Raw genomic sequence first — 230,686 nt, 5'->3', positions numbered from 1 at the left:
CATGCACGCACCGGCGCACCACCGCGCGGACATCGACCCCTGGGTGGAGCGCGCGGCCTGCCGTGACACCGACCCCGAGACCTTCTTCCCGCCCGCCGGCGGCACGGACGAGGACCGGGAGAGCGTCGCCAAACAATGGTGCGCCGCCTGCCCGGTGGCCCGGCAGTGCCTGGACGAGGCGCTCCGCAACGGCGAGAGCACCGGCATCTGGGGCGGACTCAACGTCCGCGAACGCCGCGAACTGCTCCGCGTCGCCGCCACCCTCGGCACGATCAGCTCCGAACTCGCCGCGTTCCTCGCGAACGGCGGCCGGCGCATCGAGACGCACCCACGACAGCGGCCGGCTTACGTGTGGTTCCTGCGGCGCCGCGGCTGGAGTCCCCGGCGAATCGCCGGCGCGCTGGGACTGACCTTCGGCCAGGTCCAACAGGCCTGGCACACGGCCGAGTCGGCGTCCTTGTACATCCGGGTCCCCGAGGAGCGTGCCTCGGGCCCGGCTGCCCGCGGGCCGCGTACACGCAGAACCGGGGCGCTCGCCGCCGGCCGTGGCGGGGCGTCATGACCGCCCTCGCCCTCGACGGACCCCGCCACCTGGCGGGCCCGGTCACCACCGACGACGGTGCCGAGATCGCCGTCTACGCGCACGGCGATCCCCACGCGCCCGTCACCGTCCTGCTGTGCCACGGCTGGACGACGTCCGCCCGGGACTGGCGGCCGCACATCGACGCGCTGACCAGGCCCCGCCAGGGTTTCCCGGCGGTACGCGCGATCAGCTACGACCAGCGCGGCCACGGCCGCTCGACCCGCGGCGGCGCCGCGCTCGACATGGCGCTCCTCGGCCGGGACCTCGGCCGCGTGATCGAGGAGGCCGTCCGGGACGACTCCGGCGTCGTGGTCCTCGGCCACTCCATGGGCGGCATGGCCATCCAGCAGCTCGCCGCCCGGCAACCCGCCCTGTTCGGGGCGCGGGTGACCGCGGTGGGCCTGGTCTCCACCTGCCTGAACGAGGTGGCCGAGGGCCTGACCGTCCCGGCCGACCGGCCCGGGGCGGCCGTACGCCGGCTCACCCGGGCCCGGCAGCGGCTCGCGGACGGGCTGATGCGTTCACCGCGCTCGGCCAGGACCGTGCACCGGCTGCTCACCGGGCCGCTGTCGCACCCCAGTTCCGCGCCCCTGTGGCGGGCGGTGCTGGGAGCCGGGCCGCACACCGAGACGGTCCGCGAGGGGGCCCGCGCCTTCCGGGACATCCCCGCGATGGCCATCGCCGAGTTCTACGCCGCCCTGACCACACACGACTGCGCGGGCCGGCTCGGCGCGCTGGCCCGGGTGCCCGTACGCGTCCTGGTCGGCGCCCTGGACTGTGTCACCCCGCCCGCCCAGGCGCGACGGCTGGCCGCGGACATACCCGGAGCGGTGCTGCAGACCGTGCCGGGGCAGGGCCACGACCTGCCGTACGAACGGCCCGTGCTCGTCGTGGAGACCGTGCACGCACTGCTGCGCGAGATGTCCCGGAGTCTGCCGGGAGACCTCGCCCTGTCCGCCGCGGGCACCCGGTGAACCGCCCTCCGCACACCGGCCCGGCAGGTGAACCGGCTCTGCGCGCAGATGTTCTGACGGCCCGTCGTATCGTCGTCAAGGTGGGCTCCTCCTCGCTCACCACCGCCTCCGGAGGTCTCGACTCCGACCGGGTCGACGCCCTGGTGGACGTCCTCGCGCGGTCGCGGACGACCGACACCGAGGTCGTCCTCGTGTCCTCGGGCGCGATCGCCGCGGGACTCGCCCCGCTCGGCCTCACCGAGCGGCCCCGGGACCTGGCCAGGCAGCAGGCGGCGGCCTGTGTCGGCCAGGGCCTGCTGGTCGCCCGCTACACCGCCTCCTTCGCCCGCCACGGACTGCGTGTCGGCCAGGTCCTGCTGACCGCCGACGACATCAGCCGCCGCGCGCACTACCGCAACGCGTACCGCGCGCTGGCCCAGGTACTGACCATGGGTGCCGTTCCGGTCGTCAACGAGAACGACACGGTGGCCACCGCGGAGATCAAGTTCGGCGACAACGACCGGCTGGCCGCGCTCGTCGCCCATCTCGTCCGCGCCGACCTGCTGGTCCTGCTCTCCGACGTCGACGGCCTGTACGACGGAGACCCCCGCAGGCCCGGGTCACGGCGCCTGCGGGAGATCCGCGGCAACCAGGACCTCGTGGGCGTGGAGATCGGCAGCGCGGGCGGCTCAGGCGTCGGCACCGGGGGCATGGTGACCAAGGTGGAGGCGGCCCGCATCGCCACCGACGCGGGGATCCCCGTCGTCCTCACCGCCGCCCGGCACGCCGCGGACGCGCTCACCGGACGCGAGACCGGCACGTTCTTCCACCGCACCGGGGAGCGGTCCGCCGACCATCTGCTCTGGCTGGAGCACGCGAGCAGCCCGCGCGGCACGGTGCGGCTCACCCCGCCCGCGGCCCGGGCCGTCCTCCAGCGCCGCGGGCCGCTGCTCGCCGACGGCGTGACGCACGCCGACGGGGACTTCGTGGCCGGTGATCCGGTCGAGCTGCTCGACGAGAACGGACGGGTGGTGGCGCGCGGGCTGGCCGGTCTGGACGCCCGCGAACTGCCCCGGCTCCAGGGCCGTTCCTCGCGTGAGGTCGTCCACCAGGACGATCTGGTGCCGCTGGTACGGCCTGCGCCGTCCGGCGACGGGACACCTCCGCCCGCGCCGGCCCGCGTGCGCGTCCGTATCCGGACGGCGGCGGAGTACGCCCGCGCGGGCGCCGCACCCGACCGCTCCGGCGACTGAGCGGTCCCGCAGGCGCATACGTGTGTTCGTCGGCACGGCGGCCGAGCAGGCACGCACGGGGAACACACCCGACCGCACGGGTCGCCGAGCCACCCCGCACACGTATGCCGGCCCTCGTCCGCACAGCAGCCGGGTACGCCCCCCCCTGCGATCACACCCCACCACACCGGCGTCTGAGCCACCCTGCACACGTATACCGACCCTCTCCGCATAATCGCCGGGTACGCCCCCGTGGCGACCACACCCCACCACACCGGCGTCTGAGCCACCCCGCACACGTATCCCGACCCTCGTCCGCACGGCAGCCGAATACGCCCCCGGCCAACACACCCCCACCACACCGGCGCCTGAGCCACCCCGCACACGTATGCCCGCCCCGGCGGTACCCCGTCGTGCGCGATGAGCCGCACCCACGCGCCCCGACCGTGCGTCCTGCGGCCGGTGCAGGAGTGCCCTCCCGAACGCTCCTGAGTGACGGGCGGCTCACGTCCATGTCATGTGCTCCACGGCCCCGTCGAGGGCCCGGGGCCGGTGCACGGCGGAGCGGGCGGCGGTCGCCCCTCCCGGGGGTGACCACCGCCCGCTCCGGCCGGACACACGGGCCGCGCCCGCCTCCCGGTGCGGAGGCGGGCGCGGCTTCCCGCGTCGGGGCGCGCTAGTCGATGCCGCGCACGATGTGGAACTCGGCCGGGTCGTCGTCGACCCCGGCGAGCACCAGCCTCGGCCGTGGCGCCGGCAGCACGTGGCGTTCCCGGCGCGGCTGCTCCTCGTAGAGCAGCCGGCCCGCGGGTTCCGTCGCGGTGATGATGCGTACGTACATGACCGGACCTCCCGATCTAGGGCAGCGGGGCGGCGGCTCCGCCCCGGATGTGCCCGTCGCCCACGAGGACGTACTTGGTGGTGGTCAGCGCGGTCAGTCCCATCGGGCCGCGCGCGTGCAACTTCTGGGTGGAGATGCCGAGTTCGGTACCGAGTCCGATCTCGCCGCCGTCGGCGAAGCGGGTGGAGGCGTTGACCGCGACGACCGCCGTGTCCAGGGCCGCGACGAAGCGGCGCGCGGCGCCGTGGGAGTCGGTGACGATCGCCTCGGTGTGCCCGCTGCCGTGGCGCCGGATGTGGCGGACGGCCTCGTCGAGGGAACCGACGACGGCGGCGGCGAGGTCCAGGGAGAGGTATTCGCGCCCCCAGTCCTCCTCGGTGGCGGCCACCACCGACGGGTGGTGGGACCGTACTCGTTCGTCGCCGTGCACGGTCACCCCGTGGCCCGCGAGCGCGGACAGGGCCCGGGGCAGGAAGGCCGGCGCGACCTTCTCGTGGACGAGCAGCGACTCGGCGGCGTTGCAGACGGAGGGCCGCTGCGTCTTGGCGTCGAGCAGGATCGCCAGGGCCTTGTCCAGATCGGCGTGTTCGTCCACGTACACATGGCAGTTGCCCACGCCCGTCTCGATGACCGGAACCGCGGAGTCGCGCACGGTGGCCTGGATGAGGTCGTGGCCGCCACGCGGGACGAGGACGTCCACCAGGCCTCGCAGGGACATGAGTTCGCGGACGCTGTCGTGGGTCGTGCCGGGCACGAGCTGGACGGCGTCGGCGGGCACGGCGGTGCCGGCGAGGGCCTCCCGCATGGCGTGCACCAGGGCCGCGTTGGTGTGCCGGGCCGTGGAAGAGCCGCGCAGGAGGGCCGCGTTGCCGCTCTTGAGGCAGAGCAGCGCGGCGTCGACGGTCACGTTCGGGCGCCCCTCGTAGATCACGCCGACGACTCCGAGGGGTACCCGTACGCGTCGTACCTCCAGGCCGTTGGGCATGACGGAGCCGCTCGCGGTCCCGCCGACCGGGTCGGGCCCGGCCGCCAGTGCGTCCGCCGTCCGCGCCAGGCCGGCGAGCTGCCGCTCGGTGACCGTGAGGCGGTCCAGCACGGTCACGGACCGCCCGGCCTCGCCGGCCTCCCGCACGTCCTGCCGGTTCGCGGCGAGGATCCACGGGGCCCGCGCGGTCAGGGCGCGGGCCACGGCGGTGAGCGCGGCGTTCCGTTCCGCTCCCGTGGTGGTGGCCAGCCGGGTGGCGGCGGCCCGGGCGGCCACGGCGGCCTCACGGACGGTGGCCGCACCCGGGCTGGTCGCGCCCGAGGACGTCGTCCCCGGAGGCATCGTGTCCTGCGTCGTCGCGCTCGGGGTCCTCGTGCCCGGCGTCGTCGTGCCCGGAGGCATCGTGCCCGGCGTCGTCGTGCCCGGAGGCGTCGTGTCCGGAGGCGTCGTGTCCTGCGTCGTCGCGCTCGGCGTCCTCGTGCCCGGCGTCGTGTCCGGTGTCGCGTCCGCGGTCGCCCGGCCCGGCCCCGTCGTACCGGTGCCTCCCCCGGTGCCGACGGCGGTCACCGTTCCGCTCCGTCCTGTGTCGCGGTGTCGGCGGTGGCCGCGGATTCGCCGGGCGCGGGGCCGCCGAGGGCCCAGGCCACGTCGGCGCAGCCGGTCAGTTCGGCCAGCATGGCCCATCCGAGGGCGTCGGCGGCGCTGTGGTCGGAGTCCTGGCTCGTCATGTACTTCCTCCTCGGGGCGGGCCGTCAGCCGTAGACCCGGAATCCGGCGCCGGACTTGCGGCCCGCACGGCCGGCGGCCACCAGGTGCCCCAGCAGGGGTGCGGGGAGGGTCCGGGGGTGCCGGTCGGCGTCGTGCAGGACCCGCTGGATGCTCAGCGAGATGTCCAGGCCGATGATGTCGAGCAGTTCGAAGGGGCCGAGCGGATAGCCGCAGCCCCGCTTCATCACCTCGTCTATCTCGTCGGCGGTGGCGTAGTGACTCTCCGTCAGCCGCACCGCGCCGTTCAGGTAGGGGAACAGCAGCGCGTTGACGATGAAGCCGGGCCGGTCCATGCACTGGACCGGGTGCTTGCCGAGCCGGCCGCACAACTCCCGTGCCGCGTCGACGTGTCGGGGCGCCGTCTCCAGCGACGGGATCACCTCGACGAGCCGCATGAGGGGCGCGGGGTTGAAGAAGTGCAGCCCGATCACGTCCTCGGGACGTCCGGAGGCCAGACCGCACTCGATCACGGGAAGGCTGGAGGTGGTGGTGGCGAGCAGGGCGCCCGGCCGGCAGAGGCGGCCCAGTTCGGCGAACAGCTGCTTCTTGACCTCCAGGTCCTCGGCGATGGCCTCGACGACCAGGTCGCAGTCGGCCAGTCGGGTCCGGTCGCCGACGGGGGTCAGCCGCTCCAGGGCGGCCTCCCTCTCGGCCTCGGTCAGCTTTCCGCGGCGCACGGCCCGTGCCGTCGAGGCGGCGACGGCCTCCCGGGCGGTCCTGGCGCGTGCGTCGGTGCGGCCGACGAGCACGGTGGTGATCCCGCTCTTGGCGAAGACCTCGGCGATGCCGGTGGCCATGGTGCCGGTGCCGACGACGCCGACGGTGCGCAGGGCGTGGTCCGCGGGCGGGCCGACGGGTGCGGGCGGTGCGGCGGCGTCGACGGGTTGCCGGTAGTCGTAGAAGCCGCGTCCGGACTTGCGGCCGAGCAGGCCCGCCAGTGCCATGTGCCGCAGTCTGCGGGCGGGCTGCAGCGACGGCTCGGCCGTGCGGGCGGACAGCACGTCGAGGATGTCGCAGGCGGTGTCCGTGCCGATGACGTCGAGGAGTTCGAGCGGTCCGAGGGGCAGTCCGCAGCCGTGGCGCATCGCCGCGTCGATGTCGTCGCGGCCGGCGAGCCGCTGGTCGTACATCGTGACGGCCTGGTTGAGGAAGCCGAACAGGAGCGCGGTGGAGATGAGGCCGGGCCGGTCGCCCACGGTGACCCGGCCCAGGCCGATGCCGTCGACGAGGTCGCGGACCCGCGTGAGGGCGCTGTCGTCGGTCATCACCGTGCGGCCGATCTCGGCGAGGCCGGCCGTCGGCAGCGCGAGATGGAGGCCGACGAGTCGTCCGGGACGTCCGGAGGCCGCCGCGAGGTCGGTGAGCGAGAGGGCCGCCGCGGTGCTGGCCAGCACGGTCCCGGGCGGGCAGGCCCGGTCGAGGGCGCGCAGTACCTCGGCCTTGGCGTCGCGGCGTTCGGGGACCGCCTCCAGCACCGTGGCGGCGGGGGCGAGTTCGTCCCAGCGGTCGACGAGGCGGATGCGTCCGCGCGCCTCGGGGGTCGCGTCGAGGAGCCGTGACAGCCGCTCCTTCGTGCGCGCACCGGGGTCGAGGACGAGGACGGGGTGGCCGGCCGCCGCGGCCCGGGCGGCGATCGCGCCGCCGATGGTGCCGAGGCCGACGACGCCGAGGGTGTCGTGCCGGGCGCTCATGCGGCGACCTCAGTCAGTACGGGCGCCGTGGTCCCGGGCGGCGGGGTGCGGAAGCGGTTGATGGCACGCTCGTGGAGTGCCCGGAATTCGGGAGCGGTGACACCGAGTCCCTCGGCGGGGGCGAGGCAGCGCACTCCGACCTTGCCGTGGTGCTCGTTGCGGTGGATGGACTGGACGGCCCGGGCCACCTCGTCGAGCGCGTACGTCCGGGACAGCGTGGGATGGATCCTGCCCTTGGTGACGAGCCGGTTGGCCTCCCAGGCCTCGCGGTAGTTGGCGCAGTGCGAGCCGATGATCCGCTTGAGGCTCATCCACAGGTAGCGGTTGTCGTACTCGTGGGTGTAGCCGGCGGTGGACGCGCAGGTGACGATGGTGCCGCCCTTGCGGGTGACGTAGACCGAGGCGCCGAAGGTCTCACGGCCGGGGTGCTCGAAGACGATGTCGACGTCCTCGCCGCCGGTCAGCTCGCGGATGCGCTTGCCGAAGCGCTTCCACTCCTTCGGGTCCTGGGTGTGCGGGTCCCGCCAGAAGCGGTAGCCCTCCTCCTTGCGGTCGATGATCAGTTCGGCGCCCATGTCCCGGGCGAGCGCGGCCTTTTCGGGGGAGGAGACCACGCAGATGGGGTGGGCGCCGCCGGCCAGGGCGAGCTGGGTGGCGTACGAGCCGAGTCCGCCGACGGCGCCCCAGATGAGGACGTTGTCGCCCTGCTTCATGCCGGCGCCGTTCGGGGTGACGAGCTGGCGGTAGGCGGTGGAGTTGACCAGGCCGGGCGAGGCCGCCTCCTCCCAGGTGAGGTGTTCGGCCTTCGGGAGCAGCTGGGTGGCCTTGACGAGGGCGAGTTCGGCGAGTCCGCCGTAGTTGGTCTCGAAGCCCCAGATGCGCTGCTCGGGATCGAGCATGGGGTCGCCGTGGCCCTCGGCGTCCTCCAGTTCGACGGAGACGCAGTGCGCGACGACGCGGTCGCCGGTGCTCCAACGCCGCACCCCAGGGCCGCACTTGAGGACCACTCCGGCGAGGTCGGACCCGATGACGTGGTACGGCTGGTCGTGCCGGGCCGCCAGGCCGCCGAGACGCGCGTAGCGCTCCAGGAAGGCGAAGGTGGGGACCGGCGAGAACAGGGCGCTCCAGACGGTGTTGTAGTTCACGGCGCTGGCCATGACGGCCACCAGCACCTCACCCGGTCCCGGGGCGGGGGTCGGCACGTCCTGGATGTGGAGGGAGTCGGCGGGGCGCCGGTCGCGCAGTTCCACCCCCTCGAACATGCCGGCCTCCTCCTTGTGGAGGACGGCCGCCCGGAAGGACTCGGGGACTCCCAGGGCCGCCAGATCGGCCGGCGCCGAGTCCGGGGACTCGATCACCTCCACCAGTTCGCGCATGGTCAGGCACCACCTTCCGCGGTTCACACTCGACAAGAACTCAACAACTAGTGAACTCAACAAGTAGGGAGTTTTGCATGAAGCGGAGACCCGGGCAAGCCCCGATCCCTTTGCCCGGCACGGCTCTTGACTTCACGACGGACATCGCATCGACGCCTCTTGTGTGCGCACGGCGCCGCGTGCAAAACTCATCATCAGTTGAGTTCAACGGGCAGTGAATTAAGTTCAAAACGAGACCATTTCCGATGCCGGAGGACATGCCGTGACGCATCCGCACGCCGCCGAAGCACTGCAAGCCACCGCCATCGCCGGCATCGCCGTCATCCTGATCGCGGGTACGGCCCTCGCGCATGCCGCACGACGCATACGCCAGCCCGCGGTGATCGGCGAGATCACCGCGGGCATCCTGCTGGGGCCCAGCCTGCTGGGACTGCTGCCCGGCGACCCGACGGACCGTCTGTTCCCGGACGAAGTACGGCCGTTACTGTCGATGGTCGCCCAGATCGGCCTGCTCCTCTTCATGTTCACCGTGGGCTGGGAGCTGGACTGGACGACGATGCGGCGCAGGAAGAGCTCCGTCGCCGGGGTGACCGCGGGCAGCATCCTCGCCCCGATGCTCCTCGGTCTCGGCGTCGCCGCGCTGATCTACCACAACCACGCGCACGTCAACGGCGAGAAGGTGCCCTTCAGTTCGTTCGCCCTCTATCTGGGCGTCAGCATGTCGATCACCGCGTTCCCGGTGCTCGCCCGCATCCTCAAGGACAACAACCTCAGCCGCACGAAGATCGGGGCGCTCGCACTGACCAGCGCGGCCTTCGGCGACGTCCTCGCCTGGTGCCTGCTGGCCGGGGTCGTCGCCATCGTCACCGCCTCCGGCCCCTCCGGATTCACCGACACCCTCTGGATGTCCGCGGGCTACGGCGCCGCGATGATCGCCGTCGTCCGCCCGCTGCTCGCCCGGGCCGTCGCCTGGACCTCCCGGCGCGGCACCGGCCTGTATCTGGCGACCCTGGTCACGGCGGGCATCCTGCTGTCCGCGTACACGACGTCGAAGATCGGCATCCACCCCATCTTCGGCGCCTTCGCCTTCGGTCTGGTCATGCCCCGCAGGCCCACGGCGCTGCTGGAGGAGAAGATGCTCCGCCCCATCCAGCACGCCGGTGAACTCATGCTGCCCGTCTACTTCATCGTCACCGGACTCTCCGTCGACGTCGCCGGCATGTCGCTCACCGCCTGGGGCGAGCTCGGTCTCATCCTCGCCGCCGCCATCGTCGGCAAACTGTTCGGCGCCGGACTCCCCGCCAAGTCCTTCGGGCTCACCTGGCGGGAGTCGACGGGCGTCGGCGTCCTGATGAACACCCGCGGCCTGACCGAACTGATCATCCTCGGCGTCGGGCTCAGCCTGGGCGTGCTCGACCAGACCCTGTTCACCGAGATGGTCCTGATGGCGCTGATCACCACGGCCATGACCGGTCCCCTCCTCCCCTTCGTCCTCCCCCGTTCCCGGATGGACCTCGTCGCCGGCCCGGCCAAGGCCTCCCCGCTGGTCCGGATCCCCGGTCCGGTCGACGAGCAGGCATCCGACCTGGCCGGATGACCGGGCGCGGCCCGGATCACCGGGCCGTCCCGCCGGCCGGGCTCCGCGCGCCCGGTTCCCGGGCGGGTCCGCCCTGCCCGCGCCCGGCCCTGCCCGCGGACCGGCGCCCGCCCGTCCCCGGAGCCGACGGCCGGCACGGCCGCGACGCGCGACACCACCCCCCTTCGTCGCTCGGCACCCGCAGGAGAGGCGACGCACAGACAAGGAGATGGCCCAGGTGCACCCCGTCATCAGCACTCTTTCCCGCGTCTTCGACATGCCGTCGGAGTTCATCGGCGACGAGATGCAGCTCCGCGCCGTGGCCAGCTGGGACGATCTCACCGCAGTGGAACTCCAGGTCCACCTGGAACACGAGCTGGGCACCACCCTCGACGACCACCTCATCGAACACATCGACTCGGTGGGCCAGTTGCGCGCCTTCTACGACGAACGGCTCGCCGAACTCTCGTACGTCAAGGCCCCGTCGGACGCCTCCGCCATCGCACCCGCCCTGCCCGGCCCCGTGCCGCCCGCCGTCGTGCAGGAGCTCACCGACATCTCCGACGTGGTCGTCGGCGAGACGGGCATCTCCGAGGTCGATCCGGTCCGCGGCAGACTCGCCTACCGGGGCTATCCCATCGAGGAACTGATCGGCCGGGTCACCTTCGAGGAGGTCGTGCACCTGCTGATCCGCGGCTGGCTGCCGGACGCCGAGGAACTGAGCGCCTTCAGGGCCCGGCTCGCCGCCGCCCGTGAGCTGCCGCCCATGGTCGCCACGAACCTGGTGCTCAACGCCAGCTCCAGCACCTCGTCGGTGCTGCGCACCGCGGTCCCCGCGCTGGGCGTCGCCGCGGAGGCGAACGCCGACCCGGCCGCCCACATCGACCTGCGCGAGCGCCTGGTCGCCCGCATTCCGACGATCTTCGCGACCCAGCAGGCGGCCCGCGCCGGACGGCGGCTGCCGAAACCGGCGCCGGAGCTGTCGCACGCCGAGAACATCCTCTACATGCTCGGGCTGCCGCACGACCCGGAGCGGGTACGGCTGGTCGACCTCTGCCTGATCCTCCAGGCCGAACACGGCTGCAACGCCTCGGCGTTCGCCGCCCGTGTCGCGGCCGGCACCGGCGCCGACACGTTCGCGACCATCACCGTCGCGCTCGCCACGTTCACCGGGCCGCTGCACGGCGGCGCCGCCCACCAGGTGATCGACCTGGCCCGCGAGGACGGCAGCCCGGACACCGCCGCCGCGTATCTGCGCGGGCGGGCCGACCAGGCGTCCGCCACCCGAACCCGGCCCGTGGCGCCCGCCGAGGAGGACCCCCGGGTCAGGCCGCTGCGCGACGCCGCCCGGCGCTTCAACGCGGGCCCCGGCAGCGACCGCCTCCTGCGGGTGCTGGACGCCGTACGGGCCGCGGCCCACCCGTCCAAGGGGCCCCGCCCCTATCTGACCGTCGACTGCTACGCGGCCGCGATCTACCACCTGCTGGGCATGCCTTCCGACCTGTTCGTGCCGATGTTCGCGGCGGCCCGGGTGCCCGGCTGGCTCGCCCACGTCGAGGAGCAGCGCGCCCGCCAGGGACGCATCCATCCACGGCTGCGCTACGTGGGCCCGCGCAACCTGCGCCACTCCCCCGAGCAGAACTGACCAGCATCCGATGAGGGAGGGCGCCCCCTTCCCCGTACCCCAGGAGCAGATGTGGAGTTCGGCTGGAACGAGGGCCAACAGGCCCGCTACGACGAGGTACTGGAGGCGACGCGGGCGGCCTTCCCCGCGCCGCCCGGCGCGGGCCACGGCCTCTACACCCGCAAGGACTGGCTCCGGCTCGGCGAGATCGGCATGCTCGGGTCCTGCCTGCCCGAGGAGTTCGGCGGGCAGGGGCTCGGCGCGCTCGACACCGCTCGCGTCGTCGAGGCCGTGGGACGCGGCTGCGCGGACACCGGCCTGGTGTTCGGTGCGGCGGCGCACACCTTCGCCTGCGCCGTACCGATCGAGCGGTTCGGCAGCGACGCCGTACGCCGCCGGCTGCTGCCCGAACTGGCCGCGGGCCGGCTGATCGCGGGCAACGCGATGACGGAGCCGGAGGCCGGATCCGACTCCTCGCGGCTCGCGATGACCGCGACCCCCACCGACGGCGGGTTCGTCCTCAACGGCACGAAGAGCTTCGTCTCCAACGGACCGGCCGCCGACGTGTTCGTCACGTACGCGACGGTCAACCCCAAGGCCGGCTTCCTCGGCGTCACGGGTCTGGTCGTCGACCGGGACACGCCTGGCGTCGTCGTCGGCAAGCCCTACGAGAAGATGGGCATGCACTCCTGCCCCGCCGGAGCGGTCACCTTCGAGGACTGCTTCGTGCCCGAGGAACAGGTGCTCGGCGGCGCCGGTGCCGGCGCGGCGATCTTCCAGCACTCCATGGGCTGGGAACGCGCCTGCCTCTTCGCCCTGTACATCGGCCTGCTCGACCGGCTCCTCGACCAGTGCGTCACGCACGCCCGCGAACGCCGTCAGTTCGGCCGCAGGATCGGCGACTTCCAGTCGGTGTCCAACCGGATCGCCGACATGAAGGTGCGCCTGGAGAGCGCCCGGCTGCTGCTGTACCGCGCCTGCTGGTCGATGGACCGGAAGGACCCGTCCGTGCTGCACATCGCCCTGTCGAAGCTGGCCGTGTCCGAAGGCGTCCTGGCCTCCGCCGCCGACGCGGTCCGGGTCTTCGGCGGCCGCGGCTATCTGCGCGAGGACGGCATCGAGGCCGCGCTGCGCGACGCCGTGCCCAGCACGATCTTCTCCGGAACCTCGGACATCCAGCGTCAGTTGATAGCGAAGGAGATAGGACTGTGAGGCTCCACCAGCTCGTCATCGACTCGGCCCGGCGCGCCCCGGACGCCCCGGCCGTGCGCTCCTCCCAGGGGGTGTTCAGCTACCGCGAGCTGGACGACCTCGCCGACCGGTACGCGGCGGCACTGCACCGTCGCGGGGTACGCCCCGGCGACCGCGTCGTGCTGTGGACCCACAAGACCCTCGACGCCATCGCCCTCATGCAGGGCGCGCTGCGCATCGGCGCGATCTACGCGCCGGTCAGCGCCAACAACCCGGCCGCCCGGGTCCGGCGGATCGCGGAGGGCTGCACCCCGGCCCTGGTGGTGGCCGACGCGGACGGGATCCGCCGCGCGGCGGACACCGGCTGGGACGAGGCCCTGCCGATCGCCTCCTTCGCCGAGGTGCGTGCGGAGGCACCGCCCGAGGAAGCTCCGCCGCCGTACGAGAACGAACCCGACGAGCCCGCGTACATCCTCTACACCTCGGGCTCCACCGGCGACCCCAAGGGCGTCTGCATCAGCCACCGCAACGCCCTCGCGTTCGTCGAATGGGCCGCCGGCGAGGTCGGCGTGACCGCGGATGACCGGCTCTCCAACCACGCGCCGTTCAACTTCGACCTGTCGGTCTTCGACCTGTACGCCACCTTCCTGGCCGGCGCGTCCGTGGTCCTGGTGCCCGAGGGCCTCGCCTACGACCCGGCCCAGCTCGGCGCGCTGCTGCGCCGCGAGCGGATCACCGTCTGGTACTCCGTGCCGTCCGCGCTCGTCCTGATGATGCAGCGCGGCGAACTGCTCACCGGCGAGCCGCCGCAGGATCTGCGGGTGTGCGTCTTCGCCGGGGAGCCGTTCCCGATCCAGCAGGTCCACGAGCTGCGCAAGGCGTGGCCGGACGTGCGGATGCTGAACTGGTACGGGCCGACCGAGACGAACGTCTGCACCAGTTACGAGGTCACCGACCGCGACCTGGGCAGCACCCGTCCGCTGCCCATCGGCACCGCCGTCAGCGGCGACCGTATCCGGATCCATCCGCCGCGCGAGCGTGAGGGCGAGATCGTGGTCAGCGGCCCCACGGTCATGCTCGGCTACTGGGGCCAGGAGCCGCAGAAGGGCCCGTACTTCACCGGCGACATCGGCCGGATGGGGCCCGACGGCATGCTGGAGTACGTGGGCCGCCGCGACCACATGGTCAAGGTGCGCGGGCATCGCATCGAGCTCGGCGACATCGAGGCCGTCGTCGCCGCCAACCCCAAGGTCGCCACCGCGGCGTGCGTCGTGGTGGGCGAGGGCCTGGACGCGAAGATCCACGCGGTGGTGGTGGCGGAGGGGCCGCAGGGACCCGGCCTGCTGGAGATCAAGCGCGACTGCGCCGACCGGCTGCCGCTGTACATGGTGGTCGACGCCGTGCACTGCCTGCCCGAACTCCCCCTGACCGGCAATGGCAAGACGGACCGTCAGGCACTGCTCAGGCAGATCACCTCGCTCGACGCCCGGTGATCCCCGATGCCCGACGCACGGCACCGTCCGACGACCGCCACCCGGTGAACCCCGATGAGCTCCGCGGCCCTGACCCGCCTCGGCCTCAGAGACGAGGACCTGCCCATGTCTGAACGACTCAGCACTTCCGATCCCCTGCCGGACCAGGTGGACCTGCACACCTTCCGTTCGGTGATGGGCTCACTGCCGACCGGGGTGAGCGTCGTCACCAGCCTCACCGCCGACGGCGAACCGCGCGGTCTGACCTGCAGCGCGGTCTGCAGCGTGTCGGCCTCGCCGCCGCTGCTCCTGGTCTGTGTGAAACAGCCCAGCGCGACCCTCCAGGCGATCCACGACAGCTCGGTGTTCGCGGTGAACTTCCTGTCCGCGGGCATGACCGAGACGGCCCGCACCTTCGCGTCACCGGTGCCCGAGCGGTTCGAGGGCGTCGGGTGGACGCCGGGCAAACGCACCGAGGCGCCGGTGCTCGACGACACCGTGGCGTTCGCCGAGTGCATTCTGACGAGCAGTCATCTGGCGGGCGACCACCAGGTGCTGATCGGCCGCCTGGTGCACGGCGACGTCTCGGCCACGCACACGCCGCTGACGTACTGGCGGGCCCAGTTCTCCGAACTCCAGGCCCACTCCGCCGCCTGAACCGGCTCCTTCCACCGCCGCCGGCCCTCCCCCCGCACAGCGGGGCGAGGGCCGGCGGCGTGCCGTGCGGCGGCCGTGTCCCGCCACGTCGTCCGGCCGTCGCCTCGGGGTCTCGTCGGCCCGGCCTATGTGGCCCCCCGGCGGCCGAAGGCCCGGCGGAGCACACCACCGCCCCCGGGCGGCGGGCACCCGGGGGCGGTCCGGCCGTCAGTGCGTCGTGCCGGTGCGCGGCAGGGTCCGCAGCACACCCGCGACGTACGCGTGGAACGCCGGGTCGTCGAGGATGAAGTGATTGCCGGGCAGCCACTCGATGGCGACGTCACCGGCCCCGTGGTGCTCCCAGTCGCGCAGTCCCGCGTCGTCGACCATCGGATCGTCGACGCCCGCGCACACCCACAGCGGGCACTCGAGCGGCGGTCCGGGCAGGGGTGTGTACGTCTCCGAGATGGTGAAGTCGGCGCGCAGCACCGGTGTGAACAGCTTGATCAGCTCGGGGTGCTCGAAGAGCTGCGGCGGGGTTCCGCCGAGTCGGCGTACGGATTCCAGGAAGGCCGGGGCCGACAGTGTGTGCAGATCGGGCAGGATGCGCCGGGCCGTGGGGCCGTTGCGGCCGACCACGACGACTCCGGCCGGGGGGCGGCCCAGGGCGCTCCAGTAGCGGCCCGCCTCGTAGGCGAACGCCGCGCCCATGCTGTGCCCGAGGAGCACGTACTGCCCGGTGGTGTGCGGTGCGGAGCTGCGGATGAGGTCCTCGAAGACCGCGCCGAAGTCGTCGCGCACCGGTTCGGCCATCCGGCCGCCGTGGCCGGGCAGTTCCAGCAGGGCCGTCCGCGCCGCCCGCGGCAGCGCCGCCTCCAGGCCGGCGAAGGCCCGTGCGGCGCCGCCGGCGTGCGGCAGGCACAGCAGTGTGGGGAGGTCCTGGGTGGCGTCCTCGGCCACGGCGCCGGTGTCCGGGCCGGGGGTGCTCAGCTGCGGCATGACGGGGTCTCCTTCGTGGGGTGGGAGCCGGTGGCCGGACGCGGCCGGTCACCGGACTCCGAAGGGCTCGCCGGCCGCGAGGGCCAGGCGCGCACTGCGGGCTCCGGAGCTCCGGGCGGCGCCGCGGACGCGGACCGGGCGGCCCCGCCCGAGGAACCGTGCGCAGAGCGGGCGCCGGCCGAGGAGGCAGGCAGGGATCGGGCGCCGGCCCCCGGAGGACCCGGCCGGAAAGGGGGGCGGGGCCGCTCGCCCGGTTCGAGGGCGAAGAGCCGGACGGTCCTGCCTCCGCCCGCCACGGCCACGGCGGCCCTGAACTCGGAGCCCACGTCGACGAGCCGGAGGTTCCACACACGTGCGGCGGAGCCGGGCGCGGCGTGCACCCGGACGGGTCCCTCGCGCCGTGCGCCCGGGTCGACCCGTACGGCGGTGAGATCGCCCGCCAGCCCGCTGCCGAGGGCCTTGAGGACGGCTTCCTTGCACGCCCAGTGGGTGAACAGACCACTGTTCAGGGGGCCTTCGCGGTCGGCGGGCCAGCGCTCGGCCTCCTCGTCGCAGAGCACCTGACGGCGCAGTCCGGCGGGGTCCCGGAGCGGTCTGATCCGTTCGACGTCGACGCCGACGGGGCCGTCGCGGCTGACCGCCACCAGGGACACGCCTTCGGTGTGCGCCAGGCTGACCCGCAGGCCCGGGTCGCCGGCCACATGGGGCTTGCCCAGCCGGCCCCGCACGAAGGCGACCTCGGACGGATACCGGCCCGCGTAGGCGGCGGTCACCGAGCGCAGCGCGGCGTGCGCCGAGGCGTGGAGCGCGCGTTGCGAGGGCACCATCGTGCGCCAGCGTCGCAACTCCTTGCGCGAGAGCAGGGCCAGACAGCGCCAGAGCGCCTTCTCGTCCCCGGGGCCGGGCTCCCGCACCGCCCAGACATGGACTTCTCCGGCGGGCGGTCCGAGCCTGCGCGCGGTCGTGGTCCGGGTCATCAGTTGGGTCATCGCATCTCCAACCAGTCGGTCATCACTGTCCGTTGGCCTCTTGACGATGAACTCAACACTAGTAGAGTTCACCAGGAAATGACATCATCAGGTGTTGAAATCAACGGGCGTTGAACTCCATTGGGTCCCCCGTTGAACCCCGGCGGGACCACCCGCCCCTCAACGCATCTCCAGGAGGTACGGCGTGGCCAGTGACCGCGACGAACTGATCGACCAGCTCACCGAGTTCATCCAGGAGCGGCTGCTCGCGGAGCCCGACGCCAAGGGCATCGCCCCGGACACCCCGCTGCTCGAGTGGGGCATCCTCACCTCGATCAACACCGCTCAGCTGCTCACCTTCATCCGGGACGAGCTGGGGACGAACATCCCGCCGACCGAGCTGACCGGCACGAACTTCCAGAACCTGGACAGCATCACGGACCTGCTGCTGTCCCTGCGCACGCCCGCTCACTGATCCAGGGCCTGCCCGACGGGCCCTCGCGGCCACGGCACAGCGCCACCCACCCGAATTCGCGACAGGAGATCACGTTGTCCGAGACATCGGCGAACTACGACTACGACATCGGCATCATCGGCGGCGGGCCGGCCGGCTCCACCGTCGCCTCCTACCTCGCCAAGGAGGGGCTGTCCGTGGTGGTCTTCGAATCGGAGACCTTTCCGCGCGACCACGTCGGCGAGTCGCTGGTCCCGGCCACGACTCCGGTGCTCATCGAGACCGGCGCCATGGAGAAGGTCGAGGCCGCGGGCTTCCCCAAGAAGTACGGTGCCGCCTGGACCTCCGCGGAGGACCGGGACATCGACCACATGGGCTTCCAGGGCCTGGACCACGACTTCCGCGCCGCCGAGGTCCTGTTCAGCGAGCGGGACCAGGCGGGCGTGGACCGGGACCACACCTTCCACGTGGACCGCAGCAAGTTCGACCAGATCCTGCTCCAGCACGCGGAGAGCCTGGGCGCGAAGGTCTACCACGGCGTACGCGTGAACCGGGTCGACTTCACCGACCGGGACCGCCCCGTCATCCAGGCGAAGGTCGGCAGCCAGCCGGTCGGCGTCCCCGTCCGCATGGTCATCGACGCGAGCGGCCGGCGCACCATGATGGGCAGCCAGCTCAAGGTCAAGGAGCCGGACCCGGTCTTCAACCAGTACGCGGTGCACACCTGGTTCGACGACTTCGACCGCAAGGCCCTCGCGGTCAACAAGGACCAGGCGGACTACATCTTCATCCACTTCCTCCCGCTGGAGGACACCTGGGTCTGGCAGATCCCGATCACCGACACCATCACGTCCATAGGTGTCGTGACCCAGAAGGCCCGGTTCAAGGAGGCCAAGAACGACCTGGAGACCTTCTTCTGGGACACCATCGGGAGCCGTCCCGCCCTCCAGGACGCGCTGAAGAACGCCAAGCGGGTCAAGGAGTTCAAGGCCGAGGGCGACTACAGCTACGCGCTCACCAAGATCGCCGACGACTCCCTCGTGATGATCGGCGACGCGGCCCGGTTCGTCGACCCGATCTTCTCCAGCGGTGTCAGCGTCGCGCTCAACAGCGCCCGCCTCGCCGCCGCCGACATCATCGCGGCGCACAAGGCCGGCGACTTCCGCAAGGAGCGCTTCGACGGCTACGTCAACACGCTCCGCGGCGCGGTCAACAACTGGTACGAGTTCATCTCGATCTACTACCGCCTCAACATCCTCTTCACGGCGTTCGTCCAGGACCCGCGCTACCGCCTCGACGTCCTCAAGATGCTCCAGGGCGACGTGTACGACGGCGAGCCCAAGGCCCTCGCCGCGATGCGGGAGATCGTCGAGGCCGTCGAGAACGACCCCACGCACCTCTGGCACAAGTACCTGGGGACGCTCAAGGCGCCGTCCGCGGCGGCCAAGTTCTAAGGGCCTCGGGGACGTCCCGGCGCACACCGGGCACCAGGGAGCCGCACCGGCACCTCCCCGCCGGCGCTCCACGGGTCCGCCGGGTCCGGTACCGGCGGACCCGGGCCCGACCGGCCCCGTCCCGGCCGGCAGGCACCACGGCAGCCGACCGCTGCCGGGCACGACCCGGGTGGCGTGGACGCCCCTCCCGCCACCCGGCCCCGGACCTCGTCCGCACCCACTGTCCGCCGCACTCCCGGAGGGGGATCAGCCATGCCCGCCCGCAACGGAATCACCACCGATCCGGCCATAGCCCTTGTCGGCATCGGGTGCCGTTACCCGGGCGGGGTGGACGGTCCCGAGGCCTTCTGGCACGTCCTGCGGGACGGCGTCGACGTCATCGGGGAGATCCCGCCCGAACGCTGGGGACCCGAGTACATCAGTGAGGACGGGTCCGCGCCGGGCACCGGCTACTGCCGCTACGCGGGAGTGCTGCCGGGGCTCGACCGGTTCGACGCCGACTTCTTCGGCATCTCGTTCCGCGAGGCACGCGAGATGGACCCGCAACAGCGGCTCCTGCTCGAAGTCTCCTGGGAGGCCCTGGAGCACGCGGGGCTCACCAAGCCGCAGCTCGCCGGCTCCCGCACCGGCGTCTTCTTCGGCATGCTCGGCATGGACTACACGCTGCTGCACTCCAAGACGCGCGGTGTGAAGGCCATCGACCCGTACTACGCGAGCGGCAAGGAGTTCAGCTTCGCGCCGGGCCGCGTCGCCTACACGCTGGGGCTGCACGGGCCGGCGCTCGCCGTGAACACCGCCTGCTCCTCGTCCCTGGTGGCCGTGCACCTGGCCTGCCGGGCGCTCGCGAGCGGCGAGGCGGACACGGCGCTCGCCGGCGGTGTGAACGTCCTCGCCGCCCCCGAACTGTCCATCTTCATGAGCAAGGTGCAGGCCCTGTCGCCCACCGGACGGTGCAAGCCGTTCGCCGCCGACGCGGACGGCATCGTCCGCGGCGAGGGCTGCGGCGTCGTCGTGCTCAAGCGGCTCGACGACGCCCTCGCCGACGGCGACCGGGTGCTCGCGGTCATCCGGGGCAGCGCCTTCAACCACGACGGCCGCAGCGCCGGCCTGACCGTGCCCAACGCCTCCGCGCAGGAGGCGCTGCTGCGGGAGGCGCTGCTGCGCGCGGACGCCACCCCGGACGAGGTCGCCTTCGTCGAGGCCCACGGCACGGGCACACCGCTCGGCGACCCGATCGAGGCCTTCGCCCTGTCCGAGGTGTTCGGGCCCGGCCGCGACCCCGCCCGCAAGCTCCACATCGGCTCGCACAAGGCCAACTTCGGGCACACCGACGCGGCCGCCGGAGTGGCCGCGCTGATCAAGACCGTACTGACCGCGCGGCACCGGGTGATACCACCGCAGCTGCACCTCGGCACGCCCAACCCCGCCATCCCGTGGAACGACGGCCCGCTGAGCGTCTGCGCCGAGGCCCGGCCGCTGGACGAGGACGCGGGCACGCTGTTCGGCGTGAGCGCCTTCGGCCTCAGCGGCACCAACGCCCACCTGCTGCTGTCCGCGCCCCCGGCCCCCGAACCCGAGCCCGCCGCTCCCCCGCAGGACGGCCCCCGGGTGCTGCTGCTCTCCGGCTCCACGGAGACCGCCCTCCAGACACGCGCACGGGACCTCGCCGAGACCCTCGACGGTCCGCGGCCGCTGGCCGACGTGCTGCACACCGCGGCCGTGCGCCGCACCCACCACGAGGCACGGGCCACCGTGGTCGGCGCGGACGCGCACGAGCTGCGCGCCTCGCTGCTCGACCTGGCCCAGGGCACCCCGGACGAGCGCACCGTCACCGGCACCGCCGAGCCCCGGCGACGCCACCACACCGTGTTCGTCTTCTCCGGGCAGGGCTCGCAGTGGCGCGGCATGGGCCTGGACCTGTGGGACCGCGATCCGGTCGCCGCGGCGGCTCTGGAACGCGGCGACGCCGTCCTGCGCGAGCTGGGGCTGCCCGGCCTGCGCCGGCTGCTCGGCGACAGCGACCTCTCCGCCACCGAGCTCGCTCAACCCGCCGTCGTGGCGGTTCAGTTGGCGCTGGCCGAGGTGTGGCGCTCACGCGGCGTGGAACCGACCAAGGTCGTCGGGCACAGCCTCGGCGAGATCTCGGCCGCCTGTTTCACCGGCGCTCTCGACCTGCCCACGGCGCTCGACCTGGCCGTGCGGCGCGGGCGCATCATGGCCGCCGCCGCGGGCACCGGGCGGATGCTCGCGGTGGCACTCTCCGAGGAGGAGGCGGCCGAGGCCGCCGCCGGGACCGGCCGCGCGGTCACGGTCGCCACGGTCAACGGACCGGGCGCCACCGTGCTCGCCGGTTCCGAGGACGATCTGACGGCGATCGCCTCGCTGCTGCGCGAACGGTCCGTCCCGGCCCGCTTCGTGCCCGGCGACTACGCGTTCCACAGCCCGGCCATGGCGCCGTTCGCGGAGGAACTGCGCGCCGAACTGGGCGACTTGACGGCCGACCGGCCCGAGGCGTTCGTGTCCACCGTGTGGCCCGACGAACCCCCGGCCACGCTGGACGCGGCCTACTGGGCCGCCAACGTGCTCCGCCCCGTCCGCTTCTGGCCCGCCGTGCGCACCCTCCTGAAGGACCGCGGCGCGGACTTCGTCGAGATCGGCCCGCACCCCACCCTCGTACGCCCGCTGACCGAGGCCCTCACGTCGCTGCGGCGCCAGGGCGTCGCGGTCGGTTCGCTGCGCAGGGACACCGACGGCACCGCGACGATGCTGTCCTCGCTCGCCGCCCTGCACTGCGCCGGCGCCGACGTCCGCTGGGCGGACCTCGTCCCGGGCCGGCTCACGGAGCTGCCCCGGCACCCCTGGCAGCACGAGTCGTTCTGGCTGCCCGACGTGACCCCCGGCACGCAGTACGCGCCGGCCGCGCGGCCCGACGCACAGGCCGCGCCCGCCCGGCTCGCCGTACAGCTGCTCGACCCCTCGGGCAGGCCGCTCGGGCCCGCCCGCCGACTCGACCTCGGCGGTGGGCCCGACGACGCCGCCACGGACCCGCCGGAGCCCCTCGGTTCCGGCGGCACCGCCCCGGTCGCCGCCCCCACCCCCCTCGGGGCCGACCGGGAAGCCGCCTCGTCCGTCACCGCCCCGTACCATCCCCCGGCGGGAGCGGTGGCGGACGGGACCGGAACCGGCCCGGCCACGACGGAGGCCGGGAACACCCGGGACGCCACGGCGCCCGGCCCCGCACCGGACGCGCCCGACGCGGCGAGCGCCGACCGCGAACGCAGGACCCTGATGCGGACGACGTCCGAGGTGCTCGCGGAGACCCTCGGCCAGGACCCGGGCCGGCGCATCCCGCCCCGGCGCGGCTTCGCCGACCTCGGTCTGGACTCGCTGAGCATCGTGGAGTTCGTGGACCGCCTGGGGATGCGGGTCGGCCTGGACATCCCGCTGTCGACCCCCTTCGAACGCCCCTGTCTGGACGAGCTGGTCGACCATCTGCTGCCGCAGGTGCTCGCGAAGAAGGCGCCGCGGCCGTCCTCCGCGGAGCTCACCGCGACCGGCCGGGCGCAGACCCCGCAGGCCGGCGCGCCCGCGCCCGCCGACGACCCGATCGCCGTGGTCGGCATGAGCTGCCGGTTCCCCGGCAGCCCCACGGTGCGGGACTACTGGCGGCTCCTGCTCGACGGCCGCGAGGTCATCCGCGACGTGCCCGCCGACCGCTGGGACGGCCAGGCCTTCCTGTCGGACGGGCCGTGGACGCCCGGCACGATGACCTCGCTGCGCGGCGGGTACCTCGACGACGTGCGCGGCTTCGACGCGGCGTTCTTCCGCGTCTCGCCGCGCGAGGCCCGCAGCCTCGACCCGCAGCACCGGCTCTTCCTCGAAGTGGCCTACGAGGCGCTGGAGGACGCCGGCGCGACCCGCGACCGGCTGCGCGGTTCGGCGACGGGTGTGTTCGTCGGCATGAACAGCTCGGACCACGCGCAGCACGTCGGCAGCCACCTCCAGGACGTCGACCTCTACTACGGCACCGGGAACTCCTTCGCCGGAGCGTCCGGACGGCTCTCCTACTTCCTGGGCCTGACCGGGCCGAGCATGGCCGTGGACACCGCCTGCTCGTCCTCGCTCACCGCCGTGCACCTGGCCATGCAGAGCCTGCGTCAGGGCGAGAGCGACCTCGCGGTGGCCGGTGGCGTCAACGTGATCCTCAGTCCGGTGATCCCGGTCGCGGTGTCGGCCGGCGGCGCCCTCTCCCCCAGCGGCCACTGCCGTACGTTCGACGAGGCGGCCGACGGCTATCTGCGCGGCGAGGGATCCGGCGCGGTCGTCCTGAAACGGCTGTCGACCGCCCTCGCCGACGGCGACCGGATCTACGCCGTGCTGCCCGGCAGCGCGGTGAACCAGGACGGGGCGAGCAGCGGACTGACCGTGCCGAACGGCACGGCGCAGCGCGCGCTGATCGAACAGGCCCTGAGCCAGGCGGGACTGACCGGACGCGACGTCGGCTACGCCGAGGCGCACGGCACCGGCACACCGCTCGGCGATCCCGTCGAACTGCGAGCGCTCGCCCAGGCGCTGCGCCCCGAAGGGGCCGACGGCGCCCCGCTCCTGGTCGGCTCCGCCAAGCCCAACATCGGGCATCTGGAGGCCTCGGCCGGCATGGCCGGACTCATCAAGGCGGTCCTGTCGGTGCATCACGACCGGATCGCGCCGCACATCGGGGTGAGCACCACGCCGACGCGGCAGGTCGCCTGGGAGCGGCTGGGCCTGGAGATCGCCGAGGGCATGGAGGCATGGCCCGAGGACGGCCGGCGCCGGGTCGCCGGGGTGAGCTCCTTCGGGTTCACCGGGACCAACGCGCACGTCCTGGTCGCCCAGGCACCGGCGGCCGCGGAGAGCGGCGGCGAGCCCCCGGCACGCTTCGCGCTGCCGCTGTCCGCCGCGCAGGAGGCCGCGCTGCCCGCGGCCGCGAAGCAGTACCTCGCGCTGCTGGAGCCGGGCGACGCGACCGCCCTCGCCGACCTGGCGTACACGGCGTCGGCGCGCCGCAGTCACCTCGACCACCGGGCCGTCGTCGTCGGCCGGGACGTGGTCGGTGTGCGGTCCGCGCTGCGTGCGCTGAGCAAGGGCGAGGAGCACGCCCAGGTCCTCACCGGCACGGCCGAGCTGGAGCGCTCCTGCGTGTTCGTGTTCTCCGGCTTCGGCTCCCAGTGGGCGGGCATGGGCCGCCGGCTCCTGGAGAGCGAGCCGGTGTTCCGGGACGCGGTGCTGGCCTGCGAGGAGGAGATGCGCAAGTGGATCGCCTGGTCGCCGCTGGCCTCGCTGCGCGGCGAGCCGGACAGCCGCCCCTTCGACGAAGGCATCCCGCAGGAACTCGTCTTCACCGTGCAGGTCGGCCTGGTCGCCCTGTGGCGCAGCTGGGGCGTGGTGCCCGCGGCGGTCGTCGGGCACAGCATGGGCGAGGTGGCCGCCGCCTGGGCCGCCGGGGCGCTGACCCTGGCGCAGGCCACGGAGATCCTGTGCCTGCGCTCGCGGCTCCTCGACACGCTCGTGGGCACCGGCGGTTCGATCGTCGTCGGGCTGCCCCGTGCGGAACTGGCGCCGTATCTGGTGCTGTACGAGGACAAGCTGGGCGTCGCCACGATCAACGGGCCGCGCACCACGGTCGTCGCGGGCGACGTCGACGCCCTGGAGGAGCTGGCCGAGGAACTCGCCGAGGCGAACGTGTTCGTCCGGCGGGTCAAGGTGCCGGTGGCGCCGCACTCGCCGCTGATGGAGCCGCTGCGTGAGCGGCTGGTCGCGGGGCTCGCGGATCTGGTGCCCGCCGAGGCGCGCATCCCGTTCCACTCCTCCGTCGAGGGCCGCGAGGTGGCGGGATCCGCGCTCACCGCCGAGTACTGGGGCCGCAATCTGCGCAACACCGTGCTCTTCCAGGACGCGGTGAGCGCGGTCGAGGACCCGCAGGACCGGGTGTTCGTGGAGGTGTCCCCGCATCCCGTGCTGGTCTCCGGCACCGAGGAGTCGTTGCGGGCCGCCGGTGTGGCACAGCCCGTGGTGCTGCCCTCCCTCGTCCGTGACGAGGACGAAGTGGGCACGCTGCTGGGCTCGTTGGGCACGCTGCACGCACAGGGCGTGCCGGTCGGCTGGGCGGCGTTCGCCGGCCCCGGCCGCGCGGTGGTGGACCTGCCCGGCTATCCGTGGCAGCGCAAGGAGCACTGGCTGCAGGACACGCCCGTGGACCGTGCCGGCGGCTCGGGCTCCCTCGTCGGCGCGCCGGTCCGGCCGACGACCGCGCCGTGGACGGCGCTGCTCCCGGTGACGGTCGACGGCACCCGCAGCCCGTGGCAGGTCAGCGGCGCCGGAGCCGGTACGACGGTCTCGGCGCCCGCGCTCCTGGAGGCCGCCCTCGCCGGGGCCGCGGCGACCGGCTCCCCCGCGCCGGTGCTCCACGACGTGCGGTTCGGCACGCCGCCGCGAGCGGACGAGGACGGTCGCGCCGGTCTCCAGGCCGTCGTCGACACCCGGCAGGGCACGGTCGTGCTGCGCCGGCTGTCCGGTGACGGCGAGGGCGACGGGCCCGCGCTGACGGCGTCGACCGACGGGTCGCACGCGCCCGCCCCGAGCGCTCCCGATCCGTCGGCGCTCGCCGACGACGAACCCCTCAGGGCCACGCTGGCCGAGCGTTTCCCCGCGCTCGGGGTGCGGGCGGCGGGCAGCGGCCGGGGCGGCGCGGACGTCACCGTGGAACTGGCGGACGGTGCCTCCCGGCACCGGCTGCCCGCCGAACTGCTGCGGCTGGCGCTGCACTTGATCGCGGACGGCGCCGCCGGCGACGCGCGAGGACACGGCGAACCGCTGCCCGCCGCCATCGCGGCGGTCCGGGTCCGCGCCGCCGTGGAGGGCACGGTACGGCTGCTGCGGGGTCAGGTCCGGGCCGGCTCGGGCGGGCGGCCCGAAGCCGATGTGGCCGTCCTCGACGCGGCCGGACGTACCGTCGTGGAGCTGGCCGGGCTGCGCCTGGCGGGCCCGCCGGAGCCGGCCGCGGCCGACGCGGACCGGGACCGGGTCGCCGACCTGCTGTACCGGATGGTGTGGCACCCCGCGGGCCAGCGGCCGGCCGGCCGTGACGGCGCGCAGGCCGCGCCCGCGACGCGCTGGCTGGTGTGCGGTGACACCGAGCATCTGGCGGGTGCCGTCGCCGACGGGCTGCGGGCGGCGGGCTGCGAGGTGCGCCGGGTGCGCTCCGCGGACGTACCCGGCGAAGGGGGTCTCGTCGTCGATCCCGCCGACCGGGAGGCATGGCGGACGTTTCTCGCGGTGCACGCGAACGAGGGGACCACGGGCATCTGCGACCTGTGGCCGCTGGAGGACCTCGACTCCCGGCCGGACGGGTGGCGTGTCACCACCGCGCTGACCGCCGCCCTGGCCGACGCCGAGGGGACACCGCCCCGCCTGTGGCTGGTCACCCGGCACGCCCTGCTGCCGGCCGGGCACGAGGGCTTCCCCGACGGGAACCAGGGCGCGCACGCCGGGCTCGGCCGGACCCTGGCGATGACCCGCCCCGAGGCCTGGGGCGGCCACGTCGACCTGAGCCGCGGCAGCGCGGAGGAGCTGCGGGCCCTGGTGACACGGCTGCTGTGCGCGCCGGGCGACGAGCACGTCCGCGTCGAGCACTCCTCCGTCCAGGTGGGCGCGCTGGTGCGGGCCGACGTGCCCGAGCGGCCCGGCAGGCGGCCGCTGTCCGCGGAGCGCTGGCATCTGGTGACCGGGGCGGGCGGCGCACTGGCGCCCCCGGTGGTGGACTGGCTGGTCGGTGCGGGCGCCCGGCGGATCGTGCTCGCTGACACGGAGCCCGAGCAGGCCGAGCGGCTGCCGGCCGACGAGCGGATCGCCGGGTGGCGCGCCGCGGGCGCCGAGGTCCGCACGGTCCGTACCCGCGGCGCACGCCAGGAACTGGCCTCGCTGGTGGAGGAGTTGCGTGCCGACACCGGAATCGCGGGTGTGGTGTGCGCGGCGGCTCCGGAGCTGGCCGCCCCGCTGGAGGAGACCACCGAGGCCGCGCTGCGGGCGGAGTGGAACCGCGCGGAGACGGCGGAGCTGCTGCACCGGCTCACCGCGAAGGACCCGGTGCGTCTGTTCGTCCTGCTGGGGTCCGTTCCCGGCACCTGGGGCGGCGCCGTGACGGGCGCCGCCGCGCCCTCGGACTGGTCGCTGCGGGCGCTGGCCGCGCGCCGCAGGGCCTCGGGACTGCCGGTGGCGCACGTGGAGCTGATGCCCCTCGAAGGCAGCCGGCTCCTCGACGAACGGACGACTTTACTGCTGAAGTCCAGCGGCGTCGCTCCGCTGCGGGAGCGGGACCTGGTCACCGCCCTGGACCTGCTGGTCCCGGACCACACCGTGCACGCCTGCGTGGCCGACGTGGACTGGGAGCTGTTCGGGAGCGCGCTCGCCGACGCCCCGCACCGGGAGCTGTTCCGCACCGTCCTGGGGGCGGCGCGGCAGACCGGCGGCACCGAGTTCGTGGCCGGGCTGCGGGGCCTGGATCCCGGGCAGCGCCGGGACCGGATGCTCGACTGGGTGTGCGCGCAGGTCGCCGCCGTGCTCGGGCTCGCGGAGGACGATCTCCGGGCCGACCAGGGCTTCTTCGAGCTCGGCATGGACTCGGTGATGTCGCTGACGCTGCGGCTGCGGCTGTCCCGGGAGCTGGAGACCGAGCTGTCCTCGACGGTCGCCTTCGAGCACCCGACGGCGCTGGCGCTCACCGCGCACCTGCTGGAGCAGCTCGGGCTCCCGGCCGCCGGCTCCGACGACGCGGCCGCGGCTTTGGTGGCGGTCGACGAGGACGGTGCCGAGCCCGCCGACGACCTGGACGACCTCGACGACGACGAACTGCTACGCCAGCTGGAGGCGGAGATCTCCGACTCACGGGCGCTTGGATTTGAGGAGAACTGATGACGAAGAGCCAAGCCGAGCAGCCGAGCCAGGAGGTCCTCCGCGGTCGGCTCAAGGACTCCCTCGGCACGATCCGCAGTCTGCGCGCGCGGGTTCAGGAGCTCCAGCAGCCACAGCCGCTGGCCGTGATCGGTCTGTCCTGCCGGCTGCCGGGCGGCGCGACGCCCGAGGCGTTCTGGGAGTCGCTGGCCGAGGGCCGTGACTCGACGTCCCGGTTCCCCGAGGAGCGGCACTCCGTCGCGGGCTTCTACAACCCGGACCCGGACCACCCGGGCACCGCGTACACGCTGTCGGGCAATTTCCTCGACGGTCCGGTGGACACCTTCGATCCGACCGTGTTCGGGATCTCGCCGCGGGAGGCGGCGGGCATGGACCCGCAGCAGCGGCTGGTGCTGGAACTGGCCTGGGAGGCCATGGAGAACGCCTGTCTGCCGCCGAGCGAGCTGGAGGGCAGCCGGGTCGGCGTGTTCCTCGGCGCGAGTACCAGCGACTACGTACGGATGCGGCAGCAGAAGGGCTCGATGGCGGACGTCGACGCCTACCAGCTGATCGGCGAGCCGAGCTTCCTGGCCGGACGGATCTCCTACACGTTCGGGTTCCAGGGCCCCAGCATGGTGATCGACACGGCGTGCTCGTCGTCGCTGGTGGCGCTGGAGCAGGCCGTCCTGTCACTGCGTTCGGGCGCCTGCGACATGGCGCTGGTCGGCGGCGTGAACCTGATGCTGTCGCCGTACGGATTCGTCCTGGTGAGCAAGTTGCGGGCGCTGTCGCCGGACGGACGGTGCAAGACGTTCGACGCCTCCGCCGACGGCTACGCGCGCGGTGAGGGCGGCGCGCTGTTCGTGCTGAAGCGGCTGAGCGAGGCGGAGGCCGCCGGGGACCGCGTCCTCGCGGTGGTGCGCGGCGTGGCGACGGAGCACGACGGGCGCAGCAGCGGTCTGACGGTCCCCAACCCGGCCGCGCAGCAGAACGTCATCACCTCGGCCCTGAAGGACGCCGGGGTCTCCCCCGCCGAGCTCACCTATGTCGAGGCGCACGGCACCGGCACCCAGCTGGGCGACCCGATCGAGCTCAAGGCGCTCAACGCGGTCACCAGCACCGGGCGGGCGACCGACCGTCCGCTGCTCGTCGGCTCGGTGAAGACGAACATCGGCCATCTGGAGCCGGCCGCGGGAGCGGCGGGCCTGCTGAAGGTCGTCCTCGCCCTCCAGCACGACACGCTGCCCCGGCATCTGCACCTGAACGACCCCAACCCGCAGGTCCCCTGGGACGCCATCAATCTGAAGGTGACCGCGGAGGAGACCGTCTGGCCGGACGGGCCGAGGATCGCCGGGGTGAGCAGCTTCGGAGCCAGCGGCACCAACGCGCACACCGTGCTCGCCGAGGCGCCCCGGCCCGCTCCCCGCGAGGGCACCCCGCGCGAGGTGGGGCTGCTCACGCTGAGCGCCAACAGCCCCGAGGCGCTCCGCGCGATGGCGGGCGTGTACGAGGAGCGGGTGCGGGAGGCGGACCCGCGGACCCTGTCGGACATCTGCTACTCGTCGCACATCGGACGGGCCCGGATGAAGCACGGCCTCAGCGTGACCGGCGATCGCGGTCAACTCGCCGCGGGACTGGCCGCGTTCGCCGCCGGCGAGCGGGCCGACCAGGTCACGGCGCACGGCCCGTCGGGCGCCAAGGCACGCCGGCTCGGCTGGATGTTCACCGGGCAGGGCTCGCAGTACGCCGGGATGGCCGCCTCCCTCGCCGCGGCGGAGCCGGTCTTCGCGGACGCCCTGGCCCAGGTGGTCGAGGCCCTCGACCGCCACCTGGACGAGCCGCTCGGCCCGGTCCTGTCCGACGGCGAGCGCATCAACCGGACGGGGTTCACCCAGCCCGCGCTGTTCGCCGTGGAGTACGCGCTGGCGAAGATGTGGGAGTCGTGGGGGGTGCGGCCGACCGCGCTGATCGGCCACAGCCTGGGCGAGATCACGGCGGCGTGCGTCGCCGGGGTGCACTCCCTCGACGACGCCGCGCGCCTGGTAACGGCCCGCGCCCGGCTCATGGAGGCACTGCCCGCGGGCGGTGTGATGGAGACCCTGGTCTGCGACGAGGAGACCGTGCGCGCGGCGATCGCCGAGGCGGGCCCGGTGCCTCGGGTCGCGGTGGCGGCGGTCAACGGCCCGACGGACGTGGTCCTCTCGGGCCCCGAGGACGAGGTCGCCCGGGTCGTCGAGGTGCTGGCGGGCCGGGGTGTGAAGCACCGCGGGCTCGTCGTCTCGCACGCGTTCCACTCCCCGCTGATGGCGCCGATGATCGACGAGTTCCGCAAGGTCACCGAGACGCTGACCTTCCATCAGCCCAAGTACCCGATCATCTCGAACGTGACGGGCCGCGAGTGGGGGCCCGAACAGCTGCGCCCCGCCTACTGGTCCGAGCACGTGCTGGCGCCCGTGCGCTTCTACGCGGGCGTCACCACCCTGTACGAGACGGGCTGCCGCACGTTCCTCGAACTCGGCCCGGCGCCGGTGCTCCTCGGTCTGGGGGCGCGCTGCCTGCCCGAGGACGGGGTCGGCTGGATCCCGTCGCTGCGCCGTGACCGGGAGGACGCGCACATCGTGGGCCAGGCGCTGGGCGCGCTGCACCACCGTGGTGTGCCGGTCGACTGGAACGCGGTGCACCGCGACGAGAAGCCGCGCCGCACCTCGCTGCCCAGCTACCCGTGGCAGCGCGAGCGGTACTGGTTCAACGACGACGCGCCGGGCGACGCACCGGAGTTCGCGCCCGACGACGCGCCGGGGGCGCTCTTCGAGGGCCATCTGCTGTCCGGCGCGCCCACCTTCTCGCCCCAGCTGGACGACCTGTCCGACGTGTTCGTGCAGACGGGCCCGGACGGCCGGCGGTCCGTGTCGGCGGGCGGCTTCTGCCACTGGGCGCTGGCGGGCGCGGCGAAGCTGCCCGGTGCGCAGCCCCGCCTCGTGGACCGTTTCGTGGTGGGCGAGCCGCTGCTCCTCGACGCGGAGCACCGCCCCGCCCGCATACGGGTCTACGTGCTGCCGCAGGACGACGAGGGCCGCTCGCTGTTCCTCTGCTTCTCCCGGCAGGGCGTCGACTCGGTGGAGAGCGGCAGCTGGCGCCTGCACGCCCGCGGTGTGCTGGTGCGCCGTCCCACGGACACCCGGCGCGCCGACGGCGACCTCGACGCCGTACGGGCCCGGTGCGTGCCGGTCGACCCGGCCGACATCACGGTGCCCGGCTGGGCCGAGCCGGTCCTCAACGAGGTGTACCAGGGACCCGGCGAGGTGCTCGCCGAGGTCAACCGTGCGGCCGAGGACCTGCCCCGCGGCGCCCTGCTCGACCTGACGCTGGGCCTGCTGCGCCAGTCCGAGAACGTCCCGCGGCCGGGCGGCACCCCGGTGCCCACGGCGGTGCCCGAGGGCACCCGGCGTTACGTCCACGGCTGGCTGGACCCGTCCGGGGAGGACGGTGAGCTGCGCGGCGGCCTGGAGATCCTGGGATCCGACGGCAGCGTGCTGATCATGATGCGGGACGTCCATCTGCGGTCGTCGACGCAGCCCGCGCCGGACGTGCCGCGCACGGCTCGTGAGGAGACGGTGTGGGAGCAGGTCTGGCGGCCCGCGGCTCCGGACGCGTTCGCCGAGGGGAGTCTGCGCGACGAGCGGGTGCTGCTGGTCGGTTCGGGCGGCGCGGACACCGGCCTGCTGGAAGCGGTGGCGAAGCAACTGACGCTGCGCGGCGCGGTGGTGGCGCAGGCCGAGCCGTCGGCCGAGGCGGTGCTCCAGGCGCTGGACGCGGGCCGTCCGTACGGGCATCTGGTCCTGCTGAGCGGACTGGAACTACCGCTGACCGGGTACGACGCCGAGTCCGTGGGGCAGGCGCGGGCCGCGGCGGAGCACGTCTTCCTGGCCGCCGCCCGGCAGCTCGCCCTCGACGAGGCGGCCACGCGGCTGTGGGTGGTGACGCGCGGCGCCCAGTGGACCGGCACCGGGCAGCACGAGATCTGTCTGCCGGCGGCTCCGCTGTGGGGTCTGGGCAAGGTGGCCGCGCTCGAACACCCGGAGCTGTGGGGCGGGCTGCTCGACCTGGATCCGGCCGGAGAGGCGGACGAGGCGGAGCGGATCGCGGACCTGGTGGCGACCCGCAGCGCCGAGGATCTGACGGCCTGGCGCGGCGGCACCGTGCTGGTGCCCCGGCTGGTGGCGGCCGGCTCGGGCGACGAGGACACACCCCGGCCGGCCCCGCAGCTGAGCGACCTCGGGAGCTATCTCGTCACCGGCGGACTCGGCAGCCTCGGCCTGCTGATGGGTGAGTGGCTGGCCCGCAACGGCGCGGGCACGGTCGTGCTGGCCGGACGGTCGGGCCTGCCGGACCGCGCGGCCTGGGACGACCCGCAGCACGACGACACCACCGCGTCCCGGATCGCCGGGGTGCGCCGTATCGAGGCCCAGGGCGCCGACGTACGGGTGGTGGCGCTGGACGCCGCCGACGAGACGGCGCTGCGCTCACTGACCGACCAACTCGGCCTGGCAGGACGCCCGTTGCGAGGTGTGGTGCACGCGGCGGGCCTGTCGGAGCCGCAGTTCCTGCGGGAGAGCGACCCGGACACCTACGACCGCTGCCTGCACGCGAAGGTGGACGGCACCTGGGCGCTGCACAACGCCACCGTCGACCAGGACCTGGACCTGTTCGTCTCCTTCTCCTCTATCGCCTCGGTGTGGGGCTCGCAGCACCTGGCGGGGTACTCCGCCGCCAACGCCTTCCTCGACTCCTTCGCCCACTTCCGGCAGCTGCGGGGACTGGCCGCCACGACGGTGAGCTGGGGGCCGTGGGCCGCCAGGTCCGGGCTCGCGGACGACTCGGTGATGGCGTTCCTGCGCTCCATCGGGTTGCACCAGCTCAACCCCGACCACGCGCTGGAGCTGCTCGGCGAGGCCGTGGTCGACGGCGTCGCGCACCGCACCGTGTGCGCCGCGGACTGGACGCTGTTCCGCGACCTGATGGAGGCGCGCCGGGAGCGGCCCATGCTCAGCGAGGTCCGCAGCGCGCCCGCCGCGGGCCGGGCGGACGACTCCGGACTCGGGCCGCTGACCGCGCGGTTGATCGGTCTGAGCCGTACCGAGCGGCTGGCCGGGCTCAACGAGTACATCCGCGTGCAGCTGTCGGAGATCCTGCGCCTGGAGCTCGACACCCTCACCGAGGACACCCGGCTCGCCGACATGGGCCTGGACAGCCTCATGGTGATGGAGCTGATCAGCCGGTGCCGCGACGACCTGGGTCTGGAGATCAACAGCCGCGACTTCTTCGCCTGCCCCGGCATCCACTGGGGCTCCTTCCTCCACGAGCTGATCGAGGAGAAGTACCCGGCCGGCAGCCGGCCGACGGACCCGGCATGACACCCCTGGGTCCGGGGCGCGCGGCACGTGCCGCGCGCCCCGGACCCTCCCGTACCACCACTCCGCCCCGACCCCTGGAGGAACGAGCATCATGCAACCGCTGCCCGCGTCCGACTCGCCCGACAAGGCCGTCCACGACGTCGCCGTCCTGGGCGCCGGAATCGCCGGCTCCATCCTCGCTGCCATCCTGAGCCGCAACGGGGTGAAGACGGTCCTGATCGACGCCGGCACCCACCCGCGCTTCGCGGTGGGCGAGTCCACGATCCCGTACACGTCCGTGATGCTGCGCATCCTCGCCGCCCGCTACGGAGTGCCGGAGATCGCGCATCTGAGCCACTTCTCGACGATGCGCTCCAAGGTGTCCTCGAACTCCGGCCAGAAACGCAACTTCGGCTTCGTCTACCACCGCGAGGGCGAGAAGCAGGTCGCCGACGAGATCAACCAGTTCGTCATCCCGGTGGCGCTGTCCACCGAGTCCCACATGTTCCGCCAGGACGTCGACTCGTACATGTTCAACGTGGCCGTGCGCTACGGCGCGGTGCCGCGGCTCGGCACCCGGGTGTCCGAGGTCGAGGTGGACGGCTCGGGCGTCACGCTCGCCGTGGACGGCGGGCCCTCGATCCGCGCCCGCTACGTCGTCGACGCGGGCGGCCACAACTCGCCGCTGGCACGGAAGTTCGGGCTGCGCGACGAGGTGCCGCAGCAGCGCACGCACTCGCGCACCCTCTTCACGCACATGATCGGGGTGCGCCCGTACGACGACTGCCCGGCCGGCCGGGCGCACGACAACCCGAGTCCGTGGCACCAGGGCACCCTGCACCATGTCTTCGACGGCGGCTGGGTGTGGGTCATCCCGTTCGACAACCACCGCGGCGCCACCAACCGGCTGTGCAGTGTCGGTCTGACCCTGGATCCGCGCAAGCACCCGAAGACGGATCTGCCGGCGGAGCAGGAGTTCGCGCGGTTCCTGGAGCGGTTCCCGGACATCGCCCCGCAGTTCAGGCATGCCAAGGCCGCGCGCCCCTGGGTGTCCACCGGGCGTCTGCAGTACTCCTCGCACCAGGTCGTCGGCGACCGCTTCTGTCTGACCTCGCACGCCGCGGGATTCGTGGACGCGCTGTACTCGCGCGGACTGACGAACACCACCGACGTGGTCAACTCGCTGGCCTGGCGGCTGATCGAGGCGGCGAAGGACGACGACTTCTCCGCCGAACGGTTCGGGCACATCGAGACGCTCCAGCAGGGTCTCGTGCGCGCCCACGACGAGGTGGTCGCCTCCTCGTTCACGTCGTTCCGGGACTACGGGATGTGGAACGCCACGTTTCGCATGTGGGCGCTCGGCACGGTGCTCGGCACGCTCAACGCGCAGGACGCGCTCGTACGCTTCCAGCGCTCCAAGGACCCGATGATCTGGCGGGAGTTGGAGGCGCAGCCGCACCCGGGGGCACTGTTCCCCGCGAGCGTCGGCTTCAACAAGATCACCGATGCCGCGTGGGCGGCCTGCCGGGACGTCGAGGCCGGGCTGATGACTCCGGACCGGGCCACCGGCGAGCTGTTCGACCTGTTGCAGGACGACGGCTACGCGCCGCCGCCGTTCGGTCTGCACGACCCGGCGAACCGGTTCTACAACCCCAATCCGGCCCGCATGATCCGCACCATGCACTGGGCCCGGCGCGGCTCCGCGGCCGCGGACACCGGCCCCGTGGTGGCCGGCGCACTCGGCGGATTCCTGCGCTCCCGGCTGCGCAGGCACTCATGAGGAAGGACCGGCGCATGCCCAAGGAAGAACGCACGGAGCGACCATCCCCGGCGGGCCCGGCCCGGCCGCCGGACCAGAGCTGGGCGGAGGGCGCGGAGGCGGTGGGAGCGGCCGAATCGGCGCTGCCCTACGAGCCGACGACCGGCACGGAGCCCGCGATGATCCGGGCGGGCGGGACCGCCCCCGCGGCCGGTACGCCGGCGCCGGCCGCCGCCCGCTCGAAGACCGGCACGGCGCCGGCTGCCGGCTCCCCGGACAGCGGGTCGACCACCGCCGCCCGTGAGGGCGGTGACGCAACGAGCGCCGTCCGTATGGGCGATGACGCGCCGGCCTTCGTCCGCAAGGGCGGTGAAGCGACGGCCTCCGTCCGCCCGGGCGATGACGCAACGACCCCCGGCCGCACGGACAGCGAAGCAACGACTTCCGACCGCACGGGCGGTGAAGCGACGGCCTCCGGCCCCTCGGTCGGGACGGCGGACGCGTCGGCCCGGGCCGTACGGCCCGTCGGCGCGGGCAGCGAAGCAACGACCCCCGGCCGCACGGGCGGTGAAGCGACGGCCTCCGGCCCGTCGGTCGGGACGGCGGACGCGTCGGCCCGGGCCGCACGGCCCGTCGGCGCGAGCGCATCGACCGGTGCCGCACAGCCCGTCGGCGCCGGCACGCCCGCGGGTGCCGACGCCCCGGCCCGTCCGGCGCCGCGGCCCGGCCCCGCGCGCTCCGGCGGCCGGACGCGGCACACCGTGGCCGTGCTCGGCGCGCACCTCGGCGGCGGCATGCTCGCCGCGATCCTGGCCCGCGCCGGGATCGACGTGGTGCTGGTGGACTCGCCGCACGACGCCACGACCCCGGCGGGCGAGACGACCGTCCCCTACACCGCGGAGGTCTTCGAACTGCTCGCGCGCCGCTACGGCGTGCCCGAGCTGTCCGCCCTCGGCCACTTCGGGCAGCTGCCCGCGGAGGTGCGCAGGACCTCCGGGGTCAAGTCGAGCATCGGCTTCGTGTACGCGCGCCCCGGCGCTCCCGTACGGCCGCACCAGGTGGTGCAGTTCAACGTCCCCAGCGAGCACGGCGAATCGCATCTGTACCGGCCCGACGTCGAGGCCTGGGTGCACCGGCTCGCGGCGGGACACGGCGCGAAGGTTCCGCAGGGCCGCCCGGTCTTCACCGAAGTACGGGGTGAGGCGGGCGACTTCACGATCGAGCTGGCCGACGGCAGCGAGGTCGGGGCGGCGTTCGTGGTCGACATGTCCGGCCCCGACGCGCCGATGCTGCGCCGCCTCGGACCCGATCCGGCCCTGCGTCCGCTGCGGCATTCCTCGCGGGTGCTCACCGCGCACCTGCGGGGGGTGCGTCCGCTGGAGCGGCGGGTGGACCCCGGCGAGGACGGCACGCCCTGGACGGGCGGCACCACGCAGGTGGTCTTCCCGGGCGGCTGGATCCAGCTCGTCCCGTTCGGCGACGACCGCACCGGTGGGACCGGGCTGACCAGCGTGGCGGTGAGTCTCGACGCCAAGTTGTGGCCGCAGCGGTCGGCGTCCGCCGAGGAGGACTTCCAGCAGCTGGTACGTCAGTTCCCCGATCTGGAGTGGCAGTTCGCGGAGGCCACCGCGGTGCGTGCGTGGACCGGATCCGAGCCGTGGCAGTACGGCGCCAACACGGCCGCCGGCGACGGTTTCGTGGTTCTCGACCGCTCCGCCGTCCGCTGCGACTTCACGCTGTCCCGGGACGTCACCCTGACCGCGGAACTGGTCCACGAGGCCGCCGCGCACCTCATCGCCGCGGCGGACAGCGGCGACTGGTCGGTGGAGCGATTCCGGCCCCTGGAGTCCTTCCAGGCCGCGCTGATCGAGCACGGCGACCGGCTGCTGCGTACGGCACTCACCGCGACCACCGACTTCAGGCTCTGGAACGCCTTCTGCCGGGTGTGGCTGCTGCACTCCATGTTCGCCGCCCTCTCCCTCAAGCGGGCCCGCAACGACGCCCTGGCGACGCCTGAACGGGCCGACCGGTGGCGGGAGTTGGAGCGGTACCGCGGCGCCGGGCTGTGGTTCCCGGTCTACCCCGGCTTTGTCGCCCTGTTCGACGACATGGACCGGCTGGCGCGACAGGTGGCCGACAACCGGCTGGCGCCGGGTGTCGCGGCCGAGCGGATTTTCGGCCAGTTGCGCAGGGCGTCCTTCGTGCCGCCGCTGTTCGCCTTCGGTGATCCCACCGACCGCTACTACAACTTCACCCCGCTGAAGCGGGTCAAGGTCCTGCTGTGGGCGAAGCGCCGGGCACCGTACATGGTCCACCGGGTCCTCACCCGGGGGGCCACCGTACTGCCCGACGTGGAGCGCTAGGCGGACGCTTCGGGGAGATCGAGGGAAAACGGGCAGAGGAACCGCCGTCCCGCAAAGGCTCGCCCGAACGGGCCCGGGACGGCGGTTCCTTGGCGCGCGACGGCCGCGGAACGCGACAAGGTGCCGCCGCTGATCGGATCCGGCCAGCCCGCGCGCGGTAGCGCGATTCGGGCTCGACACCGCCGCGTCCTGCCGGAATGCTCCCTACCGGGGAGTCTTCCCATGTGGGATGCTGATATCGTCGATTTCCTACACGCATGAATTAATACCCGAAGGGGGACTGGTGAGCGCCGGAAACGGGATCCCCTGTGCCACGCAGGCGAACGCACAGCCGGGCGACGCAGCCCGCGGCAGGCGGTCGTCCTCACGCGGCGGAGGCCGGCGTCCGGGGCAGAGCAGCACCAAGGAGCAGATCCTGTCGGCCGCGCTCGCCCTCTTCGCCGAGAAGGGCTATTCGGGGACCACGATGCGTGGCATCGCGCAGCAGGCACAGGTCGACCCGGCCCTCATCCACCACTTCTTCAGCAACAAGGAAGGCGTGTTCCAGGACGCCGTCCAGTCCCGCCTCGATGTGTCGGCCCTCTTCGACCCGCTGACGGGCGACGACGCCGAACCGGTCCTGGAGCGCCACGGCGAGCGGATCGTGCGTACGTTCCTGTCGTACTGGGAGGACGAGTCGACGCGGCCCGCGCTGGTCGCGATCTATCGCACCGGGCTGTCGGACGAGTCGACCTCGAAGGCGTTCCGTGACCGTATCGAGGAGGGCTTCGCCGCCTGTGTGCGGCGGATCGTCCCCGAGCGGAGCGACCGCACCCAGGCGCTGGCGTCACTGGTGTCCGCGCAGCTCGCCGGCCTGGTGATGCTGCGGTACGTCCTGCGGATGGAGCCGCTCGCCTCGCTCGACCTCGAGGAGCTCGTCGAGTGGTTCGCGCCCGCCGTGGACGTGCACTTCGACCGGCTCTCGGAGAACTAGCCGTCCCTGGGCGGCGGCCTCGGTGTGCGTGCGCGCGAGGACGAGGACGCCCCGTGCGGCGACGGCCGCCGCGGCACATCCCGCCAGCGCCGCGGGAAGACCGCCGGGGTAGCGGTCCCCCAGGACCAGGACCCCTACGACCACGGCGAAGCCGGGGTTGACCAGCGTGAGGGTGGCCAGCGGCGCTTCCAGGCCGCCCCGGTAGGCGAGTTGGGACAGTGTGAGACCCGCGACGGCCAGGCAGGCCACGCCGGCCGCGAGCGCGACGGCGGACAGCGGCAGCCGCGGTGCGCCGCCCCGGGTCAGTTCCAGGACCGCCGTCTGGGTGAGCGCCGAGGCCGAGCCGAACGCCACCCCGGCGGCCACCGCGTACCAGAGGCTGGTGGTGATGCCGCGCCGGGCGGTGGCGGCCACCACGACGGAGATCCCGAGCACGGCGGCGGTCAGGCCCAGGACGCCGGCCGTCTGCACCGGGGTCAGTGTCCGGCCGGCCTGTGCGGACCGGGTCAGGAAGAGCAGTCCGGCGACACCGGCGACGGCGCAGGCGATGCCGGAGCACTGGGCCGCGGTGGTACGGCGCCGCCGTACGAGCGCGGACAGCAGGGGCGCCGCGACCAGGGTGAGCACACCGAGCATCTGCACGGCCACCAGCGAACCGAAACGCAGTGCCGCCGTGTGCAGCGCCGCGCCCAGCAGGTTGAGCGCCAGTGACACCCACCAGGTCGCTCCGCGCAGGGCGGCACGGCGCCCGTGTCCGGTCGCCGCGGCGGCCACCGCCCGTTGCGCGACGGCCGCACCGGCGTACGCCAGCGCCGAGGCGGCGCCGAGCGCGAGAACCGAGAACACGGTTCGTCCTTTCACCGCGCGGGCGCGGGTGCTGGAGGGCGGACCGGCACAGGGCCGGGACGAGCGGGAGGACGGGGAACGGGAGAACGAGCGACGGAGGGAGAAGAGGGAGGAGTTGGCGGACAAGGGGCCGCGCACGACGGCGCCGCCCGCCCGGTCGCGACGGGCGTGCGCCCGTCGCGACCGCCGCCGGCGGCGTGCCGCTCCGCACCGGGCCAGGCCGGCCCGGGTCAGGCCGGCCGGGTCAGGCTCCCCCGGGCACGTCCTGGACGTCCTCGGGACGGATCTTCGGGAGGGCGAGGACGAGCAGGCAGGACAGACCGAAGCAGCCGATCTGCCAGAACACCACCTGCTCGAAGCTGTCGCCGAAGTTGGACTTGCGCGCCTCGGGCACGGCCTTGCCGAGCACCGCGGCCTGCACCTGCGCCTTGGTCTGCGCGGGCACCGGCGCGCTCGCCATCTGCTTCTCGATGCGCGCGCAGCTCGCCGGTGTGGCGGTGAGGTCCTTCTGGTTCATCTTGTCGTGGAAGCAGGTCCGGAATCCGGTGGTGACCTGCGTCTGCTGCGCCTCGGAGAGTCCGGCCGCCGCGAGATCGGCGCGCAGTTCGGGCAGCGCGGTCCGGCTGGCGCCGTCGGCGTTCGACCCGAGCAGTCCGTAGAAGAGGATGCCGGCGACGGCGATGCCGATGGCGATGCCGACCTGCTGCACGGTGGCGAGCATGCCGGACGCCGAACCGGCCTCGCGGGAGCGGATGCCGGCCAGGATGATCCCGGTGCAGGGGGCGAGGAAGAAGCCGCCGCCGAGGCCGGCGACCATCAGCGAGGGGATCAACTGGTAGCCGTGCAGGTCCGATCCGGCCCACTGCAGGGTGCCGATCACACCCGACATGCCGACGAGCAGCAGGCCGGTGCCGACCGCGAGGGTCTTCGTGCCGAGCCGCTTCACCACGGCCGCCGAACGGGCCGAACCGACCGCGATGAGCGCGGCGAAGCCGAGGCTGACCAGTCCCGCGGAGATCGGGGTGTAGCCGAAACCGATCTGCAGGCTCATGAAGAAGACCATGAAGAACGACGGGATGCCGGCGAAGAACACCACGCTGATCACGAGGCCGACCGTGAACGAGCGTTCCTTGAACAGCCCGCTCGGCACCAGCGGTGACCTGTCGGCCAGCTTCGACAGCTTGTTCTCGTACACGAAGAACTCGGCGAGCACGAGCGGACTCAGCACGAGGAGCACCAGGCTCCAGCCGGGCCAGTCGTGTTCACGGCCGATGACCAGCGGCAGGATCAGGCTGAAGAGTCCGGCGCTGAGGATGATCGCGCCGGTGACGTCGAGCCGCCGGGCACCGCCGCCCGAGGACTCCGGGATCTTGGCGAGGCCGAGGAGCAGGGCGATCAGACCGACCGGCAGGTTGACGTAGAAGATGGCCCGCCAGTCGGTGTCCATGATGTTCAGCTCGATCAGCCAGCCGCCGAGCACCGGACCGAGCACGGTGCCGAGTCCCACCGAAGCGCCGTACATCGCGAGCGCCTTGGGGCGCTCCTTGGCCGAGAACGTGACCTGGATGATCGACAGCACCTGAGGGAACATCAGGCCCGAGCACATGCCCTGGAGCACCCGGGACACGATCAGGAAGGTCGAGCTGGGGGCCGCGCCGCACAGCGCCGAGGCGAGGGTGAAGCCGAGCATGCCGATCAGGAAGATCTTGCGGCGGCCGTAGATGTCGCCGAGCCGGCCACCGGTCACCAGGACGCACGCGAAGGCGAGCGAGTAGACGGCGACGACCAGCTGGATCTCGGCGAACGTCGAGCCGAGGTCGCTCTGCAGCGAGGGCAGGGCCACCATCGTGATCGTGGTGTCCAGCATCTGCATGAAGATGGCGGACAGCGTGACGGCGAGGATCACCCAGCGTGCGGGGTTGGCCGGGGATCCCGGGACGGGCGAAGTGCCGGGCGGGGACGCCGCCTTCACGCCCGCGTCAATCGATTCCATGTTCCCTCCTTGGGTACGCCGTCCGCTGACAGCACCCCGAGTTATTCATTCTCCAATGAAGTCTACGAGTACTGAATTCCAATCCGCAAGGTCGATGGCTGTGTTCCGGACAGCGCTCACCGCCCCAACGGCCGGGCTTGCGCGACTCGTTGACGTGCGAGTACTACTGCGGGACAGTCAGGAGCGGTTGTGCGCACGCTCGTTCCGGATCAGCGACGGGCGGCCGAGTCCGGCCTCCTCCTGCTTCCGTGACGTCACCGGGTCAACACCCGCCGAACCGCCCGGCGCCTGTGGCCGGACCGGCGTGACAGCATGCGGTCATGTCTGTCCCGCACCCCGGCGGCGCCCCCTATGCGATCACCGTGCTGTACTCCGTGCCCGATGACGCCTGGTACCTGGAACTGGAGCTCGTCGGCGAGCGACGAGCCCTGGTGACCGCGATCGTTCCCGACGAGGACCCGGCACGGGAGCCGACGGTCTGCTTCGACCCCGGGCGGCACCTGGACGTGCCGTACGAGGTGATGCGCTGGTTCATGGACCAGGTCGAGGAGGAGATCCGCACGTCCCGCGGCTGGATGCGGCTGCGCCCCGAACTCGTCGAGGTCGTCCACCGACTGCGCCAGGAGCACATGGGTGTCGTCGACGACGACCGCTTCCCTCAGGTCCTGGCAGAGGTGCGCGCGACGGTCCCGGAGACGGATCTCCCCGCCGTGCTCGCCGCCGCGTTCGGGCGGGGGCCCGACGGAACCACCATGGACGGTCCACGGGCTCCCCGGCCGGCGGACGACGGCCGGGGAGCTGACACCTGAGCGGACGGAAGCCGTCCCGGGCCGGGCGCCGGACGCAAACGCCGAGGCCGGTGGCCGGCACCGCGCGCTACGGGGGACCGGTCCGACCGTCCGGCACCGCGCGCTGCGGGGGACCGGTCCGACCGTCCGGCACCGCAGTCCGGCACCGGAGGGGCACCGCAGTCCGGCACGGCATTACGGCGCCGCAGTCCGGTCCGACTGCCCGGCACCTCATTCCGGCACTGCCGTCAGGCCGCCCGCCAGACCGTCATGTCCGCGGTGACGAAGCTGGACCCGCTCTTCGGCAGGGCGGTCGACTTCACCTGGATCACCAGCAGCGCGATGTCACCGGAAGGGTGCTTGACGCAGATCTCGCTGCCGGCCGCCGCCGCGGCGAGCGGGAGCCGGCGGCCCTCGGGACGCTCGAGGGCGATACGGCACGAGTCGAGGCCGGCCCCCGGCTTGCCGTACACCATCGCGAGCACACTGGTGTCGCTCTCCAGCGCGCAGGTCGCGCCGCAGACGAAGCGGATGTCCCCCTTGCGGTCCTTCCGCTCGACCGGTTCCTCGATGTCCAGCGAGTTCTTCTCGTCCAGCCACTGGAAGGGGTACGGAACGGCCTGCGGCGGCGCGGACGCGGTCCGGGAGGGCTCCGAAGAGCCGGGTGTCCGTCCGCCCGCTCCCGAGGTGGCCGCCGGTGCCGGTGAGGACGCCGACGAGCGTGCGGACGCCGCCGGACCGGACGCCGAGGGTCCGGCCGCGTTCCGGTGCCCGAGCCGGTCGTTCGCGTCCTTCACCGCCCACGCCAGGCCGGCCAGGCCCGCCAGCAGCAGCGCGCCCGCCGTGACGACGGCGCCCGTGACCAGTGCGGTGCTCCGGCGGCGGGACCGTCGGGCGTCGGTTCCGGTCGGCTGAGGCCTGGCGAGCAACGGCAGCGTGTGCACCGGGGTGGGGTCGGGAAGCGGAGGGGGCACCGTCACCTCCGGCCCGGCGACCTCCCGCCAGACGGACGGCCCCGCACCCGCGTCGGCGTCCCCGCCCAGCCGCTGCCGGCACCAGGCGACGACCTCCGCCGGGGTGACCCGCTCCTCCGGATCGGCCGCCAGACACCGGGCGACGACCGGACGCAGCTGCTCGGGCAGAAGGGACAGGTCGGGTTCCGAATGCACGATCCGGTAGAGCACGTTGACGGCCGGCCCGTCCCCGTACAGCGGCTCGCCCAGTGCCGCGAACGCCGCCGTCTGACCGAGCGCGAAGACGTCGCTCGCCGCGGTGACCTCCCCCGCGGACGCCTGTTCGGGCGCCATGAACGACGGGGTGCCGATGGCGGCGCCCGTGGCGGTGTGCGACGTGGCGTCGGAGGCCAGTGAGATGCCGAAGTCGATCACACGCGGCCCGTCCGCGGCCAGCAGCACGTTGGACGGCTTCAGGTCCCGGTGCACGATCCCGGCACCGTGGATGGCCTGAAGCGCCTCGGCGACCCCGGCCATCAGCCACAGCACGGCGGGCACCGGCAGCGGTCCGCGCCGGGCGACGGCCTCCGCCAGGGAGGGCCCGGACACGTACAGCGTGACCAGCCAGGGAGGTACACCTTCCGCGTCGGCGTCGATCAGCTCGGCGGTGTACGCGCCCCGGACCCGCCGGGCCGCCTTGATCTCCCGGCGGAACCGCCGGCGGAAGTCCGGGTCGTCGGCCAGCTCCGGGCGCACCACCTTGATCGCCACCGGTCGCCCGCCCCGCGTGTGGGACAGGTAGACCCGGCCCATGCCACCCGCGCCGAGCCGGGCGGCGAGGCGGTACCCGGCCACCAGCGTCGGATCGTCCCCCTGAAGTGGCTGGAACACCTCGGTGGCGTTGTCCATCGGCCCTCGTCCCCCGCTCCCCTGGCCCCTCGCTGCGATGAGTCGACCAACAGCAGGAGCTTAAGTGCCCTGTGAATCTTGTTCGGAGCCGGGGCACGTGGCGGCAACAGGCCGTGGCTCCGTACGGGGTCCCTGATCCCGTACGGGCCTGTTCACCCCCCGCACCGGTGGGGGTCGTCGCATCCACGGCCGCGAAGCTGCCTCCGCGGGCCGCGGGTCGAGGCGGCGGCCGGGCGAGTCAATCGGTGAGCCGCCGGGCGGGTCAGTCGGTGAGCCGCCGGGCGGGTCAGTCGGTGAGCCGCCGGGCGGGTCAGTCGGTGAGCCGCCGGGCGGGTCAGTCGGTGAGCCGCCGGGCGCGTGCGCCAGTGCGCCAATGCGCCAATGCGCCAGTGCGCCAGTGCGCCAGTGCGTGCAACGACGGCTTCGGCCCCCGACGCCCTTCAGTCCCCGGCCGGGGCGGGGACCGCCCCCGTCGGATCCGCCGTGAGAAACGCGGCCACCGCCGGAGCGAGCACACGCACGAGTTCCGACGAGTCGCCCTCCGCACTCAACTCGTCCGGCAACAGGCCCATGTGACGTGACGTCATGACCCCGACGAGCAGACTGCTGATCAGCGCAAGCCTGATCTCGTCCGCTCCCCCGACCCCTTCCGGGACCAGGGACTGGCTCATCCGTTCCCGGGCCGCGGGCAGATCGAGCGCGGAGCGCAGCACACCGAGGATGCGCCGCCGCTGGACAGGGTCGCCCCAGTCGGTCACCGCGTGCCGCAGGAGCCACTCGGCCGTACCCGGATCGCGTCGCGCGATCGCCTCGCGGAAGATCTCGGCCGGCCTGACCGTCTCCGCGACGACGGCGTCGTACAGCGCCTCCTTGGAGGTGAAGTAGTGGCCGATCAGCGCGGGATCACAGCCCGCGTCCGCGGCCACCGCGCGGAGCGAGGTGTTGCGGTAGCCGAGTTCGGCGAAGAGATCCGCGGCGGAGCGCATGATGGCCCGACGGCTCCCGGCCGCGCCTCTGGTTTCGGCCAAGGCGGCACTTCCTCTCGATCACGAGTTCCCCCGAAGGACGTGCCTCCCGCCCGGTCTCCACACGGGTGCTTTCGCGGCGACGGGGCAGCGTGACGCCACCCTCCACATCAATTCATTCAGCCATGAAGTCTACACACAGTGACTTCTTGGGTCAAAGCTTTCACGACATCCGAGTCGCACGCCAACACCCGTACAGGCGTGGGTGTTTGGCACGTTACCAGCACTGGTGATCGACACCCGGGACACGCGCCGAGTCCGCGTCACCAGACCTCCCCCGCGCCCCGTCGCACTCAATTCAACGCCCATTGAAATTATGCGGCGCTCCCCATACGCTCGCAGCGGGCGCCCAACCCTCGTTCAGTGCGACGGCTCTGCGGGTGCGCATGCCCGCGCACGCGCACTCCGCCCCAGGGAGAGGCACTTGCAGGTGACGAAACAGACGGACCGGCTCGACCGGGTGATCATCCGGTTCTCGGGTGACTCGGGCGACGGCATGCAGCTCACGGGTGATCTGTTCACCTCTCAGACGGCGTCCTTCGGCAACGACCTGGCGACGCTGCCGAACTTCCCCGCGGAGATCCGCGCGCCCGCAGGCACCCTGCCGGGGGTGTCCAGCTTCCAGCTGCACTTCGCGGACCACGACATCCTCACGCCCGGTGACGCGCCGAACGTGCTGGTCGCGATGAACCCGGCCGCCCTGAAGGCGAACATCGGGGACGTACCGCGCGGCGCGGAGATCATCGTCAACACGGACGAGTTCACCAAGCGGGCGATGACGAAGGTCGGCTACGCGAACAGTCCGCTGGAGGACGGCTCCCTGGACGGCTATCGCGTCCATCCCGTCCCCCTCAACACCCTCACCGTGGAGGCGCTCGCCGGCTTCGGCCTGGCCCGCAAGGACGCCGACCGCTGCAAGAACATGTTCGCGCTGGGTCTGCTGTCGTGGATGTACCACCGGCCGACCGAGGGCACCGAGAAGTTCCTGCAGAGCAAGTTCGCCAAGAAGCCGGACATCGCCGCCGCGAACATCGCCGCCTTCCGCGCGGGCTGGAACTTCGGCGAGACCACCGAGGACTTCGCCGTCTCCTACGAAGTCGCCCCCGCGGCACAGGCCTTCCCCGCCGGCACCTACCGGAACATCTCGGGGAACCTGGCCCTGTCGTACGGTCTCATCGCCGCCTCGCAGCAGGCCGACCTGCCGCTGTACCTCGGCTCGTACCCGATCACACCGGCCTCCGACATCCTGCACGAGCTGAGCAAGCACAAGAACTTCGGCGTCCGCACCTTCCAGGCCGAGGACGAGATCGCCGCCGTCGGGGCGGCCCTGGGCGCGTCATTCGGGGGTTCGCTCGCCGTCACGACCACGTCCGGCCCCGGCGTCACCCTCAAGGCCGAGGCGGTCGGTCTGGCGGTGTCGCTCGAACTGCCGCTGCTGGTCGTCGACATCCAGCGCGGCGGCCCCTCGACGGGCCTGCCCACCAAGACCGAGCAGGCCGACCTGCTCCAGGCGATGTTCGGCCGCAACGGCGAGGCACCCGTCCCGGTCGTCGCTCCGCGCACCCCCGCCGACTGCTTCGACGCGGCCCTGGAAGCCGCCCGGATCGCGCTGACCTACCGCACCCCCGTCTTCCTGCTCTCCGACGGCTACCTCGCCAACGGCAGCGAACCCTGGCGCATCCCCGACACCGACGAACTGCCCGACCTGCGCGTCCAGTTCGCCCAGGGACCCAACCACACCCTGGACGACGGCACCGAGGTCTTCTGGCCCTACAAACGCGACCCGCAGACCCTCGCCCGCCCCTGGGCCATCCCCGGCACCCCCGGCCTGGAACACCGCATCGGCGGCATCGAGAAGGAGGACGGCACGGGCAACATCTCGTACGCCCCTGCCAACCACGACTTCATGGTGCGCACCCGCCAGGCCAAGATCGACGGCATCGACGTCCCCGACGTCGACGTCGACGACCCCTCCGGCCAGGCCCGCACCCTCGTCCTGGGCTGGGGCTCCACCTACGGCCCCATCACCGCCGCCGTCCGCCGGCTGCGCAACGCCGGAGAGCACATCGCGCAGGCCCACCTGCGCCACCTCAACCCCTTCCCACGGAACCTCGGTGACGTCCTTCGCTCCTACGACCGGGTGGTGATCCCCGAGATGAACCTCGGCCAGCTCGCCACGCTCGTCCGGGCCGCCTTCGCGATCGACGTCCGCAGCCACACCCAGGTCAACGGCATGCCGTTCAAGGCCGAACAGCTCGCGCAGGCTCTCTCGGAGGCCCACCATGCCCATTGAGGAACTGTCCCTGATACCGAGGAGCGAAGTCGCCCTCAAAGCACGGGACTTCAAGTCCGATCAGGAAGTGCGCTGGTGCCCCGGCTGCGGTGACTACGCGATCCTGGCCGCCGTCCAGGGCTTCATGCCCGAACTCGGCCTGGCCAAGGAGAACATCGTCTTCGTCTCCGGCATCGGCTGCTCCTCCCGCTTCCCGTACTACATGAACACGTACGGCATGCACTCCATCCACGGCCGCGCCCCCGCCATCGCCACCGGACTCGCCTCCTCCCGCCGCGACCTGTCCGTCTGGGTCGTCACCGGCGACGGCGACGCCCTCTCCATCGGCGGCAACCACCTCATCCACGCCCTGCGCCGCAACGTCAACCTCAAGATCCTGCTCTTCAACAACCGCATCTACGGCCTCACCAAAGGCCAGTACAGCCCCACCAGCGAAGTCGGCAAGATCACCAAATCCACCCCCATGGGCTCCCTCGACGCCCCCTTCAACCCTGTCTCCCTCGCCCTCGGAGCCGAAGCCTCCTTCGTCGCCCGCACCATCGACTCCGACCGCAAACACCTCACCGACGTCCTGCGCCAGGCCGCCGCCCACCCCGGCACCGCCCTCGTCGAGATCTACCAGAACTGCAACATCTTCAACGACGGCGCCTTCGACGCCCTCAAGGACCAGCAACAGGCCCAGGAAGCCGTCATCCGCCTCGAACACGGCCGCCCCATCCGCTTCGGCACCGACAACACCCGCGGCGTCATCCGCGACCCCCACACCGGCGACCTGAACATCGTCACCGTCACCCCCGACAACGAAGCGGACATCCTCGTCCACGACGCCCACTCCCCCTCCCCCACCACCGCCTTCGCCCTCTCCCGCCTCGCCGACCCGCACACCCTGCACCACACCCCCATCGGCGTCCTGCGCGCCGTCGACCGCCCCGTCTACGACACCCAGATGGCCGACCAACTCGACACCGCCATCGAACAGAACGGCAAGGGCGACCTCGCCACACTGCTCGCCGGCAACGACACCTGGACCGTGGAGAACACTCATGACGTACGTCATCGCACAGCCCTGCGTTGATCTGAAGGACAAGGCCTGCGTCGACGAGTGCCCCGTCGACTGCATCTACGAGGGCCCTCGCAAGATGTACATCAACCCGGACGAATGCGTGGACTGCGGTGCGTGCGAGCCCGTGTGTCCCGTCGAGGCCATCTTCTTCGAGGACGACACGCCTCAGGAGTGGGCGGACTTCCGCAGGGCCGACACCGAGTTCTTCGCCGAACTCGGCTCGCCGGGCGGCGCCTCCGCGCTCGGCCCGGTCGAGCACGACCATCCCGTGGTCGCCTGTGCGCCGCTGCCGACGGCGTGACGCGCCTGCCCCGCGCGCCCGCCGCGGGGGCTACACCTCCAGGTCGACCACGACCGGGGCGTGGTCCGACGCCCCCTTGCCCTTGCGCTCCTCACGGTCCACGTAGGAGTCGGTGACGGCCTTCGCGAACGGCTCGTTCCCATAGACGAGGTCGATGCGCATGCCGCGGTTCTTCGGGAAGCCGAGCTGACGGTAGTCCCAGTACGTGAAGGGGTGTGCGTACTTGAGGGGGCGCGGGACGACGTCCGACAGGCCCGTCTCGCGCAGGGAGGCCAGCGCGGCCCGCTCGGCCGGGGTGACATGGGTGAGGCCCTCGAAGGCGGCCACGTCGAAGACGTCGTCGTCCGTCGGCGCCACGTTGTAGTCGCCCAGCACCGCGAACGGGCGGCTGCCCGCCGCGTCGCCCGCGACGGCTGCCTTCAGGGCCTCGAACCACTGGAGTTTGTACGCGTAATGGGGGTGGTCCACCTCGCGGCCGTTCGGCACGTAGACCGACCAGACGCGGACCGGTCCGCAGGTCGCGGAGACGGCGCGGGGCTCCTCGACGCCCTCGTACCCGGGGTCGCCGGGCAGGCCCTTGACCACGTCCTCCAGGCCGACGCGGGAGAGCACCGCCACGCCGTTCCACCGGCCCGTGGCGTGCACGGCCGTCTCGTACCCCAGCTCCCGCAGCTGGTCCACGGGGAACTGCTCGGCGGCGACCTTGGCCTCCTGGAGGCACAGCACGTCCGTGCCGGTGCTCTCCAGCCAGGCCAGCAGCCTCGGGAGGCGGGCGGTGATCGAGTTCACGTTCCAGGTGGCGATGCGCATGCCTCACAACCTACCCGGCGGGTACGACAACGGGCCGACGGCCGTGCGGGAGCAGCCGGCCGTCGGCCCGTGCGGGGCCGCGAAGCGCGTGGTGGCGGTGGCGGGCGAGGCTCACACCTCGGCCGAGCCGCCCGGTGCGAGCCGCAGGTGCTCGGCGCCGCCCAGGGCGCCGATCTGCCGGTCGTAGATCGGCCGGGCGAGGTCCGTGAGCAGGGCGTCGTGGACGTCGTACGCGCGCTGCGGCTTGACCTCGCGGACGTACTCGATGACCTCGGAGATCTTGTTCCACGGGGCCATCACCGGAAGCATCAGCGTCTCGACCGGCTGGTCGGGCACGGTGAGGGCGTCTCCCGGGTGGAACACCCGGCCGCCGTCGACGAGGTAGCCGACATTGGTGATGCGCGGGATGTCCGGGTGGATGACGGCGTGCAGCTCCCCGTGCACCTGGACGTCGAAGCCGGCCGCGCTGAACGTGTCGCCGTGCCCCACGGTGTGCACGCGGCCCGGGAAGGCGGCGGAGATCTTCTCGGCGACCGACTTCAGGGTCCAGATCTCGGCCGCCGGATTGGATTCCAGCGCCGCCCGCAGCCGGCCCTCGTCGAAGTGGTCGGCGTGCTCATGGGTGACGAGGACGACGTCCGCGCCCACGGCGGCGTCCTCCTCGCTGAAACCGCCGGGATCGATGACGAGCGTGCGGCCGTCCTTCTCCAGACGGACGCACGCGTGCGACTTCTTCGTGAGCTTCATGCGTCCATCCTGCCCCTGCCCCGGCCCGGGAGCTCACTCCTGGGGCGTGGTCTCCTCCTGGATGACCTGCTGCGCCACCTTGAAGGCGCTGTTGGCGGCCGGCACACCGCAGTAGACGGCGGCCTGGAGCAGCACCTCCTTGATCTCCGCCGGGGTGAGTCCGTTGCGCAGGGCGGCGCGGGTGTGGAAGGCGAGTTCGTCGAGGTGGCCGCCCGCGACCAGCGCGGTGAGCGTGACGCAGCTGCGCGAGCGCCGGTCCAGGCCGGGCCGGTCCCAGATCTCGCCCCACGCGTAGCGCGTCACGAAGTCCTGGAAGTCGCCGGAGAACTCGTCGGCCGTGGCCAGGGCGCGATCGACGTGGGCGTCCCCGAGCACCTCGCGGCGGACCTTGATCCCGGCGTCGTACGGGTCGGGGCGGCCCAGCACCGGGGGCTGCACGACGGCCGGGGCGATCTCGGCGACGGGTGCGACGGGCTGCGGCGCGGCCAGGACGGGCTTGACCGGCGCGGCCAGGATCGCCATCTGCCCGGTGGTCGAGTCGAAGGCGGGCTGCCAGGCGGTGGAGAAGTGCCGGACGAGCAGGTCGGTGACCGCGGCGGGCTGCTCCACCGGCACGAGGTGGGAGGCGCCGGGCACGACCGCGAGCCGGGCGTCGGGGATCCCGGCGACCAGCGTGCGCGCCTCGGCGGGCCCGGTGACCTGGTCGTCGGAGCCGACGAGCACGAGGGTCGGCACAACGATGCGGCCCAGCTCGGGCCGCACGTCGAACGCGGCGAGCGCCTCGCAGGACGAGATGTAGCAGCCGGGGTCCGTGGTGCGCACCATCTGCACGGCCCACTCCGTGATCGCGGGCTGGGCCGCGGCGAAGCCGCTGGTGAACCAGCGCTCGGGCGAGGTGCGTGCCATCGGGTCGAGGCCGTTCGTGCGGACTATCACTCCGCGCTGCCGGAACTCGTCCGCCGTACCGAACCGCGGCGAAGACGCGATCAGCGCCAGCGAGGCGAGGCGCTCCGGGTGACGCAGCGCGAGCTCGGTCCCGATCGCGCCTCCGAGCGCGCAGCCCGCGTACCCGAAGCGCTGCACGCCGAGCCCGTCGAGCGTGGCGAGGAGCCGCCAGGCGAGTTCGCCGACCGAACCGGCCGCGTGGGCGGGCGCCCCGCCGTGTCCGGGCAGATCGAACCGGAAGATCCTCCAGTGCTTCGCGAGCTCGGGGACCTGCCGGTCCCACATGTGCCAGGTGGTGCCGAGCGAGGGGCCGAGGATGAGGACGGGGGCGTCTTCCGGGCCGTCGAAGCGGTATTGCAGGGCAGGGGTCTTCGTCTCACTCACCGCTCCACGCTAACTTCCGCGCCAGTCGTCACGGACATGGCCCCCGCTTGTCCACGCCGCCCACACGGGTCCGTCACATGTGCGCGTGACGCGGCCGGGGCTCGTCGCCGCATGTCGCGGGGGTGGCGCGGGCCGGACGACGAGGGCCGCGCGGGCGAGGCGGCGGATGGGGCGCGGGCCGGACGGTGGGGGCGCACGGACGGGCCGCCCGCGCCGGTCACGGGTCCTGGGACACCGCGGCGGTCACAGCTCGCCGGGTGCCCCGAGGCCGGTCAGGGCGCCCACCGGATCGAGGTCGGGGGTGCCTCGGGGCCACCAGTCGTCGTGGCCCGGTTCCGACTCGTAGGCGTACCAGAGGCCGTTCTGGCCCAGGCGCAGCTGGGCGTGCCCCCGCGGGTGGGTGAGGTGGTTGCGCCAGGGGCGGAAGGCGGGCAGGTCGGCGGCGAGCAGGAGCGGCCGGGCCCGGTCGAAGCGGCCCGCCGGAGGGTCCCAGGGCTCTTCGAGCACCCTGAGCGCCTCGAATCCGCCCTGGCGCCACGCGGCGACGGCCCGCGCCAGGTCGGTCGCGGTGCGCCCGGACGCGGATGCCAGAGACGCGTACAGGGCGCGGGTCGCGGCCGTGAGTCCGGAACCGGGCCGGGCCGCGGCGATACGGACCGCGTCCTGCCACAGCGTCAGCTCGGCGACGGGGTCACGGCCCGTGGTGAGCAGCGCGTGCGCGCGGGCGGCGGCGTCGGTCGCCAACTGGTCGAGCGCGAACGTGTCCGGGCCTCCGGGCACGCCCGGGTAGGTCGGCGGCTGCTCGGGGTGCGCGGGCGGCGGCAGCGGTGCGGGCAGCGGCGGCAGGGCGCGTGTCACGAGCGCGTCGCGAGCGCGCACGCCGGGGACGGGTGCCGGTTCCTGTTCCTGGGCGGCGCGGGCCGCGCGGGCCGCGCTGCGCCGGGACAGCGCGTCGAGCAGCTCCCGCTCGCCTCGACCGCGCAGCAGGAGCAGGACGAACGGGTCCTCGTCCAGCAGACGTGCCGCCTGGTAGCAGAGGGCTGCGGCGTGCTTGCAGGGATGGCCGGAGTCGGGGCAGCTGCACCGCGGTTCCAGCTCGCCGGGGCCGGGGAGCAGCGCGACCCCGCACTCCGCGAGCGACCTGGGCATCTGCTTGTCGAGCAGCGCCGCGATGTGTCCGGGCCGCTCGGCCGCGGCGTCCAGGAAACGGTCCCAGTCCTCGTCCGACAACGTCCGGACCCCGACCTGCACGCGATACGGCCGCGGGCGCGTGCCGTGCACATACGCGAGCACCTGTCCCGGGGTGACGGTGATGGCGTCCACGTGTCCGTGTCCCGCGTACGTCCGCCCGCGGGCCAGCCGTGCCGCGTCCAGGGCCCCTTCCTCCAGGGCGCTGACCCACGCGTTCCCCCACCATGTCTCGGCGAAGGCGTCGGCCTCCGGCACTCGCGCCGAGAAGGCCGGAAACGTACGGCGCAGCTCGCCGTCGCGCCCCGGGGACGCCATGGAACGGGGCAGCCGGTCCCCCGTGAGCGCGGCCCGGTCCGCGGTGCCCGCACGTACCCCGCGTGCGTCGGCCGATCCGCCGTGCCCGGGGCCGGTACGCGCCGTACGGCCGCCGCGCTTCGGCTCGCTCCGGTCGCCGGCTTCTCCGGACGGCGGGTCCGCGGCCGCCCGGTACCGAGCGCCGCTTCCGGCCGTGTCCGCGGCTCGCGGCGTCCCGTCCTCGTCGCCCGGCCGCCCGGGCGTGGGGGTCGAGGCCGCCGGGAGCGGACCTCCGGGCAGCGCGGAGCGGCCGAGGCGCCCTCCGCCGTCCACGTCACCCGCTTCATCGGGAACGGCGTCCGGAGCCGTCGGCGGCAGGTCCGAGGGGCGCGCGGAATGCCCGGCCGCGGGCTCGCTGCCCACGTCCCGGGGCCGTGCGTGCGGCCGCTCCGAGGGCGCGTACGTGTCCTCGGTGCCGTCGGCGTCGTCGGTGGGCATCCGGAACGCCCCGGCGAGCAGCTCCCGCAGTTCGCGGGCCCGCGGCTCCGGGTCCCGGCGGCGCCGCCCGGGCGGGGCCGCCCGGCGGCCGGTCCTCGACTCGGCGGACCGGACCCCGCCCTCAACCCCTTTGGAAACAGGGGCGATTGGCCTTCGCCTCTCAGTCCCTGCCCCGTCTGCCCCGTCCGCCCCGTCCGCCGCGGCATCCGCGCGGCCTCGTCGCGCCTCGTCCCGCGCCGCACGCAACGCTTCACGCGCCACGTCGCCCGGGCGGGCGCCGCGGCCCGCAGCACCCGAGGCGGGGGTGTCCGCCGGACGCGGTCCGTGCCCACCCCCCGCACGCACCCAACCCGGTCCGCCGGCCCCGCCGGGCTCGGAGAGCGGAGCGGCACTCGGAGCGGGCACGCCGTCCGAGGGGGTCTCGGAACCGGAGGAGGTCTCGGAACCCAAGGGGGTCTCGGAACCCGAGGGGGTCTCGGAACCCAGCGAAGCCGCGGCATCCAAGGAACTCCGGGGACCCGAGGCATTCTCCGGGCCCGAGGGGTTCTCGACATGCGCGCCCGCAGCCCGAGCGCGACTCGCGGCCGTCGCACGCCGGAGGGCTTCGCGGGCCGCCTGGGCCGGCCCGGACGCGGGACGCGGCGCGGAAGCGGGGGCCGGCCCGGACACGGAATCCGACGTGGACGCGTGGCCGGACGACGAAACGTGACCCCGCCCGGACGCGGACCCCGGCCCGGAACCGAAGTCCCGTGCGGAACCAGAATCCGGTGCGGCATCGGGGTCCGGTGCGGAAGCAAGGCCTGGCGCGGACGCGGGACGCTGCGCGGAACCGGAGTCCCGCGTGGGCACAGGGCCTCGCGCGGACTCGGAATCCGACGCAGCTGCAGGGCTCGGCCCGGAAGCGGAGTCCGGTGCGGAAGCGAGGCTCGACCCGGACGCGGGACCCGGCGCAGACGCGGGCCCCGGAGCGGGAGCAAGCTCTCGTGCGGCCCGCAGGGCGCGGCGGGCCTCGTCGGCGGGGCGGGCGCCGGTCACCGGACGGGGGTCCCGCGCCGCGTCGGTCGTCGGGCGCTCTTCGGCTGCGTCACCGGTCATGCGGACCTCCGCAGCGACACCAGGTCCGACAGCTCGCGGTCGGTCAGTTCGGTCAGGGACGCCTCGCCGGAGCCGAGGATCGCGTCGGCCAGCGCCCGCTTCGCTTCGAGCATCTCGGCGATGCGGTCCTCCACCGTGCCCTCGGTGATGAGGCGGTGGACCTGCACGGGCTGGGTCTGGCCGATGCGGTAGGCGCGGTCGGTGGCCTGTTCCTCGACGGCCGGGTTCCACCAGCGGTCGAAGTGCACCACGTGGCCGGCCCGGGTGAGGTTCAGGCCGGTGCCCGCGGCCTTGAGGGAGAGCACCAGGACCGGCGTCGCCCCGCTCTGGAAGCGGTCGACCATGCGCTCGCGGTCGGCGACCGGGGTGCCGCCGTGCAGCAGCTCCACCGGGACGGCGCGGGCCGTGAGATGGGCCGTGATCAGCCGGGCCATGCCCACGTACTGGGTGAAGACCAGGGCCGAGCCGTCCTCGGCGAGCAGCGTGTCCAGCAGCTCGTCGAGCAGGGCCAGCTTGCCGGAGCGGGCGGAGGGCCCGTGGGCGGCGGAGTGCGCCTCCTCCTTGAGGTACAGCGCCGGGTGGTTGCAGATCTGCTTGAGCGAGGTGAGCAGTTTCAGGACCAGACCCCGGCGGGCCATGCCCTCGGACGTCTCGATCGCCAGCATCGACTCCCGGACCACCGCTTCGTAGAGGGACGCCTGTTCGCGGGTCAGCGGTACGGGGTGGTCCGTCTCCGTCTTCGGCGGGAGCTCGGGCACGATGCCGGGATCCGACTTCTTGCGGCGGAGCAGGAAGGGGCGGATCAGCCGGGCGAGACGGGCCACCGCCTCCTCGTCCTCGCCGTTCTCCACGGCGCGGGCGTGCCGGGCGCGGAAGGACTTGAGGGGGCCGAGCAGGCCGGGGGTCGTCCAGTCGAGCAGGGCCCACAGTTCGGAGAGGTTGTTCTCCACGGGGGTGCCGGTGAGCGCCACGCGGGCGGGCGCCGGGACGGTGCGCAGGGCCTTCGCCGTCGCCGAGTACGGGTTCTTGACGTGCTGTGCCTCGTCCGCGACGACCATGCCCCACGTCTGCTGGGCGAGCAGGGGTGCGGCGGACCGCATGGTCCCGTACGTCGTCAGGACGAAGCCGCCTTCGAGGCCGTCCAGGGTGCGTTCGGGGCCGTGGAAGCGGCGGACGGGGACTCCGGGCGCGAAACGGGTGATCTCCCGCTGCCAGTTGCCCAGCAGCGATGCCGGGCAGACGACCAGGGTGGGCTCGCTGCGGGCGCGCCGCAGGTGCAGCGCGATGACGGTGACGGTCTTGCCGAGCCCCATGTCGTCGGCGAGGCAGCCGCCGAGCCCCAGGGAGGTCATGAGGTCGAGCCAGGCGAGGCCGCGCAGTTGGTAGTCCCGCAGGCGGGCCTGGAGGCCGGGTGGCGGCTCGACCGGTCCCACGCCCGCGGTCAGGCGGTCGCGCAGCGCGGCCAGCGCTCCGACCGGCACCGCGTCGACGGTCTCGCCGTCGACCTCGGCGCTGCCGGTGAGGGCGACGGACAGTGCGTCGACCGGGTCGAGGAGGCCCAGCTCGCGCTTGCGTGCCTTGCGGACGAGGGCCGGGTCGACGAGCACCCACTGGTCGCGCAGCCGTACGACGGGGCGGTGCGCCTCGGCCAGGATGTCCATCTCGGCCTCGGTGAGCGGATCTCCGCCGAGCGCCAGCTGCCAGCGGAACTGGAGGAGATCCTCGCTCTCGAAGAATCCCGTGCCGTCCGTCGCCGACCCGGGCGCCGGGCGCACCACGGCGGCGGCGCTGAGGTCCTGGGCGAGGTCGCGGGGCCAGTGCACGGCGACCCCGGCGGCGCCGAGCCGGGTCGCCGCGATGCCGAGCAGGTCGGACAGCTCCTCCTCGGAGAGGGCGAGCACGTCGGGCACGTCCTGTTCGGAGAGCCGGTCCAAGGGGGGCCAGACGCGGGCGGCGCGGCGCACGGCCAGGGCCGCGTCGACGCGCGCGCGGGGCCCGAACGTGGCGTCGGCGTCCCCCGCCCACAGGGCCGTGGCGTCCACGACGAGGGTGGGGTCGGCGAGGCTGTGCACCTGGACGACGGCCGCGCCGGCCCGGCGGGCCCCCTCGCCGTCGTCGAAGAGCTGGTACGCGGACAGGTCGAGGCGGAGCGAGATCCGCACGCCGGCGTCCATGCCCGCGGCGACCTCGGCGGCCCAGTCGTGCGCGCCGGGAAGCCGCTGGGGCTCTCGGGCGGCGAAGGGCCTGCCCGAGGTGTGGGGGGCCGCCGGGGTGCGGGGCAGGGTGTCGGCGACCGCGTCCAGGAAGGCCCGCACCAAGGCTTCCGGTTCCGGCAGGCGCAGCGGGCCCTTGCCGGGGAGGGGAACGGCGTGCCCCTCGTAGGGCAGGGCGGCGGCCACGGCCCGCAGGTGGGCGATGTCGTCCTGGTCGAGGGGGCCGGCCCGCCAGGCGTCGGACCCGTCGGGGGTCAGACCCGGCAGCAGCCGGCCGCGTGCGACGAGCCGCAGGGCGTGCAGCGCCGCGGCGCCCCAGCAGGCGGTGGCGGGGTGGGCGGCGGGGTCGCGGCGCGCCCCGGCCAGCAGGGGAAGTGCCTCGGCGACCGACAGGGTCACCGCGGGGACGGTGCCTCTGCGGACGCCGGTGCCGTGCGGCCGTACCACCGTGAGGCCGGTCCGGGGGTCCGGGGGCGTGCCGTCGGCGGGTGCGGTGCCGGGGGCCGGTGTGCCGTCCGGATCCCAGAAGGCGATCCGTCCCTCGCGCGGCAGCGGCGCGGGGAGGAAGACGGCGGCGAGCCGCACGGACGGCGCCTGCAAGGTCGCCGTGACCACCCCGTCCGCCATACGTCCTGCCACCTCCCGCCCATCGGTCGAATCAGTTGTCTTCGACTCTACGGGCGGGCTCTGACAATCGGCCCCGCCGGCCGCGTCGCGCCGGACGCGGCCGGGGCTCGGTCACGGTCACGGTCACGGTCACGGAATGGTGCGCGAGACCACGTACACCATGGGGTGCTCGGGCGTGCTCCAGTTCACGACGATGTCCTGGGTGGGGGCCGGGTCCTTCTGCTTGTGGACCAGGCCGGCCCAGGGGCCGGGTCCGGTGAACTCCCAGCCGACGACCTGCTGGTTGCGGGCACTGATCGTGATCTCGCCCTTCTTCAGGGCGTCACGGCTGGTGCCGACGTCCTTGAGGAAGGTGTCCAGGCCCGTCGGGGTGGTGCCGAACTGCACGTACAGGCGGCTGGTCTTCCAGTTGTTCGTCTCGTAGTAGGCGACGTCGGTGGAGTTCGTCGGGATCGGCACCTGGTAGAGGCGGCGCTGGACGCGCGACGGCCAGCCCGCGGTGAGGCCGGTCGCCGAGTACTTCGCCTCCTTGTCCTTGCCGCTGTTGCGGCTCTGGTTGGCGGAGATCACCAGGTAGCCGGCGGGCACGCCGATGAGCAGCACGATGATCAGCAGCGTCAGGGCACGGCGGCGGAACTTGTGGCGCGGGTCCTCGGGTGGCCGCTGCGGCTCGTCCGGCGGGGACGCCTGGCGCGGCAGCGAGGCCGTCACAGGGACCCCTGGGTGGTGCGGCGGGACTCGGAGTAGCGCTCGTACCGCTCGTAGCGCTCCACGCGGCGGCGCTTGGCGCGGCGGAAGCGGCGGGCCACGAGGCGGGCGAGGTCGGCCGCGCCGACCATGCCGGCCTCGGGGCCGAGCTGGGCGCGGGCGATGCGGGCCTCGGGGCGGTAGCCGCGGCCCGTGAGGTGCCTGCGGAAGGCGTCCCGCGCGGGGCCGATGAGCAGGTCGTCGGCCGCGCTGACGCCGCCGCCGATGACGAAGCAGGAGGGGTCCAGGGCGGCGGCCAGGTTGGCGATGCCGACGCCGAGCCACTGCCCGATGTCCTGGAGCAGCTCGATGCACATGGCGTCGCCCTCGCGGGCCAGCTCGGTGATCATCGGGCCGGTGATGTCGCCGACGCTGCCCTTGACGTGCTCGATGATGCCGTACGCCACCGGGGAGTCGGCGGCGGCGAGTTCGCGGGCCTCGCGGACCAGGGCGTTGCCCGAGCTGTACTGCTCCCAGCAGCCGCGGTTGCCGCACGGGCAGCGGTGGCCGCCGGGCACGACCTGCATGTGCCCGAACTCGCCCGCGACGCCGAACTTGCCGCGCTTGACCTGGCCGTCCTCCAGGATCGCGCCGCCGATGCCGGTGCCGAGCGTGATCATCACCAGGTGGTCCTCGCCGCGGCCGGCGCCGAAGCGCCACTCGGCCCAGGCTGCGGTGTTGGCGTCGTTGTCGACGAGCACCGGGACGGAGAGCCGGCCGGAGAGCCGGTCGCGCAGCGGTTCGTTGCGCCACGACAGGTGCGGGGCGAACAGGACGCGGTTGCGTTCCGCGTCGACCCAGCCCGCGGCGCCGATGCCGACGGCGTGCACGTCGTGCCGGTCGGAGAGGTCCAGGACCAGTTCGACGATGGTGTCCTCGACGACCTTGGGGCTCTTGGACTTGTCCGGCGTCTCGGCGCGGACCTTCTCCAGGATGTTGCCGTCGGCGTCCACGACGCCCGCCATCACCTTGGTGCCGCCGATGTCGATGCCGACGGTGGGGACGCGGGGCGCCGTCAGGTGCGATCGGCGCTCACGCGTCCCCACGGTCCGCAGGACGGTGGCCCGCGCGGAGCCGCGGTGTGCGAGGTCGCGGTAGGTGCTCATCGCGCCGATTCTGCCCTAAGCCCCGGCGGGGCTGCACCGCGGGAGCGCGGGGCGGCCGGTGCGCCGGGGCCCGTGCGCGGCCGGTCGCACCGTGCCGCGTACCCGGGAAGGGGGTGCCTCCTAGGCGCCGCGTTCCAGCTCGTGACGGAGATCGTCCAGCTCGCTTCCCCCGGCCATCTGGCGGGTGAGCTCGTCGAGGGTGATCCCGTCGCGGGTGTGGCTGCCGGACATCGTCCCGCGCTTCAGCAGGACGAAACGATCACCCACCAGGTACGCGTGATGCGGATTGTGGGTGATCAACACAACACCCAGTCCAGCGTCCCGGGCGGCGGCCACATATTTGAGGACCACACCGGACTGCTTGACGCCGAGGGCGGCGGTGGGCTCGTCGAGGACGAGGACCTTGGCACCGAAGTGGACGGCGCGGGCGATCGCCACGCACTGGCGTTCGCCGCCGGAGAGGGTGCCGATGGGCTGGTCGACGTCGCGCAGGTCGATGCCCATGCGCAGCAGCTCCGCGTGGGTCGTCCTGCGCATGTGCTCGACGTCCAGGCGGCGGAAGGGGGCGACGCCCTTGCGCGGCTCGGAGCCGAGGAAGAAGTTCCGCCACACCGGCATCAGCGGGACGACGGCCAGGTCCTGGTAGACCGTGGCGATCCCGCGGTCCAGTGCCTCGCGCGGGGAGCCGAGCCGGGTCTCCTCGCCCTCGATGCGGAGGGTGCCCGCGTCGTGCTGATGCCGGCCCGCGATGATCTTGATGAGGGTGGACTTGCCGGCGCCGTTGTCGCCGAGGACGCAGGTGATCTCACCGGCGTGGACCTCCAGCGAGACCCCTTCGAGGGCGCGGATGTTCCCGTAGTACTTGCTGACGTCGTCGAGCTCGACGAGTGCCGTGCCTTCCGGGGCGGCCCGACCGGCCGTCGTGTTCGCGTCGGTCGTCACTTCGTCGCCTCCGCCCGCTTGCGGACCCAGTGGTTGAGCAGGGTGGCCAGGAGCAGCATCACTCCGAGGAAGAACTTGAACCAGTCCGGGTTCCACTCGGCGAAGACGATGCCCTTGCTGACCATGCCGAAGATCAGCGCGCCGACCGCCGCGCCGACGGCGGAGCCGTAGCCGCCGGTGATCAGACAGCCGCCGATGACGGCCGCGATGATGTAGATCAGCTCGTTGCCGACGCCTTCACCGGACTGCACGACGTCGAACGAGAACAGCAGGTGCTGGCCGGAGATCCAGGCGCCGAAGGCGACACCCATGTAGAGGCCGATCTTGGTCTTGTCGACCGGGACGCCCACCGCGCGGGCGGCCTCCTCGCCGCCGCCGACGGCGTAGATCCAGTTGCCGACGCGGGTGCGCAGCAGGATCCAGGTGGCGACGGCGACCAGGGCCAGCCACCACAGAATGGTGATCTTGAAACCGACCCCGCCGATGGTGAGCGTGGAGGCGAAGACGTCCTTGGCGGACGAGAAGCCCTCCATGTCGGAGATCGACTTCGTGGAGACCGTGCCGCTGATCAGCTTGGTGAAGCCGAGGTTCATGCCGGTCAGCATGAGGAACGTGCCGAGCGTGATGATGAAGCTCGGCGGGTCGGTGCGGGTCAGCATGACGCCGTTGAAGACGCCGATCGCCAGGGTCACGATCAGCGAGACGAGGACGCCGACCCAGACGTTCGCGGTCATCTGGTAGCTGAACATCGAGGAGACCAGCGCGGAGCTGGTCACCATGACGCCCGCGGACAGGTCGAACTCGCCGCCGATCATCAGCAGCGCGACCGGGACGGCCATGATGCCGATGGTAGAGGCGGCGTACAGGACGGTGCTGAGGCTCGACGCCCGGACGAAGCTGTCGGCGAAGACGGCGAAGAAGACGAAGACCGCGATCGCGCCGACCACGGACCCGAGCTCGGGCCGGTTCAGCAGCCTGCGCAGGGTCGAGGTCTTCAGGAGGCGCTCGTCGGTCCTCTCGCCGGGCGACGGCGCGGGGGCGGGTGCCGTCGTGCTCATCGAGTGCCCCGCTTCGCGTAGTCCTCCAGCTCGGCGGCCTGGTCCTTGGTGATGATCTGGGGACCGGTGAGGACCGGCTTGCCCCCGCCGAGGACGTCGGCGTTGTACTTGTACAGCCAGAGCAGGTCGACGGCCTCGTACCCCTGGAGGTAGGGCTGCTGGTCGACGGCGAAGCCGAGCGTGCCGTTCTTCAGCTCGGCGGCCACCTTCTCGTTCAGGTCGAAGGTGTCGATCTCGGCCTTGCTGCCGGCGTCGTCCTTCGCCTTGACCGCGGTGTCGGCGAAGGGCGCGCCGAGGGTGACGACCGAGTCGATGGACTTGTCGGCCTGGAGCTTGGCGCCGATGGAGGCCTGGACGTCGGGCATGCTCGTGCCCTGGACGTACAGGTTCTGCACGTCGCCGTCGAAGGTCTTCTTGATGCCGGCGCAGCGCTGCTCGTGGCCGACGTTGCCCTGCTCGTGCAGCACGCACAGGGCCTTCTTGCGGCCCCGCTTGTTCAGCTCCTCGCCGACCGCCTCGCCGGCGATGGTCTCGTCCTGGCCGATGTGCGTGAGCGCGCCGAACGCCTTCGACTCCTCGGAGCCGGAGTTCACCGTGATCACGGGGATGCCGGCCTTCTCGGCGCGCGCGACGGCCGCCTTCATGGCGTCGGGCTTCGCGAGCGTGACGATGATGCCGTCGACCTTCTTGTCGACCGCGGCGTCCACGAGCTGCGCCTGCTGCTGCGCCTCGGCGTTGTGCGAGTACAGGAAGTTGATGTTGTCCTTGACGGCGGCCTGCTTAGCGCCGTTCTGGACGATGTCCCAGAACGTGTCGCCATCACCCGAGTGGGTGATCATCGCGAACGTCCACTTGGGCGTGTTCACCGCGGCCCTGCCCTGGGCCGCGGCGGCCTTGCGGGCGTCCTCGGCCCGCTTCCCGCCGGTGCTGCTGCATCCCGCGAGGGACACCCCCAGCGCCCCTGCGAGCGCGATGCTTACCCAGGTCCGAGTCCGTGCCACGAGGCCGTGCCCTTCTTGCTGTGCTCCTTGTGCGCCGGGCCTTGCGGACCGGGCCGGGGGCCCTCTGTCAGGCCCTCGCGAGCCGGCGTCGCACCGGCCCAAAAGCCCAAGTATCAATCACGGGGATCATCCATCCCACCAGCGGGTCCCGCGCGCGGTGGGCTCGGCCGGTGGCCGTGGGGCCTTTCCGGCGGGGTCGGCCGACCGGCGGGAGACCTCCTCGCGCGGCGGATCCGGGGCGCCGCGGACGGCTGCGGGAGCGGGCGAGGGGCGGGCGGCGAGGGGCCCGAGCGGGGAGCCGGTGTGGGGGTCCGAAGTGCGGGGCGCGGCGAAGGGCGCGGGCGACCGGCACGAGCGACGGGCGCGGCCGTACGCGGAGCCGGAAGCGGCTGCGGGCCGGAGCCGGTCTCAGGGACGTACGAGGAGCTGGAACTCGAAGGAGTAGCGCGAGGCGCGGTAGATGTGGGTGCCGAACTCGACGGCGCGGCCGGTGTCGTCGAACGTCGTCCGCTGCATGGTGAGCAGGGGTGCCCCGGCCGGCTCGCCGAGCCGCTCGCCCTCCTCGGCGGTGGCCGCGCGGGCGCCGACGGACTGGCGGGCGCTGTGCAGCGTGATGCCGGCCGTGCGCATCAGCCGGTACAGCCCCGTGGCCTCCATCCGGTCGCTGTCCAGCTCCAGGAGGTCGGGGGGCAGGAAGTTGCAGAGGTACGCCATCGGCTCGCCGTGGGCGAGCCGCAGTCGCTCGACCCGGTGCACCTCGCTGCCCTCGGTGACGCCGAGCGCGGCGGCGACCTCCGTCGAGGCCTCCTCGACGGTGTTGACGAGCACCCGGGTGGCGGGGCGCTGCCCGGCCGACTCCAGGTCGTCGTAGAGGCTGCTCAGCTCCAGGGGGCGCTTCACCTGGCTGTGCACGACCTGGGTGCCGACGCCGCGGCGGCGCACGAGCAGGCCCTTGTCGACGAGGGACTGGATGGCCTGGCGGACCGTGGGCCGGGACAGGCCGAGTCGTCCGGCCAGCTCGATCTCGTTGCCCAGCAGGCTGCCCGGGGTCAGCGCTCCGTGCTCGATGGCGGCCTCCAGCTGCTGGGACAGCTGGAAGTAGAGCGGGACCGGGCTGCTGCGGTCGACGCTGAGCTGGAGCGAGACGGTCGGATCCACATCTGGTTTCGGCACGGCCCGAGCGTAGCTCCGGGAAATGTTGACGGGAAGTTGTGAAGTTCGATTGTCCGGACAAAGCATTGACAGGGTGCCGGGTACGCCCTCACTTTGTTCCCATGCGCATCGGACTCATCGGAGCGGGTCGTATCGGTACATTTCACGCGGCCACTCTCAGTCGTCATCGCGAGGTCGGCGGCTCGCTGATCATCACCGACGCGGACACCGCGCGGGCCCGCCGGCTGGCGGACCGGCTGGGCGCGACGGCGGCGCCCAGCGTGAACGAGATCTTCACCTGGGGCGTGGACGCGGTGGTCGTCACGGCGGCGACGTCGGCCCACTCCGAACTGATCGGTCGGGCAGCGCGCTCCGGGCTCCCCGTCTTCTGCGAGAAGCCCATCGCCCTCGATCTGGCGGGCACGCTGGACGCGCTGGCCGAGGTCGACGCCGCCGGAACGGTTCTGCAGCTGGGCTTCCAGCGACGCTTCGACGTGGGCTACGCGACGGCCCGGGAAGCCGTCCGGTCGGGACGGCTGGGCCGGCTGCACACCGTCCGTGCGATGACGTCCGACCAGGCGCCGCCCCCGGCCGACTACCTGCCGCACTCCGGCGGGATCTACCGCGACTGCCTGATCCACGACTTCGACGCGCTCCGCTGGGTCACCGGCCACGAGGTCGTCGAGGTCTACGCGACCGGGTCCGACGCCGGACCGGCGATGTTCCGCGCGGCGGGCGACGTCGACACCGCCGCCGCCGTGCTCACCTTCGACGACGGCACGCTCGCCAGTGCGACGGCCGCCCGGATCAACGGCGCGGGCTACGACGTCCGCATGGAACTCGCCGGCGAACTCGACCAGATCGCCGTCGGGCTCGACGACCGCACGCCGATCGCCTCCACGGAACCGGCCGGGCCGCCGCCCGCCGACAAGCCGTGGACGGGCTTCCTGGAGCGCTTCGGCCCCGCCTACGAGGCCGAACTCGTCGCCTTCGTCGAGGTCGTCCGGGGCGAACGCGCCAACCCGTGCGACGGACGTGAGGCCCTGGAGGCGCTGCGCATCGCCGAGGCCTGCGAACTGTCCCGGCACGAGCGGCGCCCGGTGCGCCTCGCGGAGATCCCGGACGGGCGGACCTGACCGCGGCGCCCGCGGACGCTCCCTCACACCGGTGGGCCGGGCACCGCGACGGACGCGGTGCCCGGCGCGGTGCTGTCTCACACCAGCAGGCGCACCGACGGGCTCCGGGTGTCGGCCGCGAGTTCGCGGTCGCAGTGCTTGCACGTCAGTCGGTGCGGGCGCACCAGATTGGTCTGGACGCTCGCGGTGCCCGACTCCTTGGCGCTCGGGCAGTGGTAGCCGAGATGCAGCCGGACCCAGGGATGGCTGGTGGGCGCCGCGGACCTGTGGCCGTCGCGGGTGTCCGTGAAGGGCGCCCACCAGAAGTCGACCACGGCCCGCAGCCCCATCCGGTCCCGGCCGCTCGTGGTGTCGAAGGCGGCGAGCCGCGCCGCCGTGTAGTGGCGCGCGAAGCCGCTGCGGCTGCCCGAGCACAACGCCCGCTCGGTGCCGCGCTCGAAGACGGTCGTACGGCCGACCCGCTCGCAGACGAAACAGTCCAGCGAGCACTCCAGCGTGCCGCGCCAGTACAGCTGATGGGAGTCCTCGCCGCGCCCCTCCTCGCGGCTCAGCTCCGCGGTGATCTCGGCAGTACGCAGCACGGGCGACGCTCCTCTCGCGGCCGGGGTCCGTTCGCGCACCCCTCGTCGGACGGCACCGGGCCGCTCACCAGCGCACCGGCAGGCTGCGCACGCCCCGCATCAGCATGCCGGGCAGCCAGCCGCCGGGCGGTCCGTCGAGCGCCAGGTCCGGGCAGCGCTCCAGGAGCGAGCGCAGCGCCACACGTGCCTCCAGCCGGGCCAGCGGCGCGCCCAGACAGTAGTGGATGCCGTGTCCGAAGGCGACATGGCCGCGGGTGTCGCGCCGGATGTCGAAGCGGTCGGGCGCCGGGAAGCGCGTGCCGTCGCGGTCGGCGGCGGTGAGGCCGACCATCACCGGATCACCGGCCCCGATCGGCGTGCCGCCGATGTCGAGCGGCTCGACGGCGTACCGGAACGTCGCGTTCTCCACCGGTCCCTCGTAGCGCAGCATCTCCTCCACCGCACCGTCGAGAAGTGTCATGTCGGCGCGCAGCGCGGCGAGTTCGCCGGGGTGGGTGAGCAGTGCGCGCACCCCGCTCGACAGGAGATTGACCGTCGTCTCGTGACCGGCGATGAGCAGGACGAAGGCCATGCCGCGCAGTTCCTCCGGGGACAGCCGGTCGCCGTCCTCCGCGGTGGTGCGGATCAGGCCGCTGAGCAGGTCGTCGGCCGGCGCGGCGCAGCGCTTGTCCTCGATCAGCCCGGTGAGGTAGTCGGCGAGGCGGACGAACGCGTCGTACTCGCTCTCCGCGCTGGTGGGCGCGACCGCCTCGGTGGACATCTCGCGGAAGGCGGCCCGGTCCATCTCCGGCACGCCGAGCAGTTCGCAGATCACGGTCAGCGGCAGCGGGTGGGCGAACGACGCCACGAGGTCGGCCCGCCCGCGCGGCAGCATCGCGTCGAGCAGTTCGTCGGTGATCTCCTGGACGCGCGACCGGAGCGTCTGCACCCGGCGCGTCGTGAACTCGCGTGCGACGAGGGCGCGCAGCCGCGTGTGCTGCGGCGGGTCCGCGACGAGCAGGTACTTGCCGATCAGCTCCTCGTCGAGGAACGTGAGCCCGATCTTCTGTCCGTCCTTGGCCAGTCGCGGGTCGGCGAGTGCCGCGCGTGCCTCCTCGTATCCGACGACGAGCCAGGTCTCGTGATGCGCGTCGGCGCCCGGCAGCCGTACCCGGTGCACCGGTCCGAGCTCGCGCAGCTCGGCATACACGGGATGCGGGTCCTCGGTGAACCGCTTCCCGAACTCCCCGAGATCGATCATCTCCGCTCCTTCCCCCGTCCCCCGTCCCCTGTCCCTCATCTCAACGACAGCGGCCGCCGAACGGTGCCCGCCCGGCGCGGGGGCCCGGGCCGGTGCCGCGTCGTGCCGCCGCCCGGGGACCGCGGATCGGGGGCCGTGGACCGCGGGCCGCCGTGCCGCCGGGGACCACCGATCCGGGGCCGCCGTGCCGCGCAGCCGTCACTTCCCGTTGTCCTCGAGCAGCCCGGCGTCGTACGTCAGCAGGGCGATCTGCACACGGTTGTTGAGGCCGAGCTTGGCGAGGATGCGGGAGACATGGGTCTTGACCGTGGCGACGCTCATGAACAGCTCCCCGGCGATCTCCGCGTTGGAGCCGCCCTGTCCCACGGCGACGGCCACCTCGCGCTCACGGTCGTTCAGGACCGCGATCCGGGTACGGGCCGCGGTCCGGCGGGCGTCGAGCGTCGAGCCCGCCGCGTGCTCGATCAACTGGCGGGTCACCGTGGGCGACAGCACCGGGTCGCCGGCCGCCACGCGCCGCACCGCTTCCAGGATCTCGGCCGGCGGGGTGTCCTTGAGGACGAATCCGGCCGCGCCCGCGCCCAGCGCCCGCAGCACCTGGTCGTCGGCGTGGAAGGTGGTCAGCACGATCACCTGGGGCGATTCCTCGCGGCCGCGGAGCCTCTCCGTGGCGGTGAGTCCGTCGACCGTCGGCATCCGGATGTCCATCAGGACGACGTCGGGCCGGGTGCGGTCGACGAGGGCCTCCACCTCGCCGCCGTCGGCCGCCTCCCCGACGATCTCGATGTCGTCGGCACCGCCCAGCATGAGGGACAGGCCGGCTCGCACCAGGGGGTCGTCGTCCACGAGCAGCAGTCGGATCGCAGTCATGGCGTCCACCTAACCAGGTCGGGCGCCCCCGGCCGCGCCGCCGTCGGCCGGAACCGCCCCCGCGCGAGGGCGACCTGACTGACTTCCCGGGCATCTGACGGACTGCGCCGGCCGTCCTCCCGCCCGTCGCCGGGCCCGCGCAGACTCGCCAGTGCGTCGTCGGCCGACAGCGCGTCCAGAGCTCCCCGGTGGAGCTCACCGATGCCTTCCCGTGTTTCGAAGAGAGGTTTGCCCGATGGCTAGCAGCGTCCTTCCCATGCCGCCTGGTTCCGACCCGGACTGGCAGACGGAACTGCTCGATCTCGACGCCTACTTGGCCCGTATCGGATACGACGGGCCGCGCACCCCCACCCTGGAGACCCTGCGCCGGCTGCACCGCGCGCACGCCGACGCCATCAGCTGGGAGATCGTGGACTCGGCCGTGGGCCGGCGCATCGCACTCGACATCGAGAGCGTGCAGGAGAAGATCGTGGCCCGCGGCCAGGGCGGCTGCTGCCTGGAGAGCAACCTGCTGTTCGCGGCGGCCCTCGACCGGCTGGGCTTCCCGCTGGTGCGCCACCTCGCCCGGGTGCGCCGCGGCACCCGGACCGTCCGTACCCGCTCCCACGCCGTCCTGCTGGTGGAGGTCGAGGGCGCACTCTGGTTCGCCGACCCCGGCTTCGGCGACGAGAGCCCGCTGGAGCCGCTGCCGTTCACGCACGACGGCACCGTGACCGTCGGCGACTGGACCTGGCGCCTGCAGCGCGACGGCGAGGACTGGGTGCTGCAGAGCCTGCACGCCGACGGCTGGTTCGACGTGTACGCCTGGCAGCTGGAGCCGCACTACTTCCTCGACTTCGACATGGTCAACCACTTCTCGTACGCGGACCCGCGGTCGGTGTTCATGCCGCCGGGCGGGCTCAGCCACCTGATCGCGCAGCGCGGCGACGACAAGACCCGGCTCGTGCTGAAGAACCAGGTCCTCACCACGCAGTACCCCGACGGCCGTCTCGAGCACGCGGAGCTGACCGCGGACGAGGTCGTCGAGACCCTGCGGGACGCCTTCAAGCTGACCATCCAGCCCGAGGACGCCCAGTTCCTGCGGGAGCGCTTCGCGACCGCTCCGGCCGCCCAGCAGGCCGCGCCCGCCCAGAAGTCCGCCCAGTAGTCGCGGGCAGTCCCGACCGGCAATCGAGGCAATCGAGGAGAGACACGCAATGCCCCGGATCCCTGTACGGCGCAGTGGGCTGTATCTCGGCGTGGTCGCCGAGCATGCGGCGGCCAAGAACGCCGGCACACCGCTGACACTCGACCACGACCTGGACGTCCTGCCCGGTACGGGCCGGGAGTTCACCGTGGCCGCCCTGGCCGAGCACGTGGACGACATGGCCGCCCGGCTGTGGGCCGCCGGCGTCCGGCCCGGCGCCCACGTCGCCCTCCACAAGACGTCCAACTTCGACATCTACATCCTGGCGAGCGGGGCGTCCCGCATCGGTGCCGTGCCGGTGATGCTGTCCCCCGCGCTGCCCGGCGAGAGCGTCGCCGCGCTGCTCGGGCGGCTGAAGCGGCCGTATCTGGTGACGGACGCGGCGAAGCTCGACGGCTCGCTCGCGGACGTCCCGCTGGACGGGCTGACCGAACGGATCGTGCTGGCCGCCGGGCACCGCGCGGGGACGGTCTCGCTGACCGACCTCGCGGGTGCCCCCCGGCAGAAGCCGGTGTTCAACGACCCCGACCGGCCCGCGCTGATGACCCACACGTCCGGCACCACGGGGCTGCCGAAGCTCGTCGTGCACTCGGCCCGCACGCTGCGCGGCCGGTTCCGTCCGCAGAACCGCCTCGCCGGGCTGATCCGCAAGCGGGAGACGGTCGCCGTGCACGTCTCGTTCGTGCACTCGCGGATGTTCCTGGCCATGGCGGTGCTGCTGCCGCGCGCCTTCCCCGTCGTGCTCATGGAGCACGGGGACCCGGAGCGCACCGCCGAACTGTTCGCGCGGACCAGGCCGGGCTTCCTGGAGACCCACCCCAACTCCTTCCTGGAGTGGGAGGAGATCGCCGACGACCCGCGCCGGCCGTTCGCCAACGTCAAGTACTTCAGCAGCACGTTCGACGCGATCCACCCGGGCACGATGGACCGGCTGCTGAAGGCCTCCGAGCGGCGCTCGCCCCTGTTCTTCCAGATCTACGGACAGAGCGAGTGCGGCCCGCTCGTCGGCCGCGGCTACACCCGCAGGAACGCCCACAAGGCCAACGGCCGTTGCCTCGGCTACGCCATGCCGGGCATCACCAGGTTCCGGCTGACCGGCCGCGGGGGCAAGCGCCCCTCGAAGGCCAACCCCGGCTACATCGACGTGTACACCCCGGGCCGCGCGGTGACGTACTACGGGGAGAAGGAACGCTTCGAGAAGCAGGCGATCGGCGACTGGTGGCGCGGGATGGACATCGGCTACCGCAGCAAGTGGGGCTGTCTGCACCTGCTGGACCGCGAGGTCGACCACATTCCGGGCGTGCACAGCACTCTGGAGGTGGAGGACGCGGTCCTCGCCAGGCTCCCCGAACTGACCGAGCTGGTCCTGGTGCCCGGCCCCCGCCAGGAGCCGGTGCCGGTGGTCAGCACCCGCAAGGACCTGCCGCTGGACCCGGAGCGCTGGCGCGCGGCCGCCGCGGACTACCCGCAGCTCTCCGCCCCCGTGCAGCTGCCGCTGAGCGAGCTGCCGCGCACGGCCACGATGAAGGTGCAGCGGATCGAGCTCGCGCGCCGGCTGCAGGAGCAGACGTGAGCGCGCGGCCCGTGGTGCGGGCCGACGTCGACGTCCTCGTCGTCGGCGGCGGCCCCACCGGCCTGCTGGCCGCCTGCGAACTGCTCAGGCGGGGCGTGCGGGTACGGATCGTCGACCGGGCCGAGGAACCCATGACCGTGCCGAAGGCGCTGTCGCTGTGGCCGCGTGCCATGGACATCCTCGAAGACCTGGGTGTGGGCGAGGAGTTGAGGCGGTCGTCGAACCGCATCGACGCCTTCTCCTACTTCTCCGACGGCCGTCCGCTGGCCACCTTCGGCTTCGCCGAGGACCTGGCCTCGCGCACCCTCCCGCAGCCCGTGACGGAGAGCCTGCTCACCGCCCGGCTGCACGAGCTGGGCGGCAAGGTGGAGCGCGGTGTGCGCCTGCTGTGCCTGGACGGGGTGGACTTCTCCGGGCGGATCGACGCGACCGACGGTGTGACCGCGCTGCTGGAGCACCCGGACGGCACGCTGGAGCGCACCCATGTGCCGTGGGTGATCGGTGCGGACGGGGCGGGCAGCTCGGTCCGCGGCCAGCTCGGCATCGGCTTCCAGGGCAGTACGTACGAGATGGCGTTCGCGCTGATCGACACGCGGATCGAGGGCGAGCTGCCGACGAATCGGGTGCTGTACTACCAGGCACCGTCGGGCACGCTGGTGATCGTGCCGATGCCGGACGGCGTCTTCCGGTTCCTGTCGGTGATGCCGGCGGGCGGCGGCGAGGTCACCGTCCCGATGATGCAGCGGATCCTCGACGAGCGGGGCCCGCGCGGGGTGCGGATCACGGAGCCCGTGTGGCAGACCGTGTTCCGGGTGCACGCGCGGCACGCCACGGACTTCCAGCGCGGGCGGGTCTTCCTGATGGGCGACGCGGCGCACGTGCACAGTCCGGCCGGCGGTCAGGGCATGAACAACGGTCTCCAGGACGCGCACAACCTCGCCTGGAAACTGGCCGCGGTCGTGCACGGCACCTCCCCGGCCGACCTGCTGCTGAGCTACGGCCCGGAGCGCGCGGAGGCGACCCGTCGCATCGTGCGGGACACGGATCTGCAGACCCGGGCGTGGATGGCGGGGAGCCGGCCGAAAGTGGTGGCCCGCGACGCCGCGTTCAGGCTGCTCGACCGCACCGGGCTGGTGTCCCGGCTGTACGCGCCGGTGATGGCGGGGCGCAGGCTGGCCTACCGGCCCGAGCGGGACAGCCAGGTGCCGTCGGGCAGGCGCGGCTGCGGCCGGCGCGCTCTCAGGCCCGGTTCCGTCTTCCCGCGGCCGCTCGCCGTGGAGCACGGGATGTCCGGCCCCGGCGCGGACCCGAACGCCTGGACGCTGGCGGTCACCGGACCTGACGTACTCGCAGCGGCAGAGCAATTCGCGGACGGCTACCCGCGGTTGACGGTGGTGCGGCTGCGCAAGGAGCGGGCCGCACCGCTCACCGGCTGCCGGCGGGCGGGCTACCACCTGATCCGACCGGACGGACACGTCGCGGCGCACGGGCACGCAGGGGACCTGGACCGGCTGCGTACCGAACTCGCCGTCGCGTTCACGCCCGTCGCCCCGGACTGACCTCGCTTAGGAGTACGCACATGGGTACCACGGTCGCCATCGCCTACCACTCCGGGTTCGGGCACACCACGGTCCTCGCGGAGGCGGTGCGCGACGGCGTGGCCGACGCGGGTGCCGACGCCGTGCTGATCGCGGTGGACGGCATCACCGATGAGGAGTGGGCCGCCCTCGACGCCGCGGACGCGATCGTCTTCGGCGCGCCCACCTACATGGGCACCGCGTCCGCCGCCTTCCACGTCTTCGCCGAGTCGACGTCGAAGCGGTGGGCGGCACGGGCCTGGAAGGACAAGCTCGCCTCGGGGTTCACCGTGGCGGGCGCGATGAACGGCGACAAGCTGCACACCTTGCAGTACTTCTCGATCCTCGCCTCGCAGCACGGCATGCACTGGATCAACCTGGACCTGACGCCGGGCTGGTGCTCGTCGACGGGCTCCGAGCACGACCTCAACCGTCTCGGGATCACGCTCGGCGCCGGCGCCCAGGCCAACACCGACGAGGGCCCGGAGGCCGTCACCAAGGCCGACACGGAGACCGCCCGGCATCTGGGCCGGCGGGTCGCCACGGTGGCCAAGGGCTTCGCGGGGGTGGCACGTTGAGCTCCCCCGGGGCCACCGCGCTGGTCGTGATCGACAACGAACTGCTCAGCCACGGCGTCCGCTCCATGCTCAAGAGCATCCCCGCCATGGGGTCGGTGTGGGCCTGCGGCAAGGCGTCCGAGGCGATGGCGCTGCTGCCCGCGCAACGGCCGGACGTCGTGCTGTGCCTGGGCTCGGGCCCGGACACCGCCGGCCTGGTGCGTGGGGCGGTGCGGCAGGGCGCGCGGGCGCTGATCCTGCTGGAGGGGCCCGACCTCGACGTGCTCGACGAGGAGACGGTGCTCGCCGCGCACGGCTTCCTGATGCAGGCGGAGGTGACCGTCGACAAGCTCCGTGAGGCGGTGGACCAGGTCAACGCGGGTGATATTCCGCTGCCGCCCGCACTCGCCCGCAATCTCATGTCGCGTTCCCGGCGAAGGCCGGAGCACAGGCCCTCGCGACGCATTTCCATCACCCCCCGCGAGGAGGAGGTCCTGCATTTTCTGGCCGAGGGTCTGAGTAATAAGCAGATAGCACGCCGGCTCGGCATTTCCGAGCACGGCATAAAGCGTCATGTCACCAATCTACTGGCGAAGTTGAATGCCCCCAACAGGACGCTCGCGGTCGCGCTGGCGCTCCAGGAAGGCCTGATCAGAGCCACGCAACCGGCGTAGACCGTACGTCGGAGAAACAGGGCGTGCCGCCTCGACGGCACGCCCTTTCCCGTTTTCCGGGCGGATTGATGAATGCGGCCGGACCCTACCCGTTCGGGTACCCCGACCGAGCACCCCGGAAGTGCATTACCGAACCCCTCGGGATGCGCGAATCTATTGGTGCGGCAAGGAAATCCGGAACGCCTCCACAAAGGACGAGCCGGGAGGCCGAGGGCCCAGAAGGCCAAGGCCGTTCCGCAGGCAGGGGCGCGGCTCCACGCGAGCCGCGCCCAGCCCGGCACCGCTTCCCCTTCTCCGCCGCACACGCCTTCATCCGTACTCAGCCTCACAGGAGTCACGTCCGATGGAACTCACCAAGAAGACCTCGCACGGCGTCGGCATCAAGGCCGTCGGGGGCCGCATCCCGGACCGGGTGGTCACCAACGCCGAGCTGGAGCAGCTGCTCGACACGACCGACGAGTGGATCAGCAAGTTCATCGGCATCAAGGAACGACGCTGGTCCGCCCCGGACGAGTGGACGTCCGACCTCGGTGCCGCCGCCCTCCTCGACGCCTGCGAGCGTGCGGGGGTCAGCCCGGACTCGCTCGACCTGGTCATCTGCGGGACCTACACCCCGGACCACATGATCCCGGCCGCGGCCGTGGGCATCATGCGCAAGGCCGGCATCCAGGGAGTGCCCGGCTTCGACGTGAACAGCGGCGGCTGCCCGGGCGGCGTCTTCGCCCTCGACGTGGGTGCCAAGTTCGTGAAGTCCGGTGACTACCGCCGCGTCGCGGTCGTGCTCGCCGACGTCAACACCAAGCTCTTCGACCCGGAGGACCGCACGGTCGGCGTCATCTTCGGCGACGGTGCCGCCTGCTACCTGCTGGAGCCGACCGCTCCCGGCACGGGCGTCGGTTCGGCACTGCTGGCCAGCGACCCGAGCTCGTACCACACGGCGTACGTCAAGCGCGAGGACCGCACCTGGCCGGACGGCACCCCCAAGCTGTCGGCGTTCGGCAACAACTACTCCTACATGCACGGCCGTTCGGTGCGCGACTTCGCCCTGGAGCACATCCCCGGCTTCGTCGAGCAGCTGGTGAAGGCCGAGGGCATGACGGTCGAGGACATCGACCTGATCATCTTCCACCAGGCCAACTACCACATGATCCACGCCCTGATGGAGAAGATCGGCCTCCCCGCGGACCGTACGTTCACCACGGTCGAGCGGTACGGCAACACCTCGGGCGCGGGCGTTCCGCTGGCCCTGCGCGACGCGATCGACGCCGGGCGGGTCAAGCCGGGCGACAACGTGGTGCTCGTCTCCTTCGGCGCCGGCATGAGCCACGGCGGCACCGTGGTGCGCTGGGCCGCGGAAGACGACTTCCTGCTGGGTGCCTGAGATGACGGTCACCACTGCCACCGAACTCCCGGTCGGGAGCCGGGAGTTCAGCACCATCCAGGTCGCCTGGAGCGGCGGGGTGGCCCATGTCCTGCTGAACCGTCCCGAGCGGCGCAACGCCATCGACCTCACGCTCGCCCGCGACCTGCTGGACGCGGTGCACCTGGAGCCGGTGGCCCGCGCCCGGTGCGTGCTGCTCACCGGGGCGGGTCCGCACTTCTGCGTCGGCGGCGACCTGAAGAGCTTCCGCGCCCAGCCGGACATCCCCGGTCACCTCCTGGAGGTGACCACTCACCTGCACGCCGCGCTCGCCCGGCTGGTCGCGAACGACGCCCCTCTCGTGGTGGCGGCCGGCGGCCATGTGGCGGGCGCCGGACTCGGGGTCGCCAGCCTCGCGGACGTGCTGCTCACCGAGGAGGGCTCGACCTTCCGCTCCGCGTACGCGGCGCTCGGGCTCACCCCCGACGCCGCCACCAGCCACCAGCTCCCCCAGCTCGTGGGGCTGCGCCGGGCGCAGCGGATGACGATGCTCGGCCATGTGCTGGAGGCCGAGGAGGCCGTCGAGTGGGGGCTGTGCACCGAGGTCGTGCCGGCCGGGCGACTCGCCGAGCGGGCACGGCAGGTCGCCGAGCAGCTCGCCGCGGGGCCCACCCGCGCCTTCGGGGAGAGTGGGCGGCTGCTGCGCGCCGCCTCGCGCCGGGCGCTGGCCGAACACCTGGAGGACGAGTCGACGACCCTGCGGGCCACCGCGGGCACGCGCGACGCGGCCGAGGGCATCGCCGCGTTCGTCGAACGCAGGCCCGCCTCCTTCCGGGGGCACTGACCACCGCACGCACGGACGGGACACGCCGGACGAGGCGCGCGAGACGTACTTGACGAGACGAGGAGTCATGAACATCGAAGGGAACGTCGCCCTCATCACGGGCGGCACCTCGGGCCTGGGACTCGCCCTGGCCCGGCGGCTGCTCGCCGCGGGCGCCCAGGTCGTGCTGACCGGACGCTCCGCCGAGCGGGGCGCGAAGGCGGCGGCCGAGCTCGGTCACGACATCGGGTTCGTGCAGGGCGACGTCTCCCGCGAGGAGGACGTCGAGGCGGCGGTCGCCGAGGCGACGCGGCGGGGCCGGCTCGGCATCGCCGTCAACTGCGCGGGCTCGGCCCGCACCGGCCGGGTCCTCGGCCGCGGCGGCCCGCTGCCGGCCACCGAGTTCGAGGACGTCGTGCGCGTCAACCTGCTCGGCACCTTCAACGTCGTACGGCTGGCGGCCGCCGCGATGGCGGGCAACGAGCCGCAGGACGGCGACCGGGGCGTCATCGTGTGCACGGCGTCCATCGCGGCCTTCGACGGGATGGCCGGGCAGGCCGCCTACGCCGCGTCCAAGGCCGGTGTCACCGGGATGACGCTGCCGCTCGCCCGGGACCTGGCCAAGCACGCCGTCCGGGTGGTCACCGTGGCACCCGGCCTGTTCGAGACCCCGATGGTCGCGGGACTGCGGGACGACATGCGGGCCTCGCTGGTGGGACAGACGCCGCACCCCCGGCGCATGGGCCGGCCCGACGAGTTCGCCTCGCTGGTCACCCATGTGGTGGAGAACCCGATGCTCAACGGAGAGGTGATCCGGCTGGACGGCGCGGTGCGTCTCGGTGTCGCGTGAGACGCCCCGCCGCCGCCGTCACCCGCGGGGCCCGGCCGGACCGACCGCCGTCGGACCGGCCGGGCCCCGTCTTCCCGGCTCCGGTCAGGCCGCCGCGGGCGACGCGGTGCTGCTCAGCTCCGCGGTGAAGCCGGTACGCCAGGTCGGGTACCGCGGTGTCCAGTCGAGCTGGAGCTTGGCGCGGGAGTTGTCCGCGCCGCGCAGCTGGGTCATGAAGGCGACGCCCCAGCCGCCGACGGCCATCCGGGCGAGCGCGGCGGGCGCCCCCTTGGGCTTGCGGGCGCCGAGGATGTCGGCGAGTTCGGGCAGCCACACGTTCATCGGCGCCGGCTCGTCGTCGACGACGTTGAGCACACCGCTGTAGTCGGAGTTGAGCGCCGCGACCACCGCGGCGGCCGCGTCCCGGGTGTGGGTGAAGGAGAACGTGGCGGTGCCGCCGCCGACCAGCGGGACCTTGCCCGCCCGCACCTGCTGGACGAAGGAGCCGTCCTGGGCGTAGATCGTGCCCGGCCCGTAGAGGTGCCCGAGGCGCAGCACGGCACCCTCGGCGAGCAGCGTCTGCCGCTCCAGGTCACGCAGGGCGCCCAGCACCGGCACGAACTGCTTGGGCGGGTTCTTCCACAGCGGCGCCTCCTCGTCGGCGGGGCCGCTGCCGCCCGGCTCGTAGGCGTAGGCGAGCCCCTGGGCGACGACGCGTCGTACGCCGATGTCGCGGGCGACCTCGAGGAGGTTGCGGGTGCCCTCCGTGCGCAGCCGGTTGGTCAGCTCGAAGTCCTTGGCCAGACGGCGCGGATTGATCTCGGCCGGGATGGCCGTGAGCATGTTGACGATGGCCTCGGGGGCGGCGGCGCGCAGCGCCTTGGCGACCGCGGCGCGGTCCAGCGCGTCCGCCTCCACGACCTTCGCGCCGAGCCGGTCGGCGGCCGTCGCGCTGCGTCCGGGACGGGAGAGCACGACCACGTCGTGGCCCGCCGAACGCAGCAGCGGCACCAGCTGCCGACCGATGACGCCGGTCCCGCCGGCAACGAGAACTTGCATGACTACTCCAGGAATCAGGCCCCGGCTGCCCGGGAACGATGGGTGACTTCAGGACGGGCGACGGCACGTCGCTGCGACAGTTCGTCGATGTGATGCTGGTCACTGTCACCGGTGAACCGGTCTATCTCTTGGGCGAGTTCGGCCAGCAGCCGGGGCGGCGGGTCGAGAAAGGCGTGGTGTCCGCCGGGCAGCGTCACGCTCCGGAAGGCGCCCCGCGCGGAGCAGGCCGCCCAGCCCGCCATGCGCTCCGGCGGCACCTGGTCGTCGTCGCGCCAGCCGATGGCGTGCACGCCGACGGGCAGCGGCACCGGGAGCTGGACGCTGTAGCGCTGGGCGGCGGTGATGTCGGCCCGCAGCACGGGGAGCCCCGCGCGGATGGTGCCGAGGGACTCGACGCCGCCCATGGCGCGGGTGAGCCTGCCGATCTCGGTGACGAGCTGGGCGTCGCTCATGCGCAGCAGCGGGCCCCAGGGGCCGTGGTGCGGCGCCACCTGACCGGACACGAACAGCCTTTGTGGAAGCGGTAGTCGCCGTCTGACCAGGTGCACCGTGAGGGCGAAGGCCTGTAGCGCCCCGGTGCTGTGGCCGAGCAGCGCGAAGGGCCGGTCGAGCAGGGGCAGCAGTGCTTCGGCGGCCCGCGCGGCGAACGCCTCGTACGTGCCGTAGTGCTCCTCGCCCCGGCGCGCCTCCCGGCCCGGCGGCTGGACACGGCAGAGTTCGGCGCCGGCGATCCGGTCCGGCCAGTGCCGGTAGGCGGAGGCGCCGAGCCCGGGGAACGGGAAGCAGAAGACACGGGCGGCGGCCTCCGGCGCGGGCGTGCGGGACAGCCAGGGTTCGGTCGGCACGGGGACACCTCCAGACGCGGTGGGGGGCGGTGCCGGGTCAGCTCTCGGCCGTGCGGGCGGGCCCGGCCGGCGGCCGGGCCCCGGGGTGCGGCCCTCGGCCGCGAAGTCGCCTCAGCGGTGCCGTCGACAATTGGGGGCCCCGGGCATGGTTGGAGCCTTCCACAGCGGGAATTTGACTTCCGTAGTCAAGTCCATGCACCTCGGACAGTCAATCAAATCTGACACAGTGTGGCGATCCGCTACGGCGCAGCACGTCGGAGTGGGTATGGCGGGAAATGGAGAGGAACAGACTTCGGCCATTGCCCGGGTACCCGCATTGACACGCTGACAATTGGCGGTAAACAAGAAGTCGCACCGTGCCCGCAACCACCCCCCATGCTGTACAAGGGCATGTCAGTAAGCCCCTGGAGAAACATGAAACCGCCATTGAGCGCGTCCAGCGGCATCGGCCGGCGTCTGCGCGAGCAACGCCGACGGCGCGGCCTGAACCAACAGGACCTGGCCTCGGAGGACATCTCCGTCAGTTATGTGTCCCTGATCGAGACGGGCAAGCGGATGCCGTCTCCCGCGATCCTCGAAGCACTCGCCGACCGGGTGGGCTGCTCCGTGGAGTACCTGCGCACCGGGCGTGACCACGACCGGCTCAAGGAGCTCCGGCTCAAACTCGCCTTCGCCGACATCGCGTTGCGCAACGGCTCCCACGGGGAGGCCCTCCAGGCCTACAGCGAGGTCCTCGACTCGGCCCGCCTCCTGGACGGTCCCGCCCTGAGCAGGGCGAAACTCGGCCAGGCCCTGACCATGGAGAGACTGGGCCACACCGAATCCGCCCTCCAACTCCTGCACTCCCTCTACGAATCGCCCGACACCACGCCCGGCTCGGCGGAGTGGGCCCAGCTGGCGACCGCGCTCTGCCGCTGTTATCGCGCCGCCGGCGACCTGGACATGAGCATCGAGATCGGCGAGAAGGCCACGCGTGTGCTCGACGAGCTCGGCCTGGAGTCCACCGACGACCATGTGCAGCTGGGCACCGCCCTGATGGGCTGTTACCAGCTGCGCGGCAATCTGCCGCGGGCCCATATGCTCGCGGCCCGGCTGGTCGAGACCGCGGAGCACACGGGTTCGCGGGTGACACGTGGTTCGGCGTACTGGAACGCGGGCCTGGTGGCCCACTCCCACGGCCGGACCAGTGAGGCCCTCGCCCTGATCGAACGGGCCCTGGTGCTCATGGCGGAGACGGACAACGTCCGGCACCAGGCGATGCTCAAGAGCTCGTACGGCATCCTGCTGCTCGAGTCCCACACCCCCGAGCCCGAACGGGCGTTGCGACTGCTGGAGGAGGCACGGCGGGAACTGGCCGAAGTCGGCTCGGGGACGGAACGCGCGCTGGCCGAAATGGGTGTCGCCTGGGCCACGCTGCGCTGCGGCCGCGCGGCGGAGGCGGTGGAACTCTCCGAGCGGGCGCTCGGCCTGTTCGGGGCGCAGGACTCCCCGGAGGCCGTCGAGGCACGGTTCATCCTCGGCGAGGCCCTGTTCGCCACCGGGGACTCCGGCCGCGGCGAGAGAGCGTTCCAGGACGCGGTGCTCCTGCTCGACGGGATCCCGCCGAGCAGGAAGACCTCGAAGCTCTGGCGCCGCATCGGCGACCTGAGACAGCACCAGGGCCGGTCGGCGGAGGCCCTGGGCGCCTACCAACAGGCGCTCGCGGGAGTCGGACTGCATCCGCTGCCGGCGTCCGAACCGCTGTCCCTGGAGCAGCTGCCGATGCGTGAGGTGGTGCTCACCGAACCGCGCCTCTGAGCCGGGGGCGGCCCTCCCCGCTTCCCGGCCCGCGGGCCGGGGGCTCGTCCCGGTGCGCCCGGGACGAGCCCCGTGCGGCCCACGGAGCGAAGTGGTTCACCCCTTGAGGATGTCCGCGGCGGCCTGCTCCCCGGAACGGACGGCACCCTCCATGTGACCGTTCCAGAAGGTGGCGGTCTCGGCTCCCGCCCAGTGGATGACGCCGGTGGTCTTCCGGATGGCGGTGCCGAACCGGGTGAGGACACCGGGCGGCGTGAAGCCCGGCGCGCCGCCGCGGGAGTACTCCTCGGCGTCCCAGCGTCCCAGCACGAACTCGGTGGGCGTGGCCGCCTTGGAACCGAAGTACCGGGTCAGGTCGTCGAGGATCAGCTGCTTGACGGTGGCATCGCTCTTGTCCTCGACCGCACGCATCTGGTCACCGTCGAGGAAGGCGAGCAGGGCGCCGTACGAGCCGTCGGGCGGCGAGTTGTCGAAGGTGCTGCGCGTCGTCCCGGTCAGGGCCGCCACCTGGCCGTTGAGGCCGGCGTCCCGCCAGAAGGGCTTGTCGTAGACCGCGATGGCCTTGCCGATGGAGGAGAGCGGGAAACGCTGGGTGAGCTGGTCGCGGGTCGCGGGCAGCGCGGGGCTGTAGACGATGCGGCCGGCGAGCGTGGGCGGCAGCGCGACGACGACCGAACTCGCCGACACCGCGAGGTTGTCGGCGACGACGAGGGCGGAACCGCCGGACTGGACGATGCGGCGGACCGGCGTCTTCAGGACGACCTTGCTGCCGAGGGCGGCGGCCATCTTCGTGGCGATCTGGTACGGGCCGCCGACGAAGCGTGAGTCGCGGGCGCCGCCGAGGGTGCTGATGAGGCGGGTGAGGTTGCCCGGGTTGGTCTCGTTCCCGGAGACGGCTATGTAGGAGAGGATCCAGAGCAGCGAGATGTCGCGGGACTCGGCGGAGAGCGCGCCGTTGGACATCAGGTGCAGGATCGTCTTCGCGTCGGCGTTGGTGACGTTGCCCTCGATCCAGCTCGCGAAGGTCTGGCCGTCCAGCTCCTCGGCCTTCGGCGCGGCCCAGGGCGTGTCGACGGGGACGGTCGAGGCGAGCGTGTCGAGCTGGTAGATGGCCTGACCGAGCGCCTGGTAGGAGTCGTTGTCCATGGGCGGCAGCGCTCCGGTGTAGCGGATCGCCGTGCCGTCGGCGGTGTAGTAGATGCTCTCGCCGGTGTTGTAGCCGGTGAACGTCTTCACGCCGAGTTCGGCGGCGAGCGCCTGGAGCCGGGTCTGGGTGGGGCCGGTGAACTGACCGCCGCGCTCGATGGTTCCGCCGTTGGCGAGGCCGATGTCGTGGACGCGCCCGCCGACCCGGTCACGGGCCTCCAGGACGAGCACCTTCTTGCCGGCGGCGACCAGTTTGCGGGCCGCGGCCAGGCCGGCGAGTCCCGCTCCGACGACCACCGTGTCGACGATGGCGTCGGCGCCGTCGACGGCCTGTGCCCTGGCGGGGGTCGCCACGGCGGTGGTGGCGGCGCCGGCTCCCAGGGCGACACCGGCGCCGAGGAGGCTTCTGCGTTTCATGTGCGGTCTCATGATTCCCCTTCGAATGCGTGGCATGGCTTGCTTGCGTGCTCGGGACGTGGGCGTGCCCGTGCGGTGCTGCGCGGTACGTCGTGAGGAAAGGGCTACGCGTCCGTCCTATCAGGACCGGACCAAGTGTTTCGAAATCCCGTGCGGATGCGGGAAATTGTCCGGGGGCCGCCTTCGCACTGTGTCAAGTTCCGTGGACAGGAAAATGCGTTGTGGATACAACGGCAGTCACCGGATTTCTCGGGAGGGTAAAAGGATGTCCGCATTCCGCCACGAACCCGTTCTCGTACGGGGCGCCGAGGCCGAGACCATCAGCCATGCCACCGGCGCCGCCTTCCTGCTCACCGACTCGGCGAGCACGGCGGGCGCGCTCAGCTGCCACCGGGTGCTGCTCGCCGCGGGAGCCGACGGTTCCGCACCGCACTACCACGCCCGCTCCTCGGAGCTGTTCTACGTCGTCTCGGGCGCCGTGCAGCTGCTCAACGACGACAAGGTCGTCGAGGCGGGCCGCGGCGACCTCGTCGTCGTACCGCCGTTCATGCCGCACGCCTTCGCCGCCGTGCCCGGATCGGAGGCGGAGCTGCTGATCACCATCACGCCGGGTGTCGACCGCTTCGACTACTTCCGGCTGCTGGGCCGCATCGTCAACGGGGAGGCCCCGTACTCGGACCTGCTGGCCGTCGAGGACAGCTTCGACAGTCACTCGGTGCAGAGCGAGATCTGGGCGGCGGCACGATCCCCGCAGGCCGCCTGAGGGCGCGTCGACGGCTCGTACACATGTGTTCCACGAGGGCCCGCGGCATCCGGACCGGCAGGACGTCTGCACTGCCGGTCCGGGCGTTCGCGGGTCTTGCCGTGCGGGCGCGGGTCTAAGGGCTGTCCCGTAATCCCTGGCGGGCGCACGACGACAGCTACGGCACCTCGCCGCGTTGTCGGATCGCCCGAATACACACAGTATGAGGACGACCCTCCGCCTTGCGATGCACCGCATCTGACGCCGCGCGCTGATCCACCAGGGATTACGGGACAGCCCTTAGTCCCAGGGGCCGAAGCCGGTCACCCGGTCGACGGTGGTGCGGACGACGAATCCGGTGGCTCCGGCGAAGCGGTCGGCGGGCCAGGTCCTGCCGGCCTCCAGGTACGGTGCGGCGATCCGGCCCAGCAGGTCGACGGCGCCGCCCTCCAGGACCTCGGCGGTGCCGTGCGCCACGAAGTGGTACTCCATGCCCTCCGGGCTCCTGACGCCCGCCGCCATGGACAGGGCGACCCGCGGGTCGCGCCGCAGATTGCGGATCTTCTGCTGCGCGTAGAGGTGCCCGGAGACGATCCGGTCCTCCTCGTCGAGCCCCACCCAGACGCAGGCCACCTGCGGACTGCCGTCGGGGTTGAGCGTGACCATGTGCGCGAGACGACCGGAGGTGAGGGCCCGGCGCACCGGTTCGGTCATTCGGTAGGCCTTCGTGGTGGTCAAGGTGGTCCCTCTCTCACTAACTAACCAGCCGGTAAAAGGGAAACAGCTCCCGCCGCCCGACCCCTGGCGGCGGGAGCTGTGCGGGGACGCCGCTTCGAAAAAGCGTCCCCGGCCTGTGGGGGGAATATGCGGGAGACCGCCGGAGCGAATCCGCCGGACTCCCGTGTTCCGCTGCTCCCCTTTTTCGGATCTGTTCGTTCCGAGTTTCCCGGGTATTCGGATCGACAGCTCCTCGGAGAATCACGGAAGTTCCCTGGCCCCGGTCGCGACGCGGGGCCGGTGATTCCTGCCCGCACGGTGCGCGGTGCGGCACCGTGTCGGGTGGCGCGGGTTCCTCACGGGGACATGGCGGCCACGGCCGGCATGGCCGGGATTCCCCCGTGACGGCGCAGGACACCGGCCGCCCGCCGGGTGGCGAGCCGCTCCAGGGCCTGGAAGCCGTGGGCCGCGGAGGCCAGCGTCACATGGTGGTGCCAGCCCCTGAAGGAGCGCCCCTCGAAGTCCACGAGCCCGCACTCCTCGCGCAGCCGGCCCAGGTCGTAGCGGGAACGCCAGCGCAGCTTCGCCGTGGAGACCAGGTCCGGCAGCCTGCGCGAGCCGAGGTTGGTGACCCAGTAGGTGCGCGGCTGCGGGCGTCCGGCCGGCCATTCGACCAGGAGCTGGCGAGGCCGGCGGAAGCGGCGCTCGCCGTGCCGGGCGATGTGCCCGCCGGGTCCGGCCGGGATCTGCGCGGCGAGGAACTGCGACTGCCGGACCCGGCTCTCGACGCCTTCCCGCCAGGCGAGCGTGACGCGGGCGCTGCGCCGGCCGGCGGTGTGCATCATGTCGGCCGCGGTGCCCAGTACGACCGGCGATCCGTTCGCCGAGGGCGCCGCGAGCAGCGGCGCACCGCCGGAGACCTCGACGAGATAGCCGAGCCCTCGGGCCTCCAGGCCGTCGAGCAGGGGCAGCACGTCGGGCTCGTGCCGCCAGTCGGCGAGGATCGGGGCGGGCTTGAGGTCCCACTCCTGCACCATCTCGTCGAGGCTGTCCAGGACGTGCCGCCAGCGCGGCTGATGGCGCTCGACGTCCGGCACCCGGGCGGCGCCGCGCCGCCGGTCGTCGTCGTCCCAGTGCGGTGGCATCAACAGCCGCCAGTTCACCGGGATGCTGGCCTCCTCGGTGGCGAGGGAGACGGCCAGGCCCAGCTGGCAGTTGGCGGTGCGTCCCTCGGCCGGCACGTACTGGCGGGCGACGCCCGCCGAGTGGTTGCCGTTCTTCGGGAAGACGACCTCGTCCACGACCCAGGCGTCGGGCTCGGCGGCCAGGAACACCTGCTCGGCGAGCCGCTTGCGGACGTCGGTGCATTCCCAGGGACTTTGGCTCACGAACTGTTGCAGCGACTGCGAGGCGCGGCGGCCGAGGACGTGCTCGGAGATACGGGCCGGCGTCTTGCGGCCACTGGCATCGAGCAGTCCACGCACATAGACCTCACCCCAGCGACGCTGGTCGGAGCGGGCGAATGGCGAGAAGAGATACGCGCAGTATTCGGAGAGACCGTCTCCCCAGCCCCGCTCCCGCGTGGCGTTCAGGTCAGCGTTCAAAGACATGGAGACCCCCTGCGTGAAGCATCAATGACAGTTAACTCTCCCTGTGAAAATCTGTCAAGTAGCCAGTAAAGCAGGGAGTTGACCGGGCGTCACACGACAACGGGCGGAGCCTCCGACCTGCGGAGACTCCGCCCGTTGCGGAGGGAGAACGCGTGTTACAGGGACGCCGAGCCCTCCATGGGGTCCAGGTCGTCCACGATGTACGTCTTCACCAGCGGGCGACCGTCCTCACCTGCCACGACGATCCAGGTCTGGTAGGCGTCGAATCCGAGCCACTGGCTGCGTGCCGCCGGCGGATTCCAGATGTGGGCCTGCCAGTTGACTACCACCTTGACAAGGGTTTCACCGCCGACGGCGGGCTCCACCTCGACGCTCTTGAGCTCGTGCACCTCGTCGAAGAAGCGATGGGTCACCGCCTCGTACCAGCCCTTGAACTCGTCCAGGGTGGTGAGCGTCGCCTCGGGGAAGCGCATCTCCAGGCCGTCCTGGACGAGATAGGGCAGCACCTGCTCCAGCGGGACGTGCTGGTCCAGTGCGACGTACCAGTCGCGGACCGCGTCCTTGATGGACTGTTCGGTCAGCGAGGCGCCGAGCAGCGTGGATTCGGTCATGGGAAGCCTTCTTCCTCGTACGCGTGTGATCGGTCTCTTTCAGTCAAGGCAGGCCTCCGGCCGCTTCCAACGACTTGGCGGTTCGTCGCGCGAACTGTGCCAACTCCCTTGCACAGAACCCGACGACGGCCTGCCTGCCTTCTCTCCGCCTCACCGCCGTGCGCGGCCTGCGCACCTTCGGGAGGCACCGCACAGGGCGCGGACACCGCACAATCCGCTGACACCGCACGGTTCTTGGGTACCGCACGGTCCGGGCACCGCACGGTCCGGGCACCGCAGGTCCGCGGGCACCGCACGGCGAAGGGCGGGCCGGCCGTCGCTGCGGCCGGCCCGCCCCCGCCGGTGGTCAGGAGGCGTCCCGGTACCCCTCGCTGACCTCGACGATCACCCCGTCCGGGTCGGTCAGCCAGACGGTCTGCCACCCGGGGATGAAGTCGTCGAAGTGCAGCGGGCCCAGAGTCACCGGAACCTCGTCGCCCACCTTGGCCAGGAAGGCCTCCAGATCGTCGGTCTGGAAGGCCAGATGACGGGCCACGCCCGGCTGCGCGGGGCCGTCGCCGGCCGGCTTCACCAGCGGCTCGGTGTCGGTGTGGAACAGCTCCAGGTACACGTCGCCCTGCCGCAGGAACACGATCCGGTCGTCGTCCAGTTCCACGGTGCGCGCCCGGCTGAAGCCGAACCACTTCTCGTAGAAGGCCTCCGTCGCGCCCAGATCACGGCAGTTGAGCCCCACGTGGGACCACCGAAGGGTCATGCGTCCCCCTTGATCAGGTCGGCGGCGCGCTCGGCGATCGCCGCGATGGCCGTGTTGCAGTTGCCCGACGGCACCGCGGGCATCACGCTCGCGTCGACGACCCGCAGCCCGCTCACCCCGTGCACCTTCAGGTCCGGGTCGACGACGGAGAGGTCGTCGATGCCCATGCGGCACGAACCGGCCTGGTGGTGGTAGCTGTCCGCCCGCTCGCGCACGAACCGCTCGATGTCGGCGTCCGTGCGCACGTCCGGACCGGGCAGCAGCTCCCCCTTGAGGTGCTCCTTGAAGGCCGAGGTGGCGAAGATGTCGCGGGACAGCTTCACCGCCTGCACCAGACGCTCCACGTCCGAGCGGTCCGCCAGGTAGTTGGGGTCGACCAGCGGCTTGGCGAACGGGTCGGCGCTCGCCAGCCGGACCGTGCCCCGGGAGTTGGGGCGCACCACACCGGGCAGGATGCTGACCGCGTTCGGGTGCTGCTGCCCGACGATGATGTCGAACGGCACGTGCACGAAGGCGATCTGCAGGTCGGGGGCGATCATCCCGGGCCGCGAGGTCGCGAACAGCGCCGACTCGGAGAGGTTCTGGTGGCCCTGTTCCACGGGCTCCGTGGTCTCCGCGATCAGACCGGTGAGCACGTGGTTGTGGAAGTTCTCGCCCACACCGGGCAGCGCCTCGGTCACGTCGATGCCCAGCGGCCGCAGCTGGTCGGGGGATCCGATCCCGGACAGCAGCAGGATCTTGGGCGATTCGATCGCGCCGGCGCACAGCAGGACCTCGGCACCGGCCCGTACGGTGTGCTCGCCCGGCTCGCCGGGCCCCGCGTTGGGCACGGTGCGCCCCTCGCCGGCCGGGACCACGTCCTGCTGGACATAGGTGACGCCGGTGCACCGGCCGTCCTCCACCACCAGCCGGGCGACCTGCGCTCCCGTACGCAGCGTCAGGTTGGGCCGGTTCAGGGCGGGTTCGAGGTAGGACACCAGGGCACCGCGCCGCCGGCCGTCGCGGGCGTCGAGGTGGTGCCAGCCCGCGCCGATCATGCGGGAGCCGTTGAAGTCGTCCAGCTCGGTGTGCCCCAGCTCCACGCACGCGTCGATGAAGGTGCGGGAGAGCGGGTTGGGGTGGTGCGCGCCCGCGTTGGTGACGACCTGGGGTCCGCCGACGCCCGTCCCGGGGCCGTGCGGGTCCTCCTGGTCCTCCATCCTGCGGAAGTAGGGCAGCAGGTCCTCGTACGACCATCCCGCGGCGCCCTGGTAGGCCCAGGCGTCGAAGTCCGAGGGGTGCCCCCGGACGTGCATCATGATGTACAGGTTGCTGCTGCCGCCCGGGATCTTGCCCCGCGGCTCGTACGTCGAACGTCCGCCGAGGGCGGGCTGCGGAACACTCGTGTAGCCCCAGTCGACCTCGGAGCCCAGCAGCGTGAACCAGAGCGGCGCCTGGTCGACGTTGGCCGGGATGTGGTTGCCGCCGGCCTCCAGGAGCAGGACCCGTACCGCGGGGTCCTCGGTGAGGCGTGCGGCGAGCACGGAGCCCGCGGTGCCCGCGCCCACGATGATGTAGTCGTAGTCCTTGTGGTCCTCGTGTTCCGCCATGGCGGCTCCCGCCTCTAGTCGGTCCCGAGCACGGGCCGGAACGGGACGGTGTCGTGGTGGTTGGACATGTACGAGATGAGACCGTCCTCCACCCGGAAGTAGTTGACGACGTCGGCCTCGATCGGCTCGCCGGCGTGCGTGGCCGCCGAGATGTGCGAGACGACTGCGGCCTGCTCGCCCTCGACCACGATGTGCCGGGGGGTGTTCGTGAACGAGGCGTACATCGCCGGGAAGCCCTGCATCATGGCGCGCAGGGTCTCCCGCCCCTCGACGTGCCCGGCGAGCTGCTCGTCCATGGTCTGGCGCTCGGCGAACAGGTCCGTCCAGGCGTCCCAGTCACCCTTGTTGGCCAGCTCGTAATAGCTGTTCACCACTTGCCTGGTGTCCACGTGAGTCTCCCTCGGGCAGGGCTCAGACGGCGATGCGCTCGTCGATCGACTTGAGCTGGAAGACCGTCCACATGAAGCGGTCCACGCTGTGCTGGTCCGCGGTGTGCACCTGGACGTCGGCGATCTTCCCGTCGCGGATGCCGTACGTCGTGGACGTCGGGAACAGGTACTCCTCGGTGTCCGCCTTCGCGTGACCGAGGTGCTTCTCGACGACGGTGCCGTCGTCCAGCTCGCCGAAGTGGACGTTGTCGACGGTGACGCCGGCCTTGAACAGCTCGCCGAAGAAGGCCATGACCTGGCCGGCGCCCCGGTGGTCGCCGGAGAGCGGGTGGTGGCCGGGCATCTTCCAGGAGATCTCCGGGTGGAACAGCTCCTCCTGGATGCGGTCCAGCTGGCCGGAGTTGAAGTACTCGTACATCTTCAGAACCAGGTCGGTGTTCGACACAGCGCTCTCCTCGGATCGTGGTGGTTGTCTCGCAGCGGCGGCCGGGCCCGGCGGGGGGTTCGCGTTACCGGGCCCGGCGGCCGCTCGGCGGGACCCCTGCGCCGTGAAGGGGGGATCGGCGCACGCGGTCCGGCCGGCTCGGGCGAAGAACTGGTCGTTCCTGAATTTCGGGAGACCCTCGAAAGCGGCATCCTGCGAATCCAGCCGAAAGGCGTTCCCCTTCTCCTGCCTTTCCGCGGGATCGCCGCCGAGTAAGAGTGAAACGGCGCTCCCTCTTCTCCTGCGACAACATGGGACTACGTCGGCGACACTTCGGCAGGTCGGCGACGTACTCGCCCTCCGCGCACGAGACTTCCTGCATGTTGAGCGCACAGCGCGGCAGCGGGCGCCGCTGGGTGAGCCTCGCAGTGATCCTGGCCGGCGCATTCATGGCCATTCTCGATGTGGCTGTCGTCAACGTCGCCATGCCGTCGATCCGCAGTGATCTCCATACGAGCCTCGGCGCCGTCGAATTGGTGGTTTCCTCATACACCCTTCTCTATGCGAGTTTCCTGGTGACCGGTGGGCGGCTGGGGGATGTCATCGGCCGGAAACGCATGTTCATCACCGGTCTCGCGGTGTTCACGGCGGCGTCCGCGCTCTGCGGTCTGGCCCCCGACATCCGCGTCCTCGTCGCGGCGCGCGCCCTGCAGGGCGTGGGCGGCGCGCTGTTGTACCCACAGGTCCTCGCGATCATCCAGGTGACCTTCGAGGGTCCCGAACGCGCCCGCGCGCTGGGCGTGTTCGGCTGCGTGGTGGGCGTCGGCGCCATCGCCGGTCAGATCGTCGGCGGGCTGCTGCTCGCCTGGAACGTGTTCGGCCTCGACTGGCGGCCGGCCTTCCTGATCAATGTGCCGATCGGCGTGGCGACCATCGTGGCGAGCCGGATGCTCCTGCCGCCGGACGAGCCGCCCCGGTCGCGGCCGCACCTCGACGGGCGGGGCTCCGCGCTGTCGGTGCTGACCCTGGTGCTGCTCATCGTGCCGCTGCTGATGGGCCGCGACGCGGGCTGGCCGCTGTGGATGCTGCTGTCGCTCGCCGCCGCCCCCCTGACCGCCGTCCTGTTCCTGCGGCACGAGCGGGCGGTCGCCGAGCGGGGACTCGATCCGCTGATCAGGCTCTCGCTGTTCCGCAACCGCGGTTTCGCGGGCGGGGTGCCGATCGCCGCCATGTTCAGCTTCTCGTACGTCGGCTTCATGCTGGTCCTCGCGCTGTACCTGCAGATCGGTCTGGGCTTCTCACCGCTGCACGCCGCCCTGGTGTACACGCCGAACGCCGTCGGCTTCCTGATCACCTCGCTGCTGGCCGCGCGGATCACCCGCCTGCTGGGACGCCATGTGCTGACGCTGGGCTATCTCGTCGCGGCCGTCGGACTGTGCTCGGTGGCCGCCACCAGCGCCGCCCAGGGAGCCGGGCTCAGCGGCTGGGAGCTCGGGCTGCCGATGTTCATCGCGGGCCTGGGCCAGGGACTCGGCATGACCCCGCTCATCGGCACCATCATCGGCACCCTCGCGCCGCGCGACGCGGGAGCCGGAGCGGGCGTGGTGACCACGACCCTCCAGGTGGGCAACGCCCTGGGAGTCGCCCTGATGAGCCTGCTGTTCTTCGCGGTGCTCGGCGACGGCACCGGTCACGCCGCCTACGCGACGGCCTTCTCGCAGGTGCTGCCGGTGGCCGCGCTCGTGACGCTGATCGCCGCGTTCATGGTCACCCGGCTGCCCCGCGGCACCGGCGCCGGAAACGCCCTGCTGGAACGGCTGCCCGGCCACACGGTGGGCTTCGCCTACTCCATGTACCTGATGACCGGCGGCCGGATCGGTGACCGGCTCTTCCACGAGATCCTCGGACACGTCACCGAGCGCCGCGAACGCGAGATCCGCGAGGCTCCGAGTGCCGCCGGCGACTTCTTCGTGTACCACTTCGAGTCCGCGCACCACGACGCCGCCTGGCTGACCTACCTCACGCGCGAGGCGCTCGCCTACGGCAGTGCTCCCGTACCGCACGAGGAGGAGCGCCGCGCCGTCATCAAGTCGCAGGTGGACGAGATCCGCAGGCGGCAGTCCGGCGGAGAGCTGCGTCCGGAGCTCGATCCCGAGCTGCTGCGGCTGCTCACCTTCGCCCTCACCAACTATCCGCGCCTGCTGCCGCAGATCACCCGGATGGCGACGGGCCTCGGCCCGGACGACCCCGGGTTCACCGCGCGCTGGGAGCTGTTCCTCCAGCAGCTGGGAGATCTGCTGCACGCGGGCCCGCCCACCACGTCCCTACCGCGCGTGAGCGCATCCTCCGGAGGACAGGAATGACCACCATAGATCCCTTCGACCCGCTCGAACCCTTCGATCCGTTCGACTCGTTCGACGTGATCAGCCCCTTCGACGAGAACCTCGTCATCGATCTGCCGGTGTACGAGACGGTGCTCGGCGAGGCCGCGGCCCGCGGCACGAGCCCGGCGCTGATCGACGGCGTGACCGGCCGCGCGATCGGCTACCGGGAACTGGAGCGGGCCACCCGCCGGCTCGCGGCGGGACTCGCCGACGCCGGCGTCGAGCAGGGCGACGCCGTGGCGCTGTTCGCCACCAACACCCTGTGGTACCCGGCCGTGCCGCACGCCTGCGCACGCACCGGCGCCGTGGTGTGCGTGCTGGACAGCCAGGCCGACGAGGCGGAACTGGCCGCCCAGCTGACGGAGAGCGGCGCGCGATGGCTGTTCACCACGCCCGCGCTGCTGCCGATCGTGCGTGAGGCGCAGCGTCTGCGCGGTGCGGGACAGCAGCCGGTCGAGGAGATCTTCACGCTGGAGCCGGTGGACGGCCACCGCTCGGTCCAGGACCTGATCGCCTCGGAGTCCCCGGAGCCGATCGTGGACATCGAGCCCGTCACGGACATCACCGTGGTGCACCACGCGGTGGGTTCCCGGCGGCGTGCTCAGCTCACCCACTCCGACATCGCCGCGGACCTCGCCGTGCTGGCCTCCGACAATCGTCTGGAGAAGGACGAACGGGTCCTCGCCGGCGTGCCGTTCGCGCAGCAGGACGGCCTCGCCTTCCTGACGCAGCACGCGCTGCGCTGCGGTGCGGCCGTGGTCGTGGTGCCGGAGCTGATGCACGCGCCCGAGCTGCTCGCCGCGATCCGTGCCCAGCGGGTGCGTACGGCTTTCGTGACCCAGTCCGTGCTCTACAGCCTGGTCGCCTCGGCGCCCGAGGACGTCGACGAGATGGGGCCGCTGGAGCGGGTCATCTGCGTGGGACCCGAGCTGACGCCGGACACCGCGGAGACCTGTGCGGCCCTGCTGGGTGTGGAGCGCATCGAGTACCTGGGCCGGCAGGCGTTCGCGGGGATCGCTCCCCCGCTGCCGGGCGCCTGAGCCGCATGGGGGTGCCCCCGCCGGATCTCCGGCGGGGGCACCCCCGTGTGCGCGCTCACAGGTGCAGATCGCGGCTGAGTGCCGCCTCCTCGAAGTCGAGCTGGTGGACGACCTGGCGGGCCACCTCGTCGTCGAGGCGTCCCTGGTTGCGCATCATGATGAACGCCTCGCGCTCGGCCGTCAGCATCTCCCGGCGCAGCAGCCGGTAGGCGGCGGACGGCGACTGGCTGCCGAGCCGGCCGTCGTCGCGCAGCCGCTCCCAGGCGGCGACGCGGCGGTACTCGGCGACCTCCCGCAGCCGCAGCACCACATGCTGCGGGCAGTGCTTGTGTTCGTGCGCGACCAGTTCCTCCAGGCGGTGCTGCGCGAGCCGGGCCGCCTCCTCCTGTGCCTTGGCCTCGGCGAGGTGGTCGTCGTGCTCGCCGTTCGTGCCCGCGAGCCCCAGCAGGCGCACGAACGCCGGGAATCCGAGCCCCTGCACGAACAGGGTGCTCAGGGTGACGGAGAAGGTGAGGAAGAGGACGAGTTCGCGGTGCGGCATGTCGTCGGGCAGCGCGAACGCCGCGGCCAGTGACACGACGCCGCGGATGCCCGCCCAGGACAGCGTCGCGGGCAGCTGCCACGGTGGCGAGGGGTCCCGGGCGCGCAGCCGGGGCGACAGCCAGCGCGGCAGATAGGTCGCCGGGAACACCCACAGGAAGCGGCCGAGCATGACGGTGGCGGAGACGGCGGCGGCATACCAGATCAGGGACGCGGGCGGAATGCCGTCCAACGAATCGAGGACCGGGCGGAGTTGGAGTCCGATCAGGGCGAACACCAGGGATTCCAGCAGGAAGACGATCAGCTTCCAGGAGGCCTGTTCCTGGATGCGGGCCGCGTGCGAGGCGCGGTTGGAGTGGTGTCCGAGGTACAGCCCGGCGGCGAGGACCGCGAGCACACCGGAGGCGTGCAGATACTCGGCGAGCGCGTAGGTGACGAAGGGCACCAGCAGGGAGACCGCGGTGTGCGCGACGGCGTCGCCGAGCCAGCACTGGAGCCGGCGCACCGGCCAGGCGATGAACAGGCCGAGGAAGAGGCCGCCCGAGCAGGCGAGCACGAAGTCGCGGACGCCGTCGAGGAGGGAGAACCCGCCGCCCGCGACGATCGCCACGGTGATGCGGTACGCGGTCAGGCCGGTCGAGTCGTTGAACAGCGACTCCGCGGTCATGATCCGTACGAGTCTGCGGGGCAGCCCGAGTCTGCGGGCGACGGACACGGCGGCGACCACGTCGGTCGGTCCGAGGACGGCGCCCAGCACGAAGGCGACGGGCCAGGACATGCCGGGGACGACGGTGTGCGCGACCAGCGCCACCAGCGTCATGGTGAACAGGACGAGTCCCACGGACAGCAGGGCGATGGGGCGCGCGTTGACCCGGAAGCTGAGGAACGAGCTCTCGCAGGCCTCCGAGTACACCATCGGCGGGATGAACAGGAACAGCACGACGTGCGGGTCGAGATGGTAGTCGGGCACGCCGGGCACGAAGGAGGCGAGCAGACCCGCGAGGACCAGGCTGACCGGTGCGGAGATCTCCGCCCGCCGCACCACCACCGCGAGCAGGGTCACGGGGACCACGAGGAGCAGGACGTCGGTCACAGGGCATCGCCCGACGCGGAGTACGACGGGGCGCTGCCGCCCGGCGCCGGATGCAGATGCCGGCCGAGTCCGGCCAGCCGGTGCTGCTTCGGCCGGCAGCCGCAGTGGCAGCTCGGCGCCATGCCCACCAGGGCGGTCTCGACGACGGCCGCGGCCGTCACCGGCACGGTCAGCAGGCCGAGCGCGAGCAGGCCGGAGCGGCCGTCCGCCACGACCGGGACGAGCAGGGCGACGGCGGCGACGGTGAGGCGCACGGTGACGACCGAGCGCGGCAGTCGCCAGCGCGGCCAGGCGAACACGGTGTGGAAACCGACGGCTCCGGCGCACATCAGCCACAGGACGGACGTCTCCGGCGCGGCCCGTGGGTGTGCCACGGCCGACCACACGCCGACGGCGATCGCGGAGACCGAGCCGAGGAGGCAGTAGTGCCCGTAGGCGAGGAGCTCGCGCACCACGCGGCTCTGGTTGTCCTCGGTGCGCAGCTGGTGGGCGATGCGGCTGTTGCTGAGGTGGAAGTAGATCCACCACAGGGAGGCGACGAGCAGGAACGCGGTGCCCAGCGCCACGGCCTGGCGCGCGGAGAAGTCGTGCGGGATCTTCCCCCCGGCGTCCACGAAGGGCACGCCGAGCGCCAGGATGACGACCAGGCCGAAGCGTTCGGGCAGATGCAGCACGTCGACGCGTATGTGGGTGAGGCGTTTGCGCAGCAGGAAGGTGCTGGACAGTTCGACGGCCATCAGGACGGCCCAGGCCGCCCGCTGCTGCTCGTGGCCGAGCCCGGCGGTGAGCAGCAGCAGCGGCGCGGTGAAGAACGCCGACACGGAGAACGGGTTCAGCCGCAGCCCGCCGAAGACGTCGATCGCCCACCACAGCAGCAGGGCACGCAGCAGCAGGTAGGCGCCCGCGAAGAAGAGGCCGTGCCCGTGCAGGGCGGTGGGCGCGGCGATGGTCATCATCGAGGTGATCAGCGTGATGGCGAAGAGCCGCAGGCGGTTCTTCACGTCGTGCAGGTCGGTCAGGTTCGACAGGATCCCGGTGCCCACCCACGACCACCAGAACGGTGTGAACACGGCCCAGGCGTTGACCAGGCCGGTCCAGGAGACGTCGTCGGCGAGGGTGTGGGTGACCTTGTTGACGGCGAAGACGAGCACCAGGTCGTAGAAGTGCTCCGCCACGTTGATGCGTTTGGACTGGATGAGCGGTGCGACGCGGCTCGTCGCCATGTCAGCCTCCGGCGGTGGGCCTCACCCGGTCGAAGCTGTGGCGGAAGTGCGCGTCGACCGCCTCGACCGCGGAGCCCACCTGGGGCTCCTGGTCGTAGAAGTCGAACTGCGTGCCCTCCAGCCACAGCACGCGGGCCGCCGTGGGCAGCAGGGTTGCGAAGCGCCGTACGCCGTCGGGCAGGGCGGCCTGCTCGCTGTGCACCACGATGGTGGGGACGTCTATCCGGGGCGCCGAGGGGATCGGACTGAAGGTCAGCCAGTCCCACCAGCCCATCACCGCGAACCGGTTGGGCCACTCGGGCACGCCCCCTCGCGCGGGCGAGAGGTAGTAGTCGTAGGGCCCGTACATGGCGGCCTCGGGGTCGGTCTCGCTGACCGCCTTCACATAGCGGACGGTGCCGGTGCGGGCGTACTCCTCGCGGGCGAGCGCCGCCTCGTCGAGCTTGCGGCGCACGGCGTCCTGGCCGCCGTAGACCTGGTGCACCAGGGAGGCGTCGTGCAGCCACGGGGCGACGAGGGCGAGCGAGCGCACCCGGGGGTCGTTGGCGGCGGCGACCGCCGCGTAGCCGCCGCCCGCGCAGACGCCGAGCAGGCCGACCGACTCGGGGTCGACCATCGGGTTCTCCAGGAGGTGGCTGACCGCGCTGCTCATGTCGCCGACCTTGCGGCCGACCAGCTCGGTGTCCCGGGGGTGCCCCGTGGACTCCCCGTGGCCGGTGAAGTCGAAGGCCAGGGCGAGGTATCCGAGCCGTGCGAGGCGTTCGGCGTACAGGCCGGCCATCTGCTCCTTGACGGTGGTCCAGGAGCCGGCGACCACCACGGCGGGGCGCGGTTCGCCGTCTTCGGTCTGTGCCAACTGGTAGAGGGTGCCGACCAGTTGCTCACCCTCGCTCTCGAAGGTCACGCGTGCCCTGCGCACCATGGGCGTCTCCTCGATGCGGCGGTCCGCTTCCATGACTGTCATCCTCACGAGCAGTTAAACGGGGAGTCAAATCTGCGCCCGGCCAAGGGGCGTACTCTGTCGAGTCACGCTCCGTGGCCGGATCAGGCGGCCTTCAGTTCGGCCGGGTACAGGAAGTAGTTGGCGGCCGAGGCGGCCTGGGAGCCCTCGTGGACGGCGGCGCTGACCTGGTGCGAGTGGAGCGAGGAGACGTCACCGGCCGCGTACACCCCTTCGGCCGACGTCCTCTGCTCGGTGTCGACGGCGATGTGGCCGCTCGGTGCGAGCGCGAGACCGAGTGGGCCGGCCAGGGCGATCTCCGGGGTGGCGCCCTGGATGCTGAACAGGGAGTCCGCCTTCAGGTGGTGTCCGCCGCGGGTCACGACGGTGCGCAGCATGCCGTCCTCCCCCTCCACCGAGTGGATCCGGTCGTGCAGGACGGGGATGCCGGCCGCGTCCAGGCGCCGCCGGTACAGCGGGCCGATCTCGTCGCTGCGGCTGTTGGTGAGCAGCTGGATGTCGTCGGTGAGGCTGTGCATCTGGAGCGCCTCGGCGGCGGTCGTGTCGGTGTGGCCCGCCATGAGGACGCGTTTGCCGCGGTTCTCGTAGCCGTCGCAGGCGATGCACCAGAACAGGGAGCGGCCCACGTAGGACTCCCAGCCGTGGAAGTGCGGGAAGTGGTCGAGCACGCCGGTGGCGATGATCAGCGTGCGGCCGGTCCAGGAGCCGGTCTGCGCGTGCACCGTGAACCCGCGCCCGGCGTCGCCCTCGGCGCGCACGACGGCGTGGTGGACGATGCGGGCCTGCGGGTAGGCGGCCAGTTGCGCGCGGCCCAGCTCGCGCAGTTCGACGGTCGGGATGCCGCCCGGGAAGCCGAGGTAGTTCCGGTTGACCTGGTGATGGGTGGAGCGTCCGTGTCCGGTGTCGAAGACCAGCACACTGCGGTTGTAGCGGGCCAGGCACAGGGCGGCGGACAGCCCGGCGGGGCCGCCGCCGACGACCAGGGTGTCGGCGTCGGGAACCGATGGGGCCGTGGTGGCCATGGGGTGAACCTCTCCGTCCGTCCGGGACTTCGGATGCCGGGCGCCGCCCCCGCCGGGGCGGGCGGGGGCGGCGCCCGCAACTCATGGCGGCGGGTCTGCCGCCGCCCGCTTCGTCACTCGTCGTCGCAGCGTGCGTGCGGGTCGGTGAGGAAGGCGTCCGTGGCGGCCAGGGCCCGGGTCACCTCCGGCGGGACCTCGCCGACGATGACGAAGTCGACGTCCAGACCGGCCTTCGTGCGCTGGAACAGCAGCTCGTTGATGGGCTCGCGGGAGATCTCGGTGACCCGGCACATGTGGAACTCGACCCGCTCGGGCCGGGCCTCCAGCGCTTCGTTCAGCGTGCGCCGCAGTTTCTCCAGCGAGTCCCGGCCGAGGACGCCCTCACAGGAGACCCGCGCGGTCCGGCCGTCGAAGCTGCTGGAGATCCGCATGGGCATCTCGGTGGGCTCGATCTCGACGCGTACCTTCAACCGCTCGGTGGACTCGGGCAGTTGCACGGTGAGGTTCTTCGGGTCGAAGTCCTCGTAGCGCTCCCCGTCGATCCACACCCGGGCGAGCCGGACGGCCTCCCTGGGCAGCAGGTCGGGCGCGACGTGCAGCGTGCGGCCCGGGAAGGACGCGGGCAGCGGCCGGAAGTGCAGGGTGAGCACGTTGTCGCCGACCAGCAGGTTGCCGTAGGTCGCGGCGAGGTAGCACAGCTCCAGGGAGTGGTAGCCGGCCATGGCGTGGCTGCCCTTGAGCCGCTCGGTGCCGAGCAGGTACGGGATGCCGTTGGCGAGGACGTTGAAGTACACGCCGCCGTCCTCGTAGTCGAGGAAGAAGGCGTTGTAGAACGACGCGGCCTCGCGGGCGAGCCGCCGGTGGTCGGGATCGCCGGTCGTGCCCGCCAGGATGAGGTAGGCGAGGATCGACTGCTCCTGCTGCCACCAGGCCTTGCGGTCGTGCCAGACCAGCCGGTGGTCGCCGAAGCGGGGATCGGCACGCCGCTCGACGACGTCGTACCAGCCGCCGCGCTGCTGGTCGCTGCCGACCGCCGGCATGATCTCGGCGATCCGCTCGGCGAGTGCCACGTACTCCGGCTTGGCCACCAGGCTGTTGATGCGCATGAGGTTCCACGCGATCTTCAGGTTGTGGCCGACGACCGCGCGGTCCTGCTGCCAGCCCCAGGTGCGGTCGGGGCTCCAGTCCTCGTGGAAGCGTTCCTGCACGAAGGGACTGTTGGGCTCGTCCGGGAAGTGCCGGACGATGGTGTCGGCGGTCTCCTCCAGCATGTCGGCCAGGTCGGAACGGCCGGTCGCCAGGTAGGCGTTGATGAGGTAGGCGGGGGCGTGGTCGCCCACCGAGTTCCAGTTCTTGCGGGCCCGGTTGCGTCCCAGGGAGTCCGCGCGCGGGTCCATGGTGATCGGGTCCAGGTGCGAGAAGTAGCCGCCGCGGACGTAGTCCTTGAAGTAGCGGTGGAACAGCTCGACCGTCCGGTCGATGTCGGCCGCGATCCGCGGATCGCCGGTGATCCGGTACGTCTGGGTCGGGCCCGCCAGCGCGTAGATCTGCTCGTACATGGGGATCGCGTCGAAGTCGTCCCCGAACTCCGAGGCGAACACCTTGCGCTGCCCGGCCCGGGTGATGTCGATGCCGTGGTACCAGTAGACGATGCCCTCGCGGTCGTCGGCCACCTGCATGTGCTCGCGCAGATACTCCGTGCCCGACTCGGCCGCCTCCAGGAAACGGTCCTCACCGGTCAGCAGGAAGGCGGTGGCGAGGCCGTACACCAGGCGGGAGATCGTGTCGGTCTCCTGCCGCACGTCCTGTCCGGCACCCTCGGGAAGGTGGGTTCCGCTCAGCGTCAGGTGTGTGCGGAACTTGCGCCAGTCGTAGACCTCGTCGGGGAACTGGCCGCGCAGATAGAAGTCCGCGATCTCGCGGGCCTGATGGACCCACCATTTGGGGTCCTCGAAGACGTAGGAGCCGCGGTGTTCCTCGGGGAAGGTGATGTTGCGGGCCTCGATGCGCGCCCCGCCGTCCCATTCGTAGAAGATTCCGTAGACAAAGACGTAGCGGCCCTCGGCGAGCATGTCGAGGGTGGCCTCGCTGGTGTCGCGGTGCCCCTCGGCGAGATTGCGCACGATCTGGGAGCCCAGGAGGCCGTCCAGGTGGATCGTGAACTCGCGCCCGTCGGTGGTCCGCAGGCCGAAGCGCTGGTGAGCGGGCTCGTAGGCGCTGACATATCCGGCGATGCTGTCGCTGTACGTACGGCGTATCTCGGGTGCACTCATCGAAGGGTGCCTCCATCATCGGGGGGTGCCATGAGCAGCACGGCGCTGTCTCCATGGGGGGTGGAAAGGTGTGGCCGTGGACAGGGATCTCCCGTCCCCGGCTCAGCCCACGGGAATCCGGTCCCAGTCCAGTGCGGCGAAGGAGGACTCCCAGTCGGTGACCGCGGGTCCGGTCTCGTTGAAGAGTTCGAAGGTCACGCCGATCGCGGAAGGGCAGTACATGGCCTGGATGCAGGCTTCCGCGGCGTGCTGCCGCGAGACCTGGCCCGTGGCGCGGTCGCCCTGCACCAGGCGTACCCGGGAGCCGGCCCGCTGGTCGTCCACGAGCCAGCCGGGGCGCACCACGGTGTGCGAGAGGCCCGACTCGCGGACCTCGTCCTCCCCCGCGCGACGCCAGTCCAGCACTTTGCCGTAGGCGTTGAGCGGGTGGCCGTAGTGCGTGGTGTGGATCTGGCTGACGAGGACGACGTGCGGACGGCGGCCCGTCCGGACGGCCGACCGGAGCGCATGACGCACACCCAGGTACATCGTCGTCTCGGGCCGGTCCGGCCCGGTGTCGTCGGTGCCGGGAGAGACGCAGTAGACCAGCGCGGAACAGTTCGCGAGCGGTGCGTCGAGCGAGCCCGGTTCCCGTACGTCGGCCGCGGTGTAGGTCACCCCTGCGGGCAACGCCTCCCCGGGCACGCCACGGCCGACCACGTGGACGCGCTCACCCAGGTCCAGCAGCCTGCTCACGACCAGACGCCCGAGCCGGCCCGAGCCTCCGATCACCACCACCGGGCTGTCCATCGATTCCTCCTCGTATTGGGGCGGTTCATCCAGGGACGGTTCATCTGGGTACGGTTCGTCGCGGAACGTTTCGTCGGGGGCGGCGCCACGAGCGTGGTGCCGCGGGTCGTCGGGGGCGGCCGGCGCCGGGCGGTGTCAGGCGCGCCGGGTCGTCGTCAGGGCGTCCGGCTGTGCCGGTTCCCTCCGGCCACCACCGGCCGGCATGGCGGCCTCGGTCCGGCTCGTCGCCCCAGGCATGCAGGCCTCCCCGCTAGTCGCAGCCTCTCCGTTCGAGATGGAACCCCGCGGTGTCGAATGCTGTCAAATGCCTTGTAAATTAAGGTTGGACCTCGTCAACTCGGCTGCGGCGAATCTCATGTGGGGCCGCGGAAGCGCGAATGTCGTCCGGCGTGCGACCGGTCGACCACGGCGCCCGGCAGGTGCCGCGGGCGGGCCGGCGAAACCCGTCGGGCCCGCGGCAGAGACCCTGCGGCCCGCTCGAGCCGAGCGCCGGTGACCCGCGGCCCGCCCGAGCCGAACCGCTCCGCATCCTTGCGGCCCGCGCGACCTGAACTCCCCCGCACCCCTGCAGCCCGCGCGACCCGAACACGCACCGCGGCGCGATCCGGAGCCGGTGCCCTGCCGGAGGCGTCTCCCGGAGCCGTACGCGCGACGGGATCCGGCGCCGACGGACCGTCAGAATCCCGCTCCGGGGGTCCGGATGCGGTGGTCCGGACACCGCCCGGAGGGTCCTCGTGGTGGGCTCCCCACCATCGCGGCCCGGGACGGTTGCGCGGCCACCGCGACCACCCCCAACCGTGTGTCCGGACCACCTGGGCGTGGCACTGAGTGCCGCGCACTGTGGAGCCAGCTCAACAGAGCGACTCCGAACCGAGGTGGGATTCCGATGAGCGGCACCGAACTCTCTTCCACGTTGTTCGCCACCTTCCCGCGCAGCGATCAGCGCAGGAAGGGCGAGGAATACATCCAGGGCCTCCTTGCCACCGAAGGACGCAAGTCCATAAGGAACATGGCGGCTCCGGCCGGCGGCTCGGCCCGCGAACAGAGCCTCCACCACTTCGTTTCCAGTTCAACATGGCACTGGATGCCGGTCCGCAAGGCACTCGCCCAGTACGTCGCGCGGACCGTCGCCCCGGAGGCCTACGTGATCCGCCGCATGGTCATCCCGAAGGCGGGAGACAACTCGGTCGGCGTGTACCGGCGTTACGTCCCCGAACTCGGCCAGATCCGTGGCGTGCAGCAGGCCGTGGGCGTGTGGGCGGCGGCCCAGGAGTCCAGTGTCCCCGTCAACTGGCGGCTGGACATCCCGCAGGACTGGCTGGACAACGGCCTCCGTCGCCGTCAGGCCGCCATCCCGGACAGCGTGCGCGAGGAGTCGCCGGAGGAGGCCGCGGTCGAGGCCATGCTCGCCGTGCGGGACTGGGGGCTGCCGGCCCGGCCGGTGGTCATGGACGCCCGGGACATGGACGCCATGTCCGTCGTGCGCCGCTTCCGCTCCTCCGGTGTCCCGCACCTGCTGCGCGTCAGCGGTTCCCTGCGGCTGACGCCCGCGGACCCGGCGCAGATCGGCCGCCCCGCACCGGAGTCGCTGCCCGCGCAGCAGATCATGTCCGCCGCCAAGCTGCTGCGCCGTCCCGCGGTGTGGCGCGACCACAGCCCCGAACACGCCATGCGCACCAGCCTGGTGGCCGCCGTCCGCATCCGCGGCGCCTCCCGTGCCCCCGGCATGCGGGGCGGCGGGGACATGCTGCTCATCGGCATCGGTGACAGCGGCAAGGCGTGGCCGGCCGAGCTGTGGCTGACCGACCTGGTCGACATGAACCCCGTCGCCCTGCTGCGACTCACCAAGCTTCTCGGCCGGGTCGACCGGGACTTCACGGAGATCTCCGAGCGGGTGGGCATCCGCGACTACGCGGGCCGTTCCTTCAACGGCTGGCACCGGCACGCCACGCTGGCCTCGGCCGCCCACGCCGTCGCGGCGCTCGACGGGACGTACGGAACGTACGACGAGGAGCTGCGCAGCGGCGGGGGCGTGCGCCAGGCCTCCTGAGGGGGCCGCGGCCCGCCGGCGCCCCGGACCGCAGCCCACGCCCTACACCTCGTGCCTCGTGCCTCGTGCCTCACGGCTCACGGCTCACGGCTCACGGCTCACGGCTCACGGCTCACCAGATGGTTGCGGATCCTCAACAGCCGTAACGCCAACTGCACTTCGAGCGCCCGTCCCGGCTGCTGCCAGTCCGGGCCGACCAGTTCACTGATCCGTTCGAGCCGGCGGGCGACCGTGTTGGGATGGACGTGCAGCCGCCGCGCCGCGTACGTAGGGCTGGCGCCCGCCTCGAAGAAGGCCTCCAGCGTGTGGGTCAGCTCGGAGAGCCGCTGCTCGTCGTAGGCGAGAAGCGGTCCGAGGACCGACTGGATGTACTTCTCCGCGTCATGGGTGTCGGACAACAGCAGCCCGAGGAAGCCCAGTTCGCCGGCCGAGCCGGCCCTTCCCACCGCCCCCAGCGCCGTCATCGCCTCCAGGCAGCGCACCGCCTCCTGGTAGCTGTGCCGCACCCCGGCCGGGTCCGCGACGGGCCCCGAGGCGGCCACCGTCACCGGATGGCCGAGCAGTGGCGCCAGCTCGCCGGACAGCGCGCGGGCCGCGGCCCCGGGATCGGTGCCCGGCAGCAGGAACACCGCCGTACCGTGCCGGATGCTCTTCAGGCCGCTCTTGCGGTACGCGTACGAGGCCGCCCACACCGAGGCCCTGGCCGGCGTCTCCTCCTCCGGCCGGGCGACGACGACCACGTGCGGGCCGTCCAGTTCGACGCCGAGCCTGCGCGCCCGGGTCCGTATCTTCTTCGGTGACAGGTCGGGATGGGTGAGCAGTTCGTCGAGGAGGTCGTCCCGCACCTGCCCCTCGGCGATCGCCGCCCGGCTGTTCTCCAGCAGCATCAGCACCGCCATCGCCTGGGTCGCGAACCCGAGCAGCTGCACGGCGTGGTCGGTGAGCGGCCGGTTGGGGTGCACCAGGACGGTGCCGAGGTCGACGGTGCCGGTGCAGATCGGCGCGGCCCACATGCCGTCCTCGTCCAGCGGTACGGGATGGCAGGCGCCGTGCGCGTCCAGGGCACCGGCCGCCGCGTGCTCCCACTCGACCTCCGGCACCTCGCCCGCGGTGGCGAGGACCACGCCGTCGGAGCCGCAGATCCGCACGGCGCCGTCGAGGAGCTTGCTGGTCTCCTCCGCCACCTCGTTCAAGTCACCGCCGCCGAGCACCAGTTGGAGCATCTTGGCGTGCGCGTCGCCGGACTCCCGCAGTGCCGCCGCCCGGTCCAGGAGTCGGGCCCGTTCCAGGGTGGCGCCGGCGAGTTCGCCGTACGCGCTCATCAACGCCACCTCGTCGGCAGTGAAGTGCCGCACGGTCCGCGCGGCGATGTGCAGCACGCCGAAGGGCCGGGTCTGCCGGTTCAGCGGCACCGCCATCACGGTGCGCAGTCCCTCCGCCCCGATCACCTCGTCGACCGCGGCGCTGCGCTCGATCCGCTCGTCGCTGAGGTAGTCCGGGGTCCAGAAGGGCACCGGGTCCGTCATCGCCATGCTGCCCGGTCCCTCGCACACCGGCAGGGTCAGCCCGACGTCCAGGCCGGCGATCCGTCCGTCCGAGGCGTGGACCCGCACCCGTGCCGTGGCCGGCTCGCCGGCCCGCGCGTCCTCGTCCCGCGCCCCGGTGGGGGGCGCCTGGCCCGTGAGCGCCCCGTTCCGCGGGCCCGCGGGGGCCCGTGGCGCAGGCTCCGAAAGCTCCGCACCCTGATGCGCCGAAGGATCGCGCCGGCCCGCGTCGTCCTCTTCGGGGAAGCAGACGTACGCCATGTCGAGGCCCAGCAACAGCCGCGCGCGCCGGGCGATCGCCTGGACCAGCGTGCTCTCCGGCTGGTGCACGGCGCCCAGATCGCGAGCGGCCTCCAGCAGCGTGGACAGACCGCTCTCGCGTTGCCGGTGACGCTCCCAGCGCGAGGAGATGCTCAGTCCGAGCCGGGCGGCGCGCTCCAGTTCCGCGAGCTCCGCGGCATCCACGCCACGCACCCTGGCCTCGTCCACGAGGGAGGTGAGGCGGTCGCCGGAGGCTCCCGCCGCCAGCAGTTCCAGTACGGCGGAACTGGCGTCCCGCGTCGGCTCCTGGGACACACTGCCTCCCACTCCCCCGCGCGTGTGCTCTGGTGTGTCGCTATCGGGCGCCGTGCAGCCGCAGTTGGGTGCCCACCGTCCCGCGGAGCGCTTCCCACGAACGGACCAGCCGTTTCTCGCCATGCGCGGCGAGCCTCCCGGCGACCGCCTCGAAGCGTAGGCCGGTCCGTTCGAATTCGTCCAACACGCGGAGGGCCTCCCCGCGTCGGCCGTCGAGCGTGTCCCCGCACGGTGTTCCCCACCGGTCGGCGGCGACCAGGGAGCGCAGCGGAAGAGCCAGCGCGGTGTGCCATCCGACCAGCCGGGCCGCGTATCCGGCCTGGTCGGGAGTGTGCGGTCCGTCCACCGTCCAGAGCAGCCGCTGCGGCCGGGCGCCCGCCGCGGCGAGCCTGCGCCAGCGGTCGCTGCCCAGCCGCTCGTCGTAGTCGTGGTACATCAGCCGGGCGAGGGCCAGGGCGGTCCCGCCGCGCAGCGCGTCCGCGGCGGGGGTACCCAACTCGGCCAGTCGCGCGTCGCATTCGATGTCGATGCGGTACACCGGCGCCGAGGCAAGCGAGACGATGCCGTGCAGTGCCCGGCCGGCGTCCCGGGCGATCTCCAGTCCCGCGCAGTAGGCGTCCGCGACCTCCCGGTAGCGCCGCGGTGTGTAGATCTCGACCGCGTGCACTCCGATTCCCCGGCCCACGCAGTCCCTGATGGCCGTGAGCCCTTCGGCGGTGGCCGGGATCTTCACCAGCGCGTTCTGGCGGGCGACGGCGGCGACCAGCGCGGTGGCCGCGGCGACGGTGGCCGCGGCGTCGTGGGCGAGCCCCGGGTCGAGGTCCAGCGAGACGTGTCCGTCGCGGCGGCCCGTGGCCTCGTGGACGGCGCCGAGCTCGTCGCAGGCCAGGCGCGCGTCCTGGGTCTGCAACGCCCTGAGCGCGGCGCCGGCATCACTGCCGTCACGGGCCAGCCGGGCCAGCTGCGGACGGTAGGCGTGCTCCGCGGACAGGGCGGCGGCGAGCAGGGCGGGCTGCGCGGTCGCGCCACGCACGCCCTCCTCGGCCGCCAGCGCGGACAGCCGTCGCGCCTGGAGAAACCCCCGGTGAAATCCGTTCAGCCATGGGGAAACGCCCTCGGAAATGAGACGACGCAGAATTCCGCCCCGCATAACCCCTCCCGGCGCCGTGATTGAGGACGACGGGTCAGCATGCGCGGTCCTTCCGCACTGCGCGACGTCGCTGCGCGGACAATGTCAACTCGTGCTGCGCGGGCGCCCGTCGGGAAGGGCGGGCGACCTGATGGACATGCGCTTCATCTGACGTATTCGCCGATGCGTCGTTGGCCGGTACCCGCCGCCCTCGCACCCTTTGTCACCAAGGAGCACCCGTAGGAACAGCCTTGGAGACAACCGTGGACATTGATCTGCCCAGTGTCCGATCACGGACTGCGCTGCAGCAGCCGGATTGGGACAGGACAGAGTTGATCCGTTCGGTCAGAGGGGAGTTGTCGAACAGTCAGGCACTCGTCGGCCACGACGACGTCACCGCGTTGCGCGACCTGCTCGCGCGGGTGGCCGTCGGTGAAGCCCATGTGGTCCAGGCCGGGGACTGTGCGGAGGACCCCACCGAATGCACCGCGGGCTATGTCGCCCGCAAGGCCGGCTTGCTGGACGTGCTCGCCGGCACCCTAAAGATGATCACCCATACGCCCGTGGTCCGGGTCGGCCGGATGGCCGGCCAGTTCGCCAAGCCGCGTTCCCGGCCCACCGAAGTGATCGGAGGCACCGAACTCCCCGTCTATCGCGGACACATGGTCAACAGCCCGGAGCCCGACCCGGAACTGCGCCGGCCCGACCCGCGCCGGCTCCTCGACGGCTACGCGGCCGCCCAGGAGGCCGTACGCCACCTCGGCTGGCTCGACGACGGACGCCCGTCCGTGATCTGCCCGCCGGTGTTCACCAGCCACGAGGCCCTGCTGCTCGACTACGAACTCCCCATGGTCCGCAGGGACGAGGAGGGCCGGCTGCTGCTGACCTCCACCCACTGGCCATGGATCGGCGAGCGCACCCGGCAGCCGGACGGCGCCCATGTCGCCCTGCTGTCCCAGGTCGTCAACCCGGTGGCCTGCAAGGTCGGTCCGAACATGTCGGTGCGCGATCTGCTGACACTGTGCGAACGGCTCGACCCGCAGCGGCAGCCCGGCCGGCTGACCCTCATCGCACGGATGGGAGCCGACCTGGTCTCCGAACGGCTGCCCTCGCTGGTGTGGGCGGTGCGCGCCGCCGGCCATCCGGTCATCTGGCTCACCGACCCCATGCACGGCAACACGGTGACGGCCCCCGACGGGCTGAAGACCCGCTTCGTCGAGACCATCGTCCGGGAGGTCGAGGGCTTCCAGTGTGCGGTGCGCACCTCCGGCGGCATCGCCGGCGGACTGCACCTGGAGACCACTCCGGACCACGTCACGGAGTGCGTCACGGGCGTGGACGACATCGACCACGTCGGCGACAAGTACACGAGCTTCTGCGACCCGCGGCTCAACCCGGTCCAGGCCGCATCCGTGGTCTCGGCCTGGCGCGGATGACCGGACCAGGGAGGTCCCGCACATGGAGAACCAGCAAGGAAACGAGGAATGGGAGAACCGGGTCGCCCTCGTCACGGGCGCCGCGGGCGGCATAGGCGCCGCGGTGAGCCGCGCGCTCGCCGAGCGGGGCGCGACGGTCGCGGCCGTCGACCGTGACGCCGACGCGCTCGGCGAGACGGTGGAGAAGCTGCGGGCGGACGGGCTGCGGGCCGAGGCGTTCGCCACCGACGTCAGCAGCAGCGCACAGGTCGAGGCGACGGTCGACGCCGTCGAACGGCGGCTCGGACCGGTGCGGTACCTGGTGAACGCGGCCGGCGTGCTGCGCCTCGGCGAGGTGCGCGGCTTCAGCGACGAGGACTGGCAGACCACGTTCGCGGTCAACGTGAACGGCGTCTTCCACGTCAGCCGCGCGGTCGTGGACCGCATGGCGGAGCGAGGCAGCGGGGCGATCGTCACGGTCTCCTCGAACGCCGCGGCCACCCCGCGCACCGAGATGGCCGCGTACGCCGCGTCCAAGGCCGCCGCCACCATGTTCACCCGGAGCCTGGGGCTGGAGGTGGCCCGGCACGGGATCCGCTGCAACGTCGTCGCGCCCGGCTCCACCGACACCCCGATGCTCAGTTCGATGTGGCACGACGAGTCGGGTCCCCGGGGCACCGTCGAGGGCCGCGCGGACGCCTTCCGCGTCGGCATCCCGCTCGGCCGCATCGCACAGCCCTCGCACATCGCCGACGCCGTGGTCTTCCTGCTCTCGGACCGCGCCGCACACATCACCCTGCACATGCTCACCGTCGACGGCGGCGCGTCGCTGGGCGCCTGACCCACCGCAAGGCGCCCGACCCACGCAGATCCGAAGGGACTTCCACTGCCATGGCAGGCATTCCGACCATCGAGCCGTACGCGATGCCCGCGCCGGGCGACCTGCCGCCGAACACGGCGGCCTGGTCCGCGCACCCGGACCGCGCGGTCCTCCTCGTCCACGACATGCAGCGCTACTTCCTCAAACCCATACCCGACCAGGGGCCGGCCGACGAACTCGTGGGCAACGCCGCGGCGTTACGGGACCGCTGCGCCGAACTCGGCGTCCCGGTCGCGTACACGGCGCAGCCGGGCGGCATGGACGCCGGGCAGCGCGGACTGCTCGCCGACTTCTGGGGTCCGGGCATGCGGGTGGACCCCGCGGACCGCGAGGTCGTCGAGCCGCTGGCGCCCCGGGAGGGCGACTGGATGCTGACCAAGTGGCGCTACAGCGCCTTCTTCAACACGGATCTGCTGGAGCGGATGCGCGCGGCGGACCGCGACCAGCTGATCATCTGCGGTGTGTACGCGCACGTCGGTGTGCTGATCACCGCGACCGAGGCGTTCTCGCACGACATCCAGCCGTTCGTCGTCGCCGACGCCGTCGCCGACTTCTCCGCCAAGGACCACCGCACCGCACTCCACTACGCGGCCCAGCGCTGTGCCGTCGTCATCCCCGCAAAGGAGGTCTTCGCATGACCGGCGCTCCGCGCGACCTGCTCGACCAGGTGCTGTCCGGGCAGTCACCCGCGTACGCCCTGGTCCACCGGCCCGCCGCCACCGGCCGCGCCGCACTGGAGGTGCTCGTCGGCGAGGTGAGCGAGCCGGAGACCCTCGACGGCATCCCGCTTCCCGCCGCGTCCGCGCCCGGCCACGAGGTGCTGGCGCTCGTCCCCTACCGGCAGATCGGCGAGCGCGGGTTCGACGTCGCCGACGACGGGGCCCCGCTCGTCGCCATGGCGGTCACGGGACAGCAGAACCTGCCGGTGGCCGACGTGCTGGCCCGCATCCCCGACGTGCCGATCCGGCTGGCCGGCGGGCACTTCGACATCGACGACGCGACGTACGCGGACACGGTCCGCCGGATCATCAAGGAGGAGATCGGCGAGGGCGAGGGCGCCAACTTCGTCATCAAGCGGTCCTTCACGGCCGACATCACCGGCTACTCGCCGGCGAGCGCGCTCACGCTGTTCCGCAGGCTGATGGAGCAGGAGTCCGGCGCGTACTGGACCTTCCTCGTGCACACCGGGACCCGCACGCTGGTGGGCGCGAGCCCCGAGCGGCACATCAGCGTGCACGGCGGTACGGCGGTGATGAACCCCATCAGCGGCACGTACCGCTATCCCGCCGCGGGTCCGACCCTGCCCGACGTCATGGACTTCCTCGCCGACCGCAAGGAGGCCGACGAGCTGTACATGGTCGTCGACGAGGAACTCAAGATGATGGCCCGGATCTGCGCGACGGGCGGCCGGGTGGTCGGACCGTACCTGCGGGAGATGGCCCGGCTCGCGCACACCGAGTACTTCATCGAGGGAGAGACGGACCGCGATCCGCGCGAGATCCTGCGCGAGACGCTGTTCGCGCCGACGGTCACGGGTTCCCCGCTGGAGAGCGCGGCCCGCGTCATCCGGCGGCACGAGCCGCACGGCCGCGGCTACTACAGCGGTGTGCTGGCCCTCATCGGGCGTGACGCGCAGGGCGGGCGGACGCTGGACTCCTCGATCCTGATCCGTACGGCGGACATCTCCTCCGAGGGCCGGCTCGCCATCGGCGTGGGCGCCACCCTGGTGCGCCACTCCGATCCGGACTCCGAGGTCGCGGAGACGCGCGCCAAGGCGGCCGGGCTGCTGGCGGCGCTGGGCACGGAAGAGCCGGCACGCTTCGCCGAGCACCCGAGCGTGCGGGGTGCGCTGGCCGCGCGGAACACCACGATCGCCGGGTTCTGGCTGGCAGAGGGTGCGCGGCAGACGCCCGTGGCGGACGGCCGCAAGGTCCTCGTCGTGGACGCCGAGGACACCTTCACGGCCATGATCGCCCACCAACTGCGATCCATGGGGCTGCTGGTGACGGTCCGCCGGTTCGACGAGCCGTACTCCTTCGACGACTACGACCTGGTGGTCATGGGCCCCGGTCCGGGTGACCCGCGGGATCTGGCCCACCCCAAGATCGCGCATCTGCGCGGGGCCGTCCGTACGCTCCTCGACTCCCGCAAGCCGTTCCTCGCGGTCTGCCTCAGCCATCAGGTCCTCAGCCTGGAGCTGGGGCTCGACCTCAACCGGCGTGCCGTGCCGAACCAGGGGGTCCAGCGGGAGATCGACCTCTTCGGGCGCCTCGAACGGGTCGGCTTCTACAACACGTTCGCCGCGCGCAGTGCCGCGGACCGGCTCGACGTTCCCGGCGTCGGGGAGGTCGAGGTCTGCCGCGACCCCGGCAATCGCGAGGTCCATGCGTTGCGGGGGCCCGGGTTCGCGTCCATGCAGTTCCACCCGGAGTCGGTGCTCACCCAGAACGGACCGGCCGTGATCGCCTCCCTCATCGAGTCCGTCCACGCCCCCCTCCGCACCGAGGACGCCCACGCCTCCCTCCCCACCGAGGACGCCCGCGCCTCCCTCCAGTCCGAGGACGTTCACGCCCCCGTCCGCACCGAGGACGCCCACGCCCCGCTCCAGACCATCTGACCCCGTCCCCACAGGCCCCGGCCCCTTCCCCCAGGGGGTCGGGGCCTTCCCCTGTCCGGGGCCCGCAGGAGACGTCTCTCGCCCCCGCCGCCCCTACCCGTCCCTTACCCCCGGGGGCTCCGCCCCCGGCCCCCCGCATCGGCCTGAACGGCCCCGTCCTCAAACGCCGGACAGGCTGGGACTCTGCAACTCCGGCCAGCAACAGGACCCAGCCCCACTCCCGCCTTCCGGGGGGCTTCTCCGCCCCCGCATCGGCCTGAACGGCCTCGTCCTCAAGCGCCGGACGGGCTGGGATCCTCCGGCACGGCGACAAGGGGGAGCGCCGGGCGGCGAAGAAACAGCCCCTCCGTCGTTTGAGAAGCGGGGCCCGTCAGGCAACCTCCCGCGATTGAGGAGCGAGACCGGGAGCGAAACCTCCCGCGTATGAGACGGCGGCTGACAATCAGCCGCGCCGGCCTCCCGAATGGGAGACGGGAGCTGGGAATCAGCCCCTCGGTCCGCGTCCCGCAATGGACACGGAGGCTGAGAACCAGCCCCTCGGTCCGCCTCCCGCAATGGACACGGAGGCTGAGAATCAGCCCCTCGGTCCGCCTCCCACAATGGACACGGAGGCTGAGAATCAGCCCCTCCGGCGATTGAGGAGCGGGGTCCGGGGCGGAGCCCCGGGGACGGGACGGGTAGGGGCGGAGGGGGCGAAGAACTGGAGAGGCCCTCCCCCGGGTGCGTCCGGAGGAGGGCCTCTGTCGTGGGGCGGGACGGGCGACGCCCTGCGCCCTGAAGCGGGACGGCGGAGCCATGGGCCCTGGGGCGGGGCGGCGGCGCCCTGCCCTGAAGCAGGGCGGCGAAGCCCTGTGCCTTGGGCGGGGCGGCGGCGTCATGGGCCCTGGGGCGGGGCGGCGAAGCCCTGTGCCTTGGGCGGGGCGGCGGCGTCATGAGCCCTGGGGCGGGGCGGCGGCGCCCCGGGGTGGGCGGCTACGCGGCGTTGCGTTCGGCGGTCGGGGCCGGCGGCAGGCTCAGGGCGCGGTCGACCAACGCTCCCGCACCCCCGGTGTATCCACCGGGATCGCACAGGGCAGCCAGCTCGCCGGCACCGAGGAGGCGGGCCACGGCGGGCTCGTCGGCCAGGACGTCGGGCAGCGGCCGCCCCGTCTCCCGGGCCACCGTCACCGCGTCGCTCAGCAACTGCTTCGCCCGCACCTTGCCCAACCGGGGCGCAAGGACGGCGGCGATCCGCTCGGAGACCAGCTGGGCCCCGCTGTGCGCGAGGTTCTCACGCATGCGGCGCGGACTCACCTCCAGCCCCTCGGCGAGCTCCACGGCCGTGTGCGCCGCGCCGCCCACCAGCCGCAGGCACTCCCGCAGCAGCTGCCACTCGGCGTGCCAGGCCCCCGCCGACCGCTCGTCCTCGGAGAGCAGACACTGCGTCAGTCCAGACGCCATGACGGGCACTTGGAGGGCGGCGGCGCGCATCAGCGTGGCCAGCACGGGGTTGCGCTTGTGGGGCATCGCGGAGGAACTGCCGCGTCCGGCCGCCGTGGGTTCGGTGACCTCGCCGACCTCGGTGCGGGTCAGCGACTGCACGTCCACGGCGATCTTCCCCAGCGCGCCCGCCGTGAAGGCCAGCACCGCGGCGACGTCGGCGACGGGCGTGCGCAGCGCGTGCCAGGGCAGTACGGCCGGAGCGAGTCCCGTCTCGGCGGCGAACGCCTCGACGAGACGGTCGAGATAGTCGCCCGCCTCCCCCACCTCGCCGTCGAGCGCCGCGTACTCCAGATAGCCGGCGAGGGTTCCGGCGGCACCGCCCAGCGACACCGGCAGGCCCCCGTCGAGGACCCGCTCGACCCGCAGCGCGGCGTCGAGGACCAGCTCGCGCCATCCCGCGGCCTTCAGGCCGAAGGTCGTCGGCACCGCCTGGAGGGCCAGCGTGCGGCCCGCCATCAGGGTGTCGCGGTGTTCCAGGGCCAGTGCGCCCAGCGCATCGGCGACGCGCTGGAGGTCGGTGTGCAGCAGCCGCAGCGCCCGCGCGGTGACGAGCATCGCCCCGGTGTCCAGGACGTCCTGGCTGGTGGAGCCCCGGTGCACGTACTCCGCCGCGCCCTCGTCCCGGTCCGCGACGGCCCGGGTGAGGGCCTGGACCAGGCCGACCACGGGGTTGGCGGTCTCGCGGGAGGCGAGTGCGAGGGCCCGCAGGTCGAAGCGGTCCGCGCGCGCGGTGCGGGTGATGACGTCGGCCGCGGGTTTCGGCACCGTCCCGAGCCGTGCCTGGGCACGGGCCAAGGCGGCCTCCGCGTCGAGCATGGCCTGGAGCCATGCCCGGTCGCAGACGGCCGCCTCGACGGGGGTACCGGCACGCACGGGGGACAGCAGACCTGAGTCGGTCGGCACGTCCGCGTCCAGATGTGCGTCCAGTGGGTGGGTCACACGATCACTCCGGTCAGGTCGGTGTCGGTCTCGTCGGTCACCGGCCGTACGCCCGCGGGGACCTGGGACGCCGGCGGCAGTCCGAGGACGGCACGGGCGATCGCGTCGGAGTCGCCGAGGGTCACCGAGTCGACGCCGGGCCGGATGCCGGCCGCGGTCACCCAGTGCACGGACTCGGTGGGGACGCCGTAGGCGAAGCGGCGCGGGTGCGCGCGTCCGCGGGCGTCGAGGAGCCGGTTGGGCCGCTCGGTGACGGCGAGTCCGCCGGTCTCGTACGTGGTGCCGCAGCTGCCGTCGATCCGGAACGGGCCCGCCTGCTCGGTGTTGATCAGGTGGCTGAGCAGCGGGTCGTCGGTGCGCCGGATGTCGGGCTCGGGCAGCCGGGCCTCGATGAGCGCGGTGGCGCGCACCGGAGTGCCGGGCACGGCGCTGGAGTCGGCGACGAAGACCTGGTTGCGGGTGTCGAGCCGGACCTGGGTGCCGGGTCCGGTGATCTCCAGGACGCCGGCCTCGATGAGCGCGACCATCTGCTCGATGCGGGCGGCGGGCGGGCCGATGGACAGGAAGGCGTTGAGCGGTGTGTACCAGCCTTCCAGGTCGTCGCGGTGCGAGTTGCCCTCCAGGCCGCCGTGGTCGACGGCGAGCCGGATCTCGTTGCGCAGGTCGCGCAGGACGTCGAGGGCGGCCTTGAGCGGTCCGCTGACGTTGCCGGAGCGGGCCGCGGTCACGTCGGCGCGCAGGTAGTCGAGGAGCCACTCCTGGAAGTCGTCGCGGTCGGTGAACTTCCGGTTGCCGTAGGGCCGGGAGAGCTTCTCCCAGTCCCAGCGCTCGGTGCGGTCGATGCCGTACGAGTCGAGCAGCGCGTCGGGGCTCTCGCCCTCCGGCAGGGCGAGGTAGGCGCTCACCAGTGCTTCGCGGTCCTCCTCACGGCCCTTGGCGGACAGCAGCGTTCCGTAGAAGACGCTCTCCACCTCGCGGGAGATGTACGGCCACAGGTCGGCGGTGAAGTTGATGCGCTCGCCGTCCTCGGAGCGCTTGCGGAGGTCCTCGATGTACTGGCCGGTGAGCAGCTTCGGGTAGTAACGCCCGTACGCGCCCTTCTCGTTCTCGCCGCGCGCGTGGTACGGGACACCGCGCCGGGAGAAGGCGTACAGCTTGGGCTCGCGGCCGGAGGGGTGGTAGACGAGCTTGCCGTCCTCCTCGGCGAAGCTGCCGCCGCGGCCGAGGGTGAACAGGGCCATGTGATCGAAGAAGTTGAGGCCGAGGCCGCGGATCAGGACGTTCTGGCCGGGTGCGACGGAACTGAGGTCGGCGTCGGCCGGGTTGCAGGGCGTGATGTAGGTCAGGTAGTGGATCCGGGCCAGGCTCGCGGTGCGGGCCTCGCGCGGGGTGAGGCGCGCCGGGAGGTGACCCTGCGCCAGGATGATCGCGTCGAGCTGGTTCAGACGGGTGCCGTCCTCCAGGCGCAGGCCCTGCGGGCCGCCGGGCACTCCGTGCGTGTCGGCCATGGCCACCGCGCGGGAGGCGTGCACCGTGATGGTGACGTGCCGGGGGGCGCGGGCGACGACGCGCTTGAAGGCGTCGTGCAGATAGCGGCCGTAGAAGGCGCGGCTGGGGTACGAGTCGGGGCCGAGGCGCTCGGCCTCGTCGAGGGTGTCGTTGTCGTAGCCGCCGAACTGGCCGAGCAGGGAGAGGCCCTGGGCCCATTCGTACAGGCTCGGCCCCGGCTCGATGGGGCCCTCGATCTGCGCGCTGTCGTCCGTGTAGACGGTGATCTGCGAGGCCACCGTGTTGGTGAGCAGATGCCGGGACTGTTCCGCGCGCCAGACCGCGCCGGCACCCGCCGGGGACGGGTCGACGACGTGCACGACGACTTCCGTGTGCGTGGACCGCTTGCGCTCGCCGGCGCACAGGCGCTCCAGTACGGACAGTCCGCGCGGTCCGGCACCGACTATGGCGACCTGGAGACGGCTGCTGCTCATTCCTGAACTCCGTTCTGATTCGGGTGGGTGGGAAGGTAGGCCGGTGCGGGGGTGGTGGCGCCGAAGTCGCGGGCGCCGTGCATCCAGGCGACCTGGTCGTGCAGTTGTCCGGGGGTGAGCTTGGAGAGGAGGGCGTTCCTTGCCAGCGCGGCGCCCCCTGCGGGGTGCCACAGCCGGGTGCTCTCGCGTGCGGCGAGCTGGATGGCGGCGGTGCGTTCGCGGCGGTCCGCGGCGTACTTCTCGAAGCGCTGGGACACGTCGTCCCCGCTGCCGTCCTCCAGCAGGTCGCCGAGGTGGACGGCGTCCTCCAGTGCCTGGCAGGCGCCTTGTGCCGCGTAGTGCAGCATGGGGTGGGCGGCGTCGCCGAGCAGGGCGACGCGTCCGTCGGTCCAGGTGTCGACCGGGTCGCGGTCGACGAGCATCCAGGACCGCCAGCCGTCGCCGAGCTCGACGAGACGCTGCGCGTCCTGGCCGAGGGTGGCGAACTGCCTCCGTACGTGGGCCTTTTCGACGGGCACGCCGGCGAAGGCCCGGGTGCCTCCGTCGTCCTTGCTGCCCGCGAGGTTGAGGTACTTGCCGCCGGCGATCGGGTAGTGCACGAAGTGGCAGCCGGGACCGGTCCACCACACCACGGAGGTGTCGCGGCGCAGTTCCGGCGGCACCTGGTCCATGGGGATGACCGCGCGGTAGACGGTGATCCCCGAGACGCGGGGTTCGCCGTCGCCGACGAGCTGTGCGCGGACGTTGGAGTTGATGCCGTCGGCGCCGATCAGGGCGTCGCCGTGGACCCGTTCGCCGTTCTCCAGTACGGCACGTGCGCCGGTGGGGGTCTGCTCGTATCCGGTGACGGCGCTGCCACCGCGCAGTTCGATGGTGTCCCAGGCCCGGCAGGCGTCGAGGAGCACGGCGTGCAGCTCGGCGCGGTGCACGACGACGTACGGGTTGCGGAACCTGCGGCGGTACTCCTCGGTGAGCGGCACGCTGGTGACGTGTTCGCCCGTCACCCCGTCCATGAACCGCAGTTCGTCCATGCGGACGGCGAGGGATCGTGCCTCGGCGCCGACGCCGAGCCGGTCGAGCGCGTGGATTCCGTTGGGGGCGAGCTGGATGCCGGCGCCGATCTCGGCGAACTCGGGGGCCCTTTCCAGGACGACGGCCCGGTGGCCGCGACGGGCCAGGCCGAGCGCGGTGGCGAGCCCGCCTATGCCACCGCCGGTGATGACTGCCTCGATCATGGTGTCAGCCGCCCTGGTTCGTGAGGACGCGCGCCAGTTCCAGGCGCTTGATCTTCGTGGTGGCCGTCTGCGGCAGGTCGGCGAGCCGCCACTGGACGGGGTCCGCCATGGGCGGCAGGCCCTCGGCCGCGGACCGCCATGCGTCGAGGTCCAGCGGTACGTCGTCCTTGGTGCACACCACGGGGACGGCCGTGCCGTCCGCGCCGGGGATGATGATGACCTCGGCGAGGTCGTCGAGCCGGGCGAACAGGCGATCCTCCACGGCCAGCGTGGAGCCGAAGCCCTCGATGACGTCGACCTCCCGGTCCAGCAGGTGCAGACAGCCCCACTTGGTGCGGTAGCCCACGTCGCCCATGCGCCACCAGCCGCCGTCCGACAGCTGCTTGTCGTAGCGCTCCTGCTCGCCGAGGTAGGTGACGATGCGGCCGTCGCTCTTGACCTCGATGAATCCGGGGTTGTCCTTGGACGGCGGCCGGCCGTTGCGGCTGACGACGCGGACGTCGGTCATGCCGGGGAACGGCATGCCCACGCAGCGTCCGTCGGCCTCTTCGGGCCGGCGCCTGCTAAAGGAGCGCACCACGGCGGGGCCGATCTCGCTCTGTCCGTAGAGCTGGCCGAAAACGGGGGCCCGGCGGTCGGTGGCGGCCAGCAGCCGCCGCACGGTCCGGGGGTGGATGGCGTCGAAGGTGCTGCTGTACAGCTTGACGTTGGACAGCGGGCGGCGCGGATCGTCGGCCAACTCCTCCCATTTCATGAAGGAGTTGGGGTGCGCCTCCAGGATTCCCGGCCGCAGCTGCGCGAACAGGTCCCCCACGTGCGCCGGATCGGAGTCGGCGAGCACCACGACGGGGAATCCGCGGTGCAGCGAGATCGCGAGTGCCGTGAAGAGCCGCGAGTGCACGAACGACACGTGCATGGCGATCGTCTCGCGGCCGCGGACGAGCGGGCCGACGACGGAGGCCTGCGGCCGGTAACGCGCCTGCAGGGTCCGCCCGGTGTGGACGGCGAGCTTCGGCGTGCCGGTGGTCCCGGAGGTGTGCGTGATGAGCGTCGGGCGCTCGGGCGGCATGGTCACCGGCGCGACCCGCTCGACGCCCTCGAAGTCGGCGAGCGGGGTGGCCGCCGGGTGCGTGCCGGAGGTCAGCAGTACGGCGGAGGCCAGTCCGACGACCGAGTCGGGCAGTTCCTCCTCCAGCTTCGCCTGGTCGGTGACGAGGTACGGGCGGTCGGTGCGCCGCACCAGCTCGGTCACCGTCTCGCCGTCGAGCTTCGGCGACAGCAGCACCGGTACGGCACCGACCCGGGCCGTGGCACAGGCGAGCAGGGTGATGTCGAATCCGTCGGATTTGTAGACGACCACCCGGTCGCCGGGCCTGACCCGTGCCGCCCACAGCCGGGACGCGAAGTCGTCGACCAGGTCGGCGACTTCGGCGACCGTGGCGCGGCGCCCGAGTCCGGGCGCGATGTCGAGATCGTGGTCGAGTATCAGTACGTTCGCGGGGTGCCGGGCGGCCGCTCGCTCGAAGAGCGTCCCGAGCCGGATTCCCCGGTTTCCTATCCGTTGCAGCAACACGTGCTCGCCCTCTCCTACCCAGGCTCAACAGGCTCGGAATTCAGCTCTTGAATTCGCCTTCGATGACGTCCTTGATGCGCTTGACGGTCGCCGCCAGGTCCTTTTCCAGCTTGGCGCCCCAGTCGGCGAAGAACTTCTGCTTCTGCTCCGCGTCCATCTCCGCGGTGATCCCGCGGATTCCCTCCGTGGCGGCGCCCATCCGGAAGTGGTGGACCAGCCGGCTGCCGGTGCCGTCGGGCTCGATGTCGAAGGTCCAGACGCTCTCCTGGGCGCGTCCCGCCGAGTCCTGGATCGCCCAGGAGAACGTGGCGCCTGGCTCCGCGGCGATCACCTCGGACCGGGTGCTCCAGGAGCCGCGTACGACGGGCGCCCAGGCCACCACGTCCTTCTCGCGGTGGTTCTCACCGCGGAAGACGGCGCCCACGGTGGCCGGCTCGCCCTCCACCCACTCGCCTCCGACGCACTCCTCGCTCCAGTCGCCGCTGCGGCCGAGGTCGCTGACGACGGAGTAGACCTGGAGGGGCGTGGCGTCGACGTGCACGTCGGCCGCGGCGCGGAACAGGGGGGTCTCCCCCGGGACTTTCTCACTCACGGTGTTGTCACCCACGGTCTTGTCTCTCCCGGTGTTTTCGGCTGATGCCCGGAATGCTGCGCCGCTCGGGGAGCGCGGGCAAAAGTGCCCGTGCGGGTCCGTCAAGTCCGCGGCGCTTCCGGGTTCCTCATCTTCGGAGTGCGGCGGGAGGGATTTGCGGACGACTTGACGAAGAACGCGCGCGTTTCGCCCGGGTGCGCCCACCCGGTGGAAGAATCCATGGCCATGCGTGCCGCTTATGCCGAACAGCTCGGCCCACCCGACGTCATTCGCTACGGAGAGCTCGCCGCACCTGTGCCGGGCCCGGGCGAGGTACTCGTCGACGTGCGGGCCACCACCGTCAATCCCGTCGACACCTTCGTGCGTTCAGGGGTGTTCCGTACGCCGCTGGAGTTTCCCTTCGTCGTCGGGCGCGACCTGGTGGGCACGGTCGCGACGCCGGGCGGCGGCTTCTCGGTCGGTGACTCCGTGTGGTGCAACAGCCTCGGGCACGGCGGGCGTCAGGGTGCGGCGGCCGAGCAGGCCGTGGTGTCCCTGGACCGGCTGTACCCGCTGCCGCCCGGCGTGGATCCGGAGGTCGCCGTGGCCGTGGTCCACCCGGCGGCGACCGCGTATCTCGCCCTGTTCACGCACGGCGGCCTGGAGTCCGGCGAGACCGTGGTGGTCGGCGGCGCGGCGGGAAACGTGGGGGCCGCGCTGGTGGTCCTCGCGGTCCGTGCGGGTGCCCGTGTCATCGCGACGGCTTCGCCCCGGGACCACGGCTACTGCCGGAGCCTGGGCGCCGCGGAGGTCGTGGACTACCGCGACCCGGATCTCACGGGGCGGCTGTCACGGCTGGCCCCCGACGGGGTCGGCCTGCACGTCGACACCTCCGGTCACAACGACCTCGCCTCGGCCGTCGCGCTGCTCGCGCACCGCGGCCGTGTCGTCCTGCTCGCGGGGGCGAAGGACGAGCCAGTGCTGCCGGTGGGGCCGCTCTACATGAAGGACGGGTCCGTGCGGGGGTTCGCGATCTCCCATGCCACACCGGCCGAGCTGGCGTCGGCGGCGGACGCCATCAACGACCTGCTGTCCGCGGGTCTGTTGCGTCCGCGGAGCACGGAGGTGCTGCCGCTGAGTTCGGCGGCGGAGGTGCACCGGCGCATGGAGCGGGGTGAGCTCCACGGACGCAGGGTGATCCTGCGTCCGGGCGCCTGACACCCCGGGAGCTCCGCTCTCGGCCCCCCCCGTATCGGCCTGGACGGTCTCGTCCTCACACGCCGGACGGGCTGAAGCCTCGCCCCTGACCCCACGCCCGAGCAAGACCCTCACAGTCACCACCCGCAGGCTCCGCCCCAGGCCACCTCGCATCAGCCTGAACGGCCTCGTCCTCACACGCCGGACACGCTGAAAACGTCAGGCGGGCCAGGGCAGCCAGGCGCGGACGTGGAAACCGCCGTCGTCCTCGGCTCCGTGTTCCAGTCGGCCGCCCGCGAGGGTGGCGCGTTCGGTGAGGCCGATCAGTCCCTGGCCGGAGCCGGGCACGAGCGGGACGTCGCCCGGCGGGGCGGGGTTGCGGACGGACAGCGTCAGGCCGTCGCCGGCCGCGCCCGACACCGTCACCGTCACCTCCGCGCCGGGCGCATGCTTGCGGGCGTTGGTGAGTCCCTCCTGGGTGATCCGGTACGCGGTGCGTCCGAGGGACGCGGGCACGGTGGCCGGGTCGACGACGCGGTTGTCGAGGGCGACCTTCATCCCGGCCGAACGGGACTCGGTGACCAGCGCGTCGAGCGCGGCCAGCGTCGGCTGCGGTCGCCCGGCCTCGTCGGAGTCCCCCGCGCGCAGCACGCCGATGATCTCGCGCAGGTCCTGAAGCGCCTCGTGAGCGCTCTCCCGGATCACGCCCGCCGCCCGCGCGACCTCCTCGTGGGGCGCGTCGGGCCGGATCTCCAGGGCGCCCGCGTGCACGCTGAGCAGGGTGAGCCGGTGCGCGAGCACGTCGTGCATCTCGCGCGCGATCGCCTCGCGGGCGAGCCGCTGGGCCTGCTCGGCCCGCAGTTCCGCCTCCGTCTCGGCGCGCCGCGCCCGGTCCCGCAGGCTCAGCATGAGCTGGCGCTTGGAGCGGACGAACATGCCCCAGCCGACCACCGTGGCGGTGAGCAGGGCCGTGACGGCGATCGCGGCGAGGTACGGCAGATCGGGGTCGGGCCGCAGCCAGAAGTACAGCGGGAGCAGTGCGAGCTGGAGGCCGGCGAGCGTGCCGACGTACTTGAAGGGCCGGTGCACGGCGAGCGTGAAGAGGGCGACCAGGCCCGCGCCGCCCGCGGTGGTGGAGACCAGCCCGACGGCGATCAGGGCGATGGCGAGCCCCAGCGGCCACCGGCGCCGCAGCCAGACCGCCCCGCAGGCCAGCGCGCCGAGCACCTGGTCGACGACGGCGAGGGCGTGGGGGGTGTTCGGGTCCTTGGTCAGCGTGTTCGCGGCAGCGAGACCGATGGCCAGGGCGAGCAGCAAGCAGCCGAAGTCGACGATCCAGTCGCGTACGGTGCGCCGCGGCCGTCCGGAACGGGCCGGGCGGCCGGCGTCGAGGTCCAGCTCCGCGATCATGGCCGACGGGAGCAGCCAGCGCCGGGCGGACCGGATGCGCAGCGAGGCCACCGGCTCCGGGGCCAGTCCCTCCGGGGAGGTCGCGACGTGCGGCAGGGTCGTCGGGTCCGTCGTCGCGGCCTGGGCGCGGGGCACGGCCGTCCGCCCCGGTACGTCGTGCGCCGGCCGCGCCGGATGGTCACCATTCACAGTCGACAAATCTACGCAGGCTCGCCCGGTGCCACCGCATCGCGACGGTGATCGTCGACCAAAGTCGCGGCCCTTCAGACTTTCGGTGCGCCGCTGCGGCGGGTCCTCGGACTCGGGACGGGCAGGACTCGCCCCACGGCCGATGGTCGTGGGGGAGGCCGTGGGGCGAGGGTCGTCCCATGAAGCGGATTCTCGAAGTGCTCGGTTTCGTGGCCCTGGTCCAGGGCGTCCTGGGCCTGCTACCGGCGATCACCGGCCGGCTGCACGTGTCGGGGGTATGGGGGGGTGGTGCGCCGGGTCGGTTTCCTCGACGGCTACGAGGTGTACGCGAGCGTTGCCCTCATCGTGCTCTCGGTCGCGCTGTTCGCGGCGGCGGAGAGCCGGAAGTCCGGCTGATCGGGCGCGGCCGACACGGCCCGGCAGCAGGGACCACGCCCGACCGCGTCGTGGGCGCCTGGTGGCGCCCCGTTTTCTTGTGACGTTGTGCCTCAGCCTTGCTCACCATGTGCTACGAACACAGGGTGAAGAGATCCAGTCGTGTCCCTGAATGTGCGGCACGACGGGGTTTGCCTTGGGCGGGACGGAACTGAGGCGGGGCTGTGGAATTGATCGTCGGTGTGCACGGCATCGGTCAGCAACAGCTGGGACGACAGCAACTGCTGGACGTGTGGCAGCCCGCCCTGGGGGACGGGATGGAGCGAGCCCGTGGACTGCGGGTTCCCCGTGTGCCGATGGACATCGCCTACTACGGAGACGTCTTTCTGCCCGAGCCGGAGCGGACCGCCACCAAGGCCGGGCCGATCTCCGGATCATGGTGGGACGGCCTGGAAGGGGAACTCCTCGTCGAGCTGGAGAGCGTCGCGCGGGAGCTTCTGCCCTCGGGGGCGGTCGAGGAGGCGGAGCGGAACCCTTCGAAGGTCCGCACACGCATACCCGGATTCCTGCGAGCCATCGACCGGCACTTCCCTGCAGGCGGTCTCCTGGCCTTCGGAGACCTGGTTCAGGTGCGCCGGTACCTCAGCGACGCCGCGGTCAAGGCACGCGTCGATGAGGCTGTCGACGCCTCCGTCAGTCCGCGCTGCCGTGTCATGATCGGTCATTCTCTGGGCTCAGTGGTCGCCTTCGAATACCTGCGACGGCATCCCGACCGTCGGTTACCACTGCTCGTGACGCTGGGTTCGCCCCTGGGACTGCAACTGGTGCGCACGCTCATGCCCAATGCGCCGTACGGTGCGGCCTTCGGGATCCCGCCGTCCGTACAGGCATGGGTCAACGTGCGCGATCCTCATGACCCCGTGGCCTGCGCCGGACCGTTGTCGCAGTGGTGGCCCGGTGTGGAGGACGTACCTCCGGTGCACAACGGCCGCGATGCCCATTCCGCCTCCGCGTACCTCGGCAAGAGAGCCACCGGGCAGGCTGTCCTGACCGCGCTGCCCGCCCTGCCGGGTGGCGACGAGTGAGTGGGCAGGAAGCCGATGCGGACGTCCTCGGCAGGCAGTTCCTGGCCATCGCCACAGGTCAGTACGATTCCCCGGTCTGGGGCAACCTCCCTGTCGAGGACGAGGTCGCGGCGCTGCGCGCGTGGCTGTGCGCCGCAGAGCTCGACGACCGGCGCTTCACCGACACCCGTGCACTCGCGAGCAATCCCGGCCGGGACCGGATCCGCACCGTTCTGGAAGACGTTCCGTGGCGGGCGTCGGAAGCCGCGGTCGTGTTCATCACCGGCCACGGAGAGTACGCCGACGGCGCCCACTGGATCGTTCTGAAGAGCACTGTGCCCGGCCAGTGGCACCGCACTGCGATACGTACGGCAGATGTGATCGGCTGGCTCAAGGACTCCGGCACCGAACACCTCCTGCTGATCATCGACCTCTGCTATGCGGGCAGGGTCACCGCGCAGATAGCCGTGTTCGACGACGACATCCCGCCGACCTGGCTCGTACTGCCCAGTGCCGCCAAAGGCCAGGAAGCCGTACCAGGGGCGCTGACCGGAGCGGTGTCCAAGGTGCTGGCCGATCTCACCTCGCCGCGCGGAGAACGCTTCGGACGGCACAACCGTCTGCTGAGCGTGGAGACCTTCCTCGAAGCGCTCCAGGAAGAACTCGGTGCGGGCCAGCGACTCATCCCCTTGCCGGGGAGCCTTCTTCGCGGCCCGCACCCCTGCCTGCCCAATCCTCACTACCGTCCCGAGGAGCAGGCCGCGCTCGCCGGCGCGCTGCGTGATCTGGCCCTGCCGCAGGCGGATGTGGACGCGCACTGGGGCCCACGGTCCCGCGGGGTCGCCCAGGACGGCGATCCCGGCTGGTTCTTCACGGGACGAGCCCAGGTGATGCGGGATCTGATCGCCGCCGTCCTCCGGGAGCACGAAACCGTGATGCTCACCGGAGGCGCGGGGACGGGGAAGTCTGCCGTCCTGGCGCGTCTGGTCACGCTCTCCGACCCCACGTTCCTGGCCGGTCACCGGGAACACATCGACAGGATCCCAGGCGATCTCAGGCCGCCTCCCGGCATGGTCGACGTTGCCGTCCTGGCCACCGGAAAGACCGCCTCGGAGATCGCCGAACAGATCAGCAGCGCCCTGGGCATCGGCACACGTCTGAGATTCGGCGCCGACCCGCACTTGAAGGAGTGGACCCGGAGGTGGCAGGAGTGGCTGATCCGGCGCCGGACGCCGGTCACGCTCGTCATCGACGCCATCGAGGAGGCCGACGATCCTGGCGCGCTCATTCGCCACCTGCTCACCAAGCTCCACGTCGGTCGTGGCACCCAGCTCCGCCTTCTCCTCGGAGTCCGTTCCCCGGGCCGCTCGGAGCGCAGGCTCTCAGCATCGTCGCACCGGGACGTCTCCCTGGCCGACCGCATCGAGAAGGAGTTGAACGCGCGACGGATCCGCGTGGACGAAGAGCCATGGTTCGACCAGGAGGATCTGGCCGCGTACGCGAGCCAGATCCTCACCGAGACACCCGGCTCTCCCTATGCGCGCAGCGCCGACCAGGCCGCTGCGACGGCCAAGGCACTCGCGGCGCACGCCAAGCGCTCTTTCCTCGTCACGCGGATCGCCGCCGCCTCCCTCGCACGTGACACCCGTCAGATCGCTCCCGACGACACGGAGTGGCTGAGTGCCGTCGACAACGGAGTCCGAGGCGTGTTCAGCGCCGACCTCCACCAACTCCTCCGCGATCCCGACGAACGCCTGCGGGGCATCCATCTGTTGCGCGCCCTCGCCTTCGCCCGCGGCAACGGTCTGCCGTGGAACCGTCTGTGGCCCGCCGTCGCCGACTGTCTCGCGGGCGACCCGGAGATCACCTTCGGCGACAGTGACATCGCCGGTCTGCTGGCGTCGCCGCTCGGCGGGTACCTCACCGTGGACGTGGCCGACGACACGACCGTCTACCGCCTCTTCCACGACAGTCTGCGTACCACGCTGCGGAGTTACTGGCGGGAGCTGTGGAGCGCTGAACAGCCGGCGGAGGACACCGCGGACGAAACCCGTGCCGCCGAGGCCGGCATCGCCGAGGTGCTGGCGCATTCGGCCCACCGCACCCTGGATGTCCCTGGCTCCGCCCCCGTCGCGCCCTACATCCGCAGACATCTCGCCGAACACGCGGCCGCGGGCGACGTCCTCGACGATCGCCTTCTCGCCCCCCGGCTGCTGCCGTACCTGGACATCGCCCGTCTGCGCCCCTTGCTCAACACGGCCCCGACCGCGGCCGGCCTCACCACGGCAACGGCCCTGCGGCGCCTCGCCCATGTGTGGGACTTCGCCCGGGTCCAGGAGAATGCCATCGCCCTGACGGTCTTCTCGGCGGCCCTCGGTACCCCGCTGGCCGCCGGATCCACCGACAGCCCATGGCATGTGCTCGCCGCGCACTGGCCCCTGCGCAGCACGGAAGTCCTGGGGCGCCACAGAGGACCGGTACGCGCGTCGGCAGGGCTGGTTCTGCCCGACGGGCGAGCTCTGGCGCTCACCGCCGGCGTCGACGAGACGGTGCGGGTGTGGGACCTGGGCACCGGCCAGCCGGCCAAACCACCGCTCGTCGTCAACGGCGTCGCCGTCGTGGCGCTGTCGACGGTGCTGCTGTCCGACGGGCGCCCTCTCGCCCTGGTCACCGACGAGGCAGGGACCGTGCAGGCGTGGGATCTGTCCGACGGACAGCCTGCCCTCCGGTCCGTCGCCGGTCATGAGCAGGCGCCGTTGGCCGGACTGGTGCTGCCCGACGGGCGCGTCCTGGCCCTCACACGGGGGGCGGGCGGCACGGCATGTGTGTGGGACCTGGAGAAGGGAACACCCGCTCTCCCCCTGTTGAAGGGACACCGGGGAGTGGTGAGGTCCGTCGCGGGGGCCGTGCTCCCAGATGAGCGTGCCGTGGCCCTCACGGGTGGGGACGGCGGGGTTGTACGGGTCTGGGATCTGGCCGACGGCGTGCAGGTGACTCCGCCGCTGAACGTTCCCTCCTGGACCGTGCGCGTACTCGCGGGTCCCGTCGTGGCCGGTGGGCGCAGGCTCGCTCTCGCGGTCGGCGGAGGGGGCAAGGTGTGGGTGTGGGACATCTCCACGGGGGAGCAGGCATTTCCTCCGCTGGCGGGGCACCAGGGCAGGGTGTTGGCGATGTCCTGCGTGGCGCTGCCCGGCGGTCGCGCTCTCGCCCTCACCGGCGGTGCCGACGGGACCGTGCAAGCCTGGGACCTCGCGGACGGGCGCCCTGCGCTGCCGCCGCTGACGGAGTATCACGAGGAGGTACGGGCGCTGTCCGGTGTGGTGTTGCCCGACGGCCGCGCGCTCGCCGTCACCGGCGACCAGTCCGGCACGGTGCGGATGTGGGACCTCGCGGACGGGCGCCCCACACAGCCGCCGCTGACGGAGCAGGACGAGGGCGTACGGGCGCTGTCCGGCGTGGTGTTGCCCGACGGCCGCGCGCTCGCCGTCACCGGCGACCAGTCCGGACGGGTGCGGTTCTGGGACCTCGCAACGGGACGGCTCGCACGGCCGCCTCTCGACGGCCCTCCCGGAGCCGTGCAAGCCGTGACGGGCTTCGTGTCAGCGGACGGTCGTGCCCGCGCCCTCTCCTGCGACAGTGAGGGAACACTGTGGGACTGGGACCTCGGACACGGGCAGGGCACGGCCCGGGCCCGGACCGACCACGACCGGAGTCAGGTGGAGAACGTCGCCGTGCTGGTGCTGCCCGACGATCGCACCCTTGCTGTCACTGCGGGCGGTGACGGCAAGGTGCGGGCCTGGGATCTGACCACGGGACAGAGAACCTGCGTGGGCGTGACGAGCCGTATCCGCCGAAATACGGCGCTGGTCACGGGACTGGTGTCCCCGGACGGTCGTGCCCACATCCTGTGCGGCGGGCGCGGGATGTTGCAGCTGTGGGATCTGAGTGACGGACGCTGCGCCCAGCTCGACACCGGAGACGAGCGAACCATGTCAGCCCTTGCTGCGGTGGCGTTGCCCGACGGCAGGGCCCTGGCGGTGACCGGTGGCTCCGACGGCACTGTGCGCGTGTGGGACCTGCGGACCGGTGGACAGGTCGGATCCGTCATCAACGCTCCCGGACCCGTCACCGCCCTGAGCGCCACCGCGCTGGGCGACGGCCGGCTGGTCGTGATGATCGGTGGTGAAGGCACTGCCTGTGTCATCGCCACGCACCCCTGACACCGCGGCGCCGTGGGGGCCTTGTGACCGGGCAGGCCCCTGCCAGGGGGCCGGGGCGTCCCCGGGACGGGACCGGCGGGGCCGGAGTGGAAATCCGGCCCCGCCGTACACGCAGCACGCTGTCAGCAGCCGAAGTCGACCAGCTTGAACGTCACGTAGTGGTCCGAGGTGTAGTAGTCCTCCTGGGTCTCCTGGCCGGTGACGATGCGGCGGGCGCCGCGGGTGGGGGAACCGGGCGTGATGACCGTGTACTCGTGGTAGTAGCCGGAGGACTGGGAGGGGAGCACACCCTCGCGGTTCTGGAACACGGTCCCGTCCTGGGGGTACGGGAAGGGGCCGCCCGCGTCGATCAGGTCCAGGGTGTCGTGCGCCTGTGAGGGCAGTGCGCCGTAACAGATGCTGCCGACGGCCGCGGTCGCGGCGTCGGCGGGGGCCACCGCGGTGCCGCCGACGAGCAGGGCGGACATGAGGGAGACGAGCGTGCCGATGCGGGTGATTCGTGGGGGGAATCTCATGTCTTCAGGATGACGCGCGTAGAGCATGGCATGTCAATGTCAAGGAAGCGGTTTTCTCCCGCCGAGTCCGATGATTTTTCCGGGAGTTAACCTGCCGAGCGGCGTCCCCACGCCGTCCCCACGAGCACCAGGACGCCGCCCGCCAGGCCCGCCGCGCCGAGCCGCTCCCCGCCGAGAGCGATACCGGCCGCGGCGGCCCACAGGGGTTCCGTCCCGAGCAGCAGGCTCACCCGGGACGGCGAGGTCCGGCGCACCGCCCACATCTGCACGAAGAAGGCGAACAGGGTGCAGAAGGCCGAGAGGAACAGCAGCCCGGCCCACTCCCGTGCGCCGAAGCCCGCGGCGGTGCTCCAGGGGGTGGCGTCGGCCCCGGTCGACAGCAGCGCGAACACCGCGACGGCCGCGCCCAGTTGGACGGTCGTCAGCGGCAGCGCGTCGGCCCCCTGCACACCCTTGATGCGGGACATGGCGAGCACGTGCACGGTCCGGGCGAGAGCGGCGAGCAGCATCAGCAGGTCGCCGAGGGACGGCCGGGTGAAGCCGCCGCCCTGGGTGAGCAGCACCACGCCGAGCACGGAGACACCGGCCGCGGCGAGGAAGGCGCGCGGGGGACGCACCCGGGTGACGGCCGCCTCGGCGAGCGGCGTGAAGATCATGGTCAGGCTGATGATGAGGCCCGCGTTGGTGGCCGAGGTGTGGACGACGCCGTACGTCTCCAGGAGGAAGATCCCGCTCAGGATCAGCCCGAGCACCGCCGCCCCGCGCCACTGCGCCGCGGTCAGGGCCCTCAACGCGCGCCCTCCCGCGATCACCAGCACCGGCAGCACGAGCGCGAACCGCAGCACGAGGACGGCGATCACCGTCCGCGCGGTGGTGATGTCCTTCGCGGCGAGATAGCTGGCGCCCCACACCACGGCCACCAGCAGGACGGGCAGGTCGGTGAGCCAGGCGCGGCGGGGCGCGAGCGCGCCGGGTACGGCGATCGACGACATGGGAGCGGTCTCCAGCGGTCACGGGCGGGCGTGGAGACGTCGACGGCTCCCACGGGGACGATCACCGTACCGGCGGGGGTGCGTGGGGGCTACATCGTTTCGCCACGCCGATGCCCGGGTGATACCGGAGGCGACACTCCCCACCGGCTCCCGTGCGGGGGACGGCCGTCCCGCTCGTACGTGCGGACGGCGACGCCGGAGCCCGTGACTCATCGATGGACGGCGAACGCGCCGACGCGCCGACGGGCCGCCGTGCCGGACGCCTCCGTCAGCCCCGGCCGACCTGCCGCCGGGCCGCCGTCCCGGTCGCGTCCGTCAGCCCGCGTGGGTCGAGAACAGGCCGCCCGTCGGCCCCTGCTTGTCCCCGCCCTGGGCCTTCTTCAGCGCGTTGGCGAGGCCCTCGATGGTCATCGACTGGAGGATCACCCGGCCGCTGCCCTCCAAAGTGGCCAGGGACAGGCCCTCGCCGCCGAACACCGCGTTCATCAGCCCCTGCCGGTTCAGGCCCCCGACGCGCTGGACGCCGTACCGGATGCCCTCCTCGAAGGCGACGACACAGCCCGTGTCGACCTCGATGCGACCGCCGAAGTCGGCCGGGTCGAGGTCGATGAAGTTGCCCGCGCCCGCGATGATCACCGTGCCCTGCCCGGTGAACTTCTCCAGCACGAATCCCTCGCCGCCGCTGCGCCCGGTCCGGCCGCCCTGGAACGCGATACCGAACTCCACGCTCGACTCCGCGGCCACGAAGGCGTCCTTCTCCGCGAACCACGCGCGCGTGCCGTCGAGCTCCAGGGCGCGCATCTCACCGGGCAGCACGCCCGCGAAGCCGACGGTGCCCTCGCCGCCCGTGGACGTGAAGTACTGGAAGGCCAGCGACTCGCCCGCCAGTGCGCGCTGGCCGACCTGCATGGCCGTGCCCATGGCCTGGCGGAGCATGCCGCCCATGCCCGAGCCGCCGTTGCCGGCCGGCGGGGCGCCCCCGCCACCGGAGGGCCCGGACAGGCGGGTCTCCATGGTCACGTTCGCCGTCTTGAACAGGAACTTGCCGGCCTCGCAGTACACGGTCTGGCCGGGGCGCAGGTTGACGACCGCCATCTGCATGGCGTTGCCGACGATCTTTTGCTGAAGAGTCACGAGGGGAGAACGCAGGAAACGGAAGGAAGAGTTCCGCATCGAACACGGTGTCCGTTCGCCGCCAGCGCCCGCGGGCCGCGCCCGCTGGGATGGACGCATGACCTCACAGGAAACGCAGGAAACGACAGATCTCGCGATGAACGGCAAGGTGGCCCTGGTGACCGGCGGCAGCCGTGGCATCGGTGCGGCGACGGCGGTACGGCTCGCCCGGGAGGGCGCGGACGTGGCCCTCACCTACGTCCGGGGCAAGGAGGAGGCGGCCGACGTCGTCCGGGCCGTCGAGGCGCTGGGGCGGCGCGGGATCGCCCTGCGGGCGGACTCGGCGGACCCCGCGGAGGCGGCCGGAGCGGTGGGCCGCGCCGCGGAGGCTCTCGGCGGGCTCGACGTCCTGGTGAACAACGTGGGCGTGGGGGTCCTCGGCCCGCTCGACTCGCTGTCCCCCGCGGACGTGGACCGGGTGCTCGCCGTCAACGTCCGCGGTGTCTTCCTGGCCTCCCAGGCCGCGGCGGCGCGGATGGGCCGGGGTGGCCGGATCGTGACCGTCGGCACCTGCATGACCCAGCGGGTGCCGGGACCCGGCGGGACGCTCTACGCGACCGGCAAGTCGGCACTGATCGGGCTCACCAAGGCGCTGGCCCGGGAGCTGGGTGACCGCGGCATCACCGCGAACATCGTGCATCCCGGACCGATCGACACGGACATGAACCCCGCCGACGGCCCGTACGCCGCGGGCCAGGCGGCGATGACCGCCCTGGGCCGCTTCGGCACGGCCGACGAGGTGGCCTCGGCCATCGCCTATCTGGCCGGGCCGGAGGCGGCCTACGTCACGGGGGCGGAGTTCTCGGTGGACGGGGGCCACGCGGCGTAGCGGCCACCGTCTCCCCTCACACGCGTGCCGGACAGGGCGATCGAGTCCTGTCCGGCACGCGCCGTGCGGGGGTCCGGGCCGGCGCCCGGCGACGAAGCGGCGCCCGGCCCGCGACAGGGCGCCCATCCCGCCGGGAGCAGGGAGTGCCGGAAGAGCGCGCCCACCCCGCCACGAGCACAGGGACCGGAAGAGCACGCCCCCGCCACGAGCACGGGAACCGGAAGAGCACGGGAACCGGAAGAGACGGAGGAGGGACCGAAGTCAGCCGCCCAGCTCCTGGTGACGGGCGGCCAGCCGCGCCGTCCCGTCCTGCGTCAGCGACCCGAACAGCCGCAGCCGCGAGATCCCGCCGTCGGGGAAGATGTCCACGCGCGCGTGGGTGCCGACGGCGGGGGCGTCCAGGACGAAGCGGTGGTTCGTGTCGGGCTGCAGGCGGGTCCGCGGCAGCACCTGAACCCACTCCCCCTCGGCCCCGTCCCGTACGGACACCGACGCCCAGCCGGCGCTGTTGCCCTTCAGGTAGGCCGTGTCGATCTCGATCGCCCGGATCTCGGACTGTCCGGCGAGCCGGTAGCTGATCCAGTCGTTCCCGTCGTCCCGGCGGCGCCGCGTCTCCCAGCCGTCGTCCATCTTGCGGGAGCGCCCCGGCTGGATGGTGTTGGTCGCGGGCGAGTAGAAGAGGTTCGAGGCGTCCTCGACCTGGCCGCCGTTCTCCAGCGCCACCACGTCGAAGGTGCCGAGGGCCGACAGCCAGCGCGGATCGGGCACGACCTCGCCGTACACCCGCAGCCGGGCGATGCCGCCGTCGGGGTGCTGGTTGACCCGCAGGTGCGTGAAGCACTGCTCGGCCGAGACCGCGAAGCCGTTCGCCGCGTGGCCGCCGACGGCGGTGCGGGTGACGAGGGTCGTCCACTTCACGTCGTCGGCGAGGAGCTCCTCGGGCGACGGGGAACCGGGCACGCACGCGCCCTCGACCGACACCGCCTGCGGGTAGTTGCCGCGGAAGTGGGCGGTGTCCACGACGATGCCGCGGACGACGCCGGGCGCGCCGAGGCGGACGAGCGCCCAGTCGTGGTCCTCCGCCGTCGGCCACGGGTGCTCGGCCGAGACGCCGCGGCGGCGCCGCGTCTCCCAGCCGTCCATGATCTTGCCCTTGTGGCCGAAGTGCTCGGGGTCGAACTCGGCGGCCCCGGGCACCAGAAGGTTCTCGCGCTGGGCGAAGAACTCGTCGTTGGCGGCGATGACACCCGCGCCGAGCTGCCGGTCGGCGAGGTTGGCGTACTGGGTGAAGGGGAAGTCGGCGGTGCGGTAGTCCGCGTACGGGTCGCCGCCTCCGTAGGGGTTCGCGTCGCCGGTGAAGTGAGGAATCGCCGTCACGATGATCAGGTCTGCCTTTCGGGATCGGCCGCTGCGGGTGCGGGGCTGGTGCGGGTCACGGGTGGCGGGAGAGCAGCCGGCCGGCCGGTTCGGTGAACTCGCCCCGGTCCACGATCCGCCGGCCGCGCAGCCAGGTGGACTTGACGACGCCGCTCAGGGTCTTGCCCGCGTAGGCGGTGACGCGGTTGCGGTGCTGGAGCGCGGCGGGGTCCACGGTGAAGGTCTCGTCGGGGGCGAGGACCGCGAAGTCGGCGTCGAGGCCGGGAGCGATGGCGCCCTTGCGGTCGTCGAGGCCGACCAGCCGGGCGGTGCTCGTGGACATCCAGCGGACCACGTCCTCGAGGGTGTGACCGCGCCTGCGGGCCTCGGTCCACACCGCGGACAGGCTGAGCTGGAGGCCGGAGATGCCGCCCCAGGCGGTCGCGAAGTCGTCGGTCTTCAGGTCGGCCGTGGAGGGCGAGTGGTCGGTGACGACGCAGTCGACGGTGCCGTCGGCGAGGGCCTGCCACAGCAGGTCCTGGTTGGCCGCCTCGCGGATGGGCGGGCAGCACTTGAACTCGCTGGCGCCGTCCGGGACCTCCTCGGCGGTCAGCGTGAGGTAGTGCGGGCAGGTCTCGACCGTGAGCCGTACGCCGTCCGCCTTCGCGGCGGCGATCAGCGGCAGCGCGTCGCTGGACGAGAGGTGGAGCACGTGCACGCGCGCGTCGAGCCGCCGGGCCTGGCCGATGAGGTGCTCGATCGCGGTGTCCTCGGCGTCGCGGGGGCGCGAGGCGAGGAAGTCGGTGTATTTGCGGCCGCTCTTCTGCGGGGCCGCGGCGAGGTGGTGCGGGTCCTCGGCGTGCACGATCAACAGGCCGCCGAAGCCGGCGATCTCGGCGAGCGACTGCGCGAGTTGTTCCTGGTCGAGCTCGGGGAACTCGTCGACGCCGGAGGGCGACAGGAACGCCTTGAAGCCGAAGACGCCCGCGTCGTGCAGGGGCCGCAGGTCCTTCACGTTGCCGGGCAGCGCCCCGCCCCAGAAGCCGACGTCGATGTGCGCCTTGGGGCGGGCGACGTCCTTCTTGGTGCGCAGGTTGTCCACCGTGGTGGTGGGCGGCAGGGAGTTGAGCGGCATGTCGACGAGGGTGGTGATGCCTCCGGCGGCCGCGGCGCGGGTCGCGGTCCAGAAGCCCTCCCACTCGGTGCGGCCGGGGTCGTTCACATGGACATGGGTGTCGACGAGGCCGGGCAGCAGGACGTCGTCGCCGAAGTCCTCCAGCCGGGCGCCGTCCGGTACTTCCGCGTCGTGCGCGAGCACGGCCGTGATCGTGCCTCCGGCGACCGCGACCGTGGCGGCGCGCGTCCCTTCGGGAGTGATGACACGCGTCGAGCGCAGCATCAGGTCGACCCCTGCGACACCAGACACCCGGACCCCTCTCTCTGCCGCTGCCGACCACTGCCGCCGCCGTGGTGGCGCGGGTTTACTTCCGCGTAACGGAATTCAACGATCTGTTGAAGGAGTCTTCCCCGCGGCCCATGCGCCGTCAAGAGCGCACACCTCCACTGTGCTCCCGGGGCACCCACTCTGGATGTTTCCACAAAGCGGAAGTAGAATTCCAAAGAGCAGAACGTAGCTATGCACAACGCGGGAGTCAAGCAACCGCCGGGTAGGCTGCATCACTACCCTCCCGGCGCGCGCCGCCGCCCTGTGAGAGGCCCTCCGCCGGGCCGACCCTGACGTTCCTGAGCCGTGAAAGGACCGCCGCCGTGCCGCCGTCCAGCGCCAGCACCACCGACGCCGCCAAATCGCCCGCTCCCAGTGGTGGCGTCCAGTCCCTCGAGCGCGCCTTCGACCTGCTGGAGCGCATGGCGGACGCCGGGGGCGAGGTCGGCCTGAGCGAGCTCTCCGCGAGCAGCGGACTGCCGCTGCCCACCATCCACCGCCTCATGCGCACGCTGGTGGCCTGCGGCTACGTGCGTCAGCAGCCGAACCGCCGGTACGCGCTCGGACCGCGCCTGATCCGCCTCGGCGAGTCCGCGTCCCGGCTCCTCGGCACCTGGGCCCGCCCCTATCTGGCGCGACTGGTCGAGGAGACCGGCGAGACCGCCAACATGGCCCTGCTCGACGGGGACGAGATCGTCTACGTCGCCCAGGTGCCGTCCAAGCACTCGATGCGGATGTTCACCGAGGTGGGGCGTCGCGTACTGCCGCACTCCACGGGCGTGGGCAAGGCACTGCTCGCGCACACCCCGGCCGACGAGGTGCGCGCCCTGCTCGCCCGGACCGGCATGCCCGCCGCGACGGAGAAGACGATCACGACCGCGGACGGCTTCCTCGCCGCCCTGGAAGAGGTCAGGAGTCTCGGCTACGCGGTCGACGACAACGAGCAGGAGATCGGCGTCCGCTGCCTCGCGGTCTCCGTGCCCGACTCCCCGACCGCCGCCGCCATCTCCATCTCCGGACCCGCCGGCCGTGTCACCGAGTCGGCCACCGAGAAGATCGTGCCCGTGCTCCAGCAGGTGGCGCAGGAGCTGTCGGAGGCCCTGGCCAGCTCGGGCCCGGCCGCCTGAGCCCCGCATCGCGCCGCGGGGCATCCGCCCCGCGGCTCAGCGGCGCGGCGGTTCCCCGAACAGCTCCACCGCGCTGCGCACGTCGGCCAGGCGCGTCGACAGGGCGCTGACCGAGCCGATCGCACCCGCGACCAGAAGCAGGGAGCGGCGCAGCCGAGGGGTCTCGGGGATGCCGCCCGCGGCCATCGCGGCGAGGGCCGCGAGCTCGTCCTCGGCGATGCCGCGGTCGGGGAACTCGGCCGGATGCGCGGCCAGTTCACGGCGCAGCCGGGAGACGGCGATGCGCAGTTCCGCCACCCTCGGGTCCTCGTCGCTGCCGGTCACTGCCCTCTGCCCCAAGCTCCGCAACACAGCACTCCCCCCTCGCACGCCGTTGTGCGTCGATCGTCCTCACCAGGCCCCAGCTCCCCGTGGCGGTGGTCGGGCGCCGGGGGGACGCGGGTCAGTAAACGCCACCGCGTGCGCCGGGCGCCACCGCGCGGACCGAAATTCAGCCCTCGGACATCGGGCCGTCCGGCCGGGTTCCGGCGCGCGCTCCCGCCCCGCTCGGGTATGCAGGGAGCATGACGGACAACAAGGACCAGGTCGTCGGACTGCTGCTGGCGGCCGGCGGCGGGCGTCGCCTCGGGGGGCGCCCCAAGGCGCTCCTGCAACACCGCGGGCGGCCACTCGTCGAACACGCGGTCGAGGTCCTGCGGGCCGGCGGCTGCGCGCGCGTCCATGTGGTGCTGGGCGCCCAGGCCGATGCCGTGCGGGCGCGGGCCGCGCTGCCCGGATGCGTCCTCGTGGACAACCCGGAGTGGGAGGAGGGCATGGGCTCCTCGCTGCGCGCGGGCCTCGGTTCACTGGCGGACACGGGGGCGGGCGGCGCGCTGGTGCTCCTGGTCGACCAGCCGGGGATCGGCCCGGAGGCGGTGGTCCGGGTCCTCGGCGCGTACGCCTCCCCCCTCTCGCTCGCGGCCGCGTCCTACGACGGCGAACGCGGCCACCCCGTCCTCTTCGGGGCCGGGCACTGGGACGCCATCGCGCGCAGCGCCACCGGCGACCGGGGCGCCCGCGCCTATCTCAAGGCCCACGAAGAGGCGATCACGCTCGTCGAGTGCGGCGACGTGGCGCAGGCGTACGACATCGACACCGCGGCCGACCTGGTCCACCTTGAGTGAACGGCGTGGCACCGAGCGCCACCTTGTGTCGACCCGGAGAATCTCGACATCAACAAACCATTGAACTTCCACCATGAGGAAACTAGTATCCACTGTTCAGAAGCGCCTGACCGCTCCGCGGGCGCCCTTTGCCCCATTCGCGCCGGTCGGCACCCAGTGCCACGGCACGGTGGCGATGCACGTGGTTCGCTGAAACAGCTCCCCCGAAGGAAGTGACAGCTCATGTCCGCACCAGCGCCGTCCCCGCTGGCCATCGTCGACGCCGAGCCCCTGCCCCGGCAGGAGGAGGTCCTCACCGACGCGGCCCTCGCCTTCGTGGCCGAGCTGCACCGGCAGTTCACGCCCCGGCGTGATGAGCTCCTCGCCCGCCGAGCGGAGCGCCGCGCCGAGATCGCCCGCACCTCCACCCTCGACTTCCTCCCGGAGACCGCCGCGATCCGCGCGGACGACTCCTGGAAGGTGGCCCCCGCCCCGGCGGCCCTGAACGACCGCCGCGTCGAGATCACCGGCCCGACCGACCGCAAGATGACCATCAACGCGCTCAACTCCGGTGCGCGCGTCTGGCTCGCGGACTTCGAGGACGCCTCGGCGCCGACCTGGGAGAACGTGGTCGTCGGCCAGCTCAATCTGACCGCCGCCTACACCCGCACCATCGACTTCACCGACCCGGCGTCGGGCAAGTCGTACGCCCTCAAGGCGGACGAGGAACTCGCCACCGTCGTCATGCGGCCGCGCGGCTGGCACCTGAGCGAACGCCACCTCGTGGACGCCGACGGCACGCCCGTCCCGGGCGCCCTCGTCGACTTCGGCCTGTACTTCTTCCACAACGCCCAGCGCCTGCTGGACCTCGGCAAGGGCCCGTACTTCTACCTCCCGAAGACGGAGTCGCACCTGGAGGCCCGCCTCTGGAACGACGTCTTCGTCTTCGCGCAGGACTACCTCGGCATCCCGCAGGGGACCGTGCGCGCGACCGTCCTGATCGAGACGATCACCGCCGCGTACGAGATGGAGGAGATCCTCTACGAACTCCGCGACCACGCCTCGGGACTGAACGCGGGCCGCTGGGACTACCTCTTCTCCATCGTCAAGAACTTCCGTGACGGCGGCGCCAAGTTCGTCCTGCCGGACCGCAACGCGGTGACGATGACCGCCCCGTTCATGCGCGCGTACACCGAACTCCTCGTCCGTACCTGCCACAAGCGCGGCGCGCACGCGATCGGCGGCATGGCCGCCTTCATCCCCTCGCGCCGCGACGAGGAGGTCAACAAGGTCGCCTTCGAGAAGGTCAAGGCCGACAAGGACCGCGAGGCGGGCGACGGCTTCGACGGCTCCTGGGTCGCGCACCCCGACCTGGTCCCGATCGCGATGGCGTCGTTCGACGCCGTCCTCGGGGAGCGGCCCCACCAGAAGGACCGGCTGCGCGAGGACGTGTCCGTCGCCGCCGGTGACCTGATCGCCATCGACTCCCTCGACGCCAGGCCGACGTACGAAGGCCTGGTCAACGCGGTGCAGGTCGGCATCCGCTACATCGAGGCCTGGTTGCGGGGCCTCGGCGCGGTCGCCATCTTCAACCTCATGGAGGACGCGGCCACCGCCGAGATCTCCCGCTCCCAGATCTGGCAGTGGATCAACGCGGGCGTCGTCTTCGAGCACGACGGGAAGACCGTGGCGGCGACCCCGGAGCTGGCGCGCCGGGTCGCCGCCGAGGAGCTCGCCCGCATCCGCGCCGAGATCGGCGAGGAGGCGTTCGCGGCGGGCAACTGGCAGCAGGCCCACGACCTGCTGCTCCAGGTGTCGCTCGACGAGGACTACGCGGACTTCCTGACGCTGCCGGCGTACGAGCAGCTCAAGGGCTGACGCTCACGCGGACCTGTCCGAGTGGCCCAGGGACCTTCCCGGGGCCACTCGGTCGCGTACGGCCTGCTTGACCGCGGTCGGCTCCGGGAAACCCTGTTCGCGGCGGTCCCAGACCACCTCGCCGTTCACCCGGACCACGAAGACCCCGCCCGTGCCGGGCTTGAGGGCCAGCTCCGTCAGCTCGGTCTCGAACGTCGTGAGGAGTTCCTGCGCCAGCCAGGCCGCCCTCGGCAGCCAGCGGCACTGGGTGCAGTACTCGATCTCCACGCGCTGGACGTCGCTCATCCCAGGTGCACCGACCAATCCTGTTCCGCCGCCGGTTTGCCGTGCAGGTCGGGGACCCGCTTGAGCCAGTTCGGACGGCCCTGCTGTGTCCTCGCCGCGCGCTGCGCCTCCTCGGCGGCGAGTTCCTCCCGGGTCGGGAAGTCGGTGGGCAGCCAGGCCTCGGAAGCCGCCACGCGCGCGTGGAGGTAGTCCACGTACGCCGTCCTGACCTCGTCGGGCGTCGCGAACCCCTCCTCGACGGTCAGCCAGGCGTCCGGTACGGCCGCCGTGACGGCGCGGAGCAGTTCGCGCGTCACCCGCGGCGCCAGTTCGGCGTCGGCAGCCCGGGTGTCCGGCGTGTAGTGGCCGAGGGCGTGATGCCGGAAGTCGTAGGCCTTGGCGGGGTCGGAGGCGTCCCAGCGGTGGTGGAAGACGAGGGCCGCCCCGTGGTCGATCAGCCACAGCCGCGGGGGCGCGGTGCCGAACGTGGGCCACACCATCAGGTTGGAGCTGTGGACCGTACGGTCCACGTTCGCGGTCAGCGCGTCGAGCCAGACGATCCTGCCCGCCTCCAGGGCGTCGACCGGGAATCTCTTCGCGACCTCCGGCGTGAAGTCCTTCGCGCCCGGCAGGAAGTCCATGCCGAGGTTGAGGCCCGCGCTGGCGCCGTGCAGGTCCCGCACCTCCTGGTGCGGTTCGGAGTCGGCGATCGCGGGGTCGAAGTGGACGAGGACCAGCTCGGGGAAGCGCAGCCCGAGCGCACGGGCCAGCTCGCCGACGATCACCTCGGCGACCAGCGCCTTGCGGCCCTGCGCGGAGCCGGTGAACTTCACGACGTACGTCCCCAGGTCGTCGGCCTCGACGACTCCGGGCACGGAGCCGCCCGCCCTCAGCGGGGTCACGTATCGAACAGCAGTCACGTCGCGCAGCACACCCGCCAGGGTAAGTCAGCGCTCACCCGGCCAGCGGGTTGGGCAGCGGCACGTACCGGGCGTCCGCGCCGTCCGCGCCGGTCCACCGCAGGAGCAGGTTCGTCTTGCCGGGGACGGTGGGCGCGGCGAGCAGGCCGGCGATCTCGGGCAGGCCGTGCTCCGTGTCGTAGCGGATCAGCTCCTGCCGGACGGCGGGCCACGGGTCCAGGCCGGGGTGACGCTCGGCGAGCAGCGCGGCCAGCTCGGCGAGGTGGTTGACGAGCAGGCAGTACACGAGCCGTTCCCAGCCCGCCTCGCGCGTCACGGCGGGGAGCAGCTTCACGCCCTCCGCGTCCCGGAACAGCGCCTGCACGGGCGTCCCCGCCGTGTCCACGGCCACCAGCACGTTCTGCAGGTGGGCCTCGACGACGACGCCGTGGCGCGCGAACGCGTGCAGCACGGGCGGTACGACATGGCGCAGATACGCGGCCCACCAGGCGGACGGGTCGGCGAGCCCGTCCAGGGGGCTGCCGTCGAAGCCCTCCACCAGGGCGGCGGCGAGCAGCGGGGTCGCGCCGGGCACGAGGTGGCCGCGCAGTCCGTCCCGGACGAGGACGGCGAGTTCCTCGAAGGCGAAGTCGGCGGTGCGGTAGCCGCGGTCGCTCAGCCAGGCGGCGGGGCCGGGGCCCGCGAACGCCGCGGCGGTGGCCGCGTCGCCGGCGCGCATCTTCAGCAGGTCGTGCCGCCACAGCCGGCGGATGTCGTTGGTGATGCGCACGTCGAGGCTGAACTTCACGAACAGGTCGTCCTCGGGCGCGTACAGCGTGCGGATCGCCGCCGTCGGCCGGAGCGGGCGCGGGGTGCGTCCGACGCGCAGCAGCCGGCCGTCCCGGAACGCGGCCCGGATCTCCGGGCCGGCGCCGACCAGGCCGAGCTGCCAGGGGTGGGCGGGCAGCAGCCGGTAGCCGGGCGGGGCCTGGCCGAAGGCGTCGAGCGCCGTCGTGTCGCCGTCCTCGACGACGGCGTCCTCGCGTACGGCGAGGAGTTCGAGCGGGAAGCGGGCGTACGCCTCGGGCGCGTACGGCAGCCAGTCGGTGGCCGGGCCGCCGCCGCGCGCCTTCGGTGCCGGATGGTGGGGATGCCCGGTGATCAGGGACTGCTCGGAGCGCAGGTACGGATCGCCGGGCGGTGTCGCGCGCTGCCGCGCGGTGAGCAGCGCGGCGACGGTGTCGCGGCTGTCGGTCATCTCCGCGGGCAGTTCGGAGTTGGACAGGCCGGTGGCGCGGCGCAGCTCCTCGGCGGTCAGTTTGACCAGTTCGGCGTGGGTGAGCCGGTGCCAGGCACCGGCGGCGTGCACCTCCGGCCGCGCGGGCCGCCGCGCGCCGCGCACCCGCAGCAGCCCGCCGCCCGCCTTCAGGCGGTACACCCCGGGCTCCTCCGCGGGTTCCGCCGTCTCCCGCAGGAGACAATTCAGCAGGGGCGCCGCGGCGTACGCGTCGGCGGCCTCCGCGACATCGCCGCCGCCAGGGTCCTCCCCGGCGAGTGACGGGAACAGGGGCGGCAGGGAGTCCACTCGGTCCATTCGCTTCATTCATTCCATACGGTGCACTGGTGATCAGTATGTCTGCTGCCGTGGACGACCGCGACGCAGTCCCCGTACCCAAGGAGCCCGCCCGTGCACCGTCCCCCCACGCCCGAGGCCGCGCCCGCCGGCGGGCCGAGCGCCGTGCGCCCCGAGCTCTCGGCGCCGTACGCGCGGGCGCTCCCCGGCGCCAGGGCGGCCGTGCTGACCCGTCTGTGGCGTGCGCTGGCGTACGAGCCGCTGCCGTGGATCGCGGGCCACGAGACGGGGCGTGACGGTCTCACGGTCCGGCTGGCCGACGGTCGGCGGCTGCACGGCCCGCACCCGGACCCGTACGCCGTCACCGACTACGTCGGCGAAGTGCGGCTCGACGGGCGGCCGTACGACCGGCCGGACCGGCTCGTCGAGGCGCTCGGTGTGCCGCACGGCCCCGCCTTCGCGGCCGAACTCGCCGACAGTGTGGCGTCCTTGGCGCTGTCCCGGGCAGGGCAGACGGCGTTCGGCACGGCCGACGGGCCGGTGCCGGGTGACGCCGTCGGCCCGGCCCCCGCGGACGGCGCCGCGTGCGGACCCGCCGAGCACCCGGCGGCGGGCTGGAGGTGGGAGCAGCGGGTCGTCGACGGGCATCCGTACCACCCCAACTGCCGGTCCCGGCCCGGCTTCTCCGTGGCCGAGCAGTTCGCGTACGCGCCGGAGCACCGGCCGGTCGTGGAACTGGGTCTGATGGCCACCGACGACTGTCTGGTGACCGGCGAGTGGCCGAAGTGGCTGCGGGACGGCGAGCGTGTCCTGATCCCCGTCCACCCGTGGCAGGCGGCGCACGTGCTGGACGGACCGGTCCAGGAGGGTTTCGCCGCGCACCCGTTGATGTCCCTGCGCACACTCGCCCTGCCGGACGGCCCGCACGTCAAGACCGCGCTGAGCGCCCGGCTGACGTCCTCGGTGCGCGACATCTCGGTGTACTCGGTGGAGACCGCCGCGACGGTCTCGGCGTTCATGGAGTCGGTGGCCGGCCGTCTGGACGCTCCGCTGCACATCACCCGGACACTCGGCGCGGCCACCTCGCACAGCCCCGATCTGGCGGCGGTGCTGCGGGAGTCGCCGGACCGGTACGCGGCCCCGGGCGAGCAGATCGTCCCGGTGGCCGCCCTCCCGCTGACGGGCCTGCCCGAACGGCCCGCCTGGCTGGCCGATTTCACCCGCCTCGTGCTCACGACCGGGCTGCGGCTGCTCGATCTGGGCGTGGCCCTGGAGGCGCACGGCCAGAACCTGCTCGTCGTCCTCGACGGCACGGGCGCCCCGGTCCGGCTCGTCTACCGCGACCTCGCCGACATCCGGATCAGCCCGGCCCGCCTGGCCCGGCACGGCATCCCGGCCCCCGCGCTCTCCGGCCGCGTCGTCACGGACGACGAGACCGCCCTGCGGCGCAAGCTGTTCGGCTCCCTCGTGGGTGGCGCACTGGGTGCCACGGCGGGCTCGACGGCCGCGCTGCGTGGAGCGCTGGAGGCGGTCGCGGGTGATCTGCCGCGCACCGCGGACCGCGCCGCCCTGCTGGGCGAGCCGCTGCCCACCAAGGCGCTGACCCTGATGCGACTCTCCCCGCACACCTTTGGCGACCTGTGGACACAACTGCCCAATCCGCTCACCGGATCCGGCCCCGGGACCCCCTCGTTTTGAAGCGCGACACCTTTGATCACTAGGATCCGCCGATGATCACAAGACAACGGCTGGCGGCGGGCCTGTGCGCCCTGCTCGCCACCCTGACGGCGGGGGTCGCCTTCCCGGCCGGAGCGGTCGCCGACGAAACGGCCCAGGCCGCCCCCAAGGTCGAACTGGTGCTGGACGTCAGCGGTTCGATGCGGGCCCGGGACATCGACGGCGGCTCGCGGATGGCAGCGGCGAAGCAGGCGTTCAACGAGGTGCTCGACGCGACGCCGGAGGAGGTGCAGCTCGGCATCCGGACGCTCGGCGCCAACTACCGCGGCGACGACCGGAAGACGGGCTGCAAGGACACGGCGCAGCTGTACCCGGTGGGCACGCTGGACCGCACCGAGGCGAAGACGGCTGTCGCGACCCTCACGCCCACCGGCTGGACGCCGATCGGCCCCGCCCTGCTGAAGGCGGCCGACGACCTCGAGGGCGGTGACGGCACCCGCCGTATCGTGCTGATCAGCGACGGCGAGGACACCTGCCAGCCGCTCGACCCGTGCGAGGTGGCGCGCGAGATCTCGTCCAAGGGCATAGGCCTGACCATCGACACCCTGGGACTGGTGCCCGACGCGAAGACGCGCGACCAGCTCAGCTGCATCGCCGACGCCACCGGCGGCACCTACACCTCCGTCCAGCACAAGGAGGAACTGGCCGACCGGGTCGGGCAGTTGGTGGACCGGGCCGCCGATCCGGTGGTGACGCCCGTCGCCGTGGAGGGTGCCGCCGAGTGCGCGCAGGCCCCGGCTCTGAAGTCGGGCCTCTACACCGACCGCGAGGAGTTCACCAAGCACCGCTGGTACCGCGTCGAGGTCGAGCCGGGCCAGGAGCTGCGGGCCTCGGTCAGCGTCGCCGCGGACCGCGCGGTCGCCCCCGACTACGGGGTGCTGCTGCGGGCCGTCACCGTGCACGGGCGGGAGATCGTCCGCGGCGAGGCCGCGGGCAACGGCCGTACCGACGTCATCTCGACCGGGCTGCGCTACCCGAAGGCCGAGAGCGACGACGAGGACGCCACCGCCGAGGTCGTGTGCCTCCAGGTGTCGAACTCCTTCTCGGCCGCCGCGGGTGTGAAGACCACGCCCGGACTGCCGCTGGAACTGACCGTCGACGTCGTCGACGGGCCCGACCAGGCGGGCGACGTCGCCTCGTTCGGTCTCGGGCGCGGCTGGTGGCTGCTCGGCGCCCTGGTGCTCACCGGCTTCCTCGCGGGTGTGCTGTGGGGCTGGATCTCGCGCTGGCGTGTCGCGGTCTGGAGGACCAACTGATGCGTATCCGACGTGTGCTGACCACGGCACTGTTCCTGCTCGGGGCCGCCGCTCCCGCCGCGCTCGCGGTGGCGGCGGCACCCGCCGTCGCCGACTCCTCGCCCTCGCCGAGCCCGTCGGGCGACGACGGCGCGCCCACCGAGGCCGGTACGTCCTTCCGTACGGCGACGGAGATCGAGCAGGGGCAGCGGGCCACCGCCGGCGCCTCCACGGGCGACTACCTGTACTGGTCCTTCCCGGCGGACGCCGGACAGCGGCCCACCGTGAAGGCGACGGTGAAGCTGCCCGGGTCCGCCGCGCGCAGCGCCGCCGAGACGTGGCAGATCGACGTGTACGACGGGCTGCGGCGCCGGCAGGCCTGCCAGTACGGGGCGCAGACGCGGACGGCGGCGGCCGGCGCGGCCTCCGTGGAGCTGTCCTGCACGCTGCGTACGGTGCGTGCCTGGTCGGAGACCTGGGCCAACGACCCGCTGCCGGGCACGTACTACATCCGGCTCACCGCCACGGGTCTGCCGGCGTCCGGTCTCGGCCTGCCGGTGAACGCCGAGGTCGAGGTGGGCTCCAAGGACATCGGCGGCGCGGCGGCGGTCGACGGTTCGCTCGCCGAGCCGCTGGTGCCGGGCATCGCGACGACGGGCGGCAAGTCCGACGAGGACTCCGACGCGTCGACGGCCGTGCTGTCCTCGATCGAGCCCGACGACGGCTGGGCCTCGGGCTGGTGGTCGGACCGCTGGGTGTGGACCGCGATCGGCGGTGTTCTCGCGGCGCTCGCCGGCATCGGCGGCTACGCGCTGACCCGGGGTGCGGGGCGGCCGTCGCGGATGCCGCCGGGCGCCTGACGCACCATCGGAACCATGTGAGGGGCCCGCCGTACCGGACCGGTACGGCGGGCCCCGTTCGGTCCTGGCGCCGCCCCGGTCTCCCGGCCGTGCCCGTCGACCGGGCACGGCCGCTGCCGAGACCCCCCACGCCCGGGCCCGCCCGGGTACGGACCGGCGTCGCGGGCCGGCCTCCGGCACCGGTGGTGCGACAGCGGCCCCGGCCGGGCCCGCTCGGCGCGGGCGCCCCGTCAGTCCTCGCGGAGCGCCTTGGCCGGAGCGCCGTCTCCCGTCACCTCGACGCGCCCCCGCCGGACGGCTTCCCGCAGGCCCAGCGCGCCGCGGCTCACGGCCTCGCAGGTCTCGCTGTCGAGCGTGAGGCGGGCGTCCGGCTCGCCGTGGGCGGGGCCCTCCCCGTAGACCGGTCCCTCCGCGGTGCCCAGCCACATGTGGAACACGCCTTCGTCCAGCCGCACTTCGACCAGGCCGTCCCCTTCCAGGGCGCGCAGCAGCGGCAGTGCGAACCAGTGCGCCCGTACCGCGTCGGTGGGCCGCCGCTCGTCCAGCACGGGTGCGCCCCACTCCCCGAGCGCCTGGAGGACGGGGAGCAGGTCACGGCCCCGGCGGGTGAGTTCGTAGACGTACGCCGCGCCCGGCGGGGGCAGGCGCCGGCGTGTGGTCAGCCCGTCGCGCTCCATGTCCTTGAGCCGGGAGGCGAGGACGTCCGTGCTCACGCCCGGCAGATCGGCGTGCAGGTCGGTGTAGCGGCGCGGTCCGCCGAGCAGTTCACGGACGATCAGGAGGGTCCACCGGTCACCGACGGCGTCGAGCGCACGGGCGGCGGAACAGTACTGGTCGTAGCTTCGGCGAGGTGACATGCGGCGCAGTCTAGCCATCTTGTTGGACTTTCCAAGCTCACACTTGGTAAAACCAAGCAACACCACGAACCGGAGGGCGCACGCATGGAGTTCCGGCAGTCGAGCAAGCTCAGCGAGGTCTGTTACGAGATCCGCGGCCCGGTGATCGAGCACGCCGACGCACTGGAGGCGGCGGGCCACAGCGTGCTGCGCCTGAACACCGGCAACCCCGCGCTCTTCGGCTTCGAGGCGCCGGAGGAGATCCTCCAGGACATGATCCGGATGCTGCCCCGGGCGCACGGCTACACCGACTCGCGCGGCGTCCTCTCCGCACGCCGCGCCGTCGCCCAGCGCTACCAGGACCGCGGTCTCGACGTCGGCGTGGACGACGTCTTCCTCGGCAACGGCGTCTCCGAACTGGTCTCCATGGCCGTGCAGGCGCTGGTCGAGGACGGCGACGAAGTCCTCATCCCCGCCCCCGACTTCCCGCTCTGGACGGCGGTCACCACGCTCGCGGGCGGCAAGGCGGTGCACTACCTCTGCGACGAGCAGTCCGACTGGTACCCCGACCTGGCGGACATGGAGGCGAAGATCACCGACCGGACCCGGGCCGTCGTGATCATCAACCCCAACAACCCCACCGGCGCGGTGTACCCGAAGGAGATCGTCGAGGGCATCCTCGACCTGGCCCGCCGCCACGGGCTGATGGTGTTCGCCGACGAGATCTACGACCAGATCCTGTACGACGACGCCGTGCACCACTCGGCCGCCGCGCTCGCCCCCGACCTGGTGGTCCTCACCTTCTGCGGACTGTCCAAGACCTACCGGGTCGCCGGCTTCCGCTCCGGCTGGCTCGTCGTCACCGGCCCCAAGCAGCACGCCCGCAACTATCTGGAGGGCCTCACCATGCTGGCCTCCATGCGGCTGTGCGCGAACGCTCCCGCCCAGTACGCCATCCAGGCCGCGCTCGGCGGACGGCAGTCCATCCACGAGCTCACGGCGCCGGGCGGACGGCTGCGCGAACAGCGCGACCGGGCCTGGGAGAAGCTCAACGAGATCCCGGGCGTCTCGTGTGTCAAGCCGAAGGGCGCTCTCTACGCCTTCCCGCGGATCGACCCCGAGGTGCACAGGATCCACGACGACGAGAAGTTCGTCCTCGATCTGCTGCTGCGCGAGAAGATCCAGGTCGTGCAGGGCACCGGATTCAACTGGCCGCGCCCCGACCACTTCCGCATCCTGACCCTGCCGCACGCCGACGACCTGGACGCGGCGATCAGCCGGATCGGACGCTTCCTGAGCGGGTACCGCCAGTAGGGCCGACCGGCGCAGCCGGTGCTGCGCCCGCGTCCGGCCGGTGACACCGTACGGAGGGACGGCGGGACAGAAAGGGTTCGGCGATGGGTGACCTCCTTCTCGTACGGCACGGTGAGACCGAGTGGTCCTTGTCCGGGCGGCACACCGGGTCGACCGACATCCCGCTGACCGACCGGGGCCGGGAGCAGGCGCGCAAGCTGGCCCCGCTGGTCGCCCGGCACCACATCGCCGCGGCCTTCGTCAGCCCGATGCAGCGGGCCCGCGAGACGGCCTCGCTGGCCGGGGTCGACGGCGCCGTGGTGGACGCCGACCTCTCCGAGTGGGACTACGGCGGCTACGAGGGGATCACCACCGTCGAGATCCACCGCAGCAGGCCCGACTGGTTCCTGTTCACGGACGGCGTCGCGGCCGGCCCGCCCGAGCACCCCGGGGAGAGCCCGGACGAGGTCGGGGCGCGCGCCGAGCGCGTGCTCGCCAGGATCGACGCGGCGCTCGCGGAGTCGGAGGGCAGTGTGGTCGTGTTCTCGCACGGGCACTTCCTGCGGGTGCTGACGGCGCGGCGGCTCGGGCTGCCCGCCGGGGCGGGGGCGCTGTTCCAGCTCGGCACCGGCACGATGAGCCGGCTGAGCACGGAGCACCGCCGCCATGTGGTGGCCGGCTGGAATGTCAGACCCGACGCGTACTGTTCCCATGGGCCGCTCTCCCCCGCCGGACAGGGGCCCGCGGAGCACTGACCGGCGGCGGGGCGCCGCCGGCGCCGGAGGGAGCGCGCCGTGACCCGACCCCCCACCGCCGCCCAGCGGCGCGTGATCGACGCCGCCGATCCGGTGACCGGACGGCTGAAGGGCACCCCGGCGCAGCTCGCCGCGCTGGTGCAGCGCGGGCTCGCCTTCCGGCATCCCCGGCCGCCGCACGACCACTTCCTGACCCCCGCCGGCCATCGCATACGCGAGGCCCCGGAGCCGGCCGCGACACCGCCCGCGCAGCCGTCCACCCCGGCGGACACCGGTGTGTTCGCCGCGCGGACCGGCGGCGAAGGGCCGCCCGACGCCGGGCCCGCGCGCGGGCGTGAGGTGCAGAGCGCCTGGCAGGGACTCCTGGAGCTGCGCCGCATGACCAACCCCGGCGGCGACACGGACCGGCCGTGCGGGTGGGAGCGCACGCATCTGGTGCAGGCCGCCGCGCTCGCCCTGGAGGCGGCAGGGCACCGCCCCGCGGGCCCGGAGGGCGGTGGCTACCGGGTGCGGGCGACGCCGCAGCCGGAGGCCGTCGCCGTGCGCGAGCCGGACCCCGAGGCGCTGCGTGCCTGCGCGGCGACCCTGGAGAAGGCGGGCTGGCAGGTCGGCGAGCACGGCGAACCCCGCACGGGCGCCCGGTACGTGCTGGCCTCGCCGCGCCGCGTGTGAACGTCCGCCCCGGCGCGGCGCACCGGCTCACGGCCGCCCGGAATCCCCAAGTGCCCTACGGGGCACCGGAAGTGCCGTACGAAGCAGGGAATCACGCCAACCGGATGCGCGCGGCCGAGGTGTTCCGCGCCTTCGTCCGGGGCCAGGGGGTTTCGTTCGGATCAGGTCGGATCGGGCCGCGGCGTCCGGTGCGGTGCGTCGCACGGCGGAGGATCACCCGCGTACTGGGCGTACTCGGGTGGTCCGACAACGCGGCGAGGTGCCGTGCCGGGCGTCGCGGACCCGGGCTGATCCAAACCAAACCCCTAGGCGGCGGACTCGCGCGGGCGGGGCTGCGCGGCCTCCAACTCCGGGCTGTGCTCGGCGTCGTAGGCCGCGCGCGACTCGGCGATGGTCACCCGGTGCCGCTCCGCCCAGTCGGTCAGGGACAGCAGGGTCGCATGCAACTCCCGTGCCACCGGCGTGAGTTCGTACTCGACCTTGGGCGGGACCGTCGGATGGACCGTGCGGGTGACGAGTCCGTCGCGCTCCAGATTGCGCAGGGTGAGGGTCAGCATGCGGCGGCTGATCCCCTCCACGCTGCGCTCCAGTTCGGTGAAGCGGATCGGGCCGTGGGCCGCCGCCACGATGATCAGCACGCTCCATTTCCCGGCCACCCTGTCAAGAACTTCGCGGACCGGGCACGCCTGCGCGAGCACTGCCTGCGAGGTAACACCGGTGTTCCCCTGGGACATCGAAGTGCCTCCTTATGCCGGTCTCCATGGTCTTCCACGATGTACCCCGTTACAAGTCGTGCACCTTTGGAGAAGGCCGAGGTCATCGCCATGTCGCCGCTGAGTGGGTCACCGACACCACGAACGTACTCCCGCTGGGCCGCGCTCGTCGTGCTGTGCGCGGGCACGCTGATGACGATCCTGGACGGGAACATCGTCACGGTCGCGATGCCCGCGATCCAGAACGATCTGGGTTTCTCCGGCCCGGGGCTGGCCTGGGTCGTGAACGCGTATCTGATCCCCTTCGGCGGACTGCTGCTCCTCGCGGGGCGGCTCGGGGACCTGGTGGGCCGCAGGCGGATGTTCGCCGCCGGGCTCGTGGTGTTCACCGTCGCGTCCGCGCTGTGCGGGATCGCGACGGACCGGGGCGTACTCGTCGCGGCCCGCGCGCTCCAGGGCGTCGGCGGGGCGATGACCTCGGCCGTCGTGCTCGGCATGCTGGTCGCGCTGTTCCCGGAACCCCGCGAACGGGCCCGTGCCATCGCCGTGTTCAGCGCGGTGGGCGCGGCGGGCGGCGCGCTCGGCACGTTCCTCGGAGGGGCCCTCACCCAGGGCCTCGGCTGGCACTGGATCTTCCTGATCAATCTGCCGATCGGAGTGGCGGCGTGGGTCGCCGCGCTGCGGATCCTCGCCCCGGACGACGGGCTGGGGCTGGGCAAGGGGGCCGACTACCCCGGGGCGGCCCTGGTCACGGGAGCGTTGATGCTGACCGTGTACACGATCGTGAGCGCCGGGGACCACGGGCCCGGCACCACCCTGGCCCTCGCCGCGCTCTCACCGGTCCTCCTCGCCGCCTTCGCCGTGCGGCAGGCGCGTGCCGCCCGCCCGCTGCTGCGGCTGCGGCTCTTCCGCTCCCGGGTCCTGGTGAGCGCCAACGCCGTGCAGATCCTGATGATCGCCGGCATGTACGGCTTCCAGTACATCGGGGCGCTCTATCTCCAACGGGTCCTCGGATACGACGAGTTGCTCACCGGCACGGCCTTCCTGCCCGCGCCGGTGCTGATCGGGGTGCTGATGCTGAGCCTGTCGGCGCGCACCGTCGCCCGCTTCGGCGCCCATCGCGTCCTGTGCGCCGGGCTCGTCCTCATCACGGCGGGCATGGCGCTGCTGAGCAGGATCCCGGCGGACGGCGCGTACGTCACCGACGTGCTGCCCGCGATGCTCCTGCTCGCCGCCGGCTTCGCGGCCGCGATGCCCGCGGTGACGGGACTCGCGATGGCGGGCGCCCGCGAGGAGGACGCGGGCCTCGCCTCCGGACTCTTCAACACCACGCAGGTGGTGGGCGGTTCGCTGGGTCTCGCGGCCCTGACGACGCTGGCGGCGGCCCGCACCGGGCGTCTGACCGCGCGGGGCGAACAGGTCGTGGCGGCGACGGCGGACGGCTATCGGCTCGCCTTCACGGTGGCCACGGGGATCGCGGCGCTGGCCCTGGTGCTGGCGGCGGTGCTCCTGGGTCGGGGGAATGCCTCCTCCCCCGAGCCGGAGGAGGCGCCGGTGCCCGCCGGGGCCCCTTCGGTGTAGCCCTCGGGCGGGCCGGCCTCGGCGAACCGGGCGCGGAGGGCGTCCGGTTCGCCGGGGCCGGCCACTGCTGCCGGTCGACCCGGCGGCCGACTTCCGCACGCCGATGGGCGCCCGCCGGAGTCCCGCTTCACCGGGCGTCTCCCGGCAGCACGGCCTTGTCGGGCTCCCGCGTCGGTACGGGGACCTGGTTGAACCCGTAGTACACCGCGAGCAGACCGTGCGCGGCCAGGGTCAGCGGGGCGGAGACGTAGGCGAGGCCGACCGTGGCCGGGTAGGCGAGCGATCCGAGGGCGAAGCGGACCCGGGTGCGGCGGGCGGCGGCCACGTCGACCCGGCCGTCGAGGAGATGGCCGGTGCGGGTCAGGTGCCACCACAGGGCCTGGAAGGCGAGGGCCATCGCGACCATGACCATGCTGTAGACCGCGGCCGCGACATGGGAGGCCTCGTCCTCGCGGAGGTACTCCGCGAGCATCGCGGTCGGCCAGGGCACGGCGGCCACCACCATCAGCACGAGCAGATTCAGGAACATCAGCGTGCGGTCGACCCTGACGACGTAGCCGAAGAGCTGGTGGTGGTTGATCCACATGATGCCGATGACCAGGAAACTGACCACATAGGCGGCGTACGAGGGCCATTGCGCGCCCAGCGCGTGCCACAGACCGCCGTGCTCCCCCACCTCGGGGACCTTGATCTCCAGGATCAGCAGTGTGATGGCGATGGCGAAGACACCGTCGCTGAAGGCCTCCACACGGCCCGACTCGTTCATGAAACGCACTCCCCCTCGTGACCCCGACCCCGGTGCGCCGTCCCGACCGCGCGCTCCGACGGTAACGGAGCGACCGGCCTCCGTCTCGCACCAACTCGCTTTGCCCGTACGGGTGTACGGCCCTCGGAATCTCTGGTAGGAAACTTTCCTAACAGTACGCGGAACCACACACCCCACTCCGGAGGTACCGTGCACACCCCCCACATACGGACGTCGCGCCGCACCCTGCTCGCCCTGATCGGAGCATCGCTGGTGGCAGGTCCCCTCGTCGCCACCCAGTCCGCGACCGCCGCGCCGGTCGGTCTGGACGACCCCGCGAAGAAGGAGATCGCGATGAAGCTGGTCTCCAGCGCGGAGAACTCCTCGCTGGACTGGAAAGCGCAGTACAAGTACATCGAGGACATCGGCGACGGACGCGGTTACACCGCCGGGATCATCGGCTTCTGCTCGGGCACCGGCGACATGCTCGACCTGGTGGAGCTCTACACCCGGCGCAAGCCCGGCAACGTACTGGCCAAGTACCTGCCCGCGCTGCGCGAGGTGAACGGCAGCGACTCGCACGACGGCCTCGACCCCGGTTTCCCGGGCGACTGGCGCAGGGCGGCGCAGGACACGGCCTTCCAGCAGGCGCAGAACGACGAGCGCGACCGGGTGTACTTCGACCCGGCCGTCCGGCAGGGCAAGGCCGACGGCATCGGCGCGCTCGGCCAGTTCACCTACTACGACGCCATCGTGATGCACGGCGACGGCGGCGACAGCACCAGTTTCAGCAGCATCAGGCGGCGCGCGCTGGCCAAGGCGAAGCCGCCGTCCCAGGGCGGCGACGAGGTGACCTACCTCAACGCCTTCCTCGACGCGCGCGTATGGGCCATGAAGCAGGAGGAGGCCCACTCCGACACCAGCCGGGTCGACACCGCACAGCGGGTCTTCGTGCGCAAGCGGAACCTGAACCTCGATCCGCCGCTGGACTGGCAGGTCTACGGCGACAGTTACCACATCGGCTGACGGGTCCGGGAAGGCCGAGGGCGCGGCACGGTTCTCGTGCCGCGCCCTCGGCGGGCCCGCCGGGCGGGTGCGCCCCGGTCAGTGCGCCGGGACCGCCTTGAGGTCCTCGCCCGCCTCCATCGGGTGCGTCACCTCGCCCGCGTCGTGGCATTCACCCTTGCCGAGGTGGTTGAAGACCAGGTTGAGGACCACGGCCGTGACACAGCCCGTCGAGATCCCCGAGTCCAGCACGATCCGCGCGGTCTCGGGGAACGCGTGGTAGAACTCCGGCGCGGTGATCGGGATGATGCCGACGGCCAGCGAGACGGCCACGATCAGCACGTTGTTGTCCTTCTCCAGGCCGGCCCGGACGAGGGTCTGGATGCCGCTCGCGGCGACCGAGCCGAACAGCACGACGCCCGCTCCGCCGAGCACCGGACGGGGCACGACGGCGATGAGCGACGCGGCCATCGGGCACAGGCCCATCAGCACCAGGAAACCGCCACCGGTGGCGACGACGTACCGGCTGCGGATCCTCGTCATCGCGACCAGACCGATGTTCTGCGCGAAGGCGCTGCACATGAAGCCGTTGAAGAGGGGGCTCAGCGCCGAGCCGAGGGTGTCGGCGCGCAGGCCGGCCGCGATGGTCTTCTCGTCGGCGGGCCGCTCGACGATCTCGCCCAGCGCCAGCATGTCCGCGGTCGACTCGGTCATGGACACCACCATCACCACGCACAGCGAGAGGATCGCGGCGAGCTGGAACTGCGGGGCGCCGAAGTGGAAGGGCGTCGGGAAGCCGACCACGTCCGCGTCGGCCACGGGGCCGAAGTCCGTGACGCCGAAGGGGATCGCGACGAGCGTGCCGATCACCAGACCGAGCAGCACCGCGATCTGCTTCACGAAGCCGCGGGTGAAGCGGCGCAGCAGCAGGACGACGACGAGCGTGGCGCCGGCGAGGCCGAGATAGGTGGTCGACCCGTAGTCGTGGGCCGCAGGGTCTGGGCCCTGCGCCCAGCCGAACGCGACCGGCAGGAGCGAGACACCGATCAGGGTGATCACGCTGCCGGTGACGACGGGCGGGAAGAAGCGGACGGCCTTGCTGAAGAAGGGGGCGGCTATGAAACCGAGGACGCCCGCGACGATGACCGCGCCGAAGATGATCGGCAGCGCGTCGCTCTTGTCGTCGGCGGACGCGACGACGGCGGTCATGGGAGCGACACCGGCGAAGGTGACACCGTTGACGAACGGCAGCCTGGCGCCGATCTTCCAGAAGCCGAGGGTCTGCAGGAAGGTGGCGAGGCCCGCGGTGAACAGGCAGGCGCCGGTGAGGAAGGTCAGTTCGGTGGCGGACAGACCGACGGCGGCGCCGACGATCAGCGGTGGGGCGACGACTCCCGCGTACATCGCGGCCACGTGCTGGAGGCCGCTGGTCGCCATCTTGAGGGCGGGCAGTTTCTCGTCGACTGGATGCTTGGGCTGGCCAGTCGGTCGTGCATCGGTGCGGGGCGCGGGCTGAGCGGCCACAGCGGCTCCTCCGGTCGGGTACACGTCGGCATTGACGCGGGTTTCAGGGAGGTGATGCGCGGTCGTGCGGGACCGGGACGGATGCGTTCGGGGCGAACGGCACCCGTTTGTTGGGGACGGGGACCGTTCCGGGGCGTGCACGTCCATGCCCGCCCCGGACACGGCCGCCATGGACCCCGCTCGGGTCCACGGCTACCGGCAGAGGGCCGTCCCCCCCTGCCGGAGATCTCCGGTTGACGGCCCGCGCGCCACACGGCGCACGGGCCGGCGCGTCAGTCCCGCCCGGCGATGCCCGCCAGGCGCTGCGCCTCTTCCCGCGTGGAGCGGGCGATGGCGTCCTCGTCGACGTGCAGCAGACGGCCGTCCTCGACGACCGGCCTGCCGTTCACGAGCGAGAGCGTGACCGGTGCGGCGGCGCCGAAGACCAGCGCGGTCACCGGATCGGCGATCGAGGCGTGGGCCAGGGTGTCCAGCTTCCACAGGACCAGGTCGGCGAGCTTGCCCGGTTCCAGGGAGCCGATCTGGGAGGCGCGGCCGAGGACCTGGGCGCCGCCGTAGGTGCCGAGGCGCAGCGCCTGACGGGCGTTCAGGGCGGCCTCGCGGTGGGCGCCGAGCCGGTTGATGAGCAGGGCGTTGCGCAGTTCGGTGTGCAGTTCGCCGGACTCGTTGGAGGCGGTGCCGTCGACACCGAGGCCGACCGGGACGCCGGCCGCGAGCATGTCGGGGACGCGGGCGATACCGGCCGCCAGGCGGGCGTTGGAGGACGGGCAGTGGGCGACGCCGGTCTTCGTACGGGCGAACGCGGCGATGTCGGAGTCGTTCATGTGGACGCAGTGCGCCATCCACACGTCCTCGCCGAGCCAGCCGGTGGACTCGAAGTAGTCGGTCGGGCCCATGCCGAACAGTTCCTTGCAGAACTGCTCCTCCTCGACGGTCTCCGATCCGTGCGTGTGCAGCCGTACGCCCTTGCGCCGGGCGAGTTCGGCGCCCTGCCTGAGGAGTTCGGTGGAGACGGAGAACGGCGAGCAGGGCGCGACCGCGATCTGCGTCATCGCGTCGAAGGAGGCGTCGTGGTGCTCGTCGATGGTCGCCTCGGTCGCGGCCAGCGCGCCGTCGAGGGTCTCGACGGCGAAGTCCGGGGGAAGGCCGCCGTCCGACTTGCCGCGGTCCATCGAGCCGCGGGCGAGGGTGAAGCGGACGCCCGTCTCGCGGGCGGCCCGGATGATGGCGCCGGACAGGTCGCCGGAGCCCCTCGGATACACGTAGTGGTGGTCCATGGCGGTGGTCACACCGCCGCGGGCCATCATGGCGAGGGAGCCCTGCGCGGCGGAGTACGCCATCTTCTCGTCGATGCGCGCCCAGGTCGGGTACAGCGCGACGAGCCAGTTGAAGAGGTTGTGGTCCGTGGCGAGGCCGCGGGTGATCCACTGGTAGAAGTGGTGGTGGGTGTTGACCAGGCCGGGCGTGGCCAGGTGCCCGGTGCCGTCGATGCGGCGTACCACGTTCTCCAGGTCGTCGGGGGCCCTGCCCGCGCCGACCGACTCGATCCTGTTGCCGGCGACGACGATGTGGCCCGAGGCGTACTCGGTGTCGCCTCCGTCCACGGTCGCGATGGCGCAGTTCTCGATGACGATGCGCTCGACTGCCACGGCGGTTCCTCGTTCTTCCCATTGGTGGACGGATCCGGGGGTCGAGCGGGGTGACGACCGGATCCGTGGTGCTGTTGTTGCGCAGATGCCCCCGCTCTCCCCTGGGACTTGACGCCGGCGCACGCGTCGGGGAATCGGGCACGTAGTCCCGCGGAGCAGTCCTACAGGTTGGTGAGGTCCACCGGGATGCGCGGCTCGCAGCCGTCACGCAGGATGGTCGCCTCGATGAGGCCGTACGGACGATCGGCGGCGAAGTAGACCTCGTTGTCGTTCTCCAGACCGAACGGCTCCAGGTCGACGAGGAAGTGGTGCTTGTTCGGGAGGGAGAAGCGCACCTCGTCGATCTCACTGCGGTTGTTGATGATGCGCGCGCCCATCTGGTACAGGGTCTGCTGCAGCGAGAGGGAGTACGTCTCGGCGAAGGCCTGGAGCATGTGCTTCTTCACCTGGTCGTAGGACTTCTCCCAGTTGGGCATCTTCTGCTCGTCGCCGCTCCAGTTGAAGCGCCAGCGGCCGGACACCTGGGTGGCCAGGATGCGGTCGTAGGCCTCCTTGAGCGTCGTGTACTTGTCCTTGACGTAGCCCCAGAACTCGGAGTTCGTGGAGTTCATCACGACGAGGTCCTTCAGACCGGAGATGACCTCCCAGTTCTCACCGTCGAAGGTGATCTGGGTGACGCGGGTCTCCTGGCCCTTGCGGACGAAGGAGTGCTTGACCGCGTCCGCGCCGATGAACTTGGAGTTCGCGTCCGAGGCCTCGATGCGCTCCCAGGCGTACTCCTCGATACGGATGCGCGCCTGCTTGATCGGCTCCTGGCTGGTGACGAAGTGCCGGGCGAGGTGGATGCCGAACTGCTCGGCGGACTCGATGCCGTACTCCTTGGCGAAGGCGTACACCGTGTTCTTGGTGGTGTCCGTCGGCAGGACGTTCGCGTTGGAGCCCGAGTAGTGGACCTCCTCCATGTCGCCGCTGAGCGCGACCGACACGTTCAGGTCCTTGATGTGGTGCGTGGCGCCGTCGCGGGTGATCCTGACGACTCGGTTCTCGGCCTTGCCGTACTGGTTCTGTCCCAGAATCGTGGGCATGTCTGCTAGCTCCCTCGGTAAACGGAGTAGCCGAACGGGTTGAGCAGCAGCGGTACGTGGTAGTGCTCGCCCGGCCGGACGGCGAAGGTGATCGCCACCTCCGGGAAGAACACTCCGGGCGCGCCGCTGTCCCGATTCGCGGGGGCGTCCTGCTGCGCATCGGCTTGCTTCTTTTCGAAGTACTGCTCGACGGCGAAGTCGAGCCGTACGTGGGTCGTCCCCTCCGGCAGTGCCGGAAGGTCCTTGCACCGGCCGTCCGCGTCGGTCGCGGAGCCGCCGAGCGCCTCCCAGTCCGCCTCACCGCCGGCGCGTGCCGCGAGGTGGACGGCGACGCCCTCGGCGGGGCGTCCCGCGCTGGTGTCCAGGATGTGCGTGGACACGGAGGCGGTGGTGTCGGTGCTCATGCCTCATCTCCCTCTACGAGACCGGCCAGACGGATGCGATTGATCTTGCCCAGTTCGGAGCGGACGATCTCCCGCTCCTGCTCGGGCGAGTTGCCGATCCGTTCCTTGACCGCGTCGCGCATCTGCTCCCCGGTCCGGCCGGTGGCGCAGATCAGGAAGACGTGGCCGAACTTCTCCTGGTAGGCCAGGTTCAGTTCGAGCATCTCCTCCTTGAGTTCCGCGGAGGCGCCGGCCATGCCGCGCTGCTCCCGGGAGGAGGTGGGGTCCCCCGGCTTCGGGCGTCCGATCGGCGGGTGTCCCGCCATCGCCTCCGCCAGGTCCGCGGCGGTCAGCTCATCCATGGCGGTGTCGCTCGCCAGGTGCAGATCGTCGGTGGTGGCGTACGGGCGCCGGGCGAGCAGGATGCGGGCCCACGCGGTGGAGGCGCACACCTCGTGGAGTGCGGCGAGGGCCGCCTGCTCCTCCAGGGCGTTGAACCGGGCGAGACCGCCAGGTGTCGTACTCGAAGTCACGGGAAGCCTCCGTGGCCTTGTGCTGGACGGGCTGCGGATAGCTAACGCCCTCGGAAACACCACGTCAACACTTTGTTGAAAACTTCGGGTAACAAAAACCGCCGCCCGGCAGTCCGGACGGCGGTGCCTCGCGCGCGAGCCGACCCTCGCCGCGTCGTGCCTGGTCAGGCCCCTTTTTCGCGGTTCAGATAGTTGTAGACGGTGAACCGGCTCACGCCGAGCGCGCTCGCCACGGTCTCCACGCCGTGCCGTACGGAGAATGCTCCGCGCGCTTCCAGTATGCGCACGACCTCCTGCTTCGCCTTGCGGTCGAGATCGGCCAGCGGCCGGCCCTGCTTGCGCTCCAGGGCGGCCAGGATGTGGTCCAGCGAGTCGGCGAGCTGGGGCAGGCGCACGGCGACGACGTCCGCGCCCTCCCAGGACAGCACGACGTCGTCGGCCCCGGCCTCGCCGGGCGGCAGCATCTCGCCCCCCATGGCGTCGACCAGCGGCTTGACCGCCGTGACGAAGGGGTCGTCCCCGATACCGGTCACTTATCACCCTCCCCGACCACGTTCACCTGGAGCGAGACCCGGGTGGCGCCCGCCCCCAGGGCCTGGCGCAGCAGCGCGTCGACCGCGGTGAGCACCGCGTCCGCGCCGCCCTCCGCGGTGTTGCCGAACGGGCCGACGTCCACGGCGTCCAGCTCGGCCGCCTCGATGACCTCGCGGGCGACCAGCGCGTGCGGGGGCGCCTCGTCGAGGTCGAAGGGCTCGGTCGTGAACTCCACTCTCAATCGCACGGGCTCAACCTACTGCGCACCGCGGTTTTCCCGGCAGCCCCCTCCGCGCCGGACCCCCCGTACGGGCCGGTTTCCTGCGGCACCCCCTTGACAAGCCACGACGCCCGACGGCAATCTTCCATTAAGCAGAAACGAACTTCCGTAATACGGAATCTCGACAACGGAAGGGAGCGCCGACCCCCATGGGATTCGCAGAGCAGCGCTTCAACGTCAACCTGTCGATCCTCTTCACGGAACTCCCGCTCCTGGAGCGCCCCGCGGCCGCCGCCGCGGCGGGCTTCACCGCGGTCGAGCTGTGGTGGCCCTGGGTCGACTCCCCCACCCCCGAGCAGTCCGAGCTCGACGCCCTGAAGAAGGCGATCGAGGACGCGGGCGTCCGGCTGACGGGCCTGAACTTCTACGCCGGGCAGCTGCCCGGCCCCGACCGGGGCGCACTGTCGGTCCCCGGGGCCGAGTCGGAGAAGTTCCGCGCCAACATCGACGTGGCCGCGGAGTTCGCCCGGTCGCTCGGCTGCAAGGCGCTCAACGCGCTGTACGGCAACCGCGTCGAGGGCGTGGACCCCGCCGAGCAGGACGCGCTCGCGCTGGAGAACCTGGTCCTCGCGGCGCGCGCCGCCGACCGGATCGGCGCGATCCTCCTGGTCGAGACGCTCAACCAGCCGGAGTCCCCGGACTACCCGCTGGTCAGCGCGCCGGCCGGCATCGGCGTGGTCGACAAGGTCAACGAGGCGACGGGCCTCGGCAACGCCAAGTTCCTCATGGACCTGTACCACCTGTCCATGAACGGCGAGGACCTGCCGCAGGTGATCGCCGAGTACACCGGCCGGACCGGGCACGTGCAGATCGCCGACAACCCCGGCCGCGGCGCCCCGGGCACCGGCACCCTCCCGCTGGAGGACCTCCTCGACCAGCTGCGGAAGGCCGGTTACGAGGGCTGGGTCGGCCTGGAGTACAAGCCCGGCGACCGCCCGAGCGCGGAGGCCTTCGACTGGCTGCCCGCGCAGGACCGCGCCGCCCGCTGAGCCCCCGGGCCCGCCCCCGCCGTGCGCCACGCACGGACCGGGCAACCCGCCGCGCGGCACCCGGGGCGGACGCAGCCGACGCCCCGCGGCACCCCCAGACGCAGCAGAGACGCCAGAGAGGCACCCCCATGAGCAACAACCCCGCAGACTCCGCCCGCCCGACGGTGGCCTGGATCGGCCTCGGCATCATGGGTTCGCCCATGTCGGAGAACCTGATCAAGGCCGGCTACGAGGTCACCGGCTACACGCTGGAGCAGGACAAGCTGGAGCGCCTGGCCGCCGCCGGCGGCACCGCGGCCGGCTCGATCGCCGAGGCCGTGCGCGAGGCCGACGTCGTGATCACGATGGTGCCCGCCTCCCCGCACGTCGAGGCCATCGCCTACGGCCCGGACGGCATCCTGGAGAACGCCAAGGCCGGCGCCCTGCTGATCGACATGTCGTCGATCACCCCGCAGACCTCCGTGGACCTCGCCGCGGCGGCGAAGGGCAAGGGCATCCGCGTGCTGGACGCCCCCGTGTCCGGCGGCGAGGCCGGCGCGATCGAGGCCGTGCTCTCGATCATGGTCGGGGGCGAGCAGGCCGACTTCGACGAGGCCGAGCCGATCTTCGAGGCACTGGGCAGGACCATCGTGCTGTGCGGTCCGCACGGCTCGGGCCAGACCGTGAAGGCCGCCAACCAGCTGATCGTCGCCGTGAACATCCAGGCGTGCGCCGAGGCCGTGGTCTTCCTGGAGAAGTCCGGCGTGGACCTGAGGGCCGCGCTCGACGTCCTCAACGGCGGTCTCGCCGGCTCCACCGTGCTGACGCGCAAGAAGGACAACTTCCTGAACCGCGACTTCAAGCCCGGCTTCCGCATCGACCTGCACCACAAGGACATGGGCATCGTCACCGACGCCGCCCGCAACGTCGGCGCCGCGCTGCCGGTCGGCGGCATGGTCGCGCAGCTCGTCGCCAGCCTGCGCGCGCAGGGTGACGGCGGCCTGGACCACTCCGCGCTGCTGCGCTCGGTCGAGCGCCTCTCCGGCGCCCAGGTCTGAGTCCTCCCGAACGTCCGGACCGCGGCGGCGTCGACACCTGTCCTGTCGCGCCCAGGCGCCGCCGCGGCCCGGATCCCTCTTCAACAAACTGTTGACGCCCAGTTCGCCCCGAACCTAGGCTCCACCAAGCGGAAGGTCCATGAAGCGGAATCAGTTTTCCGCCGACCCCGCTGCCCCCTCGTACGGAAGGTCACGATGTCGAAGCGCGTGCTTACGACCGAGTCCGGCGCCCCGGTCGCCGACAACCAGAACTCCGCCACCGCCGGCGTCGGTGGCCCGCTCCTGCTCCAGGACCAGCACCTCCTGGAGAAGCTCGCCCGGTTCAACCGCGAGCGCATCCCGGAGCGTGTGGTGCACGCCCGCGGTTCCGGCGCCTACGGCTACTTCGAGGTCACGGACGACGTCACGGGCTTCACCCACGCCGACTTCCTGGACACCGTCGGCAAGCGCACCGAGGTCTTCCTGCGCTTCTCCACCGTGGCCGACAGCCTCGGCGGCGCGGACGCGGTCCGCGACCCGCGCGGCTTCGCGCTGAAGTTCTACACCGAAGAGGGCAACTACGACCTCGTCGGCAACAACACCCCGGTGTTCTTCATCAAGGACCCCATCAAGTTCCCCGACTTCATCCACTCCCAGAAGCGCGACCCGTTCACGGGCAAGCAGGAGCCGGACAACGTCTGGGACTTCTGGGCACACGCCCCCGAGGCGACGCACCAGATCACCTGGCTGATGGGCGACCGCGGCGTCCCGGCCTCGTACCGCCACATGAACGGCTACGGCTCGCACACCTACCAGTGGACGAACGCCGAGGGCGAGGCCTTCTTCGTCAAGTACCACTTCAAGACCAACCAGGGCGTCCGCTCCCTGTCCGCCGAGCAGGCCCAGGAGATCGCGGGCAAGGACCCGAACTCGCACCAGACCGACCTGCTCCAGGCCATCGAGCGCGGCGTGAACCCGTCCTGGACGCTGCACGTCCAGATCATGCCGGCGGCCGAGGCGGCCGACTACCGCTTCAACCCGTTCGACCTCACCAAGGTGTGGCCGCACCGCGACTACCCGCTCCAGCGCGTGGGCCGCCTGGTCCTCGACCGCAACCCGGACAACGTCTTCGCCGAGGTCGAGCAGGCCGCCTTCTCCCCGAACAACTTCGTCCCGGGCATCGGCCCCTCCCCCGACAAGATGCTCCAGGGCCGTCTGTTCGCCTACGCGGACGCGCACCGCTACCGACTGGGCGTCAACCACACCCAGCTCGCGGTCAACGCCCCGAAGGCCGCGGCCGCCGCCAACTACGGCCGTGACGGCCTGATGGCCACCAACGGCCAGGGCCGCCACGCCAAGAACTACGAGCCCAACTCGTACGACGGTCCGGCCGAGACCGGCCGCCCGCTGTCCGCACCGCTCGCGGTGTCGGGCCACACGGGCACCCACGAGGCCCCGCTGCACACGAAGGACGACCACTTCTTCCAGGCGGGTGAGCTGTACCGCCTGATGTCGGCCGAGGAGCGGTCCCGGCTGATCGCGAACATCGCCGGCGGCCTCTCCCAGGTCTCCCGCGACGACGTGATCGAGAAGAACCTCGCCCACTTCCACGCCGCCGACCCGGAGTACGGCCGGCGTGTGGAGGAGGCCGTCCGCGCCCTGCGCGAGGACTGAGCCTCGACACGAGCCGCCCGTGACGGCACTGGACCCGGATGAGGGGTGGTCCAGCGCCGTCCGGGCAGGACCGGGACCGCGGCGGCGTGCGAGCCAGTGCGGTGGTGACGGTTCACCGGCCCCCTTCTCGACCTGAGGGAAGGGGAACCGGGTTCCATCGCACCCGCCGCGGTCCTCTCCGTACCCCTGGTGCGGCTCTCTCCTTATGTCCGCGCACTCCCGGAGCGGCTCTCTCCGCACTCCCGGTGCGGTCCTCCCGCCGCACTCCCGTGCGGCCCCTCCCCGCACTCACGTGCGGACCCTGATACTCCGTCCGGCGGCGCGAATGTCCTGTCGCGCCCAGCCTCGCGCCGTCGGACGGCAACCACCACACGGCTCACCGGCCCGAGGCGCCGGGTACGGACGGTCCCGTACCCGGCGCCTCGCCTGTTCTCCGGGTGCGGAGACGGCCGCCGCGCAGCAGCCTGAGGACATGGACTTTCCCAGCATCGTTGTGCACGCTCCGGCACTGGACGGGTCGCGGCGGGTCACCGCCGGGGACGAGACGCTCGGTATCGCCTACCACCTCGACGACGTCGTCGAGATCCTGCGGCACGCCGACGTCGACCTCGACGAGGTCGAGGTCGAGGCGACCGACATCATCGACTGGCAGGGCGGCGGGCCGGACGACTGGCCCGGGCTCTCGGAGCACCCCGGGCACCCCGCGCAGCCGTCCCACTGAGGGCGCGGAAGGACCCCCGGCGTACGCAACCGGGCGTACCCGCCCTACGGAACCCTCAAATCAACCTCTGAACACCGTCCCGGGGGCTTCAACTCCCCCCGGATGAGGCACATTCTCGGCACACGGGGCCCGCCGGCACGGGGGCGGCGGGCTCCGGAACGGGGGTACGGAAGTACGGGGGTACGGGGGCACGGGGGATCGGAAGTACGGGGGTACGGGGTACGGGGGAACCACCGAGAACAGCGGCGCGGCGGTCGAGGGGCGAGCCCCGGACCGCCGCGCCGCTGCGTGACGTTCAGCCGCGGGACCGGCCGGCGCCGGCCGCCCTCGGGTTCTTCAGGAACGGCAGGACGTGGCCCAGGAAGAGGTCCGGGCGCTCGTTGTACGGCTCGTGGGCGGTGGGCAGCACCACGCTCGACGTCCGCACGGGAAGCGCGCCGAGCGCCCTGCGGCCGTCCAGCACGGCCGGGACCACCGGGTCGCGCCGGCCCCACAGGAGCAGGATCGGCACGTCCAGGGCGGCCGGGTCCGCCATCCCGAAGCCGGGGTCGACGAGACCGCGCCAGAGCGCGCAGTGCACGGCGAGCCGCACCTCGTCGTCGGGCAGGCGCCGGACGCGCGCGAAGGTCGCCCGGGCGCTCGGCGTACCGAGCCGGCCCAGGTACGCGCGGGCCAGCGGGACGACCAGCCGACGGGCCCGCTCCGGCCGCCCCATCACCTCGCGGCAGAACCAGCGGGTGAGGGCGGTGTGCCGGGTGAAGCCCGCCGGATCGACGAGGACGAGCGCGGTGACCGTACGGCTGTGGCGGCCCTCGGCGAGGCGGCAGGCCACGTAGCCGCCGACGCTGTTGCCGAGTACGGCGATCTCGCGCACCCCGTGCTCGTCGGCGAGCGCGTCGAGGACCCGCTCCGCGGCCTCCACCAGTCCTTCGGGGGTGACCAGGTGCGGTTGGGGTGCGGTGGAGTCGCCGTAGCCCGGCCAGTCGACGACGAACGTGCGAAGACGGTCGGCGAGGGCGGGCAGGACGGCGTCGTAGTCGCGGCCGTCCCCGGGGTTGGCGTGCAGGAGCAGCAGGGCGGGGGCGCCGGGGGTGCCGTGGCAGCGCACGGCGAGGTCGCCGAGGGGCGTGGGGACGGTCATCCGCATGGGGCGAGGATGCCGGGTCGGGGCACGGTGTGAACAGAGCGCCGCCGCCGGGCGGCCGTGTCCGCGGGCCCGGGCCCGGGGAAGCGGCTCTGTCCGCCGGGCGGCCGCCGGGACGGGAAGCGGCACAGCCCGCCGCGCGCGCCGTGGCCGCCGGCACGGGAAACGGCCCGGGCGGCCGGGCGACGGCCGGCACGGAAAACGGCTCCGGGCGATCGCCTGCACGGAAAACGGCTCTGTCTTCCCGGCGACCGCCGGCACGGGAAGCGGCACAGCCCGCCGCGCGCGCCGTGGCCGCCGGCACGGGAAGCGGCCCGGGCGGCCGCGGGCACGGGAAGCGGCACAGCCCGCCCGGCGGCTGCGGGCACGGTGCGGGCCCGCCGCGGACGCTGAGCGGTCGACCGCGCGCGAAAGGGGCGGCCCACCTTCCGGTGAGCCGCCCCGTCCGGGAGTCGGCGGTATCGCCCCCGTGGCGCTGCCGGTGTCGACGCCGTGTCAGACCTTCAGGGTCTTGATCGAGGTGGGCGCGTGGCCCGGCTCGGTGGCGAGCTCCTCGAACTCGACGACGTTGCCGATGTCGTTCGTCGTGGACATCGCGATGTTGGTGACCCGCTCCAGGATCGCCTCGACGACCACGGGGACCTGGTGTTCCGCGGCGAGCTTCTTGGCCTGCTCGAAGGCGGCGCCCAGCTCGGCCGGGTCGGTCACGCGGATCGCCTTGCAGCCCAGGCCCTCGGCGACCTTGACGTGGTCGACACCGTAGACGCCCAGTTCGGGCGAGTTGATGTTCTCGAACTCCAGCTTGACCTGGAAGTCGATGTCGAACGCCCGCTGGGCCTGGCGGATCAGGCCGAGGTAGGCGTTGTTCACCAGCACGTGGACGTACGGGATCCGGTGCTGTGCGCCGACGGCGAGTTCCTCGATCATGAACTGGAAGTCGTAGTCGCCGGAGAGCGCCACGACCTGCGCGTCGGGGTCGGCCTTGGCGACGCCGAGCGCGGCCGGGATCGTCCAGCCGAGCGGACCCGCCTGGCCGCAGTTGATCCAGTGCCGCGGCCGGTAGACGTGCAGCATCTGCGCGCCGGCGATCTGCGAGAGGCCGATGGTGGAGACGTAACGCGTCTCCGGTCCGAAGGCCTTGTTCATCTCCTCGTAGACGCGCTGCGGCTTGATCGGGATGTCGTCGAAGTGCGTACGGCGCTGGAGCGTGGCCTTCTTCTCCTGCGCGGAGGCGGCCCACGCGGAACGGTCGGGCAGCCTGCCCGCCGCCTTCAACTCCCGTGCCACCTCGACGAACAGCTCCAGCGCGGCCCTGGCGTCGGAGGCGATGCCGTAGTCCGGGGCGAAGATCTTGCCGATCTGGGTGGGCTCGATGTCGACGTGCACGAAGGTGCGACCGGCCGTGTAGACGTCCAGTTTGCCGGTGTGGCGGTTGGCCCAGCGGTTGCCGATGCCGAGGACGAAGTCGGACTCCAGGAAGGTCGCGTTGCCGTAGCGGTGCGAGGTCTGCAGACCCACCATGCCGGCGTTGAGCTCATGGTCGTCGGGGAGGATGCCCCAGCCCATCAAGGTCGGGACGACCGGAGTGCCCGTCAGTTCGGCGAACTCCACGAGGAGTTCGCAGGCGTCGGCATTGATGACACCGCCGCCCGCGACGATCAGCGGCCGCTCGGACGCGTTCAGCAGCCCGATCGCCTTCTCGATCTGGGCGCGGCTGGCGGCCGGCTTGTACGCCTGGAGCGGCTCGTATGTCTCCGGGTCGAACTCGATCTCGGTGAGCTGGACGTCGATGGGCAGGTCGATCAGGACGGGGCCGGGGCGACCGGACCGCATCAGGTGGAAGGCCTGCTGGAAGACGCCGGGGACCTGTGCCGCCTCCAGGACGGTGACCGCCATCTTCGTCACCGGTTTGGCGATGGAGGCGATGTCGACGGCCTGGAAGTCCTCCTTGTGGATCACGGCGGTCGGGGCCTGGCCGGTGATGCACAGGATCGGGATGGAGTCGCCGATGGCGGAGTAGAGACCGGTGATCATGTCGGTTCCGGCGGGGCCGGAGGTGCCGATGCAGACGCCGATGTTGCCCGGGTGGGTCCGGGTGTAGCCCTCCGCCATGTGCGAGGCGCCCTCGACGTGCCGGGCGAGGGTGTGGTTGATCCCGCCGGATGCCTTGAGAGCCGCGTAGAAGGGGTTGATCGCCGCACCCGGCACGCCGAAAGCGTTGCTGACGCCCTCGCGCTTGAGGATCTCGACTGCCGCGCGGGCAGCGGTCATACGAGCCATGGAGTACTCCTGCTTCGGCTGTCGGATTCGCGCTCCCGTCGCGCCCCGCGGAGAGCTGTTGATTCCTTTGCGGTTCCGCGGCGGACCCTCGGGCCCCTCAGCCCATGGATTCCACATTGCGGAAAATAACTTCTACTATCTGGAAGCAATGTAGGCGGCGTGATGAGGGGCGTCAAGAGCGGGCCGGGCGGGGACCCCGACGGTGGACGTCGAACCGTTTCGCCGCCTTCGAACCTCCGGCAGGAGGACGATGGGAACGCTGTCCCGACGTGACGACCTGGAGTGGGCCATGGCCGAGAGCGTGCCGGTGAGGTGTCCGGCCTGCCGACGCGAGCACCTCTACGCGGCACCGCCCTATCCCTGCGTGTGCGGCGCGCCCGTCACGCCCGAACTGGACCGCCTCGCGAACCCGTCGCCCGTCACGCACCGCATCTGGGACGAGGAGTGGGCCACGGTCCGGTGCCGCGCCTGCGGCCACGTCGCCCAGTGGCCGCACCCCGAGCTGGGCTGCCCCTGCGGCACGACACTGCGCATCCCGGTGGTCCCGCCGGCCCGGACCGGCACGGCGGACACGGCACCGGAGGGCGGGACACGAGAGGACGCGGCACCGCGGGACGGCATCGACTCCGGCGACGGCAAGGGCGGGAGGGGTCGCGGCCGGGCGGACGCGGAGACGGCGCGCACCCCGGGCGTACCCGCCGCGGGAGTCCCGGACGCCGACGCGGCAGGGGTCCCGGACATGGGCGCGGCAGGGAGCCCGGGGTCGAGCACGGCCGGGGGCCCGGGGTCGAGCGCGGTCGAAGGCCCGGGCTCCGACCCGGCAGGGGGCCCGGGTTCCGGCGCGGTGAAGCGTCAGGGTTCCGGGGGCGAGCAGAGGCGCGGCCCGGCACGGGTCTCGAAGGGCGCGGCTCGCCGGCCGGGCAACCCCACGGGGGCGCTAAGGCCGGCGTTCCAGCCGGTCACCATCCGTACCGCACGGGACGCGGTCACGGCCGCGGCGCTCTACCTGCGCTGGCTCGGCTACCGCGACATCCGGCGGGCGGACCAGCGTCCGCCGTCCGGGATCGGGCTGGCCGCCCGCGGCATCCTGGCCCAGGTGGACCCCACCGTGCGCCCGGCCTCGGTGCGCGACGTCGAGTGCCTGTGGCTGACGGCCATGACCGAGTCGGCGGGCTGCGTCTACTTCTCCCTGGCGGGCTACGCCGACGAGGCCCGCGCCCGCGCGGACAGCCTCGGGATCCCCCTCTTCGTCCTCGACCTCACGGGAACCCCTCAACCCGTGAACACCGTCGCGGACGAACTCGCCGTCTCCGGCGCGTGACACACACACCTGCCGCACCGGCCGACTCACCGTGCACTCGACAATTCGCACAACAAGTCGGACGGGATTATCGGCGAAAACTCCGGCACGAGAAACAGGCGCCGCCGCTATACTCGCTCCCCTGGATATACGGCTTCGGGGGATGATGACACATGGCCGGTGATCCATATTCGCCTCGCCACGGCGAGCATGATCAGAATTCTAATGATCCGCACAACCGCCGCCCGCACCGCTTCAGGCGCTGGGCGAATGAGCCACCACCCGAGCCCGCCGAAGCCATTGCGGCCGTACTGCATCTGCTCGGCGGCATCGCGATCAAAAGGGCCCAGATGCCGCGGCCGCTGCACCTCGACCTGCTCACCTTCGACGAAGTCGTCCGCTATTTCGTCGAGGACCGTCCGCCCGCACCCGAGGTGCACCACGGCGCCCTCCTGACCGGGAAAGGGCTTTCACGCGGAATCCCGTGCTTCCAACTGTTCGTCGACCGCCACGACCACCCCTGCCTGACCCCTTCAGGAGCCCCCTACGGGCGCTTCATGGTGGCGCAGCGGATGGACGACGAACTCCGATCCCTGCTCGCCGGCCGCGAACTCGTCATCTTCACCTAGACCCCCGAGGAGGGAACGATGTTGAAATGGGCGAGCGCGGCCGCCGGACTGATCCTGGCGGCAGGCATGCTCCTGGCAACCTTCCGTATACGACGGAGGCAGCGCTCGAATCGGACGTTGAATGAAGACGGCCTGAACCAGTGGTTCCGTCGACACAGGTAGAAAGAACCGCAAGAAAACGAACATCATCGGGGGAAAGAGAAATATGGATCCGCTTTCCATCGCCGCCGCCGTGGCCCTTTTCGGCTACATAGCGGTGGTCATCGTCGCCATCACCATCGAAATCGTCACAGAATGGTTCCAGGCCCGTGGAAGGATCAAGGCCGAGAACTCTCACGCCATCGCATTCACACTCGCCGAGCGCATCGCGAACCAGGACTACGTGAAGGTGGGAGGCGTATTCAACAAGACCTCCGCCGCCGCGAGCACCAGGGTCGTCCAGGGCTTCTTCGACCCGGCTTCCGGCCGACTGCTCGATGCCCGTGCGCTGGCCAGCACACGGCAGCCGAGCCGGCAGATCGTGCAGAACCACGCGGCGGGCCGCGGTCTCGTCGTGTACGAGTGAGGGGGCGGCATGGAACCGATCAGCCTCATCCTGCTCCTCCTGGCGGGCGGCCTCGCCACCGGCGCCGTACTGGCCCTGCTGACGTGGGACATGGTGGATGCGTGGATCTCCGCACAGGCCATGCGGGGCGGGTACGCCGAGATCCTCTCCACCCGCCTGGCCGGCGGGGACTACCACGTGGTCAGCGGAGTCTTCGCACCGAACGGCGTCCGCACGGCCACCAGGACGTGGGACACCCACGCCCTGGACCCCGAACTCGCCCGCAGACTCGGCACATCGGGGGGTGTCATCCGTGTCAGGACATGAGCCTCGGCCGACGAACCGCGACGGTCACCCCGATCCCTGGACCGCGCCGCAGCTCTTCCTCGCCGGGTTCCCCGAAGAAGTACCCGAGTTGGAGATGGTGAAGTTCCGGGTGCGTCTGTTCGCCATGCTCGGCGACCTCGTCCGCCGCTACCGCCCCGCGCCCTTCACCTTCAGCGCGGGATACGGCCACGACCTCGCCCACGCGAGCCAGGCGGGCGCTCCGCCATCGGTCACCGGCACACCGCCCCCTGCGTCATCGGGTGCGGCCCCCTCCCCGGAGCTACGGACGCCTGGGCTCAGCGCGGTCCAACCGCTCTACACCTTCGACCAGTTGGTACTCCCGCAGGCCACGATCGACCGGCTCCTCGACTGCGTGTCGCTCGTGGAGGTGGCTCCGCTCGTCTTCGACACCTGGAACCTGCGGTCGATCGAGCCCAATCCGTCCACGGCGGTGAACTTCCGCGGACCGCCGGGCACGGGCAAGACCATGGCCGCCCACGCCATCGCGCACCGGCTCGGAAGACGCATGCTGTCCTGCCGGCTGTCGGATCTCGAAAGCAAGTACCACGGCGACGGGCCCAAGAACCTCGCCGCGCTGTTCGCCTCGGCCAGGGAACAGAACGCGGTCCTGTTCATCGACGAGGCCGAGTCACTGCTCTCGCGCCGGTTCGCACAGCCACAGCAGGCGGCGGAGAGCGCCATCAACTCCATGCGCACGGAACTGCTGATGGCGCTCGACACCTTCACCGGTCTGGTCGTCTTCGCCAGCAACCTGCCCCACAGCTACGACGCCGCCATCGAGTCCCGGCTCATGCATGTCGACTTCGCCCTGCCGGACCGGTCCGCCCGCATGCGGATCTGGCAGACCCATCTGCCCCCGGAACTGCCGGTGCGGGACGACGTGTCGGTCGACGAACTCGCCGACGTCGCCGACGTATCGGGCCGCGACATCAAGCTGGCGGTCATCCTCGCCGCGATCGGCACGGCCCGCCGAAAGCTCGGCGCGGTCGGACAGGACACCTTGCTGTCCGCTCTTGAGGAGCAGCGTGCCCCCGCGGCTCCGGACTCGCACGGCGCCTATGCCCCGCCGCATCCGGCGGCCACGACGGCGGAACTGTCCGACACGGACAAGGAGTCGGTCGCCGAGCGGCTCCGCCACGCCCTGGGCGGGGAGGCGACGTCCGCGACGGAGGAGGGAGCCGACGGCCGGAAGGACACCGTCGATGCCGCCGGGGAGGCCGGCTGACCCGCACCCCGTCACCGCTCCCGCGCGGCCTCCTCCCGCAGTTCGATCTTGCGGACCTTTCCGGAGACCGTCATCGGGAAGGCGTCCAGGATGCGCAGGCGGCTGGGGATCTTGTAGTGCGCGAGCTGTCCCTCGCAGAAGCCGCGCAGTTCCTCCAGGGTCAGCGGGTCGTCCGGGTCGCGCGGGATGACGCAGGCGAGCACCTCCTCGCCGTAGCGTTCGTGGGGCACTCCGACCACCTGGACGTCGGCGATCTTCGGGTGGGCGTACAGGAATTCCTCGATCTCGCGGGGGTAGACGTTCTCGCCACCGCGGATGATCATGTCCTTGATGCGGCCGACGATCTCCACATAGCCGTCCTCGCGCATCACCGCGAGGTCGCCGGTGTGCATCCAGCGGCCGGGGTCGACGGCTTCGGCGGTCTTCTCCGGCTCGTCCCAGTAGCCGAGCATCACGCTGTAGCCACGGGTGCACAGTTCGCCCGGTTCGCCGCGCGGCAGCGTGATGCCGCCGACCGGGTCGACCACCTTCACCTCGATGTGCGGCAGGACCCGTCCGACGGTGCCGGTGCGGTGTTCGAGGTCGTCGTCCATCCGGGTCTGCAGGGCCACCGGGGAGGTCTCGGTCATGCCGTAGCCGATGGACACCTCCCGCATGTGCATCTCGGCGACGACCCGCTTCATCACCTCGACCGGGCAGGGCGAGCCCGCCATGATGCCGGTGCGCAGGGAGGACAGGTCGTACGTCGCGAAGCCGGGCAGGTTCAGTTCCGCGATGAACATGGTGGGGACGCCGTACAGGGACGTGCACCGCTCCCGCTGCACGGCCTCCAGCGTGGCCGCCGGGTCGAACGACGGGGCCGGGATGACGATGCACGCGCCGTGCGAGGTGGCCCCCAGGTTCCCCATGACCATGCCGAAGCAGTGGTAGAAGGGCACGGGCAGGCAGACCCGGTCCTGCTCGGTGTAGCCGACGGTGCGGCCCACCCAGTAACCGTTGTTGAGGATGTTGTGGTGCGAGAGCGTCGCGCCCTTGGGGAAGCCGGTGGTGCCCGAGGTGTACTGGATGTTGACCGGGTCGTCGCAGCTCAACTCGGCCGCGGCGGCGGCCAGTCGCTCCGCGGGCACGGCGGCCGCACCCGCCGTCAGCGCGTCCCAGGACGGATCGCCGATGTACACCGTCTCCCGCAGCTCCGGGCACTTCTCGCGGACCTGGTTGACCAGCGCGCGGTAGTCGCTGCTCTTGTGCTCCTGCGAGGCGACGAGCACCGAGATCCCCGCCTGCTTCAGCACGTACTCCAACTCGTGTGCGCGATAGGCGGGGTTGATGTTCACCATGATCGCGCCGATCCGGGCGGTCGCGTACTGGACGAGCACCCACTCGGGGCAGTTGATCGCCCAGATGCCGACGCGGTCGCCCTTGAGCACGCCCTTGGCGAGCAGTCCGCGCGCCACCTCGTCGACCGCGGCGCCGAACTCGGCGTACGTCCAGCGGCGTCCGGAGGGCACGTCCACGAGGGCTTCGCGCTCCGGGTGCGCGGCGATCGCCCGGTCCAGGTTGGCGCCGATCGTGTCGCCCAGCAGGGGTGTGGTGCTCGTGCCGTGGGCGTAGGACAGTTCTGTCACCGGAAGTCCTCCTCGCGGTACTCGGCGGCGGATCCCGCGGCCGTGGCCTCACGCAGTTCGATCCGGCGGATCTTGCCGGAGACGGTCTTGGGGAGCTCGCCGAACTCCAGGCGGCGGATGCGCTTGTAGGGGGCGAGGACGGTACGGGAGTGCTCGAAGAGCACCTTGGCCGTGTCGGGACCGGGCTCGTACCCCGCCGCGAGGACGATGTACGCCTTCGGGACGGCCAGCCGCAGCTCGTCGGGGGCGGGGACCACGGCGGCCTCCGCGACCGCCTCGTGCTCCAGCAGGGCGCTCTCCAGCTCGAACGGCGAGATCTTGTAGTCGCTGGCTTTGAACACGTCATCGGCGCGGCCCACGTACGTGATGTAACCGTCCTCGTCCCGGGAGCCGATGTCCCCGGTGCGGTAGTAGCCGCCGGCCATCGCCTCCGCCGTGCGGTCGCCGTCCCCGTGGTAGCCGGTCATCAGGCCGACCGGGCGGTCCGACAGGTCGAGCGAGATCTCGCCCTCCGCCGCTCCCGGCGCGCCGGTCACCGGGTCGAGCAGTTCGACGCGGAAGCCGGGGCAGGGCCGCCCCATGGAGCCCGTCTTGAGCTTCTGCCCGGGGCTGTTGGAGACCTGGACGGCCGTCTCGGTCTGTCCGAAGCCGTCCCGGATGGTGACACCCCAGGAGCGCCGGACCTGCTCGATGACCTCGGGGTTCAACGGTTCCCCCGCGGCGACGGCCTCGCGGGGCGGCGTCCGCAGCTGGGTCAGGTCGGCCTGGATGAGCATCCGCCACACCGTGGGCGGGGCGCAGAAGGTGGTGACGCCCGCCCGGTCCATCTCCGTCATCAGCCGGCCCGCGTCGAAGCGCGTGTAGTTGTGGATGAACACGGTCGCCTCCGCGTTCCACGGCGCGAAGAGGTTCGACCACGCGTGCTTGGCCCAGCCGGGCGAGGAGATGTTGAGGTGCACGTCGCCGGGCTTGAGCCCGATCCAGTACATGGTCGCGAGGTGTCCGACCGGGTAGGAGACGTGGGTGTGCTCGACCAGCTTGGGGCGGGCGGTGGTACCCGAGGTGAAGTAGAGCATCAGCGGGTCGTCCGCGAGGGTGGGACCGTCGGGTTCGAAGGCCGCGTCCGCCGTGTACGCCTCCTCGTACGGGAGCCAGCCGGGGCGGGCGCCGCCGACCGCGATCCGGGTGTAGCGGCCCGGCACGTCGTCGAACTTCTCCGCGTCGTCGGAGCGGACGACGACGTGCCGCACCCGGCCCCGCTCGACCCGGTCACGCAGGTCGGCGGCGCCGAGCAGCGGGGTGGCCGGGATGACCACGGCCCGCAGCTTCATCGCGGCGAGCGCCGTCTCCCACAGTTCGACCTGGTTGCCGAGCATGACGAGGACACGGTCCTCGGCGCCCACGCCCTGCGCGCGCAGCCAGTTGGCGACCCGGTCCGAGCGCTCGGACATCGCGGCGAAGGAGACCTCGGTGCGGTCGCCGTCCTCCTCCACGATGTGCAGGGCGGTCCGGTCGTTGCCGCGTGCGACGACGTCGAACCAGTCGAGCGCCCAGTTGAAGTGCTCCGGGCGGGGCCAGCGGAAACCCTCGTAGGCCGTGAGGTAGTCCTCGCGGTGCTCCAGCAGGAAGTCCCGCGCGGCGCGGAACTCGTCCGTCGCGCCCGTCGTCGCCGTCATGTGTCCTCCTCGTTGCCGGACCGCCGCCTAACATCGTGTATTCCGTGATGCAGGTCTCACCACCCCCGGACGGGGGGTGCGCCGCGAAGAGGGGGCGAACAGGTGGCAGCAGACGCAGCCGAGGCAGTGGAGATGCGTGGTGCGCTGGTGCGGCTGCGCCGCGCGACGGGGCTGCCGGTCGCCTTCGGCGGCCTGGTCGATCCCGGGCGCCGGCACGTGCGCATCAGCGAACTCAGCGGCACCGCGACGGCCGCGCTCAGCGCGCTCGCCGTCTCCTCGGGGAACGGACTGGGCGGCAAGGCGGTGGCCCTGGCCCGGCCCTGCGCGGTGACCGACTACTCGACCTCGCGGCAGATCAGCCACGAGTACGACGTGGCCGTCGCCACCGAGGGGCTGTGCTCCGTCCTCGCGGTGCCCGTCGTCGTACGCCGGCGGGTGCGCGGTGTGCTGTACGGCGCCCTGCGGACGGCTCAGCCCCTGGGCGACCGCACGCTCGGCGCGGCGGTCGCGGCGGCCCGGGACGTGGAGCAGGCGCTGGTCGTACGGGACGAGGCGCGGGACCTGCTCGCCGTCGCGCGCAGGCAGGAGCCGTCGGTGACGGACGGTGCATGGGAAGAGGTCCGAGAGGCCCACGGGGCGCTGCGCGCGATGGCTCCGCGGATCGCCGACCCGGCGCTGCGGGACGAACTCCTCGCCGTCTGCGGGCGGCTGGCCGACGCGGCGGCGCCGTCCGTGCCGGTGCGGGAGGCGGGGCGCACGGCGCGGGAGGTGGGTCTCGCGCCCCGCGAGCTGGACGTCCTCGCCTGTGTCGCGACGGGGGCCACCAACGCGGTCGCCGCGCAGCGCCTCGGGCTGCGTCCGGAGACGGTGAAGGGGTATCTGCGCGCGGCGATGCGGAAGCTGGGCGCGCACACCCGTCTGGAGGCGGTGGTCGCGGCGCGCCGGGCGGGGTTGCTTCCCTAGCCGCGCGGTGGCCTGCGGGGTCCGCCCGTGGTGCGGAGTGATCTGCGGGGTCCGTCCGTACGGGGCGGGGTGACCTGCCGGGTCCGCCCGTACGGGGCGGGGTGACCTGCCGGGTCCGCCCGTACGGGGCGGGGTGACCTGCCGGGTCCGCCCGCCATGCGGAGTGGCCTGCCGGGTCCGCCCGTACGGGGCAGGCCGGGGCTTCTTCCCCGCGCGGCGGACGGGTCACCTCCCGCGGGCGGTGCTCCCGCCGGCGAGGGGCGGCTGTCGCGCGTGAGTCGCGGGGCTCCGCACGAACCAGAAGAGGGATGCGGGGCTCCGCACGAACCGGCGGGGGTGTGGTGCTCCTGCGCGCGAGCCGCGTGCGACCCACGGAGCTGCGCCCGTGCGCAGGTTGCGGTGGTGCGCCCGTGCGCGATCCCGGCGCGCCCGGCGGGGTTTCCTCGGCCCGCGCACGGGCAGGCGTCCGCCCGTGCGCGACAGATGGGACCACCCCGCAGCGCGGGACCGCTCCCGTGGCGCGAACAGGGCCTGTCCGGGCCCGGGAGAGCCTCCGGCGGCACCGGACGGAAGGGGGCCGCGACGCGGAGAAGGCCCCGGCCGGCGGGCGGGAGCGCTCCCCTTCTGCGGCTGTCCATTCAGTCCGCTCGGCACTGAAATCAGTTATGCGGCAGGCTTGTTATTTCCCTCACCATGTCGACAGTCCGAAATTCAAAGAGTCGTTGCCTAATATTGGCCCGGACACGACACACGAGGGGAGCGGTGACCGTGCGAGGGGACCTCAACGAACCTGCCAGACCCCGCCCCGACCTGGTCATCGGCCGGGAGGAACTCTTCACCGAGGCGCGTGCGCAACTCTCCGGCGGTGGCAGTGTGCTGGTGCACGGCCCCGCGGGAATAGGAAAGTCGACCGTCCTGCGGTCATTGGCCGCGGAATGCGCCGAAACGGCACGGACCGTGTTGAGGTGCTCCGCCACCGAGTCCGAATCCCATCTCCCGTTCCTCGCGCTCGCCGACCTCTTCGGCCTGGTCGTCGACGAGGTCTCGGACGGGCTCCCCGCGCCGCAGCGCACGGCCCTGGAGTCCGCCCTCACCGGCCGCGGCGAGTCCACCCTCCAGCGCGACGGTCTGGCGCTGCGGCTCGCCGTGCTGTCCGTGCTCCGCGCCCTGGCCGCCCGGGGCCCCGTGCTGATCGTCGCCGACGACCTCCAGTGGCTCGACCCGGCCAGTGCCGAACTGCTCGGATTCGCCGCCCGCCGCCTGGGCGGTGTGCCCGTACGGATGCTGTGCGCCGTACGCACCGAGACCGAGTCGCAGGAACTGCAGACGGACCGCTATCTACGCGCGTCTCCTCCGGACACCCTCGCCCTGCGGATCAACCCGCTCACCCGCGCCCATGTGGCCCGGCTCCTCGACCGGCGCGGTCACACCGGCCTGACCCGCTCGACCGTGCGGGACATCCACCGCACCAGTGGCGGCAACCCTCTCTTCGCACTCGAACTGGGTCGCGCCCTCGCCGAGTCCCGTACCCCGCCGAGTCCGGGCGAGCCCCTGCCCGTGCCGACGTCCCTGCGGGCGCTCGTCCTCAGTCGGCTGGACATGCTGTCCGCGGAGGCCCGTCGCACCCTGCTCGTGGCGAGCGCGGGGGCCCGGCCGACCCTGGCGCTGCTGCACGCGGCGGGCCGTGCGAACGCCGAGGCCGACACCGCGTCGGCGGCGGCGCTCGGACTGCTCGCCACGGAACGCGAGACACCGGGCATCCGGTTCGCGCACCCCTTGGTGTCCGCCGCGCTGTACGCGGAGGCGAGCGCCCAGGAGCGGCGGGCCGCGCACACCGCCCTGTCCACGGCCGCCTCCGACCCCATCGAACGCGCCCGGCACCTCGCCCTGGCGACCACCGGGACGGACCCGGGCGTCGCCGCCCGGCTCGGTGACGCCGCGGCCGCCGCCCGGGACCGGGGCGCGCCCTCCGTCGCCGCGGGCCTCGGACTGCTGGCCGCCCGGCACACCCCGCCCGATGCCGTGCCCGGCCCCGACCAGCGCCGCCTCCAGGCCGCGGAGGACGCGCTGACCGCCGGAGAGACGGATCTCGCGCGGGACATCGCGCGTGAGGTGCTGTCCCACGCCACCGGGCCCGCGGACCGGGTACGGGCCTGGATCGTCGTCATCGACGCGGCGGGGCAGGCCATGGCGGAGGTCGACGCGGTCTTCCCGCAGGCGCTCGCGGACGCGGGCGAGGACCCCGGGCTGCTCGCCCTGGTCCGCTACCAACTGGCCTGGCGGGCCCTGCTCGTGGAGGGCGAGATGGCCAAGGGCCGCGAGGAGGCGGCGAGTGCGGCGCGGCTCGCGGCGCGCGCCGGTGACCGGCGCACCGAGCTCCTGGCGCTGGGCTTCCAGGCGCAGATGGAGACCCTGATGGGCCACCCCGGCGCCCCGGGGACCATCCAGCGGGCGATGCGCGAGCCGCAGGACCCGCGGGTGGCCTGCGACCACAACGGCGCGGGTGCCGCCCGCTTCCGCTGGCTGATCATGGGCGACCGGCTGGCCGAGGCCCGTACGACGATCACCGCGCTGCTGCGCGAGGCGCAGCGCCGCGGGATGGTCGAGAGCGAGGTGCACTTCCTGCGCGGGCTCGCGGAGACCGAGCTGCGCGCCGGGCACTGCGGCCGGGCGCTGGACCTGGCCCGGGAAAGCCTGCGGCTCGCCCGTGACACCGGGATCGGGGAGGCGGCCACCGCCATGTTCACCTCGCTCGCCGAGGCGGCCGGCGGCGACGTGGACCGGGCGCTCGCGCTCGCCCGGGAGGCCGTGGACCGCGCCGAGGAGGACGGCGACCTGGTCTACCTCTCGCGCGCCCTGGGTGCTCTCGGGCACGCCCGGCTGGTCGCCGGTGACGCGGCCGGGGCCGTGCAGTCCCTGCGCCGGGTACGGGAGTTGGAGCGCAACCTCGGCGTCGTCGATCCCGCGCGCGGGCGCTGGCACGGCGACCTCGCCGAGGCACTCGTGCGCGTCGGTGAGGTCGTGGAGGCGCAGGACGTCATCGACGTGACCCGCGAGCGGGCACTGCGGCTGGAACGCGAGAGCGTGCTGGCGGTCCTGGACCGAGCCGAGGCCCTCGTCCGCGCCGCTCGTGGCGAACAGGGTCCCGCCGAACGGCAGTTGGCCTCCGCGCAGGACCGACTCGCCAAACTGGGCTACGGCCTGGAGGAGGCCCGCGCGGCGTACGCGCTCGCCGCCCTGCGCACCTTCCCGCAAGCCCTCGGCTTCGCGCGGGCGGCTGGGACCGCTGTCCCCGGGCCCACCTCGTACGACGAGGCGGCCCGGCTCTTCCGTCGCTGCCGGGCCCTCCCCTGGCTCCGCCAGGTCGAGGCGGCGTCCGCCGCGGGTGCTCCCGCGCCGCCGCTCGCGCCCGCGGCTCTGGACACCCTCGCGGCGACCGAGCGGCAGGTCGCCGCGCTCGTCATGGAGGGCGCCACCAACCGCGAGATCGCCGGGCGGCTCTTCATCAGCGTCAAGACGGTCGAGGCGACCCTCACCCGGGTGTACCGCAAGCTCGGCATCCGTTCCCGGGTCGACATCGTGCGCCTGGCGGCGGAGCGCAGACCGGGCTGACGCGCCGCCCCGCCGAACGAGGCCGGCCGGACGCCCGGTACACCGGGCACACCCGGCCGGAGGACACCGGCCGACCGGAACTGCGGCCGCCCCGAGAACCCGGCCGAGCGGAACACCGGGCGAGCGAGGCCCGGCCCGGCGGCCGGCCCCCGCTCCGCGCGCGCCCGGCACGGCGGAGTACCGGCGAGCGGTGCACCAGCTGACCGTAGGCCCCTGCCGCGCAGAGCGCCTGACGACTCGGCGCCCGGCCTGACGATCGGCCACGTCGAACCCGGAACCCACGGCCCCACCAGCTCCCGACGGCCGGGCCGCGTCGAACCCCCGACCCACAACCCCACCCAGCTCCCGACAGCCGGGCCTCGTTCGAGCTCCGGGTGCTCGGAGAACCGACCGAGCCGGCACCCGGCTGGGCGGACGACCGGTGGGGCGGCGCACCGGCCGGACGGAAGGCCCGGACGGGCGGAGCGCCCGGCCGGTTCGGGAGCCCTCGGCAGCGGAGGGCCGGCCAGGGCGGGAGCCCGCCGCAGCGGAGGGCCGGCGAGGTCGGGAGCGGGCCGCGGCACGCGGTGGCCGGGCCCGCGCGCACTACCCGTTCGGCCGAACCCTGCCCCGCGCACGACCCGTTCGGCCGAACGGGCCCGAGGAGCAGGTCCGTTCGGCCGAACGGGCGTACCGGAAGCGCCCTTTGCATCCGAACGGAGCAGCGCGGGCGCCCCGTTCGGCGCAACGGCGCGGGACGGCGGAGCGTTCGGCCGAACGGCCGAACGGCGGCCGAGCCCCGTCGCAGGACCGAACGGGCGGCACAGCACGCCAAACCCCACCCCGCCCGTCCAAGGGTTTTCCCTCCCCCAATCCCCCTAGGGGGTTCCCTCATTGGGCAGCGGCGGCATCCGCTTCTAGCGTGATCCACGTGCCGCTCGCTCGGGCACACGGCTCCCCAGCCAGGGGCGTCGTGCACCACCCCCCACCCGCGCGTCCCCCCACCGGCAAACCTCCGAGGAGACCCATGTTCGGGCTCAACCGCGCCAAGAAGACAGCCGCCGTCTGCGCGGCGACCGCTGCCGCCGCCACGACCGCCCTGCTCGGTGCCCCCTCCGCCGTGGCCCTCCCGCAGCCGATCGTCGGCGGCACGGCGACCACGACGACCGCGTACCCGTTCATGATGCAGATCACGGACGCCTCCCAGAAGCAGTTCTGCGGGGGCACCCTGGTCGCCGCCGACAAGGTCGTCACCGCCGCCCACTGCATGGTCGGCGAGACCACGGGCAGCATCCGCGTCGTCGGCGGCAGAACCTATCTGAACGGCACGAACGGCACCGTCAGCAAGGTCAGCAAGATCTGGATCAACCCCGACTACACGGACGCCTCCAACGGCGACGACGTGGCCGTACTGACCCTGTCCACGTCGATGCCGTACGCCACCGCGAAGTACGTCTCCTCCTCGGACACCGGCGTGTACGCGACCGGCGCCACCGCCCGCGTCATCGGCTGGGGCACCACCTCCGAGAGCGGCGCCTCCTCCAACCAGCTGCGCACGGCGACCGTGCCGACCGTGTCCGACTCCAGCTGCGCGAGCTCGTACGGCTCGGACTTCGTGGCCTCGGACATGGTCTGCGCCGGGTACACCTCGGGCGGTGTCGACACCTGCCAGGGCGACAGCGGCGGCCCGCTGCTCATCGGCGGCGTCCTGGCGGGCATCACCTCGTGGGGCGAGGGATGCGCGGAGGCCGGCTACCCGGGCGTCTACACCCGTCTGACCACGTTCTCCGGCCTGGTGACCGCACAGGTCAACTCCTAGCCGGCGCCCACCCCGGCCGTCGGGCCGGCCACGAATTCCTGAGGCATTCCTCAGGTGAGAGCCAGGGGGCGCTGCGAGCCTCCACGAGCGGTCCGCAGCGCCTCCTGTCCAACCCCTCCGCCTGCCGGCGGTCAGCTTCCCCGCGGTACCCCGACTGACCGCCGGCACCTCGTGGATCCACACCCGCACCGGCTCGGCCGGGATCCGGTACGCGTCGACGAAGGCGCCGTCCCCCGGACCGCATGCCTCGCCGAGCACCGCCTGTTTGAATGGGGCCCGTTGGGGGTGATGGACATGGTGTCCACGGACCGTTTCCTGGCCTTCGCCGCGATGTCGCTGCTGGTGATCGTGATTCCCGGACCCAGCGTGCTGTTCGTCATCGGGCGGGCACTCGCGCACGGCCGGCGCACCGCGGTGGCGACGGCGCTCGGCAACGTCGTCGGCTCGTATCTGCTGGTCGTGGCCGTCGCCTTCGGCATCGGGTCGCTGGTGGAGCGTTCGGTGACGGTGTACCTCGCCGTGAAGCTGGCCGGCGCCGCCTATCTCGTGTTCCTGGGCGTGCAGGCGTTCCGGCACCGCAAGGAGATGAAGGCCTCCACGATCCGGACGGACGCCGCGGCTCCGCCCCGTGGCGACCTCCGCACGCTCCTGGACGGCGCGCTGGTGGGGGTCACCAACCCCAAGGGCATCGTCTTCTTCGCCGCGGTGCTCCCCCAGTTCGTCGACCACGCGGCGGGGCACGTGCCGTTGCAGATGCTGCTGCTCGGCCTGGTCCCCATCTCGATCGGCCTGGTCACGGACACGCTGTGGGGCCTGACCGCGTCGGCGGCCCGCGCCTGGTTCGCCCGCTCCGACCGCCGCCTCTCCCTGATCGGCGGCGCGGGCGGCTTCACGATGATCGGGCTCGGCGTGACGGTGGCGGTGACGGGCCGCGCGGACTGACTCCCGGGCTCGCCCAGGGAGTCAGGCCCGTACGACGGTCCCGAACCGGATGTCGTACGTCTTCCCCGGCTCCCCCTCGTGCAGGACGCCGAGCATCCGCTGCCCCTCCTCGGTCACCTCGGCGCGCTGCGCCCTGGTCAGGGTGCCGAACGGCTCGATGACGAGGGCGTCCTCCGTCAGCTTCCACACCCCTGCCAGGAAGCCGTCGACGAGCAGGGTGCAGTACGCCTGGTTGCCCTGCCAGGAGCGCCCCTTGAGGTCGGCGGGCACCACCCGGGTGCGGTCGGCGTGGGACAGCAGCAGATTGTCGAACTCGGGCAGGAACCGCGGCGGGGCGGGGGTGTCCGCGTCCGGGCGGGGCGCGTCGGGGAGGTCGAAGAGTTCGACGCCGTGTTCGTCGCGGAAGACGAGCAGCCGGGGCCGGAGCCGTTCGAAGACCTCGCGCAGGCGGGTCAGGCCGGCCCAGGTCTGCATGTCCTTGACCGAGGCGGGGCCGAAGGCGCGGAGATAGCGCAGGACGGCCTCGTCGGGAGCCGGGGCCGGTTCGGCGGGGCGGCCCAGCCAGTGTTCGGCGGTCGTGAGCGCGACCTGTCCGCTCTGCCCCCACAGGCCGCGCGGGGTGACCTGGACGAGCGGCAGCCGGCAGCGGGCGGCGACCGACAGCGCGAAGGGATCGGCGTCCGGCCAGTCGGCCAGCAGCGCCTCACGCAGCTGCTTCATGGTGCGCGGCTCCGCCTCCACCAGTTCACGGGCGACCGCGGCGAGCCGGTCCAGGTCGACGCCGGTCAGCCCCTTGCGGAAGGTGACGAGCTCGCGGTCGCGGGCGGCCTGCACGAGGGGGCGCAGGGTGAGGGCGTCGGCGGCGGTGTGGATGGTGGAGCGCAGAGTGACGATGCGGACGACCTCCCGGTCGGCCATGAGCCGGGACAGCGCGTGCGGCGCGAATCCTTCGAGGCGGGCGGCGAGCGCGTAGTACGGCGGCTTCACGTTCTGCGCCTGGAGACCGAGCAGGTGCTCGACGGCGGCCTTCGCGGACAGCGGGGACCGGCGGAGCAGGAGCTGGCGGTCGAGGGTCGCGCGGTTGAGCGCGCGGGTGCCGAGCACGGGGGCCGTCGTGGTCGTCTTCGTCATGCTCCGCACGCTAACCCCACTTGCGGACAACCCTTGTCCTCAATTCTCACCGGATCCCCGAGGGAGCGGGCACCCCAGGACGTTTGCCCCGTATATCCTGCTCCGTGATCACACAGACGCGCGTTCGACGGAGGAGGCAGCCGCGATGTCCGACCGGCGTGCCCGCCCGACCTCGAAGAACGGCCGCGACGCGGGCGATGCCGTGGACGCCCGGGGCGGGAAGGACACCCGGATGTCCGCCTGGCGGCGCGCCCTGAACCCGCCCGCCGCACCGCCCCCGTCGTCCTCCGCACCCCGCTCCGAAGCGCCGGTGCCGGATCCCGCCGACATGGGCAGCGTCGTGCAGGCGGCGCTGTACCGCGACGGCGTCCGCGTCTCGACGCCCGCGTCGCTGGCCGACACCTTCCGTGAGCTGCGCGAGCAGCCGGCCGGGATGGCGTGGATCGGCCTGGCCCGTCCCACCGAGTCGGAACTCCTGTCACTGGCGGCGGAGTTCGACCTGCATCCGCTGGCCGTCGAGGACGCGATGGAGGCCCATCAGCGTCCGAAGCTGGAGCGCTACGGCGAGACCCTCTTCGTCGTGCTGCGCGCGGCGCGGTATCTGGACGCGCCCGAGGAGGTCGACTTCGGCGAGCTGCACGTGTTCGTGGGGCCCGACTTCGTGATCACGGTCCGGCACGAGGCGGCGCCGGACCTCTCCGCGGTGCGCCGCCGTATGGAGGACACCCCGGAGCTGCTGAAACTCGGCCCGGAGGCCGTGCTGTACGCGATCCTCGACTCCGTCGTCGACGGGTACGTGCCGGTGGTCGCCGGCGTCCAGAACGACATCGACGAGATCGAGACCGAGGTGTTCCGCGGCGACCCGGAGGTCTCCCGCCGCATCTACGAACTCTCCCGCGAGATGGTGGAGTTCCAGCGCGCCACCCGCCCGCTGGTCGGCATGCTGCACGGCCTGATGGCGGGCTTCGCCAAGTACGGCACCGACGAGGAGCTCCAGCGCTACCTCCGTGACGTCGCCGACCACGTCACCCACACCAGCGAGCGGGTCGACGGCTTCCGCCAGGCCCTCACCGACATCCTCACCGTCAACGCCACCCTGGTGACCCAGCAGCAGAACGCCGAGATGCGCGCGCTGGCGGAGGCGGGCTTCGAGCAGAACGAGGAGATCAAGAAGATCTCGGCCTGGGCGGCCATCCTCTTCGCACCGACCCTCGTGGGCACGATCTACGGCATGAACTTCCAGAGCATGCCGGAACTGCACTGGGGTTTCGGGTACCCGTTCGCGATCGGCCTGATGGGCGTGGTGTGCGTGAGCCTGTACGTCATCTTCAAGCGGCGCGACTGGCTCTGAGGGCTGTCCCGTGCTCCCCGGCGGGCGCACGACGACAGCTACGGCACCTCGCCGCGTTGGAGGGCCGCCCGAATACGCCCCGTATGAGGACGGCCGCCCCCTGCCTTCGGCGGGGGGACCCCCACCGCCTTGCGATGCACCGCATCCGACGCCGCGCGCCGATCCACCAGGGAGCACGGGACACCCTCAGGGCTGTCCGGGACCGGCCTCGGCGGGAGAGCCGGGGCGTCCGTCCGGTGCCCGCGGCCGGGTGCGTATGCTCGCCGCCGTGTCCGCACGACCAGGAGGAGCACGGTGTTCGAGTACGAGAAGGACGGCGCGGCGATCTACCGCGAGTCCTTTGCCACCATCCGCGCCGAGGCGGACCTCGCGGGACTGCCCGCCGACGTCTCCCGGGTCGCGGTGCGGATGATCCACGCCTGCGGGATGGTCGACCTCGTCGGTGACATCGCGTACTCGGCCGGTGTGGTGGCCCGCGCCCGTGAGGCCCTGCGCTCGGGAGCGCCCGTTCTCTGCGACGTGTCCATGGTCGCCAGCGGGGTGACCCGCAAGCGGCTGCCCGCCGGCAACGACGTGATCTGCACCCTCTCCGACCCTGCCGTGCCGGACCTGGCCGCGAAACTGGGCACCACGCGCAGCGCCGCGGCACTGGAGCTGTGGCGGGACCGGCTGGAGGGTGCCGTCGTCGCGGTCGGCAACGCGCCCACCGCGCTGTTCCGGCTGCTGGAGATGATCGAGGAGGGTGCGCCCCGTCCGGCCGCCGTCATCGGCGTGCCCGTGGGCTTCGTCGGCGCCGCCGAGTCGAAGGACGCGCTCGCCGCGCACCCCTCCGCCCTGGAGTACCTGGTCGTCCGGGGCCGTCGCGGCGGCAGCGCCATCGCGGCCGCCGCCCTCAACGCGATCGCGAGCGAGGAGGAGTAGCGGGCCGCGGGCCCGCGGCGGGGCGGCCGACACGGCGGGCCGCGGAGCTCCACCCGCGCACCGCACGGCTGCGGTCGGCGTCCGTGCGTGAGAAGCCGGGGCCGGTCAGCGGCCGTGTGTGAGGAGCCAGTGGGCGGCCTCGTCCGGGCCCGCGGCGCAGCGGACGCCCTCCGGCAGCGGCGGGCGCCGTACGACGACCACCGGTAGGCCCGCCTCGCGTGCCGCGCGCAGCTTCGCGGCCGTGGCCGCGCCACCGCTGTCCTTGGTGACCAGGACGTCGATCCGGTGCCGGCGCAGCAGCTCGCGCTCCCCTTCGAGCGTGAACGGGCCGCGGTCCAGGACGACTTCCATGTGCCGGGGGTGCGGGGCCTCGGGCGCGTCCACCGAGCGGACGAGGAACCGGATCGCGTCGAGGTGGGCGAAGGCGGCCAGCCCCGTCCGGCCCGTGGTGAGGAACACCCGCCGCCCCAGCGCGGGCAGCAGCCCCGCCGCCTCGGCGAGCGATCCCGCCTCGTGCCAGTCGTCGCCCTCTTCGGGGACCCAGCCGGGCCGGCGCACGGCGAGCAGCGGGACGCCGGCGCCGGCCGCGGCCTCGGCCGCGTGGGCGCTGATGGTCCGGGCGAAGGGGTGGGTGGCGTCGACGAGCGCGTCGACCCGGTGCGCGCGCAGCCACACGGCCAGTGCCCCCGCCCCGCCGAAACCGCCCACGCGCACCTCGCCCGGTGGCAGCCGGGGCGCGGACACCCGCCCGGCCAGGGAGGTGGTCACCCGCAGCTCCGGAGCCCGGCCCTTCAGGGTCTCGGCCAGGCGGCGGGCCTCGTTCGTCCCCCCGAGAATCAGTACGTGCACGGTGCTTCAGTTCCCTTCTGCGTCTGCCCGATTCTCCGCGTCCTGCCCGGCCACGGTCCGCAGAAGGGCCCCGAGGCGCTCCACGGCCGACGGGTTGCGCGGGCTTTCGACGAGGTCGGCGTAGTCGAGCACGAAGATCCTGCGGTGCTTGACGGCGGCCACCCCGCGCAGCGGTGCGTAGGACAGGAGGAACTTCCTCTTCTGTTCGGCACTGACGTCCCCGTAGTCGCAGATCAGGATGGTGTCCGGGTTCCGCTCGACGACGCTCTCCCAGCCGACGGTGGTCCACGAGTCCAGCACGTCGTGCATGAGGTTGACGCCGCCGGCCTCGCTGATGATCTGGTCGGGGGCGGCGTAGCGGCCGGAGGTGAAGGGCTGGTCCTGGCCGCTGTCGTAGAGGAAGACCGTGGGCCGGTCGGCCGGCGCCTGCGCGCGGACCTCGGCGATCCGCTTCCTGAAGCCGGCGATCAGCTTCGCCGCCCGCCGTTCGACGCCGAACAGCCGGCCGAGGTTGGTGAGGTCGGTGTACAGGGCGTCCAGGGGCGACATGATGCCGCGCGAGGTCTTCGTCCGGCCGTTGCGGCACGACTCGGTGAGGACGTACGAGGGGACGCCGAGCTTCTTCAGCGCGTCGGGGGTGAAGCCGCCGTCCTCACGGAAGCCGTAGTTCCAGCCGGCGAGGACGAGGTCGGCGCGGGCGTCGAGGACGTTCTCCTTGGTCAGCTCGTCCTTCGACAGCCAGGACACCTTGTCGTAGCCGTCCTTCCACGGCACGGCGGTCAGGTCGCCCTTGTCGTCGGGCATCGCGAACCCGGCCATGCGGTCCTCCAGGCCGAGGGCGAACATCAGCTCGGTGATGCCGACGTCGTTGGTGACGACGCGCTCGGGGACCGTGTCGTAGGTGACCTTCCGGCCGCAGTTGGTGAGGGTGACCGCCGCGGGGCCCGCGTCCCCCTTCCGGGACGGCTCGACCGTCGCGCCACAGCCGGTGGCGGTGACGGCGAGGCAGACGGCGGCGACGAGCAGCTTGCGCATGGATGTCCTCAGTCGGTGGTCGGGAGCAGGTCGAACAGGAGCTGGACGGCGCCGGTCACGGGATGCCGCACGGGGTGCCCGCGGACCCCGAACACGTCGGCGAGCAGGTCCGGCCGGAGCACGTCCTGCGGCGGCCCGGAGGCGACGGCCCGGCCGTCCGCGATCACGTAGAGCAGGTCGCAGTGCGCGGCGGCCAGGTTGAGGTCGTGCAGCGCGGCCAGCACGGACAGGCCGCTCGCGCGGACGAGGGACAGCACGTCCAACTGGTGGGCGATGTCGAGGTGGTTGGTGGGTTCGTCGAGGACGAGCACCCTGGGCTGCTGGGCGAGTGCACGGGCGATGAGGACGCGCTGCTTCTCTCCGCCGGACAGGGTGAGGAAGCCGCGGCCGGCGAGGTGGGCGACGCCGGTGCGTTCCATGGCGCCGGCGCAGATCTCGCGGTCGTGCGCCGCGGTGCGGTCGCGGTGCGGGAGGCGTCCCATCGCCACCACCTCGGCGACGGTGAAGTCGAACTCGGCCGACGACTCCTGGGGCAGGGCGGCGAGTCGGCGGGCCGCGGCGCGGGGCGGCAGGGCGTGCACGTCGTCCCCGTCGAGCCGGACCAGGCCGGCGGCGGGGCGCAGGGCCCGGTAGACACAGCGCAACAGCGTCGACTTGCCGCTGCCGTTGGGGCCGACGAGTCCGACGAACGCGCCGCTGTCCACGGCGAGCCGGATGTCGTCCACGATCCGCGTCCCGGCGGCCTCGACGGTCACGCCGTCCACGTCCAGCCGCATGGTCAGTGACCTCCGAACGCGTGGCCGGCGCGCCGCATCAGCAGCAGGAAGGCGGGCACCCCGACCACCGCGGTGATCACCCCGACGGGCAACTCGGCGGGTGCGAGCAGGAGTCGGGACAGCACGTCCGCCCAGACGAGCAGGACGGCGCCGGCGAGCGGGGCCACGGCGAGCACCCGTCGGTGATCGGCGCCGACCGCCATCCGTGCCAGGTGCGGCACCATCAGCCCGACGAAGCCGACGGCACCGCTGACCGCGACCACGGTGCCGGTGACGGCCGCCGTGACGAGGAACAGCTCCCTCCGCAGCCGCGCGGGCTGCACGCCGAGCGCCGCGGAGGTCTCGTCGCCCATGGCGAGCGCGTTGAGTGCCTCTGCGCGCAGCCGCAGCCACGCCCACCCGGCCGCGACGGTGACGGCGGCGAGCGGTATCCGGGCCCAGGTCGCGCCGCCGAGACTGCCCAGCAGCCACATCATGGCGGACCGTGCCGCCTCGCCCCGGGCCGCGCCGAACACCATGACGGTGGTGACGGCCTCGAAGCCGTACGCCAGTGCCGTCCCGGTGAGGATCAGCCGCAGCGGGGTGAGGCCGTGCGGGGAGCGTGCCACGGCGTACACGAGCGCCATGGCGGCGAGCGCCGAGCCGAAGGCGGACGCGGACAGCGCCCAGACGCCCAGTCCGGCGAAGGCGCCGAGCAGGATGACGGCGTTGGCGCCCACCGCCGCACCCGAGGAGATGCCCAGCACGAACGGGTCGGCGAGCGCGTTGCGGACCATGGCCTGCACCGCCACGCCCACGGTGGCGAGTCCCGCCCCGACGACGGCGCCGAGCAGGACACGCGGCAGACGGATCTCCCAGACGATGGTGTAGGGGGCGGCGTCCTCCGCGCGCACGGTTCCGCCGGTGGCGCCGGCCCAGAGGAACCGGAAGACCTCTCCCCAGCCGATGCCGGCGGCTCCGAGTCCCACCCCGCCCACGAGCGACACGAGCAGCAGGAGTCCCAGGGCACCGACCGTCGGCGGGACAGGTGTTCGGCCGGGGTGTCGGCGCACGGTCGGCGGTCCTTCGCCTCGGGCCGCCGGGCATCGAGCAGGAGTCGGCCCGGACGGCACACGCCGCCGCGCGGTCCCCTCTCGCAGTCCACGGCGAGCAGTCAACGGGTCGCGCCACCCTCGGGCGATCGGGCTCGCGCGACGGACCGTCCGGTCCGCGCGCACACCGTTGCGGGTCAGCGCCGGATTCTCACCGGACTTCCCCCGCGGGAGGCCAGGGGAGCCTAACAGAGGCCCCCGGCCGGCCCGGGGGCCGTTCCGGTCCGGGCCGCCCCGGCCGCGCGGGATCGGGCCACGGTGTCAGAGCCGTACGACGACCAGCGCGATGTCGTCGCGGGCGCCGCCGATGACGCCGAGGCGGCCGAGCAGTGCGTCGGCGAGGCGCTCGGGACCGAGCCTGCTGCAGGCGGCGAGGGAGTCGGTCAGACGACCGAGACCCACGTCGATGTCCTCGCCGCGGCGCTCGATGAGCCCGTCGGTGTACAGGACCAGGGTGTCGCCCGGGGTGTACAGGAGGCCGACCTGGGGGCGGGCCACGTGCGCGGGGCGGGCCCCCAGGGGCGGGTCGGTGGCGCCGTCCAGCAGTTGGAAGGTGCCGTCGCTGTGCAGCAGGACGGGCGGTGGGTGACCGGCGCTGCTGTACAGGATCCGGCGCCTGCGGGTGTCGATGAGCACCGACACCGCGGTGGTGATCAGCGCGCCCTCGACGGAGCGCGAGTACAGGCCCAGCACCTCCAGGGCCTTCGCGGGGCCGTCCACGGTACGGGTGGCGGCGCTCAGGGCGCTGCGGAGCATGCCCATGACGGTCGCCGCCTCCAGGCCGTGACCGACGACGTCGCCGACCGAGACGGAGAAGCGGCCGCCGGGCAGGTCCACGACGTCGTACCAGTCGCCGCACACGTTCAGGGAGCCCACGGCGGGGAGGTAGCGCACGGCGATGTCGGTGTGTCGGTCGAGGTCCGGGGAGTGCAGCATGGCCTCCTGGAGGGTGACGGCCACCTGGCGTTCGCGGGCGTGGGCCTGACGCAGTTCCTCGTTGAGGTGCTGGAGCTCCCGGGCGCGCGCGTACAGTTCCGCCTCGATCTCCTCGCCGGGCGTGCCCACGCTCTCCTCGCCGGGCCTGTTCGCGTCCCGGCCCTGCTGCCGGTCGTGTGAGCGGCGTTGCTTGACGAAGGCGGTGACGTCCTCCACCCGGTGGATGATCCAGGCCACCTTGCCGTCCGGGCTCAGGACGGGGGTGTTGATCGGGGACCACCAGCGTTCCTCGAACTCACCGGGCCGGAGCACGATCGGGATGTCGTACTTCTGCAGCGCCATGGTGTCCGGCTTGCCGGATTCCAGGACCCGGCGCAGGGAGGCGCCCAGATTGCGCACGCCGTCCGCGTCCGGGTCGGACGGGTTGTCGGGGAAGGCGTCGAAGATGTACTGGCCGAGCAGGTTCTCCCGGGTGCGGTCGGTCGCCTCCAGGTAGGCCCCGTTCACGTCGACGATCACCAAGTCGGGTCCCAGTACGAGATAGGGACTCGGCGTGGCCGCGAAAAGTGCCGCGTAGTCGATCTCAGGTGACGTCACGTGATTCCCACCGGTCCTAGTGACCCGCCTTCTCCTAATCTAGGAGCCCTCAGCCGGTCGCGCCCGGTCACGGGTGGGGGCCGAGCCACGGGGCTGGTGCTTGCGCACGGGGCGGGCCCGGACCGGCGGGCTTCCCCGCCGTGTCCCCCGCGCGTCGGGCTGCGCGCTGCGGGGCCCGCACCTGACCGCGTCCCCGGACCCGCGCCTCACCGCATCCCCGAACCCGTGCCTCACCGCCTTCCGCCGCCGTCGCCTCACGGCGCTCCGGGGTCCGCGACCCGATGCCCGGCGCAGATGGGCGGCCGGTGTCGAAACCTGTCCACAGCGTTGACGTGTCCTTGCCGAAAATCTATGGTCTGGTCGACCCTTCGCACGATGTACGGCATTTCGAACAACAGGACCGTCGACCGTCCTGCCCCGGCAGCCGGCCCCATCGAGACGAGGAACGCCCGCCATGACACCGCCCCTGTCCCGACGCTCACTGCTGCGCTCCGCGCTGGTCGCCACCGCGGCCCCAGGAATCGCGTACGCCGGCTCCGGTCCGGCGGCCTCCGCCGCGCTCCCCACGCCGCCCTCCTGGGCGGTCCGGCCCTTCCCGCTGAGCGAAGTCGCCCTCGGCGAGGGGGTGTTCGCCGCCAAACGTGCCCTCATGCTCGATCACGCCCGCGGCTACGACGTCGACCGTCTGCTCCAGGTGTTCCGCGCGAACGCCGGCCTCGCCACCCGCGGGGCGGTCGCGCCCGGTGGCTGGGAGGGCCTCGACGGCGAGGCGAACGGCAACCTCCGCGGCCACTACACCGGGCACTTCCTGACCATGCTCGCCCAGGCGTACGCGGGGACCGGCGACCGCGCCCACGCCGAGAAGATCGGCTCCATGGTCACCGCGCTCACCGAGGTGCGCGAGGCCCTGCGGCACGAGCCGCGCGTCCTCGGCGTCGCGGGCAGGTTCGGCACCGCCACCGAACATGTCCGGGGCTCCCACCAGTACGTCGACCTGCCCGCCGGAGTGCTCGGCGGCGCCCACGCGATCACCCTGTCGGCCTGGGTGCGGCCGGCCCACGACGCCGCCTGGGCCCGCGTCCTCGACTTCGGTGACGACACCACCCGCTACCTCTACCTCGCCGCCCGCAACGCGGACGGGGTCCCCCGGTTCGCCGTCACCACCACGGGCCCCGGCGGAGAACAGGGCCTCGACGGCACCGCCGCGCTGCCCCTGGACGAGTGGAGCCATCTCGCGGTCACGATCGCGGACGGCACCGGCACCCTCTACGTCGACGGCACCGCCGTCGCCCGCAACCCGGCGATGACCCTCACGCCGGCCGCCCTCGGCGCCCTGCGGAACAACTGGCTGGGCCGCTCGAACTTCTCCGCCGACCCGGTGTTCGCCGGCGCCTTCGACGAGGTCTACATATGGTCGCGGGCGCTGACCGCCGCCGAGATCGCGGCGCTGCAGGGCAGCCGGGCCGCGGACACCTCCGCCGGCCGCGGTGACCTGGCCGCGTACGCCTTCGACGAGAGAGCCGGTTCCACCGTCGCGGACGGCTCCGGCCGCGGGCTGGACGCCACCCTGCGCCGCACCTGGGGCGGGCCGAGCCATCCCGGGTTCCTCGCGGCGTACCCCGAGACGCAGTTCATCCTGCTGGAGTCGATGACGAGCGGCGACTACACCAAGGTGTGGGCGCCGTACTACACCGCCCACAAGATTCTGCGCGGACTGCTCGACGCCCATCTGCACACCGGCGACGAACGGGCCCTCGACCTCGCCTCCGGGATGTGCGACTGGATGTACTCCCGGCTGTCGCGGCTGCCCCGCACCACCCTCCAGCGGATGTGGGGCATCTTCTCCAGCGGCGAGTTCGGCGGCGTCGTCGAGGCGGTCTGCGACCTGCACTCCCTCACCGGCAAGGCCGAACACCTCGCGCTGGCCCGGCTGTTCGACCTCGACCGACTCATCGACGCGTGCGCGGCCGGCGACGACGTCCTCGACGGACTGCACGCCAACCAGCACATCCCGATCTTCACCGGACTGCTGCGGCTGTACGACGCGACGGGCGAGCGGCGCTACCTCGACGCCGCGACGAACTTCTGGGACATGGTCGTCCCGGGCCGGACGTACGCGATCGGCGGCACGAGCACCGGCGAGTTCTGGAAGGCCCACGGGGTGATCGCGGGCACGCTCGGTGCCACGACCGCCGAGACCTGCTGTGCGTACAACATGCTCAAGCTCAGCCGGATGCTCTTCTTCCACACGCGGGACGCGAAGTACATGGACCACTACGAACGGGCCCTGTACAACCAGGTGCTCGGTTCGAAGCAGGACAAGGGGGACGCGGAACGGCCGCTCGTCACCTACTTCATCGGTCTGGAGCCGGGCCACGTACGGGACTACACCCCCAAGCAGGGCACCACGTGCTGCGAGGGCACCGGCATGGAGAGCGCCACCAAGTACCAGGACTCGGTGTACTTCACGGAGGCGGACGGCAGCGCGCTCTACGTGAATCTGTACAGTCCGACGACGCTGACCTGGGCCGAGAAGGGCGTCACCGTCACCCAGACCACGGGATACCCGAGGGAGCAGGGCTCCACGCTCGTCGTCGGGGGCGGCCGCGCGGCGTTCGAGATGCGGCTGCGGGTGCCGGTGTGGGCGGGGGACGGGTTCCGGGTGACCGTCAACGGCCGTGCGGTCGACGGGACTCCCGTGCCCGGCAGCTACTTCGGCGTGTCCCGGACCTGGCGGCCGGGCGACACCGTCCGTGTCGTCGTCCCGTTCCGGGTGCGGGTGGAGAAGGCCCTGGACGACCCGTCCCTCCAGGCCCTCTTCCACGGGCCCGTCAACCTGGTCGCCCGGAGCACCGCCACCGGCCTGCTGCGGTTCGGGCTCTACCGCGACGCGGCCCTCTCCGGCGACCTGCTGCCCACGCTCACCCCCGTCACCGGGAGACCTCTGCACTACACGCTGGACGGCACGGAGTTCGCCCCGTTCTCCGAGGGGACCGAGGACCCGACGCACGTCTACTTCAGGCGCGCCGAACCCTCGGTGGTGTTCGGCGGCACCGACTCCGGCGTCGCCAACCCGGCCCGGGAGGACGGCACCACCCTGCTCGACGAGATCTGGGCGGCGGCGCCCTTCGACGGAAAGGGCGCGCTGGTGCGGCGGGTTCGGGAGACGGTGGACGCGTGGGTGTCGGCGGGGCTGCTCCTCGCGGGCGACGGCCGGAAGGTGGTGGACACGGCGCGCAACGCCTCCTACGCGCGGGGAGCCTGACCAGTGCTCCGCGTACGCCCGCCACGCCCGCCGGGACTGCGCGTGGGCCCCCACACGCCGCCGGGCCTCCGTGCACGTCCTCCCGCGCGGCCGGGGCGAGCCCCGCGGGCTACCAGGCCCGCAGGGGTTCGCCCGCCACCAGCCGGGAGGTGAAACCGTCCGGGCCCACCGCGGGTTCGCCGAGGAGTGTGACGCGGTGCATCACGCGGTCCGCGCCCAGCTGCGCGAAGTCGGTGGGTGCGAGGTGGCAGGTGGTGCGGTTGTCCCAGAAGGCCATGCTGCCGGGCTCCCAGCGGAAGCGGACCGTGTACTCGGCGCTGGTCAGATGCTCGAAGAGCAGGTCGAGCAGGCGGCGGCTCTCCAGTTCGGAGAAGCCGACGACGCGGGTGGTGGAGCCGGGGCTCACGAACAGCGCCCGCTCCCCCGTCTCGGGGTGGACGCGGACGACGGGATGGACGGCGACCTGCGGGTCGTCGCAGTACAGCTTGAGGATCTCGCGGTCGCGCGCGTCGGAGTGGCGCAGATGCACGCCGGTGAAGAAGGCGTGCTCGGCCTGGAGCGAGTCGACGAGGTCCCGCAGCGGCCGGGACAGACCTTCGTACGCGGCCACCGTGTTGGTCCACTGGGTGTCACCGCCGAACCCGGGTGTCCGCTCGGCGCGCAGGATGGAGGCGGCGGGCGGATTCACGGCCTGGGTGAGGTCGCTGTGCCAGCCGGCCAGCGGGGAGACCCACTTGCGGCGGTAGTGCTCCTCGAAGTCGCTGCCGTAACGCTCGGTGTCCGCCTTCGGGTCCACGGTGAGGATCTCCGGGAAGCCGTCGGGGGCGACGCCGTGCTTCTTCCCGGGCCGTCGGGTCGGTTCGCCGAAGAGCCGTCCGAAGGCGATGTGCCGGGCGTGCCCGATGTCGGGGCCGCGGAAGAAGACGACGCGGTGGGTGAGCACGGCCTGCCGGATCTCGGCGACCGTCGCGTCGTCCAGGTCGTCGCGCAGGTCGATCCCCGAGATCTCGGCGCCGATGTGGCCGGCGACCCGGCGCACGTCGATGCGGGTGGCGGGCGCGCCCGCTGTCGTGGACACGGTCATGATGCTGCCTTCCGTACGAGGGATGGAGGACCGCTCAGCCGACGTGGACCGCCCACTGCATCCACAACGGGAGCAGGAACAGGGCCGCGACCGAGCTCTTGATCACGAGGGCGGCGGACAGGTCGACGCCGATGTCGTAGCGCTGGGCGAAGAGGAACAGGTTCTGCGGGGCGGGCATCGCCGCGATCAGCACCAGGTAGCGCAGCCAGTCGCCGCCGACCCCGAAGACGGCGCCGCAGACCACCCACGCCATCAGGGGGAAGACGAGGCACTTGAAGCCGATCAGCGCGATCTCCTCCCGGGTGGTGCCCCGGATGCCGAGACCGCTGCCGCCCAGGTGCAGTCCGAGGGCGAACAGGGCCACCGGGGAGGCGCTGTCGCCGACGAACGAGAAGGCGTCCAGCGCCGCCTTCGGGACGTGCACCGGGAGCAGGTTGAGCAGGATCCCGGCGTTGCAGGCGAGGACGACGGGGGTGACGAGGGAGGCCCCGACGGCCCGCAGCGGTGTCCGCCCTCCCGGCGCCGCGGCCCGGCCGCCCGCCGGTCCGCCGAGTTCCATGACGGAGACGACGACGAGGGTCAGGACGCACACCTGGAACAGCAGGACCGGGAAGACGGGTGCCGCGTCGCCGAAGAGCGTGATGAACACCGGTACGGCGAAGTAGGCGGTGTTCACCTGCACCCCGGCCATGATCCGCAGCGCCACGCCCCGCGGGTCGCGGACACCGCGCAGGCCCGCGAGGGCACCGACGGCGAGGACCGCGAGGGCGGCCGTGGTCGCGTAGGCGAGGATGGCCCGCCAGTCGAACAGGGCGCCCAGATCGCTGCCGTAGATGTTGCCGAACAGATAGCAGGGGACCGCGAAGAGGAACGCGTAGTCGGCGAAGGCCCGCGAACTGTCCGCGGACACGGCCTTGCGGCGGGCGAGCAGCACTCCGCAGCCGAAGGCCAGCACCACCGGCACGAGTTTCTCCAGCGCCGTCAGCGACCCCATGCGCGGGCGGCCTCCCCCGCGGTGGTGAGGGCGCGGTAGCCGGTGACCATCCGCCGGACCAGGTCGTTCCGCCGCGGTTCGTAGGTGTGGTCGTCGATCCGCGACACGGGCAGCACCTCGCAGGCCGTGCCGCAGACGAACGCGCCGTCCGCCTCCCGTACGAAGTCGGGGCTCAGGTCCTCCACCGTGCAGGGGATGTTGGCGCGGCGCGCCAGCTCCAGGATCTGGGCGCGGGTGATGCCGTCGATCGTGCACCGGGTGGTCGGTGTGTGCAGGACGCCCGCGCGGGTGAAGAAGAGGTGCGCGCCGGTGGCCTCGGCGATCATCCCGGCGTCGTCCAGCAGCAGCGCGTCGTCGTAGCCGGCACGCAGCGCCTGGTTCTTGCTGACCGTGCCGATCATGTAGTTCCCGGCGGCCTTGCTCTTGACCGGCGCGAACTGCGGAGAGGGCCTGCGGTACTCGGCGGTCCGCAGGGCGATGCCCTGGTCCAGGGCGTCGGCCGCCGCGTAGTAGCCGGCCGGGATCTCCCATGCGGCGACCGACGTGTGCACGGAGGTGTGCAGTGCCGCGGTCTGGATGACCTCCGAGCCGCGCCAGGCGTTCATCCGGACGTATCCGTCGCGGATGCCCGCGCGGGCGACGACGTCGAGGGTCGCCGCGTGCAGGACGTCGTCGTCGTGCTCCAGGTCGAAGTCGAGCAGCGGTGCCGAGGCGCGCAGCCGCGCGACGTGCTCGCGCAGCAGGAACGGGGCGCCGCCGTACACGCGCACGCCCTCGAACACGCTGCTGGCGTAGTGGAGTCCGTGGCTGAGCACGTGCAGGCGGGCCTGCGCCCAGGGGACGTGCGTACCGTCGAGCCAGATCTCGCCGGTGCGCCGGTCGAAGGGAATCAACGGGTCTCCTCAGAGCGCCAGGTCGAAGAGCGGGTGCTGGAGGTCGCCGACGAGGGCGACGAAGCGGCGTTCGTGCGGGGTGACGCTGCGCACCGAGACCCCGTGCAGGGCGAGCGGGTTGATCGGGTACATCACCAGGACATTGCTGTCGTAGGTGATGGTGCCGACCTCCTCGACGTACTTCGGGTCGATGTCGAAGCGATTGTCGCCGTACTCGGACGGGCTCGTGGTGAACCGGTGGGCGCCGTCGCGGTACTTGTAGAGCTCCAGGTGGCCGCCGGTGGCGTCGTCGTCGGGCCGCTTCATGTAGAAGAGGCCGCCGAAGAGCTTGTACGGCTTGTCGACGTGCGGACCGCGGTAGGAGGAGGGACGCCCGGTGACCGCCGAGTTGATGACGGCGGTGCAGTCCATGAGGATGTCGTGGGTGTCGAACGTGTCGTGGTTGCGGCGGCCGACGCGCAATGAGCGCAGCGGGCCGCACCGGTTCTCGGTGTCGGGCAGTGCGGCGATCAGGTCCTCGCGGAACAGGTCGAGGAACTCCCGGTAGAACGCGGGCGAGGCGTGGTACGTCACGAAGTCCTTCCACACCTGCGGCATGTCGTCGTCGCGCAGGATGTGCTCCGACATGTAGTTGTAGCGCTCGTTCGAGGTGAGCGGCTTGCCGATGCGGGTGCCGATGTACTCGGCGGTCGGCATGGTCGTGGCGAGGGCCTCGTAGAGGGCGGGGCTCAGCGGGTCGCGCAGGACGACGTGCGGGAACGGGTCGCGGCAGATGTCGGCCTTCGTCGCCCTGCCGAGGAGTGACTCGACGGCGAGCGTGGTCGTCGGGGTGTGCGGCATCAGGGTGCTCCTTCGGGTCAGGGGTGGAGGTTTCTGGTGGCGAACCAGGTTTCGAGGACGAGCAGCGACCACAGGACCCCGGCCGTGTGCGCGTCGGGCCGCTCGGTCTGCATCCGGAACAGTTCGCGCACGGTGTCGCGGCGGACGTAGGCCGCGCAGCGGGTGCGGGGGCCGAGCAGGGTGTCGCCCACGAGGTCGTACAGCGCCTCGCCGGGCTTGATCATCGCCGTGACAGGCAGGGTGAAGGGCTGTTTGGGCCGGTCGAGGACGCTGCGGGGGATCCAGCGGCGGGCGGCCTCGGCGACCGGTGCCTTGACGGTCTCGCCGACGACCTTGTGCGCGGCCGGCACGGCGTGCGCGAGCCGTGTCACGGACGGCTGGAGGAACGGGATCCGCGCCTCGACGGCGTGGGCCATGCTGAGATGGTCGACGCGCCGCAGGATGTAGGAGGGGAAGCGCCGCTCCTGGTCGTGGCGGAGCAGGGTCTCCAGTTTCCCGTGCGGGCCGGTGCGCACCCGGCGGTCGAGGGCGTCGCCGTTGCGGTCCGCGAAGTGGCCGCCTGCGGCGCGGATCCGGTGCAGATAATCGGGGGTGAAGAGGCGGGCCAGGGTGGCGGTGCCGGCAGCGGCCATCGTGTCCTGGTAGGCGCGCTGCCAGTTGGCGCCGTCGTCGCGGGACGCCTTCACGAAGCGGGCGTAGCCGCAGAACAGTTCGTCGGCTCCGTCGCCGGTGAGGGCGACCTTGAACCCGGCGTCGTGCACCGCTTCGAACAGGGCGAAGGTGCTCAGGCCGTGGGGGGCGTTGTTGGGCTGATCGAGGTGGCGGACGAACCGGTCGACCAGGTCGGGGAAGTCCGCCGGGTCGAGCTCGACCTCGTGGTGGCGGGTGCCGCAGTGCGTGGCGACCTCGCGGGCGAAGTGCCGTTCGTCGCCGGGCCAGTCTCCGCGGTAGGCGATGGTGAAGGAGTGCGTCTCGGGTACGGCGTCGGCGGCCAGCGCGGTGAGATAGCTGGAGTCGAGTCCGCCGCTGGTGATGACGCAGACGGGCACGTCGGCCCGGATCATCCGGCCGAGTTCGTGGCGCAGGGTCGCGTCGAGGAGTTCGGCGGCACAGCCGTCGGAGTCGGCGGGTGTCGGCGGCTCCGGGTGCCACTGTGTGACCTGCGGCCGGGTGCCGTCGAAGCGCAGGACGCCGCCCGGCGGCAGGGTGCGGACGCCTGTGTACACGGTGTCCGGGCCCCACACGGCCCGGCCGCCGAAGTAGCGGTCGACGGTCAGCGGGTCGACCGTGCCGGGGAAGTCGGGGAAACGGGACAGGGCGCCGAGTTCGGAGGCGAAGCTGAGCCGGCGGCCGTCGGCGGACAGGTGGTAGTAGAGGGACTTCATGCCGGCGTGGTCGGTGAAGAGCTTGAGGCAGGGTGCGGCCCGGCGGTCCACTATGGCGACGGCGAACATGCCCTCCAGCCGCCGTACGAAGGCGTCGCCGTGCCGCTCGTACAGCGGCAGGAGTACGTCGCCGTCGCAGTCTCCGCGGAACTCGTGTCCCAGGGCGGCGAGTTCGGTGCGCAGTTCCCGGTGGTTGTAGATCTCGCCGTTGAAGACGCAGGTGACGTCGCCGAGTTCGTAGGGCTGCCGGCCGTCGGCGACGCCCTGGACGGCGAGACGGTTGTTGCCGAGCGCCCAGCCGTCGCCGGAGTGCAGGGTGGTCGCGTCGGGGCCGCCGTGGCGCTGGGCGCGGGCGACCGCGTGCAGGATCTCGGGGGCGACGGGCTCGCCGCCGAAGCAGCCGTGGATGCGGCACATGTGTGGTTCCCCCGGGTCACCCGGCGACGGGTGCGTGACGGCGCCCGGCCGGTGTCTGGCGGGCCGTCGGCAGATGACGGTCCAGGAACTCGGTGACGATCTCGATCTGCCGCAGGATGTCCTCCAGCTGGCAGGGCGTGGGGGTGACGCCGTGGCCCTCCAGCGCGCTGTTGCCGGTCTTGAGGTGGACGGGCGCGGCGGCGCGCACGAACTCGGGCGCCTCGTAGGTGCGGACGAAGCCGCCGGACAGGCGGGGATTGTCGACGTGGCAGTCCAGCGGGATCGACACGGCCGCGCGGATCGCGGCGATCATCGGCAGCGGAAGGTCGCGCACCGGGTTGAAGCTGTTGGCGCCGAGCATCTCCAGCATCTGCGCGGAGCTGGGGTTGCCGTGTCCGCAGTGCGCGGAGACCTTCAGATGGATCCCGGCCGGCAGTTCGCCCGCGGTGCGCAGCCGGTGCAGCACCCACAGCAGGCCCTCGTCGTAGACGACGAAGCCGCGGATCCCGGCCTCGATGCCCCGTTTCACGTCCTCGACGGCACGCACGACCTGCTCCTGGCCGCGCAGCCGGTAGCCGATGCGGGCGCCCTCGGGCGTCTGGACGCCCGCTCCGATGTCGTACGGGGCCCGGGGGCCGACCGACATCAGGATCTGGGCGCCGTACTCCTCCCCCAGCTGTGCGTAGGCGCGCAGTTCGCCGGCGGTGTGCCGGTACATGCCGCGGGTCTCGGTGACGCGGTTGACGGTCAGGCCCCGTCGGCGGCTCTCCGCGAGGAGAGTCTCGGCCGCCTGCGCGGAGTTGACGGTGGGGACCTCGATCCGGAAGTGGCACCCGTCCTCGAAGGTGCGGGCGGACTCCTCGGCGGGCGTGGTGTCGCGGTCGGGCAGGCCGAGCCGGTCGAGCTGGGCGCGGGTCTGGGCGAACAGGACGTTCGTGGCGTTCATCGCGTCACCTCGATGCCGAGCTGGGCCGCCGCCCTGGCGACGATCTCCTCGGCGACCCCGATGGAGGTCGCGTGGTCGGGGTGCACGACCTGCACCTCGCCGAAGTTGCCGAGGTTGCCCCGGCAGGGTGCGAGGACCTCGGCGTCCGGGAGGTTCACGGTCAGCGCGTGCAGGGTGTCGCCGTACTCGGCGGCCCAGTCGAGGGCCGGCGGGTCGGCGGGCCTGGGTACGGGGTCGGCGGCGCCGAACCAGCGGACCGTCGCGAAGCGGTCGAAAGCGATGTCGCCGGTCTCCACCTCCTCGTCGAGGTGGACGCGCACCAGGAGCTCGAACGGGTCGCCGCCGCCCGCCAGCTGGAACAGATTCGGCAGACAGGAGCCCATCAGGCGGGGGTTGAGTTCGATGAGCCGGGGCCGCCCGTCGTCCGCCAGCATGATCTCCACGTGGAAGATGCCGAGGCGCAGCCCCACGGCCGAGACCACGGACTCCGCGAAGGCCATGACCCGCTCGTAGGTGTCGGCGTCGATGGCGGCGGGGATCGTGGTGCCGACCTCCAGCGCCTCGTGCCGGTGCCAGGTCTTGCGCTCGCTGACGGCCAGGCGCAGGAAACGTCCGTGGGACAGGCCGAGTTCGGCGGACAGGAACCGCCCGGTCAGGTACTGCTCGACGAGCACGCCGTCCTGGTAGGGCGCTCGGCCCGGCCGTACGGTCCGCCACAGTTCCCGCATGCGGTCCGCGTCGGGGACGATGTGCGCTCCTTCGCTGGCCGAGCCCCTCGCCGGTTTGAGGACGACGGGATAGCCGGTCCCGGCGGCGAACGCGGCGGCCGCGGCGTGGTCCGTGACGACGGCGTGCCGGGTGTCGTCGACGCCGGCCGCGGCGAGGACCTCGCGGCAGCGGTGCTTGAGTTTGGCCGTGGCGGCGCCGTCCGCGCTGGTGAACGGGACGCCGAGCTCCTCGGCGATGCGGGCGACCGGCACGACGAGCGCGTCGACGGTGGCCACGAAGGCGTCGATCGGCCGCTGCCGGTGGATGGCTTGGAGGCAGTCCCGCAGCGACGCCTCGTCGGTCGCGTCGTCGAGGACGTGCACCGTGTCGACGTCCCGCCGGTAGGTCGAGGTGGTGAAGTCGATGTGCTGGGCGCGTTCCATGCGCAGCGACCGGACGAGCGTCACCTCGTGGCCGAGTCGCGCGGCCGCCCGGAAGGCGGGGGCGTTGCCGGTCTTCCACGTCACGAACACCACGTGTCGGGCTCCGCGCGCGGTGCGCGCACCGGTGGGGTGCGCGACGGCCGGGTGCCCACTGGCTGGGTCTGTCATCGGACCTTCCTTGTGAATCGCTGGCCTATGCGTACGTAGCCCGGGGTGTCCGTTCCGGGCGTGGGGACGAAGGAGATGGAGCCGGCGAGGATGTTCCGCTCGGACATGGAGGTGAAGCCGCCGGCGCCGGAGGACACGAGGTCGCCCTCGTCGAGGAGGTGCCAGTCGCCGTCGGGCCGGCGCTCGGAGTAGGCGTAGCAGAGGCGTCCGGGGCCGGGCAGGACGTCGAGCCGGTAGCCGTCGGAGGCGTAGACGCCGACACAGTCGTCGAGGGGCGTCCCGAAGGTGCGTCCGGTGCGGACGAGTCCCTCGCCGGTGAAGGCCCGCAGGAGGTCCTCGTAGAGCCCGAAGGCGGGGTAGGCGTTGGTGAGGAGCAGGAGGAAGGACTGGTCCTCGGGGAAGATCTGGATGAAGTTGTGGTGGCCGCTGCCGTTGGAGTTGAAGCCGAAGGCGCTCGGCCCGAACATCAGCCAGCCGAGGCCCCAGGCGTGCATGAAGTGGTGGCCGGGCACGTCGATCTGCGGGGTGCGCATCTGGGTGGCGAGTTCGGCGGACAGCAGGCGCTCGCCGCTCTCGGTGACGCCGTCGCGCAGCGCGAGCAGGGCGACGCGTGCGAGTTCGGGGAGGGTGAGGCAGACCGAGAAGGATCCGGCGGCGTCGTCGGCGATGGTCTGCGGCCCCGGTGCGTGTCGTACGTACCGCCGGTCCGTCTCGTTCCACAGATATCCGGTGGCCACGGTGCCGTAGTGGGATTCGGCCGTCCCGCTCTCCGGGACCGGTGTGATGCCGAGGGGGATGAGCAGGAGGTCGTTGAGGGCGCGTCGCCAGGGGACGCCGAGGAGGTTCTCGACGAGACCGGCGACGATGGAGGTGCCGCAGGCGGAGTACGCGAAGACGCTGCCGGGTTCGAAGAGCTGCCCGTAGGCGCGGAAGCCGGCCAGGTAGGTGTCGAGGTCCGGCAGCCGGGTGTCGTGCCAGACCTCGTAGGAGTCGTCGATCCCGCTGGTGTGGGACAGAAGGTGACGGAGCGTCAGTGGCAGGGTGCGGCCGTCGCGGCGGGCGCAGGCGCGGGGCAGCCGTCCGTCGAGCGGTTCGTCGAGGCCGACGAGTCCCCGGTCGACGAGCCGGAGTGCGACGAAGGCGAGGAGTGCCTTGGTGACGCAGGTGACGCGCTGCCGGGAGGCGGCCGTGCGGGCGGGTCCGGTCTCGGTGTCGTCGGTGCCGTGGTAGGTGAACTGCAGTGCCCCGTCCGCGTAGACGGCCGCCGCGGCGGCGGGGATGCCGTGGCCCCGGGCGGATTCGTGCAGGGTGTGGGCGACGGCGCGCAGGCGCTCGGCGGTGCCGGTGGCGCTGTGCGCCTCGGGGGTGCGTACCCGGGCCCGGCGCAGCAGTTCGGCCTGGGCCCCGAGGGTGCGGTTCTCGTGGATGTCGGCGACACGGATCACGGCCGTGCTCTCGTCGCTCAGGCGGGCGGCGAGGAGCGTGGCGAGCAGGGAGTGCCCGCCGACGGTGAAGAAGTCGAGGTCCGGGGAGAGCGCGGAGAGGCCGAGCAGGTCGCCCCACACCCGGGCGACGGCGGCCTCCTCGGGGTCGCGGGCCGTGCCGCCGTCGCCTGTGTGTGCCGTGTCGCGCGCGGGACCCCAGTCGACGGTGCGGGCGGCGAGGGCCTTGCGGTCGACCTTGCCGTTGGGCAGCCGGGGCAGCCGGTCCTCGACCACGATCTTCGCGGGCTGCATGTAGTGCGGCAACTTCCGGCGCAGCAGGGCGGACATGTCGTCGACGGTGACGGGATCGCCCTCCAGGCCCGCGTAGCAGACGAGGAGGGTGTCGTCGCCGCGCCGGACCGCGAGGGCGGCCACGTCGCGCAGGCCGACGGCCTGGCGCAGTACGGCTTCGATCTCGCCGAGTTCGATGCGGAAGCCGCGCACCTTGACCTGGGTGTCCGCGCGGCCCATGAAGCGCAGTTCGCCGGTCTCGGTCCAGCGGACCAGGTCGCCGGTGCGATAGACGGTGCGTACGGGCGCTCCGGCCAGGTGGGCGGGAGTGGGCACGAAGGCCGCCGCGGTGCGTTCCGGGTCGTCTAGGTACCCGGAGGACAACCCGGCTCCGCCCAGGTGGAGTTCGCCGATGGCGCCGCGGGGAACGAGGCCGCCCTCCGGGTCGAGCACGTACGCGACGGTATTGGGCAGCGGCACACCGATGGTGGGCTGTTCGCGGACCGGGCCGGTGAAGGACTTCCACGTCGAGTACGTGGTGTCCTCGGAGGGCCCGTACAGGTTGAGCAGCCGTCGTACGGAGGTGTTCTCGAAGGCCGCGCCGACGAGTTCCCTGGACAGCGGTTCGCCCGCGACGTTGAGGACAGTGGTGCACGGCGGGACGGCGGCCCGCTGGAGGAGCACGTTGAGGGCGCTGGGCACGGTGTTGACGAGGGTGGGCCGCAGGGTGTCGTCCTCGGTCAGCGCGAGCACGTTGTCGGCGACCACGACACAGCCGCCCATGGTGAGCGGGCACCACAGTTCGAACACCGACAGGTCGAAGTTGAGCGAGGTCGCGAAGAGCACGCGGTCGACGTCCTGCCGTGTGTACGTGTCCCACGCCCAGGCCAGCAGGGCCATCACGTTGCGGTGGCTGATGACCACACCCTTGGGCCGGCCGGTCGATCCGGACGTGTGGATCAGATGGGTCGCGGCCGCGGCGCCCACGGCGACGTCCGGGGGGTCGGAGCACTCGCCACGGGACTTCTCCCACAGCTCGTCCCACGGCAGGGCGGTGGCGACGACCGAGCCGATCCGCTCCCCCGCCGCGGGGTCGTCGTGGACCACGGCGGCCATCCCGGCGGTGCCGGCGATGGCGGCGAGCCGGTCCGCGGGATACGCGGGATCGAGCGGCACGTACGCGCAGCCCGCCTTGTGCAGGGCCAGCAGCAGACACACGGTGTGGTGGGAGCGGGCGGTCGAGACGCCGACGCGCGCGCCGGGGGTGAGGCCGTGGGCGAGCAGGGCGCGGGCGATGCGGTTGGCCGTGGCGTCGAGTTCGCGGTACGTGAGGACGGTGCCGCGCCATTCCACGGCGGGCGCGTCGGGGGTGCGGGCCGCCTGTGCCTCGACGTGGGCGTGCAGCGGGCTGTCGTCCGGGTAGGGACGGGCGGTGGCGTTGACCTCGTCCAGCAGGAAGCGGGTCTCCCGCTCGGACAGGCTCAGTGCGTGGACCGGCGTACGGGGGCGGCGGACGCCGTCCAGCAGCAGTGCCTCGTGGTTGGCGGCGATGCGCGCCACGACCTCGGGCGTGAAGAGCGCGGTGTCGTAGTGCAGGGTGCGGCGGCCGTCCGCTCCGAGTTCGAGCAGCAGGTCGAACTCGGCCTCGAAACGAACGTGTTGCCGGCCGCCACCCGTGCCGTCCGCCGTGCCGTCGAGGATGCCGGCGCGCAGCCCGCCGCCGAGGCTGTCGACGCGGTGCGGAGCCGGTCGCCCCGCGGTGGTCGTGGCGGGCGTGGGCGGACCCTCGTCGCCGGGTTCGGCGGTGCCGTGCGCCGTCCGGGCCGTCGGGGGCGCCGCGTGGCACTGCTTCGCGAGCGACGCCGCCAGGTCCGCGAGGCCGGTGTCCGCCCCGGCCCTCGACCGCAGCGTCACGACACGGCCGGGTGCCCCCGCCAGGCCGAGCGCGAGGTCCCCCTGCCCGCTGTAGCGGTGCAGCAGGGCCGCGAACGCGGCCAGGGGCAGTGCGGCGGCGCCGGTGCCCGCGTCCGAGGGCGTACGGGCGTCCGAGGACCAGGAGTGCGCGGCTCGGAGGGCGCCGGTGTCCCGGTCGCCGCGGGCGACGGGCAGCCGGAGGGCGGGCGGTGCGGCGTCGGCGGACTCCGGCCGCCGAGCCGGGCGCCCGGTTGCGGCGGTCATCTCATCCACGGGCTGAACTCCTCGTCTGCTTACGTGACTTGTGGGGTGGGGACGACTTCCGGGTGCGGCCGGCACACACACCGCAAGCCACCGGGGCCGCGCACCGCACCGCCCCTGCGCTCGCGCTCACCGCCCCCGGGGCAGGGCGCGGCGCGCACCCGGCACGGGATCACGTACCGGCGCGGAGCGGTCGGCGGCCGGCTCGAACGGTCGCCCGGGAGAAAGGACTTGAGCGAAGGGGGGCCCGGCATGGTGTGCCGCACGGCCCGGGACTCCGGGCGCCGGTCGGGGCTCACGACGGCGGGACGTTCACGCCATGGCAGGGGCGGAGCGCTCCTTGCTGCGCCGTCGGGCCAGCGCCACCACTGCCGGCATGACGGAGCCGAGCGCGGCGAAGCCGGCCGCCATCACCACCCAGCCCACCGTGCCGTGTTCGACGGCGAGCCAGGTCAGCAGGGCGGGCGCGGCCATCTTGCCGATGTCGGCGCCCATCGCGTAGGTGCCCTGGTACTGGCCCTGGGCGTCGTCCGGGGCGAGCCCGAAGGAGATGCCCCAGCTGCCCGCCGACTGCCTGACCTCGCCGAGGACGTGGACGAGCGCGCCGAGGACCAGCAGGACCGAGGCGAGGAGTGCGGGTGCGCCCTCGGTCAGCGCGAAGACCAGGCAGGCGGCTCCCAGGCACCAGGAACCGGCGCGCGAGGCATGTGCGGCGCCCGCCGGGTCGTCGGTGCCGCGGGCGGCCCTGACCTGGAGCAGCACCACGGAGACCGTGTTGGTGAGCAGGATGACGGCGATCATCCAGCGCGGCGCGTGGGTGTGGTGCAGGACCCAGAGCGGGAGGACGACGTCCAGGAGGAGGTTGTGCATGGAGAGCAGCCCGTCGAGGACGACGAACGCCAGGTAGGGGCGGTCGCGCAGGACGACGAGTGCGGGCCCCGGCCGCGCGGGCTGCGGCGGCACGGCCGGCAGGAGCAGGGTGAGCAGGCCGGTGGCGAGGTAGGTGAGGGCGTTGAGGACGACCGCTCCGCGGTACGCGGTCGGGGTGCCGACGGCGAGCAGGGCACCCGCGATTCCCGCGCCGACGGAGACGCTGACGTTGGCGGCGGCGCGTAATTGCGCGCGGAGGGTGACCCGTTCCGCGGCCGGCACCAGTCCGGCGATCATGGCCATGCGGGCACTCCGGCTGGCGCTGTAGGCCACCGCCTGCACGGACATCACGGTGAGGTAGGCGCCGAAACCGTCGACGAACAGGAGTGCGGCGGTCAGCGGCCCGAGGGCCAGGAAGGACCAGATCTGCACGGCACGCGGTCCGACCCGGTCGGCGAGATGTCCGGTGGGTGTGCTCAGCGCCAGGGCCACCGCGGCGGCGGCCCCGGCACCGAGCCCGAACCGGCCCGGGGACAGACCGAGTACGGCTGTCGCATAGACGGCGTTGAGCGCCATCCACAGACCCTGGCCCATGGTGTGCACCAAGGTGATTCCGGTGAGGGTGCGGGCGGGGCCGCGCGGCGGGAGGATCCGGCCCGTCACGGTCGCACCGTCCCGTGCCGTCCACGCCACGTCAGGATCTCCGACATCACCGCGCACCTCTCGTTCAGCGCCATTGCCAACGATGGGTTCCGGAACGGGTTCCCTGTGGGGCACGCCAATTCCGTACGCATTGAATTCTACACACGTTGACTTCGACGGCAAACCCTCGTGCCCCAACGAACCCTGACGACTCGTCAGCACCTGTGCGGCATCAGAACAGCTTGCTCCCCTTCAGCCTCGCCTTGACGGCCTCACGGCCGTTGTCCATGACCAGCCGGCGGACGACGGGGTCGGCGTCGGTGGCCGCCCAGCGCAGCATCTTCAGCAGGGTCTTGGGCCGCGGGTTCAGGAAGCGCACCTCGCGCTCGGCGTACCCGAAGTGCTTGGGTACGAAGTCGGCGGCCAGCAACCGCTCGTACAGGAGGTCGGCGGCGTCCTCGGCGGTCACGGAGCCGGCCTCCACGGCCTCGCACTGCTTCACCATCGTCTCGTACAACTCGGCGAAGCCGTCGTGGTCGGGCCAGTACAGACCGGGGTACGGGACGTCCTCCAGGTCCACGAAGTGGCGGTCCCGGCCGTCCTTGCGGAACTTGGTGAGCGCGCTCTGCATCCGGTACACGCCCGCGTTGGCTCCCCACGCCCAGATCCTGAAGACCGCGCTCCACAGGTCGTAGTCGCACCAGGAGATGAAGGCCGAGTTGACGAGCGAGTCGTTGTAGTCGAACAGCGACTGCTGGAGCCGGTCGACCGGGGCGAACCGCTCGCCGGAGAGGTCGTCGTCCCGGACGGCCCGCAGCAGCCGCCAGGCCAGCACGTTCAGGGCCTCGGTCGTGTTGGACAGGCCGCGCGAGAAGAGCGGGTCGAGGAAACCGGCGGCGTGCGAGAGCAGGAACCAGCGGTCGCCCGCGGTCTGCTTCGAGGAGTACTGCAGGCGTCCCGTGGAGGTCCATTCCCGCACCGCCTTCATGCCCTCGAACTGCCGGACGATGTCCGGGAACGGCGCGGCGAGCCGGGCGAAGTCCTCCTCGGGGCTCACCCCGTCGGGCTTGGGGAAGCGCCGCGGGTCGACGGTCATGCCGACGCTGCACAGCGGGTTCTTGGACCACTTGTTGTTGTTGAAGCCGATCACCCAGGCCCAGCCGCGGTCGAACATGTGGTGCACGGTGCCCTCGTACCAGGGCACCGGGGGCCGCTGGCCGTCCGGGAGGTGGTCGAAGAGCCGGTCGGTGGGGGTCAGGTCGACGACGTGGTTCCAGATCGAGCGGGAGTGGTGCTTGAACCGGCAGGGGTCCTCGCGCAGCCCGAACTTGTCGGCGACCGGGGAGCGGAAGCCGCTCGCGTCCACCAGGTAGCGCGCCCGGTACTCGCCGTCGCGCCCGGCCAGTGTGACGCCCGAGCCGTCGAAGTCGATGTCGGTGACGAAGAAGTTCTGGCGCGCCTTGCACCCGTACTTGACCGCCACCTGGAAGAGGTAGGAGTCGGTGTCCTGGCGGAACAAGTGGGCTGCCTCGTGCAGCAGTTGGGGCGGGGTGTTGAACTCGTTGACCTCGCGCGGGTTCTGCGGCGCGCCCTCGTGGTGCAGCAGGAACCCGAAGTGCCGTTTGACGCCGAAGCGCGGTCCGATCGTGCGGGTGGTGTCGGTGAACGAGGCGAGCGCGGCGATCTCCGGCACGTCGTAGCGCTCCGCGAGGGTGCGCAGCGACACCAGGGTGAACGGGATCGTCGACTCGCCGATGGCGAACCGGGGGTGCGAACCGGCGTCCAGCAGAAGGACCTTGGTCCCGTGCCGGGCCAGGATCGCGCCGAGGAGGGAGCCGGCGACGCCCGATCCGAGGATCGCCACGTCGTACGTCTCCCTCTCCAGCTCAGATGTGCCCGTTGCGTTCACGTACGGTCTCCTTGTCGTCGGGTGGGACAGGACAGCGGCCGGTCCGCGTCGACGGCGCGGCTCCGGCCCGGTCCGCCCAAGCGGCCCGGGAGGTGCCTTCCGGTCGTGACCCGGAAGGCACCCGCCGGGTCACCCGGGACGGCGCACGCCGCGCAGCCGCTCCCGGATCAGCCCTCCCATGGCGCCCTTGAGCAGCGCGCCGATCTCGTCGGGCGCGTCGGTACGCACCCAGCGGGCGGCACGCGCGATACGCGCCGGGGTGTTGTGGAAGAACCGGTCGGCCGGGTCCCCCAGTCCGAGTGACGGCGGGAGGTAGTCGGCCCGCCCGATGGCGTCGAGGATCCCGTCCGCCGCCTCCTTCGGCGTGCGTGTGCCCGCCTCGACCTCCTCGCACAGGGTGCGGGTCAAGGGGCCGAGGGAGTTGTAGTGCGCGCTGCCGGGAAGCGGGGATCCGGGGTGCCGGGTCTGCTCCAGGTCACGGAAGACGGCGTCGTCGCCGCTCCTGCCGTACGCGGCGCAGGCGTTCTCCACGGCCAGCGCGCCGAGCACGGTGCTCACCGTCCAGGTCCGGACGACGGCGTTGAAGAGCCCGAAGTCGCGGAAGGAGACGAACGACGCGTACGCGAGGTCGTCGTGGGCGTCGAACAGGGCCTGCTGGAGGTCCTCGACGTACTGGAACCGTCCGGTGGACCAGTCGCCGTCGCGCGCCGCGTCGATCAGACGGCGGGCGAGGGCGTTGACGACCTCCAGACCGTGGGCGAGACCGCGCGAGTAGAGGGGGTCGACGAAGCCGGCCGTGTGGGACGCCAGGCAGTAGCGGTCGCCGACGACGCGCTTCGAGGAGTACTGCAGCCGGCCCGTCGCGGTCCACGGCCGGGCGGGCGCGGCGTGCCGGAACTGCTCGGCCAGGTCGGGGAACCGGGCCAGCAGCCGGTCGAACTCCTCCTGTGGCGCGAGGCCGCGGGCCGGGTGCCTGCGGGCTTCGAGGGTGAGCCCGACGCTGCACACGCTGTTCGTGGACCGGGGCTGGTTGTCGAAGGGGATCACCCACAGCCAGCCCCCGTCGAAGACGTGATGCAGGGTGCCCTGGTGCCAGGGGCTCGGCTGGTCGTGCAGCCGCCCGGCGGTGGTGGCGTCGTACGGGGTCACGCCCGTCATGTGGGTGAACAGCGTGCGGGAGTGATGGCGCGCCCGGGTCGGCTCCTCCCGCACCTCCAGTTCCCGCGCCACGGGTCCGTGCCGGCCTCCCGCGTCGACCACGTACTCCGCGGTGAACTCCTCGCCGGCCGCGGTGCGCAGGCTCACCCCCGTGTCCGGGTCGATCCGGATCCCCTCGACGCGTGCGCCGGAGCCGGTGCGCACGTCCGCGCCACGACGCCGCGCGACGCCCAGCAGATGGGCGTCGACGTCCTCGCGGAAGAGGTGCGGCACGGGCGGTACGACGGAGGGGTTCACCACCTGGTAGATCTCGCCGGGATGCTGGCGCAGGTGCGGTCGGTGGTGGACGAACCCCATGTTGCGCAGCACCCCGCAGCGGGACGAGACCTCGCGCCGCACACCTTCGAGGCTGGTGAGGTGTTCGACCTCGGGCACGTCGTAGCGCCGGGCGACCACGCGGGCGAGTGCCGCCGTGTACGGGACCATCGACTCCCCCACCGCGAAGCGCGGGACCTCCTCGCCCTCGACGAGGAGCGTCCGCACCCCGTTGCGCGCCAGGACCGCGGCGAGCAGGGACCCCGCGAAGCCGCCGCCGATCACGGCGACCTCGTACCTCGTGCGCGCACTGTCCTTGCCGGTCACGTTCACGTGCCTCACCGCCGCTCGGCGTGCAGGAATTCTCGGTGGGAAGAATTCTACAGACAATGACTTATTCGTAAAGGGCGCACCGGACGGAGCCGCCCACCAGGGGCCGACGACACGCGAACGAGGTGTGGCGGACAACACACACCGGGGCGGCGGTTCGCGCCCGAGCGGGACCGGCCGGGCGCGCGGCGGCAGCGGAAGACGCGGTGCCGCACGGCGAGCGCACCCCCGCCCGCACCCTCGCCGCACCCCTGCGACGGAACCCTCACAGCGCCCCACAAAGGCAGCCCGGAGCCCGCATCGGCGCAGCACAGAGGGCTATACATCGAGTGTATACACCGCATGTATAGTCGCGACATGCCTTTGCTGCCCAGGAAGATGAAAAGACCGGGGACCAGGTTCCGTACGGCCGCGGCGATCTCCGCCGCCGTCGCGCTGGCCCTTCCGCTGACGGGGTGCACGACCGTGCACACCACCGCGCCGAGCACCGCCCGCGCGGGAGCCGCGACCGACGTGCAGGCACGCTTCGGAACCGTCGACTGCCGCGAGGCCAAGTGCATCGCGCTGACCTTCGACGCCGGACCGAGCGAGCACTCGGCCCGGCTGCTCGACATCCTCAAGGAGAAGCAGGTCCCGGCGACCTTCTTCCTGCTCGGCAAGCGGCACATCGAGAAGTACCCCGAGCTGGTGAAACGGATGGCCGACGAGGGTCACGAGGTGGCCAGCCACACCTGGGACCACAAGATCCTGACGCGCATCCCGCCGGAGCAGATACGCGAGGAGCTGGAGCGGCCCAACGACGCGATAGAGCGGCTCACCGGCCGCAAGCCGACGCTGATGCGTCCGCCGCAGGGACGCACGAACGACACGGTGCACCGGATCAGCCGCGAACTCGGGCTCGCCGAGGTCCTGTGGAGCGTCACCGCCAAGGACTACCGGACGAACGATTCGGCGCTGATAGAGAAGCGCGTCCTCCAGCAGTCGTCCCGGGACGGGATCATCCTGCTGCACGACCTCTACCCGGGCACCGTGCCCGCGGTGCCCGGGATCATCGACGCGCTCAAGAAGCGCGGGTACGTCTTCGTGACGGTGCCGCAGCTACTGGCCCCGGGGAAGGCCGAGCCCGGCACCGTGTACCGGCCCTGAGGAACGTGAACGGGCCTGTACGGGCCGATGAGCTCGTACCCGCCGACGGGCTCGCCCGCGCAGCCGAGCGTGTACGAACCGACGGGCTCGTACGCGCCGACGAGCTCGTATGCGCAAGTGAGCGCCTACGAGCGTCGCCGGACACGCGCGGGCTCCGGCGGACACGCGCGGGCTCCGGCGGACGCCCGCGTACCCGCCCGCCCCGCCGGCGGTCAGCCGAGGCGCACCGGCAGCACCCGGTGGCCGTGGCCGATGAACGACTCGGCGAGGCGAGCCGGTCCCGCCGACTCGTCGAACCGCAGATCCGGGAAACGCGCGAAGAGCGCCGGGAGCGCGATGGACGCCTCCAGCCGGGCCAGCGGGGCGCCGACGCAGTAGTGCACGCCGTGGCCGAAGGCGAGGTGCTCCTTGTCGGCGCGCGTGACGTCGAAGCGGCCCGCGGTCTCGCCGTGCAGCAGCGGGTCGCGCCCGGCCGCCGCGTACGTCGCCAGGATCGCGTCGCCGCGCGGGATCAGTGCGCCGTCGGGAAGCTTGATGTCCTCGACGGCGTACCGGAGCGGGAGGTTGGCGATCGACGGGGCCCAGCGCAGGGTCTCCTCGATGACCTCGCTCCAGGGGATCTCGGCGGCGAGGACGCGAGCGAGCTGGTCGGGGTGGGAGAGCAGTGCGTGCACCGCGTTGCCGATCAGGTTCACGGTCGTTTCGTGACCCGCGCCGATGACCAGGAGCAGCGTGTCGATCAGTTCGGTCTCGCTGAGCTGCGAGCCCTCCTCGTCACGGGCGGCGATCAGGGCGGTCGTCATGTCGTCGCCGGGCCGCTCGCGCTTCGACGCCACCAGTCCGGCGAGCAGTTCATGGACTTCCCGGTAGGTGGCCATGGCCTGTTCGGGGGTGATCGTGGTGTCCATGTTGGCCTCGATGAGGCGTGCGGTGTCGGCCCGCCGGTCTTCGGGCAGACCGAAGAGCTCGCAGATCACCTCCATCGGCAGCGGGTGCGCGTACGCGGAGCGGAGGTCGACCCGCCCCTCTGGCACCTCGGCCATACGGTCGAGGAGCCGGGCGGCGATCTCCTCGATGCGCGGCCTCAGCGCGTCCGTGCGCCGCTTGGTGAACGCGGGCGAGACGAGCCTGCGCAGCCTGCGGTGATCGGCGCCGTACGCCGTGAACATGTTGGTCACGCCGACCCAGAGACTGACCCACGTCTCGCGGTACCGGCCGTCGATCCGTTCCGGCCAGTGCTGCTCGGGATCCTTCGACACCCGGTCGTCGGCCAGGAGTTGCTTGAGGACCGCGTGCCGGGTGGGGGCCCAGGCCCGTATCCCGCCCGGGAGTTCGACGAGGGCGACGGGGCCGCGCTCGCGCAGCCTGTCCGCCTCCGCGTGGAGATCGGCGCCTGCGGGATCGATGACATAGGGCTGTTCCGGCACGGGGGCTCCTGTCTCGGGGTGGGGGTCACCAGTCGAGGTGCGGTGTCTCGGGCGAGCGTGGGTGGGGGCGTGGAGGATCCAGGGAGCGGGCAGGTCACGTGGGGCGGGCAGGCCGGGTGACGTACGGACCTGGTGCGGTCCGTACGTCAACTGATCAAGAATAAGCGGGAGTTGCCGGACAGGGGGGCGGGTTCACGCCGTCGGGCAGGACAGCCGCTCCGCGGACGTGGCGGGGCGGAGCCGGCCGTGGGCGTCCCATTCCCGGCCGCCACAGGGCGGCCTGAGCTGCCGGTGCGGCCTGATGTGGTCCACGATCCGGCCGACCCTCTCCGTCGCCTCGTCGAGGCCGAGGACGCCGGTGCGGGGCGTGTACTCGCTCATGTGCGTCCCCGTCGGACGACGTCGACGAGCCGCGGCGCGACGTCCGGCGCACCCGGCCCAGGGCGAGCACCGGCCGCGACGATGCCGCGCCCGACCCCGTGAGGGCGACCCGGGCCCGCCGCCGGTGCTCGCCGAAGAGTCTCCGCCGCCGTGACATCCGTGGTGTCCGGGTCCTGCCGTTCCGTGACGACGAACTCAGCGTCCCGGCCGACCGGTTGAGAGCTCGGGCCGCCGGACGCTCAGAACACGACGGTCCACCCCTCGCGCCCCGCCTGCCGAGCCGTGTACGCGACGCCGTGCACCTTGAGGCCCTGGGCGTCCAGAAGGGTGATCTGGCCGCCGCCGTTGCCCAGTTGGACCCCGTCCGACACGGGGACCAGGAGCGTCGCGCCGGCGGCGAGCGGACCGGCGGGCAGCGGGCAGGTGTGACCCAGGCGGTCCGCGATGCGCCAGCCGGCGAGGTCCACCGGTGCGGGTGAGGCGTTGAGCAGCGTGACGTTCTCCGCCTCGGGTGCCGGACCCCGGGGATTGACGAGGGCCGCCACGATGCGCACCGGCCGGTCGTCGGCCTCCGGACGGGAGTCGTCGGGCGGGACGACGGCGTGCCCCGTGACGTCGTCCGTGTGCCAGGACTGGCTCTGGAAGGCGAGGAAGACGCCGACCCAGCGCGACTGGGCCGGGAAGTGGATCAGCAGTCCGCCGTCCTGCCAGACACCGTCGTCGTCCTGGAAGCGGGCGCTGTTGCCCTGGTTCATATGGATGTCGTGGACGCCGTTCCCGGGCAGGAATCCGAAGATCTTGTCCTTGACGGCCGGTTCGGGACCGAAGCGTTCGCCGAAGAGGTACACCCGGGCGGCCGGGTCGTCCACCGCGCGCCTGACGTAATGGTCGAGCAGGTCCGCCAGGTCGTTGTCGGGGCCCTGCGCGTCGGGCGGCAGCGGGCGCATCCGCGCCGGGTCGAAGAGGTTGCCGCGGACGAAGTCGAGATTCGGGCCGCCGGGGCCGGACGGCAGCGCGTTCCAGCCGGAGGGCAGGCCTTCCAGCCGTGCGGTGACCGGGTGGTGCAGGTCGTCGTCGACGAGGTAGAGCAGCTCGGACGGCCGCTCCTGCGACTTCACGTTGACGGCGGCACGGTAGTGGACGCCTTGATCGTCCGTCAGATGGATCTGGTAGTGCGGGGTGTCGACGGAACCCTCCCGGCGGGTGTCGACCGCCCGTGTGATCAGTACGCCGTACGCCTTCAGCGGCATGGTGACCAACTCCCCCTGGGGACGGCGGCACTGCGCGTCCCCTTGAGGAAATGGTAGGGGCGGTGGCATCACATTTCGGGTGGTTGCGCAATGATTCATCTCCCGTTCGGGGCCTACGATCGCGCCGTGGTTCTCTTCGTGTTCGAACGCTCGGCCCCGCACTCCGTCGAGGAGAGCTGGCGCCGTCTGACCGACTGGCCGCGGCACGCGGCCGTCGTGCCGCTGACCCGCGTCACCGTGCGCACGCCGCCACCGACCCGGGTGGGCACGGTGTTCGTGGCACGGTCGGGCATGGGGCCCTTGGCGTTCGACGATCCGATGGAGGTCGTCACCTGGCAGCCGCCCGCGGAGGGGCGGCCGGGACGGTGCCGGCTCGTGAAGCTCGGCACGTTCGTGACGGGGTGGGCGGAGATCGAGGTGCATCCGGCCTCCCGGGAGCGGCCGGGGGCGCCCGGCCCGGCGGGGGCACCGGACCACCCCGCCACCGGCTCCCGGGTGGTGTGGCGGGAGGACCTGAGCGTGCGGTGGCTGCCCGGGGCGGCCGACCGCCCGCTGCACCGGACGGCGCGCTGGATGTTCGGGCGGGCGGTCGACGGGCTGCTGCGGACCGATTGAGGCGCCCGCGCCCCTGGGGACGGACCGACCGGACGGACCCACCGGACGGCAGGACCGACCGGACCGACCGGACGGCAGGACCGGGCGGACCGACCCGACCGACCAGACGGCAGGACCGGGCGGACCGACCCGACCGACCAGACGGCAGGACCGGGCGGACCGACCCGACCGACCGGACGGCAGGACCGGGCGGACGGCAGGACCGGACGCCAGGACCGGACGGCCTGAGCCGTTCAGGCCGTGGGCGGACAGGACCAGGGGCCCACGCCCGTGGCTCAGCTGCGTGGCAGGACCGGCGGGTTGGCGAACCGCACCAGTTCCAGGGCCTGTTCGGGGAACCAGTCGCCCGCCTCGGGGTCGACCGTCCCGCGCTCCGGGTCCTCGGGCCCCGGCGTACCGCGCAGGCACAGCCCGTCCGACTCGCCCGGCGTCTTGATCCACAGCCGGGCGTCCTGCAGCGGGTCACCGGTGCGCAGGGTGGGCCGGGCGCCCAGGCCGCGGTCCGGCGGGTTGCACCAGTCCTGCGGGTCCGGATAGGCGCCGGCCGGAGGTGTCCAGGGGCCCTGCCCGTTGCGGCTGGAGTCGGTGACGAAGTGCGTCATCCGGGACGGGGGCGTGTGCACGTTCGCGTCGAGCCAGGCCTGCGCGTCCGCCCGCGGCCACCACTGATTCGGGCAGGCGGCGACGTCGCCGCCCGCGCCCACGTAGGCGATGCACGAGGAGATCAGCTTGCCGTACCAGGAGTTGGCGTCGTCGGTGTTGTAGTTCGAGGCGTTCGTGTAGAAGCCGGACGCGTGCCCGACCCCGCCCTTGATCAGGCGCGGCACGATGGAGTCGACGGTGTGCCAGCCGGGATGTCCGGTGTCGAGGTAGACCCGGGTTCCGCGCAGCGGCTCCAGGTGGTCCACCGCGTAGTTGACCTCCAGGTACCGCGCGGCGGTCTTCGTGCCCTGCACGTCGTCCTGGCCGCAGTCCGACGGCAGCAGCGCGAGGGCGTCGGGCTCCAGGGTGACCATCGCGTCGCGGCTGCCGATCCCCCGTGCCACGGCGTCGATCCATTCCTTGTACTCGGCGGTGTCGGCGGCCCCGCCCGCGGAGTAGTTGGAGCAGTCGCGGCCGGGGATGTTGTAGAGCGCGAGCACGGGGACGGCGTCGTCCTCGTCGGCGTCCCGGACGACCTGGCGGACCATGCGCTCCACCTGGGCGGGCGTCTGGTCGCCGAACCAGACGGCCTGGGGCGTGTCGACCATGGCCAGGATGCCCGCCGCGTCCAGGAACTTGCCCTGGCGGGCGAGTTCGTAGGCCTGCCGGTACGCCTGCGGGTTGGCGTCGGGGACGTACAAAGAGGGGCCGCGGCCGGCCGGCCCGGCGGTGTCGGCGGCCTGCGCGGACGGGGCGGCGAACAGGGCCGTCAGTCCGAGCGAGAGGGCGGCGAGCCAGGTGGAGGCACGTCTCATAGGGGTTCACTCCTGATGCGCAACGGTCACGAGGGACTTGCGGGAGCGCTCCCATGAGCGTCATCGAAGGCCATGCTCGCGTCAATACGCCTGCACGAGAAAGGCCCGTCGCACCGGGCGACGGGCCCGCGCGGGACAAGGCTCCGGCCATAGGCAGGGTGCCTCTCCCCCAGCGGTGACCTGCCACGACGGCGGGTCAGGCCACCGACCCGATCCGCGTCGCGGACACCGACGCCGCATCGTGGTGGATCGGCGTGTGCGCGCCGGTCAGCGAAATGCCGCTGCCGCCACGCCGGTTGGCGACGATCTCCGAGGCGATGGACAGGGCCGTCTCCTCCGGTGTGCGGGCGCCGAGATCCAGGCCGATCGGCGACCTGAGCCGCGCCAGCTCCAGTTCGGTGACGCCGACCTCGCGCAGGCGGTCGTTGCGCTCCAGGTGGGTGCGGCGCGACCCCATCGCGCCGACGTAGGCGACCGGGCGCCGCAGGGCGAGCCGGAGCAGCGGTACGTCGAACTTGGCGTCGTGGGTCAGCACGCAGAGCACCGTCCTGGAGTCGGTCTCGGTGCCCTCCAGGTAGGTGTGGGGCCACTCGACGACGATCTCGTCCGCCTCGGGGAAGCGGGTGGCCGTCGCGAAGACCGGGCGCGCGTCGCACACCGTCACCCGGTAGCCCAGGAACTTGCCGATGCGGACGAGGGCCGAGGCGAAGTCGATCGCCCCGAAGACGATCATGCGGGGCGGCGGCACCGAGGACTCGACGAGCACGGTGAGCGGTGCTCCGCAGCGGGAGCCCTGCTCCCCGATCTCCAGGGTGCCGGTGCGCCCCGCGTCCAGCAGGGCGGCGGCCTCCCCCACCACGGTGCGGTCGAGTTCGGGGTGGGCGCCGAAGCCGCCCTCGTAGGAGCCGTCGGGGCGTACGAGCAGGGCGCGGCCCATCAGTTCCGCGGGCCCGGAGACGACGCGTGCCACCGCGGCCGCCCGCCCGCCCGCGGCGGCGGCCAGCGCGTCCGCCAGCACCGGCCGGGCGGCGTCGCCGGCGCGCACCGGGGTGACCAGGATGTCGATGATGCCGCCGCAGGTCAGGCCGACCGCGAAGGCGTCGTCGTCGCTGTAGCCGAAGCGTTCGAGGACGGTCTCGCCGTCCTCCAGGGCCTGTCGGCACAGTTCGTAGACCGCGCCCTCCACGCAACCGCCGGAGACCGAGCCGATCGCCGTGCCGTCGGAGTCGACCGCGAGTGCGGCGCCCGGCTGGCGGGGTGCGCTGCCGCCGACGGCCACGACGGTGGCGACGGCGAATTCGCGTCCCTGCTCGACCCACCGGTGCAGCTCTTCGGCGATGTCCAGCATCTCTCGGTCTCCTTCACAGCGGTTGCGTGGTGGGTGGCCGGGCGTCAGTGGACGCCCATCCAGCTTTCGATCGGGTTGAGGGCGAAGTAGACGAAGAAGATCAACGTCAGACCCCACATGAACGCCCCGATCTCACGGGCCTTGCCCTGGGCGATCTTGATGGCGACGTACGAGATCACGCCGGCCGCGACTCCCGCGGTGATCGAGTACGTGAAGGGCATGATCACGACGGTCAGGAAGACCGGGATCGCGGTGGCACGGTCGGCCCAGTCCACGTGGCGGGCGTTCATCATCATCATGGCGCCGATCACGACCAGGGCCGCCGCGGCGACCTCGCCGGGGACGATCGCCGTGAGCGGGGTGAAGAACAGGCAGGCCGCGAAGAACAGGCCGGTGACGACGGAGGAGAGGCCCGTGCGGGCGCCCTCGCCGACACCGGTCGCCGATTCGACGAAGACCGTCTGGCCGGAGGCGCCGGCGACACCGCCGACCGCGCCGCCCGCGCCGTCGATGAACAGGGCCTTGGACAGGCCCGGCATCCGGCCCTGGGCGTCGGCGAGCTTGGCCTCGGTGCCGACGCCGATGATGGTGGCCATCGCGTCGAAGAACCCGGCGAGCACGAGGGTGAAGACGATCATGCCGACCGTCATCGCGCCCACTTCGCCCCAGCCGCCGAACTCGACCTTGCCGAAGAGCGAGAAGTCCGGCATCGAGACGGCGCTGCCGTGCAGTTCGGGGGCGCCGCTGGCCCACTGCTTGGGGTCGATGACGCCGGCGGCGTTGAGGACGACGGCGACCACGGTGCCGCCGACGATGCCGATCAGGATCGCGCCGGGGATGCCGCGCGCCTGGAGCATGAAGATCGCGAGCAGGGTCGCCGCGAAGAGCAGGACCGGCCAGCCGGCGAGTTCACCGGTCGGGCCGAGGGTCACCGGGGTCGACTTGCCCTGGTGCACGAAGCCGGCCTTCACCAGGCCGATGAGGGCGACAAAGAGACCGATGCCCATGGTGATCGCGTGCTTCAGCGCCAACGGGATCGCGTTCATGATCATCTCGCGCAGGCCGGTGACGACCAGGAGCATGATCACGGCGCCGTACATCACACACATGCCCATGGCCTGCGGCCAGGTCATCTGCGGGGCGACCTGCGAGGAGAGCACACCGGAGACGGAGAGGCCGGCGGCGAGGGCGAGCGGCACCTTGCCGGCGAACCCCATCAGAAGCGTGGTGAAGGCCGCCGCGAACGCGGTCGCGGTGATCAGGGCCTTCTGGCCGAGCGTGTCCCCCGCCGCGTCCTTGCCGGACAGGATGAGGGGGTTGAGCAACAGGATGTACGCCATCGCCATGAAGGTGGTGACGCCGCCGCGCACCTCGCGCGCGATCGAGCTCTCCCGCTGGGATATGTGGAAGTACCGGTCGAGCCAGGACCGTCCGGCCGGGACGCGGCTACCCGCGCCCGCGTCCTCCGCGACGGTCTTCGGCTCCAGAGACTGCTGGGTCATGTGGGCCTACTCCCAAGGTTCAAAGGGGCACCCGAGACAGCCGCCCTGACGGCTGATCAACCGCTCGTGCGGCTGTGGGATTTGGGAAGGTGCTTCGGCCGCACGACCCGGGGGACGGCCCGAGACGAACGATCAGGATCTGCTGCTGGTACTGACGATGATCACTTTCCGATGGTTCAAGTTCCGCGAGCGGTGCGGCGCTTGAGTACTCCGGGCGGCGCGACGAAGTGTGACGTTCCCTGCGCCGCCCGGAGAGTCCTGCCCGGTGCCTACGCGGTGCCCGTGAGGTGCTCGGGGCGTACCGGTGTCCGGTCGAGCTGCAGACCCGTCGCGTTCCGGATCGCCGCGAGGACGGCCGGGGTGGACGACAGGGTCGGTGCCTCGCCGATGCCACGGAGCCCGTACGGGGCGTGGTCGTCGGCGAGTTCGAGCACGTCGACGGGGATGGTCGGCGTGTCGAGGATCGTGGGGATCAGGTAGTCCGTGAAGGAGGGGTTGCGCACCTTCGCGGTCTTCGGGTCGACGATGATCTCCTCCATGACCGCCACGCCGAGGCCCTGGGTGGTGCCACCCTGGATCTGACCGACGACGGACAGCGGGTTGAGGGCCTTGCCGACGTCCTGGGCGCAGGCCAGTTCGACTACCTTGACCAGGCCGAGCTCGGTGTCCACCTCGACGACGGCGCGGTGCGCGGCGAACGAGTACTGGACGTGCCCGAATCCCTGGCCGGTGCGCAGGTCGAACGCCTCCGTCGGACGGTGCCGCCACTCGGCCTCGACCTCGACGGCCTCGCCTTCGAGCACGTCGGCCAGATCGGCGAGGACCTCGCCGCCGTCGGTGACGACCTTGCCGCCCTCCAGGAGGAGTTCTGCCGTCGCCCACGCGGGGTGGTAGGTGCCGAACTTGCGCCGGCCGAGCTCCAGGACCTTCTCGCGCACCAGCTCGCAGGAGTTCTTGACGGCGCCGCCGGTGACGTACGTCTGGCGCGACGCGGACGTCGAACCGGCGCTGCCCACCTGTGTGTCGGCGGGGTGGATGGTCACCTGGGTGACGCCCAGCTCGGTGCGGGCGATCTGCGCGTGGACCGTGACGCCGCCCTGGCCGACCTCGGCCATCGCGGTGTGGACCGTGGCGACGGGCTCGCCGCCCACGACCTCCATGCGGACCTTCGCGGTCGAGTAGTCGTCGAAGCCCTCGGAGAAGCCGACGTTCTTGATGCCGACCGCGTAGCCGATGCCGCGGACGACGCCCTCGCCGTGCGTGGTGTTGGACAGGCCGCCGGGCAGCTGCCGTACGTCGGCGCCCTCGGAGCTCTCCCACTGGCGCTCGGGCGGCAGCGGCATCGCCTTGACGCGGCGCAGCAGTTCGGCGACGGGGGCCGGCGAGTCGACCGGCTGCCCGGTCGGCATGATCGTGCCCTGTTCCATGGCGTTGAGCTGCCGGAACTCGACCCGGTCCATGCCCACCGCGTCGGCGAGCTTGTCCATCTGGGCCTCGTAGGCGAAGCACGCCTGCACCGCGCCGAAGCCGCGCATGGCGCCGCAGGGCGGGTTGTTGGTGTAGAGCGCGATGGCCTCGATGTCGACGTCGTCGATCACGTACGGGCCGACGCTCAGCGAGGAGGCGTTGCCGACGACCGCCGGGGAGGCCGACGCGTAGGCGCCGCCGTCCAGGACGATCCTGCACTTCATGTGCGTGAGCTTGCCGTCCTTGGTGGCGCCGTGCTCGTAGTAGAGCTTCGCCGGGTGCCGGTGGACGTGTCCGAAGAAGGACTCGAACCGGTTGTAGACGATCTTGACGGGCTTGCCGGTGCGCAGCGCCAGCAGGCAGGCGTGGATCTGCATCGACAGGTCCTCGCGGCCGCCGAAGGCGCCGCCGACGCCGGAGAGCGTCATCCGGACCTTGTCCTCGGGCAGGCCGAGGACCGGGGCGATCTGGCGCAGGTCGGAGTGGAGCCACTGGGTGGCGATGTAGAGGTCGACACCGCCGTCCTCGCCCGGCACCGCGAGGCCGGACTCCGGGCCGAGGAAGGCCTGGTCCTGCATGCCGAAGGTGTACTCGCCCTTGACGACGAAGTCGGCCTTCTCGGCGGCCTCGTCGGCGTTGCCGCGGATGATCGGCTGACGGTGCACGATGTTCGGGTGCGGGACGTGGCCGATGTGGTGGTCGTCGCGGTTCTCGTGGATGAGGATCGCGTCGGGCGCGGTCGCGGACGCCTCGTCCGTGACGACGGGCAGTTCGCGGTACTCGACCTTGATCTTCGCGGCGGCGCGGCGCGCGGTCTCCGGGTGGTCGGCGGCGACGATCGCGACGGGCTCGCCGTGGTGGCGGACCTTGCCGTGCGCGAGGACCGGGGTGTCCTGGATCTCCAGGCCGTAGTTCTTCACGGCGGTCGGCAGGTCGTCGTACGTCATGACGGCGTAGACGCCCGGCTGTGCGAGGGCCTCGGAGGTGTCGATCGACACGATCTCGGCGTGGGCGACCGTGGAGCGCAGGATCTGCCCCCACAGCATGTCCTCGTGCCACATGTCGGACGAGTAGGCGAACTCGCCGGTGACCTTGAGGGTGCCGTCCGGGCGGAGGGTGGACTCCCCGATGCCGCCCTTGGTCTGCGACCCCTGGGTCACCTTGGACGGGATGCCGGTGGTACGTGTGTCGGCCATGGCGTCAGACCCCCTCGGGCTCGGACTGGCGCGCGGCGGCGAGCCGGACGGCGTCCATGATCTTCTCGTAGCCCGTGCAGCGGCACAGGTTGCCCGACAGCGCCTCACGGATGTCCGCGTCGCTCGGGTTCGGGTTGCGCTCCAGCATCTCGTCGGCGGCGACCAGCAGGCCCGGGGTGCAGAAACCGCACTGGACGGCACCGGCGTCGATGAACGCCTCCTGGACGGGCGAGAGTTCGACGCCCTCGCCGGTCTGCGAGTCGTGGCCCTTGGCCGCCCACTGCTTCGCCGCGTCGAGCGACGTCCCGCCCTTCTCGGCGGATCCGCAGGCGCCGGTCGCACAACCACCGTGCTCCGCACGCTGCTTGGCGAAGTCGGCGAGCCCCTCGACCGTGACGACCTCGCGGCCCTCGACCTGGCCGGCGGCGACCAGACACGAACACACCGGCACACCGTCGAGGCGGACCGTGCAGGAACCGCACTCTCCCTGCTCACAGGCGTTCTTGGAGCCGGGCAGGCCCAGGCGCTCGCGCAGGACGTAGAGGAGCGACTCGCCCTCCCAGACGTCGTCGGCCTCCTGTGGACGGCCGTTGACCGTGAAATTGACGCGCATTACGCGACTCCCTCCGTGGCGGCGGCGGTGCCGCGGTACGACTCCCAGGTCCAGGTCAGGGTGCGGCGGGCCATGATGCCGACCGCGTGGCGGCGGTAGCTCGCCGTGCCCCGGACGTCGTCGATCGGGTTGCAGGCGGCGGAGCACAGGTCCGCGAACTGCTTGGCGACCGACGGGGTGATGATCTTTCCGTTGTCCCAGAAGCCGCCCTCTTCGAGCGCCGCGTTCAGGAAGTCCTCGGCGGTCTTCGCGCGGACCGGGGTCGGTGCCGCGGAGCCGATGCCGGTGCGGACCGTGCGGGTCCGCGGGTGCAGGGCGAGGCCGAAGGCGCACACCGCGATGACCATGGCGTTGCGGGTGCCGACCTTCGAGTACTGCTGGGGGCCGTCGGCCTTCTTGACGTGGACGGCGCGGATCAGTTCGTCGGCGGCGAGCGCGTTGCGCTTCACACCGGTGTAGAACTCGTCGATCGGGATGAGGCGGGAGCCGCGTACCGACTCGACCTCGACCTCGGCGCCTGCCGCGAGGAGCGCGGGGTGGGCGTCGCCGGCCGGGGAGGCGGTGCCGAGGTTGCCGCCGACGCCGCCGCGGTTGCGGATCTGCGGGGAGGCCACCGTGTGGGAGGCCAGCGCCAGGCCGGGAAGCTCGCCGCGCAGGTGCTCCATGATCTGGGTGTACGGAACGGAGGCGCCCAGGCGCACGCTCTCCTCGCCGACCTCCCACTCGCTCAGCTCGCCGATGCGGTTGAGATCCAGGAGGTACTCGGGCCGGCGGTGGTCGAAGTTGATCTCGACCATCACATCGGTGCCACCCGCAATCGGCACAGCGGTGGGGTGCTCAGCCTTGGCGGCGAGCGCCTCCTCCCAGCTGGCGGGGCGAAGGAAGTCCATGAGTGGCTCTCTTCTTCGTATCGTGGGTCGTTCTGTTCAAGCCAGATCGTGTGCGGCGGGCCCGGCTCGTTCATGAGTTGTTAACGCGGAGTGGGGCCAGTACACAGCGCCGTCCCGCACCGGGGTCAGTCACCGAAACCATGAAGGAGTTGGCTGGCCAGGGAGCTCATCTTGTAGATTCGTATGAACGGAGGTCATCAGTAACCTCTTCGCTTTCCTCTGGAAACATCCGGCACGACCTGGGAATCAAGGAGCACCGCTCACGAAAGCCCAGGACACGGCCACACGGCGGCCACGGCCACCGTCCTGAGGACCCGTGCCCCCGCTCCCGAGGGGGGCGACCCACGAGGGTCCTCGCCACAGAACCATCGTAGATTTCGAGACACAGAACGGCGGCGACGAGAATGCGGCTGCGCGCACTGCTGGACACCGACGCGCTGGGCCTGCGGCTGCTCGGCGGCGAGGACGAGCTGGACCGCGCGGTACGCGGCGTGATGACCACGGACCTCAAGGACCCCAGCCGGTACCTCTCGGGCGGCGAGCTGGTCCTCACCGGCCTCGCCTGGCGGCACGGTGCCGCCGACTCCGAGTCCTTCGTACGCATCCTCGCCGGCGCCGGAGTCGCCGCCCTCGCCGCCGGTGAGGCGGAGCTGGGCGACGTGCCGGACGACCTGGTCCTGGCCTGCGCCCGGCACCGGCTGCCGCTGTTCGCGGTGAACGAGTCGGTGGCCTTCGCGACGATCACCGAGCACGTCGTGCGCCAGGTCTCGGGCGAGCGGGCCGGGGACCTGGCGGCCGTGGTGGACCGGCACCGGCGGATGATGACGTCCGGCCCGGCCGGCGGCGGCCCCGACGTGGTCCTCGACCTGCTCGGCAGCGACCTGGACCTGCGGGCCTGGGTCCTGTCGCCCACCGGGCGGCCCATCGCCGGATCGAAGGTCTCGGGGGCGGCCCTGCCGGCCGACGTGTGCGCCGAGCTGGCCGCCGCGCACCTGGCCGCGGCCCGCACCGGCCGCCGCGGCCCGCACCGGGTGACGGTCGGCACGACCACGTACTCGCTCTTCCCGATCCGCGCGTCCGGGCGGTCCTCCGGCGCCTCGCGGGACGTGCGCGAGACCGTGCTCTCCGACTGGCTGCTCGCCGTCGAGGCGGACGCCGGGGACTGGCCCGAGGAGCGGCTCGACCTGCTCCAGGGGGTCACCCAGCTGATCGCGGTGGAGCGGGACCGGCGCGACGCGGCACGCACCGTACGGCGGCGGCTCGCGCAGGAGGTGCTGGAGCTGGTGCAGACGGGGGCGGCGCCGGCCGAGATCGCGGCGCGGCTGCGGGTCGCGGCACCGGTCCTGCTGCCCGGCCTCGGCGCCGCCCCGCACTGGCAGGTGGTCGTGGCGCGCGTCGAGTGGGAGGGCGGCGAGATCGAGGGCGGTCCGGTCGCCCAGTCGCTGCTGGAGGAGATCCTCGTCGACCCGCTGTCCGCCGGCCCCGAGCACTCCGACCGGATAGCGGTCGCCCATACGGGCGATGAGGCCATCGCGCTCGTCCCGCTCCCGGCGGTGTCCGCCGAGCACGACGGATCCGAGGAGGGACTGCTCGCCGACTCCCTCCTGGCTGCGGTGCGGGATCCGCTGTCCGCCGGCCTCGACGACGACGGGCGGGTCACCCTCGGCGTCAGCGCCGCCGTGCACTCGGCGGAGGGTCTGCGCGGGGCGCTGGAGGAGGCCCGGCACGCCCGCAGGGTCGCCGCCGCGCGTCCCGGCCGGGTCTGCGCGGCCGGGCACCAGGAGCTGGCCTCGCACGTGCTTCTGCTGCCCTTCGTGCCGGACGACGTGCGCCGCGCCTTCACCGCCCGGCTCCTGGACCCGCTGCGGGACTACGACCGCCGGCACCGCGCCGAGCTGATCCCCACCCTGGAGGCGTTCCTGGACTGCGACGGTTCCTGGACCCGTTGCGCCACCCGTCTGCACCTGCACGTCAACACACTGCGCTACCGCGTCGGCCGGATCGAACAGTTGACGAGTCGTGATCTGTCCCGCCTGGAGGACAAGTTGGACTTCTTCCTGGCACTGCGCATGAGCTGACGCGCGACGGCCGCCGGCGGCGGCCGAACACCTATGACTTTGTGAAATCCTTCACCCACCCTCTTGGCCGGGCCCCGCGATCCGTGCTGAGATGCCACCACTCAACAGCTCAATGGTGTGCTCGGGGAGGGCAACGTGGCGCATACCGCCATGTCTGGTCACGGAACGACTGCAGGGGACGATCCACTCCAGACCGCGGTATGGCGGCTGCGCTCGCGAGCCTGCTGGGCCGACGCGGCCGCGCTGCTCCAGCCGCACACCGCGGAGGCGGCGCTCCAGCGGGCGTCGCTGCTCGTCGAACGGTGCCTGTACACCGAACAGGGCTGGGCCGAGGCGGAGGACGCGCTGCGGACCGCGGAGGCGATCGCGCAGAGCGACGACGAGCGCGGTGCGGCGGCCTGTGAGCGGGGGCAGCTCGCGTACGCGGCGACTCTGCTCGGCGTGCGCGACCGGGCGGACGAGGCGCGGGCCGCGCTCGGCCGGGCCGCCGCGCTGCTCGCGCCCGGGGCCCGGGGCCGGGCCCTGCTGGACTTCCGGCGCGGACTGCTCGCCGAGAACCTGGCGCGCTCCCCGCAGGCCGCCCGCGCCGCCTACCGGCGCGCGCACGCGGGCGCGGTGGCGCACGACGATCCGCTGCTGCTCTCCTTCACCTGGCGGCATCTGGCCGGACTCGCCCTGCGGGACGGCGAGTTGGCCGAGGCGCGGCACGGGTTCGCGGAATCACTGCGGATCCGCGAGGAGTTGGGCTACCTCGTGGGCACGGCTCCCGCCCTGGCGTCACTGGCGGACGCCGAGGCCGAACCGGAGGCGTCGCGCCTGCGCGCGGAGGCGGGCCGCCTGTTCCGTCTGCTCGGCGGCGTCCCGACCTGGCTGGCCCGCCAACTGGCCCCACCGGCGGCCACGGCCTGACCACCGGCGTCCTCGTCAGCGGGTTCGCCCGCTCCGGGCGGCCGGGACGACAGACGGCCCGCCCCGCCCGCCGCCGGGCCTCGCCCGGTCCGGGCGGGGCCCGGCGCACAAGGTCGCCGGGTGCGGGCGTCCGCGGGGCGGCCCGCTCCGGACGCGGACCGGCGAACAGGCAGTCGCGTGCACCCGCCCAGGGATCGGCCCGCTCCCGGTGACCGACCGACGAACATCCCGCCGGGGCGCCCGCCACCGGGCTCGCCCGCTCCGGACACGGACCGGCGAACAAGCCGCCGTACGCGACCGCACGCCGGCGAGCTCGCCCGGTCCGGGCGGGGCCCGGCGCACGAGGTCGCCGAGTACGCGCGTCCGCGGGGCGGCCCGCTCCGGACACGGACCGGCGAACAGGCCGCCGTGCGCGTCCGCCCCTGCGTCAGCCGCTCTGGGCGCGCGCCAGCAGGGTGCGGGCGAACTCCTGGACCGTGGTGCGGAGTTCGGGGTCGCGGGCCACGTAGACGACCACGCCCACGATCACCAGGAGGGTGAGGAGGCCGCGCAGTCCGCCGCTCCGGCCGCCGCCGTACGGCACCGGGCGGTGCGGCACGGGGCGGTGCGGATGGGGCGCCCCGGAGTGGCGCGCGTGGGCGTGGGCCATGTCGTGCATCTCGCGGTGGCTGCGTACGTGGTTCTGGTGGATCTGCTGCGCGGCCTGCTGGGCTTGCTGCTGGGCCATCCAGGACGGGTCGGGCATCGGAATCTCCCCCGGTGTCGGTCCGGCTCTCGCCGTGTACCGGGGGCCACGCCCGCGCCGCGCGCCGGGTTCCCGGCGTCACGGTGTGTTGCGCGGCGGATACCGCTCCGTGACATGCGGGAGGGGAAGGGCGCCTGCCGGTGGGGTCAGGACGCCCCGGCGAAGTGCTCGCGCACCAGCGACTGCACGACCGGCAGGTCCTCGGCGATCAACGCGTCGAGGAGGGCGGTGTGTTCGGCCGCGTCGGCGATCAGGTCGGCGCGGCCCCGGGAGACGGGACCGCCGACGAGCGGCCACTGGGCGCGCCGGTGCAGGTCGTCGGCGATCTGCACCAGTTGGCTGTTCCCGGACAGCGCCAGCACCGCACGGTGGAAGGCCCGGTCGGACTCGGCGTAGGTGGCGCGGCAGCCGGACGACGCGGCGCGCGCGGTGGCCTCGGCGAGGGGGCGCAGCTCCGCCCAGCGCCCGGCGGGCACGGTGCGCGCGAGGCGCAGCATCACCGGCACCTCGATCAGGGCGCGGACCTCGGCGAGCTCGCCGAGTTCCCGGGTGCCGCGTTCGACGACCCGGAAGCCCCGGTTGGGGACGACCTCGACGGCGCCCTCCAGGGCGAGCTGCTGCATCGCCTCCCGCACGGGGGTCGCCGACACCCCGAACCGCTCGCCGAGCACGGGTGCCGAGTACACCTCCCCCGGGGCGAGCTCGCCCGCGACGAGCGCGGTGCGCAGGGCGTCCAGGATCTGCCCGCGCACGGAGGAGCGCTGCACGACGGGTCGGACGCCCTCGACCCGCGGGCGCGGGAGGGGCGGCTCGCTGTGCGTGTGCTCGCCGCGGGCGCGGGCCGGGCCCCCGGCCTCGGGTCCGGTCACGTCCCGGGCGGCACCTGCGCCCGCACCGGGCACGGCACCGTCGGGGAACCCGCCCCGCGTCCGCTCCCTGCCCGTGCCCCGGTCCATGTCCGCAGCCGTCGGCTGTGCGGGCACCCGGACGGCCCCCGTACGGATGTCCGGGGTCCTCGCGCCTGCGGAGCCGTGCGCGCTGCGCGGACCGGACTGCTCCACGGATCCTCCTCCGGGCTTGGTGGTACTTGGGGGTCATTGCGGCGGTTGTTACCCGTCCGTCAAGCACCATAGGCGCACATGGCCTCAGTTCAAACACCCGAATTGACGGGTAAGGTAAGGTTTACCTGCTAACGATCGTGAAGCGGATGGTCCCGCATGCCCACTACCGCCCTGTCCGACGGAGCGGCCACGGACGCCCCGGCCGCCCCCGGGCGACCGTCGGCCGTCGGGGACGCGTACGCCCGGCTGACCGAGGTCTTCTCCGGGCTGAGCGTCCGCGAGCTGAGCGCCGGCGAGGCGGCGCCGTCGGGCGAGGGATGGGTCTGCGCAGCGGGGTTGGCGGCGGGCGGGACCGACCTCGACGCCTTCCTCGCATGGGACGAGGAGCAGGTGATGCGGGACTACGGACAGCGGGGGCGCCCCGACGTCGTGGCCGGCTTCGGGCTGCACCGGTACGCCTGGCCGGCCTGTCTGCTGATCACCGTGCCGTGGTTCCTGCGGCGCCGCGTCCCCCGCTTCGCTGTGGAGGACGTCACATACGAGCGCACGCTCGGCAGCATGGCCGTCCGCGTCTCGACGTTCGCCTGCCTGCCCGGCGACCCCGCGGCCGGACTTCCGGGCGCGCGGGTCGTCCCCGACGAGGAGGCGCTGCGCGCGGAGGTGCGGGCGGCGGTGGCCGAGCACCTGGAGCCGGTCCTCGGCGGCTTCGGCCCCCGCATGCGGCGGCGCGGCCGGGCGCTGTGGGGCATGGCCACCGACGAGGTCGTCGAGGGGCTCTGGTACATCGCCCACCTGCTCGGCGAGGAGCGGCGGGCGATGCGCGAGCTGGAGCTGCTGCTGCCGGGGTCGACCCAGCCGTACGCCGGCTCCGCCGCGTTCCGCGAGCTGACCGGCCCGAACGGCGAGTCCCTGCCCACCCGCGACCGGGTGACCTGCTGCTTCTTCTACACGCTGCGCCCGGAGGACACCTGCACCACCTGCCCGCGCACCTGCGACGCGGACCGGGTGGCCAAGTCGGCGGCGGCCGCGGCCGGTTGAGCCGTCCCGGACGGGAGCGGCGCGCGAGTGCCCTAAGATCAACTCCGACGACCTCCCGCACGGTGAAGCCCCGCGGATCGCAGTCGATTCACAACTTCCTCACCTGCCGCAGGAACTTTCCGTCGAACCATCCGTACGGGTAATCTTATTCGCACTCAACTCCCGTCCCTCGCACGGCAGTTCGAGCAGAACGCCGCCCTGCGCATCCCCTTGCACTCCCTTGGCGGCCTCTTGCCCCGAAACCCCCTGAGGGCTGACGGGATTGGGCCACCATGGCGGGCGTTACGCCCTATCCCAATGCAAGGGACCCCAGATGAGATTGACCGACATATCGCTGAACTGGCTGCTTCCGGGCGGCGTCTTGCTCCTGGGACTGCTGGCGGCGGTGGCGGTGCTCGCGCGCGGCAAACGGTCCGGGGAGAGCGCGAGCAGCGACGACTCGTGGGAGCGCAGCGAGGAGCGTCGCAGGCGCAAGGAGGCCATCTACGGCACGGCCTCCTACGTGCTGTTGTTCTGCTGCGCCGCGGTCGCGGCGGCGCTGTCCTTCCACGGCCTGGTCGGCTTCGGCCAGCAGAACCTCGGCCTCTCCAACGGCTGGGAGTACCTCGTCCCGTTCGGCCTGGACGGCGCGGCGATGTTCTGCTCCGTGCTCGCGGTGCGGGAGGCCAGCCACGGTGACGCGGCGCTCGGCTCCCGGATACTCGTGTGGACGTTCGCGGGTGCCGCGGCCTGGTTCAACTGGGTGCACGCTCCCCGGGGCATCGACCACGCGGGCGCCCCGCAGTTCTTCGCGGGCATGTCCCTGTCGGCCGCGGTGCTGTTCGACCGCGCGCTGAAGCAGACCCGGCGGGCCGCGCTGCGCGAGCAGGGCCTGGTCCCGCGTCCGCTGCCGCAGATCCGTATCGTCCGCTGGCTGCGCGCGCCCCGGGAGACGTACGGCGCCTGGTCGCTGATGCTCCTGGAGAACGTCCGCAGCCTGGACGAGGCCGTCGAGGAGGTCCGCGAGGACCGGCGTCAGAAGGAGCAGAACCGGCTGCGCCGCCGGGAGCAGGAGCGGGTCGAGCGCGCTCACCTCAAGGCGCTCAGCCGGGGCCACCGAGGGCTGGCCGGCCGCGGCGGCGGCCGGGAGCTGGAGACCGCGACGGTGGAGCGGGCGCCGGGCCAGGCCTCCGCGGAGCCTGCCATATCCACCGCGGAGCAGCTGCCCGTGCGCTCACGGCCGTCCCTCACTCCCGTCCGCAAGAGCACTGAGCCGATCACCGTCGACCTCACCGCGGAGGACGACACGATGGCCCTGCCGCGGCTCGACTCGCTGGAGCGCAAGCTGAAGGATCTCGAGCAGCAGTTCGGCTGAGGTCCCCGGTCCGCACGATCCGGCCGGCCCGGCCGGATCCCGGCCGGGCCCGGACACACCACGGCGGCGCGGTGTCTACGACACCGCGCCGCCGTCCAGTTCGAACCACACCGCCTTGCCCACGCCGTGCGCCCGTACCCCCCAGGCGTCGGCCAGGGACTGGACGAGGACCAGGCCTCTGCCGTGCGTACCGTCGCCGGCGTCCGGTAACCGCAGCCTGGGCCTGCGTCCGACGAAGTCCCGGACCTCGACGCGGAGTCCGCGGGGACCGACGGTGGCCGTCAGGACCGCGTCGCGGTCGGTGTGGATGAGGGCGTTGGTGACGAGCTCGCTGGTCAGCAGCTCGGCTATCTCGGAGCATCCCGGCCCGCCCCAGTGCCGTAACAGCTCCCGCAGAGCCCTGCGCACCTCGGGCACCGCCCGCAGGTCCGCCCTGCTCAGCCGGCGCCTGAGCTGCGCGCCGTCCTCCCCGTCGCCCGCCCCGTCGGCCGCTTCCTCCACTGCCTTGGCGGAGGAGGCCCCCATGGCCATGGGACCACCTCCTCGTGCCTGCCTCTTCATGACCCCCGCCTGCGTGCCGATGTCGGTTCCCCTCCAGCTCGAACACGTTCACGGGGATCCATGCCCAGGCGGGAACGCGGCAGTCATGTCGAATCCTCAACCACCCGCCGGGGCGGCGCGGGTGCGCGGTGTTCACGCGGGGAAGGGACACTCGGGACAGAGCCGTCCGAGCGCCGAGGAGCCGCCGTGCACGACGACCGTTCGCTGGTGGAGGCGCGCCTGGAGCGCGCGCTGCGGCAGTTCCTGCGCCCGGCGCAGTACACCCACCGGGTCCCGCTCGCCCTGTCCGTGTGGCACGTGCCCGGCGAGCCGGTCCCCGTCGACCAGGCGCTCCAGGCCGCCTACGAGCCCTTCACCACCGGCACGCTCTGGGGAAAGCCCTGGTCGACGAGCTGGTTCCGCGTCGAGGGCCGGGTGCCCGAGGAATGGGCGGGCCGGCACGTCGAGGTGGTCGTCGACCCCGGGTTCACGGGTGACGGCCCCGGCTTCCAGGCGGAGGGGCTCCTGTACGACGCCGCCGGCATCCCCCTGAAGGGGATCCACCCCCGCAACCGGCACCTGACGGTCGGTGCGCCCGCGAGGGGAGGCGAGGCCGTGCACCTCCTGCTGGAGGCGGCGGCCAACCCGGCGGTCCTGCACGGCTTCGAGCCTACGCACCTCGGGGACGTGCTGACCGCAGGCGATGGGCCCGTCTACCGATTCGCGGCTGCCGATCTCGCCGTACTCGACCCCGACGTGTGGCGGCTCGTCCTCGACATCGAGGTGCTCTCGGAGCTGATGCACGAACTGGACGCGGGCCGGCCGCGGCGGCACGAGATCCTGCGGGCGCTGGAGGACATGCTGGACGTCCTGGACCTGCACGACGTGCCCGGCACGGCGCCCGCGGCCCGCGCCGCGCTCACGGAGGTGCTGTCCCGGCCCGCGTCGGCGAGCGCGCACCGGATCTCGGCGACCGGGCACGCCCACATCGACTCGGCGTGGCTGTGGCCGCTGCGCGAGACGGTCCGCAAGGCGTCCCGCACCTTCGCCAACGTCACCGCGCTGGCCGGTGACTATCCCGAGCTGGTGTTCGCGTGCTCGCAGGCCCAGCAGTACGCCTGGGTGAAGGAGCACCAGCCGCACATCTGGGAGCGCATCAAGAAGGCCGTGGAGGAGGGGAACTGGGCGCCGGTCGGCTCCATGTGGGTGGAGTCGGACGCCAACATGCCCGGCGGCGAGGCGCTGGCCCGGCAGATCGTGCACGGCAAGCGGTTCTTCCGGGAGGAGCTCGGCGTCGAGACCGAGGAGATCTGGCTGCCGGACTCCTTCGGCTACACGGCCGCCTTCCCGCAGCTGGCCAAGCTCGCGGGCGTCCGCTGGTTCCTCACCCAGAAGCTGAGCTGGAACCAGTCCAACCGGATGCCGCACCACACGTTCTGGTGGGAGGGCATCGACGGGACCCGTGTCTTCACCCACTTCCCGCCCGTCGACACCTACAACTCGCAGTTCCACGGCCGTGAACTCGCCCACGCCGAACGCAACTTCGCCGAGAAGGGCCGGGCCACCCGGTCGCTCGTGCCGTTCGGTTGGGGCGACGGCGGCGGTGGTCCGACCCGCGAGATGCTGGAGAAGGCGCGGCGGCTGCGCTCCCTGGAGGGCTCGCCGCGCGTCGAGATCGAGCGGCCCTCGGCGTTCTTCGCGGCGGCCGAGGAGGAGTACGGGGCCCACGCGCCCGTGTGGTCGGGCGAGCTGTACCTGGAACTCCACCGGGCCACCTACACCACGCAGGCGAAGACGAAACAGGGCAACCGGCGCTCCGAACACGCGCTGCGCGAGGCCGAGTTGTGGTGCGCGACAGCCGCCGTGCGCGAACCGTCGTACGCCTATCCGTACGACGTGCTCGACCGGCTGTGGAAGACCGTGCTGCTGCACCAGTTCCACGACATCCTGCCCGGCTCGTCGATCGCCTGGGTGCACCGCGAGGCGCGGGAGACGTACGCGCGGGTGCTGACCGAGGTGGACGAGCTGACCGCCGGGGCGGTGCGGGCACTGGGCTCCGGCGCGCCCGCCGCGCTGAACGCCTCGCCGTACGAGCGGACGGAAGTCGTCGGGGACGCGCTGGTGACCGTGCCCGGACTGGGGAGCGCC

General features: G+C 72.4%; 174 protein-coding genes and 1 pseudogene (1 of these 175 cut by a window edge). 75 read left to right on the top strand and 100 right to left on the bottom strand.

Going from position 1 to position 230,686, the window contains the following annotated elements:
- Position 1: 1 nt before the first annotated feature.
- The 3 genes and pseudogenes from ACSYGO_RS35805 to proB all read left to right on the top strand — a co-directional run.
- Positions 2 to 256, top strand: a pseudogene (locus ACSYGO_RS35805) (WhiB family transcriptional regulator); the annotation flags it as partial.
- Positions 257 to 558: 302 nt separating this feature from the next.
- The gene (locus ACSYGO_RS35800) at positions 559 to 1,557 is read left to right on the top strand and encodes an alpha/beta fold hydrolase (protein ID WP_460389083.1); all 999 of its coding nucleotides are present in this window, start codon (positions 559 to 561) and stop codon (positions 1,555 to 1,557) included.
- Positions 1,558 to 1,595: 38 nt separating this feature from the next.
- Positions 1,596 to 2,789, top strand: a complete 1,194-nt coding sequence (gene proB / locus ACSYGO_RS35795) for a glutamate 5-kinase (protein WP_426682013.1) — start codon at positions 1,596 to 1,598, stop codon at positions 2,787 to 2,789.
- A gap of 655 nt (positions 2,790 to 3,444) precedes the next feature.
- On the opposite strand, the gene ACSYGO_RS35790 is transcribed toward proB, so the two are convergent.
- The 5 genes from ACSYGO_RS35790 to ccrA all read right to left on the bottom strand — a co-directional run bounded on the left by ACSYGO_RS35790 (position 3,445) and on the right by ccrA (position 8,429).
- Positions 3,445 to 3,609, bottom strand: a complete 165-nt coding sequence (locus ACSYGO_RS35790; RefSeq protein ID WP_158690555.1) for a hypothetical protein — start codon at positions 3,607 to 3,609, stop codon at positions 3,445 to 3,447.
- A gap of 16 nt (positions 3,610 to 3,625) precedes the next feature.
- On the bottom strand, positions 3,626 to 4,936 hold the full coding sequence (locus tag ACSYGO_RS35785) for a glutamate-5-semialdehyde dehydrogenase (protein WP_460389800.1): 1,311 nt from the start codon (positions 4,934 to 4,936) through the stop codon (positions 3,626 to 3,628).
- Positions 4,937 to 5,157: 221 nt separating this feature from the next.
- Positions 5,158 to 5,322, bottom strand: coding sequence for a hypothetical protein (locus tag ACSYGO_RS35780; protein WP_460389081.1), 165 nt, complete (start codon positions 5,320 to 5,322; stop codon positions 5,158 to 5,160).
- A gap of 24 nt (positions 5,323 to 5,346) precedes the next feature.
- Positions 5,347 to 7,053: a 3-hydroxyacyl-CoA dehydrogenase family protein gene (locus ACSYGO_RS35775; protein WP_460389079.1), complete on the bottom strand. Its 1,707-nt coding sequence runs from the start codon at positions 7,051 to 7,053 to the stop codon at positions 5,347 to 5,349.
- Positions 7,050 to 8,429: a crotonyl-CoA carboxylase/reductase gene (ccrA, locus tag ACSYGO_RS35770; RefSeq protein WP_432174981.1), complete on the bottom strand. Its 1,380-nt coding sequence runs from the start codon at positions 8,427 to 8,429 to the stop codon at positions 7,050 to 7,052. Before ccrA ends, ACSYGO_RS35775 begins: the two co-directional genes overlap by 4 nt.
- Positions 8,430 to 8,691: 262 nt before the next feature.
- Between ccrA and ACSYGO_RS35765 the strand changes: the two genes are divergently transcribed.
- From ACSYGO_RS35765 to ACSYGO_RS35745, 5 genes are all read left to right on the top strand, one after another.
- Positions 8,692 to 10,026 (top strand): cation:proton antiporter, encoded by a 1,335-nt coding sequence (locus ACSYGO_RS35765; protein ID WP_426681994.1) that lies wholly within the window; start codon positions 8,692 to 8,694, stop codon positions 10,024 to 10,026.
- 208 nt (positions 10,027 to 10,234) lie between these two features.
- The gene (locus tag ACSYGO_RS35760; protein ID WP_460389077.1) at positions 10,235 to 11,650 is read left to right on the top strand and encodes a citrate/2-methylcitrate synthase; all 1,416 of its coding nucleotides are present in this window, start codon (positions 10,235 to 10,237) and stop codon (positions 11,648 to 11,650) included.
- Positions 11,651 to 11,701: 51 nt separating this feature from the next.
- Positions 11,702 to 12,841: an acyl-CoA dehydrogenase family protein gene (locus tag ACSYGO_RS35755; protein WP_460389075.1), complete on the top strand. Its 1,140-nt coding sequence runs from the start codon at positions 11,702 to 11,704 to the stop codon at positions 12,839 to 12,841.
- Positions 12,838 to 14,313: an amino acid adenylation domain-containing protein gene (locus ACSYGO_RS35750; protein WP_460389073.1), complete on the top strand. Its 1,476-nt coding sequence runs from the start codon at positions 12,838 to 12,840 to the stop codon at positions 14,311 to 14,313. Before ACSYGO_RS35755 ends, ACSYGO_RS35750 begins: the two co-directional genes overlap by 4 nt.
- Before the next feature lie 105 nt (positions 14,314 to 14,418).
- Positions 14,419 to 14,949: a flavin reductase family protein gene (locus tag ACSYGO_RS35745; RefSeq protein WP_345649461.1), complete on the top strand. Its 531-nt coding sequence runs from the start codon at positions 14,419 to 14,421 to the stop codon at positions 14,947 to 14,949.
- A 207-nt stretch (positions 14,950 to 15,156) separates the two neighbouring features.
- Here ACSYGO_RS35745 and ACSYGO_RS35740 read toward each other — a convergent pair whose 3' ends face one another.
- Together ACSYGO_RS35740 and ACSYGO_RS35735 are read right to left on the bottom strand one after the other, a co-directional pair.
- A complete protein-coding gene (locus ACSYGO_RS35740) occupies positions 15,157 to 15,927 on the bottom strand; it encodes a thioesterase II family protein (protein ID WP_432188390.1) in 771 nt (256 codons plus the stop codon).
- On the bottom strand, positions 15,915 to 16,916 hold the full coding sequence (locus ACSYGO_RS35735) for a 4'-phosphopantetheinyl transferase family protein (RefSeq protein WP_460389071.1): 1,002 nt from the start codon (positions 16,914 to 16,916) through the stop codon (positions 15,915 to 15,917). Before ACSYGO_RS35735 ends, ACSYGO_RS35740 begins: the two co-directional genes overlap by 13 nt.
- 184 nt (positions 16,917 to 17,100) lie before the next feature.
- Between ACSYGO_RS35735 and ACSYGO_RS35730 the strand changes: the two genes are divergently transcribed.
- The 7 genes from ACSYGO_RS35730 (at position 17,101) to ACSYGO_RS35700 (ending at position 38,219) form a co-directional block, all read left to right on the top strand.
- Complete coding sequence (locus ACSYGO_RS35730; RefSeq protein WP_426682000.1) at positions 17,101 to 17,370, top strand: acyl carrier protein; 270 nt, start codon at positions 17,101 to 17,103, stop codon at positions 17,368 to 17,370.
- 74 nt (positions 17,371 to 17,444) lie between these two features.
- Positions 17,445 to 18,803 carry an NAD(P)/FAD-dependent oxidoreductase gene (locus ACSYGO_RS35725; RefSeq protein ID WP_426682001.1) on the top strand — a complete coding sequence of 453 codons (1,359 nt, stop codon included), beginning with the start codon at positions 17,445 to 17,447 and terminating at the stop codon, positions 18,801 to 18,803.
- 252 nt (positions 18,804 to 19,055) lie between these two features.
- A complete protein-coding gene (locus ACSYGO_RS35720) occupies positions 19,056 to 27,752 on the top strand; it encodes a type I polyketide synthase (RefSeq protein ID WP_460389068.1) in 8,697 nt (2,898 codons plus the stop codon).
- A complete protein-coding gene (locus tag ACSYGO_RS35715; RefSeq protein WP_460389066.1) occupies positions 27,752 to 33,145 on the top strand; it encodes an SDR family NAD(P)-dependent oxidoreductase in 5,394 nt (1,797 codons plus the stop codon). The genes ACSYGO_RS35720 and ACSYGO_RS35715 overlap by 1 nt, the downstream gene beginning before the upstream one ends.
- A 91-nt stretch (positions 33,146 to 33,236) precedes the next feature.
- Positions 33,237 to 34,904 carry an NAD(P)/FAD-dependent oxidoreductase gene (locus ACSYGO_RS35710; protein ID WP_426682004.1) on the top strand — a complete coding sequence of 556 codons (1,668 nt, stop codon included), beginning with the start codon at positions 33,237 to 33,239 and terminating at the stop codon, positions 34,902 to 34,904.
- Between the two features lie 14 nt (positions 34,905 to 34,918).
- Entirely contained in the window at positions 34,919 to 37,246 is a 2,328-nt protein-coding gene (locus tag ACSYGO_RS35705; protein WP_460389064.1) for a hypothetical protein, read from the top strand.
- Between the two features lie 229 nt (positions 37,247 to 37,475).
- Positions 37,476 to 38,219: a TetR/AcrR family transcriptional regulator gene (locus ACSYGO_RS35700; RefSeq protein ID WP_460389062.1), complete on the top strand. Its 744-nt coding sequence runs from the start codon at positions 37,476 to 37,478 to the stop codon at positions 38,217 to 38,219.
- Positions 38,220 to 39,309: 1,090 nt separating this feature from the next.
- On the opposite strand, the gene ACSYGO_RS35695 is transcribed toward ACSYGO_RS35700, so the two are convergent.
- The gene (locus ACSYGO_RS35695) at positions 39,310 to 41,058 is read right to left on the bottom strand and encodes an MFS transporter (protein ID WP_426682007.1); all 1,749 of its coding nucleotides are present in this window, start codon (positions 41,056 to 41,058) and stop codon (positions 39,310 to 39,312) included.
- 320 nt (positions 41,059 to 41,378) lie between these two features.
- Here ACSYGO_RS35695 and ACSYGO_RS35690 point away from each other — a divergent pair, with 320 nt between their 5' ends.
- Positions 41,379 to 41,867, top strand: coding sequence for a hypothetical protein (locus tag ACSYGO_RS35690; RefSeq protein ID WP_432177199.1), 489 nt, complete (start codon positions 41,379 to 41,381; stop codon positions 41,865 to 41,867).
- A gap of 227 nt (positions 41,868 to 42,094) precedes the next feature.
- Here ACSYGO_RS35690 and ACSYGO_RS35685 read toward each other — a convergent pair whose 3' ends face one another.
- Positions 42,095 to 43,708, bottom strand: a complete 1,614-nt coding sequence (locus ACSYGO_RS35685; protein WP_460389060.1) for a serine/threonine-protein kinase — start codon at positions 43,706 to 43,708, stop codon at positions 42,095 to 42,097.
- Between the two features lie 440 nt (positions 43,709 to 44,148).
- Positions 44,149 to 44,736: a TetR family transcriptional regulator gene (locus ACSYGO_RS35680; protein ID WP_426682010.1), complete on the bottom strand. Its 588-nt coding sequence runs from the start codon at positions 44,734 to 44,736 to the stop codon at positions 44,149 to 44,151.
- 313 nt (positions 44,737 to 45,049) lie between these two features.
- Here ACSYGO_RS35680 and ACSYGO_RS35675 point away from each other — a divergent pair, with 313 nt between their 5' ends.
- From ACSYGO_RS35675 to fdxA, 3 genes are read left to right on the top strand one after another with little or no spacing between them, the layout of a single operon-like run.
- Positions 45,050 to 47,026: a 2-oxoacid:acceptor oxidoreductase subunit alpha gene (locus ACSYGO_RS35675; protein WP_460389058.1), complete on the top strand. Its 1,977-nt coding sequence runs from the start codon at positions 45,050 to 45,052 to the stop codon at positions 47,024 to 47,026.
- Positions 47,016 to 48,101: a 2-oxoacid:ferredoxin oxidoreductase subunit beta gene (locus tag ACSYGO_RS35670; RefSeq protein ID WP_460389056.1), complete on the top strand. Its 1,086-nt coding sequence runs from the start codon at positions 47,016 to 47,018 to the stop codon at positions 48,099 to 48,101. Before ACSYGO_RS35675 ends, ACSYGO_RS35670 begins: the two co-directional genes overlap by 11 nt.
- Positions 48,070 to 48,390, top strand: a complete 321-nt coding sequence (gene fdxA / locus ACSYGO_RS35665) for a ferredoxin (protein WP_426682247.1) — start codon at positions 48,070 to 48,072, stop codon at positions 48,388 to 48,390. The genes ACSYGO_RS35670 and fdxA overlap by 32 nt, the downstream gene beginning before the upstream one ends.
- 30 nt (positions 48,391 to 48,420) lie before the next feature.
- On the opposite strand, the gene ACSYGO_RS35660 is transcribed toward fdxA, so the two are convergent.
- The 11 genes from ACSYGO_RS35660 to ACSYGO_RS35610 all read right to left on the bottom strand — a co-directional run bounded on the left by ACSYGO_RS35660 (position 48,421) and on the right by ACSYGO_RS35610 (position 63,206).
- Positions 48,421 to 49,200 (bottom strand): exodeoxyribonuclease III, encoded by a 780-nt coding sequence (locus ACSYGO_RS35660; protein WP_426682246.1) that lies wholly within the window; start codon positions 49,198 to 49,200, stop codon positions 48,421 to 48,423.
- Positions 49,201 to 49,311: 111 nt separating this feature from the next.
- The gene (locus ACSYGO_RS35655; protein WP_426682245.1) at positions 49,312 to 49,947 is read right to left on the bottom strand and encodes an MBL fold metallo-hydrolase; all 636 of its coding nucleotides are present in this window, start codon (positions 49,945 to 49,947) and stop codon (positions 49,312 to 49,314) included.
- A gap of 33 nt (positions 49,948 to 49,980) precedes the next feature.
- Complete coding sequence (gene pcaDC, locus ACSYGO_RS35650) at positions 49,981 to 51,276, bottom strand: bifunctional 3-oxoadipate enol-lactonase/4-carboxymuconolactone decarboxylase PcaDC (RefSeq protein WP_460389054.1); 1,296 nt, start codon at positions 51,274 to 51,276, stop codon at positions 49,981 to 49,983.
- A gap of 243 nt (positions 51,277 to 51,519) precedes the next feature.
- On the bottom strand, positions 51,520 to 53,259 hold the full coding sequence (locus ACSYGO_RS35645) for an SWIM zinc finger family protein (protein WP_460389052.1): 1,740 nt from the start codon (positions 53,257 to 53,259) through the stop codon (positions 51,520 to 51,522).
- 1,091 nt (positions 53,260 to 54,350) lie between these two features.
- The gene (locus ACSYGO_RS35640) at positions 54,351 to 57,194 is read right to left on the bottom strand and encodes a DEAD/DEAH box helicase (RefSeq protein ID WP_460389050.1); all 2,844 of its coding nucleotides are present in this window, start codon (positions 57,192 to 57,194) and stop codon (positions 54,351 to 54,353) included.
- 129 nt (positions 57,195 to 57,323) lie between these two features.
- A complete protein-coding gene (locus ACSYGO_RS35635; protein ID WP_426682241.1) occupies positions 57,324 to 57,905 on the bottom strand; it encodes a sugar kinase in 582 nt (193 codons plus the stop codon).
- A complete protein-coding gene (locus ACSYGO_RS35630) occupies positions 57,902 to 59,047 on the bottom strand; it encodes an ROK family glucokinase (RefSeq protein ID WP_426682240.1) in 1,146 nt (381 codons plus the stop codon). Before ACSYGO_RS35630 ends, ACSYGO_RS35635 begins: the two co-directional genes overlap by 4 nt.
- Before the next feature lie 120 nt (positions 59,048 to 59,167).
- The gene (locus tag ACSYGO_RS35625) at positions 59,168 to 59,989 is read right to left on the bottom strand and encodes an ATP-binding cassette domain-containing protein (RefSeq protein ID WP_426682239.1); all 822 of its coding nucleotides are present in this window, start codon (positions 59,987 to 59,989) and stop codon (positions 59,168 to 59,170) included.
- Complete coding sequence (locus tag ACSYGO_RS35620; protein WP_426682238.1) at positions 59,986 to 61,047, bottom strand: ABC transporter permease; 1,062 nt, start codon at positions 61,045 to 61,047, stop codon at positions 59,986 to 59,988. The genes ACSYGO_RS35625 and ACSYGO_RS35620 overlap by 4 nt, the downstream gene beginning before the upstream one ends.
- Positions 61,044 to 62,048: a sugar ABC transporter substrate-binding protein gene (locus tag ACSYGO_RS35615; protein ID WP_426682237.1), complete on the bottom strand. Its 1,005-nt coding sequence runs from the start codon at positions 62,046 to 62,048 to the stop codon at positions 61,044 to 61,046. The genes ACSYGO_RS35620 and ACSYGO_RS35615 overlap by 4 nt, the downstream gene beginning before the upstream one ends.
- Before the next feature lie 408 nt (positions 62,049 to 62,456).
- A complete protein-coding gene (locus ACSYGO_RS35610) occupies positions 62,457 to 63,206 on the bottom strand; it encodes a GntR family transcriptional regulator (protein ID WP_345649997.1) in 750 nt (249 codons plus the stop codon).
- Positions 63,207 to 63,322: 116 nt separating this feature from the next.
- Between ACSYGO_RS35610 and ACSYGO_RS35605 the strand changes: the two genes are divergently transcribed.
- Positions 63,323 to 64,336, top strand: a complete 1,014-nt coding sequence (locus ACSYGO_RS35605; RefSeq protein ID WP_426682236.1) for a Gfo/Idh/MocA family protein — start codon at positions 63,323 to 63,325, stop codon at positions 64,334 to 64,336.
- Between the two features lie 77 nt (positions 64,337 to 64,413).
- Here ACSYGO_RS35605 and ACSYGO_RS35600 read toward each other — a convergent pair whose 3' ends face one another.
- The 3 genes from ACSYGO_RS35600 to ACSYGO_RS35590 form a co-directional block, all read right to left on the bottom strand.
- Complete coding sequence (locus tag ACSYGO_RS35600) at positions 64,414 to 64,917, bottom strand: hypothetical protein (RefSeq protein WP_426682235.1); 504 nt, start codon at positions 64,915 to 64,917, stop codon at positions 64,414 to 64,416.
- 64 nt (positions 64,918 to 64,981) lie between these two features.
- Positions 64,982 to 66,157, bottom strand: coding sequence for a cytochrome P450 family protein (locus ACSYGO_RS35595; protein WP_426682234.1), 1,176 nt, complete (start codon positions 66,155 to 66,157; stop codon positions 64,982 to 64,984).
- Positions 66,158 to 66,355: 198 nt separating this feature from the next.
- Complete coding sequence (locus ACSYGO_RS35590; protein ID WP_426682233.1) at positions 66,356 to 67,027, bottom strand: response regulator; 672 nt, start codon at positions 67,025 to 67,027, stop codon at positions 66,356 to 66,358.
- A gap of 235 nt (positions 67,028 to 67,262) precedes the next feature.
- Here ACSYGO_RS35590 and ACSYGO_RS35585 point away from each other — a divergent pair, with 235 nt between their 5' ends.
- From ACSYGO_RS35585 to ACSYGO_RS35550, 8 genes are all read left to right on the top strand, one after another.
- Positions 67,263 to 68,174 carry an arylamine N-acetyltransferase family protein gene (locus ACSYGO_RS35585; RefSeq protein ID WP_426682232.1) on the top strand — a complete coding sequence of 304 codons (912 nt, stop codon included), beginning with the start codon at positions 67,263 to 67,265 and terminating at the stop codon, positions 68,172 to 68,174.
- A gap of 49 nt (positions 68,175 to 68,223) precedes the next feature.
- Positions 68,224 to 69,786: a class I adenylate-forming enzyme family protein gene (locus tag ACSYGO_RS35580; protein ID WP_426682231.1), complete on the top strand. Its 1,563-nt coding sequence runs from the start codon at positions 68,224 to 68,226 to the stop codon at positions 69,784 to 69,786.
- Positions 69,783 to 71,345, top strand: coding sequence for an FAD-dependent monooxygenase (locus tag ACSYGO_RS35575; protein ID WP_426682230.1), 1,563 nt, complete (start codon positions 69,783 to 69,785; stop codon positions 71,343 to 71,345). Before ACSYGO_RS35580 ends, ACSYGO_RS35575 begins: the two co-directional genes overlap by 4 nt.
- A gap of 20 nt (positions 71,346 to 71,365) precedes the next feature.
- Positions 71,366 to 71,941 (top strand): flavodoxin family protein, encoded by a 576-nt coding sequence (locus tag ACSYGO_RS35570; protein ID WP_345649836.1) that lies wholly within the window; start codon positions 71,366 to 71,368, stop codon positions 71,939 to 71,941.
- A 26-nt stretch (positions 71,942 to 71,967) separates the two neighbouring features.
- Positions 71,968 to 72,594: a LuxR C-terminal-related transcriptional regulator gene (locus ACSYGO_RS35565; RefSeq protein ID WP_426682229.1), complete on the top strand. Its 627-nt coding sequence runs from the start codon at positions 71,968 to 71,970 to the stop codon at positions 72,592 to 72,594.
- A 343-nt stretch (positions 72,595 to 72,937) separates the two neighbouring features.
- Entirely contained in the window at positions 72,938 to 73,975 is a 1,038-nt protein-coding gene (locus tag ACSYGO_RS35560; protein WP_345649842.1) for a 3-oxoacyl-ACP synthase III family protein, read from the top strand.
- A gap of 1 nt (position 73,976) precedes the next feature.
- Positions 73,977 to 74,798, top strand: a complete 822-nt coding sequence (locus ACSYGO_RS35555) for an enoyl-CoA hydratase/isomerase family protein (RefSeq protein ID WP_460389047.1) — start codon at positions 73,977 to 73,979, stop codon at positions 74,796 to 74,798.
- Between the two features lie 67 nt (positions 74,799 to 74,865).
- Entirely contained in the window at positions 74,866 to 75,627 is a 762-nt protein-coding gene (locus ACSYGO_RS35550; protein ID WP_095937478.1) for an SDR family NAD(P)-dependent oxidoreductase, read from the top strand.
- Between the two features lie 84 nt (positions 75,628 to 75,711).
- On the opposite strand, the gene ACSYGO_RS35545 is transcribed toward ACSYGO_RS35550, so the two are convergent.
- Positions 75,712 to 76,665: an NAD-dependent epimerase/dehydratase family protein gene (locus ACSYGO_RS35545; protein ID WP_426682227.1), complete on the bottom strand. Its 954-nt coding sequence runs from the start codon at positions 76,663 to 76,665 to the stop codon at positions 75,712 to 75,714.
- A gap of 14 nt (positions 76,666 to 76,679) precedes the next feature.
- Complete coding sequence (locus tag ACSYGO_RS35540; RefSeq protein WP_432176787.1) at positions 76,680 to 77,510, bottom strand: thioesterase II family protein; 831 nt, start codon at positions 77,508 to 77,510, stop codon at positions 76,680 to 76,682.
- Between the two features lie 414 nt (positions 77,511 to 77,924).
- Between ACSYGO_RS35540 and ACSYGO_RS35535 the strand changes: the two genes are divergently transcribed.
- Complete coding sequence (locus ACSYGO_RS35535) at positions 77,925 to 79,307, top strand: helix-turn-helix domain-containing protein (protein WP_432176786.1); 1,383 nt, start codon at positions 77,925 to 77,927, stop codon at positions 79,305 to 79,307.
- A 96-nt stretch (positions 79,308 to 79,403) separates the two neighbouring features.
- Here ACSYGO_RS35535 and ACSYGO_RS35530 read toward each other — a convergent pair whose 3' ends face one another.
- A complete protein-coding gene (locus ACSYGO_RS35530) occupies positions 79,404 to 80,870 on the bottom strand; it encodes a flavin monoamine oxidase family protein (protein WP_426682224.1) in 1,467 nt (488 codons plus the stop codon).
- 265 nt (positions 80,871 to 81,135) lie between these two features.
- On the opposite strand from ACSYGO_RS35530, the gene ACSYGO_RS35525 reads away from it, so the two are divergent.
- A complete protein-coding gene (locus tag ACSYGO_RS35525) occupies positions 81,136 to 81,633 on the top strand; it encodes a cupin domain-containing protein (protein WP_426682223.1) in 498 nt (165 codons plus the stop codon).
- A gap of 279 nt (positions 81,634 to 81,912) precedes the next feature.
- Here the strand turns inward: ACSYGO_RS35525 and ACSYGO_RS35520 are convergent, their stop codons facing one another.
- The 7 genes from ACSYGO_RS35520 to ACSYGO_RS35490 all read right to left on the bottom strand — a co-directional run bounded on the left by ACSYGO_RS35520 (position 81,913) and on the right by ACSYGO_RS35490 (position 87,727).
- Positions 81,913 to 82,350 carry a TIGR03618 family F420-dependent PPOX class oxidoreductase gene (locus tag ACSYGO_RS35520; RefSeq protein WP_435225577.1) on the bottom strand — a complete coding sequence of 146 codons (438 nt, stop codon included), beginning with the start codon at positions 82,348 to 82,350 and terminating at the stop codon, positions 81,913 to 81,915.
- A gap of 335 nt (positions 82,351 to 82,685) precedes the next feature.
- Positions 82,686 to 83,939, bottom strand: a complete 1,254-nt coding sequence (locus ACSYGO_RS35515) for an IS701 family transposase (protein ID WP_426682217.1) — start codon at positions 83,937 to 83,939, stop codon at positions 82,686 to 82,688.
- 155 nt (positions 83,940 to 84,094) lie between these two features.
- Entirely contained in the window at positions 84,095 to 84,550 is a 456-nt protein-coding gene (locus ACSYGO_RS35510; RefSeq protein ID WP_432188954.1) for a nuclear transport factor 2 family protein, read from the bottom strand.
- A gap of 346 nt (positions 84,551 to 84,896) precedes the next feature.
- Positions 84,897 to 85,304, bottom strand: a complete 408-nt coding sequence (locus ACSYGO_RS35505; RefSeq protein ID WP_028800565.1) for a VOC family protein — start codon at positions 85,302 to 85,304, stop codon at positions 84,897 to 84,899.
- Positions 85,301 to 86,893 (bottom strand): GMC family oxidoreductase, encoded by a 1,593-nt coding sequence (locus tag ACSYGO_RS35500; protein WP_426682215.1) that lies wholly within the window; start codon positions 86,891 to 86,893, stop codon positions 85,301 to 85,303. Before ACSYGO_RS35500 ends, ACSYGO_RS35505 begins: the two co-directional genes overlap by 4 nt.
- 14 nt (positions 86,894 to 86,907) lie before the next feature.
- Positions 86,908 to 87,282: a nuclear transport factor 2 family protein gene (locus ACSYGO_RS35495; RefSeq protein ID WP_426682214.1), complete on the bottom strand. Its 375-nt coding sequence runs from the start codon at positions 87,280 to 87,282 to the stop codon at positions 86,908 to 86,910.
- Positions 87,283 to 87,304: 22 nt separating this feature from the next.
- Positions 87,305 to 87,727, bottom strand: a complete 423-nt coding sequence (locus ACSYGO_RS35490) for a nuclear transport factor 2 family protein (RefSeq protein WP_179332629.1) — start codon at positions 87,725 to 87,727, stop codon at positions 87,305 to 87,307.
- Between the two features lie 359 nt (positions 87,728 to 88,086).
- Between ACSYGO_RS35490 and ACSYGO_RS35485 the strand changes: the two genes are divergently transcribed.
- The gene (locus ACSYGO_RS35485; RefSeq protein WP_460389042.1) at positions 88,087 to 90,069 is read left to right on the top strand and encodes an MFS transporter; all 1,983 of its coding nucleotides are present in this window, start codon (positions 88,087 to 88,089) and stop codon (positions 90,067 to 90,069) included.
- Positions 90,066 to 91,130: an AMP-binding protein gene (locus ACSYGO_RS35480; protein ID WP_460389040.1), complete on the top strand. Its 1,065-nt coding sequence runs from the start codon at positions 90,066 to 90,068 to the stop codon at positions 91,128 to 91,130. Before ACSYGO_RS35485 ends, ACSYGO_RS35480 begins: the two co-directional genes overlap by 4 nt.
- A gap of 55 nt (positions 91,131 to 91,185) precedes the next feature.
- On the opposite strand, the gene ACSYGO_RS35475 is transcribed toward ACSYGO_RS35480, so the two are convergent.
- The 6 genes from ACSYGO_RS35475 to ACSYGO_RS35450 all read right to left on the bottom strand — a co-directional run bounded on the left by ACSYGO_RS35475 (position 91,186) and on the right by ACSYGO_RS35450 (position 99,031).
- Positions 91,186 to 92,763 (bottom strand): Na+/H+ antiporter, encoded by a 1,578-nt coding sequence (locus ACSYGO_RS35475; protein WP_426682211.1) that lies wholly within the window; start codon positions 92,761 to 92,763, stop codon positions 91,186 to 91,188.
- Positions 92,760 to 93,986: a low temperature requirement protein A gene (locus ACSYGO_RS35470; RefSeq protein ID WP_460389038.1), complete on the bottom strand. Its 1,227-nt coding sequence runs from the start codon at positions 93,984 to 93,986 to the stop codon at positions 92,760 to 92,762. Before ACSYGO_RS35470 ends, ACSYGO_RS35475 begins: the two co-directional genes overlap by 4 nt.
- Position 93,987: 1 nt before the next feature.
- Positions 93,988 to 94,941 carry an alpha/beta hydrolase gene (locus ACSYGO_RS35465; protein WP_426682209.1) on the bottom strand — a complete coding sequence of 318 codons (954 nt, stop codon included), beginning with the start codon at positions 94,939 to 94,941 and terminating at the stop codon, positions 93,988 to 93,990.
- 89 nt (positions 94,942 to 95,030) lie between these two features.
- Positions 95,031 to 95,969 (bottom strand): NAD(P)/FAD-dependent oxidoreductase, encoded by a 939-nt coding sequence (locus tag ACSYGO_RS35460; protein ID WP_426682208.1) that lies wholly within the window; start codon positions 95,967 to 95,969, stop codon positions 95,031 to 95,033.
- Positions 95,970 to 96,082: 113 nt separating this feature from the next.
- Complete coding sequence (locus ACSYGO_RS35455) at positions 96,083 to 98,242, bottom strand: AGE family epimerase/isomerase (RefSeq protein WP_426682207.1); 2,160 nt, start codon at positions 98,240 to 98,242, stop codon at positions 96,083 to 96,085.
- 102 nt (positions 98,243 to 98,344) lie between these two features.
- A complete protein-coding gene (locus tag ACSYGO_RS35450; protein WP_460389036.1) occupies positions 98,345 to 99,031 on the bottom strand; it encodes an NAD(P)H-binding protein in 687 nt (228 codons plus the stop codon).
- A gap of 886 nt (positions 99,032 to 99,917) precedes the next feature.
- Here ACSYGO_RS35450 and ACSYGO_RS35445 point away from each other — a divergent pair.
- Positions 99,918 to 101,081 carry an IS701 family transposase gene (locus ACSYGO_RS35445; RefSeq protein WP_432188957.1) on the top strand — a complete coding sequence of 388 codons (1,164 nt, stop codon included), beginning with the start codon at positions 99,918 to 99,920 and terminating at the stop codon, positions 101,079 to 101,081.
- Between the two features lie 98 nt (positions 101,082 to 101,179).
- Here ACSYGO_RS35445 and ACSYGO_RS35440 read toward each other — a convergent pair whose 3' ends face one another.
- Both ACSYGO_RS35440 and ACSYGO_RS35435 read right to left on the bottom strand, forming a co-directional pair.
- The gene (locus tag ACSYGO_RS35440) at positions 101,180 to 103,201 is read right to left on the bottom strand and encodes a helix-turn-helix domain-containing protein (RefSeq protein WP_460389034.1); all 2,022 of its coding nucleotides are present in this window, start codon (positions 103,199 to 103,201) and stop codon (positions 101,180 to 101,182) included.
- Between the two features lie 40 nt (positions 103,202 to 103,241).
- Positions 103,242 to 104,351: a transaldolase family protein gene (locus ACSYGO_RS35435; RefSeq protein ID WP_435227534.1), complete on the bottom strand. Its 1,110-nt coding sequence runs from the start codon at positions 104,349 to 104,351 to the stop codon at positions 103,242 to 103,244.
- 242 nt (positions 104,352 to 104,593) lie between these two features.
- Between ACSYGO_RS35435 and ACSYGO_RS35430 the strand changes: the two genes are divergently transcribed.
- From ACSYGO_RS35430 to ACSYGO_RS35415, 4 genes are read left to right on the top strand one after another with little or no spacing between them, the layout of a single operon-like run.
- Positions 104,594 to 105,766 carry a 3-deoxy-7-phosphoheptulonate synthase gene (locus ACSYGO_RS35430; protein WP_426682202.1) on the top strand — a complete coding sequence of 391 codons (1,173 nt, stop codon included), beginning with the start codon at positions 104,594 to 104,596 and terminating at the stop codon, positions 105,764 to 105,766.
- A 22-nt stretch (positions 105,767 to 105,788) separates the two neighbouring features.
- Positions 105,789 to 106,586 carry a 2,3-dihydro-2,3-dihydroxybenzoate dehydrogenase gene (locus tag ACSYGO_RS35425; RefSeq protein WP_460389032.1) on the top strand — a complete coding sequence of 266 codons (798 nt, stop codon included), beginning with the start codon at positions 105,789 to 105,791 and terminating at the stop codon, positions 106,584 to 106,586.
- 50 nt (positions 106,587 to 106,636) lie between these two features.
- A complete protein-coding gene (locus tag ACSYGO_RS35420) occupies positions 106,637 to 107,263 on the top strand; it encodes an isochorismatase family protein (protein WP_460389030.1) in 627 nt (208 codons plus the stop codon).
- Positions 107,260 to 109,242: an anthranilate synthase family protein gene (locus tag ACSYGO_RS35415; RefSeq protein ID WP_460389028.1), complete on the top strand. Its 1,983-nt coding sequence runs from the start codon at positions 107,260 to 107,262 to the stop codon at positions 109,240 to 109,242. Before ACSYGO_RS35420 ends, ACSYGO_RS35415 begins: the two co-directional genes overlap by 4 nt.
- 972 nt (positions 109,243 to 110,214) lie before the next feature.
- On the opposite strand, the gene ACSYGO_RS35410 is transcribed toward ACSYGO_RS35415, so the two are convergent.
- The 5 genes from ACSYGO_RS35410 to ACSYGO_RS35390 are packed head-to-tail and all read right to left on the bottom strand — an operon-like array spanning position 110,215 to position 117,045.
- Positions 110,215 to 111,663 (bottom strand): nitrosuccinate lyase, encoded by a 1,449-nt coding sequence (locus ACSYGO_RS35410; RefSeq protein WP_460389026.1) that lies wholly within the window; start codon positions 111,661 to 111,663, stop codon positions 110,215 to 110,217.
- A complete protein-coding gene (locus tag ACSYGO_RS35405; RefSeq protein ID WP_426682197.1) occupies positions 111,660 to 113,645 on the bottom strand; it encodes an FAD/NAD(P)-binding protein in 1,986 nt (661 codons plus the stop codon). The genes ACSYGO_RS35410 and ACSYGO_RS35405 overlap by 4 nt, the downstream gene beginning before the upstream one ends.
- The gene (locus tag ACSYGO_RS35400; protein ID WP_460389024.1) at positions 113,642 to 114,880 is read right to left on the bottom strand and encodes an FAD-dependent monooxygenase; all 1,239 of its coding nucleotides are present in this window, start codon (positions 114,878 to 114,880) and stop codon (positions 113,642 to 113,644) included. Before ACSYGO_RS35400 ends, ACSYGO_RS35405 begins: the two co-directional genes overlap by 4 nt.
- A gap of 4 nt (positions 114,881 to 114,884) precedes the next feature.
- Entirely contained in the window at positions 114,885 to 116,453 is a 1,569-nt protein-coding gene (locus ACSYGO_RS35395) for a class I adenylate-forming enzyme family protein (RefSeq protein WP_460389022.1), read from the bottom strand.
- 40 nt (positions 116,454 to 116,493) lie between these two features.
- Positions 116,494 to 117,045, bottom strand: a complete 552-nt coding sequence (locus tag ACSYGO_RS35390; RefSeq protein ID WP_426682194.1) for an SRPBCC family protein — start codon at positions 117,043 to 117,045, stop codon at positions 116,494 to 116,496.
- Between the two features lie 225 nt (positions 117,046 to 117,270).
- Here ACSYGO_RS35390 and ACSYGO_RS35385 point away from each other — a divergent pair, with 225 nt between their 5' ends.
- Positions 117,271 to 118,242, top strand: coding sequence for an NADPH:quinone reductase (locus tag ACSYGO_RS35385; RefSeq protein WP_460389020.1), 972 nt, complete (start codon positions 117,271 to 117,273; stop codon positions 118,240 to 118,242).
- A 198-nt stretch (positions 118,243 to 118,440) separates the two neighbouring features.
- On the opposite strand, the gene ACSYGO_RS35380 is transcribed toward ACSYGO_RS35385, so the two are convergent.
- Complete coding sequence (locus tag ACSYGO_RS35380; protein ID WP_460389799.1) at positions 118,441 to 119,631, bottom strand: sensor histidine kinase; 1,191 nt, start codon at positions 119,629 to 119,631, stop codon at positions 118,441 to 118,443.
- A gap of 788 nt (positions 119,632 to 120,419) precedes the next feature.
- On the opposite strand from ACSYGO_RS35380, the gene ACSYGO_RS35375 reads away from it, so the two are divergent.
- Together ACSYGO_RS35375 and ACSYGO_RS35370 are read left to right on the top strand one after the other, a co-directional pair.
- The gene (locus tag ACSYGO_RS35375; RefSeq protein ID WP_460389018.1) at positions 120,420 to 121,280 is read left to right on the top strand and encodes a hypothetical protein; all 861 of its coding nucleotides are present in this window, start codon (positions 120,420 to 120,422) and stop codon (positions 121,278 to 121,280) included.
- Positions 121,277 to 125,479: a hypothetical protein gene (locus tag ACSYGO_RS35370; RefSeq protein WP_460389016.1), complete on the top strand. Its 4,203-nt coding sequence runs from the start codon at positions 121,277 to 121,279 to the stop codon at positions 125,477 to 125,479. Before ACSYGO_RS35375 ends, ACSYGO_RS35370 begins: the two co-directional genes overlap by 4 nt.
- Positions 125,480 to 125,601: 122 nt before the next feature.
- Here ACSYGO_RS35370 and ACSYGO_RS35365 read toward each other — a convergent pair whose 3' ends face one another.
- From ACSYGO_RS35365 to ACSYGO_RS35355, 3 genes are all read right to left on the bottom strand, one after another.
- Positions 125,602 to 125,994 carry a guanyl-specific ribonuclease gene (locus ACSYGO_RS35365; RefSeq protein ID WP_460389014.1) on the bottom strand — a complete coding sequence of 131 codons (393 nt, stop codon included), beginning with the start codon at positions 125,992 to 125,994 and terminating at the stop codon, positions 125,602 to 125,604.
- Between the two features lie 86 nt (positions 125,995 to 126,080).
- Positions 126,081 to 126,986 (bottom strand): DMT family transporter, encoded by a 906-nt coding sequence (locus tag ACSYGO_RS35360; RefSeq protein WP_460389012.1) that lies wholly within the window; start codon positions 126,984 to 126,986, stop codon positions 126,081 to 126,083.
- Positions 126,987 to 127,301: 315 nt separating this feature from the next.
- Positions 127,302 to 128,120, bottom strand: coding sequence for an AIM24 family protein (locus tag ACSYGO_RS35355; protein ID WP_095937414.1), 819 nt, complete (start codon positions 128,118 to 128,120; stop codon positions 127,302 to 127,304).
- Between the two features lie 97 nt (positions 128,121 to 128,217).
- Here ACSYGO_RS35355 and ACSYGO_RS35350 point away from each other — a divergent pair, with 97 nt between their 5' ends.
- Complete coding sequence (locus ACSYGO_RS35350; protein WP_432176183.1) at positions 128,218 to 128,988, top strand: SDR family oxidoreductase; 771 nt, start codon at positions 128,218 to 128,220, stop codon at positions 128,986 to 128,988.
- Between the two features lie 261 nt (positions 128,989 to 129,249).
- Here the strand turns inward: ACSYGO_RS35350 and alc are convergent, their stop codons facing one another.
- Both alc and allB read right to left on the bottom strand, forming a co-directional pair.
- Positions 129,250 to 130,365, bottom strand: a complete 1,116-nt coding sequence (gene alc, locus ACSYGO_RS35345) for an allantoicase (protein ID WP_432176184.1) — start codon at positions 130,363 to 130,365, stop codon at positions 129,250 to 129,252.
- A 55-nt stretch (positions 130,366 to 130,420) separates the two neighbouring features.
- Complete coding sequence (allB, locus tag ACSYGO_RS35340) at positions 130,421 to 131,743, bottom strand: allantoinase AllB (RefSeq protein ID WP_460389798.1); 1,323 nt, start codon at positions 131,741 to 131,743, stop codon at positions 130,421 to 130,423.
- Between the two features lie 368 nt (positions 131,744 to 132,111).
- Between allB and ACSYGO_RS35335 the strand changes: the two genes are divergently transcribed.
- Positions 132,112 to 132,915 (top strand): IclR family transcriptional regulator, encoded by an 804-nt coding sequence (locus ACSYGO_RS35335; protein WP_426682185.1) that lies wholly within the window; start codon positions 132,112 to 132,114, stop codon positions 132,913 to 132,915.
- 36 nt (positions 132,916 to 132,951) lie between these two features.
- On the opposite strand, the gene ACSYGO_RS35330 is transcribed toward ACSYGO_RS35335, so the two are convergent.
- Positions 132,952 to 133,266, bottom strand: coding sequence for a DUF5955 family protein (locus ACSYGO_RS35330; RefSeq protein ID WP_078629005.1), 315 nt, complete (start codon positions 133,264 to 133,266; stop codon positions 132,952 to 132,954).
- A gap of 212 nt (positions 133,267 to 133,478) precedes the next feature.
- On the opposite strand from ACSYGO_RS35330, the gene ACSYGO_RS35325 reads away from it, so the two are divergent.
- Together ACSYGO_RS35325 and aceB are read left to right on the top strand one after the other, a co-directional pair.
- On the top strand, positions 133,479 to 134,078 hold the full coding sequence (locus ACSYGO_RS35325) for a nucleotidyltransferase family protein (RefSeq protein ID WP_432188967.1): 600 nt from the start codon (positions 133,479 to 133,481) through the stop codon (positions 134,076 to 134,078).
- 222 nt (positions 134,079 to 134,300) lie between these two features.
- Positions 134,301 to 135,935, top strand: a complete 1,635-nt coding sequence (aceB, locus tag ACSYGO_RS35320; protein WP_432176185.1) for a malate synthase A — start codon at positions 134,301 to 134,303, stop codon at positions 135,933 to 135,935.
- Positions 135,936 to 135,938: 3 nt separating this feature from the next.
- On the opposite strand, the gene ACSYGO_RS35315 is transcribed toward aceB, so the two are convergent.
- From ACSYGO_RS35315 to ACSYGO_RS35305, 3 genes are read right to left on the bottom strand one after another with little or no spacing between them, the layout of a single operon-like run.
- Positions 135,939 to 136,220 carry an Rdx family protein gene (locus tag ACSYGO_RS35315; RefSeq protein ID WP_432176186.1) on the bottom strand — a complete coding sequence of 94 codons (282 nt, stop codon included), beginning with the start codon at positions 136,218 to 136,220 and terminating at the stop codon, positions 135,939 to 135,941.
- Positions 136,217 to 137,131, bottom strand: coding sequence for a HipA family kinase (locus ACSYGO_RS35310; protein WP_426682180.1), 915 nt, complete (start codon positions 137,129 to 137,131; stop codon positions 136,217 to 136,219). The genes ACSYGO_RS35315 and ACSYGO_RS35310 overlap by 4 nt, the downstream gene beginning before the upstream one ends.
- 22 nt (positions 137,132 to 137,153) lie before the next feature.
- Positions 137,154 to 138,692, bottom strand: coding sequence for an IucA/IucC family protein (locus tag ACSYGO_RS35305; protein ID WP_435227565.1), 1,539 nt, complete (start codon positions 138,690 to 138,692; stop codon positions 137,154 to 137,156).
- A 93-nt stretch (positions 138,693 to 138,785) separates the two neighbouring features.
- Between ACSYGO_RS35305 and ACSYGO_RS35300 the strand changes: the two genes are divergently transcribed.
- Genes ACSYGO_RS35300 through ACSYGO_RS35290 form a run of 3 tightly spaced genes read left to right on the top strand, consistent with a single transcriptional unit; the run spans position 138,786 to position 142,503 of the window.
- Positions 138,786 to 140,369, top strand: coding sequence for an IucA/IucC family protein (locus tag ACSYGO_RS35300; RefSeq protein WP_460389008.1), 1,584 nt, complete (start codon positions 138,786 to 138,788; stop codon positions 140,367 to 140,369).
- Between the two features lie 32 nt (positions 140,370 to 140,401).
- Entirely contained in the window at positions 140,402 to 141,664 is a 1,263-nt protein-coding gene (locus ACSYGO_RS35295; protein ID WP_460389006.1) for a VWA domain-containing protein, read from the top strand.
- On the top strand, positions 141,664 to 142,503 hold the full coding sequence (locus ACSYGO_RS35290; protein WP_426682176.1) for a hypothetical protein: 840 nt from the start codon (positions 141,664 to 141,666) through the stop codon (positions 142,501 to 142,503). The genes ACSYGO_RS35295 and ACSYGO_RS35290 overlap by 1 nt, the downstream gene beginning before the upstream one ends.
- Positions 142,504 to 142,733: 230 nt before the next feature.
- Here ACSYGO_RS35290 and ACSYGO_RS35285 read toward each other — a convergent pair whose 3' ends face one another.
- Positions 142,734 to 143,360: a winged helix-turn-helix transcriptional regulator gene (locus ACSYGO_RS35285; RefSeq protein WP_426682175.1), complete on the bottom strand. Its 627-nt coding sequence runs from the start codon at positions 143,358 to 143,360 to the stop codon at positions 142,734 to 142,736.
- An 84-nt stretch (positions 143,361 to 143,444) separates the two neighbouring features.
- Here ACSYGO_RS35285 and ACSYGO_RS35280 point away from each other — a divergent pair, with 84 nt between their 5' ends.
- The 3 genes from ACSYGO_RS35280 (at position 143,445) to ACSYGO_RS35270 (ending at position 146,059) form a co-directional block, all read left to right on the top strand.
- On the top strand, positions 143,445 to 144,653 hold the full coding sequence (locus ACSYGO_RS35280; protein ID WP_359501139.1) for a pyridoxal phosphate-dependent aminotransferase: 1,209 nt from the start codon (positions 143,445 to 143,447) through the stop codon (positions 144,651 to 144,653).
- An 83-nt stretch (positions 144,654 to 144,736) separates the two neighbouring features.
- Complete coding sequence (locus ACSYGO_RS35275) at positions 144,737 to 145,387, top strand: histidine phosphatase family protein (RefSeq protein ID WP_426682174.1); 651 nt, start codon at positions 144,737 to 144,739, stop codon at positions 145,385 to 145,387.
- A 39-nt stretch (positions 145,388 to 145,426) separates the two neighbouring features.
- Positions 145,427 to 146,059, top strand: coding sequence for a hypothetical protein (locus tag ACSYGO_RS35270; protein ID WP_432176192.1), 633 nt, complete (start codon positions 145,427 to 145,429; stop codon positions 146,057 to 146,059).
- Positions 146,060 to 146,364: 305 nt separating this feature from the next.
- Here the strand turns inward: ACSYGO_RS35270 and ACSYGO_RS35265 are convergent, their stop codons facing one another.
- Positions 146,365 to 146,793 carry a winged helix-turn-helix transcriptional regulator gene (locus tag ACSYGO_RS35265; protein WP_426682172.1) on the bottom strand — a complete coding sequence of 143 codons (429 nt, stop codon included), beginning with the start codon at positions 146,791 to 146,793 and terminating at the stop codon, positions 146,365 to 146,367.
- Positions 146,794 to 146,883: 90 nt separating this feature from the next.
- Between ACSYGO_RS35265 and ACSYGO_RS35260 the strand changes: the two genes are divergently transcribed.
- On the top strand, positions 146,884 to 148,353 hold the full coding sequence (locus tag ACSYGO_RS35260; protein ID WP_460389003.1) for an MFS transporter: 1,470 nt from the start codon (positions 146,884 to 146,886) through the stop codon (positions 148,351 to 148,353).
- 127 nt (positions 148,354 to 148,480) lie between these two features.
- Here the strand turns inward: ACSYGO_RS35260 and ACSYGO_RS35255 are convergent, their stop codons facing one another.
- A complete protein-coding gene (locus ACSYGO_RS35255) occupies positions 148,481 to 149,119 on the bottom strand; it encodes a TMEM175 family protein (protein WP_426682170.1) in 639 nt (212 codons plus the stop codon).
- Between the two features lie 189 nt (positions 149,120 to 149,308).
- On the opposite strand from ACSYGO_RS35255, the gene ACSYGO_RS35250 reads away from it, so the two are divergent.
- The gene (locus tag ACSYGO_RS35250) at positions 149,309 to 150,124 is read left to right on the top strand and encodes a chitosanase (RefSeq protein WP_432176195.1); all 816 of its coding nucleotides are present in this window, start codon (positions 149,309 to 149,311) and stop codon (positions 150,122 to 150,124) included.
- A gap of 78 nt (positions 150,125 to 150,202) precedes the next feature.
- Here the strand turns inward: ACSYGO_RS35250 and ACSYGO_RS35245 are convergent, their stop codons facing one another.
- From ACSYGO_RS35245 to ACSYGO_RS35215, 7 genes are all read right to left on the bottom strand, one after another.
- Positions 150,203 to 151,540, bottom strand: a complete 1,338-nt coding sequence (locus ACSYGO_RS35245) for a nucleobase:cation symporter-2 family protein (RefSeq protein WP_426682220.1) — start codon at positions 151,538 to 151,540, stop codon at positions 150,203 to 150,205.
- A 359-nt stretch (positions 151,541 to 151,899) separates the two neighbouring features.
- Positions 151,900 to 153,276 carry an 8-oxoguanine deaminase gene (locus tag ACSYGO_RS35240; RefSeq protein WP_426682168.1) on the bottom strand — a complete coding sequence of 459 codons (1,377 nt, stop codon included), beginning with the start codon at positions 153,274 to 153,276 and terminating at the stop codon, positions 151,900 to 151,902.
- A gap of 161 nt (positions 153,277 to 153,437) precedes the next feature.
- Complete coding sequence (gene pucL / locus ACSYGO_RS35235; protein ID WP_095937390.1) at positions 153,438 to 154,361, bottom strand: factor-independent urate hydroxylase; 924 nt, start codon at positions 154,359 to 154,361, stop codon at positions 153,438 to 153,440.
- A gap of 5 nt (positions 154,362 to 154,366) precedes the next feature.
- Positions 154,367 to 154,765, bottom strand: a complete 399-nt coding sequence (gene uraH, locus ACSYGO_RS35230; protein ID WP_426682167.1) for a hydroxyisourate hydrolase — start codon at positions 154,763 to 154,765, stop codon at positions 154,367 to 154,369.
- Positions 154,762 to 155,277: a 2-oxo-4-hydroxy-4-carboxy-5-ureidoimidazoline decarboxylase gene (gene uraD, locus ACSYGO_RS35225; protein WP_426682166.1), complete on the bottom strand. Its 516-nt coding sequence runs from the start codon at positions 155,275 to 155,277 to the stop codon at positions 154,762 to 154,764. Before uraD ends, uraH begins: the two co-directional genes overlap by 4 nt.
- Positions 155,278 to 155,441: 164 nt before the next feature.
- Positions 155,442 to 155,810: a helix-turn-helix domain-containing protein gene (locus ACSYGO_RS35220; protein WP_028800614.1), complete on the bottom strand. Its 369-nt coding sequence runs from the start codon at positions 155,808 to 155,810 to the stop codon at positions 155,442 to 155,444.
- On the bottom strand, positions 155,807 to 156,058 hold the full coding sequence (locus ACSYGO_RS35215) for a YkoF family thiamine-binding protein (protein WP_426682165.1): 252 nt from the start codon (positions 156,056 to 156,058) through the stop codon (positions 155,807 to 155,809). The genes ACSYGO_RS35220 and ACSYGO_RS35215 overlap by 4 nt, the downstream gene beginning before the upstream one ends.
- A gap of 182 nt (positions 156,059 to 156,240) precedes the next feature.
- On the opposite strand from ACSYGO_RS35215, the gene ACSYGO_RS35210 reads away from it, so the two are divergent.
- The 4 genes from ACSYGO_RS35210 to ACSYGO_RS35195 all read left to right on the top strand — a co-directional run bounded on the left by ACSYGO_RS35210 (position 156,241) and on the right by ACSYGO_RS35195 (position 160,491).
- Positions 156,241 to 157,080: a TIM barrel protein gene (locus tag ACSYGO_RS35210; RefSeq protein WP_426682164.1), complete on the top strand. Its 840-nt coding sequence runs from the start codon at positions 156,241 to 156,243 to the stop codon at positions 157,078 to 157,080.
- A complete protein-coding gene (locus ACSYGO_RS35205; RefSeq protein ID WP_460389797.1) occupies positions 157,077 to 158,117 on the top strand; it encodes a 2-hydroxy-3-oxopropionate reductase in 1,041 nt (346 codons plus the stop codon). Before ACSYGO_RS35210 ends, ACSYGO_RS35205 begins: the two co-directional genes overlap by 4 nt.
- Positions 158,118 to 158,312: 195 nt before the next feature.
- The gene (locus ACSYGO_RS35200) at positions 158,313 to 159,770 is read left to right on the top strand and encodes a catalase (protein WP_432188978.1); all 1,458 of its coding nucleotides are present in this window, start codon (positions 158,313 to 158,315) and stop codon (positions 159,768 to 159,770) included.
- A gap of 472 nt (positions 159,771 to 160,242) precedes the next feature.
- Positions 160,243 to 160,491 (top strand): hypothetical protein, encoded by a 249-nt coding sequence (locus ACSYGO_RS35195; protein WP_095937383.1) that lies wholly within the window; start codon positions 160,243 to 160,245, stop codon positions 160,489 to 160,491.
- Between the two features lie 295 nt (positions 160,492 to 160,786).
- On the opposite strand, the gene ACSYGO_RS35190 is transcribed toward ACSYGO_RS35195, so the two are convergent.
- The gene (locus ACSYGO_RS35190) at positions 160,787 to 161,638 is read right to left on the bottom strand and encodes an alpha/beta fold hydrolase (RefSeq protein ID WP_426682633.1); all 852 of its coding nucleotides are present in this window, start codon (positions 161,636 to 161,638) and stop codon (positions 160,787 to 160,789) included.
- A 492-nt stretch (positions 161,639 to 162,130) separates the two neighbouring features.
- Positions 162,131 to 163,915, bottom strand: a complete 1,785-nt coding sequence (gcl, locus tag ACSYGO_RS35185) for a glyoxylate carboligase (protein ID WP_460388998.1) — start codon at positions 163,913 to 163,915, stop codon at positions 162,131 to 162,133.
- Between the two features lie 430 nt (positions 163,916 to 164,345).
- On the opposite strand from gcl, the gene ACSYGO_RS35180 reads away from it, so the two are divergent.
- The 5 genes from ACSYGO_RS35180 to ACSYGO_RS35160 all read left to right on the top strand — a co-directional run bounded on the left by ACSYGO_RS35180 (position 164,346) and on the right by ACSYGO_RS35160 (position 167,961).
- The gene (locus tag ACSYGO_RS35180) at positions 164,346 to 165,236 is read left to right on the top strand and encodes a hypothetical protein (protein ID WP_460389796.1); all 891 of its coding nucleotides are present in this window, start codon (positions 164,346 to 164,348) and stop codon (positions 165,234 to 165,236) included.
- Positions 165,237 to 165,388: 152 nt separating this feature from the next.
- The gene (locus ACSYGO_RS35175) at positions 165,389 to 165,844 is read left to right on the top strand and encodes a hypothetical protein (RefSeq protein WP_460388997.1); all 456 of its coding nucleotides are present in this window, start codon (positions 165,389 to 165,391) and stop codon (positions 165,842 to 165,844) included.
- Positions 165,845 to 166,049: 205 nt separating this feature from the next.
- Positions 166,050 to 166,409 carry a hypothetical protein gene (locus ACSYGO_RS35170; protein WP_426682630.1) on the top strand — a complete coding sequence of 120 codons (360 nt, stop codon included), beginning with the start codon at positions 166,050 to 166,052 and terminating at the stop codon, positions 166,407 to 166,409.
- A gap of 9 nt (positions 166,410 to 166,418) precedes the next feature.
- Positions 166,419 to 166,715: a hypothetical protein gene (locus ACSYGO_RS35165; RefSeq protein WP_426682629.1), complete on the top strand. Its 297-nt coding sequence runs from the start codon at positions 166,419 to 166,421 to the stop codon at positions 166,713 to 166,715.
- Complete coding sequence (locus tag ACSYGO_RS35160; RefSeq protein ID WP_460388996.1) at positions 166,702 to 167,961, top strand: ATP-binding protein; 1,260 nt, start codon at positions 166,702 to 166,704, stop codon at positions 167,959 to 167,961. Before ACSYGO_RS35165 ends, ACSYGO_RS35160 begins: the two co-directional genes overlap by 14 nt.
- A gap of 11 nt (positions 167,962 to 167,972) precedes the next feature.
- Here the strand turns inward: ACSYGO_RS35160 and ACSYGO_RS35155 are convergent, their stop codons facing one another.
- The gene (locus ACSYGO_RS35155) at positions 167,973 to 169,619 is read right to left on the bottom strand and encodes an AMP-binding protein (RefSeq protein WP_460389795.1); all 1,647 of its coding nucleotides are present in this window, start codon (positions 169,617 to 169,619) and stop codon (positions 167,973 to 167,975) included.
- Entirely contained in the window at positions 169,583 to 171,262 is a 1,680-nt protein-coding gene (locus ACSYGO_RS35150) for an AMP-binding protein (protein ID WP_426682627.1), read from the bottom strand. Before ACSYGO_RS35150 ends, ACSYGO_RS35155 begins: the two co-directional genes overlap by 37 nt.
- A 102-nt stretch (positions 171,263 to 171,364) precedes the next feature.
- Between ACSYGO_RS35150 and ACSYGO_RS35145 the strand changes: the two genes are divergently transcribed.
- The 4 genes from ACSYGO_RS35145 (at position 171,365) to ACSYGO_RS35130 (ending at position 178,577) form a co-directional block, all read left to right on the top strand.
- Positions 171,365 to 172,225: a helix-turn-helix transcriptional regulator gene (locus ACSYGO_RS35145; protein ID WP_426682626.1), complete on the top strand. Its 861-nt coding sequence runs from the start codon at positions 171,365 to 171,367 to the stop codon at positions 172,223 to 172,225.
- A 762-nt stretch (positions 172,226 to 172,987) separates the two neighbouring features.
- Positions 172,988 to 175,837 (top strand): helix-turn-helix transcriptional regulator, encoded by a 2,850-nt coding sequence (locus ACSYGO_RS35140; protein ID WP_460388993.1) that lies wholly within the window; start codon positions 172,988 to 172,990, stop codon positions 175,835 to 175,837.
- A 1,006-nt stretch (positions 175,838 to 176,843) separates the two neighbouring features.
- Positions 176,844 to 177,635 carry a S1 family peptidase gene (locus ACSYGO_RS35135; protein WP_426682624.1) on the top strand — a complete coding sequence of 264 codons (792 nt, stop codon included), beginning with the start codon at positions 176,844 to 176,846 and terminating at the stop codon, positions 177,633 to 177,635.
- A gap of 294 nt (positions 177,636 to 177,929) precedes the next feature.
- Positions 177,930 to 178,577 carry a LysE family translocator gene (locus ACSYGO_RS35130; RefSeq protein WP_359501189.1) on the top strand — a complete coding sequence of 216 codons (648 nt, stop codon included), beginning with the start codon at positions 177,930 to 177,932 and terminating at the stop codon, positions 178,575 to 178,577.
- A 21-nt stretch (positions 178,578 to 178,598) separates the two neighbouring features.
- Here the strand turns inward: ACSYGO_RS35130 and ACSYGO_RS35125 are convergent, their stop codons facing one another.
- Complete coding sequence (locus ACSYGO_RS35125) at positions 178,599 to 179,708, bottom strand: winged helix DNA-binding domain-containing protein (RefSeq protein WP_460388990.1); 1,110 nt, start codon at positions 179,706 to 179,708, stop codon at positions 178,599 to 178,601.
- 145 nt (positions 179,709 to 179,853) lie between these two features.
- Between ACSYGO_RS35125 and ACSYGO_RS35120 the strand changes: the two genes are divergently transcribed.
- A complete protein-coding gene (locus tag ACSYGO_RS35120) occupies positions 179,854 to 181,059 on the top strand; it encodes a magnesium and cobalt transport protein CorA (RefSeq protein WP_426682621.1) in 1,206 nt (401 codons plus the stop codon).
- A gap of 294 nt (positions 181,060 to 181,353) precedes the next feature.
- The gene (locus ACSYGO_RS35115; RefSeq protein WP_426682620.1) at positions 181,354 to 181,980 is read left to right on the top strand and encodes a precorrin-8X methylmutase; all 627 of its coding nucleotides are present in this window, start codon (positions 181,354 to 181,356) and stop codon (positions 181,978 to 181,980) included.
- Positions 181,981 to 182,085: 105 nt separating this feature from the next.
- Here the strand turns inward: ACSYGO_RS35115 and ACSYGO_RS35110 are convergent, their stop codons facing one another.
- From ACSYGO_RS35110 to ACSYGO_RS35090, 5 genes are all read right to left on the bottom strand, one after another.
- Complete coding sequence (locus tag ACSYGO_RS35110; protein ID WP_460388988.1) at positions 182,086 to 182,829, bottom strand: cobalt-precorrin-6A reductase; 744 nt, start codon at positions 182,827 to 182,829, stop codon at positions 182,086 to 182,088.
- 6 nt (positions 182,830 to 182,835) lie between these two features.
- Positions 182,836 to 183,864: an ABC transporter substrate-binding protein gene (locus ACSYGO_RS35105; protein WP_432176277.1), complete on the bottom strand. Its 1,029-nt coding sequence runs from the start codon at positions 183,862 to 183,864 to the stop codon at positions 182,836 to 182,838.
- 8 nt (positions 183,865 to 183,872) lie between these two features.
- Positions 183,873 to 184,640, bottom strand: coding sequence for an ABC transporter ATP-binding protein (locus ACSYGO_RS35100; protein WP_460388986.1), 768 nt, complete (start codon positions 184,638 to 184,640; stop codon positions 183,873 to 183,875).
- Between the two features lie 2 nt (positions 184,641 to 184,642).
- Positions 184,643 to 185,692, bottom strand: coding sequence for a FecCD family ABC transporter permease (locus ACSYGO_RS35095; RefSeq protein ID WP_435227685.1), 1,050 nt, complete (start codon positions 185,690 to 185,692; stop codon positions 184,643 to 184,645).
- A 300-nt stretch (positions 185,693 to 185,992) separates the two neighbouring features.
- Entirely contained in the window at positions 185,993 to 187,264 is a 1,272-nt protein-coding gene (locus tag ACSYGO_RS35090; protein WP_426682615.1) for a PP2C family protein-serine/threonine phosphatase, read from the bottom strand.
- A gap of 454 nt (positions 187,265 to 187,718) precedes the next feature.
- Between ACSYGO_RS35090 and ACSYGO_RS35085 the strand changes: the two genes are divergently transcribed.
- Entirely contained in the window at positions 187,719 to 190,529 is a 2,811-nt protein-coding gene (locus ACSYGO_RS35085; protein WP_460388984.1) for a beta-L-arabinofuranosidase domain-containing protein, read from the top strand.
- A 109-nt stretch (positions 190,530 to 190,638) separates the two neighbouring features.
- Here the strand turns inward: ACSYGO_RS35085 and ACSYGO_RS35080 are convergent, their stop codons facing one another.
- The 11 genes from ACSYGO_RS35080 to ACSYGO_RS35030 all read right to left on the bottom strand — a co-directional run bounded on the left by ACSYGO_RS35080 (position 190,639) and on the right by ACSYGO_RS35030 (position 207,518).
- The gene (locus tag ACSYGO_RS35080) at positions 190,639 to 191,607 is read right to left on the bottom strand and encodes a TauD/TfdA dioxygenase family protein (protein WP_460388982.1); all 969 of its coding nucleotides are present in this window, start codon (positions 191,605 to 191,607) and stop codon (positions 190,639 to 190,641) included.
- A 40-nt stretch (positions 191,608 to 191,647) separates the two neighbouring features.
- Entirely contained in the window at positions 191,648 to 192,607 is a 960-nt protein-coding gene (locus tag ACSYGO_RS35075) for an AEC family transporter (RefSeq protein WP_435227694.1), read from the bottom strand.
- Positions 192,595 to 193,500, bottom strand: a complete 906-nt coding sequence (locus tag ACSYGO_RS35070; RefSeq protein ID WP_460388980.1) for an aminotransferase class IV — start codon at positions 193,498 to 193,500, stop codon at positions 192,595 to 192,597. The genes ACSYGO_RS35075 and ACSYGO_RS35070 overlap by 13 nt, the downstream gene beginning before the upstream one ends.
- 9 nt (positions 193,501 to 193,509) lie before the next feature.
- Complete coding sequence (locus ACSYGO_RS35065) at positions 193,510 to 194,340, bottom strand: hypothetical protein (RefSeq protein WP_426682610.1); 831 nt, start codon at positions 194,338 to 194,340, stop codon at positions 193,510 to 193,512.
- Positions 194,341 to 194,357: 17 nt separating this feature from the next.
- Positions 194,358 to 196,142 carry an asparagine synthase (glutamine-hydrolyzing) gene (gene asnB, locus ACSYGO_RS35060; protein WP_460388978.1) on the bottom strand — a complete coding sequence of 595 codons (1,785 nt, stop codon included), beginning with the start codon at positions 196,140 to 196,142 and terminating at the stop codon, positions 194,358 to 194,360.
- Between the two features lie 16 nt (positions 196,143 to 196,158).
- Entirely contained in the window at positions 196,159 to 197,088 is a 930-nt protein-coding gene (locus tag ACSYGO_RS35055) for a peptidase (protein WP_095937364.1), read from the bottom strand.
- A complete protein-coding gene (locus ACSYGO_RS35050) occupies positions 197,085 to 198,407 on the bottom strand; it encodes an ATP-grasp domain-containing protein (protein ID WP_460388975.1) in 1,323 nt (440 codons plus the stop codon). Before ACSYGO_RS35050 ends, ACSYGO_RS35055 begins: the two co-directional genes overlap by 4 nt.
- The gene (locus ACSYGO_RS35045; protein WP_460389794.1) at positions 198,404 to 202,300 is read right to left on the bottom strand and encodes a non-ribosomal peptide synthetase; all 3,897 of its coding nucleotides are present in this window, start codon (positions 202,298 to 202,300) and stop codon (positions 198,404 to 198,406) included. The genes ACSYGO_RS35050 and ACSYGO_RS35045 overlap by 4 nt, the downstream gene beginning before the upstream one ends.
- A gap of 309 nt (positions 202,301 to 202,609) precedes the next feature.
- On the bottom strand, positions 202,610 to 203,830 hold the full coding sequence (locus tag ACSYGO_RS35040; RefSeq protein WP_432189424.1) for an MFS transporter: 1,221 nt from the start codon (positions 203,828 to 203,830) through the stop codon (positions 202,610 to 202,612).
- A 211-nt stretch (positions 203,831 to 204,041) separates the two neighbouring features.
- Positions 204,042 to 205,718, bottom strand: coding sequence for an NAD(P)/FAD-dependent oxidoreductase (locus tag ACSYGO_RS35035; RefSeq protein WP_426682605.1), 1,677 nt, complete (start codon positions 205,716 to 205,718; stop codon positions 204,042 to 204,044).
- Between the two features lie 129 nt (positions 205,719 to 205,847).
- Positions 205,848 to 207,518 carry an NAD(P)/FAD-dependent oxidoreductase gene (locus tag ACSYGO_RS35030; RefSeq protein ID WP_460388973.1) on the bottom strand — a complete coding sequence of 557 codons (1,671 nt, stop codon included), beginning with the start codon at positions 207,516 to 207,518 and terminating at the stop codon, positions 205,848 to 205,850.
- Between the two features lie 381 nt (positions 207,519 to 207,899).
- On the opposite strand from ACSYGO_RS35030, the gene ACSYGO_RS35025 reads away from it, so the two are divergent.
- Positions 207,900 to 208,667, top strand: a complete 768-nt coding sequence (locus ACSYGO_RS35025; RefSeq protein WP_432189438.1) for a polysaccharide deacetylase family protein — start codon at positions 207,900 to 207,902, stop codon at positions 208,665 to 208,667.
- A gap of 212 nt (positions 208,668 to 208,879) precedes the next feature.
- On the opposite strand, the gene ACSYGO_RS35020 is transcribed toward ACSYGO_RS35025, so the two are convergent.
- From ACSYGO_RS35020 to ACSYGO_RS35010, 3 genes are all read right to left on the bottom strand, one after another.
- Positions 208,880 to 210,094, bottom strand: coding sequence for a cytochrome P450 family protein (locus ACSYGO_RS35020; RefSeq protein WP_460388971.1), 1,215 nt, complete (start codon positions 210,092 to 210,094; stop codon positions 208,880 to 208,882).
- Positions 210,095 to 210,286: 192 nt separating this feature from the next.
- On the bottom strand, positions 210,287 to 210,475 hold the full coding sequence (locus ACSYGO_RS35015; protein WP_432176268.1) for a hypothetical protein: 189 nt from the start codon (positions 210,473 to 210,475) through the stop codon (positions 210,287 to 210,289).
- Positions 210,476 to 210,714: 239 nt separating this feature from the next.
- Positions 210,715 to 211,725: a DUF2278 family protein gene (locus ACSYGO_RS35010; RefSeq protein ID WP_460388969.1), complete on the bottom strand. Its 1,011-nt coding sequence runs from the start codon at positions 211,723 to 211,725 to the stop codon at positions 210,715 to 210,717.
- A 126-nt stretch (positions 211,726 to 211,851) separates the two neighbouring features.
- Here ACSYGO_RS35010 and ACSYGO_RS35005 point away from each other — a divergent pair, with 126 nt between their 5' ends.
- Complete coding sequence (locus tag ACSYGO_RS35005) at positions 211,852 to 212,340, top strand: SRPBCC family protein (protein ID WP_435227713.1); 489 nt, start codon at positions 211,852 to 211,854, stop codon at positions 212,338 to 212,340.
- 275 nt (positions 212,341 to 212,615) lie between these two features.
- Here the strand turns inward: ACSYGO_RS35005 and ACSYGO_RS35000 are convergent, their stop codons facing one another.
- From ACSYGO_RS35000 to ACSYGO_RS34975, 6 genes are all read right to left on the bottom strand, one after another.
- On the bottom strand, positions 212,616 to 213,797 hold the full coding sequence (locus ACSYGO_RS35000) for a glycoside hydrolase family 6 protein (RefSeq protein WP_460388968.1): 1,182 nt from the start codon (positions 213,795 to 213,797) through the stop codon (positions 212,616 to 212,618).
- A 196-nt stretch (positions 213,798 to 213,993) separates the two neighbouring features.
- The gene (locus tag ACSYGO_RS34995) at positions 213,994 to 215,145 is read right to left on the bottom strand and encodes an XdhC family protein (protein WP_426682598.1); all 1,152 of its coding nucleotides are present in this window, start codon (positions 215,143 to 215,145) and stop codon (positions 213,994 to 213,996) included.
- Between the two features lie 44 nt (positions 215,146 to 215,189).
- Entirely contained in the window at positions 215,190 to 216,647 is a 1,458-nt protein-coding gene (locus ACSYGO_RS34990; protein ID WP_426682597.1) for an NCS2 family permease, read from the bottom strand.
- A 269-nt stretch (positions 216,648 to 216,916) separates the two neighbouring features.
- On the bottom strand, positions 216,917 to 219,310 hold the full coding sequence (locus ACSYGO_RS34985; protein ID WP_426682596.1) for a xanthine dehydrogenase family protein molybdopterin-binding subunit: 2,394 nt from the start codon (positions 219,308 to 219,310) through the stop codon (positions 216,917 to 216,919).
- Positions 219,311 to 219,314: 4 nt separating this feature from the next.
- Positions 219,315 to 219,923 (bottom strand): (2Fe-2S)-binding protein, encoded by a 609-nt coding sequence (locus ACSYGO_RS34980; RefSeq protein WP_426682595.1) that lies wholly within the window; start codon positions 219,921 to 219,923, stop codon positions 219,315 to 219,317.
- On the bottom strand, positions 219,923 to 220,813 hold the full coding sequence (locus ACSYGO_RS34975) for an FAD binding domain-containing protein (protein WP_432176264.1): 891 nt from the start codon (positions 220,811 to 220,813) through the stop codon (positions 219,923 to 219,925). The genes ACSYGO_RS34980 and ACSYGO_RS34975 overlap by 1 nt, the downstream gene beginning before the upstream one ends.
- 404 nt (positions 220,814 to 221,217) lie before the next feature.
- On the opposite strand from ACSYGO_RS34975, the gene ACSYGO_RS34970 reads away from it, so the two are divergent.
- Both ACSYGO_RS34970 and ACSYGO_RS34965 read left to right on the top strand, forming a co-directional pair.
- The gene (locus tag ACSYGO_RS34970) at positions 221,218 to 222,891 is read left to right on the top strand and encodes a PucR family transcriptional regulator (RefSeq protein ID WP_426682593.1); all 1,674 of its coding nucleotides are present in this window, start codon (positions 221,218 to 221,220) and stop codon (positions 222,889 to 222,891) included.
- Positions 222,892 to 223,026: 135 nt separating this feature from the next.
- Positions 223,027 to 223,800 (top strand): hypothetical protein, encoded by a 774-nt coding sequence (locus ACSYGO_RS34965; RefSeq protein ID WP_426682592.1) that lies wholly within the window; start codon positions 223,027 to 223,029, stop codon positions 223,798 to 223,800.
- Between the two features lie 427 nt (positions 223,801 to 224,227).
- Here the strand turns inward: ACSYGO_RS34965 and ACSYGO_RS34960 are convergent, their stop codons facing one another.
- Positions 224,228 to 224,545 (bottom strand): hypothetical protein, encoded by a 318-nt coding sequence (locus ACSYGO_RS34960; RefSeq protein WP_460388966.1) that lies wholly within the window; start codon positions 224,543 to 224,545, stop codon positions 224,228 to 224,230.
- Positions 224,546 to 224,691: 146 nt separating this feature from the next.
- On the bottom strand, positions 224,692 to 225,606 hold the full coding sequence (locus tag ACSYGO_RS34955; RefSeq protein ID WP_460388964.1) for a GntR family transcriptional regulator: 915 nt from the start codon (positions 225,604 to 225,606) through the stop codon (positions 224,692 to 224,694).
- A gap of 156 nt (positions 225,607 to 225,762) precedes the next feature.
- Between ACSYGO_RS34955 and ACSYGO_RS34950 the strand changes: the two genes are divergently transcribed.
- Positions 225,763 to 226,644 (top strand): (2Fe-2S)-binding protein, encoded by an 882-nt coding sequence (locus tag ACSYGO_RS34950; RefSeq protein WP_460388963.1) that lies wholly within the window; start codon positions 225,763 to 225,765, stop codon positions 226,642 to 226,644.
- A gap of 313 nt (positions 226,645 to 226,957) precedes the next feature.
- A complete protein-coding gene (locus ACSYGO_RS34945) occupies positions 226,958 to 227,998 on the top strand; it encodes a DUF2637 domain-containing protein (protein ID WP_426682588.1) in 1,041 nt (346 codons plus the stop codon).
- 75 nt (positions 227,999 to 228,073) lie between these two features.
- On the opposite strand, the gene ACSYGO_RS34940 is transcribed toward ACSYGO_RS34945, so the two are convergent.
- A complete protein-coding gene (locus ACSYGO_RS34940; RefSeq protein WP_426682587.1) occupies positions 228,074 to 228,529 on the bottom strand; it encodes an ATP-binding protein in 456 nt (151 codons plus the stop codon).
- 216 nt (positions 228,530 to 228,745) lie between these two features.
- Here ACSYGO_RS34940 and ACSYGO_RS34935 point away from each other — a divergent pair, with 216 nt between their 5' ends.
- A protein-coding gene (locus tag ACSYGO_RS34935; protein ID WP_460388962.1) for an alpha-mannosidase crosses the window boundary here: on the top strand, positions 228,746 to 230,686 show its 5' portion. Its footprint extends 1,077 nt past the window's final position; the window shows 1,941 of its 3,018 coding nt (coding positions 1–1,941); its start codon is at positions 228,746 to 228,748; its stop codon lies off the right edge, out of view.

It is taken from the genome of Streptomyces krungchingensis (assembly GCF_054729265.1).
Note: the sequence above shows the minus strand (reverse complement) of the source record. Positions and strands in the feature narration are given on the sequence as shown.

Excerpts from the sequence above, each read along its gene's own strand:
- ACSYGO_RS35690 (WP_432177199.1), top strand. The coding sequence starts at position 41,379 with ATGTCTGTCCCGCACCCCGGCGGCGCCCCCTATGCGATCACCGTGCTG.
- ACSYGO_RS35790 (WP_158690555.1), bottom strand. The coding sequence starts at position 3,609 with ATGTACGTACGCATCATCACCGCGACGGAACCCGCGGGCCGGCTGCTC.
- ACSYGO_RS35655 (WP_426682245.1), bottom strand. The coding sequence starts at position 49,947 with ATGAAGCTCACGAAGAAGTCGCACGCGTGCGTCCGTCTGGAGAAGGAC.
- ACSYGO_RS35570 (WP_345649836.1), top strand. The coding sequence starts at position 71,366 with ATGGGTACCACGGTCGCCATCGCCTACCACTCCGGGTTCGGGCACACC.
- ACSYGO_RS35505 (WP_028800565.1), bottom strand. The coding sequence starts at position 85,304 with ATGACCCTTCGGTGGTCCCACGTGGGGCTCAACTGCCGTGATCTGGGC.
- ACSYGO_RS35535 (WP_432176786.1), top strand. The coding sequence starts at position 77,925 with ATGAAACCGCCATTGAGCGCGTCCAGCGGCATCGGCCGGCGTCTGCGC.
- ACSYGO_RS34970 (WP_426682593.1), top strand. The coding sequence starts at position 221,218 with ATGCGGCTGCGCGCACTGCTGGACACCGACGCGCTGGGCCTGCGGCTG.
- ACSYGO_RS35560 (WP_345649842.1), top strand. The coding sequence starts at position 72,938 with ATGGAACTCACCAAGAAGACCTCGCACGGCGTCGGCATCAAGGCCGTC.
- ACSYGO_RS34945 (WP_426682588.1), top strand. The coding sequence starts at position 226,958 with ATGAGATTGACCGACATATCGCTGAACTGGCTGCTTCCGGGCGGCGTC.
- ACSYGO_RS35425 (WP_460389032.1), top strand. The coding sequence starts at position 105,789 with ATGGAGAACCAGCAAGGAAACGAGGAATGGGAGAACCGGGTCGCCCTC.
- ACSYGO_RS35500 (WP_426682215.1), bottom strand. The coding sequence starts at position 86,893 with ATGGCGGAACACGAGGACCACAAGGACTACGACTACATCATCGTGGGC.
- ACSYGO_RS35210 (WP_426682164.1), top strand. The coding sequence starts at position 156,241 with ATGGGATTCGCAGAGCAGCGCTTCAACGTCAACCTGTCGATCCTCTTC.
- ACSYGO_RS35385 (WP_460389020.1), top strand. The coding sequence starts at position 117,271 with ATGCGTGCCGCTTATGCCGAACAGCTCGGCCCACCCGACGTCATTCGC.
- ACSYGO_RS35435 (WP_435227534.1), bottom strand. The coding sequence starts at position 104,351 with ATGCGGGGCGGAATTCTGCGTCGTCTCATTTCCGAGGGCGTTTCCCCA.
- ACSYGO_RS35285 (WP_426682175.1), bottom strand. The coding sequence starts at position 143,360 with ATGTCACCTCGCCGAAGCTACGACCAGTACTGTTCCGCCGCCCGTGCG.
- pucL (WP_095937390.1), bottom strand. The coding sequence starts at position 154,361 with ATGCCCACGATTCTGGGACAGAACCAGTACGGCAAGGCCGAGAACCGA.
- ACSYGO_RS35195 (WP_095937383.1), top strand. The coding sequence starts at position 160,243 with ATGGACTTTCCCAGCATCGTTGTGCACGCTCCGGCACTGGACGGGTCG.
- ACSYGO_RS35760 (WP_460389077.1), top strand. The coding sequence starts at position 10,235 with ATGGCCCAGGTGCACCCCGTCATCAGCACTCTTTCCCGCGTCTTCGAC.
- ACSYGO_RS35265 (WP_426682172.1), bottom strand. The coding sequence starts at position 146,793 with ATGTCCCAGGGGAACACCGGTGTTACCTCGCAGGCAGTGCTCGCGCAG.
- ACSYGO_RS35735 (WP_460389071.1), bottom strand. The coding sequence starts at position 16,916 with ATGACCCAACTGATGACCCGGACCACGACCGCGCGCAGGCTCGGACCG.
- ACSYGO_RS35530 (WP_426682224.1), bottom strand. The coding sequence starts at position 80,870 with ATGAAACGCAGAAGCCTCCTCGGCGCCGGTGTCGCCCTGGGAGCCGGC.
- ACSYGO_RS35710 (WP_426682004.1), top strand. The coding sequence starts at position 33,237 with ATGCAACCGCTGCCCGCGTCCGACTCGCCCGACAAGGCCGTCCACGAC.
- ACSYGO_RS35050 (WP_460388975.1), bottom strand. The coding sequence starts at position 198,407 with ATGACAGACCCAGCCAGTGGGCACCCGGCCGTCGCGCACCCCACCGGT.
- ACSYGO_RS35175 (WP_460388997.1), top strand. The coding sequence starts at position 165,389 with ATGGCCGGTGATCCATATTCGCCTCGCCACGGCGAGCATGATCAGAAT.
- ACSYGO_RS35130 (WP_359501189.1), top strand. The coding sequence starts at position 177,930 with ATGGTGTCCACGGACCGTTTCCTGGCCTTCGCCGCGATGTCGCTGCTG.
- ACSYGO_RS34950 (WP_460388963.1), top strand. The coding sequence starts at position 225,763 with ATGCCCACTACCGCCCTGTCCGACGGAGCGGCCACGGACGCCCCGGCC.
- ACSYGO_RS35670 (WP_460389056.1), top strand. The coding sequence starts at position 47,016 with ATGCCCATTGAGGAACTGTCCCTGATACCGAGGAGCGAAGTCGCCCTC.
- ACSYGO_RS35515 (WP_426682217.1), bottom strand. The coding sequence starts at position 83,939 with ATGTCTTTGAACGCTGACCTGAACGCCACGCGGGAGCGGGGCTGGGGA.
- ACSYGO_RS35550 (WP_095937478.1), top strand. The coding sequence starts at position 74,866 with ATGAACATCGAAGGGAACGTCGCCCTCATCACGGGCGGCACCTCGGGC.
- ACSYGO_RS35715 (WP_460389066.1), top strand. The coding sequence starts at position 27,752 with ATGACGAAGAGCCAAGCCGAGCAGCCGAGCCAGGAGGTCCTCCGCGGT.
- ACSYGO_RS35075 (WP_435227694.1), bottom strand. The coding sequence starts at position 192,607 with ATGGGGTCGCTGACGGCGCTGGAGAAACTCGTGCCGGTGGTGCTGGCC.
- ACSYGO_RS35695 (WP_426682007.1), bottom strand. The coding sequence starts at position 41,058 with ATGGAATCGATTGACGCGGGCGTGAAGGCGGCGTCCCCGCCCGGCACT.
- ACSYGO_RS35580 (WP_426682231.1), top strand. The coding sequence starts at position 68,224 with ATGCCCCGGATCCCTGTACGGCGCAGTGGGCTGTATCTCGGCGTGGTC.
- ACSYGO_RS35460 (WP_426682208.1), bottom strand. The coding sequence starts at position 95,969 with ATGGCCACCACGGCCCCATCGGTTCCCGACGCCGACACCCTGGTCGTC.
- ACSYGO_RS35800 (WP_460389083.1), top strand. The coding sequence starts at position 559 with ATGACCGCCCTCGCCCTCGACGGACCCCGCCACCTGGCGGGCCCGGTC.
- ACSYGO_RS35775 (WP_460389079.1), bottom strand. The coding sequence starts at position 7,053 with ATGAGCGCCCGGCACGACACCCTCGGCGTCGTCGGCCTCGGCACCATC.
- ACSYGO_RS35245 (WP_426682220.1), bottom strand. The coding sequence starts at position 151,540 with ATGGCGACCAGCGGCCTCCAGCACGTGGCCGCGATGTACGCGGGAGTC.
- aceB (WP_432176185.1), top strand. The coding sequence starts at position 134,301 with ATGTCCGCACCAGCGCCGTCCCCGCTGGCCATCGTCGACGCCGAGCCC.
- ACSYGO_RS35015 (WP_432176268.1), bottom strand. The coding sequence starts at position 210,475 with ATGAGCGAGTACACGCCCCGCACCGGCGTCCTCGGCCTCGACGAGGCG.
- ACSYGO_RS35065 (WP_426682610.1), bottom strand. The coding sequence starts at position 194,340 with ATGCCGCACACCCCGACGACCACGCTCGCCGTCGAGTCACTCCTCGGC.
- ACSYGO_RS35150 (WP_426682627.1), bottom strand. The coding sequence starts at position 171,262 with ATGACGGCGACGACGGGCGCGACGGACGAGTTCCGCGCCGCGCGGGAC.
- ACSYGO_RS35450 (WP_460389036.1), bottom strand. The coding sequence starts at position 99,031 with ATGGACAGCCCGGTGGTGGTGATCGGAGGCTCGGGCCGGCTCGGGCGT.
- fdxA (WP_426682247.1), top strand. The coding sequence starts at position 48,070 with ATGACGTACGTCATCGCACAGCCCTGCGTTGATCTGAAGGACAAGGCC.
- ACSYGO_RS34990 (WP_426682597.1), bottom strand. The coding sequence starts at position 216,647 with ATGACCCAGCAGTCTCTGGAGCCGAAGACCGTCGCGGAGGACGCGGGC.
- ccrA (WP_432174981.1), bottom strand. The coding sequence starts at position 8,429 with ATGCGCGAACTGGTGGAGGTGATCGAGTCCCCGGACTCGGCGCCGGCC.
- ACSYGO_RS35105 (WP_432176277.1), bottom strand. The coding sequence starts at position 183,864 with ATGCGCAAGCTGCTCGTCGCCGCCGTCTGCCTCGCCGTCACCGCCACC.
- ACSYGO_RS34960 (WP_460388966.1), bottom strand. The coding sequence starts at position 224,545 with ATGCCCGACCCGTCCTGGATGGCCCAGCAGCAAGCCCAGCAGGCCGCG.
- ACSYGO_RS35785 (WP_460389800.1), bottom strand. The coding sequence starts at position 4,936 with ATGCCTCCGGGGACGACGTCCTCGGGCGCGACCAGCCCGGGTGCGGCC.
- ACSYGO_RS35480 (WP_460389040.1), top strand. The coding sequence starts at position 90,066 with ATGACCACCATAGATCCCTTCGACCCGCTCGAACCCTTCGATCCGTTC.
- ACSYGO_RS35280 (WP_359501139.1), top strand. The coding sequence starts at position 143,445 with ATGGAGTTCCGGCAGTCGAGCAAGCTCAGCGAGGTCTGTTACGAGATC.
- ACSYGO_RS35380 (WP_460389799.1), bottom strand. The coding sequence starts at position 119,631 with ATGATCGCGGAGCTGGACCTCGACGCCGGCCGCCCGGCCCGTTCCGGA.
- ACSYGO_RS35465 (WP_426682209.1), bottom strand. The coding sequence starts at position 94,941 with ATGGAAGCGGACCGCCGCATCGAGGAGACGCCCATGGTGCGCAGGGCA.
- ACSYGO_RS35400 (WP_460389024.1), bottom strand. The coding sequence starts at position 114,880 with ATGATCGAGGCAGTCATCACCGGCGGTGGCATAGGCGGGCTCGCCACC.
- ACSYGO_RS35000 (WP_460388968.1), bottom strand. The coding sequence starts at position 213,797 with ATGAGACGTGCCTCCACCTGGCTCGCCGCCCTCTCGCTCGGACTGACG.
- ACSYGO_RS35120 (WP_426682621.1), top strand. The coding sequence starts at position 179,854 with ATGTCCGACCGGCGTGCCCGCCCGACCTCGAAGAACGGCCGCGACGCG.
- ACSYGO_RS35705 (WP_460389064.1), top strand. The coding sequence starts at position 34,919 with ATGCCCAAGGAAGAACGCACGGAGCGACCATCCCCGGCGGGCCCGGCC.
- ACSYGO_RS35740 (WP_432188390.1), bottom strand. The coding sequence starts at position 15,927 with ATGCCGCAGCTGAGCACCCCCGGCCCGGACACCGGCGCCGTGGCCGAG.
- ACSYGO_RS35350 (WP_432176183.1), top strand. The coding sequence starts at position 128,218 with ATGACCTCACAGGAAACGCAGGAAACGACAGATCTCGCGATGAACGGC.
- ACSYGO_RS34940 (WP_426682587.1), bottom strand. The coding sequence starts at position 228,529 with ATGGCCATGGGGGCCTCCTCCGCCAAGGCAGTGGAGGAAGCGGCCGAC.
- ACSYGO_RS35125 (WP_460388990.1), bottom strand. The coding sequence starts at position 179,708 with ATGACGAAGACGACCACGACGGCCCCCGTGCTCGGCACCCGCGCGCTC.
- ACSYGO_RS35640 (WP_460389050.1), bottom strand. The coding sequence starts at position 57,194 with ATGGCGGACGGGGTGGTCACGGCGACCTTGCAGGCGCCGTCCGTGCGG.
- ACSYGO_RS35200 (WP_432188978.1), top strand. The coding sequence starts at position 158,313 with ATGTCGAAGCGCGTGCTTACGACCGAGTCCGGCGCCCCGGTCGCCGAC.
- ACSYGO_RS35595 (WP_426682234.1), bottom strand. The coding sequence starts at position 66,157 with ATGATCGATCTCGGGGAGTTCGGGAAGCGGTTCACCGAGGACCCGCAT.
- ACSYGO_RS35605 (WP_426682236.1), top strand. The coding sequence starts at position 63,323 with ATGCGCATCGGACTCATCGGAGCGGGTCGTATCGGTACATTTCACGCG.
- asnB (WP_460388978.1), bottom strand. The coding sequence starts at position 196,142 with ATGTGCCGCATCCACGGCTGCTTCGGCGGCGAGCCCGTCGCCCCCGAG.
- ACSYGO_RS35165 (WP_426682629.1), top strand. The coding sequence starts at position 166,419 with ATGGAACCGATCAGCCTCATCCTGCTCCTCCTGGCGGGCGGCCTCGCC.
- ACSYGO_RS35010 (WP_460388969.1), bottom strand. The coding sequence starts at position 211,725 with ATGCCGCTGAAGGCGTACGGCGTACTGATCACACGGGCGGTCGACACC.
- ACSYGO_RS35295 (WP_460389006.1), top strand. The coding sequence starts at position 140,402 with ATGATCACAAGACAACGGCTGGCGGCGGGCCTGTGCGCCCTGCTCGCC.
- ACSYGO_RS35645 (WP_460389052.1), bottom strand. The coding sequence starts at position 53,259 with ATGCCCACCGACGACGCCGACGGCACCGAGGACACGTACGCGCCCTCG.
- ACSYGO_RS35590 (WP_426682233.1), bottom strand. The coding sequence starts at position 67,027 with ATGACTGCGATCCGACTGCTGCTCGTGGACGACGACCCCCTGGTGCGA.
- ACSYGO_RS35510 (WP_432188954.1), bottom strand. The coding sequence starts at position 84,550 with ATGACCGAATCCACGCTGCTCGGCGCCTCGCTGACCGAACAGTCCATC.
- ACSYGO_RS35405 (WP_426682197.1), bottom strand. The coding sequence starts at position 113,645 with ATGAGCAGCAGCCGTCTCCAGGTCGCCATAGTCGGTGCCGGACCGCGC.
- ACSYGO_RS35455 (WP_426682207.1), bottom strand. The coding sequence starts at position 98,242 with ATGAGTGCACCCGAGATACGCCGTACGTACAGCGACAGCATCGCCGGA.
- ACSYGO_RS34980 (WP_426682595.1), bottom strand. The coding sequence starts at position 219,923 with ATGCGCGTCAATTTCACGGTCAACGGCCGTCCACAGGAGGCCGACGAC.
- ACSYGO_RS35325 (WP_432188967.1), top strand. The coding sequence starts at position 133,479 with ATGACGGACAACAAGGACCAGGTCGTCGGACTGCTGCTGGCGGCCGGC.
- ACSYGO_RS35100 (WP_460388986.1), bottom strand. The coding sequence starts at position 184,640 with ATGCGGCTGGACGTGGACGGCGTGACCGTCGAGGCCGCCGGGACGCGG.
- ACSYGO_RS35485 (WP_460389042.1), top strand. The coding sequence starts at position 88,087 with ATGTTGAGCGCACAGCGCGGCAGCGGGCGCCGCTGGGTGAGCCTCGCA.
- gcl (WP_460388998.1), bottom strand. The coding sequence starts at position 163,915 with ATGGCTCGTATGACCGCTGCCCGCGCGGCAGTCGAGATCCTCAAGCGC.
- ACSYGO_RS35055 (WP_095937364.1), bottom strand. The coding sequence starts at position 197,088 with ATGAACGCCACGAACGTCCTGTTCGCCCAGACCCGCGCCCAGCTCGAC.
- uraH (WP_426682167.1), bottom strand. The coding sequence starts at position 154,765 with ATGAGCACCGACACCACCGCCTCCGTGTCCACGCACATCCTGGACACC.
- ACSYGO_RS35255 (WP_426682170.1), bottom strand. The coding sequence starts at position 149,119 with ATGAACGAGTCGGGCCGTGTGGAGGCCTTCAGCGACGGTGTCTTCGCC.
- ACSYGO_RS35445 (WP_432188957.1), top strand. The coding sequence starts at position 99,918 with ATGAGCGGCACCGAACTCTCTTCCACGTTGTTCGCCACCTTCCCGCGC.
- ACSYGO_RS35135 (WP_426682624.1), top strand. The coding sequence starts at position 176,844 with ATGTTCGGGCTCAACCGCGCCAAGAAGACAGCCGCCGTCTGCGCGGCG.
- ACSYGO_RS35315 (WP_432176186.1), bottom strand. The coding sequence starts at position 136,220 with ATGAGCGACGTCCAGCGCGTGGAGATCGAGTACTGCACCCAGTGCCGC.
- ACSYGO_RS35415 (WP_460389028.1), top strand. The coding sequence starts at position 107,260 with ATGACCGGCGCTCCGCGCGACCTGCTCGACCAGGTGCTGTCCGGGCAG.
- ACSYGO_RS35260 (WP_460389003.1), top strand. The coding sequence starts at position 146,884 with ATGTCGCCGCTGAGTGGGTCACCGACACCACGAACGTACTCCCGCTGG.
- ACSYGO_RS34975 (WP_432176264.1), bottom strand. The coding sequence starts at position 220,813 with ATGGACTTCCTTCGCCCCGCCAGCTGGGAGGAGGCGCTCGCCGCCAAG.
- ACSYGO_RS35290 (WP_426682176.1), top strand. The coding sequence starts at position 141,664 with ATGCGTATCCGACGTGTGCTGACCACGGCACTGTTCCTGCTCGGGGCC.
- ACSYGO_RS35620 (WP_426682238.1), bottom strand. The coding sequence starts at position 61,047 with ATGAGCACGACGGCACCCGCCCCCGCGCCGTCGCCCGGCGAGAGGACC.
- ACSYGO_RS35525 (WP_426682223.1), top strand. The coding sequence starts at position 81,136 with ATGTCCGCATTCCGCCACGAACCCGTTCTCGTACGGGGCGCCGAGGCC.
- ACSYGO_RS35360 (WP_460389012.1), bottom strand. The coding sequence starts at position 126,986 with ATGTCGTCGATCGCCGTACCCGGCGCGCTCGCGCCCCGCCGCGCCTGG.
- ACSYGO_RS35745 (WP_345649461.1), top strand. The coding sequence starts at position 14,419 with ATGTCTGAACGACTCAGCACTTCCGATCCCCTGCCGGACCAGGTGGAC.
- ACSYGO_RS35170 (WP_426682630.1), top strand. The coding sequence starts at position 166,050 with ATGGATCCGCTTTCCATCGCCGCCGCCGTGGCCCTTTTCGGCTACATA.
- ACSYGO_RS35025 (WP_432189438.1), top strand. The coding sequence starts at position 207,900 with ATGAAAAGACCGGGGACCAGGTTCCGTACGGCCGCGGCGATCTCCGCC.
- allB (WP_460389798.1), bottom strand. The coding sequence starts at position 131,743 with ATGCTGCGCTCGACGCGTGTCATCACTCCCGAAGGGACGCGCGCCGCC.
- ACSYGO_RS35660 (WP_426682246.1), bottom strand. The coding sequence starts at position 49,200 with ATGCGCATCGCCACCTGGAACGTGAACTCGATCACCGCCCGCCTCCCG.
- ACSYGO_RS35685 (WP_460389060.1), bottom strand. The coding sequence starts at position 43,708 with ATGGACAACGCCACCGAGGTGTTCCAGCCACTTCAGGGGGACGATCCG.
- ACSYGO_RS35700 (WP_460389062.1), top strand. The coding sequence starts at position 37,476 with ATGCTGATATCGTCGATTTCCTACACGCATGAATTAATACCCGAAGGG.
- ACSYGO_RS35585 (WP_426682232.1), top strand. The coding sequence starts at position 67,263 with ATGGCTAGCAGCGTCCTTCCCATGCCGCCTGGTTCCGACCCGGACTGG.
- ACSYGO_RS35190 (WP_426682633.1), bottom strand. The coding sequence starts at position 161,638 with ATGCGGATGACCGTCCCCACGCCCCTCGGCGACCTCGCCGTGCGCTGC.
- ACSYGO_RS35420 (WP_460389030.1), top strand. The coding sequence starts at position 106,637 with ATGGCAGGCATTCCGACCATCGAGCCGTACGCGATGCCCGCGCCGGGC.
- ACSYGO_RS35675 (WP_460389058.1), top strand. The coding sequence starts at position 45,050 with ATGCGGCGCTCCCCATACGCTCGCAGCGGGCGCCCAACCCTCGTTCAG.
- ACSYGO_RS34985 (WP_426682596.1), bottom strand. The coding sequence starts at position 219,310 with ATGGCCGACACACGTACCACCGGCATCCCGTCCAAGGTGACCCAGGGG.
- ACSYGO_RS35470 (WP_460389038.1), bottom strand. The coding sequence starts at position 93,986 with ATGGCGACGAGCCGCGTCGCACCGCTCATCCAGTCCAAACGCATCAAC.
- ACSYGO_RS35555 (WP_460389047.1), top strand. The coding sequence starts at position 73,977 with ATGACGGTCACCACTGCCACCGAACTCCCGGTCGGGAGCCGGGAGTTC.
- ACSYGO_RS35545 (WP_426682227.1), bottom strand. The coding sequence starts at position 76,665 with ATGCAAGTTCTCGTTGCCGGCGGGACCGGCGTCATCGGTCGGCAGCTG.
- ACSYGO_RS35085 (WP_460388984.1), top strand. The coding sequence starts at position 187,719 with ATGACACCGCCCCTGTCCCGACGCTCACTGCTGCGCTCCGCGCTGGTC.
- ACSYGO_RS35365 (WP_460389014.1), bottom strand. The coding sequence starts at position 125,994 with ATGAGATTCCCCCCACGAATCACCCGCATCGGCACGCTCGTCTCCCTC.
- ACSYGO_RS35045 (WP_460389794.1), bottom strand. The coding sequence starts at position 202,300 with ATGACCGCCGCAACCGGGCGCCCGGCTCGGCGGCCGGAGTCCGCCGAC.
- ACSYGO_RS35780 (WP_460389081.1), bottom strand. The coding sequence starts at position 5,322 with ATGACGAGCCAGGACTCCGACCACAGCGCCGCCGACGCCCTCGGATGG.
- ACSYGO_RS34995 (WP_426682598.1), bottom strand. The coding sequence starts at position 215,145 with ATGCTGGACATCGCCGAAGAGCTGCACCGGTGGGTCGAGCAGGGACGC.
- ACSYGO_RS35305 (WP_435227565.1), bottom strand. The coding sequence starts at position 138,692 with ATGGACCGAGTGGACTCCCTGCCGCCCCTGTTCCCGTCACTCGCCGGG.
- ACSYGO_RS35275 (WP_426682174.1), top strand. The coding sequence starts at position 144,737 with ATGGGTGACCTCCTTCTCGTACGGCACGGTGAGACCGAGTGGTCCTTG.
- ACSYGO_RS35720 (WP_460389068.1), top strand. The coding sequence starts at position 19,056 with ATGCCCGCCCGCAACGGAATCACCACCGATCCGGCCATAGCCCTTGTC.
- ACSYGO_RS35630 (WP_426682240.1), bottom strand. The coding sequence starts at position 59,047 with ATGAGCACCTACCGCGACCTCGCACACCGCGGCTCCGCGCGGGCCACC.